Raw genomic sequence first — 229297 nt, 5'->3', positions numbered from 1 at the left:
CGAGTCGAGCGACCCCCTGCCCCCGGCCAGACCCGATGGGCTTCATGAAAAGCGAGCCTTCTCGCCGCAAAACCGTGAGCACCTGCTCTGTTGAAGAGAGAGCGTCGGGCTGCTCATACGAAAAGAGCCGATGCTTGTTCTTCACAAAGAAGGTCTTCGGCACACGAACTCTGTGGTGAATGATCTCTGCCGCAACAAGCTTATTGTTCAGCATCGCGTCGAAGGGTTCATTAATTGAGCGAGAGCGATACCAGTCGAACTCTGAGAGGTACTCACGTTTCTTCGCTCTGTTGAGGCTATAGAGCGCCACTTGGTCGCTCACGAACCCACCAAAGATTGCATACCGAACCTTCTTGACGAAGGGAACGCCAAATCGATTGGGTGCTAGGAGGATTCGTGTGATCCACAGGTAACAGAGCTTGGCACGGCGCAGGTTGCGTTTCAAGAAATCGCGCACAGACCCCCCTCTCGATAAATATGATCAACCAATGCTTTAGTCGAACTCCCCGGATTAGGAAATACAAATTTCTCTTTGTAACGCCGCAAATCGGCCGTGGGATACTCACCAAGCAAACTTGCGGCAAGCTTGTTAGCCTCGCGGAACACAGACCGAGGCATCTCTTTCCCCGGATCGATGTTAGTGCCGCTCTCGTGCATATATTGATCGTAGTCATACATAAAGTAGTACGTAGGCAGATCGAGAAGCGCACCCTCAAGAGCGATTGACGAATAGTCAGTGACAAGCACATCAGCGACAGTTAAAAGTTCTGGGCCGGTGAAGTCAGGGCACGTGAAGAACTCACCCTCTGGGAGCAATAAATGATCATCTTTGTGGCTGCGAATAAGCAGATGAAATTTGTCTCGCTCGATCGCCTCTGCGAGAAGCTGGGCTCCAGGAGAAGGAGTGCTCGATCGTCGAAACGTGGGGGCATACATGATGACGGGTTTGCTCTGCAGTTCAGGGTAGCGAGCAAGCACCCGCTGCGCGATCGATTCCCTACTGTTAATGAGATAATCGGCGCGTGGCAAACCGATGTTCAGGAGCTGTGCTTCTTCAACGCCAAAGGCTTCGCAATAGGCCTCGTTCCAGACAGGCGCGCCAGCCACAACGTAGTCATACCCCTCATGCATTCTCAAACTCGAGGCAAGAGCGCGAGACCGCCCCTGGGTCTTACCGACCGCTTGTAGCCCCGTCTTCTTCATTTTTCCGAGGGAATGCCACATTTGGTACACCACAAGCTCTTCGCGGTGATTGAGTAGCGACACTGCGGGCCAGTACGAATCAAGCATGCATACCTTAGCGGTCGCAAGATGAAACACACTGCGCAAAAGAACAGGGGTGAACCGTAAGGTCGCGCGCCACCCTCCTTCGAATCGCTGAGTAAGCACAACAATCTTCACGTCAGCATGCCGGCTTTCAAGTTCATCCTTGAGCATCGCGAAATCTCTCGGGATGGTGTCTGAATGACGGCCTAAAAAGACGATTTTACAAGGGTCAACACGCGTGCACCGTTTGAGAATCGTGTACTGCAGCGTCATCACAACCCGCAGCAGCATGCTCAGAATGGTTTTCATCGTGCCTCACGCTTGGGTAATGAGATCAGTCTTCGTGCTGGTTTGACGTCGTAGCCAAAGGTGCGCTTTTTCTGCTGCAATCTCGATAGGAGGTACCCAGTGGTTTCTTCAGTTAGACGCTCGATGCGGGGGTAATCAGGAAACCTGTTGATTTCAGGGAGCTTAAACCCAGACTCGGTGATGGCAACATCAAAGCCGAAATATTCAAGTTGAGGAATTGAGCTCGCAATGCGCAAGACCTCGCGCTTTGCGAGTTCCCAGTTGGGAATGGTGCCAGCGATATACACCGCGGTATCTGGATGATTCGGGCAGGGGGTGACTTTACCGTGATCAAGCACCTGTGCATTACCGTATTCACCAGTCTCAGTATCGATCTCGGCTAGCATACCGCCGACAGAGGTGTTGTCGACAAAGCCAGATTTCTTCGACCCAATGCGCAAATAAGAGTTACCGATCGTCGGTGTCACCCCGTCTGCTTTAAACACAATCATTCGAATCGTGTTTACTGAGTCTGGGTAAATACGTGCGAGCTCAGAGTGCATCTCGATGAACTCAGTAATGAGGTACTGATTCTTCGGGTTCATAAGAATATCGAGTACCGCTTGCTCGGTCACCGGTTCATTGTTCAGCGAGTAGCCCCGCGCATCGTAGCTCAGGCGGTAGAAACCCTCTCCGTGAGAGCCCTCGTCTGGCTTAAGCGCAAGAACTCCCTTTTCTCGCGCCAATCGTAAAATACCTTCGAACGAGGGCTCGGCGTTTTCGGGGCAATCCATCATGGGCACCACATGGTTTTTGGCCCCCTGCATGCTCGTATAGAAATAGTAGTCAGGCAAGTACTCGCTGAAGTCTGCAGCAACATATTTGATGCTGATCTTATCTTCGAGCCAGTACCTATATTTCGTGTTGATGTGCCGTAGCCAGCGGTACTCGAGATCTGAGATGAAGCTCGTTCTGTTTTCTGGGGTAATGCCATACTGTGGCACCCGGTACGAGAGAAAACCATGCCTGTAGGCCCATAGTTTCGTTTTCACCGAGATCCCGCTGGTCTGTGTGAAGTCGCGGCGCATATCGCCCAACCACCGCACCGACTGATATGGCACGATACCCTTCGGGTACACAGCCAGAGCAAAGAATTTTCTCGTCGTGAATTTTGCGTTTCTCATCCACTTCATCACACGAGTTTTCAAAGACATCGTTTCTGTCTTTTTCTGCGAGATACGGTCACGAAGAAACGCAACCGTATCGGGCGAATACGGCGTGTGGTGACTGTAAGCGGGGCGGGCTGAGACTCCCGTAATGATCGGCCCGTCGCCAGTCTGAACTATGCGGTACTGCACAAACTCAAGTTGGGGCGCAAATCGGCCCAGTGTTTCAAGCCTGCGAACGATTTCTTCCCAGCACGAAATAGTGCCCGATGTTGGAATCAGATCGACCGAGGGACATTCATTGACAAGGGCTCCTGCATCAAGGCGATGCCAACGTTCGTAGGAGCCTGTTTCATGGTCAATAACGCTGACATATTCGTCTCGGTTCAGCGTCTCGGCTATACCTGCGGTTTCTGCCGTCTTATGAAGCTGATCGCGGCTGTCAAGCTCGTCAAAGATCACCAGGCGGGCTTCAGCAACCCTGGGTCCCGAGCCTGCCGGGTTCATCATGGTGATATGGATCTCTTCGGCGGGCTTCGCCGGCTCAGCATGTTCTGTCAGAACAAAGAAGTTCTTCGATACAAGCCGGGAAATAAGTGTAAAGAACTGGTCATCACTATATCGACGGCCTTGCCACAGGAAGTGCTCATCAACGATGACAAGCTCTCCCTGCTCACCACGACCCCAAGCGACTGAGCAGAGCCTCAAAGAGCCTCGATCGCGCACAAATCCCTTGAGACTCTCAAGAGATGGTCCATACTCTTGCGCTTCGTCGCTCAACGCGATGACGTGCAGTTGGTTGTCTCGTCGCAAAAAATGGTAGTGCACCGGCTCAAACCATTCAGTGAATGGCGCAAAGACTGTGAGGGTTGAAACTCTATCTCTCACCCACTTGGCATATTTCCCGTTGAGAGGTTGCACAAACGCATAATCGCGCTCAGAAATAAAGGCTGAGAGGTTTTCTTTTGAGATGTCAAGATTTCGCACGGTCTCGGGAAGAAAACCCCATCGATGGGCCCGACGACGCACTGGCCTGCTTACATCTCGGTTATATCGACGGTCGAGGTCAGTTCGTTTGATCCAGTATCGGCCCATCTGGGCCGTGAACCCCTGAGCCCTCAACTGGAAGGCGCGTGTTTTGAGCCAAAACCATTCAAAGCCGGATGGCTCGTTCACGTTCGTCTGCCCCTGCTTGTGCGAACTGATCTTGCTGTCGGTCATGCCTTACTGGTTCCCACAATTTCCGCACTCACGACGCACATGATTCCACTCTTCTTCACAGGGCAACGTTTCGTCACCCATCTCCGACAACAGTTATATAGTCTATCTACCTAGAGCAGAGAGAGCGAGTTACTCTGGGCCACGTTCTGAGCCCTGGCTCTGCGAGAAGCCCGCTTGAAGACTCTCGTCCATCACCGCTCTCCCCTGACGCGGCGAGACACGCGCGGCTTTGTCACCCCGAGCCGGTACCATGCCTGTATGACTCGCATCATCTCTGGCAAGGCCGGTTCGCTCAGGCTCGACGTGCCCCAGGCCGGCACACGGCCCACGAGCGACCGCGTGCGCGAGGCAATCTTTTCGGCCCTCGAGGCGTGGAACATGGTTGACGGGGTTCGGGTGCTCGACCTCTTCGCCGGCAGCGGGGCGCTCGGCTGTGAGGCCGCGAGCCGCGGCGCAACGTCGGTCGAGCTCGTCGAGAAGCACCCACCAGCCGCGCAGATCGTACAACGCAACGTCGGCCGGCTCGTGACTGCTTTAGGCGGTGACTCGGCCACGCAGATCAGGGTTCACCGGCAAACCGCACGCGCGTTTCTCGACGGCGCGGCCCCATCGCTTGAGGGCGCTGCTGACGGGGTGTGGGACGTGGTGTTCGTCGATCCGCCATATGATTTTTCTCAGGGCATGCTCGCAGAGCACCTCGCGGCAATCGTGCCCTTCGTGTCTCGCGATGGCCTCGTCATGGTCGAGCGCAGCACCCGTGACGGCGAGCCAGAGTGGCCGCAGGGCCTGACGCTCTTCAAGGAGCGCAAGTACGGCGAGACGACGCTGTGGTGGGCCGAGCGAAGCGACCGCGAGCAAGACGATGCCGAGGACCCTCAGGGCTAAAGCCCCCTGCCCCACAAACAAAACAGCGCGGCGGGCAACTGAGGGTTACTCAGCTGCCCGCCGCGCGGTCAGTCACGCCTTAGAGTGCGCGAATCGAAGCTGCCTGAAGGCCCTTGGGGCCCTGCTCTACCTCGAACTCAACCTTCTGGTTCTCTTCGAGGCTGCGGTAGCCCGAACCCGTGATCGCGCTGAAGTGTGCGAACACGTCGGCTGAACCATCATCGGGTGCAATGAAGCCGAAGCCTTTTTCAGAGTTGAACCATTTGACGGTGCCTGTAGCCATGTCGTCATTCCTTACTTACTATTGTGGATCACAGATGATCCGATAAACCGAGCCGACGGCGTCGCCACGGGGTCTAAAAAACGAGTGTGAGCGACAACCCTCAGCGAGCGTTCGGCGGGAGCGCAGACGATGCGCTCTAACACGGCGGAACGAGAGCCGGTGAAAGGTAAAGCACTAAAGATGGGTGTATCAATTCATTCAGCCGCCTGCACTCTCGCGAGCAAAAGCGGGTTGTAACTATTCAGCGCAAGTCAACAGAATGATACGAATTGCATCCCCCTGCCAATACTTGGCACCGGTTTCATCTTACACGCAGAAGGGCGCCGGTGTGAATCATTTTTTCATGACTCACACCGGCGCCCTGTGCTAAGGAGTGAAAGAACCTAGCGAGGAAGAACGGTGTACTTCTTCGAGAGGAACTCCTGGATTCCTTCAAAGCCGCCCTCGCGGCCAATGCCCGACTGCTTCATGCCGCCGAACGGAGCCGCTGCGTTTGATGCGAGGCCCGTGTTGAGCGCCATCATGCCGCTCTCGAGCTTCTCGATCATGCGGTGGCCGCGGTGAATGTTCTCGGTGAAGACGTAGCTGATGAGACCGTATTCGGTGTTGTTTGCGATCTCAACGGCCTCGTCTTCGGTGCTGAAGCGAATGATGCCCAGCAGAGGCCCGAAGATCTCTTCACGCATGATGGCCGACTGCGGTGACAGGTTGTCGACCACGGTGGGCTGGAAGAAGTTTCCGGGGCCCTCAATGATCTCGCCACCGGTAACGACGGTTGCGCCGGTATCGACCGCATCGGCTACGAGGCGCGCGGTGTTCGCCACGGCCTTGTCGTCGACGAGTGCACCGATGTCGTAGCCCTCTTCAGCGCCACGGCCAACCGAGAGCTGCTTAACGCGGTCAGCGACGCGTGACGCGAACTCATCGGCGAGTGACTCGTGCACGATGAAGCGGTTTGCCGCGGTGCAGGCCTGGCCGATGTTACGGAACTTCGCGACCATCGCACCCTCGACCGCGCGGTCGAGATCGGCATCTTCAAACACGATGAAGGGGGCGTTGCCGCCGAGCTCCATCGAGGTGCGCAGCACGTTCTGAGCGGCTGCTTCGAGCAGCTTCACACCAACGGGCGTTGAACCCGTGAACGAGAGCTTGCGCAGACGGGTGTCTGAGAGCAGCGCGCTCGACTGAGCGCTCGACTTCGAGGTCTGCACGACGTTCACGACGCCGGCGGGAACGCCAGCCTCTTCGAGCAACTGCGCGAAGAAGATCGTCGTGAGCGGGGTGAGCTGAGCCGGCTTGATGACCACGGTGCAGCCGGCAGCGAGTGCCGGAGCGATCTTGCGGGTCGCCATTGCGAGCGGGAAGTTCCACGGCGTGATGAAGTAGCACGGGCCTACAGGCATGTGCGACACGATCATGGTGCCGGTGCCCTCGGGGTTGTTGCGGTAGTCGCCCTGTACGCGCACGGCCTCTTCCGAGAACCAGCGCAGGAACTCGCCACCGTACACGACCTCGCCACGTGCCTCGGCGATGGGCTTGCCCATCTCCATAGACATGAGCAGCGCAAACTCTTCCTTGCGCTCCATGAGCAGGTCAAACGCACGACGCAGAATGTTCGAGCGCTCGCGGGTTGGCGTTGCCGCCCACTCGCCCTGCACCGCTACGGCCGCGTCGAGAGCGCGCACCGCGTCTTCAACGGTCGCGTCAGCGATCTGCTTGATGACCTCGCCCGTTGCCGGGTCGATGACGTCGATGAGCTGACCCGATGCCGAGTCTTGCCATTCACCTGCAATGCTGAGGCCAGATTGTACGCGGCCCAGCAGCTCTTGTTCTTTTGCGGTAAGTGCCATTGGTATCTGCTTTCTTCGAAGCGCGGGTTACGCGCTTACCTTCATTGCTTCTGCGATGACACCGAGGCCCTCGAGCAGAAGCTCGTCTGAGATGGTGAGTGCTGGCAGGAAGCGTACCACGTTGCCGTAGGTGCCACAGGTGAGCGTGAGCACACCGTTGTCGGCGCAGAACTTCGCGATGTGCGAGGTGAGTGCTGCGTTAGGCTTCTTCGAGCCTGACTCGACGAACTCGACGGCCATCATGGCACCGCGGCCGCGAATGTCGCCAACGCGATCGTCGGTCTTCTGCAGCTCGGCGAAGAAGTCGGTGATGATCGTTTCGATCTTCTGTGCACGTTCGAGCAGACCGTCTTCGAAGTAGGTCTCGATCGTTGCGAGTGCTGCCTCGCACGCAATGGGGTTACCGGTGTAGGTACCACCGAGGCCGCCCGCGTGAGCCGAGTCCATGATCTCTGCACGGCCGGTTACTGCCGAGAGTGGCAGGCCGCCAGCGATGCCCTTTGCGGTGGTCACCATGTCGGCTGCGAAGTTTGAGTACTCAGCGGCGAACATCTTGCCCGTGCGAGCAAAACCGGTCTGCACCTCGTCGAGGATGAAGACGACGTTGTTAGCGGTTGCCCACTCCTGGAGTGCCGGCAGGAAGCCTGCGGCAGGCTCAATGAAGCCGCCCTCGCCCTGGATGGGCTCGATGATGATCGCTGCGAGGTTCGCTGCGCCAACCTGCTTCTCGATCTGCGAGATGGCTACCTCTGCCGCGTCTGCGCCTGAGAGCTCGTCGCGGAAGGGGTACGAGGTGGGTACGCGGTATACCTCTGAGCTGAAGGGGCCAAAGCCGTCTTTGTAGGGCATGTTCTTTGCGGTCATGCCCATGGTGAGGTTCGTGCGGCCGTGGTAAGCGTGGTCGAAGACGACGATGCCGTTCTTCTTCGTGTAGTGGCGAGCGATCTTGATCGCGTTCTCCACAGCCTCTGCGCCTGAGTTGAAGAGCGCTGAGCGCTTCTCGAAGTCACCGGGAATGAGCTCGTTGAGCTTCTCAGCTACCTTCACGTAGCTCTCGTAAGGGGTCACGGTGAAGCAGGTGTGGGTGAACTTTGCAACCTGGTCCTGAACCGCCTTAACCACGCGGGGTGCTGAGTTGCCAACGCCGGTCACAGCAATACCCGAGCCGAGGTCGATGAGCGAGTTGCCATCAGCGTCAACCATGACACCGTCGCCAGCGGCAACGGTGAATACCGGGAGGGCAACGCCGACGCCGGCTGCGACTGCGCTGTTCTTGCGTGCGAGCAGTTCTTGCGACTTCGGGCCAGGAATAGCGGTGACGAGCTTACGCTCCTGTGGCAGTGATGGTCCGCCAAGAATTTCAGTCATGATGACCTCCCTAGTGAGTATGAGTTGTTGATCACGACCAGCGTACGACCAGGGCAGCCACACACCAATGCGCCACAGTGTCGAAAACGATAGAATTATTACGACACCCTGTCGATTGCGACGCCGGTGTCGAAATTCAGTCACGAGCGACACGCCGGAGGCCCACCCACATGCTCACGACCACCCCCACAACACACCAGCACACGATCACGCTCGGCGACATCATGTCGAGCTACGAACTCGGTCTCGTCATGATCGCCGGCCAGAGCGAAGAAGCGGCCGAAACCCCGGTGCAGTGGGTGCACTCGAGCGAGCTCACCGATCCCACCCCCTTCCTCACTCCGCGCACCGTGTTGCTCACGACTGGCAGCCAGTTCACAACCGAGCTGAGCGACGAACAGGCCCGTGACTATGTCGAGCGGCTCCAAGAGGCAGGCGTGAGCGCCCTCGGCTTTGCCGTCGAGATCATGCACGACCGCATTCTGCATCCACTCATCGCCGCCTGCGACGAGATGGGCCTCCCCCTCTTCCGCGTGCCCTACGACACCCCCTTCATCGCGATCACGCAGCTCGCGACCCGCCAGATCGCGGCGATCGGCTTCGAGCGCGAACGCTGGAGCCTCGAAACCCAGCGAGCCATCTCGCGCGCCGCGCTGCGCCGGCTCGGGCTCACCGCCGCGATCGACGAGCTGGCAACCCGCCTCGGCCGCTGGGTCACCCTGTCAAATGCGAGGGGGATCCTCATTCATGCCTCTGGTGCGGCCGGTCGCGAGCACACGAGCGCGCCGTGGATCGTCGCCGCCATCAGCGAGATCGGAGAGCGCGGAATACGCGCCAACGTCACTAGGCAGCACGAGGGTGAGCGTGTTCACTTACAGACCGTGGGTGGCATCGCTGGGGTGCAGGGCATCATCGCGGTCGAGAGCACGCAGCCACTCGACCACGCAGAGCACAGCGCGCTCGAGCAGGTGGCAACGCTCGCCGCACTGCACTTCGAACAGCATCGGCAGCTCTCGTCAGGCCGCTCGCAACTGAAGAGCGCGGTGCTGACGCTCCTCCTGAGCGGAGAGACCGAGACTGCCCACGAGGTGAGTAGCGCGTTTCAGCACCACCTTCCCGAGCACGACATGACACTCTTCTTCTTCGGCGACACCTCTTCGCTCTCGAACGAACGGTTCGAGCAGTTACAAACCTTCGCATCGCAACTCACCGAAGTGCTGCTCGGCGCGCACGACGAGGGCCTTATTCTCGTGACCCCGCCGAAGCACCGGGCGCGTCTCAGTAGCTTTTGCCAGTCGCTCGGCATCTCTGCCGGGCTCTCGAAGCGCCATCCGCTCGCCGAAATCGACATTGCCCTTACCGAAGCGAGAAGTGCGTACCGCTACGCCAAAATCGACCGCTCTGAAAAGGTCGTGCACAGTTTCGAGGCGGCAATGAGCGAGGGCGTCACGTCGCTGTTACGCGAGAGCGAAAGCGCCGCCGAGCGCGCCCGAGAGCTACTCTGGCCACTCAGTGAGCACGATGCCAGGCACGGCGAGATGCTGACCGCAACCCTTGAGGTGTGGCTTGAGCATCACGGGCAAAATAGCCCCGCAGCGACCGAGCTCGGAGTGCACCGTCACACCGTAGCGAGCCGCATCAAACTCATCGGCGAACTCCTCGGGCGCGACATGCACGACCCCTACGACCGGGCAGACCTGCTCGTTGCTCTCTCACTCATCGGTTCTGAAACGGATCCCACCCCGCAGGCTTCACTGACTCACCGTTAACGAGCAGCGCCTCACCGCGTTCACGCACCACGCCAATCACGCAGAACCCTGGAGGCAAGGGCTTCCCTTCGGGAAAGGTCGCGAGAAAGCCGTGGTCTTCGCCGCTGTGGAGGAGCGCGCGGAGACTCACCACGACTCCGTCTTGCACACCAAAGTGTCGTGTAAGCGCAGCCCCGTCAAGATCAATCGTGACGTCGCTTGCCCGGCCGAGCCTCGCAGCGTCAAGGCTCAGCCCGTCAGAAACATCCATCATCGCGGTCGCATGAAACTCGCTCGCTTCGAGCCCTGAGGCAATCGGGGTGACCGGGGTAAGCTGCGCTCGCACCTCGCGCGGCGCGAACTCCCTAGCCCTGGGCCCGTGAGCGAACAGAGCGGCCAGCCCGAGAGTCGAGAGGCCGAGCTCACCGGCGTACGCGACCTGATCACCAACCCGTGCACCACTGCGCTTTACCGGGGCTTCGCCTCGAAGATCGCCCAGGGCTGTCACAGCACACACGAGTTCGCTCGCGTGTGCGAGATCACCGCCCGCCACAGCGCACCCTGGGGCTGCGAGATCGAGCGCGTTCTGCACTCCCCGTGCGATGCCTTCAAGCAGCGAGACCTCAGTGTCGTCGGGGCACGCGAACGCAATTGTGAGCGCGACCGGGGAGGCGCCCATCGCGACGACGTCAGAGAGATTCGTCATCGCGAGTTTCCAGCCAAGTTCTTCGGGCTGAGTCCAGTCGAGCCGAAAATCGTGACCCTCGATCATCGTGTCGGTGGTCACAACCGAAGCCCCCGAAAACTCGACCACAGCGCAGTCGTCACCGGGCCCGAGGGTTACCGACGATCCGCCTCGAAAATGGGGCAAAATGCGGGCGAGTACCGCGGCCTCGCCGAGCGCTCCTACCGTGTCTGTCATACCCTCAACGCTAGCTCATGAAACGGTTCAGCTTTATGAATTAAGGTTGAGACGTGCGTCACAGATCATTCACCACCCTCTTGGCCTCTGCGGGTGCAGCAACCCTCTTCGTGGGTTTTCTCACCGGCTGCTCCGTTCGCGAGGTGCCGATGCACCCGGCCGAGAATGCGAATGACCCGGCGTGCGCCGACGTGATCGTGCGACTTCCCGACGAAATTGGCGAACTCAAACGCCGCAACACGAACGCCCAGTCAACCGGAGCGTGGGGCGACCCAGCGGGCGTGCTGCTGTACTGCGGCATCGAGCCCTCTGGCCCTACGACCGACCAGTGCGTCAGCGTGAACGGCATCGACTGGATCATGGACGACTCTGAGGCGCCACTCTTCAGGTTCGAGGCCTATGGCCGCGAGCCCGGCCTCGAAATCATCATCGATTCGAATCTCTCAAGTGGCTCAGTCATTGCTGAGTTTGGCGCCTCTGTATCGCAGCTGCCGCAGGTGCGTCAGTGCACCAACGTGAGCGACAGCCTGGACTTCACCGGTACCTCTGACGAGAGCCCAACAGAGCCAACTGACGACGCTCCCGCCAAGAAGTCTCCTGCCGAAGAGGCTCCCACCGAAGAAGCACCGACCGAAAACGAGTAGCCGCGATGCCTAGCGCTTGGTGTCGAGCGCTAGGTCGATGAGCTCCGTGATGAGGTCAGCATAGGCGAGCCCCGAGTGCTGCCACAGTTGCGGGTACATCGAGATCGGGGTGAAGCCCGGCATCGTATTGATCTCGTTGAGCACGGGGCCGTTTTCGGTCAGGAAGAAATCAACGCGCGCGAGCCCGTTGCACTGCGCGACCGTGAACGCGAGAATCGCTGCTTCGCTGATGCTCGCGAGCTCAGCTTCGGTGACGGGCGCTGGCAACACGAGGCGCACACCATCAGAGCCCAGGTACTTCGCTTCGAAGTCGTAAAAATCTTTGCCCTGAAACACGATCTCGCCGAGGGCGCTTGAAGCGCGGGGCAGCTCGCCCTGCTTGCCTTCGAGCACGGCAATTTCAACCTCGCGGCCCACGACTGCCGATTCGACAAGCACCATGTGGTCTTCTCGAAACGCGATGTCGAGGGCTTCGGGAAGCCCCTCGGGGCTTGTCACGCGGCTCACGCCAACCGACGAGCCAGCGCGAGAAGGCTTGACAAACAGTGGGTAGGTGAGCTCGTCGAAGAGCCCCGTGAGCTCGGGGTTGCGCTCAATGTCCATACGCGTGACGGTGCGCCAGGGTGCGACCTGAATGCCGGCGGCCTGAAACAGCGTTTTCGATACGTGCTTGTCCATGCACACCGACGAGGCGAGCACGCCGTTACCGACGTAAGGAATCGAGGTGAGCTCGAGAAAGCCTTGCACCGTACCGTCTTCGCCCCAGGGGCCGTGCAGCATCGGAAAGACAACGTCGATCTCGCCGAGCGACTGCACTCCCCCGTGCGGCGCGATAACACGCAGTTCACGCGTGTTCGCCGACTCAGGCCAGACGATTCGGGTGCCGTTGTCGTCGAGCGTGCGCAGCGGCTTCTCGTCGAGCGTGAAGGTCATGCTTTCTTCGTCGACGAGCGTAAAACTACCCTGCTCAGTAATACCGACCGGAATAACGTCAAAACGTTCGCGATCAATGGCCCGCAGAATACCCGTCGCGGTGACACAGCTTACGGTGTGCTCGCTTGAACGGCCGCCAAACAGAATGACAACGCGTGTTTTCTTCACCACGATCACTCCCCCTTGAGTTTCTTCGCAATACGCTTCCAAATGGACTCTTTACCCGTTCCAAGCATAAGCTCTGGGGTCGGCACCCCGTCTTCGGTCGCGAGATGCGGCCCGAGATTCTCAGGTTTCATCTGTTGGCGCAACACCATTTGCACCTGCTCAACAATCGGCATCGAGATGCCCCGTTCCTTCGCGATCTCGAGCACGGGCGCAACCGAGGTAATTCCCTCTGCCGTTTGCGACATCTGCTCGCGGGTCTCTTCGAGCGAGTAGCCTTGACCGATGAGACGGCCAGCAGTGTTATTGCGCGAGAGCGGTGATTGGCACGTTGCGATGAGGTCACCAACACCAGCAAGCCCAGACATCGTGGCCGGGTTGCCGCCGAGCCCAACGGCAAACTCGGTCATTTCGGCGAGGCCACGGGTAATAATCGCGGCCTTGGTGTTTTCGCCGTACCCCACACCATCGACGATGCCGATCGCGAGGGCGATGAGGTTTTTCAGTACGCCACCGAGCTCGGTTCCCACCACATCGGTGTTGACGTAACTGCGAAAGTAACTCGTGGTGCAGGCAATGGCGACCTCTTGGGCTACGTTCTCATCGACGCACGATGCCACTGCCCCGGTCGGCTGCTCCTTGGCGATTTCGAGCGCAATGTTCGGGCCCGACACCACCGCGATGCGCTCTGGCTCGAGGTGCAGCGTGTCTTCGATAACCTCCGACATGCGCAGGTTGGTCTCGCGCTCAATGCCCTTGATAAGGCTCACGAGCACTGCGGTGTGGTGCAAGAACGGCTCGATGTCGAGCAGCGTCTGCCGAAACGATGAGCTCGGCACCGCCAAGAAGACAAGCTGCGCCCCGCGCAGCGCCTCCTGCAAATCTTGTGTCGCTTTGAGCGTCTTTGGCAGGTTGATGCCCGGCAGGTACTGGCTGTTGCGTTTACCGACCTGAATTTCTTGCGCCATCTCGTGGCGCCTTGCCCAAACGGTCACGTCGTTGCCCGCATCGGCGAGTACCTTTGAGAAGGTTGTGCCGAAGCTACCCGCGCCGATCACGGCGACCTTGCGACCGGCGTTTCTCTGGGCCGGCTTTTGCGGTTTCTTCTCTGCTTTATTACTCACCGGCGCGCTCCGTTGGGTCAGTGGGCTCGCCGCCGAAGCGGCCCGTCTCACTCTGCCCACGTGCGCTCGGGTTCCACCTGGTCTCGGGCGCCTCTTCATCACGCAGCTCTGCGAGTAGCTTCGCGATCTCGTTCATGAGCTTCTCGGTTGCACGCGTGACCGTTTTCTGGTCGATGTGCTGCCCCTCGAATTCAGAAAGATCGAGCGGATCGCCGATTGCGATCGTGATGCGTTTGCGAGGAAAGGGGCGAATCTTCTTGCCGTAGCGCGGCATGAGTTCTTGGGTTCCCCAGTGGGCAACAGGATAGATCGGAATACCTCCCTCGAGGGCGAGCCTGACCGCTCCTGTCTTGCCACGCATAGGCCACAGGTCTGGGTCTCGGGTGAGACTTCCCTCGGGGTAAATGATCACGCAGGCATCGCGCTGAATGAGCTCGGCCGCAGCACCCATGGGGTTGCCGTCACCGGTGCTGCCGACAATGCCTGAACGGTCGACTGGAATCTGCCCCGAGGCGTTGAGCAACCACTTCACCACGGGAATCTTGAACAGGCTCGCCTTCGCCATAAAGCGCGGCAACCTACCCATATGCCAGGTCATAGCGCCGATGACGATCGGGTCAATCTCGCTGTAGTGGTTCGGCGAGAGAATGAAGGCACCCTTCTGGGGAATCTTCGAGTTCGGCGTAAAACGGTACTGCACCATGAGGCTCCACAGTGGCAGGACGAGTGAGGCCAGGAGCCAAAAGAAACTGGGTTTCTTTTTTTCAGCTGACCATCGGCTCCGTATTTTGACCGTTTCTACCATGACATCCATTATCGCCCGAGGGTACCCCTTGACGGGGTATGACTCCCCTTAGCCCTCGTAAATAAAGTCAGCGCCGAGCAGGCGAAGCTTCTCAATAAAGTTTTCGTAGCCTCGCGAAATGATGCCGAGGTTGGTGACCTTTGTCTGCCCCGTCGCAGTTAACGCGGCGATGAGGTGGCTAAAGCCACCTCGAAGGTCAGGAACCTCGATATCGGCGCCCGTGAGCGGGGTTGGCCCCGTGATCACGGCGGCCTGCTCGAACTCACGACGATTCACGCGACGAGAGGGGTCTCCGAGACCTTCCTTGTACACCGTGATGTCGGCGCCCATCTTGTTGAGCGCATCGGTGAAACCGAAGCGGTTCTCGTACACCGTCTCGTGAATCGTCGAGGTGCCGATCGCCTGGGTCAGGGCGACAACGAGTGGCTGCTGCCAGTCGGTCATGAAGCCAGGGTGCACGTCGGTCTCGATGACGACGGGCTTGAGATCGCCGCCAGGGTGGTAAAAGCGAATGCCGTCGTGCTCGACGTCAAAGTCGCCGCCAACCTTGCGGAAGACGTTGAGGAAGGTCATCATCTCTTCCTGCTTCGCGCCCTCGATGTATACGTCGCCCTTCGTCGCGAGAGCCGCTGCGGCCCAGCTCGCAACCTCGTTTCGGTCGAAGATCGCGTCGTGGCGGTAGCCTCGCAGCTTCTCAACGCCCTCGATGAAGATCACCCGATTTGGCTCGATGCTGATGATCGCGCCCATCTTCTGCAGGATGCAGATGAGGTCGACAATCTCTGGCTCGATGGCCGCGTTGCGAAGCTCGGTTGTGCCTTCAGCGAGCACCGCCGTGAGCAGCACCTGCTCGGTTGCGCCAACCGAGGGGTATGGCAGCTCAATGTTGGCGCCCTTGAGCCCGTTGGGGGCTTCAAGGCTGATGCCCATGGGCTGCTTCTCGATCACTGCGCCAAAGGCACGGAGCGCGTCGAGGTGAAAATCAATGGGTCGGTCGCCGATGCGGCAGCCGCCCAGGTCAGGAATGAAGGCCTCACCCAGGCGGTGCAGCAGCGGGCCGCAGAACAGGATGGGAATGCGTGACGAACCGGCGTGCGCATCAATGTCGGCTTTATGGGCAACCTCAACGTTGGTGGGGTCGAGGCGCCACTCGCCTGACTCGCCGCGGGTCACGAGAACCCCGTGCAGAGCGAGCAGCCCCGCAACGACTCGTACGTCTGAGATGTTCGGAACGTTCGTGAGAACGCTCTCTGAGTTGCCAAGCAGCGATGCGACCATCGCCTTGGTCGCGAGGTTCTTAGCTCCACGAACCTTGATGCGCCCCTTCAAGGGGCTCCCACCATTGATGATGATCTCATCAGAGGTGAGGCCTACGCGTGCAGCCGCCTTTTTTGAGTCGAGCTGCAAGCCAGCCTTGTCTTCGTTGGTCACGCAAACTCCTAGCTTGTATGTGCGGGTAACGTTTTCGGCATCCACGCTGGTCGTGTTGCCTCAAAGTCTGTGATCGCTTGCTCGTTGCGAAGCGTCAAAGAAATGTCGTCGAGCCCTTCAGTGAGACGCCATTGAGTGTAGTCATCGATATCGAACGGAACCACAAGGTTACCTACACGAACCTCACGCTCTTCTAGGCTGACTGTCAGCTTCACTCCGGGCTCAGCCTCAATGACCTGCCAGATCTTCTCAATATCGGCCTCGTTCACCTGGGCCGCGAGCAGCCCCTGCTTGCCTGAGTTGCCTCGAAAGATGTCACCAAAACGTGATGAGAGCACGACCTTGAACCCGTAGTCGCGCAGCGCCCACACGGCGTGTTCACGCGAAGAGCCGGTTCCAAAATCTGGGCCAGCAACGAGAATCTGTGCTCCAGCGTATGCCGGCTGATTGAGCACGAAGGTCTCGTCGTCACGCCAGCGCGAGAAGAGCGCGTCGTCATAGCCTGTTTTCGTGACCCGCTTCAAGAATTCGGCGGGAATGATCTGGTCGGTATCAACGTTCGAGCGGCGCAAAGGTACCGCTACACCGTCAAAGGTCACAAACTTTTCCATGGTTATGCTCCCTGCTTCTCGTGGCGGTTACCCTGTGCGGCATCCTGTTCAAGATCCCACGGGCTCGAAAGCGTGCCGCGAATCGCGGTCGCTGCGGCAACGAGTGGTGAGACAAGGTGTGTGCGACCGCCCTTACCCTGGCGGCCTTCAAAGTTACGGTTCGAGGTCGAGGCGCAGCGCTCGCCCGGCTCAAGCTGGTCGGGGTTCATGCCGAGGCACATCGAGCAGCCAGCGAAGCGCCACTCGGCACCGAACTCTTCGACAATCTTGTCAAGGCCCTCGGCCTCGGCTTCGAGTCGCACGCGGGCTGATCCCGGCACAACCATCACGCGCACTCCCTCGGCCTTCTGCTTGCCCTTAATGATGCTCGTGAATTCACGCAGGTCATCGAGGCGGCTGTTGGTGCACGACCCCATAAACACGACGTCAACCGGAATGTCTTTCATCGGTGTGCCGGGCTCGAGGTCCATGTATTCAAGCGCACGCTCGGCGTTCGACCTTGCGTTCAGATCTTCAATCGATTCGGGATGCGGCACAGTGTCGCTGAGTAGTACGCCCTGCCCCGGGTTCGTGCCCCAGGTCACGAATGGCTCGAGTGCGCTCGCGTCGATGAATACCTCTGCATCGAACTCTGCGCCCTCGTCGGTTTTGAGGGTCTTCCAGTACTCCACCGCCGCGTCCCAATCGGCGCCCTGCGGCGCGTGAGGCTTGCCCTTGACGTACTCAAAGGTCGTCTCGTCAGGAGCGACCATGCCTGCGCGGGCGCCTGCCTCGATCGACATGTTGCACATGGTCATGCGGCCATCCATCGAGAGCGAGCGGATCGCCGAGCCGCGATACTCAAGCACGTAGCCCTGGCCGCCACCGGTTCCGATCTTGGCAATGACAGCGAGAATAATATCCTTGGCCGTAACGCCGGGGCGCAGCTCGCCCTCGACGTTGATGGCCATCGTTTTGAATGGCTTCAGCGGCAGCGTTTGTGTCGCCATAACGTGCTCGACCTCGCTCGTGCCGATGCCGAAGGCGAGCGCGCCGAAAGCGCCGTGGGTCGAGGTGTGGCTATCACCACACACCACCGTGATGCCTGGCATCGAGAGGCCGAGCTGCGGGCCAACGACGTGCACAATGCCCTGCTCGGCGTCACCGAGCGAGTGCAGGCGAACACCGAACTCTTCGCAGTTCTTGCGCAGGGTATCGACCTGCAGGCGGCTCGTAAGATCAGCGATCTGGCGCGTGATGTTCATCGTGGGCGTGTTGTGATCTTCGGTCGCGATCATGTGCTCGACCCGGCGCAGAGGCCTGTCGGCGACCCTCAGCCCATCAAATGCTTGAGCGCTCGTCACCTCGTGAATGAGGTGCAGGTCGATGTAGATGAGATCTGGCTCGCCGTTCTCGCCCTTCACAACAGTGTGATCATTCCAGAGCTTCTCAGCGAGCGTCAACGGCTTCGCAGTTGCAGTCATGCGTTTTTCCTTCATATTCGTAGCGTTCTAGCCAGAACTATGCCCCGCGACAGGGTTGGCCAGTGAGCTAGAACCTGTCGCGGCAATGAAGAAGCCGCTGTACCATACCGAAGATTCTAGCACTCGCTAGGTGCGAGGTGCGCCGCGGCCGCGGCGCGATCCGCTCTCACGGTCTTCGCGACGCACTTTCACGAGGCTCGCAATCGTCGCTACGAGCATCGCGACGACGATGAAACCGAGCGACATGAGCGTCGAGATCTCGGGAACCGCAACGGCCTCGCCACCGTTAATGAACGGGAGCTCGTTCTCATGCAGGGCGTGCAGCACGAGCTTGACGCCAATGAACGCGAGAATCGCGGCGATGCCGTACTTGAGGTACTCGAGCCGCTCGAGCAACCCGCCGAGCAGGAAGTAGAGCTGCCTGAGGCCCATGAGTGCAAAGACGTTTGCGGTGAAGACAATAAAGGGGCTTTGCGTGATGCCGAAGATCGCGGGAATTGAGTCGAGGGCGAAGAGCAGGTCGGTGCTGCCGAGCGCGACGAAGACGAGCAGCATGGGCGTGACGTAACGCTTGCCATCGATGCGGGTGAACATGCGGCCGCCGTCGTACTCGTCGGTGTACGGCAAGACCTTCTTGACGAGGCGCACGAGCAGGCCGTCTTTGACGGGCCCCTCTTGCTCGGGCTTGACCTGCTGCCAAGCCGTCCACACGAGCCACGCACCAAAAATGAAGAAGACCCAGATGTAGCGCTGAATAAGCGCCGCCCCGGCGAGAATGAAGATTCCACGAAAGATGAGGGCGAGCACGATGCCCACCATGAGCGCACGCTGCTGGTACTCGTAGGGCACCTTGAAGCTCGAGAGAATGAGCACGAACACGAAGAGGTTATCGATACTCAGGCTGTACTCGGTGAGCCAACCCGCCAAGAACTCAGTGCCGTGCTGAGCGTCGCCCAACCAAAACATGCAGCCGGCGAACACCAGCGCAAGCAGCACGTAGACGCCTACCCAGAGGCTCGCCTCGCGCATGGTTGGCACGTGGGGGCGTTTGATGATGAGCAGCAAGTCGACGATGAGAATGCCGACGAGCACGACCATCGAGATGATTTCAAAGGGAAGCGGGAGAACAGAGGTCACGGTTGTGAAGCCTTTCGGTTTTGCACCGAAGGTCTCTCCCCGACAGGCCTAGCCTGTCGCACCGCACCGGATCTCCACCAAGGATCACGTACTGACGACGCGGTGTTTCTGGGATACTCCCCTTCACCCTCACGATCATACCCGATGAGGCCGAGAGACTCACCCTGCTCTCTGGCGATCACGCTCGGCCAGCGGTCACGCTGACAGTTCTGCAATGAAAACAGAAAAGGAACCGTGTCGAAACACGATTCCTTTTCTTTGTGGTGACCCCAGCGGGATTCGAACCCGCGTTACCGCCGTGAGAGGGCGGCGTACTAGGCCGCTATACGATGGGGCCTCACCTGCTGTTCTGTTTGGAACAACAGAGATAATCTTTACACAGATTAAAAGGCTGCGCAAATCGAAACCCCGTAGCCGCTCGCGCGGGCGTGTCGCGGCATGCGAGTAGCATGAGAAGTGATGAACGAGATCAGCGTAATGATGCCTGTTGGCGTGCCCTATGGAGCCGTAGCGTTCGACATTGCCGGTCTTGAGTGGTGGGCGCTACTCTTACTGTGCCTCGCCGCTTTTGCCGCGGGGTGGATCGATGCCGTGATCGGCGGCGGCGGCCTCATCCAATTGCCCGCCCTTCTCCTCGTGCCCGGCCTCTCGCCGGTGCAGGCGCTCGCGACGAACAAGCTGGCGTCGGTGTTTGGAACGGCGACGAGCAGCATCACCTACGCGAGAAAGCTCCGCCCGAAACCTCGCGAGGTCGCGCCCATGGCAATCGCCGCTTTCTGCGCAGCGATTGCGGGAGCCTCACTCGCCGCTTCCCTGCCAGCCGAGGTATTTACGCCGATCATCGTCATCGCTTTAATCGTCGTGCTACTCATCACGCTCTTGAAACCTTCGCTCGGTGCGGTCACCCGAATCAAGCACACTGGCAAGCGACGGCTGCTCATCAGCCTCGCCATCGGCATCGTGATTGGTTCATACGATGGCCTGCTGGGCCCCGGCACTGGCACGTTTCTCGTGATTGCACTGGTCGCCTGCATCGGCCTGAATTTTCTTCAGGCGAGCGCGCAAGCAAAGATCGTGAACTTTGCCACGAATCTCGGCGCCCTAGTGTTTTTCATTCCGCTGGGCGCCGTGATGTGGAAGCTCGGCATCAGTCTCGCGATCGCAAACGCAGTTGGTGGCTTTCTCGGTGCTCGCACCGCCATGTCGCGCGGCGCTCGCTACATTCGTATTGTGTTCGTGTGCGTGGTTACGGCCCTCATCATCAAACTCGGGTGGGATGTCTTCTCCGGGTAATTCAGTTTCGAGTGAGCAGGTTCGGCTTGTCCTCTTACTCTTCTGACGACGAGTCTGCTTCGAGCGCGGCCTGCGCCCCCTCGCCTGCTAGGGCTTCGTCGGCCAAATCGTCGACGAGCCCCTCGAAGAGCTCGCTGCTGCTCTCGACCTCGTAGGTCTCGACATCGCGCAGCTTACGCTCAACGGCGCGGGTGCGGCGCCCGGCCATCTCAACTGTGTTTTGAGCGGTCTTGAGCTGCTTGCCGAGCTTGTCCCAGACATCGCCGTACTTCTTGAACTCTGCTTTCGCCTCGCCGAGCACCTGCCATACCTCAGAGCTACGCTTCTCAATCGCGAGTGTGCGAAAGCCCATCTGCAAGCTCGTCAGAATCGAGCCCAGGGTTGTCGGGCCCATGATCATGACGCGCAGCTCTTGCTGCAGCTTGCTCGCGAGCCCTGGCCTGCGCACAGCCTCGGCAAAGAGACCCTCGGTCGGCAGATACATGATGGCAAAGTCGGTGGTGAATGGCGGCTCAATGTACTTCGTTGAAATGAGCTTGGCCTGATCGACCAGCACGCGCTCGAGCACCTTCGTTGCTTTTTCGATGGCTTCGAGATCGCCAGCATCTTGCGCATCGAGCAGCCGCTCATAGTCTTCCTGAGGAAACTTCGAGTCAATCGGCAAGTAGATGGGCTCATCACGGTCGCGGCCTGGCATCTTGATGGCAAACTCAACCCGCTCCTGCGAGCCGGGTTTGACGGCGACGTTCTCTTCATACTGCTCGCGGGTCATGAGGTCTTCAAGCTGCCTCGCGAGCTGCACCTCACCCCAACCACCGCGACTCTTCACGTTCGTGAGCACGCGCTTGAGCCCGCCAACGTCTGAGGCCAGGTTCTGCATCTCACCGAGCCCCTTCTGCACCTGTTCAAGCCGCTCACTCACGAGCGTGAACGACTCACCGAGTCGCTTCTCGAGGGTGCCCTGCAGCTTCTCGTCGACGGTGAGGCGCATCTGTTCAAGCTTCTTCTCGTTGCCGTCACGAAGCTTGTCGAGCTCGGTGCGCAGCGACTGCTTGAGCTCTTCCTGTTTCGCCTCGTTGCTCGCGGTGAGCGCCTGAACCCGCTGCGCGTTCTCGTCGAGCGCCGTTTTGAGGGTCTTCACGAGCCGCTCATTGAGCGACTGGTCAAGGAGCTCCCTCAACTCACGGTTGTTCGCCACGCGTGCTTCACGCTCACGAGCGAGCTCGCGAGATTGAGCCTCACTGCCCTGCTGCACGCGCGCCGTGATTTCCTGCTGCGAAAGCGAGAGCGCCTGCTGCAGCTCGGCTCGCTGCGCGGTCGACTCGGCGCGCAATTCGGCGCTCACTCGCTGAAAGCCTTCGGCGACCTCGCCAGCCGCCGACTCTTCCTTACCACCGCCGGTACGACTCACGACCAGGGCGATCAGGGCACCGAGCATGAGCAGGTTAACAACCGACAACACGATGAGCACCGTTTGCATGTGACCTCATTTCTTTTCGATAGCAACACGGTATCTCACGCCTCTGACATTGTGGTCGCGCCGCTCCTTTGGTGAGCCTCACCGCGACCGAAACAGAACCCCGGCTTTCGCTCGCACACAGCAATCGACCTCGCGTAGGCTTGCAGGGTGACGACGATGAAGAGTTTTGCCTCAGACAATTACGCGGGTGCCCACCCGGCGGTGCTCGAAGCCGTGATCGACGCGAACAGCGGCCACGCCCCCGCATACGGCGATGACCCGTGGAGCGAGCGTTTCACCGAGGTCATGCGTGGTCACTTCGGCGAGCAGGCGATCGCCCTGCCCGTATTCAACGGCACGGGTGCGAACGTCGTAGCGCTCCAGGCTGCACTGCCCCGCTGGGGCGCGGTCATCTGCGCGACGAGCGCCCACATCAACGTCGACGAGGGCGGTGCCCCCGAGCGCGTGGGCAACCTCAAACTTTTGGGCGTCGAAGCCCCCGACGGCAAGCTCACCCCCGAGCTCGTCGAGCGAGAGGCCTGGGGTTGGGGCACGGTGCACCGGGCACAGCCGCTCGTGGTCTCGATCTCGCAAACCACGGAGTTCGGCACCTGCTACTCCCCCGACGAGATTGCCGCGCTCGCAGAGCAGGCCCATGGCCTCGGCATGGCACTGCACGTTGACGGCTCACGCATCAGCAACGCTGCCGCATACCTCGAGGCTTCGCTCAAAACGCTGATCACCGACACCGGGGTCGACCTCCTGAGCCTCGGCGGAACGAAAAACGGGCTCCTTGGCGCCGAGGCCGTCGTGGCCCTCAATGAGCAATTCGTGCCTGGGCTGCCATACGTGCGCAAGCTGAGCATGCAGCTCGGCTCAAAAATGCGGTTCCTCTCGGCTCAGCTCGTGGCGATGTTCGAGGGAGACCTGTGGATCACCTCGGCCGCTCACGCCAACACCATGGCCCAACGCTTGCACGCTGGTCTCGCCTCACTCGCCTCAGAGCAACCCGGGTTCGCGCTGCTGCACCCGGCAGAGTCGAACGCGGTGTTCGCCAGGGTACCGGCCGAGGCTGCCGAGCGAGCAAGAGCCGTTTACCCCTTCTACGACTGGCCTGGAGGCGAATCAGAGGTTCGCCTCATGTGTTCATTCGACACAACCGAGGCCGAGGTCGACCACCTGCTCGAGCTGTTCGCTGGGCACTCATAGGGCTCAGCACACAGCTCAAGCAGGCTGCCTGAGGCGTGATCAGTTGTTCTTCGGCGCCTCCGCGCGGGTGATGATCGCACGCGCGTGCCGTAGCACCGGCTCGTCGATCATCTGCCCCTCAAAGCGAAACACGCCGTGCTCGCTTTCGGCACGCTCAAGCACACGCTCGGCCCAGCCGGTCGCCTCGGCGTTTGGCCGGTACGCCTCGCGTACCACCTGCACCTGGTTTGGGTGAATGCAGGCGGTCGCCCGAAAGCCCGATGCCGCGGCATCTTCGGCCTCGGCGCGAAGCCCATCGAGATCGGGAATGTTCATAAACACCGCGTCGATCGTGGCTTTGCCCTCGGCAGCCGCCGCCACGAGCACCCGAGAACGCGCGTGCCTGGCAACCGCGCGGTATTCGCCGTTCGCGAAGCGACTCGAGGTGCCGCCAATCGATGCCACGAGGTCTTCTGCGCCCCACATGAGTGCCGTCACGTTGTCGAGCGCTGCAATCTCGGGGGCTGCCTGCACACCTCGGGCGGTCTCGAGTAGCGGAATGAGCTCGTAGCTTCGCGGCACCTCGTCGAGGCTCATGGCGCTCTCGGCCTTCGCCACCATGACGGTGCGGTAGGCGGTGCGCGCAATCACGGCGAGGTCGGCACGAAACGCGTCGGTTCCAGCCGGGTTCACCCGCACGATCACGCGAGCAGGGTCGAGATCGCTGTCTCGCAACGCCTGTCTCGCCGCCTCTTTCGCCTCGGGCAGCACCGCGTCTTCGAGGTCGATGATCACGGCATCAGCACGATCGTGGGCCTTGCTGTACCGTTCGGGCCGATCCGCCGGGCAAAAAAGCAGTGCCGGGCCATAGTTAAATTCCATCATCACTGTTCTCCCTCGTATCTGTTGTGTCTCTGAACATCGAAATTACCCGTCTCCTGGCGCCCCGGGCTGAGGCGCGCAGAGCACGAGCACGGTTCGTCGCGCGGTCGCGACAATCACCCCGTCCTGGTTGCGGCCGGTGTGCTCGATCACGCAGATGCCGTTGCCGGGCCTGGAACCCGAAAGACGTTTTTCGCGGATCGTGCTCTCGGTGTAGAGCGTGTCACCGACGAAGAGCGGGTGCACGAATCGAATATCGCCGAGCCCGAGTTGCGCCACGAGCGTTCCCTGCGTGAGTTGCGCGACCGAGCTGCCGACCATGGTCGCGAGGGTCCACATCGAGTTCACGAGCCGCTCGCGAAAGGGCTCCTGCGTCTCGGCGAAAGCCGCGTCGAGGTGCAGCGCCTGCGTGTTCATCGTGAGCGTCGTGAAGAGCACGTTGTCGGCCTCGGTGGCTGTTCGCCCCGGCCGGTGCTGATATTTCGCACCGAGTTCGAACTCTTCAAAGAAGAGGCCTCGCTGAACAATCTCGGTCATGGTCATGCCCTCTCTGAGAGTTGAAGCGACCTCGCGATGAGCATGAGCTGAACCTCGCTCGTGCCCTCGCCGATCTCAAGAATTTTTGAGTCTCGGTAGTGCCTGGCAACGACGAACTCGTTCATAAAGCCGTTGCCGCCAAAAATCTGGGTTGCGTCGCGCGCGTTGTCCATCGCCGCGTCACTCGCCGTCAGCTTCGCCATAGCGGCCTCGGTCGCGAAGGGGCGCCCCGCATCGCGAAGCCTCGCCGCGTGCTGCCAGGCGAGCCTCGCCACGTGCACCCGCTGCTTCATGCGCGCGAGCGTGAACTGCGCGTTCTGCCGCGTCGCGAGCGATGAGCCGAACACCGTGCGCTGCTTCGCGTACTCGGTTGCCGCTTCGAGGCATCCCTCGGCAGCACCCGTCGACAGCGCCGCGATCGCGATGCGTCCCTCGGCGAGCGTGCTCAAGAAGTGGGCGTACCCGCGCCCCTCGGCCCCCAGCAGGTTGTCGTACGGGACTCTCGCCTCGTCGAAGGTGAGCGGGTGCGTGTCTGAGGCGTGCCAGCCAACCTTGTCGTACGGGGGTTCGACCGTGAAGCCAGGGGTGCCGTTCGGAACGATGATCGTCGAGATTTCTCGCTTGCCGTCGCGCTCGCCTGTGACCGCGGTCACCGTCACGAACCTCGTGATCGGGGTGCCCGAGTTCGTAATGAACTGCTTGCTCCCGGTCACCACCCATTCGTCGCCCTCGCGCACCGCCCTCGTGCGCGTTGCACCTGCGTCAGAGCCGGCCTCGGGCTCGGTGAGCCCGAACCCCGCGAGCGCCGTGCCAGACAGGAGGTCAGGCAAGAGCTCCTGCTTCTGTTCCTCTGAACCAAACTGGTACACGGGCATGGCGCCTAAGCCCACAGCTGCTTCGAGCGTGATCGCGATCGACTGGTCGACCCTTCCGAGCGCTTCGATCGCGAGACACAGCGCGAAGTAATCGCCGCCCTGGCCGCCGTAAGCCTCATCAAAGGGCAGCCCGAAGAGGCCGAGCTCGCCCATCTGGGCCACGACGCTCATCGAGAGGGTTTTCGTGCGGTCTGCTTCGTACGATTGCGGCGCGACAACCGTGTCGGCAAAGTCTCGCACCATGGCCGCGAGTTCGCGCTCTTCGGCGCTGAGGTCGTGCATCATGGGGTCTCCTCATCTTCTGCGTACCCGTCAGCTTCGACGAGCGCCACCTGTTGGCCCCGGCTCACCTGGTCGCCGAGTGCGACCAGGAGCCTCACGGTTCCTGCGTGTGGTGCGAGCACGGGGTGTTCCATCTTCATTGCTTCAATTGACACGAGGGGCTGCCCCTGCTCGACCCTGGCGCCCTCGGCCACGTGCTCGTTTGAGACGCGGCCTGGCATGGGAGCCTCGCAGTGGCCCGCAACGGCCCTCACGTTTTCGGTGAGTGCCGCGAGCGTTCGCTCCCTGCGGGTGCGCACCACAAAGCGCCACGAAGCGCCGTCTCGCCCCGCCCAAAACGCGGGTGCTGTCCCGCTCTCGCCCTCAACCACGGGCTCCTGAACGACAACCACGCTCGAATCGCTGCCGAGCGTTGCCTCGTGCTCGCCGCCGGCTTCATCGAGCAGCGTGAAGCATTCGAGCCCCGCGCTCGTTGCCCCGCGAACCTGGAATCGGCCGTGAAGTCTGCCCCACGGCGTAACACTTTCGCCTGGCGGGGTGGCAGCGCGGCTTACCTCGGCGAGCACGCGCTCGTCTGGGGCAAGCGCGGCAAAGGGCAGCATCGTCTCGATGAGCCCGGTGTCGATCTCGCCAGCACGCACGCGCTCGTGTTGCAGCAGCGCGCGCAAAAAGCGAATGTTCGTCTCTAGGCCGAGCACGGTGGTCTCACCGAGAGCCCGGTCGAGCCTCGAGAGAGCCTCACTGCGGGTCTGGGCGAAGGCGACCACCTTCGCGATCATGGGATCGTACGAGGCCGAGACGGCATCGCCCTCGCCCACGGCAGCATCAATGCGCACCCCGCGTGGTTCTTGCCACGCGAGCACACGCCCCACCGAGGGCAGGAAGCCCCGCTCGGGTGACTCGGCATACACTCGCGCTTCGACCGCGTGCCCCACGGGCTCGAGCGAAAAGGCCGCCCTCACGCCGGTTTCTGGGTCGATGACCTCGGTGAGGCGCGCCCCACTCGCCTCGAGGAATTGCAGAATGTCTTCGCCAGCAGCGGTGCGTACCTGGAGCTCGACGAGGTCGATGCCCAGCACCGCCTCGGTCACGGGGTGCTCAACCTGCAAGCGTGTGTTCATCTCGATGAAAAAGAAGTTTTCGGGCTCATCGGCATCGACCAAGAATTCGACGGTGCCTGCCCCCACGTACTCAACGCTCCCAGCGGCCCGAGCTGCGGCGAGCGCCATGCGCTCACTCGTCTCGGTCGAGATGCCTCCCGCGTTCGGAGCCTCCTCGATGACCTTCTGGTGACGCCTTTGCAACGTGCATTCTCTCTCACCGAGCACGAGCATCTCGCCACCCGCCGTACCGAACACCTGCACCTCGATGTGTCGGGGCCGCTCGATGAGCCGCTCAAGCAGCATCGTCTCATCGCCGAACGCCGCGCTCGCGACCCGCCTCGCCGACGCGAGCGCGCCGGGCAAATCGTCCAGCGTTCGAACGATCTCCATGCCTTTGCCGCCACCGCCGGCACTCGGCTTCACGAGCAGCGGTAGGCCAATCTCTTGCGCACGATCGGCAACCTCTGCGTCGCTCAGCCGCTGCCCCTCGGGAGTCGTGTCGGCGAAGCCCGGAACCTCGGGCACGCCGGCCTCGGCAAGGTGCTCACGGGCACGAACCTTGTCGCCCATCATGTCGAGCGCCCTCGTACCTGGCCCGATGAACACCAGACCGGCCTCGGCGCAGGCGGCTGCGAAGGCCGCGTTTTCAGAGAGGAATCCGTAGCCCGGGTGAATCGCCTGGGCCCCGGTCTCCAGAGCGGCCTTGATGACCGCGTCGGCTCGCAAGTACGACGCTGTTGCGGGGTCTGGCCCGATGCACACCGCTCTATCGGCCTCACGCACGTGCGCGGCACCAGCGTCGCCCTCGCTATACACCGCGACGGTGGTCACGTGCAGGGCCGAGAGGGTGCGCATGATGCGCCTCGCGATCTCGCCCCGGTTGGCAATCAATACCGTATGAAACATGGCGGTCACATCCTAAAGAGGCCGAAGCGGGGCTCTGGCAGCGGGGTTCGCGAGACGACGTCGAGCGCCATGCCGAGCACGTCGCGTGTCTCATCGGGGTCGAGTATGCCGTCATCCCACAGCCTCGCCGTGGCATAGTACGGCTCGCCCTGCGTCTCGTACTGCTCGCGCACGGGCCGCTCGAACTCAGCGCGTTCTTCGGGACTCCAACGCTCGCCCCGCGCCTGCAACTGGTCTTCTTTGACGGTCGAGAGCACCTGGGCAGCCTGCGATCCGCCCATCACCGAGATGCGGCTCGCGGGCCATGACCAGAGGAACCTTGGTGAGTAGGCTCGGCCGCACATCGAGTAGTTGCCGGCGCCGAACGATCCGCCAATAATGATCGTGAGCTTCGGCACGCGCGTTGTCGCGACCGCCGTCACCATCTTCGCGCCGTGCTTGGCGATACCACCCGCCTCAGCGTCTTTGCCCACCATGAAGCCCGTGATGTTCTGCAGAAAGAGCAGCGGAATGCCCCGCTGATCGCACAGCTCAATAAAGTGAGCCCCCTTGAGTGCCGACTCGGCGAACAGCACGCCGTTATTGGCCACGATGCCCACCGGATGTCCGTGGATCGCGGCAAACGTCGTCACCAGCGTCTCGCCGTACTCCCGTTTAAACTCGCTCACGCTGCCCGCGTCAACGAGTCGCGAGATCACCTCGCGCACGTCGTACGGTTCGTTCACGTCGACCGGAACAACGCTCGTGAGATTCCCGTCGACCGCCGGGGCTTTCGGCTGCTGCACCGCCCAGGCCGGGCTCGGCGCATCGGGCAGCGTGCGCACCATGTCACGCAGAATCTCGAGCGCATGCTCGTCGTTATCGGCGAGGTGATCGACCACACCAGAGACGCGCGCGTGCAACTCGCCGCCGCCGAGCTCTTCGGCCGAAACCTGCTCGCCAATCGCGGCCTTCACGAGAGGCGGGCCGCCAAGAAAAATGGTGCCCTGCTCCCTCACAATGACCGTCTCGTCACTCATCGCCGGGACATAGGCCCCGCCCGCCGTGCACGAGCCGAGCACGGCCGCAAGCTGCGGAATACCCTCGGCCGACATGCGTGCCTGGTTGAAGAAGATCCGGCCGAAGTGCTCGCGGTCAGGAAACACCTCATCTTGCATGGGCAAAAAAGCGCCGCCCGAATCGACCAGGTAGAGGCACGGCAACCGATTCTCGAGCGCGATCTCCTGCGCCCTGAGGTGTTTCTTGACCGTCATCGGGAAGTAGGTGCCGCCCTTCACCGTGGCGTCGTTACACACGACCATCACCTGGCGGCCGTGCACGAGCCCGATGCCCGTGATCACCCCGGCGGCCGGCGCTTCACCCCCGTATAGCCCCTCGGCGGCAAGCGGAGCAACCTCAAGAAATGGGCTTCCCTCGTCGAGCAGCCTCGCAACCCTGTCCCTCGGCAACAGTTTGCCTCGCCCGAGGTGCCGTTCTCGCGAACGCTCGGGCCCGCCAAGTGCGACCTCATCGAGTCGTTCGCGCAGTGCTTGAGCCAGGGATGCTTGGGTTACAGCTGCCTTCATATGCTTGTCTCCATCGACAGTGCGGGGTGCTTTAGGGGTGGTAAAGCCTCGGTGCCAAGACCCGCAGAACGCGGGCCCTAACGAGTTCAGCCGTGGGTGGTGGCGAACACTCTCACCGTAACAAATGATGCTGTGGAGGCGCTAGGGGTGCTCGTTACCACCTCGCAGAACCGTTTAGGATAGCTAACACCAAGCAACCGACATCTTCACACAGGAGTGATCAATAGTGAGCACCGCACACGTTCAAGACTTCCTCACGCAGCGAGGCTGGTCAGGCACCATTCTCGAGTTCGCCGAGTCGAGCGCGACCGTCGAACTTGCGGCAGAAAAGGTCGGCACCGATCCGCAGCGGATCGCAAAAACGCTCGGGTTCTATGACCCCTCTGAGCCAGAGGCCGCGGTACTCGTGGTCGCAGCTGGCGACGCGAAGGTGAACGGGGGCATGTTTAAGCGAGCCTTCGGGGGCAAGCCCCGCATGCTGAAGGCCGACGACGTGCTGCCCCTAACCGGGCACCCAATCGGCGGGGTGTGCCCCTTCGCGACCGCGTCGGGGGCACGCATCTTTCTCGATGAGTCGCTGCGCCGGTTCAGCTCGGTGTACCCCGCGGCTGGAACGGCGACCTCTGCCGTCGAGATGGGGCTCGACGAGCTCGAGCAGCTCTCGGGGGCCGAGGGCTGGGTCGATGTGGCGAAGGGCTGGCGCGACGAGGCTGAGGAGGCCTAGGGCTTCAAACTTCGGGGCCTCCGGGGCTTTCGTGACATTCGGGGCCTTCGAAGCCTTCGGGCGGTGCCTGCCTGGTTTTCGTGGCTGCGCGGCAAATTGTTTGCAATTTCTACCCGTTTTCGCCTGATTTTGCCGCGAAAGTGCAAACAATTTCGCGGATCAAGGCTGAGTGCGCGCCATTCGCGGATCAAGGCTGGTTGTGAGCAGGACCGGGCGGCAGGGGCAGGCACAGGGACAGGGTGCGAGGGTAAGAGCTGGGGCGAAGCCACACCGGCCCCGCTCCCGCACCCTGCCCTGCCCTGCCCTGCCGGCAGCCTTGCGTGCTAAGCCCTAGAGCGTGCGCTCATTGAGGCGCGCCATGAAGAGCGCCTCGGTGAGGGTCGCGTTGCGCAGCACGCCGAGGTGCTGTGACTCGTTCGGGCTGTGCGCGCGAGTATCGGGATCTTCGACGCCCGTCACGAGAATCTGCGCGCCGGGAAACTCTTCGACGAGCTCGGCGATGAAGGGAATCGATCCGCCAATGCCCGTGTCAACGGGTTCGACGCCCCAGGCGTCGGCCATGGCCTGGCGCATCGTTTCGGCGCCCCAGCCGCTCGTATCGACGAGGAAGGGCTGGCCGTTGTCGGTGTCTTCGAACGAGACGTGCGCACCAAACGGGGCGTTTGCGAGCAGGTGCCGCTGGATCGCCTCAGCAGCCTCGGCCGCGTCTTGCCCCGGAGCAACGCGGCCCGAGAGGCGCACGAGCACGCTCGGCACGAGGGTGTTCGAGGCGTTCGCGATCGAGGGAGCGTCGATGCCTGTGAGCGAGATCGAAGGCTTCGCCCAGATGCGGCTGAGCACTTTGCCGGTGCCGACCGGGGTGACCCCGTCGAGCAGAGCGGCGTCACGGCGTAGCTCATCTTCTGAGAAGTCGGGTACATCAAGGTCGGCCTCGGTGAGACCTTCGACGGCGACCGCGCCCTCGTCGTCCCAGAGCGTAGCAAAGAGCTTCATCGCGGCCATCATCGCGTCGGGAACGGCTCCACCAAACATGCCCGAGTGCGAGGCGTGGGCGAGCGTTTCAACACGAACGTTGAAGGCCGCGGCGCCGCGCAAGGCGACCGTGAGGGCGGGCGTCTCGGTGTCCCAGTTGTCTGAGTCGGCGACGATGATGGCGTCGGCCGTAAGCAGGTCTTTGTTCTCGCGCAAGAAATTGCCGAACGACTTCGAGGCCCACTCTTCTTCGCCCTCGATGAACATGGCGATGCCGAGGTCGAAGTCGTCGCCCGCGGTCTCTGCGAGCGCGCGAATGGCGGCAACGTGCGAGATCACGCCGGCCTTATCGTCTGAGGCGCCGCGCGCGTAGAGGCGATCGCCCTTGCGAGTCGGCTCGAAGGGAGGGGTCTCCCACTTCTCGTCGTCGCCGGGAGGCTGCACGTCATGGTGCGCGTAGAGCAGCACGGTCGGCTTGCCATTCTTTGCGGGACGGTGCGCGACGATTGCGGGCTTGCCCCACACCTCGGTGTCGCCCTCGCGAGCACGGCGCACGTCGACGGTCTCGAATACGCCGGTCTCGCGCAGCATCTCGGCAACCGCCGCAGCGCTCTCGTCAAGGTGCTTGGGGTCGAAGGCCGGCCAAGACACCGAGGGAATGCGAACGAGCGCTTCGAGCTCGCTCACCGTCTGCTCAAAATCGCGGTCGACAATCGCCGAGAGCTTCTTGGTGAGGTCATCGGTCATGGGCAGTCTCTCCTTCGTAAAACCGTGCCGATTGCGGCACCTGAATCGTGGTCTGTGGTTCGCTTGCGCGGCTTATTGGCTGGGCTTCGCAGCACGCTGAGGCGCACTCTCGAGCGCGTTCAGCGCCCGAATGATGCGGTGCAGCTCGCCGATGCGGCGCTGGGCCGGCGTGAACACGAGCCGCGGCGCCTCTGGCACGTCGTTGTCGCGCACCTCTGCGGGCCTCGCGGTCGTCTTCTCGAAGCTGCCATCGGCGATGAGGTGGGCAAACTGCTCGTTGAGCGAGGCAACCTCTTCGTCAGTGGGTTCGGCCCGCAGTCGCAACACGAGTTCTGTGCCGAACCAGCGCAGCGAATCGTAGTTGCGCCAAAAGCCGGTGATCTCGTCGGCAGCGGCATCGGCGTCGCTCGTGATGAGCACCCGGTCAAGGTCATTGGGCGAAATCATGCCGGCCGCGTCAAGCTCTTGTTCGATGTAGGTCTTGAAGCGTGACCAGAACGTACCGTCGGGGTGGTCGACAAGCACGATGGGCACGGGAATCATCTTGCCGGTTTGCTGCAGGGTGAGCAGTTCGAACAGCTCGTCCATGGTGCCGAAGCCGCCGGGCAGACACACGAAGCCCCGTGACTCCTTCACAAGCATGAGTTTGCGGGTAAAGAAGTACTTCATCGAGACCTGACGGTCATCGGCAGCAATGACCATGTTGGGCGATTCCTCGAAGGGCAGCCTGATCGAGACGCCGAGGGCGTGCTGCTCACCAGCACCGTGCGAAGCCGCCTCCATGATGCCGGGACCGGCTCCCGTCACGACAAACCAGTCGTGCTCGGCCATTTTCGTGGCCACCTCTTCAGCGAGCAACCACAGCGGATCTTCACGCTGGGTACGAGCCGACCCAAAAATCGTCACCTTATGCTCGCCACGATGCGGCGCGAAAAGCCTGAAGGCATTTCGCATCTCCTCAACCGCTGCCGAGGTGATCTTGAGGTTCAAGCGATCGGCGCCGTCTTCACCGAGGCCAATGCCCGTGCTCACAATGCTGCGAATGAGCGCCTGGTTTTCGGTGATGCCCGCAACCTCAATGAGCTCGTCAATCTTCTGTTGTACTGCTTCGTTCTCTGGCGTCTGGCTCATGCGCCAAGCCTACCAACTGACGCTTCATTCTCTCCTAGCGTTCGTGTACGTAGCGAGGCACCCAGCGCACAAAGCCCAGCACCCCCGCGAGGGCAATCACACCGATCGCACCGGTCGCCACCGAGATGCTACTTGCCGCGACGAGGGCTGAAAAGAGCACGGGAGTCGCGGCCGATCCGCCATCAGTAATCGTGTGCCACGCACCCAGGAACGGGCCGGGAGACCTCTGAGGCGCGAGGTCGGCGCCGATGGTCATGAGAATGCCACTCGAGAGCCCGTTGCCCACGCCAACGAGCATCGAGCAGGCGGTGAACCAGGTCGCAGCGCCCCCGGCGTCGTGCGTGGCCGAGAGCACCGCGAAACCCACCCCCATGGTGACGAGGGCGGGCACGGCGGCCCAGAGTCTGCCGTACCGGTCCATAACCTGGCCCGAGAGGTAAAAGAGCCCGAAATCGAGCGCGCCTGAGACTCCGACCACGACGAGAATCGTGCTGCCCTGCAGCCCGATTGATTCGCCCCAGAGCGGTAACACGACCTGACGTGCTGCCCGCACCGCGGCCATGCAGGCGGCCGCGCTCCCGAGCCTCGCGAGCACCTCACGGTGATCGGCTATCGTGCGAAAGACGCCGGGACGAGCCGCCTCGAGCCGCTGGGCAGGAGCGGAGGGAACGCCGGGACCGGCCGCAGCGAGGGGCCGCCCCTCGGGGTCGGGACCGAGCGCGACGAGCAGCACCGTTGCGGCGAGCGCCACGAGAAACCACCAGCAGACGGCTCGGTTCGTTCCAAGGAGGGAAATCGCCGCGGCACCAATGAAGGGCCCCACGAACACCCCAAAGCGGTACACCCCGCCAAGCATCGAAAGGGCCCTTGCCCGATGCGTCACGGGAACATTCGTGGTCATGAAAGCATGGCGGGCGATACTGAAGGCGGCTGCGCACACCCCTACCCAGAACACGGCGAGCATGAAGAGGGCGAGCGAGGGCGACAAGGCCATGCCGAGCACGCCAAGGCTCGCGAGTGAGCCAGAAATGACCATCGTCGCCCGTTCGCCGCGCCTCGCCACGAGCCACCCTGCCGGCAAATTGCCAACGAAGTGACCGACAACAAGAGCGGCGGCCGCGAGCGCCGCCGTCGCGAGGCTCGCGCCGAGCTCGATGGCAATGAGCGGGATAACCGGCACCACCGCACCCTCGCCCATCGAGAAGAGGGCTGAGGGGCCGTAAATCATGGGCGCGTACCGACGCAAGAACCCCTTCGAGTCGTCATGCCCCGTCATGAGAATGAGAGTACGCCGTCGCCCCAGCCGTCACGCAGCGAAGCATCGAGATCGTGCTCGACCCGGTCGAGGCGGTCAATGATGAGGCTTGCACGCTCTGCTTCGTCGTACCGAGGCCAGACCGGGCCAGTTTCAGTCTCAGGGTTCGGGTCTTTGCCGTGCGCGAAGGCTGCCCAGCGACCGCTCATGCGCGCAGAGATGCTGCGGGAGGTGCGCTTGCCACCGAGCGCAAGAATGAGTTCGCTCGAGGGTGCGTCGAGGGTGCGCCACACGTAGGCCAGCTCGGTCGCGTGAGCCGCGCCGAGCCCAAGGGCGACGAGCAGCGGCGTCGCGTAGTCAAAGCGGTATAGCCAGCTCGGTGCGATACGGGAGTGCCCCTCGATGATCCACAGGGCAGGCAATCTGAAGCCGATGTCGCGCGCGATGCCAACGCCGAGCGTTTGCAGCCGCATGCCCTCAGTGATCTCTTGCAACTCGTCGATCGAGGGCACGGGGCGGTCTGGGTGCGCCTGCTGCACGCCCTCGAGCATCTGCTCGATACTCTCGCGGGAGATAGGGAGCAACGGGGTGCGCATGAAGCGAAATGGGGCCGCCTCGTCGTGGTTCGTGCCGATAATGAGCGGCACGGGCAGGCCCCGGCCTGCGTGCAGAGCCTCTGCCGGTGACTCGGGAACCAGCTCGCCATCAATGACGGGAACGAAGGCGAGGGTGCCAGGAACCTCGCTCGGAATGCGGTCGTGAATGTCGTTTGCGACGCGCAGCACCTCGTCGACGGGCACGTCGCGCAGCTCGGCCGCGTCTCTCGCTGAGATGCCGAGCGCCGTGAGGAGCCTCCGCGAGATCTGAAAGGCGCGGTCGGGGCCGTACACGCTCGACGCGGGAGCCGACTGAGCAATGGCGCGGTGAAAGAGGCCCTCGGCGCTCGGCACCGCGAGCAGTGTCGTGACAATCGCTCCCCCGGCCGATTCGCCAAAGAGCGTGACCCGGTCTGGGTCACCGCCAAAGGCCGCGATGTTGCGCTTGACCCACTCAAGGGCGAGCATGACATCTCGCAGCGCGAGGTTCGCGTCGAAATCGCCAGGCTCACCGCAGCGGGTGAGGTCGAGAAACCCGAAGGGGCCGAGCCGGTAGTTGAGACTCACAACGATGACGTCGCCCGCTGCCGCGAGGTGCGCACCCTCATACTCCTGCTGGTTCGAGGCGCCAAACATGTAGGCGCCGCCGTGCACCCACACCATGACCGGCAACGCTTCGGCACCGGGTCTCTCACGTGGCGCCCAAACATTGAGGGCGAGACAGTCTGGCCCCATCAGGATGTCATCGGGCAACGTCACCATGATGCTCGGCAGTTGCGGGCACACCGGCGCGTACTCGAAGCACTCGACCTCGCCTGGGTCGTCGGCTTTGGCAACCGGAGCCCGCCAACTCAGCTGGCCCACGGGAGGTTCTGCATATCTGATGCCACGCCACACCGTTGCGTCGCCATCGCGCGTTCCCACGAAGGTTCCTGCCGGGGCCTTCGCCTCGTGCCGCTCAATCATCGAGTCACTCCGTTCCCGCGACCCCTCGGCCACGCGCCGCTTGCGGTTCTATCGTATGCGTGCGGGCGGGCCGAGGGCTAGGGTGCCACGCGCTTATGCAAGACCGCCCCGCACGTGCTCAGCGAGAGCATCTCGCACGAACGCTGCGCCCTCGGCACCACCATAATTTGCTGCGAAACGCTCATCACACACGTACAGTTCACCGAGCCCCTCGATGTATGACTTCGCGGCCCCAGCCGACTGCATCGGGGTGCCCGGCACCGATCGGAGCCAGGCGACGTGACGTTGCGCAAGCGCCTGCCCCACAGTGCCGCTGGGCTTTTCTCCCGCTTCGAAGGCGGCTCGCCAATCGGCATTCAGTGTTTCGACCTGGGCCTGCCACGAGTGTCTGTTGGCATCAGAGAGTCCAGACCACCACGCTTCGCTTGCTGCCGCAGCCTTCGCGCCCCAGCGCTGCTCGACCTCGTCACGATACTCTGCGTGATCAAATCCTTCAAACATGGTCTCTGCCATGAGTTCTTCCTTCCCTTCGAGCGCCTGAAGGGTGTGTTGCACCCCGGCGATCTGCTGCGCGATGCGGTCGTGTTGCTCGGTGAGCAGGGTGAGGTGCATCGCAAGCGCCTCACGTTCTTCGAGGTCACTTGCAATAACGCGCCCGATCGCATCGAGCGCCATGCCAAGATCACGCAGCAGCATGATGCGTTGCAGGGTGCGCAGCTCGACCTCGCCGTAATACCGATAGCCGTTTGGCCCGATGCGCAACGGCTGCAGCAGCCCAATCTCGTCGTAGTGACGCAGGGTGCGGCTCGTTGTGCCGGCAAGCTTCGCGATTTCTTGTATTGACCATTCCATGATGATCACTGTAAAGCTTGACGTTACGTCAAGGTCAAGCAGGGTGTGGATCGCGCCGCGCGAAAGCCCAAGAGGCTACATTTTCAAGCTACTGCCAGACCTCGCGACGCAGCACCTCAAGGTGGTCGCGGCTCACGCGTGCTGCCCCCTCGGGGTCTGATTCGGCGATGCGCTCGGTGACGCGCTGGTGCCGCTCGTGGTCGAGCTCAGTATCAAAGTCAACGGTCATGCGCAGCATCTCGATCATCGAGCCACGCAGGCGCGGCACGAAGGCATCGAACATTTCGAGCAATACCGGGTTGTCGGCCGCGAGCACGACCGCCCGGTGAAATTCCATGTCGGCGTCGACATACGCCTCAAGCTCGTCAATCTCGGGGTGGCGGTGGTTGAGCGCCTGGTGAATGACCGCGAGCGCCTCGGGGCTTCTGCGAGCCGCCGCAAGCGAGGCCGCCTCGCACTCGATCGCGATGCGAGCTTCGATGACCGCGATCACGTCGGCCCTCGCGAGCACCTCGGTGAGTTCGTCTTGCGTTTCGAGCGCGGTCACGTATACGCCAGAGCCCTGCCTGCTTTGCACAAGCCCCTTGCCCGCGAGTTGACGAATCGCCTCGCGAACCGTCGAGCGCCCAACGCCAAGTTCTGGAGCGAGGGTGGTCTCGCCCGGCAGACGCTCACCGACCTGCCACTCGCCGGCCCGAATGCGCTCTTCGAGGAGCGCTGCCGCCCGGTCTGCGAGTGATGCGCGGGGCATCTGTGTCATGGGGCACCACCTTGCTGTCGATGTGTGTCGCGCCAGCTCAGGCGAGCAGCGTCACCATTATTATCGCCCACCGAGCTGCGCGACCACGGGCGACTCTCCCGTGAGCCTCGTGAGCGGGGTGATCCACACGGTGATTCGCGCGCTCCAGCCACACATTTCGCACTTGTCTGAGGAGTTGTTAGGCTTGCTTCATGATTCAAGCCCAGGCCACCCCCACGACCGAAGCGGTGCTCACCCTCACCGATCTTGCCTTCGTACGCAATGCACGCGACATCTTGAGCGACATTAACCTCACGATTCGTGCCGGCGAACACTGGGCACTCATCGGCGCAAATGGTGCCGGCAAAAGCACCATTCTCAGCATGTGCGGGGCGAACGAACACCCGACTCGCGGCACCGTGCACGTGCTCGGCCAGCAGCTCGGCCGAGTCGACATGCGTGAGTTGCGCCGCAGCATCGGCCACGTGAACCCCAGGCACCCGCTCACCTCATCGCTCACGATCGAGCAGGTCGTGCTCACCGGGGCGACCGGCACCATCGAGTGGGTTCCCCGCTGGCATCCCGAAGCCGAGACAGTCGAACGCGCCCGCGAACTCATCGCGCTCCTGGGGCTCGAAGGCAAAGAGCATGCGACCTGGCCCACCATGTCTCAGGGCGAGCGCGGTCGTGCACTCATCGCGAGGTCACTCCTTTCGAACCCCAGCCTGCTGCTACTCGACGAGCCCTCGACGGGCCTCGACGTTGCAGCACGCGAACAGTACCTGACGACGCTTGACGAGTTGCACCGTTCGCGCCCTGAGCTCGCAACCGTACTCGTCACACACCACCTCGAAGAGCTCCCCGAATCGACCACGCACGCGGCGCTGATTACCGACGGCCGCATCAGTGCGCAGGGGCCCGTCACCGAGGTGCTCACAACACAACTCGTGACCGAGTGCTTTGCCTACCCAATCGCCATTTCGTACCACGATGGGCGCTGGCAGGCACGGGCAGCGGCCGGTACCATGAGCAAGTGAACGAAGTAACCAACACCCGCGATGAGTTGCGCTTCAGGCGCATGCGTGACCACGAAATCGAGGCGGTGCGCGAGCTGTGTCTCGACGCCTATCTTGGCGACTATTCGTGGATCGACGAGACCTATGCCGCCGACATCGCCGATGTCGAGTCACGAGCCGAGAATCACCAGGTGTGGGTGTGCGAGGAACGCGAGACCGGACAGTTGCTCGGCACCGTCACGACAGGCAACCCTGGCGAGTCGATCACCGGGCTTGCCGCCGAGGGTGAATTCGACCTACGGCTGCTCGCGGTGCGACAGTCTGCACGAAAACGCGGGATCGGCGAATACCTCATGACCTCGACGGTCGCACTTGCGCGCTCGCGTGGCGCAAACGCAGTTTTGCTGAACACGGGCCCCGAGATGCGCGGCGCGATTGCCCTCTACGAACGGCTTGGGTTCACGAGGCTCAGCGAGCGCGATGAAGAGGTGTTTCGCAGCGATGGCAGCTCGTTCACCCTGCTCACGTACCGGCTCCCGCTCGACTAGCCGCTCGGGCCGCAGACTAGGCCGATCCGCTGCCCACTTTCCAGCGCTCCTTCGCCGGTTCTAGGCCTCCGGGTGGCGGTAGTAGATCGCGACCCGTTTGCCGTGGTGTTCGACGACCTCAACCGGGGTTTCAAACACACGCTCAAGCACCTCGGGGGTGATGATTTCTTCGGGCGTTCCACTCGCAACGACGCGCCCCTCGGCAAGAGCGATAATACGGTCGGCGTAGGCCGCGGCAAAGTTCACGTCGTGAATCACGAGCACGACGGTCTTGCCGAGCGCGTCAGCGGCCGCTCGAACCTGCCCCATCATGCCGACTGCATGCCGCATGTCAAGGCCCGTGAGCGGCTCGTCGAGCAGCACGTAGTCGGTGTCTTGCGCGAGCACCATCGCGACAAACGCTCGCTGGCGCTGGCCGCCCGAGAGCTCGTCGATAAAGCGATCTTCCATGCCCGCGAGGTCAAGAAAGGCGATCGCCGCGTGAATTGCCCGTTGGTCGGTCTCGGTGAGCCGGCCCGCAGAGTGCGGGAAGCGGCCGAAGGTCACGAGCTGCTGCACCGTGAGGCGCGCCATGAAATGGTTCTCCTGCTTCAAGATCGAGACGACCTTCGCGAGCTCTTTCGACTTCGTGTGACGCACGTCAAGGCCACCGACCGTCACCCGCCCACTGTCGGCGTCGAGCAAGCGACCAATGATCGTGAGCATCGTCGACTTGCCGGCGCCGTTCGGGCCGATCAAGGCGGTCACACCGCCATGCTCGATTGTCAGGTCGATGGGCCCGAGAACGTGCCTGCCGTCATAGTTCTTCGAGATTCCACGAAGTTCGATTCCGGTCGCAGTCGCTGCATTCATCAACGCATTCCTTTTCGCAACAAGACGATCAAGAAGAGCAGACCGCCGATAAATTCAATGATGACGGTGACGAGGCCAGCCGCCGAAAAGATGTGACGCAGAACAAAGGTAGCGCCCAGAAGCGTCACGAGTGCGATGCCAATCGCGAGGGGCAAAATATGCCCGTGGGTGTCGCCCTTCGCGAACTGATACGCGAGGGTTGCGACGAGAAACCCGTAGAAGGTCATGGGGCCGACCATCGTGGCCGAGACTGAAACCAGCACCGCGATGAGCACGAGTGTCGTCACGACCTCACGCTGGTATCGCACGCCCAAGCCAACCGATACGTCACGACCGAGCGCAACGACATCGAAGGTGCGGCGTCGTGACCAGAAGTAGGCAAGAATGCCAAAAACAATGACGGCGGCAATGGGAAGGTAATCAGTGTTGCCCTTGCTGATGCTGCCGAACAGCCGTGCGCTCAGCACATCGAACTCGCTCGGCGTGAGCATTCGCTGCATAAAGGTCGAGATCGATCCAAAGCCGATGCCAAGCACAATGCCAACGAGCAGCAGAAGGTGCAGGTTCGCGTTTTTCCCCGAGAAGAGCCAGCCGTAGAGCACGGTCGCAAAGGCGACCATGAGTGCGCTTTGCGCAATGATCTTCGGTATTCCCTCCATGCTCGACGCCGAGGTGCCGAAGAAAAACACGAGGAGCGTCTGGCTGAGCACGTAGAGGGCATCGAAGCCAAGAATTGATGGGGTCAAGATACGGTTCGAGGTGACCGTGTGAAACATGACGGTAGCGACGGCTTGAGCCACCGCGACCAGCGCGATCGTTCCGAGTGACCCGAGGCGGGTTTGCACGATGACCCAGAAACCGGGCTGACCGAAAGGAACGGGGTTGCCGTAGACAACGATGCCAATGGCAAAAAGGGCCGCCGCCAGATAGACGATGGTGAGTGGCAGCGCCCTTCGCCACCACGGTAATGACGCTTCTGCGCTCTCTGGGAGATCACCAGAGCTCGCAAGTCGCACAATACTGGTCATGAGACCCTACGCTTTCCGCTGCCGTAGCAGCAGCGTGATGAACACGAATGCACCGACGACACCAAGCACCATTGAAACCGGCACTTCGAAGGGCATGTTGATCGTTCTGCCGAGCAGATCGCAGGCCGTCACGAGCGAGATACCGCCGAGGCACACCCAGGGCAGGTTACTCCTCACGTTATCGCCACGAATGAGCGACACAACGTTCGGCACAACGAGCCCAAGCAAGGGCAAGAAGCCGACCACGACAACCGTCACACCAGCGGCAATGGCCACGAGCACGGTGCCACCAACGACGATCGCGTCATAGCGAAGCCCCACGCTCGTCGCCACGTCTTTCCCAAGGCCGGCGACGGTGATGCGATCGGCAATCAAAAAGACGCACACGGTTACGGCCGCAACCACCCAGAGCACCTCGTACCGACCGCGAACGATCTCGGTGAAGCTGCCCATAAACCAGGTACCAACCATCTGCAGAAGGTTGAATTGCACCGCAAGAAACGTCGTGAGGGCGCTAATAATCGCGCCAAGCATAATGCCGATGAGGGGAACAACGAGGGTCGTGCGAATGACGATACGGCGCAGAATGAGCATGAAGACCATGGCGCCAACAAATGCGAACACACTCGCGGTGATCATGCGCCCCATGAGCCCCATATTGGGAAAGAAGATGGCGGTCAGCAACAGCCCGAGCGCCGCCCACTCCGTCGTTCCCGACGTGGTTGCGTCAACAAAACGGTTTTGCGTGAGCATCTGCATCACGAGACCGCTCGTCGCGATCGCAGCGCCTGAGAGCACGAGAGCGAGCGTGCGCGGCACCCTCGTGATCCAGAACATCTCTGAACCAAACTCGTCGCCCAAAATGTCAAAGGCCCCCACCGAGAGCGAAGCGACGAGCAGCGCGAGCGTTCCAAGCACCGCGAGAATGAACCACAGCGGTGAACGCCTGCGAGGTTTGAGCTCTGGTGCTACCGGCTTTCCGCCCGTTTGGTGCGTAAACCCCCGACCGGGGCGCCCACCTGTGTTGGTGGACGCCCCGGTCGGTTGTGCTTCACCCGGCTGGGTGGGCTTCATTCGATGACTCATGCGTTAGCGAAGGCATCCTTAATCTCATTGAAGAGGGTGGTGTAGGCCCGAATACCCTCGGTGAGGTAGAAGTTGGGGTCGAGAATAACGACCTTATCTTCCTTCACAGCGGTCACGTTCGCAAGTGCCTCAGACTTCTTGATGAGCTCTTCAGCCGGCGCTGATCCCTCTTCGCGATCTTCAGGTGCAAACGAAGCGTCGCGGTCAAGCGCGAGAATCCAGTCGGGGTTTGACTGCGCGATTGCTTCAACGCCGATGTCGTTACCCTTGTGGTCGTTATCGCCCTCAGCCTCAAGCGCTGCGACGAGGTCAAGTGCCGGGAAGACCGGGCCAAGCGCGCGGCCTACGACCGGAGCGAGGTAGCCAATCTTGCCACCCGAGGTGTTGACGGCCATGACGCTGTCGGTGCCGTTGTAGGCATCCTTTGCGCCAGCAATGGCGTCGTCGAGCTGCTTCGTGAGCTCAGCTGCCTCATCTTCGTGATCGAAGATCTGGCCGAGAATCTCGGTCTGGCGCTTGAGCTCTGAGAACTCTTCTTCGTCATCGCGAGGTGCGATCTCGATGACCACCGCGTCGGGGTTCTGGGCCTTCAGGTCGTCGTAGTACGAGCCAAAGCGGTAGCCACCAATGATGAGGTCGGGCTGAGCAGCAACGACGGCCTCGAGGTTTGGCTCGATGTGGTTGCCCACGTCAGCAACGCTCTCGTCGTCGGTGTACTCGGGCCACGCCGAGCCCATGACGCCCTTGGGCGCAGCGGCAAGCTTGATGTCCCAGTCTGAAAGGGTGTCAAAGACGAGGTTGTCAAGCGCGACAACGGTCTCTGGGTTCACGGGAACTTCAACTTCACCGTGGTTATCGGTGATCGTTACCGTGGCGGGCGCCTTATCTTTGGCGTCATCGGTGTTTGCCGAGTTGTCGGCAGTGTTCGAGCACGCTGAGAGCACAAGCCCAGCGGTCAGTGCAAGGGCGGTAGCCCCCGCAAACTTGTTCATTCGAATCGTCACATCGCTCCTTCGTATTTTCACAAGTAAAACGCCGGTGGGAGGAGCCACCGGCGTTGGTCACTGAGTGAAAGCTGCACCGCAATCACTAACTTAGGTAAGCCTAACCTTGTGATGACGGGTTATGCAACATCAGATGTGAAATACCTGCTTTATGCAGCAATAGGAACGAGTTTTGGTTCTGCTTCAATGAGAATTGGCAGGTGGTCACTGACCCCCTGTGGCAACGTGTTCACGCCGTTGACAGCGAAGCCCGTCGAAGTCGCGAAGTCGTAGTGACCCGTGAACATGCGATACCTGGCGTAGGTTCGAGCATCGCTGAGGCTGAGGTCGTAACCGAGGTCGCTCATCTCGAGCATGAGCCGCTGCTGAAACACCGGGTAGTTATAGTCGCCCACCATGAGCGAGGGCAGGCCGGGCCCCAGGAGATCGAGTCGCTCGAGGGCCGCGTTGATCTGGTGACGACGCAGCGAGTTGAGCGCGGTCAGCGGGGCTGCGTGAAACGAGGCGACAACGAAGTCGTGACCCTTTTCAGTGTCGGTCACCCTCGCGGCAAGCAACCGCTCGTGCGCTGGCTGAAGAATACGGTCGTGCATCGACTTCTTGAGCGAGAACGAACGCGCCTCATGAATCGTGAAGCGCTCGTGCCTGGCATAGAGAGCAAGACCGAGTCGGTTTTGCGTCGTGGCCGAGATGAGCCGCAGCTCACCAATTTCGGGAGCGAGCGACTCGGTGTCTGCCTCTTGCAGGCACAGCACGTCGATGTCGTGCCGTTCTGCTAGGACACTCAACTCTCGCGCGGCTTTGTTCTTGCGCAGGTTGTAGCTAATGAGTTTCAAACGTGCCCTTTCATGAGGTCTTTCATTCGTAATGTACGCGCATCGACTGTGAAAGTCACGCCCCCTCGCAAAATCGACAGAGAGCGTTCAGCACCTGTTCGGAATACTGTCTGCTTTAGACTCGAGCGCATGACCTTTTTCGGCAGCGATAGAGCGCCCAGTGACCGATAAACAGCTCAACCTCACAGAGGCACGCAAAGTTGCGTTTGCTGCCCTCGCGGGCACCGCGATGGAGTGGTACGATTACTACCTTTTTGGCCTTGCTTCGGCACTCGTGTTCAACCGCCTGTTCTTTACCGAGCTCGACCCCTGGGCCGCCTCACTCGCAGCATTCGCCACCTTCGGCATCGGCTTCGTGGCACGCCCCGCAGGAGCCGTACTGTTTGGCATGATCGGCGACCGCATGGGGCGAAGGCCCGCCCTCATCATGAGTGTCACCCTCATCGGCTCAGCGACAGCGCTCATCGGCCTCCTTCCCGACTTCTTTGCCATCGGCGTCGCAGCGCCCCTCTTGCTCGTACTCCTTCGCCTTCTGCAGGGCGTCGCGGTTGGCGGCGAGTGGAGCGGTGCCATGACCGTCGCCATCGAGCATGCCCCGGCAGAGCACCGCAACCGATTTGCCGCGCTCGTTCAGCTCTCGTCACCCATCGCGACGTTTATGTCGAGCGGCGCCTTCGCGCTCGTACTGCTCTTACCCAGTGATTCATTCGATGCGTGGGGTTGGCGACTGCCCTTCCTCGCCGCACTCCCGCTGCTCGCCGTCGTCGTCGTGCTGCGCAGCAAGATCGAAGAATCACCGGCCTTCCTCGAGCTACTGAGCGAGCAGAAGCCCGTGCGCATTCCCGCCCTCGAGGTCTTCCGCCGTGCTCCCGGACGTCTCGCGGTCGCCATTCTCGTCTCGATGCTCGGTGTGGGTGGCTTCTACTTCGTCAACACCTTTATGGTCAACTTTGCTTCTTCAGAGCGAGGCATCGACCGCCAGCTCATGGTCAACGCGACACTCATTGCAGCCGTGTTCCAGGTGTTCGTCACCCTCCTGAGCGGCAGACTTGCTGAACGTTTTGGCCCCGGCCGCATCACCCTCTGGGGCGGTCTTGCAACCGCGCTGTGTGCGCTGCCGGTCTTCTGGCTCCTCGACACCCGCGAACCGGTTGCCGCGGTGATTGCCGTATGCCTCGCCCTCTCGTGCGTGATCCTCGCGTATGGTATCGCCGGCACCACCCTCACCTCACTCTTCCCCACCGAGCTTCGCTACTCGGGCGTGAGCCTCGGCTACAACCTCGCAGCGGTCGTCGGCGGCTTCTTGCCGTTTCTCGCCCAGCTCTCGCTCGCCCGCTCGGGCGGCGCCTCATGGGGCCCTGCCCTCCTCTTCGCACTCTTTGGGCTCATGACGGCGCTGGGCGGCTTTCTCGCCGCGCGACTTGCCCCAGGGGGAGTACACTCTTGCGAGACGCAGCACAGTAAGGAAGCCGCATGACTCACGTACGAGTAACACCGCAAGAAGCCTGGCAAGCACTCGCTGAGGGCAACGAACGATTTATGAGCGGATCGCTGCTGCACCCGCAGCAGAACGCAGCAAGGCGTCACGCGATTACCGACAGCCAAGCCCCGAACGCGGCCTTTCTCGGCTGCTCAGACTCGCGAGTCGCCGCCGAGATTCTTTTCGACTGCGGCCTTGGCGACCTGTTCGTTGTGCGCAACATCGGTCAAATCGCTAACGCGAACACGACCGCGACGATGGAGTACGCCGTCGCCGTGCTCGGTGTCGCGGTGATCGTGGTACTCGCTCACGGCTCATGCGGCGCGGTCGCAGCAGCAATCGACCAAACGAGCGCTTCGCCCACGAAGCTCTCTCCCGCGATCGAGGCCGAGCTCGAACACATTCAGCCTGCCGTGCAGCAGGAGTGGCTCAGCGAGCACAAAGAAACCCCTTACGTTGATGCCTCACTCATCGACGCCGACGCGGTCGGGCGTCGTCACCTTGACGAGACCATTCACGCGCTCATGCGCAGCTCGCGCATTATCAGCGATGCCGTCGCCGACGGCTCACTGAGCATCGTTGGCTGCCAGTACCAACTGGCCGACGGCAAGGTTGCACCAATCACCTCGGTCGGACGCCTCGAAATCTAGACGCTGAGCGATCTTTTTCGTCAGTATTCGAGAAATATACCCCGTTCTAGGCGGGCAAACTGCATCATTTCGATGACATTTTGCGCTACCCCCTACCCATTCGCCCTGAGCTACGAAACACTGAAACCACACGGGGTCCAAGGCGGATTCCGTGTGCGAAAGAGAGGGGTAACATCATGGGCTTTTTCTCATTCATCATTCTGGGGCTCATCGCGGGAGCAATCGCGAAGGCGATTCTTCCTGGCCGTAACGGGGGCGGCTGGTTCGCTACGCTCCTGCTCGGTGTCATCGGAGCGGTCGTTGGCGGCTGGCTCGGCTCGATCATCTTTGATGCATCGCTCGAGAACTTCTGGTCGCTGCAAAGCTGGGCGCTCGCAATCGGCGGATCAATCGTCGTCTTGCTCATCTGGGGCTTGCTCACAGGACGCAAGAAAGACGCATAACGACGTGCATGCTTCACGCATTCACGCGTGAACGCACGAGGGTCCGCACCGGTGATCGGTGCGGACCCTCGCTCTTCGAGCGGTGTCGTTAGACGACCGCCAGACCCTCGACGGGTGAGAGCCGAACCGCGCGCCTCGCCGGCAGCACCGAGGCAGCGAGACCCGCGAGTAGGGCAGCGACCACGATCACGGCGATCGCCACCCACGGCACCACGTACTCGACGTGCCCGAACGGCGAAAGAACGGCCGTTGCCCCGGCAAAGCCGTACCCGACGCCGAGCAGCACCCCGAGCACCGATGCGGCGAATGCGGTGATGAGCGCTTCGATCGCGAGCATGCCTTTGAGCTGCCCCTTCGTAAGCCCGAGGGCCCGCAAAAGGGCGTTCTCTCGGGTTCGCTCGAGCACCGAGAGCGAGAGGGTGTTACCAATGCCAATCACCGCGATGATGACGGCGACGGCGAGCAGCCCGGTGACAATGAGCAGGAGCGTCGTGATGATCGAATCGTACATGAGGCGTTCGAAGACCTCGCCCTCGACGTAGCTCACCCCCACTATGTGCGACAGCTCATCGCGCAACTGCACGAGCTGCTCGTTCGTGAGCCCGTCTTCGATGGTGATGAGGGCAGCGAACCGTTCGGGAAACCCGTCGCCAACGATCTCGGTAAAGAGCTCCGGCGTTACAACCGCGGTCGAGGTTGGCGCTCCCCCGTGTGACGCTGGAACGGTGACCTCGCTCGCGGGCCCCACGAGATCGACCGTTGGCGATTCAACCTCTGACCCGATGAGTGCTTCACCGGCCTTAAGCACTGCTTTCTTGTCTCGCGTCACGAGCGAAAATGATTCGCTGTCGATGCCCCAGAGCTCAAGCAACGGAGGCGTGCTCCCCTCGCCCAAACTCTGGAGCTGAGCCTGGGTAACGCGGGTAACCCCGCTCGACTCAGAGAGGTACTTCACGACCTCGCCGAACGATTCCTCGGCCTTCTGTTTTTCGGCCTCGCTCTGCGCCTCACCGTCTTCTCGCAGTTCAACGCCAGGGAGATCCTGCGGGTATGACACAACGACGAGGTCGACTGGAAATGAGTTTTCAAGCTCGGTAGAGAGCGTGGTGCGCGCAACCTCGGCCCCGGTGTAGACGGTCGCGACGAGAGTAACCCCCACGAGCAGCGCACTCGCGGTCGCGGCCGTGCGCTTCGGGTTGCGCACCGAGTTGGCGGCGGCGAGTTTGCCAGGAACACCCTTCGAAAAGAAGATACGTCCGAGCAGCTGCGCGATGGGAGGCACAATGAACACGATGAGCATCAGGAGCCCCACAGCGCTCACAGCCGATCCGGCAAGCACCGCGCCGAGCGACATCATCGGGTCATCAAAGCGCACACCGACGATCACCACGGCGAGCCCCGCAAGGACAAGCACCAAGCCGAGGCTGAATCGCACCCGGCTACCCCTTCGCGTGCCGGTTTCTGCTTCTCGCGAGCGAAGCGCCTCGAGCGGCGCAACACGGGTGGCCTCGCGGGCCGGGCCTTGGGCGGCGATGAGGGTGACGAGCACGCCAGCGACGATGGGAGCAACGATCGCGATCCACGACCACGCAAAAACCCCGACCCCGCCGGCAATTCCCATAGCACCGGCAGCCCATACAAGCCCCGACATGAGGCCAAAAGCAAGGGCAACTCCAATAACCGAAGCGGTGACCGCCATGACGAGTGCCTCAACGAGTACCGCACCGCGCACCTGCCTCGACGAAGCCCCGACGCAGCGCAAGAGTGCGAGCTCTCGCGAGCGCTGGGCGACGAGCACCGAGAAGGTATTCGAGATCACGAGGCCCGCCACAAAGAGCGAGATGCCCGCGAAGGCGAGCAGCACGGCGGTGAGCATGGCCGTGTCATTCGTCATACTGTTGACGGCTCGATCAACCATCTCGTCTGGTGTCGAGACACGGGGGTATACGAGTTCGGTCTCGGGCTCTTCGCCCTCTTCTTCACTGAAGATCGGCACTTCGAGCTGCCCGAGCGCAGCGGCAAAGTCAGCCTTCGTCGTTGTCTCATCGAGCAGCACGAGCACCCGCTGAGGGTCGGTCACGCCAACCGTCGCTTCGACTCCCTCGACGGTTGCGATCAGGTTCACAAGCCCCGCAGGTGCCGGGTTTTGTGACGGCTTCGTGATGCCTACGATGGTCAGCGGGTAGCGCGAAGTGGTCGCCGCCCCGTCATCGCCATAAGTCTCGACCCTCACCCGCAGTTCATCACCCATGCCCACGCCGAGACGTTTCAGAGAGTCTGCATCGATCGCGACCTCTCCCGCGTGCTCGGGCAGCCTGCCATCAGCGACCTCACCGGGTTCTAACTTGTCTGGTAACCGCTCTCGGAGCATTGCCGTGGGCACTTCGCCCGCGTCGCTCTCGATGGCGACCATCGTCTCGACGTACCCTGCAGCGAGTTCGACGCCGGGCGTTTGCGTCACGGTATCAACGGTGTCTGCAGAGAGCGAAAACCCCGCGCCTTCTTGGGTCGTGTTTTCGACCACGACATCGGCGGCAGCATACGATGCACCGACCGTACTTTTGAGGGTTGCTTTCGACGACGCGTCAAGCAGCAGCGTTGCGGCCATGAAGGCCACGGCGAGAATGACCGCAACACCAACGGCGACGAGCCGCGACCAGTGAGCTTTGAGGCCCGCGAGGGTAACGAGTTTCATCGGTTACGCCCCCAGGCTTCCGAGCGCGGCGAGAATCTCTTCGGGGCTCGCCTCGCGACGCTCCCCAGCGATCGCACCGTCGGCAATGAGAATCACACGGTCGGCATACGATGCGGCGAGCGGATCGTGCGTGACCATGATGATGGTCTGGCCCATCTCACGCGCGCTGCGGCGAAGCAGCGCGAGCACCTCGGCGCCCGAGCGTGAGTCGAGGTTGCCCGTGGGCTCATCGGCGAAAATCACGTCGGGCCTCTGGAGCAGAGCCCGCGCGATGGCTACACGCTGTTGCTGACCGCCCGAGAGCTCTGACGGCTTGTGCGCAAGGCGAGCCTCGAGGCCCAAGACCGAGACGATGTTCGAGAACCATGCCCGGTCCACGCTCGTGCCGGCGAGTTCTGACGGCAGTAGGATGTTCTGCTCGGCGGTAAGGGTGGGCACGAGGTTAAACGACTGAAACACGAAGCCAACGTGCTCGCGACGCAGCGCGGTGAGCTCGGCGTCTTTGAGCCCGGTGATCTCTTTACCGCCGATGAAAACCTTGCCGCCCGACGCGGTGTCGAGGCCGGCGAGCGTGTGCATGAGCGTTGACTTGCCCGAACCCGAGGGCCCCATGATGGCGCTGAATTCGCCCCATGCAAACTCGATGTCGAGGCCGCGAAGCGCCTCAACGGCGGTTTCACCCGCGCCATAGTGCTTCGCGAGGCCCTGCGCTCGCACCGCCGGGTACGGGGCGCTCTCGCGAAGCGTGGTGGGCTGCAACTGTGCCATGGAATCCTCCTGAGTGTGTCAGATTCCAGTTTCGCCGAGTGCGATAGCGGGGTCTCTCGGCCGCAGTGATGAACTTTATGGGGCCGTGTTTCGCAGCATCATCCTCAGGGATGAGTGCCGCGCTCGACCCCGGCACCCTGGTACCACCGGCAACCCCGAGTGGGGTCAGGGAACGACGAGACCCGACTCATAAGCGAAGACGACCGCTTGCACTCGGTCTCGCGAGGCGGTCTTTTGCAAGAGGTGCGCAACGTGCGTTTTCACGGTTGGCTCAGAGATGACGAGCGCCTCGGCGATCTCTTGGTTCGAGAGCCCCTGCGCGATGTGGTTGAGCACCTCGATTTCGCGCTGGGTGAGGCTCGCCAGCTGCTCTTGCAGTGCGGCACGGCCCTCCTTTTCACCTGACACCGGAGCGTCCTGACGCGGCGCTGTCAGCATCGGCTGCACGTGGCGCAAGAGTCGCCTCGTCATGGCCGGCGAAATGACCGCGTCGCCGCGGTGCACCCGCCGAATCGCCGTGAGCAGCTCTTCTGGAGCGGCATCTTTGAGCAAAAACCCGCTTGCCCCGGCGCGGATCGCGTCAAGCACGTACTCATCAAGATCGAAGGTCGTGAGCACGATGATCTTCGGTGCGGCCTCGCCGCGTTCGAGCAGTTGCCATGTCGCTTCAATCCCGTTGACCTCTGGCATGCGAACGTCCATGAGCACGACATCGGCCGTCACGCGAGAGAGTATCTCGAGCGCTTCGCGGCCATCGGCGGCCTCTGCGACAACCTCGAGGTCGGGCTGAGACTGTATGAGCATGCGAAAACCGCCGCGCACGAGCTGCTGGTCGTCGACAAGCGCAACCCGAATGGGGGTGCGCTCTTGCCCGGTGGTGTCGTCGCTCATCTCGGTTTCCTCACTGCTCGTCGCTGCTCGTCGCGGTTCGTCACTGACGGCGGGGTTACCGTTCTTCAAACGGGACCCAGGCGTGCACCGCAAACCCGCCGCCAAGACGCGGCTGCGCGACGACGCTTCCACCATAGAGTGCCACACGCTCCTGCATGCCACGTATTCCGTGGCCTCCGCCCTCGGGCGTCGGGTCTGCGCCAGCGCCACGGCCATCGTCAATGATCGCGATGAGCAGGCCCCTCGGTTCCCAATCGAGGCTTACCGCTACGGTCACCCCTGGCCCGGCATGCTTGAGCACGTTCGTGAGCGCCTCTTGCACCACGCGGTACACCGCAAGCTCGGCGCCCTTTGGCAAGCGGTGCGGAGCGCTACGCGTACTTCCCTTCGCGAGGCTCACGCTGAGGCCAGAGGCTGCAAGCTCGGCGACGAGTGAATCAAGCGTCGCAAGGTCTGGCGCTGGGCCCATCGCCATGACCTCGTCCTGGCGCAGCACTCCAAGCAGCCTCCGCATCTCTTGCAGCGATTCGCGGGCCGTCGCGGCAATGGTTCCAAGCGTTTGCGGGGCGATCTCGGGCTGGTTCACAGCGGCGTACCGCGCACCGTCTGCCTGCGTCACAATAACCGAGAGCGAGTGCGCAACAATGTCGTGCATCTCGCGGGCGATGCGGGCGCGCTCCTCGGCTGCGGCGAGCGCCCGCTCCTGCTGCTGCTCATACTCGAGCCTTCTCGCCCGCTCGGTGAGTTCGCGCACAAGGGCTGCGCGCGACCGTTGCACGTTGCCCAGCAGCCATGCCGCCGAGATGAGCGCTGCCGTGAGCAGCCACACCATGGCACGCATGAGCGTGTTCATCTCGTTGACGAAGAGCAGCGAGTCGTACCGGAAGAAGGCGATGACGACGCCGAGGTATGCAAGCCCGAGGCCGCCGAGGCTCGCCCACCTCGGTGCATAGTACGCGAGGGCGTGCACGACGATGAGCAGCGAGACATTTGCTGGCAGTAGCGGGAAGCCGATAGCCGCCTGCACGAGAAAGAGTGCCGCGACCAAAGCGCTCGATGCAACAGTGTGGCTTCGCCGAAACGCCACGGGAAGAGTGAGTAGCGCCGAGAGCCCTCCAACGATCACGATGGCTCGCAGCGAGAACCCACCATCAGCAAAAACGAGCAGTGAGAGCGTCGAAGCGGCCCAGAGCACCAACGCGATGAGCGCGTCGACGATGCGGGTACGCGGTGCCTTGTGCGCGTTTTCGGCTCGGGTCATACGGGTACGTTACCGTGTTCTGCCGCGAGCAGCCCGCGACCGTCTCAACCTTTTGGCTGAGATGAAAACCCGCCGCACCCCCGATGAGGTATCGCCGCTCAGCTGGTGAGGTGGAAGGTATGAAAAACATTCCCCCTCGCGCCAGACGCGCAGCCTTCATTGCAACCCCGCGGGCATCGTGGCTGTCACTCGCCGTCATGCTCGGCGTGTTCATCGCACTGTTCGGCCTATTCGGCTCGAGCACAGCGCCATCGCTCAATGCCTCGTCGGCTCAAGACTCTGAGTCAGCCAAGGTCGCCGCACTCCTTACCGAGTTTGAGAACGCAGACCGGCAGAGCGTTATGGTCGTCGCTACCGCGAACGGCGCAGGCCCCCTCAGCGAAGAGCAGTTGGAAGGGATCGAACTGCTCTCACCGGTGCTTGAGCCTTACGCAGCCGATGAGATCACCGGGCCCCTTACCAGTGCTGACGGTGAAGCAGCCCTCATGATCGTGCCCATCACGACGGGCGATTCGAACGCTGAGACGGCCGAGACCATCGGCTCGATACGTGAGGCGATCGCTCCCGTTTCCCCAGACGAGGTGACACTGCTCGTGACTGGCGGGCCAGCCTTTGGCGCCGATATTGCCTCGGCCTTTGACGGAGCCGACTTCACACTCCTCCTCGTCACGATCATCATCGTCGCGGTGCTGCTCATCGTGACCTACCGTTCGCCGGTGCTCTGGCTCATTCCGCTGGTCGTTGTCGCCCTTGCCGATGGCTTGGCCGGTCGTGTGACCGCGGCCGCGGGAAGCGCCTGGAATCTGCAGTTTGACGCGGGCATCATTAGCGTGCTCGTGTTTGGCGCGGGCACCAACTACGCGCTCCTGCTCATTTCTCGATACCGCGAAGAACTCACGCGGCACGAGCATCACCGAACCGCGCTGCAGGAAGCCTGGCGGGCAACGCTGCCCGCGATCCTCGCCTCAAATGTCACCGTCGTACTGTCGCTCCTCACGCTCCTGCTCGCGGTTATTCCAGGCACCCAGGGGCTCGGCATCTCGTCGGCGCTCGGTCTCGCGATCGCGCTCGGCGCCGTGCTTTTCCTGTTGCCTCCCATTCTCTCGCTCAGCGGTCGCAAGATCTTCTGGCCATTCGTGCCGCACCCGGCTACTTCCGGCTCGTCTGCGCCTGCAAAACGCAACGCCTGGCGAGTGATCGCTACCACGGTGAGTCGTCGCCCAGTGGTGAGCCTTGTCGCTGGGCTCGGCCTGCTCGGCATCATGACGACGGGGCTTCTTGGAACGAGCGTCGGGCTCAACCAGGTTGAAAAGTTTCGCGTGCAGTCTGAATCGGCCGAGGGGCTTGAAACGCTCAGCGATCACTTTCCCGCTGGCGAAGCGCAGCCCATCTGGGTTGTCGCGAAGACCGATACCACCCCGCAGGTCGTCGAGGCCGCTGCGAATGTTGACGGCATCGTCCGTGCTCACCCGGTGGGAGAGCCGAGCGAGGCCGGCATGGTCAAAGTCATGGTCACGAGCGAGCACGTTCCCGGTACCACCGAGAGCCTCGAACAGATTCGTGAGCTGCGCGAGGCCGTGCACGCGGTGCCTGAGGCAGACGCCCTTGTCGGCGGCGCGGTGGCAACCGACGTCGATGCGCGCGACGGCAACGCACGAGACCTGCTCGTCATTGCACCGCTCATTCTCGCCGTGAGTTTCTTGGTGCTCCTCGTGTTGCTGCGTTCGTTCGTCGCTCCGCTCCTGCTCATCGTCATCAACATCGCGAGCGCGGTCGCGGCGGTGGGAGCGGGAGCCTGGCTCAGTCGCACGCTCTTCGAGCAGCAGGCGCTCGACCTACAGGTGCCGCTGCTCTCCTTCCTCTTTCTCGTGGCGCTCGGTATCGACTACACAATCTTTCTCGTGCACCGTGCCCGTTCTGAGGCCGGGACACTCGGCACGAGAAACGCGATGGTCGAGGCCGTCACCCATACCGGCAGCGTGATCACGAGCGCGGGCATCGTTCTTGCCGCGGTGTTTGCCGCCCTCGGTGTACTCCCACTCGTCACGCTCGGCCAGCTCGGCCTCATCGTGGGCCTCGGCGTCGTAATCGATACCCTCGTCGTGCGCACGGTCATCGTTCCCGCGGTGTTCAGCATCGTGGGTGAGAAGGTGTGGTGGCCTGGTAGCCCCGCGCAGAAGGCGAGAGAATAGGGCTATGGCCCTCGTTCGCACTCCGCTCGCACCGTTTGAACCAGACGACTCATCACCGTCTGCTCGAACGGTGCGAGCCATGGAGCTCGGGCAGCACGGGATGGCCCTGCTGCTCACGACTGTCGGCATCATGAGGGCGGTGCAGACGGGAACACCCATCGGCTGGGCTCTCGCCGCCGGTTTCACGCTCTTGGCATGGCACGCGGCAGGCGGCTTTCTTCCCACTGGCGACACCGGGCGCGCTCCCCTCACCTGGTGGCTCGTGAGCTTCGCCCTCATCTGGGTCGCCACCGTCGCACTCTCGCCCGAGTTCGTCTGGCTCGCTTTCCTTCTTTGGTTGCTCGCCGGCCACCTCTTTTCGCTCGGCGCTGCACTCACCTTTTCGGCGTGCGTTCTCATCGTCACAGTCGGCGCCCCACTCGCCCACCACGGCACCATCTCGCTCGCAAACATCGTTGGCCCCCTCGTCGGCGGCACCTTCGCGCTCGGCATCTCTCGCGGCTACCTCCAGTTGTTGCACGATGCCGAAGAACGAGAACGACTCGTGAGCACGCTCACCGAGGCACAACGAGAAATGGCTTCTCTGCAAGACGAACTCGCCCAGGCTCAGCGCGAGTCAGGCGCAATCGCAGAGCGCACCCGAATCTCACGCGATCTACACGACACCGTTGCGCAGTCGCTCTCATCGGTCAAACTCATCGCGCACGCGGCAGGCGATCCGCTCAATGAAACGAGTGGCACGGCAAAGGCCCTGGGCCAAATCGAAGCCCTCGCGAGCGAAAGCCTCGCCGATGTCAGGCGTATCGTCGCAGCGCTCAGCCCAGTCGAGCTCGAGCAGGGTGCCCTCCCGGGAGCACTTCGTCGCATGCTCGACCGACTCGCCGAAGAAGCCGATCTGGCGACACACCTCACGGTCGATGAGTCCCTCCCCGCGCTGCCGCCCGAGACCGAAATCGCACTGCTGCGCACCGCCCAGTCAGCCCTCGCGAACGTTCGGCAACATGCCCAAGCCTCACGCGTTGTCGTGAGCCTTATCGACGCGAGTGACACCGTTCGCCTCGACATCATCGACGACGGCCGGGGCTTCAATCACGAGCTCTGGGCCGCACGAGACGATGAGCCCCACGGCAGCACCGCGAGCTTCGGTCTGCGGTTCATGCGCACGAGACTGCGCGAACTGGGCGGCGGTCTCGAGATCGAGAGCACGCCGGGCGAAGGCACGGCGCTCTCAGCGTTTCTTCCCATGCACCGCCTCACCTCGAAAGGGTCATTATGAGCATCACCGTTCTTCTCGTCGACGACCACCCCGTCGTACGCAGCGGGCTGAGGGCCGTCCTGAGTGCACACCCCTCACTCACGATCGTCGGCGAGGCGGCAACGGGCGAAGAAGCGCTCAGCCTTGCGCAACACCTCACCCCCGCAGTCGTCCTGTGCGACCTACGGCTCGGTGACGGAATCGACGGCATTGAAACGACGAAACAACTGCGCGCACTCGACGATGCCCCGATTGTGCTCATGCTCACCACGTTCGATCGCGACGCCGAGGTGATCGGCGCCATCGAGGCGGGGGCCGCCGGCTACCTTCTCAAAGATGCCGAGCCAGAAAGCATCGCTGAGGCAATCGAGCGAGCAGCGCGCGGTGAGATCGTGCTCTCACCCGAGCACGCGACGCGGGTGTTGCACGGGGTGCGTAACCCGCCGCCCAAACTCACCGAGCGCGAGATTGATGTGCTCGCACTTCTCGCCACGGGAGCGACCAACCGTGAAATTGCCAAGGCACTCTTTGTGACCGAGGCGACGGTCAAGAGCCATCTCTCGCACCTGTTTACCAAGCTGCAGGTCGACACCCGATCAAAGGCCGTGCATGAGGCACGGGCGCGAGGCTTCATCGACTAATCGCGAGAGACCGGCGGCCCGACATATAGAAGCGCGAAAAAGACCGCGATGACGACCGCGATGAGCACGAGCATCGAGACGAGAGGCCTGCGCAAGACGAGCGCTAGCGCACGTTCAATGAGGCCTCGTGGTTCGTCGCCTCCGGGAGCAAGCCGCCACGGGCCGCTGAGCAGCCCGCGCTTGTTGATCGCTATCTCGAGAGGAACGGTCGCAAAAGGCACCGCCGAGATAACGAGACTCACGATGCCAAGCCTGGCTCGCCAACGCTGGTTCACCCACACGAGCACCGTCGAGACACAATACGCGAGAAACACGAACCCGTGAACGCCTCCCGCGATCGGTACGGCGGCAGCGGTGACACCGGTAGCCCGAAGCACCAGGGCCACGATAAGTCCCGCCCAGGTCACCATCTCGACGTTGGCAAAGATGCGGAAGAGGGTTCTCGGCGACATGTCACTCCTCGGGTGTCTCGATTGTCGTCGTGCTCATCACACGCTAGCCGCACGAATGAAAATGTTCCCGTGCGAACGCTCTGAGGAGGAACTTTCGCACGGGAACGGTCTGTTACTCGGCGAGCTTGCCCTCGGGCGAGTCGTCGATCCACTCATTTGCGAGCTTGTTCAGCCACTCGGGGGCCTCGGCCGCGGGCTCGAAGACCACGCCGGTCGACGGGCTCCAGACCATGTTGCCCTTCAGCGCATCATCTTGCTCAGGGAAGTCTGAGCGGTTGTGGCAGCCGCGCGTCTCTCGTCGCTCGAGCGCTGACTCGAGGGTCGCACGGGCAGCAAGGAGCGAGCCGTAGAGGTCGAAAGCGTGGGCGAGGTCGTCGAAGCCTGCGATGTCGGGGTGAGCCGTCACGTGCCCCGCGCGGGTCTCGAGCTCGGCGAGCTTGCGCAGGCCCTCGAGCAGCCCTTCTTCGCTTCGCACGACGCCAGCGTGCTCGGTCATGAGGTCGCGAAGCTGGCGCTGCAAGAGCCTCGGGCTCTCTTCGCCGCCGCCCGTGAGCAGTGCCTGCATCTCTTCACGCGCCTCGTGCACCATGGCCGGGTCACGCTTCACCTCGGTGAGCCCCTGCACATACTGCGCGGCGTCGCCACCCGTGAGCCTGCCGTAGACGAGCAGTTCGATGAGCGAGTTGCCTCCGAGACGGTTTGCGCCGTGCAGGCCGCTCGCAGCCTCGCCGATCGCCCAGAGACCGTCAACACCGGTGCGGTGCTCGTCGGCACTCACCCAAACGCCACCCATTGAATAGTGAGCGGTCGGTGCGACCTCGATGGGCTCCTTCGTAATGTCGAGCATCTGCATGTCGATGAGGTTGCGGTACACGCGGGGCAGCTTCTCGAGAATCTGCTCGCGCGGCAGGTGCGACACGTCGAGGTACACGCCGCCCTTCTCGGTGCCGCGCCCCTCGGCAATCTCGGTGTAGTTCGCGAGTGCTACGCGGTCGCGGGTCGAGAGCTCCTTGCGAACGGGATCGTAGCGCTCCATGAAGCGCTCACCCTCGCTGTTGCGCAGCACGCCGCCCTCACCGCGGGCCGCCTCTGAGACGAGGGTGCCAGCAGCGTCTGAGGGCTCGAGCAGCCCCGACGGGTGAAACTGTACGAGCTCGGCGTCGCGAATCCTGGCGCCGGCAAGGGCTGCGAGGCGGAACGAATCGCCCGTGTTCTCGTCGCGTCGGCTCGAGGTGTGACGCCAGATGCGGGTGTGGCCACCGGCCGCGAGAATAACAGCGTCAGCGTGAATGACGACGGGGGTTCCGTCAACGATGTCGAAGCCGTAGGCGCCGAAGATTCGCCCGTCGGCTACGAGCAGGCGGGTGATGTACACGCTGTCGATGATGGGAACCTGCAGCTCCTGCGCGCGCCTAAGCAGGGTGCGCTGAATCTCGAGGCCCGTGTAGTCGCCCGAGTAGCAGGTGCGGCGGTAGAGGTGAGCGCCGAAGAAGCGCTGGCTGATGCGCCCGTCTTCCTCTCGTGCGAAGGGCATGCCCCAGCGATCGAGATCGTCGATTCCCTGCGCCGCATTCTTGGCGACGATTTCGACGATGTGCGGATCAGCGAGCATGTACGACTCGCGCAGCGTATCGGCCGCGTGCTGCTGCCAGCTGTCTTCAGGATCCATCGTGCCAAGCGCGGCATTGATGCCGCCGGCCGCGAGGGTGGTGTGCGCATCGTGCTTGCGACGCTTGCCGACCGCGAGTACCTGCACTCCCTGTTCTGAAAGCTCGATGGCCGCGCGAAGCCCCGCGCCGCCGGTGCCAATGACGAGCACCGCGGTGGTCATCATTCTCTCTGGTTGTGGTGTCTCTTTTTCCATGGCCCCCACGCTAGATCTGATCTTTTAATTACTCCAATGCATTGTTTTCATGAGAACAATACGCTTAGGCTATTGATATGAATCTTGAACAGCTGCGTGGTTTCGTGGCGATCACCAAAACCGGCAACTTTACGCGGGCCGCAGACCAACTGCACCTCGCCCAGCCGTCACTCAGCAGGCAGATCGCATCGCTCGAACAGAACCTCGGCATTGAGCTTTTTAACAGGGTGCGCGGCAATGTCACTCTCACTGCTGCCGGCGAACGACTGCTGCCCATCGCACGCCGCATGCTCGCCGATGCCGACACGGCCCACCACGAAATGGCCGAGCTCGCCGGCCTTCGAAGCGGTCGCATTCGCCTCGGGGCAACCCCGACGCTGTGCACGAGCCTCGTGGTCGAAGTGCTCACGGAGTTTCAGGCGAGCCACCCGGGCATCGACCTAGAGATTGTCGAGAGCGGTTCGCGCAGCCTCATCTCGGCGCTCATCGAGGGGTCACTCGATCTCGCACTCATCGTGACAAGTCTTTCTTCTGGAGCTGACCGCGCGGTGCTCGAGCTCGAACCACTCCTGCTCGAGCGTCTCGTCGTTGTCTCAGGTGGCGCACTCCCCACGCCGTTTGAGAGCGAGCAGCGGGTCACCCTTCGAGAGCTCGCAACCGTTCCGCAACTCATGTTTCCCGACAACTACGACCTTCGCGGAGCCATCGACACCGCGATGATGGCAGCCGACCTCACGCCGAGTGTTGCGCTGACGGGCGCTGAGATGGACGCCGCTTTGCGCTTCACCGAACGCGGCCTCGGCGTCGCGGTCGTGCCCGCGATGATCACGGTTGACCGGCCAAGTCTTCGCGTCACCCCACTCGTCGAGCCAGACCTCACTCGCACAGTGAGCCTCGCGAGGCGCACCGACATGGCACCGACCCACGCGGGAGCCGCCCTGCAAGCTCTCATTCACGATGTTGCCGCCCGCTTTACAGCGCCGGGAGCAGCGACCGAGCACCTCGTGCAAACCGCTTAATCGCCCGCCCGCGTCGCCCCGGTTTTGCCGACGCTTGCCTGTGCACGTGCCCAGCAGAACGTTGCTAAGATTTCCTGAACGAACCGCCTCAGCGCTTCGCCCGTGGCTCAGCCACACCATGTTTCATGTGCCATGGACGTGAACCCGCAAGGACTTCCCATGCTCAACACTCGGGAGGAACCATGTCGCCCATCGTGCGTCGAATCGTCTACGTGCTCGTTTTCGAGCTGCTCGCCATCTCACTCGTGGCATTTACCTTTTCAGCCCTCGGCCATAGCGGCTCGAGCGCGATGGCGACGGCCGTGGTGTCGTCGGTCATCGCCATGACCTGGAACTTTATTTGGACGAGCCTCTTTGAGGCGTGGGAGCGGCGCCAGCCATCACAAACGCGAACGGTGCCGCGCCGCATCGCGTACTCGCTCGGCTTCGAGGCCGGCCTCGTCCTGTTCCTGGTGCCGGCCATGGCTTTGCTGCTCGGCGTGGGGCTCGTCGAGGCTTTCTTGCTCGACATCGGCCTCATGGTCTTCTTCTTAGTCTACGCCTTCGTATTCTCGTGGCTCTTTGACTTCATCGTGCCGAAGCGTGACCAGAAAGCGGCAGGCGGCAGCCCAGCAGCTGAGCCAGAGGCGCTCTAAAGCCCGCTCTGCCGCGGTGCCCGGCTGGCATGCCCTTACAGAGACTGCTACGGTTGGGGCTGACTACGGCGGGAAGTATGGGGTGAACCGTTTTCACCCGGTGATTCCTTTCTGTCGTGTTCCGAACCGAGACCCCTCGGGTTATGCCACGGACGTTCATCGCGGCAGGGCCTTCGATCGTGACCAGAGTGCGCTTTGTGCGCTGGTCACGAAAAGCAACCACTGTGAGCGATCCGCATGATCTGGGTGGATCAGAAGCCGCAAGAAAATAAGGGTTGCCCTCAATGACCGCGACGCCGTTCCTGGCAGCAATGTCCGTTTTGACGCGTTCGAACATCGCGCCGATGTTCGACCCCGCAGAGTTCGTCAGGATCGGTCCCGACACGATCACCCCGCTCGCTTGGGCCTCGGTGCTTGTGTTCCTTGTGTATCTCGCGGGCGTCGTTTCGCTCAGGCGCAAACGGAAGAAGTGGAACGCTGCCTCAAGCATCTCGTTCCTGCTCGGCTGCGCCGTGTGGTTCTTCGTGACCGGCACCTCGATGAATGGGTTCGCTGATTCACTCGTTTCGGTGCTCATCTTTCAGCAGCTCACCCTTCTCGTCTTTGTTCCCCCGCTTCTGCTCATGGGTTCACCGGGCAGGCTGTTGCTGAAGGCTATGCCGCACACGGGTCTTGGCGGCTCGATCTTGCGGGCGGCGCTCGGCGCCTACCGCTCGCGCACGGCATACGTGCTGCTGCACCCGATCATGGTCATCGTGGTTCCGCTCATTTTCTTCCCGGCTCTGTACTTTACCGATGCCATCAGCCTCGTGCTCGCGCTGCCTGGCGGCCACGCGATGCTGCTCACCGCAATCTTGGTGTTCGGCACCATCGCGGCGGCGCCACTCTGGGCGCGAGACCCTCTGCCGCGAACGCCCTCGTATGCCGTGCGCCTTGTCGAGGTATTTGTCGAAATTCAGATTCACGCGCTCTTTGGTCTCATTCTCATTCTCGGCGATGGTGACCTCTTCTCTTGGTACTCGGGTGACCCCTCGGGCTGGGATCTCACGCGGGCGGCCGACGAATCAATCGGCGGAACCCTCGCCTGGAGCTACGGCGAGATTCCGCTGCTCATCGTTCTTGCGGTGACCCTCTCGAAGTGGCGCAACCGCGATATGAAGACGGCATCGCGTCGCCAGGAGGCTGAAGACGCCGAGCTCGACGAGTACAACGCATACCTCGCGGCCCAGGCACGTGCTGACGAGCGCCGCCCCTCAACTCGCTAGGGAGTAACGCTCGCAAGACCGCCACCCGTGCCTCACGGAGTGCCCGAACGCATGCTCTGCACGAGCGTCGCTTGACCCTGCTCGCACCAGTAGCCCCTTCCTTCAGTCATCGCGATAGGCGGCGAGCGCGGCAGCCGAACGCCCAGCAGTTCACCGTCGTAATCGGCGTCTGGTTGCAGCAGCAGGCCGCACCGCGAGTCGCGCACCCCGGCACTCCAGTGACCGTAGCGTTGCCTCAGCCTCGAGCTGTGCCCCGCGGCAATGATCGTGAGGCCCACGGGAGTCTGTCGCAAGAGCTGCTCTAATTCGCCGCACTCATCATCGATTTCGTCGGCATCATCGATGAGGAGAAGCGACGGGGTGCTCTGACTTCGAAGAAACCGCACGAGCCCGCTGATCGCTTCGGTCGTGACCGCGACTCGTGCATCGCCCATATCCCTGAGCGGTGATGAATGCGAGCAGACGACAAACACAGCCAGCGCTCTCTCGCACATTTCTCGAAGCGCCCCAAGAAACGTTGTTTTACCCGACCGTGACGGCCCAGCAACGAGTACGTGCTGTCCTGGTTTCAGCCTCGCCACGAAGGCGGCGAGCGTCTCTTCGTCGATGCCTACAGGAAGCTCGATCGATTCCCCACTCAGCCTGAAGATCCTTTCGAGGCTCGCAGCCATCACTTCGCCAGGCATGACGGCCGCCGGGTCTGGGGGCCTCTGGCCTCGCCGCCCCTCATTGAGCGCTCGCACCGTGACCTCAATGTTCTTCGACGGTTTCACGACCTGTAGGTGGTGCCCAGACGCCGTATCGATGCATCGCCCAGGGGTATCAGCGGGCATATCGGCGGGCCGAATACCCAAGGCCGCATAATCGTGAACGTTGGCAAGGCGAAACACCCACCGCTGTTTGGTGAGCGCATCAATCGCCGCAGGAACCGAGGCCGCGCGGTGCGCCGACATCGCCGTGTGCATCGCAACGCTTGGCCCGTCAGCATAAACGCGCATAAACATGTCGAGCAGCATCTGCCCATCATGGTCTTGGTACTCCTCTCTGAGCTCGGTGAAACCGTCGACGTAGATGAGCATCGGTTCGTGCTCCCGGTTGCTCGCTTGCCTAGCCTGCAGCTCGCGATGCAAAAAGCGAATGAGCCGGCTGCGCTGCTCAGCCGCGTCGGGCCCCGACGCCACAAGCGTGCGCGTAGCGTGTGATGCATCAAAAGCATCGAACGTGCCTCTGCCCATCTCAAGAAAGAGCAGCTGACACGGGCTTTGCCGTGAACGATGCAGTGACGCCATCGCCAGCTGCACGAGCGCGTTACTCGTTCCACTCCCTGGCAGCCCAAGTAGCAGAAGGTTTCCTTCGGTCATGTGCCACCCACCCGCATACTGCCTTTGCCGAGGCGGATCATCAGCGAGCGCCACCACAAGCGGTGCCTCAACGCTGTTCTCAGTCGATGCAGCGAGGTCGAGCTGTTCTCGGCAAAGCTGGCCGGGCAGAGGCTCGGGCCATACCCTGCGGGGTCGACCCAACCCAAGGCGCTCGGCGGCGAGGGCGATCACCGAAATCGTGTGTTGCGCGCCATCGGCGCTGCCCGGCTTTTTTGTTCCTTGCTCGACCGCTGAACGCTGCTGTTCCGTTCTGTTCTTTATGGTGGCTCTCTCAGATGACACGGGCCTAAACGGATCTGCTTCGCTCACACTCACGGTTTCACAGACCTCACGGGTCGCTTTGCCGCGCACCATTGCGGTTTGCACCTCGACCACCTCGCCCCTTCCTAAGCGAAGCAGTGCCCTGCCTGTCTGGTGCCGGGAGAGGTTCGCTGCGGCAGAGGATTCAATAACCTGCAGCGAATCTTCGGGGCTTTGCACCCGAAGCGCAACCCGCAAGTTCGTGTTTGCGAGAATATCTTCGGTCACAACTCCAGCGGGTCTCTGGGTCGCAAGCACTAGGTGAATGCCAAGCGTCCTTCCGACCGCGGCAATGCTCACGAACGAGGCCAAAACACTGGGCAGCTGTTGCGCGAGCATCGCACACTCATCGACCACGAGCACGATTCGCGCCATCGGCTCTGCGGGTTTCGTTGCGCGGTATGCGTCGAGCGTGTCGATGGTGTGACCGGCGCTTGCGAAGAGCCGCTGCCGTCGCACGATCTCTGCCTCGAGCGCGGTAATCGCTCTCGCTGCGAGCTGTGCGTCAAGGTTGCTGAGCGTGCCGACCGTGTGCGGTAGCTGCTCGCAGTCAGCAAACGCCGCCCCACCCTTGAAATCAACGAGTATGAAATTCAGCTCTTCGGGGCTGTGGTGCAGTGCGAGACTGATGACGAGCGTTCTCAAGAACTCTGACTTTCCAGACCCAGTGGTTCCGGCCACCAGAGCGTGCGGTCCGTCGCGCACCAGGTCAATGTGCTGTATCGCCCCGGCACGCATACCCACCGGGGCCCCAACACCCTCACTCGTGCTCCAGAGTTCATGCACCCGCTGCACCGTGACCGTTACCTGTTGCACGGCTTGTTTCTGAGCATGGCTTCGCGGTTGCGTACCCTGGAGCACCTCAGCGAGCCTCACTTGGCTTGGAATGGTGTGTGCGGCCTCTTGCTGTTCAGGGTCGCGCAACCTCGCGAGCGAGCGCGCACACTCGAGCGCTTCGTTCCCGCCCATTCCGCTCACGGTAAAAGGCTCAATTTCGCTGTGCGAAGTGCCCTGCCGAAGCCAAGCTTTTCCATCGCGCCCGATGCTCACGGTCGTCTCACACTGCGCTGGCAAGGCGTCGCCACTCTCGGCAAGAACCAGCACGATATTTCGTACTTTCTCACCGGGCTGAAGCGCAACAAGCTGTCGCATGCCAGCCCACCCTGCTTCGCGCAGGGTGTCGGTATCAATGATCGTGATGCTCACGCGCGTCGATTCTGCTTGCTGCTGCGAGCACAGCTGCGCAAATTGCGTTCTCGCCGCCTCGGGCCCCGACACACACCAGAAGGCTTGCCCTGAATGCTTGCCGCGGGAAGCATGGGGCAAAAGGCTCACCCAGCTCCAGTCTCGCTCATGCTGCGGGTCACTCACCACCGCCGTAAGGAGATCTGCCGGCCCGCAGTGCACCGCGAGCTGAGCGAGAATACCGCGCACGAGTGCCACCGAGGTCTCCCTGTCGCCCACGATGCCGAGCATGCCGCTTTGCAGTTCGCCGAGGTCAACGGTGATGGGAAGCGCGTGCTGCCTGTGGCACAGCACCGGGGCTTCCTGCGAGGGCCTGTCGTTCCAGCGCCCTCCCATTTTCCCAAGCGGCGGTCGCCAGACCACATCGCCTACCCCGAGTCTTACCGTGGCGAAGTGAGGCTCTCCGGCACGGCGCTTCCACAGTTCAACGCTCGGCATCATCGCCCGCCGCAATACCACCGAGAGGTCAGGGGCGAGTGACTCGAGACCCCTCCGATGCATCGTGGCGGCCTTATGTACAGCACCGAAAAACTGTGCCACGCGATCAATCTCCTGCTGCTTCACTTCCCCACGGCTGCGACGAGCTTTGAAGGCTTGGCCCAGATATCCGAGCAACGAAGTCACTGGCCCGAATGCGGCGAACAGCATCATACGAGCGTCGCCAAGCATCACCGCGAAGACACCGGCGATGACGATCGGGGCGACGAGCATCAGTACGGCCGGCTTCGCGGTACGCCCCTCACGTTCGACTGGAGGTTCAGGCGGTTCCAGCACTTGCTGCGCAGGCTCCTGCCGGGCCACGGGTGAACGGCTAAACGCCACTGTCACCCCCTCCGCTCCCCTTCTCTCAAGCTCGGGGAGTTGCGCTCGCTGCTCGCGCAGCGAGGGTCGCACCCTCAAGCGAGTCTGCCCCACCGTGATCGTGGCTTCGCTTCGCAGCAACAGTCCCTCGGAGCCAACCAAGGCTTCGTCGACCAGTGTCTCTTTCCCCTCAGCGGTATGACGAATGCGCACCCCATCGGCCTCACGTTCCAGGGTGCAGTGCCGGGCTGCCACGCCCCGGCACTCAAGCACAAGGTCGCAGCCAGGGTCGCTTCCCACGGTCACCACCCGATGTTTGGCGAGACCCACGACAGCGCCGGCCCTGGAGCCCGCAGCGACCGAGAGCACCCAGCCGGCGAAAGGCCGCACCGCGTTCACAGGGTGTTCGGAGAGGCGTGCTCCCTCAACCAGGGCAAGATCAGCGAGCCTCAGCAGCGGCGTCAACGGAACACCGTCGAGTGACACGCTCAGCCAGCCACGTATGCCGTGCGCGCGCAAAGCGTCGAGCAGATCACGCACGGTCGCGCCGGGAGCCCAGCTCTCCAACTCGAAAATGTTCGTCTCACCCCGGGGCGGATCAACGACGATGCGCATCACGCCGCCTCGCGGGTTGCTCTCTGGCACGGTCATGCATCGGGCTTCGTTCCTCTCTTCGCCTGCCCTGGTTCACCAGAGCCAGTAACGCTCGTGAGAGTAACGCTAAGGGGCGCCGAGCCTTCACGGCCCGGCGCCCCCAGCTTTCAAATCAACCGTGCGCGAGTTACCCCTGTGAACGCCGAAAGCGCGTCAGGAACACCCCCTCGCTCACCGGCACAGAGCCACGCATCAGCGAACCCCTGGCGCAAGCGGCCCCACGGCCGCCGCAACGTCGCCGTCGCCCGGCCCCACAAGCCCCTTCGCACCGAGGTCGAAGCCCATTGCTGGCGCAAGCGCCGCGTGACGGGCAGCCATGTGAGTGTCACGCCAGAGCCTGCCCACCGCATCGCCTTCGAGACACGCCCTCGACCCCGCGATGAGGCTCACCTCGTGGGCGGCCTGAGCGATGTCTTCGGTGACGCGGCTCAGCATCATGCGAGCGCCCGTGAGCTGCGTGGCAGACAGCGGCGAGCCGTCACTCACGGTCGCGTCGAGACTGTCGGCGACCGAGCAGAGTACCGCTTTCGCCGCCTCAACCCGAGAGACAGTATCTCCGATCGCGAGTGAGACACCGGGCTTATCGAGACCGCGGCCCGGCATGCCGGCCGCTCGCTGACGCTCAGAGCTCACCCTGATCGAACCAACGAGTTCACGGGTCATCGCCTCTGCAGCGCCAACCATCACGGCAGAGAGCCCGAGTGCGGTGCGCAGGCGGCTTGGCACGCGCAGCCCGAAGGGCGCGTCTGGGGCGTCGGCAAAGAGCACGCTTGCCGGAAGCAGGTGGCTGTCGGGCACCGCGAGTTCACTCGCGGTCAGCGTGTGGCTGCCGGTTGCGCGGAGCCCAAGAGCGTTCCACGAGCCGCCGAGCTGAAGCTCATCACGCCGAACCGCGATGAACGCCGGGCCGAACTCGGGGTGCGCAATGTTCAACAGCGCCCACTCGGCGAGATCGCTGTTTGAGGCGTACCGCCAGGTGCCCGTCACCAGATGGGTATTCGCATCGCTCTCACTGCGCCGCGCGCTCGTTTCACCACTCGAAAACACGCCGCACCACTGCACGTCAGGGTCTTCAGGAAGCGTAAACCCGCTCAGCGCCGCGAAGGTCTGCGCGAGCAGACTGTTGGTCTGCGATACGACCGCGTTCCATGCCGCGGCGGGGTGCAGACTCGCAAGCCCCATTCCAAATCGCACGAGCCCTGAGGCCCCCATCTCGGCTCGTTCCGAGAGCCGATAGCCGCCCGCCGCCCGCACGATGTCGAGCGTTTGCTCGCCAATCGCTCCGGTTACGTCAGATCTCGCCGCGTCTTCCCGCAGCGCTTCCTCGTGCGGGGCGAGCGCGGTAACAACCGCCTCGGCCTTCTCGATGCTCAGCCGCAACGGTTCTTCTCGATGTGTCATGTTCGGTCTTCCTCTCAAGCCCTTATGCCTTCAGTGTGTGATGTTCAGTGACGCCCGCCGCGATGTTCTCGTCGAGTAGTGCCGCGAGCAAACGACTCCGCGGCTCGGCCATCGCTGGGTCTTCGAGCGCTCGCTCCCGACCAAACGGGGTCAGGTCGACTCGCGCGGCCACGCTCGCCACCGGCGATCCGCCGAGAACGATAGCTTGGTCTGCCAAGAGCAGCGCGTCTTCGACGTCGTGCGTGACAAAGATGATGGTTTTTCCGCTCAGCCGTCGCATGCGCTCGATGTCTTCGATGAGGGCGACGCGCCTGCGCACGTCGAGGCCCGCGAAGGGTTCGTCGAGCAGCAGGAGGCTGGCGTCGCGCAGAAAACCGCGGGCGAGCGCTCCGCGACGACGCATTCCGCCAGAGAGTTCGTGGGGCATGCGTGCGCAGGCGTCGCCGAGCCCGAGCTGCGCGAGTTGATCGCATGCCCGCTCGAGCGAAACCCCAGCGCACAGCGCCACGTTTTCTCCGAGGCTGCGCCATGGCAACAGCCGGTCGTCCTGGAACACGTACGAGCAACGCAGCCCCTCGCTCCGCTCGATTGCGCCCTCGAACGGCTCGGCAATACCGCCCAGAACGTGCAAGAGCGACGATTTTCCGATGCCTGAGGGCCCTAAAATCGCGGTGACGCTGCCCGGTGTGGCCGCGAAGCTGATCTCTTGCGCGATTCGTTCGCCGTCATGGCCGAGTGCGATACCTTCGCAGCGGATCGCCCCCGCCCGCTCTCCCCCAGCCGCAGCCGGGCTCTCGCCCCTGCCCACGCCCGCGGCGCTTCGCTTGCTCGGCCGCGGTGCGCACCACCTCGCGATGACGCGCAGCAATGCTTCGACGAGCACCCACACGAGCACGAGCAGTATCGTGATCGCGATCACGCGGCTCGTTTGCATGTGCGCCTTCGCGATCACGAGCTGTTCGCCGAGGCCGCGCGAGGCGGTGAGAAATTCGCCCATGACCGTGAGTTTCCACCCGAGCCCCGCCATCGAGACGAGCGCCGCGTGGGCAGGCCCGACAAGCGGTGGAACCGTCACGTGGCGCAGCCGCTCGCCCCGGCCCAGCTCGTAGGCTTCGGCAAGCTCTTCGTATCGCCGATCGCGCTCGCGAAGCGCGTTGCGGAGCGCCGCCGCGAGAATCGGCGTCGTCGTGACGACGATGAGAAAGGCGGTGGGTCCCGCTCCCAGCCCGAACCAGATCATCGCGAGCCCCATCCACGCGACCGTCGGCACGGCGTTCAACAGGGCAAACAGCGGTGCGAGCGCTGCGTTCGCACTCGCATTGAGTCCAGAAACGAGACCGAGTAGTGCCCCGAGCACGGCAGCGATGGTGAGCCCGATGACGTACGTCGAGAGCGATTCGCCGAGCGCGAGATACGTTGCAGGCTCAGAAACGAGGGCAGCGAAGGCCCGAAGGGTCGTGCCGAGTCCCGGCAGAATGATCTCTGGCAGGCTGCGCGCGGCGAGCGCCCACGCTCCCGCGAGAAGTGCGATACCGCTCAGCGACCACGCGAGCGGCGCGGCAGAGGGCCTGAGCCCGCCCGCCGCGCCGCCGGTTGCACGCTTCATCACTGCAGGTAGAAGCTCGCCTCGGGCATTGCCCCGCCGACGCTCTCTGGCCAGGTCTCGAAGAGCTGGGTGAAGTAGAGCTCAACCGCTGGCTTCGCCTCGGCTGCGCCCTGCGCCTCCCACGAGATCTTCGGAATCGACGCTGCAACGATGGGAGCCGGCATGCCGAGCTTCTCGTTCGCGAGCTGCCCAGCCTCGTCTGGGTGTTCAGCGACCCACTCGGCAGCCTCGGCGTATGCCTCACGGAACGCCTTGGCGGTTTCGGTGTGCTCGCCCGCGAAGGTCCCGTTCACGAACGTTCCCGCTGTCGGCAACGGCAGCGCCGAGTCGGTGAGCTCGCGCCACTCCGCTTCGAAGTCGACGACGCTGCGCGCTCCCTCACTGTTGGCGAGCAGCATCGTCACCTGCGGCTCGACCGTGACGAGCGTCGAAATCTGGCCTGCGAGAAACTGCTCGGGGCCGTTCAGCGGATCAACGTATTCGATCGTCACGTCGTCGGTGAGATCGTGGGCCGCGAGCACGAGTTGCATCGTGTAGTCGACCGCTGAAGCCCGCATTGCGACGTGGATCGTCTGGCCCGCAAGATCGTCGATCGTCTCAATAGCGTCGTCGTTGGTAACGAGCCCCATGACCGCCCAAGCGCTCACGTTCAGCAGTTGCAGGTCTGCCCCGCCCTGCGCGAGGGTTGCACCCGTCGTGAGCGGTGCGGCAACGAACTCGGTGCCTCCGGTGACAGCGGCGGTCAGCTGGTCGGCGCTCTCCCACCGCTCGAACACGATGTCGGTCTCGCCGAGCGCGTCAGTCTCGATCATGCGCAAGATGGGTAGGCTGGGTGGCGAGGCTGGGCCGCTGACGTGCACCTCGGCTGGGGCTTCGACCTCGGCCGCCGGCTCTTTCGGCGTTTTAGGCTCTTCGCTCTGGGTGCTGCACCCGGTGAGCAGGAGTGCGCCAACGATGCCGAGCGCCGAGAGGCTCAACGATATGTTCTTTGTTGCGGGACTCTTCACGAGTTACCTTTCACTGTCACTTTTCATCTGCTGCAACTTAGGCTTGGCTAAGTTTGTACACTTAGTGTGACAGTGAGCAACGGGCAACTTCGTTGCCACGGCAACGGGAAGGAACAATGCGCGCAGCCCCCTTACAGTTCTGGCCCCCAACGGGTGGCCGTCAGGCGCAGGCAGGCAGTGCTGGCGCTAGCCTGCTCTTTGCCGGCCTCAGCGAAGAACAGTTCACCTGCGCGACCTCGTGCCTCGGCATTCAGGCCTTCTCGTTCGAGAAAGATGAGCAGGTGCTGGCCTGCCAGGGGGCACGCCCCCACTACGGAGTGCTCGTGAGCGGAACTGGCTTTGATGTCAGGCAGCATCCCAACGGCGATCAGACCCTGGTCGACGTCATCGAACCGGGCGATCTCTTTGGCGAGGGGTGGCAGCCGAGGGCCTGGGCCGCTCCCGAGGTACCACGAGAGCGCGCCGTGATCGGTGCGACCGCGGGAACCGTGCTGCTACTCGACCCCGCGAGGCTCTCAGACCCGACGGTCGCCTGCCCCGCAAAAGCCATCGTGCACACGAACCTGCTCAACTCGGTGCTGCACAAGCAGGAGCGACTACGCACCAAGCTTGAGATCCTGCGGCACCGTTCGCTGCGAGGGCGCATCGCGAACTACCTACTCGTTGAATCGCAGCGGCGAGGCAAAAGCCAGTTCACGATTCCGCTCTCACGGGGCGAACTCGCCCAGTACCTGCACGCCGACCGAGCCGCCGTGTCACGCGAACTCGCCCGCATGAAACACGACGGCATGATCGACTATCACCGCAACGCCTTCGCCCTGCGCGACGAGCAGGCGGTCGCGACGGCCTCCGAGTAACCCACCTGGCTACTGCACTGGCGCGAAACTCAGCAGCAAAAGACTCTCGGCGTCGGCCTCGACGCTGTGCAACGCGTCGGGCACGACAAAGTAATCACCGGCGGTCAGCACGTGCGTTACCTCGGTTGCGGCCTCGATAAAGCGCACCGATCCGCTCATGACGATCAATCGAGCCTCGCCAGGGTTGCCGTGCTCGGGCAGCTCGCCACCCGGCAAGAGCACGATCGCGACCTGCCGCAAACGGCCGTCTCCTTTGAGTACTCGAGAGGCTCGGAGAGCACCCTCGGCAACGGCCTCGGCTCGAAGTTCGTCGGTGAGCGTGGTGAGTGAAATCTCGGTCATGGCGCCTTTCTGAAGTTCTTCGGGCAATGGCGGCTGCCAGGGCCCAGCTCTTTATTGTCACCCGCAGGGGCAGCGGCCGCCGTTGCCCCGATCACGCGAGAGTTTTTTGTTCGTGTCATCATCGCGGCCCACCGCTACACTCAAAACAGCACCAGAGAAAGGCTCCCATGCAACGCTTCGTGACCGTGGCCGCAGCTCTGCTCTATGCGGCGCTCGTTTTCAGTTGCATCTTTCTCCTGTCAAGCGGCGGCAGCGAAGGTGCACCGGTCATACGAAAGCTCGTGTTGCCACTCTCGATGCTCGTCTTCGCCGCGCTAAACCACGTCGCCATCGCAAAGCGCACCACAAACGGCGCCTGGCTCGTGTCGCGAACCGCAATAACCGTCATCGCGGTGTTGGGGCTCATCACCTGCTTCTTTCTCGGCTCGTGGATCTGGATGATGCTCGGCAGCTTCTTTAACCCGACCTCGCTTGTGGGCACGGTGAAGCTCTGGATGATGCTGTTACTGCCCCTCGTCTACCCCGCCGCTGCCATCTACCGCTCACCGCGACCTGCCCGTGGACTGAAGGTGGCGACCCTGCTCGTTTTGGTCTGGCTTCCCGCGATCGCGATCGCTGGCGTGGTCTCGTGGTACGCGTTTGCGGCCGCCTGAGGCCTCTACCCCGGACGGTCACCGATCGAGTAAAGACCCAAGTGCTGCTAAAAGCAGAGAAAACGCCCCGAAAAGACCAGGGCAACAAGGACGGTACTATGTCATTTGCGAGGCATCGAGCTTCTTCCGACTCCTGTCTCACTGTGGCGGACAGAAAGCAGCATGGATGAGAACGTGGCTACCGCTGCCGAGATCGAGGCTTTAGGAGTGAGCGCCACACGCCCGCATCGGATGTTGACTTGCAATCTCTAATCCACCGGAACTGAATTACAGCGATAGCGGAAACTAGTGAAAACGACTTCCAACAAGAATGCTATTGAGAGCATGCAATTTGAGCAGGGGGCGTAAGTTCCACGTCAACATTGCATATTCCAGCCAAGAAGCCCTCAGCGAAAGCAGCACTTTGCAGAGGGCGACTACTAGCAGCTTTAGAAGACCACAGAATAAGTTCCGATACGGCTCCACCTGCTTCTGCCTGGCTGCAATTCACTCCCATAGATTCGCCAGCATCGCCAAACAGAGTTTCCACCTCTTCTGCAAGTTCTTGCATCTCCGCTTCAGAAGAAGCTCTATCCGTACGGTCAAGGGCTGCGTCGAGAAGATCGATCGATTCCAGCGTTGAAGCCTTGCAGCTTTCAGAGCCTACTTCAACTGATTGCTGTTCGATGGTGTCCGGACGATCTTGGGTTGAATCTGGGTTCATTTGAAGATTCGATTTGCCGCAAGCCGTGCAAAGCAATAACACAACTGCTGCAACACTTACAAAGTACTTCTTCATATCGGGACCTTTCATAGGCGAGCTAAAAACTCGTTATTGTTTCCCAACCCAATGACTAGACTACAGATTTGCGTTCACGCTGGGTTTAAGTCTCAAGTGCCACTACCCGTGACAGCATTTCTCAGATAGTTTTCGTGCTTGCTGGACGCCGCAAATTCCAAGCGGTCGAAAATGCCCCGCCGGGATAAGGCGCGAAGCGCCGCATTTCAAAAGCTATCCACCACCACCGCGCCACTTCCGAGGCGCAAGAATTCCCCTTGCGCTGGGAGAAAGCGCAAAACATTATGCACCGCACCCCAACCTCATGAGAAGAAGCTATAAACTCCACTTACCTCAGACACTATCCCTGCTTTGGAGGCCCTTACTTACACCCTGAAACCAGCAATACTTGCTGTTGTGAATGCGCAGTTATCCCATAGACAACGTCAGTCTTGTGCAAGACGGGATAAGAACGAACCGTAATCGTCAATAACTTCAGGCGCCAGCAGTGCCCGTGGCCAGAAAATACCTGTGACGAGGCCAACAAAACCGTTGTCTTCAACCACGGTTCGGGCCAAGGAATGGGCACCATTTGCGTGGCTCACAGTGAGCTCAGAACCGAATATCGATCGGTAGACCTGTTCTGTTTCTAAGACGTCCACGTTGCGATCTTGCGTGCCGACCATGAGGTGCCACGGTATCGAACAACCAGCAGCGTCAACGAGGTCGCCAGTTGCATCAGATTCGAAGTTTTGAAGCACGAACCCCCAACGGGCTTCTTCCATGAGCTCGGCACTGTCGGCGGCAATGAGGTACTCCTCATATGTAGCTTGTTTCTCAAGGAGATCGAGAGTTTGGTCACTCTCAACGATGGCCCATTCTCGCTCTTCGGCGGTCGCGCCCTCGTGATCCAACTCAGCTAAGAGGTTAAACCGCCCTTGACGAAGCCAGTTAATTGCGGTGCCGACAGCGACCACACCGTCAATATCGTGTCGTCCTGAGACCACTTTGGGCAGCACCCACCCTGCCTGGCTCGCTCCCCAAAGCACAATCATTTCTGACGGCACATCATTGTGCGCCTTGGCCCAGTCGATCACCGCTGAAACTTCCTCCGCTCGATCGCTCATCGATTGAGAAAGCCAGTCACCCGATGAACCGTCGACGCCGGGTTTGCTCCAAGAAAGTGTAGCGAAGCCTGCATCCGATGCCCCCTCAAACCATGGCGAGTAGAGGCCGCCTTGGGTCGCGTCTACTGGCCCGTCGCCATGGACCATAACGACTAATCCCTGGGCTGCCTCGTCACGCGGCAATGTCAGCACCCCGTTGAGCAATCCATCGGGCCCGGGGATCGTCACAGCTCTTTGCGTGAAGCGGAAACTATTGCCAATTAACGCAACAGATATGAGGATCGCCGCAACCACGGCAAAGCTCAACAGAGGAATCACAACACAACTAAGTATCTTTTTCTTCACGGTCGTATTATATTCGATATATTTACTTTTATGGGAAATGTACGCATTAATGAGGGCTTCACTGAGCCAGAGCGAGGCAGCGTCAGTGCACTGTACTGGGAGGCTTTTGGGCGCAAGCTTCAACATGGGTTCATTAACGAAGCAACTGGGCTTGCAACGTTACAAAACGCACTCCGCAAAACTCACATGCTCGTCGCTCGTGAAGAAGGTCACATCTTGGGTATCTGCGGCTTTCATCAAGGCGAAACCGGTGCCGCTAATCTCAGCTGGGCCAACCTCAGACAGTCGCTCTCAATCCCTGCTGCACTTCGTGCAAGCTTCGTACTGTCACTTCTCGAACGCAGAGGGGATCCTGACGCACTCGTGCTCGACGGCATCTGTGTTGGCCAAACGGCTCGCGGACGAGGGATCGGTTCGTCCCTCCTCGAGGCGGCTGCGAACAAGGCTCGACAAGCAGGGGCGAAAACTGTCAAACTTTCCGTCATCGATGAAAACCCTCGAGCTCGCGCCCTGTATGAGCGCCATGGGTTCAGAGCCACAGGCCACGAACGTTTAGGGCCACTCGCAGCCCTATACGGATTCAACGGCTACACCAGAATGGAACTCAACGTTAGATGATGAAACAACAGATCACACCACGCACCATCATTGAGGCATTTCTACCTTTTACAGGCTCAGCCTCATTAGCTGATATCTATGAGGCGGCGAACCTTGTCGGCCTGAGCGATCAGCCGGTACGGTTAGCGATCCGACGCTTAATCGCTAACGGCGATATTGAGCAGGCTGGCCGAGGACGAGCAGGAACCCTCACCCTTACCGACGTCGGCAGGATCAGGCTAGAGCAAGATCGCATGAGCCTCGCTCTAGCCTCCGCCCAAGATAGGGGCGATGCGCCATGGGACAAACAATGGCGACTCATCGCCGTGAGCGTTCCAGAACAGGAACGAACAAACCGCGACATGCTAAGACGCGAACTCCATGGCCTCGGGGCTGTCGCCATTTCAGCGGGCCTCTACATAAGCCCTCACGACCTTGAGAATGAGCTACCTAAGGACATGAGACCTTACCTTTCGACTGCGACAACTCAGGACCTCAACTTCAGAGGAATCAGTGCACCCCTCGAAATTGCCGAAACACTATGGCCAAGCCAGCCGGTTCTCGCAGCCTACTCCACACTCGATACCACCACTCGGCACGCCGGCTTGGAGGCGCACACACCGCCCATTGTTCGCCTACTTCTACTTGCAGACGCTCTTGAAGAGGCCATCAGAGCGGATCCCCTTCTCCCGCTCGAGCTACGCACATCACCGTGGCCACCAAGCCAAACGCGCTCAATGTGGGCTAAACAGTGGCGTTCCTTATCAGCCCAAGTTGAGAACCCCTTATATCGAGATTGGGCTCCCCTCACTGCGCACGGGAGCCCGGCTGCCCATACTTTCCCAGACACATCTGAATAGCTCTAGAGCACCGGTAAACAAGGTGCGACCAACAAACGGCTGCCACACTTTTCACGAATTCCACCACCTCTGCGCCTTCTGACAGAGGGCTTGCAGCAGCGCAACAGAAACACATAGGCTAGACGAGTGTTTAACGCATGGAAACTGGCGCATGAGCAGTCGAAGATGATCGGCTGGGATTTCTCGGCACTCGAAGGGCGCTTGCATGCCGACGAGCCCTGGTGGAACTTCGAAGAAGACTGCCGATCGGCCTTATCGAGTGCCCATGTGGTCGCAGATCTAGGCACGGGCGGAGGAGAGCGCTTACGCGCTCTCCTCAAAGAAGTTGACTGGTCAGGCAAGCAGGTCACCGCCACCGAGGGATGGGACCCGAATATCCCCGTTGCGAGAGAGGCACTCGCCGCCTGGGACGTTGAGGTGCACAGGTACGAATCAGAGCGTGACCAGCGAATGCCCTTCGCTGACAACAGCCTCGATCTCATCATGTCCCGCCACGAATCGATCGATGTGGCGGAGGCCTCACGCACACTCTCTCCAGGAGGACGACTCCTCACGCAGCAGGTCGATGGGCATGACGCTGAAGAAATTCATGAGTGGTTTGGCGAACCGTATGAGTATCCGCACGTAAGCTCACAACAGTACGTTGAGGCTTTCGAAGCAGCCGGACTCCGAGTCGACGTCGTAGACGACTGGCGCGGGACAATGGAGTTCAAAGATGTCACCGCGTTAGTCACCTACCTTGCGCTCGTTCCCTGGGATGCGCCGGGTTTTTCTGTTGACGAGCAGAAAGAAAAGCTCGCTGTACTTGACGCTAACCGCCCAATCCAAGTTACCCAGCGCCGTTTTAGGATTTACGGAACCAAAATCTAACGAGGTTGCATCATGAAGCACTCTGAGCAACCCAAACTACGGTGGAAGCAAGTCTCTCAATACCCATCGGGGTTTTGCCCCGGTTGCTCTGAGTTCTCGGTATCGGCGGCTTAAGTAGCGCATCGTCCGTCTCAAGCCAGGCAAAGCAAGAGCTCACCGAACGTGGTCCAGCGGGCTCGGCAGCTAACGAGTAACGATCGTCGCGTTGTGATCCGGCGGATCGCAGCTGGCTGCCACCCCTGAGCCCCGATCGCGGCGCTTGAGCTGCCCACTACAAGCAAAAATGCCCTTGATTTTCTCAGAAAATCAAGGGCATCAATCGCTGGGATACCAGGACTCGAACCTAGAATGACGGTACCAGAAACCGTTGTGTTGCCAATTACACCATATCCCAATGGCGATCTCGCGAGGCGAAATCTTTACTGCTCCGAGGAGCACCAAGAAATAATATTAGCGCAACGCCCCAGCGAACGCAAAACGCGTTCGGCCATCGGCGATTCGCGGCTTGATCAGGGCTGCATCGAGCTTTGCAGCGGCGGCTCTGCCCCGGTCGAATCGAGCGAGTCGATGTATCGCAGCACGATGCCCTCGCGCAGCGCCCAGGGCGAAATCGTGAGCGTGGGCACCTTGAACACCTTCATGGCCGAGCGCAGCACGACCGCGCCAGCCATGATCTGGTAGGCACGCTCCGGCGTGATGCCGGGCAAAAACTTGCGCACGTCAGAGGGCATGCGAGCCATGACCGGCTCCCACTCCCTGAGACCCGCGTAGTGCAGCGGCGCGAGATCGCCCGTGTCTGGGTCTGGCGGCCCGCCAATGAGCCGGGCAAGCGAGCGGATCGTCTTCGAGGTACCGACAACCCGCTTTGGCTTCGGCCGCTCGGCAAAGGTGGTGTCGCGCACTTCGGTGAACACCTGGGTCGCGTGCTCCCGAAGGTCGAGAATCGCTTCCTGCGGCGGCGGGTCTTCGATGAGGTAATTAATGGTGCTGCGCCCTGCGCCGAGCGGTAGTGAGACCTGCACGTCGGGGTATTCGTCGGCTCCCTGGGCGATTTCGAACGATCCGCCGCCAATGTCAAAGAGCAGAATCTCGCCTGCAGACCAGCCGAGCCAGCGGCGCACCGCGAGCATCGTGATGCGAGCCTCGTCTTCGCCCGAGAGTACCTGGGGCCGAAGTCCCGTCTCGCGTTCGACGCGGGCGAGCACCTCTTCGCCGTTCGCGGCCTCGCGAATGGCGCTCGTAACGGTCACGATGAGATCGTCGACCTGAATCTCTTCGACCTGTGCGACCGCCTCACGCAGTGACGTGAGAATGAGCGCGACGCCCTCTTCGGTGATCGACTCGTCGGGCGCGAGGTAGCGCATGAGCCGCAACACCGAGCGCTGCGAGTGATACGGAACCGGGCTCGAGCCTGGTCTCGCGTCGACGACGAGCAGGTGTACGGTGTTTGATCCGACGTCAATGATGCCGAGGCGCATCAGTAGCTCCCGCCACTCGATTCGGCGGGGCTTTCGCCTCGCAGCTCGGCGATGATCGACGCGGTTCCCGAAACGCCAAAGCGGGTCGCTCCCGCCTGCCACAGCGCCTCGACCTCGCTCGCCGTGCGCACCCCGCCCGAGGCCTTCACCCCGACCGTGTCGCCGACGGCGCCGCTCATGAGGGAAACGGCGTGCACGCTCGCGCCGCCAGCCTTGCTGAAGCCGGTTGAGGTTTTCACGAAGTCTGCCCCACCGCGCGCTGCCGCGAGCGATGCGCCAACGATCTCGTCGTCGGCAAGTTCTGCCGTCTCGAGAATCACCTTGAGCACCTTGCCGCCGCAGGCCTCACGAACCATGCGCACCTCGGCCTCGACGGCGGCGTAGTCGCGCACGTGCACGAGGCCCAGGTTCACGACCATGTCAATCTCGTCGGCGCCGTCACGCACGGCACGCGTCGTCTCGGCAGCCTTGATCTCGGCGTGGTGAGCTCCCGAAGGAAAGCCGATCACCGTCACGATCTCAAGGCCATGCTTGTCGACTGGCAAGAGCGAGGGGCTCACGCAAACGCGCTTCACGCCGAGTTCCCTCGCCTCGGCCAGGAAACGGTCGAGCTCGGGCATCGTGGTCCCGCCTGCGAGCAGCGTATGGTCGGCAATCTCAGCAAAGCGTTCGGCGTCGAGCGGTTGCTTGGGGGTAGCTTCGGCGTTCGTCATGGCTCTAAGGATACTGTCAAATTTCGCCAACACGCTGCACGCGAATCACGGCCTCGCCCTGCTCTTCTGACTCACGCAGATCGACCTCGCCCATGATCGCCCAGTCGTGATTTTGCTCTGGGTCACTGAGCACCTGCCGAAACTGCCAGGTGCCCTCTGCGGCCCGCGAGGTATCGATCACACAGTACTTCGGCGAGCGCGCTTCACCGTCGACCGAAATTGATTCGTAGTCGTTATAGTAACGCTCGAGCGCTTCGTCCCACTGCTGTTCTGAGAATCCGTGCGGGCCGTCGAGCTGACCGAGTTCGCGAACCCGGTCGAAGGCCGAGTGCTGCACCCGCATGAAGAGGGCGTTGCGCACCATCATGGTAAACGCCCTCGTGTTGTGCACGATGCTTCGCACGGGCGGCGCAAGCGATTCGACGTCCCCCACCGAGTCGGCGGCTTCGAGCACGGCCTCGGGGTTTTGCAGCCGCTCCCACTCGTCGATGAGGCTTGAGTCGACCTGCCGCACGAGCTCGCCGAGCCAGTCGATGAGGTCGTCGAGCTCTTCGGTTTTCTTCTCGTCGGGAACGGTCTGGCTGAGCGCGCGAAACGCGTCGCTGAGGTACCGGAGCACCCCTCCCTCGGCCCGCCCGAGCCCGTAGGCCGAGACCATATCGCGAAACCCGAAGGCCCGTTCAATCATGTCGCGCACGACCGATTTCGGCCGAAGCTCATAGTCCCTCGCCCACGGCACCTCGGCGGCATACTCCTCAAACGCCGCGGTCAGCAGCTCTTCGAGTGGCTTCGGGTAGGTAATCTCTTCGAGCTTCTCCATGCGCTCGTCATACTCGATGCCCTCGGCTTTCATCTCGGCGACCGCTTCGCCGCGAGCGCGGTGCTCTTGCTCACGCAAGATTTGCCGCGGATCCTCGAGCGTCGCCTCAATCATCGAGATGACATCGAGCGCATAATCTGGGGCGGCCTCGTCGAGCAGTTCGATGGCGGCGAGCGCGAACGGTGAGAGCGGCTGGTTCAAGGCGAAGCCGTCTTGCAGTTCGACCGTGAGTCTCAGGAGATTCTGCCCACCGGGGCCCTGCTCGAGCGTCACCACACCGCCCTGTCTCAGCGTGCGCAAGATCTGCAGCGCGGTTCTCGCGTGGGCGAACTGCTTAGCCTTCGGCTCGTGGCTGCCAAAAATGAGGGTCTGCATCGTCTCGAGCGCCTCGCCCTCGCGCTGCTCTTCACGCCCGATGATGGCGAGCACCATGGAGTGGCTCACCCGCATGCGGCTCACGAGCGCTTCGGGTTCTTTGGCGACGAGGCGTTCCATACTCGCTTCGTTCCACGTCACGAAGCCCTGCGGTGCCGACTTCTTCGCGGGCTTCTTCGCGGCCTTGCCACCCTTCGCTGCCTTAGCCTCAGCCTTGGCAACGGCCTTCGCGTTTTCGACCTCGTGCTCTGGCGCGAGAATGATCACGTCGCCCTCGGTGTCGAAGCCCGCCCGACCCGCGCGGCCCGCGATCTGATGAAACTCGCGGGCCGAGAGCAGCCGCATCTTCACCCCATCGAACTTCGTAAGCGCGGTAAACATGACCGAGCGAATCGGAACGTTGATGCCAACCCCGAGGGTGTCGGTGCCACAAATAACCCTGAGCAAACCTTTCTGCGCGAGCGTCTCGACGAGCCTTCGGTACTTGGGCAGCATGCCGGCGTGATGCACTCCGATGCCGCCCCTGATGAGTCGCGAGAGGGTTTGGCCGAAGCCCGCTGAAAAACGGAACGCGCCCAGGTGCTCGGCAATCTCGTCGCGTTCTTCTCTCGTGACGAGCTTCATGCTCGCGAGCGCCTGAGCCGTCTCGACGGCTTGAGCCTGCGCGAAGTGCACGATGTACACGGGCGTCTCACGATCGCCAAGCACCTTCTCGACCGACTCGTGAATGCTGCTTGTCTCGTAGCGAAAGCTGAGCGGCACGGGACGCACGGCGCTCGTGACGTGCGCCGTCTCTCGCCCCGTACGCTCACTGAGGTCTTCTTGAAGATCGGTCATGTCGCCGAGCGTCGCCGACATGAGCAAGAATTGCGCGTTCGGCATGATGAGCAGCGGCACCTGCCAGGCCCAGCCACGGTCAGGCTCTGCGTAAAAGTGAAACTCGTCCATCACCACCTGGGTGATGCCCCAGGCATCGGCGTCGCGCAGGGCGATATTCGCAAGAATCTCTGCGGTACAGCAAATGATGGGAGCGTCGGCGTTGATCGCCCCGTCACCGGTGATCATGCCCACCTTTTCGGGGCCGAACGTCGCCACAAGCTCGAAGAACTTTTCACTCACGAGCGCCTTAATGGGAGCCGTGTACACGGTGCGCCTACCCTCGGCGAGGGCGATCACGTGGGCCGCGAGGGCGACGAGCGATTTGCCGGTTCCCGTGGGCGTCGCGAGAATCACGTTGTTGCCCACCGCAAGCTCAAGTGCGGCCTCTTCTTGCGCCGGGTACAGATCAATTCCGCGGGTTTCACGAACCCACTCCGAGAACACTCCAATAACGTCGTCTGCGAGCTGCGGGTCGTCCCAGTTGAAAGGTTTCACCTCTTAACTCTGGCATATTCATCCGGGTACAAGGCGTGGGCGCCCCGTAAACTACGGTCATGGAGATACTGCTCATCGTCGTCGGAGGCCTCGTGCTGCTGACCGCGACCTCAATGCTCGCGAGCCGAATCGGTATCGTAGCCCCGCTTCTGCTACTCCTCATCGGCATTGGCATCGGCTACATTCCCGGCGTACCACCGACGATTCTCAACCCAGAGATCATTCTCATTGGAGTTCTCCCTCCCCTGCTCTACGGCGCCGCGGTCAACCTCCCGGTGATCGACCTGCGCCGCAACCGAAAACCTATTTTCTGGTTGTCGTTCGTGCTCGTCGTGGTGACGGCGCTCATTATTGGCTTCCTCTTGCACTGGATCGTTCCCGCGATTCCGCTGCCCGCCGCTATCGCGCTCGGCGCAGTCGTCGCCCCGCCAGACGCGGTTGCGGCAACCTCGGTTGGTAAGCGCGTCGGCATGCCAGCCCGCCTCGTCACAATTCTCGAGGGCGAGAGTCTCTTGAACGATGCGACGTCGCTCGTGCTCTTGCGCACCGCGATCGCCGCCATGGCCGGCTCATTCTTCTTCTGGGACGCGTTGGGCAGCTTTGTCTACGCGGTTGCCGTCGCGACCGCCGTCGGCTTTGTCGTTGGCGCGGCCACGGTGTGGATCCGCTCGCACCTCTCGAACCCGGTTCACGACACGATGATCTCGTTTATCGTGCCGTTCATCGCTTTTATTCCGGCTGAAGAGCTCGGGGCGTCTGGCGTGCTCGCGGTGGTCATCGCCGGTCTCTACACCGGGCACCACGCACCGCAGCACTTCTCGGCCACCTCGCGCATTAACGAGCGCATGAACTGGCGCACCGTGAAGTTCGTGCTCGAAAACGGCGTGTTTCTCATCATGGGTCTTGAAACCCACGCCCTCATCAACGAGGTGCAAGACGAGAGCTTCCCTATTCATCACGTCGCGTTGCTCGCACTCTTGGTCTTCGTCGTGCTCGTCGCCATTCGCATGATCGCAATGTTTCCCGTCGTGTGGCAGGTGCGCAAAAGCACCGAGCGCTACGAGGCAATGCAAGAGCGCATCATGCGAGCCAAACGCTCGCATAAAGACCGTTACGAGAACGGCGACGATGCCGAGCCCAGCACGAAAGAAATGCAGTATGCCTCCTGGCTCGCCCGCGCGAGCCGCCGCGTCGAAGCCGATATGAACTATGCGCGCGAGGAAGGCCTCGACTGGCGAGGTAGTGTTTTGCTCGGGTGGAGCGGGATGCGTGGCGTAGTGACGCTCGCTGCGGCGCAGACTATTCCAGAAAACGTACCGTTTAGGGCCCACATTATTCTCATCGCCTTCGGTGCTGCGACGCTATCGCTCCTGGTGCACGGTTTCACTCTGCCACCGCTCGTGCGTGCACTGAAGCCGGCTGACCCGGCTTCTGACGGGCACCTCGAAGAGCTGCATACGCTGCACGAAGAGTTGCTCATTGCAGCCGAGCACGCGATCGATCAGGCGGTGACCGAGGCCGATGTCAGTGGCGACGGTAGTGGCGATCTCAGCGAGTCGGTCATCAAGCAGGCGAAGGTTGCCTCGGCAGCGGCAATCGCGCCGCTCCTGCTCGCGACCTCGCTCGACGGCGGATCGCGCGAGCCGGGCGCGTTGACGGGTCAAACCGAGACCGACAAGCTGGTCGAGCTCACCCTGCTCGGCATCGAGGCGAGCCGCGAAGAGTTGCTCGAGCTGCGTACGATCGGCATGTATAGCTCGCCGGCGCTGCAACTCGCCTCTCGGTCGATCGATATCTTCGAGCTGCGGTATGCCCCGCCGAAAAAGGGCTAGCGGGACATACTGCAGAGCTTCAGCTAGGCGGCTTCGATGGTGCAGCCGCGCTCAGCGAGCTCTTTGAGGGCTGCGACCGAGGGTTCTGGGGCGACGCCCGCGATCAGGCCGGTGAGCACGCGCACGTTGAGTGACGCCTCGCGTGCGTGGAGCGCGCTCGCTCGAACGCAGTGATCGGTGGCGATACCGACCACGTCGAGGTCGGTGATACCCGCCTCTTTGAGCACGTCGACCAGGTTCCGGCCGTCGGTGGTCTCGCCCTCAAATGCCGAGTATGCGGGAATGCCCATGCCTTTTCGCACGTGCACATCGATGCGTTCGAGATCGAGCGCCTTATGGTACTCGGCCCCCTCGGTTCCTTGCACGCAGTGGTCGGGCCAGGTGTCAACGAAGTCTGGTGCCTCGCCCGGCGCCGCGAAGTGACCGCCGTTGTCGTCGTTGGCGTGGTGCCAGTCGCGTGAGGCGACGACCAGGTCGTAACGCACGGTTTCATCGGCGAGGTGCTGTGCGATGCCGTGTGCGACCTCGTGGCCGCCCTCTACGCCAAGGGCGCCGCCCTCGGTAAAGTCATTTTGCACATCAACGATGAGCAGTGCCCGCTTCATGGTTCTCCATTCGTCTTGGGTTTCGTGAGGATGATTGGGCTAGCGCGCAACCTTGTCTTGAAAAGCAATGATGCGTGCGAGCGCTTCTTCCACGGCGGGAACTCCCGCTGCGAATGACAGTCGCACCGTGCGGTTGCCAGCCTCGGGGTCAAAGTCAACGCCGGGAACGATCGCGACATCGGCCTCGTCGAGCAATCGTTTGGCGTAGGTGACTGAGTCGCCACACCATTCGAGTTGTGGGCCAAGGTCGGCGTAATAGTAGAAGGCCCCGTCAGCGGGCGACGAGGCTCCCCAGCCGAGGCTCGCTTCGGCCTCGAGAATGAGTTCGCGCGAGCGTGCGAAGCCGGCGACAACCGCTTCACGTTCGGCGTAGGTTTCTTCGCTAAACGCATCGAGCGCAAACTCCTGCGCTGGCGACGGTGCGCTCAGGGCGAAGTTGCTTGCCAGCGCTTCGAAGGGCGCAACGAGGTATTCGGGCAGTATTGCCCAGCCGAGGCGCCAGCCGGTCATGCCCCAGTACTTCGAGAACGAGTTGATAACGAGCGAATCATCGCCGAACTGCATGGCAGAGGTGCCGCGAGGGTCAATCGCTCCCGCTTCTGGGTAGGTGATGCCGTGGTAAATCTCGTCGCTCACGAAGAGTGTCGAGTTTCGCGCACACCAGCTGTGCAGTGCGCGCAGCTCGTCGCGCGTCAGCATGCTACCGGTGGGGTTTGCGGGTGAAGCAACGATGAGCCCGGCAAGCGGGCCACCGTCGCGGGCAGCCGCGTCGAGCATTGCCGGTGTTGGCTGGTACCGGGATTCGAGGGTTGTCGGCAACTCAACGACCTCGATGCCGAGAGCCGTCAGAATGTTTCGGTACGCCGGGTAACCGGGGCTTGCGAGCGCCACCCGGTCTCCCGGATTGAACGCCGCGAGAAACCCGAGCTGAAAGGCCCCTGACGAACCGGTCGTAATGGCGATGCGGGCCGGGTCGACCTTTGCACCGTACCAGCGGTCGTAGTGCCCAGCGATCGCTTCGCGAAGCTCGATCGTGCCGAGCGGGCTCGTGTACCCCGCCGCCGTGATGTTGTTGGGCGCGGGTCTCGCACTGGGCTCGCCGGCACACAATGACACGACGTCTCGGCCAGCGGCGCGCGCTTCGGCGATTTCGCCGGTAATGCGCATCACTTCGAACGCGGGAATGTGCGAGCGTTCAGCAGCTTGCAAACCGTGGCTTTCGAGGCGTTTGAGTCCTGGTGGCGGCGTCTTCATTGGGCCTTGTACATGAACCATGATTCTAGGCTACCTCGTCACGCCTAGTTCGGGGGCGAGGTGCGCTCGTTCGATGAGTGAAAGGTAACCAGACAGCGCTGTCACCTCAGCAACCGAAGCGGGGAGTCCTACCCCGCTAAGACTCGGTGACGAGATCAGGTGTGCCGCCCACTGTGCTCGACTAATCGCCACGTTGAGCCTGTTGCGCATAAGCAAGAAGTCGAGCCCTCGAGGCACGTCATAGGGGCTCGAAGCAGCGAGCGTGACAATCGCGAGGGCCGCTTCCTGCCCCTGAAACTTGTCGACGGTGCCGACACGAATTGCTCCGAGCCCCATTCGCTCAAGCTCCTTCGTGACGCACTCTACCTGAGCGTTATAGGCAGCGACGACAATAATGTCGGCCTGTGTGATGGCGCGAGCCTCTGCGCCGGCATACCGTAGCGTGCCCGTAACCATCGTGGCTGCGAGCGCCGCAACGGCACTGGCCTCTTCTGGCGAGAAGGTCGCGTTGCCCCGATGAGGAACAGGGTGCCAGGTGAGCCCTGCTGGGCCGACCCCGTCAAGTTCACGGTCGAGAGTACTCTCGTGCGCATGGAGCTTGCCCTCGTATGACAGCGCCGAGTCGACGCTAGCGAGTTCCGGCCGCATGCGACGCGTTACCTCAAGAAAGTAGCCGAGTGATTCAGGAAGCGTGTCGTGGTCGCCGATGAGCCACCCGAGCGCCGAGCTATCGACCGGTTCGGGATGATTGCCCTGAGAGACCTGCGGAAGCTGGCTCGGGTCGCCCAGCAACAACAGGTTTGCTGCCGCTTGAGATGCCGCGATCGTTGGGGCAAGGGAGAATTGCCCGGCTTCGTCAATGACGAGCAAGTCGAGGGACCCAGGTTCGATGCGACCCTCATGACTCATGTCCCATGCAGTACCGCCGATAACTGCGCCCCGACCCGCGTCACGCGCCTCGAACAGAAATGCTGCATGGCCGTTGCTTCGCAGCACCCGCCATTCTGGCGCCTCGGCTTCATCGTGAATACGACCGCCCTGGGGAACCTTGGCCACGAGATCGCTGTCAAGGCCAGCCGAGATAATGCCGTCGAGCACATTCTCGACTACCTTGTGCGATTGGGCGACGATGCCAATGTGCCAGCCGTCTTGCTCGACCAGCTGTTTGATGACTCTCGAGGCCAGGTATGTTTTTCCCGTGCCGGGAGGTCCCTGCACCGCAAGATACGAATGGTCGAGCGAGCGAAGCGAGGCCACCACAGCACCAATTGTCGCAGCCTCTGGGTCTCCGCCTCCGGTACGAAGTGCAAGCGGGTCATCGGTCGCAACCGGGCCGGGCCGGTCGAGAAATCTCGGAGGGGCAAGCCGCAGCATGTCAAACACCGGGTCAGAGACGGGTTCTCCCTGCTCTGTTGCCGCAGCGATCGCGCTGCCCCACGTCTCGATCGCTGTTTTCTGCGCCCCCGCATTGGGTGGTGGGCCCGGGGTGAGCGCGATGGGCAGTTCGTGCCACTCGGCAGTCTCATCTGGCAGGGTCTCTTGCACGACCACACGGTCACCGTCACGCTCAAGAACCGTCACCTGGCGAGCCCCTCGCTCGGTGAGCGGTGACCCAGGGCGAGCGAACGGCGCGGGCGCGGCATAGATAGCAAAGACGCTTTGCCCCTCTTTCAAGCTACTGCCGGGCGCAAGCACACCACCCAGCATGATGACGCGCCGCTGCTTTCTCGCTCGTGGTGGAGTGTGCCATGTCTCGAGCACTCGATGCTTCCCAGGCTCGACGACAAACACGTCACGGGTGTCGGCCCAGTCTTCGATGGGGTCGACAAGCCGCGCGAAGTGAGCCCACCAGAATGATTTCTGTTCACGCTGGTGATAGTCAATGGCGCTCGCTGCGAGACGTAAGGCGCGCGCTTCACGGGGTTCCTGTTCTGCTGCGGCGAGTGCGAGGAGTCGCTCGCCGAGCTTACTCACCTCTGACTCAGGTGTGTCACGTTCGACAGAGGGCTCAGTGACAGGCGCTGCCCCGACGCCGTGCTCTGCAGCGATAGCGCGCAGCCACTCGCGAAGCCTGAGGGTCGAGACGCAGTCGTAACGGTTGTAGTCGGCTATGCCATCGAGAATGCGCTGTGCTTCGTCGCGTTCTCTTCTTTCAGGCGACTCGAGCATGCGTCTGGCCTCGGCGTACTCGGTGACCGACTGCGCACCGTCAGTCACCCCTTCAGCGTCTCGCAGTTCGTCACCCATGTAGAGCGGCTCGAGTTTTTTAATCGAGTACGAACGGCTCCCGACCGTAAGCGCCTCACGCACAATCGGATACAGGTCAACGAGCACCCCGTCTCTCAGAAGCACATCGACATCAGCCTCACGAACCCCGTGCCTCGCGGCAATGCTGAGCAAGTGGCTTCGCTCATACGGAGCGTAGTGGTAAACGTGCATATGAGGGTGCGCAGCACGGCGCTCTGCAACCAGATCGAGAAATGCTTCGAGCGCGGCTCGCTCCTCATCATGCGTATGAGCCCAGAGCGCCGTGAAATGCTCATCAGAATCAATCATGCCGAAGAGGTAGTCAAGCCCCCACCGGGGTGTTCCGTCGGCTAGGCGCTCCTGGTACATCGGATCGCCCTCAAAATCAAAAAACAGGTCTCCCTCGCTTGGCTCAGGAATCGCACTGAGTGCGGCAGCCTCACGCACTGTCACCGAAGGCGCCTCGCCGCTTTCGCTTGCCACCTGTGCCGCTGCCTGTACCCGGAGCCGTTCGAGCACTGCGGAACCGACCCCGGGCACCTCGGTATCTGGCCTGAGGCTTGCAAGCTCATCAATGGTCTTAACGCCCCCTTCAATGAGCCTTTGGCGCTGCCCCTGACGCATGCCTGCAACGAGCAGAGGGTCACGGGTGCGCTCGATCTCGGGCTGACACACCTCACATTTTGCACAACAAAACACGTCAGGGTCGCCCCACTCGGTGATGGTTTCGCCACGCCCCCAGGTACGCAGCACGATCTCCATGAGTCTGGCCCGTCTTGACCGGTACACCGGTGCGACCTCGCTCAAACGGTGCTCGCTCTGTGAGCCGTCACCTAACAGCAGAACAGCGTGAGCTGTGGTGTGTGCTCCGACTCGTTCGATTTGCTCACCGTAGGCCGCAATTTGGAGCAGCGCTGGAACTCGCGCCGTTCGCGCCAGCTTGGTGTCTTGCACTTGCCACGCTGGCCGTCCAGCTTCGTCGGCCTCTCGTTTCAAGAAGTCTGCGAAGCCGATAAAACCAATCGTGGGCTCAGCAGCACTCGTGGCAGGCCGAAGCGCCGGGTCAAAGAAAGTCGCTTGGAAGATGATTTCTGCGCCGCTCTGCAAGGCGGCCCTTGTTTCAGCCGCACGTTGCTCGATACCGGCCCTGGTGAACGGTTCGGGACGGGCAATCTCTTGCACCCTCTCGGGACCAAACTCATCTCGATATCGCACGAGCTGCCGCTCTTCATGCTCATCGCCGAGCTTCGATGCACGGTCGAGCATCGGGTCTTCGAGACGCGGCACCGTAACATCACGCCCAAGCATCGCATCGAAACGTCTCAAGAAAGCAAACTCGCAGCTCCCGGCCTGCGTAATATCACTCGCACTGACGATGATGTCGCCTTCTAACAGAAACATACGTCTTCCTCCGTCAGTTCTCGGTGGGTGAGAACACCAGAGTAGCCTGGGCCACCGACACGCCGCTTCTCACGATAGACTGGCCAGGTATTGTCATCAATTCCGTTTGTACCTAAGGAGCATTCGTGAAGATTCGCACTCGCATCGCCGCGGCGATTACCGCCGTCGTTGCAACCCTTTTCGTGGCGACTCCAGCACTCGCAGCAGAGCCACAGACACACGTTGGCACGGCTCAGTACTCGACCGCCGGCACTCCAGTTGACATCGTCGCAATCTCAATCGTGATGCTTGTTCTACTCATCGTCGTTATCGGTGCTTCACAGCTTGTAGGAAACCTCTTCGAGAAAAAGGATTAACCATGTCACTGCCCTCATCGATCGCCTCGTCACTGTCGACTTCTGCGTTCGAGACACTTCGTCTAAACATTGCAGATGAGATTCTCACCATCACCATTGCACGGCCCAAGGCGCTCAACGCGCTCTCGCAGCAAGTGATCAGCGAACTCACGCAGGTCACCGAACACCTCAGCCGACTCGGTGAGGTTAACGATGAGGGCAAGGCCGACTGGTCTATTCGTGGAGTCATTCTCACCGGCGACGGTGAAAAATCGTTTGTCGCTGGTGGCGATATCTCTGAAATGAGCACGATGACCCCCGATGATGTGCGTGCCTACGCGGGCCGTGCGCAAACGTTCACTGCACACCTCGAGGCTCTTCCCGTTCCCGTGGTTGCCGCGGTGAACGGTTTTGCCCTCGGCGGCGGCTGCGAAATTGCACTCGCCTGCGACATGATTTTTGCTTCGGAACGAGCTCTCTTCGGCCAGCCTGAAGTCGCACTCGGCCTCATCCCAGGGTTTGGCGGCACCGTTCGTTTGCAGAAGGCAGTCGGCCCGCAAATCGCTAAAGACCTTATTTTGAGTGCACGCCACATCACGGCGCAGGAAGCACGAGAGTACGGGCTTGCAGCTAGGGTCTACGCCTCACAAGAAGAACTCCTCTCGGGTGCAACCGAGTACCTTGAGCTCGTGAAAAAGCAGTCACCCCTTGCTGTTGCCGAGGCAAAGCGTTCGATCAACGCAACCGCCCACCTCTCAACCCTCGACGGCTTGCAGGTGGAGCTTGAATTCTTTGCCGATTGCTTCAGCACCGACGACATGCGCGAAGGCACCTCAGCATTTGTCGAGAAGCGAAAGCCTTCGTTCAGCGGCCGCTAGGCTGCGAGACGGTTCTGGCCAACACAACACTGTATAAGAATGCCCGCCCCACGCGTTTCGCGGGGCGGGCATTCTTATATGTCGTTCAGCGCTTCAGGCGCTTCTCAGCGCCACCTGAAGCGCGTGAACACCTGCAACTAGCCGTACATGCGGCGTACCCGGAAGCGGGTGACAAAGGGGTCGACAGCACCGCGCACATACCCGGTCGGCGAGGTCGCGACCGCTTGCAAGAACGCGACGGTCTCAGCGGTAATCTCTTCACCCGGAATGAGATTGGGAATGCCAGGAGGGTATGCCGCGAGCGAGTCACACGAGATACGCCCCACTGCTTCATCGGCCGAGACGATCTCTGACTCACCGAAGTAAGCATCACGAGGCAGCGTGCGAAGGTCGCCGGGCTCTGGCAGTGGAGGGAACGAGAGCGTGGCAGGAGGAAGCGTCTGGGCTTCGTCGGCTACTGCCTGCAAAGAAGCCATGATGTCGGCAATAGGATGCAGGTGCCCTGCCCCGAGCACCGCGACGATCGTGGTTGCGGTCGCCATCTCGAAGTAGACGCTGTGGTCTTCGATGAGTCGGTCTCGCACCCAGTGCCCTGACTGGCCCAGCTTCGATACATCGATTGCTACGCGCAGCAGGTCGTTATCGACGATGTCACCAAACTCAGAGAACCCGGTATCGATGAGCGAGAAGCGGCCGTCAGCCTCGACAAGTTCTCGAAACTCCCGCGCGAGTTCGATCGACTGGCCAATGAGCTCGGTCTCAGCGACCATCGATTGGCGGGCGATATCGAGCGACCCCATAAGCAAGGCGCTCGCTGAGGTCGATGCCGTCATATTCACCCCACGCTGAATGAGGGTTTCAAGTTCGTCGGCAAAAGGACCGTACCCGAGGTGAAGCATCGCCGACTGCGTGAACGAGCCCGCAAGCTTATGCGTGCTCGAGATCACGAGGTCTGCGCCAAGGCGCACGGGCGACTCGGGCAGGTCTTCATGAAAACCAAAGTGAGCGCCCCAGGCACCATCGACGATGAGGGCTGCTTCGTACCGGTGGCATACCTCAGCGATACGGTTCACGTCTGAAACAGAGCCAAAGTAGCTCGGGCTCACGATGTACACCGCCGCGATCGGACGGTCTTCTTCGACCGCGCTCTGCAGCGCTGCCGCAATTTCGCTCGGGGTGACGCCGTGCGAAATACCGTGTTCTTCGTCGATACTCGGGGTAATAAACCGAGGAATGAGGCCCGTGAGCAAGATTCCGTCACTAAAGCTCGAGTGCGAATTGCGTTGCACCAGCACGCGCTCGCCAAGCCCACGCGCTGCGACTGCCGCGGTGCGGTTCGCCTGCGAGGCTCCGTTCGTCATGAACCAGGTACGCTTTGCACCCCATGCCTCAGCCGCAAGTTGCTGGGCCTCTTGCATTGGCGAGTCTGGCCCCAGGTCGATGCCGTTCAGCATGAGCGGCAAATCGAGTTCAACGGCCCGCTCTCCGAAGAACGAGGCGAGCCTTGCCCCCATATCGTCACCGCGACCAGAGTGCCCCGGAACCATGATTTGGGTTGGTTTCTTCGCAACGTGCTTTTGCAATGCTTCGGCATAGGGAGCTCTGCTCTGAGCCTCGTTCGCCTTTGCATCTTGAAGGGTTGGAATATGTGGAATTGACGTGGTCATACGCCAATCTTACGGCTTATTCTTCAGCGCATGCCAGCGATTGCCCAGCTTCGATTCCGAGTCCTTGACGCACCTCATTCGTGGCCTCAGTAGACGCCTCGACACCCTGCCATTCGTGCTCTACGATCTTCGCCGCTGGCAGTTCTGACACGTCACGGGCTTGCTCAGCATCATCGCGCAAGGTCTTGATCATTTTCTGGACCGGCTCACGCGCTGCTTCGGGCATCACGTCCCGTTGATCGGCAAGTTTGTCGGCCGCGCGCTTGCTCGTTTTCGCAAGATCTTCAAGCGACGATGAGAGAAGTTCTTCGCGGAGTGCCAGGTCAGCAGGCTGCAAGACGAGCGCACTACGCATATCGTCAACTTGTCCGTCAACCTCGTCCCAGGCCTCGTTCACGGGACAAATCACCCTTGCATACGCTTCACCGGCTTGCGACAGAGTGAGCGGTTCGGGTTCAGGCTCGGGTTCCTGGCTGCAGGCACTCAGGGTCAGAACTATGGCGGTAGCACAGAGCGCCGCGCCAAAGCCCGCCACGTTTCGCTTACGTCTCACCTTTACCATCACAACACGCTCCACTATATCCTGTCGGTATGACGAGGTTTGTGAGCGAAGAAGCAGCACTTGAGGCAGGCTTTCGCATCGTGCACGAGGCAGCAAATGAGCGGTTTGTGCTGCTTGACGAGACCGATACCGTACGCGGCATCGCACACTACCGCCGCTTCGCGCCCGACGGAGTGAACTTTGATCACACGGTGGTCGATGAGTCGTTACGGGGCACGGGACTCTCGGGAGTGCTCGCACGGCATGCGCTCGGCCACGAGCTCGTGAGGGGCCGACCAGTCAAAGCATCATGCTGGTTTATGGCGGGGCTCATTCGGCGCGACCCAGGTGTTCTCGCCGATGGGGCTACCTACCTTGGCTAGTGGTCTTTCGAACTTGCCGACTTGCGTTTGAAGAAGCCGCCAGCCGACCCCTTTTGTGAGCGGATCAATTCGGTCAGGTCTTCGTCGATAAACTCACGAATGCGGTCGTCGCGTGCGCTCTGGTATTCGGGAGATGATCCGCCACTGTAGTACGGGTGCGACGCCCGCTCTTTCAGCGAGTCACCAATCTCGCGCCATGCGGCCTCACGCGCTTGCTCGGCCGACCGGTGCACGAACTCGTCTTGCTCTGCGAGCGAGCGAAGTTCGCGGGCAAGCCCCTCGTACACCTCTTCGCGATGCTTGAGCGTTTTCATGTCGCGTGAGCTGTACTCGGTCTCTTGCCAGGCGCTGCGACCATATTTTTTGATCTCGTCGCGCACACGGGCAATGTGCTTTGCGTCGCGCTCGCGCTCTTCGACAAGGGCGAACGCCTGCTCGCGCACAAGATCATGAATCTCGTCTACCTGGTAGTCAACATTGCGCTTCAACGCGTTCATGATGATGCTGTTCTTAACGCTCATGCGAATCGCAACACCGTCAACAAGCACGCCCTGTTCAACGATTTCTTCAACCGGTGCGAGCACCTTCTCAGGCAGGCGTCTTGGGCGCCGCTTTGCTGAGGAAGACCCTTTTTTCGAAACTCCAAAGATTCGTGAGAACCAGCCCAATGCGACACCTCCTTCTCGACCCATTATTCCCTATTCCCCAGTCTGGGGAGTGGCTATTCACAAAATGATTCTTTGTCGGCGAACAACGGGCTCATCGCTTTGCCCGCAGACAGCGAAACGGCCGAACACGAATGCTCGGCCGTTTCACGGTTTAGTCTTCGCGCGTATACGCGCCAAGCTGTTGTTCGGCCGCGAGCGCGCCCTGCTTTCGGGCCTCGCTCGCTTCTTCAGCCTTCAGCGTGCGATCTGACGCCCTGAAGCGAAGCGCGAGCGTAATCGCCTTCTCGCCCTCAGGAACACCCTGCCCGCGGAAGTCTGCCACGAGACGGGCACTCTCAAGCAACGGCCCTGATCCCTCGGTCACTGCACGAAGCACCTCGCCAGCAGCGACATCGGTCGCTACCAGGAGCGTCAGGTCTTGCGTCGCCGCCGGATAGGTTGAGAGTGGACCGACCTTGGGCTCACGGGGTGCGTGTTCGATCATGAGACCGAGGTTGAGCTCGGCAATCGATACCCTGCCCCAGAAGTGCAGCTCGCTCACGAGTTCTGGCAGCATCTCACCAGCGAAACCAACCGAAACGAGGCCATCGGCCGTGTCGATGAAGAGCTCAGCGGTGCGGCCCGGATGGAAGGCCTGGTGAGCGCCCTGACGCACGATGAGCGTCGTGTGCACCGAAGCGGCGAGGTGCTTCGCCGCGTCGAGCGCGTCGGCCCAGTCAAACGGACGAGCGGCCTCACCGGGCTGCTTCGGCCATGCGTTACCTGCGAGCAACACCGCGGCGTGCAGCGGCTGCTCAGGAATCGATGCGTTGAGCGCTGCGAGCGTCTCTGCCGAGGGGAGCGTGCCAAGCGGTGGCACCTCGTCAGTACCGAGAACCTCCTGTGGCAGGTACACCGCCCCAAACTCAACCAGTGCGAGATCGGTCTCGCCACGCGAGAGATTGCGGTGTGCAGCCTGAGCGAGGCCCGGCAGCAGCGACTTGCGCAGGTATGAGGCTTCGCCATCGAGCGCATTCGCGAGGCGAATCGCGTGAACGGCGTCGGGGGCAGGAGCCACTGGCGAGCCAAACACACGGTTCATCGCATCGCCGACGAACGGGTAGTTCTGTACCTCGTTCAGCCCGGCAGCGGTGATGCCGTTGGCGGCCTGCCTGCGAAGCTGCTGCTCGCGGCTGAGGCCTCGGCCCGAGGGAGCCGTCGGCAGCACCGCGGGAATACGGTCGTAACCCACAATGCGGCCGACCTCTTCGATCAGGTCTTCCTTGCGGGTAATGTCGGTGCGCCACGATGGAGCGGTGACGCTCAGCGTCTCGCCCTCGCGGGTCACCTCACAGCCAATCATTGTGAGGGCGTCGTGCACCTCGTCGTCAGAGTAGTCGGTGCCCATGAGGCCGTTGACCGCGCCGAGTGGCAGGGCGATCGCCTCGTTCGAAGTCTCAGCAACGATCGACGAACCGACCTCGGTCGCGGTTGCGCCGCCCAGTTCGACGAGCAGGTCGACCATGCGCTGTGCGGCAGCGGGAGCAACGAGCGGATCGACTCCGCGCTCAAAGCGCTTCGAAGCCTCGCTCGGCAGCTTATGACGGCGTGAGCTGCGCGCAATCGATACCGGATCGAAGAGCGCCGCCTCGACAAGGATGTCGGTCGTCGTCTCATCGGTCTTTGTTGATTCGCCACCCATCACGCCAGCGAGACCGATGGGCCCCGAGTCGTCGGCGATGAGCAGGTCTTCGGGGTGCAGCGTGCGCTCGGTACCGTCGAGGGTGACGAGCGTCTCACCTTGCGCGGCGCGGCGCACCGTGATGCCGCCGTTCAGCTTCGCGTAGTCGTACGCGTGCAGGGGGTTGCCGATCTCGAGCATGACGTAGTTCGAGATGTCGACCGCGAGGCCGAGCGGGCGAATGCCGGCCAGCTGCAGGCGGGCCACCATCCATGCCGGGGTCACAGCATTGGGGTTCACACCACGCACGAGGCGCGTCACAAACCCGGTCGCCCCCACACGCCCACGAATTGGGGCGTCGTCGGCGATGGTGACCGAGAAGCCAGAAGCGTCGGCAACAGCAGGAGCCGCTGCAGGGTCGCGGAAAGCAGCTCCGGTCGAGTGCGAGAGCTCGCGCGCAACGCCTCGCACCGAGAACGCGTAGCCGCGATCAGGAGTCACGTTGATCTCAACGGCGATGTCGTCGAGGCCGAGCAGGCTTACCGCGTCGGTCCCAACTTCGGGGTCGAGGCCGAGCCGCGAAAGAACGATGATTCCCTCGTGGTCATCACCGAGTCCAAGCTCACGCTGCGAAGCGATCATGCCGTCAGAAACATGCCCGTAGGTCTTTCGGGCGGCGATGACGAAATCACCGGGCAGTACTGCCCCAGGCAACGTCACAACAACCTTGTCGCCAACCTCGAAGTTATGCGCTCCACACACAATGCCGCGCACGTCTTCGCCACCGTCGGCAGCGTTCGTGCCCTCGGGCGCAACGCGCACCTGGCACCAGTTCACGACTTTGCCGTTCGAGTGCTCTTCGGGTTCGCGCGAGAGCACCTCGCCAACCACGACGGGTCCGGTCACGTCGAAGCGACGCACCGATTCCTCTTCAAAGCCCACCTTCACGAGGTCGGCGTGCAGAGTCTCAGGGGTTGCCCCCTCGGCGATGTCTACGTACTCGCCGAGCCAGCTCATTGGAATTCTCATTTACACCAAACCTCCGAACTGCTGGGTGAAGCGAACATCGCCCTCAACCATGTCACGCATGTCACTAATATCGTTGCGAAACTGCAGGGTACGCTCAATGCCCATGCCAAACGCAAAGCCCTGGTATTCGTCGGGGTCGATGCCTGCGGCGCGAAGGACCTGTGGATCGACCATGCCGCAACCACCCCACTCGATCCACTGTGGCCCACCCTTTGCCGCGGGGTGCCAAATGTCGAGTTCGGCCGATGGTTCGGTGAACGGGAAGAAGTTCGGGCGAAGGCGAATCTTCGCCTCTTCGCCGAACATCTGACGCGCAAGGTGTTCGAGCGTGCCGCGCAGGTGAGCCATCGTCAGACCGCGGTCGATCGCGATGCCCTCAACCTGGTGAAAGACCGGGGTGTGCGTCGCGTCGAGCTCATCGGTGCGGTACACCTGGCCCGGAGCAATCACGTACACCGGGAGGTCGCGCTCGAGCAGCGAACGAATCTGCACCGGTGAGGTGTGGGTACGCAGCAAGAGGTGGCGATCGGCCGGCTCAACAAAGAAGGTGTCTTGCATTGCCCTGGCCGGGTGATCTGGGTCAAAGTTCAGTGCGTCAAAGTTAAACCACTCGTGTTCGAGCTCGGGGCCCTCTGCGACCTCCCACCCCATGCCGACGAAGATGTCAGCGATGCGGTCTTGCAGTTGCGCGAGCGGGTGACGACGACCGATGCGGCCGCGCACGGGCGCAGCGGTGACGTCGACAGTCTCGTCGATGAGTCGCTGGCGTGCTTCTTCTTCGCCGATAATCGCTTCGCGGGCTTTGAAAGCGCCCTCGATTTTGCCGCGTGCGATACCGAGAATCTTGCCCGTCTGGGCCTTCTCCTCTTTCGGTACCGAGCGCATTTGCGAGTTCAGCTGCGCGATGGGTGATTGCTCGCCGAGGTGCTGCTGACGTACCTGTTTGAGCTCTGACGTTGACGAGGCCTGAGCCACCGCATCGAGGGCCGCTTGGGTCGCCTCGTCTACGGCCTCAGCCTGAATTGGATTCACTTCTGACACAAGGCTATTCTACAAGGCTCTCACTCAGATCTCGGTGCACGTTGCACGTATACTGGAGAGCGTGAGTGAGGTACGCCAGAACGAACGCAAGGCACGGGTAGCCCGCGCCTTCATTGTGTCGTTCTCTGCCGTTTTTGTTGCGGCGCTCTCGCACGTACTCGCAGGCGGTAATACTCCGGCGGTTATTTCGTTCGCCGGCGCCACCATCTTGGCCCTGCCACTCACTCTATTCCTCACGAATAAGCGCTTTGGCATCGCCGGCACGTTCTCGGCGATCGCTGCCGCTCAAGCGATCTTCCACTGGATTTTCGTCTACCTCGGTGTCTCGAGTGGCGGCCCCAATGAGCCGCTTCCCGCCCACGCCGAGCACTTCGGTATGGTCCAGTCATTCGTGCCGGTTATTCCCGCACAGGCTGGCGCCGACATTGCGATGTGGCTCTCACACGGTGTTGCCGCAGTCATTACCGTCGTTCTCATTCGCCACGGTGACGTTGCCCTCACCAGGCTCGCAAGGGTACTCACCCGCGTGCTCTGGCCCATGGGGCAGCTACAGGCCTCGTTCATTCCGCGTGCCACCGTCGCCAAGACGCAGTCGGTACCAGCCACGCTTCATTCAACCCGTCTCGCTTTTCACATCACACACCGAGGCCCTCCCGAGTTGAACGGTTCTTGCACCCTTCAACTCTCTTAAGGACTCAAGCATGACGATGACTATGAAGCACCCCGCTCTACGACACCCGGGCAACCGGGGCCTCGCAGCTCGGCTGCTCTCAGTGCGCACGATGGTACTCACCGCGCTCACACTCGCACTCATTCCCGCAATGTTCCTGTTCGGCCAGTCACAAGCCAACGCGCACGACGTGCTCGTTGACCAGACACCGCACAACGGCGAGATTCTCGACTCCTTACCCGAAACCATCACGCTCTCGTACAACAACGAGCTGCTTGATGCGGGCACCGGCACGAGCATCATCACCGTCAGCGACGCCGACGGGAACGACCTCGACTTCGGGTTTCCTGAGGTCACTGGCCGCGACGCTGTGCTCACGCTCGGCGACCTCGACGATGGCGCATACCGCGCCGTGTGGACGGTCGTTTCAAGCGATGGACACCGCATTGCCGGAGAGTTTTTCTTCGGTGTGGGCGATGTGACGAGCGATGATCTCACCGCGCTACAAGAGAAAACGGCCTCAGCCGGAGCCGACCAAGAAGAGAGCCAGGCCGACGAGGGTGACGCTGAGAAGAGCGAAGACAATGCGTCACAGCTCTCCCCCGTCGCCATCACCGGAATGGCCGTTGCCGGAGTGGGCATCGTCGTGCTCGCCGGTGTGATGTTTTGGCGCAAGAGCAAACGCTCACTCTAGTTATTATTTTTTTCTTTGCCACCCGCACGCTAACCGTGCGGGCTATAGGCAGCACCATTTTCAAGGATGACACCTCTTATGAATAAGACCTTTACGACCCGTGCCCTCACCTTCGCAGCGCTCCTCGCCCTGCCGCTCTCGCTGACCGCGTGCGCGACAGAGGCCGAAGATACCGAGAAGGCCCCAGCGGCATCGCAGCAAGATGTCGCAAAGACCGAGTCGGGCATTGAGTTCGTCGAGCCCTGGGCGAAGGCCGCCGACGGCATGAGCGGCGTGTTTGGCACACTCAAGAACACCTCCGACGAAGAAGTCACGCTCGTGAGCGCTTCGTCACCTCGCGCTGGCCTTGTCGAACTGCACGAGACCACCATGGTTGACGGCAAGATGATCATGCGTGAGATCGACGGGGGCTTCGTGATTCCCGCGGGAGAAAGCTACGTGCTCGAGCCAGGCGAACACCACATCATGCTCATGGAACTCGACTCAGAGCTGCTCCCAGGCGAGGTTTTGCCACTCACCCTGGAATTCTCGAACGGTGAGACCATGACGCTCGACCTTGACGTGCGCGAGTTCGCGGGCGCCGATGAAGACTACGGTGATCTCGAACACGCTGACCACGATGAGCACGCAGATCATGGCGACCACGGTGACCACAGCGATCACGAGGGCGAAGAGAGCCATTCAGAGGAGAGCCATGACTAGCCTCTCGAGGCGCGCTCTGCTCGGTACGACACTCGCGGGGGTCTCGGCCCCCGCGGTGCTCGCCGCGTCGTCCCGTCCGCTTTTTGCGGGCGGGACGCCTGAAGAACGGTTGTTCGGCGAAGAGCTCGTGAGCGCAACAGGCCCGCACCAGGCAGGCATCACCACTGCTCCCACCGCGCACCTCAGGTACCTCGCGTTCACCCTCAAGAAGAGCACCGACGCTGCGGCACTCGAGCGCATGTTCCGAATTCTCACTGCAGACATCGAGGCGCTCACCGAGGGTCGTTCACCGCTCGCTGACACCGAGCCCGAGCTTGCCGAGCTTCCCGCTTTCTTGACCGTAACGGTTGGCGTTGGTCCCGAGCTCGTGAAACGCGTCTCTAGCGCAACCGTGCCAGAGTGGCTCGGCCCCCTCCCCGCCTTCGAGCATGACGAGCTGAGCCCAGACTACGAGGGTGGCGACCTCGTGCTGCAGCTCGCCTCCGATGACCCGACAACCCTCGCTCACGCGGCCCGCATGCTACTCAAGAGCGTGCGAACCTTCGCCGATCCGCACTGGCGTCAAGACGGCTTTCGCCGTGCCCGCGGAACCGAGCCAGAGCACCGCACCATGCGTAACCTTATGGGGCAAGTCGATGGCACGACGAACCCTTCGCCCGAAGACGACGACTTCGACGAGCTCGTGTGGGTTGCTGATGGTTGGCTCGCCGGCGGGACCGCCATGGTCTTTCGTCGCATTCGCATGGAGCTCGAGACCTGGGATCGCGTCGACCGCCGCGCCCGCGAGGAGGCGATGGGCCGCGACCTCGCGGTCGGCGCCCCGCTCACCGGCGAAGAGGAATTCGACGAGCCCGACTGGGAGGCGAAAGACTCGCTCGGCTTTCACGTTATCCCGAACTACGCGCACATTCGCCGCGCCCGCTCAGAAGATCCGAAGGAGCGCATCTACCGCCGCGCCGTGAACTACGACGACGGCGACGAGCAGGGCCTCCTGTTCGTCTGCTTCCAGGCCGACCCGCTCAAGCAGTTCGTGCCGATCCAAAAGCGCCTCGACGAGCTCGACATCATGAACGAGTGGATCACCCACGTCGGCTCGGCCGTCTTCGCCGTGTTGCCCGGTTGGAAGCCCGGCGGCATGCTCGGCGAGACGCTGCTCAAGGCGTAGGCGCCCGATCGGCCGGCTTCTTGTCTGGTCGATCACTGCCCCGGGCGGGGTTTCCTGCCCGGGGCAGTTTCATGTGCGCGGGCCGGCTGCGAGGCGGTGTTTGCGTTTTTCGCGTCTACTTGACGGAAAGCAGGGTGTTTTTCGCCGCACACCCTGCTTTCCGTCAAGTAGCACCAAAATGAGCGAGCACCGCGGCCGAGACCGCACAAAGCGAGGCCGAACCGCACAAAAAGCGCAGCGACGCACACAAAGCGCAGCGATCCGCCGAAAAACGCAGCTCAACGCAGGGCCGAGCGCCGAAAACGTCGCTCACGCACAGAACAACGCGGCGGATCCGCCAGATTGCGTGCCCGGGCGAGCCCGAGGGGCGACTAGCGAGCCTGCCGCTGCGCGAAAGCCGTCGTGTACAGGCACACCGATGCGGCCGTCGCGAGGTTGAGCGACTCTGCGGCCCCAAAGATCGGCAGGCGCAGCGAGCGCTCGGCGCGAGCACGGTCGGCCTCGCTGAGGCCGTGCGCTTCGTTGCCGAAGACCCAGGCGACCGGGCCTGCGAGCGACTCGTCGCTCGGGCTCAGGTCGTCGCCTCGAACGTCGGCGGCGATCGTCGTGAGCCCCGACGCGGTTGCCGCATCGATGGCTTCTTCGAGCGTGACACCGGTCACGACCGGCAAGTGAAAGAGCGAACCTGTCGTCGAGCGCACGACCTTGGGGTTCCACGGGTCGATGCTCTCGCCAGCAAACACTACGGCGTCGGCGCCAGCAGCATCGGCAGCGCGCAGCACCGTTCCGGCGTTACCGGGATCGCGCACCTCGTGCATGATCGCGACGAGCTTGGCATCCTTGAGCACTGACACGAGATCAGCCTCGGCCATGCGCGCAACCGCCACAACGCCCTGCGGGGTCACGGTGTCGCTCAGCGCGGCAATCACCTGGGGCGTTGCGAGCAAGACCTCGACGCCCTGCTCCTCGGCGAGGCGCTCAATGTTCGGAAACCCCGAACCGTCGTACCGCACGAAGACCGTCTCGGCCTCCGCCGGGCGGTGCGCGAGCAGTTCCTCAACGGCCTGCGGGCCCTCGACGAGAAACGTTCCGGTGATCACCCGCTGCTTCTTCGTCAGCAGCTGAGCGAGGCGTTTGATTCGTGGGGCTTTGGGGTTATCAAGAATGTCGTGGTTCACGCATCTACCCTAGCTGAAAGGGTGCCAGCGGCCGATGTTTCGAAACACAGCGGCCTGCCTTTCAAAACACAGCCACCGGCGCAGGCAAGGGCGCAGACGACGCAAGGGGGCACGGGACGCGATGATCCACCACACAAAGCACTATGCCCCGCACGAAACCGTGCGGGGCATAGTGAGAAACGTAATTCGGCGTGAGTTACGCGGCCTTCGGTGCCGAGGTGTCGGCGGGAAGAGCCTTCTTGGCAACCTCAACGAGGGCGGCGAATGCTGCCTGGTCGTTTACCGCGAGCTCTGCGAGCATGCGGCGGTCAACCTCAACACCCGCGAGGCCGAGGCCCTGGATGAAACGGTTGTAGGTGAGGCCGTTTGCGCGAGCGCCGGCGTTGATGCGCTGAATCCAGAGACGACGGAAGTCGCCCTTCTTCTTGCGGCGGTCGTTGTAGCTGTATACGTGCGAGTGGAGCAGCTGCTCCTTCGCCTTACGGTACAGGCGTGAACGCTGGCCGCGGTATCCCGAGGCGCGTTCAAGGGTAGTGCGACGCTTCTTCTGAGCGTTGACGGCGCGTTTTACTCTTGCCATGGTGTGTTTCCTTTAAGTGTGTGGATGTCTTCGAGTGCTACTTGCGAACGAGAAGGCGCTTAGCCTGGTTCGCATCGCCCGGGGCAAGAACGGTCTCAGCGTTCAGGCGGCGCTTGCGCTTCGAAGCCTTAACCTCGAGGTTGTGGCGCATGCCTGCCTGCTGCTTCATGATCTTCCCAGTTCCGGTGACCTTGAAACGCTTCTTGGCTCCGGAGTGGGTCTTCTGCTTCGGCATCGGTTTCTCCTTGTGTTGTGTGCTCCGCGAAACTCGCGGTCACGGTGTGTGAACGGCAAGGCCGTTCAAGTCTTTACTCGGCTGAGGCCTCTTCTTGCTCGTGAGACTTGGTCTCACGGCGAGCTGCCTTTGCCTCGGCGCGACGAGCGTTCTGCTCTGCTTTTGCTTCAGATTTGTTCTTGAGCGGAGCAACCACCATCACCATGTTGCGCCCGTCAATGCGGGGCGATGACTCGACTACACCGTACTCGGCGATCTCTTCGGCAAATTTGTGAAGCAGGTCGACACCCATCTGGGGGCGCTGCTGCTCGCGGCCTCGAAACTGAATCATGGCTTTCACCTTGTCGCCCTGCGAGAGAAAACCAACGGCACGCTTCAACTTTGTTTCGTAATCATGCGTGTCGATCTTCAGACGAAAGCGAACCTCTTTAAGCACAGTGTTGGCCTGGTTGCGGCGTGATTCTTTCGCCTTCTGGGCCTGTTCGTACTTGTACTTGCCGTAGTCCATGATCTTGGCAACGGGCGGCTTTGAGTTCGGGGCAACCTCGACGAGATCGAGATCGGCTTCCTGCGCAAGGCGCAGGGCAGTACCGATCGGCACCACGCCCACCTGGTCTCCCTTGGGGCCAACCAAGCGGACTTCTGGGACGCGGATACGGTCGTTGATGCGGGTTTCGCTGATCGCGGGCTCCTTAGATCTAGTTCCGGTGGCTCCTGCTAACGCAGGTGGAAAAATTGACCCGGAGCAGCCACGCGCGTACGCCGCCACACCCACACCCTTTATGCTGTCAGAATCTGACGGAGTGCGAACAACCCGGTACCCTATAAGAGGCGCGGGTGGGAGAATCTCCTCTTCCATCTCGGCAGAACGCCGAGAGCCTCCACTACTTTAGCAGAAACCCGCCGAAGAACCAACCAAAGGAAGTTATGAGCGATCAGCAGGTTCCCGATTCCACGACGGTAGATCAGGATTCATACGAAGAGACGGTGGCCGACGCCACCCGCGATATTGCCGACGTTGCCGCCGTCGAGGTCATCACGACCGCCGCGGTTCACCTGCTGAGCGCCGCCGCGGTCAAGTGCGGCCTCGCAGACGACCCGGAGAACCAGACTGACCTTGCCGAAGCACGCAAGCTCATCACCTCGCTCGCCGGGCTCATCACCGCGGCCGCCCCCGAGATCAGCGACTCGCACGCGCGCAGCCTGCGCGATGGCCTGCGCTCGGTTCAGCTGGCCTTCCGCGAGGCCTCACCCATTCCCGACGCCGTTGGCCAGGGCCCCGGCGAGAAGTGGACCGGCCCGGTCTCCTAACCCGTCTTGTCACTCTCCGATGCTCCCGAGACCCGCCCTGAACAGATCAGGGCGGGTCTTCGTGATTCCCTCTCGGTCGGTCTCGGCATCCTCCCGCTCGGCATCGGCCTCGGTTTTCTCGTCATACAGTCGGCGTTGCCCTGGTGGGTCGCCCCCGCACTCTCGATCGGCATCTTTGCCGGTTCGGTCGAGTTTCTCATGGTCGGCCTCCTGGCAGCAGGAGCCTCACTCGCGACGATCGCCGTGACTGTTTTCGCCGTGAACTTTCGGCACGTCTTCTACGCCTTCTCCTTTCCCGTGCATCTCACGAGACCGGGCATCGGCCGCGCCTACTCGGTGTACGCCATGATTGACGAAGCGTACGCGACGGCGGTCATGGTGCCCGCCTCACAGAACTCGGGCCCGCGACTACTCTCGATGCAGATCGCCTGCCATAGCTACTGGGTTGGCGGATCGCTGCTTGGCGTGTGGCTCGCGAGCGCCCTGCCCCAAACGCTCGAAGGCTTCGAATTTGCCCTCGTAGCGCTCTTCACCGTCATGACGCTCGACGCCTTTCGCGGCAAACGCGAGCTCACCTCAACTTTGCTCGCGGGCGTCTCGGTCGCCTTTGCTCTCGTCGCAACACCCGATAGCGCAATGATCGTTGCACTCTCGGTCTTCTTCGTCTTGCTTACCGCGCGCTACCTCTTGTTACGCCGCGGTGGCCTGCCGAGGGTGAGCGACGAAGATGCTCCGAACGATGGGAGCACCCAGTGACGCAAACGGTCTATTTCATCGTGGCGATCGCGATCGCCGGAGGCATCACGGTTCTCTTGAGAGCCCTCCCCTTCGCGATTCTCTCGAAGCTTCGCAAAGCGACCTTCGTGAAAAAGCTTGGGCAGTGGATGCCCGTTGGCATCATGCTCATTCTCGCCGCGGTCACCTTTTTCGGTGAGCTCACGGCCCGCCCGGCAACGTGGTGGATCACGGTCGCGAGTCTCGCGGTCACCATCGCCGTGCACTACCTGACGAAACGTAAGACCATGTGGAGCGTGCTCGTCGGCACCGCGTGCTACGTGACGCTGCTCGCGTTTTTCGGGTAACGGCACAGGACATACCCTCTCGCCACTCGGCACACGATCCTCGTCGCGCAGAGCCCGACGATCTGTGCCAAACGCGGGGACTAAGCGCTGTGCAGTTTCACCCCGAGCGCGTCAACCGAACGAGCGATGCGTTCGTTCGCTGCCCAACGCTGCTGCAGCCTGCCGAGCAACTGCTGTAGTGTCTGCTGATCAAGACCTGGCTCAAGCACGAGCCCGACCGATGTTTCTGGCCCCCGCAAACGGCCAGCTGGGTCACCGGGCGCGAGCACAACGTGGCGAACGTGAGGCTCGTCAGAGACCGACGCAGCAAACGCTTCTTGCACCTCAGGGTCTGCCCACGAGGGCAGCACGGTTGTGCCGAGGGCAAAGGCCTCAAGCAACGGTCGCCTGACGGCGAACTCAGTCGCTTCCTGGCCCGGGTCGATGATGACGAGGTCGGTTTCTTCTTGTGCGGCGGCAAGGGCAACCTGAGCTCCGGGAACGGGAATGGGTCGGCTCTCGGCGTTCCACGCCTGCATCGCGGCAACCGAGGTGAAGACCGGCATAGCCCCGCGGCCGTCAGGGGCTTTCACCGTCACGATGGAAAGTTCCTGCGACTTTTCGACAACCTTGCCCTCGGGCGTCAGGCCGAAATCACCCGCCTCGGTTATGAGCGGGATGAGGAAGCGTTCGCCCGAGCAAACGGCAACAACGTTGGCCTGGGCTTCTGCAAGCTCATTGAGGAGGGCGGCCTGCTTCTCAGCATCGACTTCTTCGGTAAGCTTTGCAACGCAGTCGCGCACCGCGGTAATCGCGTTGCTCACTGCCTCAGGGGTTTCACCAGTGTCATCGGCAAATGCGGTTCCGTGGTGATCGAACGTTCGTCCTTCCCACGTGAACCCCGCCGAGTCGTGAGCACCTCCCGGAACGAGACTCTCGGGAACACCGGTTGACCTCGGCATATCGCCCGTTGAGGGGAGCTTTTTGATCGCCATGCTACTGCTCTCTGTACGCCTTTCTATGCGCCCTAGCGGCCTGCAACGGTGAGCGCTTCTTCAAGCGTGAACTGCCCGTCATAGAGCGCCGTTCCAACGATCGCTCCCTCGAGCCCTGAAGCGACAAGCCCCCGCAGAGCTTCGAGGTCGGCCAGTGTGGCAATGCCGCCTGAGGCAACGACTGGTTTCTCGGTGCGTTTGCAGATCTCAGCCAGCAGTTCGACGTTGGGGCCCTGGAGTGTACCGTCTTGCGTCACATCGGTCACGACGTAGCGCGGGCAGTTCACCGCTTCGAGCCGGTCGAGCACCTGCCAAATATTACCGCCGTCTTTAGTCCAGCCACGGCCCGCGAGCGTTTCGCCTCGCACGTCGAGACTCACGGCGATCTTGTCGCCATACTCGGCAATAATCTCGGCGGTCCACTCGGGGTTTTCAAGAGCCGCGGTGCCAATATTCACGCGCGTTGGGCCGATGTCAAGGATAGCCTCGAGGCTCTTCGTGTCGCGAATGCCGCCCGAGAGTTCAACCTTTACCTCGCCTGTGCGGTCGATGACCTCGCGAATGAGTTCGGTGTTCGACCCGCGCCCGAAGGCACGATCAAGGTCAACAATGTGCACCCATTCTGCCCCGCGCTTCACCCACTCGGTTACCGCGTCGAGCGGGCTCCCGTAGTCGGTCTCGGTTCCTGCAACGCCCTGGTGCAGCATGACGGCTTTGCCGTTCACAATGTCGATGGCCGGAAGAAGTTCGAGCTTTGCCTGTGTCACAGTGTTCCTTCGTGCTGAGGTTATTGGCTTAGAGCTTGCCCTTGGTTGAGGGAATCCCCTCAACGAGCGGGTCGAGTGACTTTGCCACGCGGAACGCGCGTGCGAATGCTTTGAACTCGGCCTCTGCAATGTGGTGCGGATCGCGCCCTGCGACGAGGGTAATGTGCGCTGTGAGGCGCGCGTTCAGCACGAGAGCTTCGAAGAAGTGCCGCACCATTGACCCGGTGTAGTGGCCGCCAATGAGGTGAAACTCGAACCCCTCTGGCTCCCCCGAGTGCACGAGGTATGGCCGGCCAGAGATATCGACAGCAGCCTGCGCGAGTGACTCATCAAGCGGAACGAGCGCATCACCGTAGCGAGAGATTCCTGCCTTGTCGCCGAGCGCTTCGAGAATGGCCTGACCGAGCAGAATGCCCGTGTCTTCGACCGTGTGGTGAATGTCGATGTGCACGTCGCCGTGCGCCTTTACCGTGAGGTCGGTGAGCGAGTGCTTCGCAAATGCGGTGAGCATATGATCAAAGAAAGGAACGGCCGTCTCAATCTCGGAGCGGCCAGTGCCGTCGAGGTTTACGGTGATGGAAATCTGTGATTCGCTCGTTTCGCGCGTGAGCGTTGCGACGCGTGGGGTTGCACTCATAGCTGTCATTCTACAGAGTGCCTGCCTCAGAGTGTTGCTTCGGGGTTTCTGCCCCACATCGCCGTGAGAACAGAGCACGCCTGGAGAGAAGGAGGCCCAGCCTGCCAAGGCCCGCTCGCACTACTCGGTGTAGTTCAGCGGTACCGCAATCTCCTGGCCGACAACAATGTCAGAGCCTTCTAGCTGATTGAGGCGCTTCAGGTCGTAGACAACGTCACGAGTGTCAACCCCCGGGGCGATGCGCTGCGCGAGCGACCAGAGCGAATCGCCAGGTTCAGCAACAATGTACTCAAAAGCAACGGGATCGGTGTTTTCGATCGAGGCCTGTGCACTCGAAGGAAAAAACAGTGCACCAAGGGCGATGCCTGCAACGACAACACTGGCGGCCATCGCTGAGAAGACGAGTCGCCCGCGGCGGGTAAGACGAAGGGTCGTGCGCTGCGCAATAGCCTGCGTCTCGATGTGCGATGCAGTCGCGTACACCGTAGCGTTCATGATTATCTCCTTCCGTTCGAAACCACTGGGGTTCGAACACCTGTTTCGAACATACATTCTATTTTTCACTTTTGCAAGACTTCACTGGAGCTGTATTCGAATATTTTTTGCCAAACACTCGAACACATGTTTGCGGCACTGCGCGAAACCAACTACGGTGAGCTACTAAGAGACACCCAACACCACACCACCGACATTGCTGATCGAGGAGAGGCTCATGGCGACCGATGCACAGCGCGACCCCAAGAAAGTGCTGACAGAAAAACAGCTCGCCATTCTCGAGTTCATCTCACGGGAGGTCGAAACTCAGGGGTATCCGCCAAGCATGCGCGAGATCGGTGATGCGGTTGGGCTTGCCTCGCTCTCGAGCGTCACGCATCAACTCGGCAGGCTCGAACTCGCAGGCTTTATTCGCCGCGATCCAAAGCGACCACGTGCGCTCGAAGTCCTGACCGAACTCGCGAGTGTGCACGATTCGATCCACAACCACGATGAGCAACAGCCAGCAGAAACCGCGTTCGTTCCCCTCGTCGGGCAAATCGCTGCTGGCATTCCCATTACTGCAGAGCAGCACGTCGATGACCTTGTGCCCCTGCCCCGGCATCTCGTCGGTGACGGTAACCTCTTCATGCTCAAGGTTGTCGGCGATTCAATGATCGACGCCGCCATTTGTGACGGCGACCTCGTCGTCGTGCGTGAGCAGAATAACGCACAGAACGGCGACATCGTGGCGGCGATGCTCGACGGTGAGGCTACCGTGAAGGTCTTTCGCCAACGTGACGGGCACACGTGGCTGTTGCCGCGCAACAGTGCGTTTGAACCCATTCTCGGCGACTTTGCTGAGGTGCTCGGCAAAGTCGTGGCAGTCTTCCGCTCCCTCTAGAGCCCTGTACAACAGAAACGCCCCGTGGCACGGAACGTGTGCCACGGGGCGTTTTCTTTGGTGCGGTTTAAGGCCAGCACCGGGATGCGAGGGAGCTACGCGCCCCTACGAAACCGGAAACCGGAATGTCGCGGCAACCGTCGCCCCATCGGGCATCTCGGCAGCACGAACGGCATACACGCGCGCGTTCACCACGAGTGCGCGCCGCAAAATCTCGTCAACCACACCGTAGTTCTGAGCATCGTCGGCTTCTGAATACGTCACCGTACCGTCATCAGCCAGGGTTCCCGCAATGCGCTGGTCAAAGTCGACGAGCAGCGTATCGATCGCGTGCATACTCGCACCGAGAGCAACCGTCTCGAGATCTTTCGACCCCATAAGCTGGCCCTCTCGTGCCTTAAAGTGGTCGACGACCTCTGCAATCTCGGCCGCATAGAGCGCATCGAGCACTGGCCGCGCTTTCTCGGCGAGCGCGTCAGGCGAGACCCCCTCGACATTACCGTGGATCATTTCAGGCGCAAGGTACTCGTAGGCATTTGCGCGCTTATAGGCGTTTGCAAGGGTGTCTGCCGAGGCAAGAATGAGCGGCAGTTTCGTGGCACGCACGACAGGATAGACCGCTTTATTGATCGCTGCGGCAAACTGCTGCACCCGCACCGCGTCGTCGTGCTCGCCACGATCGAACTTCTGACGCTCAGGCACGTCGCGATTCAAGAACGACTCCATGTCGGTCGGCATGTCTGGTACTTCTTGCACCTCGCCGGGCTGATCAGCCGTCACTCGAATGAGACGTACCGAGTTCTGGGCCATCGCGAGTACGAAAGCCGACTGTGGAAAAGTAATCGTGCGCATGAGCGGCTTGATGTAAAACCGATCAGCCACGTCTACGGTCGCGGTGAAGCGGTTCGGTAGACGGTAGCTCTGAACATCGTCTGGTGTGATAAATATTGCGAGTGACTGCGCCTGGTACTTCCAGAACGGTGCGTCGCTCATGAACCCGTCGAGCACGCGCTCGAGGTGTTCGATAGTGCCTGCCGGGGCACCGGCCTCTTTCAGCTGTGTTGCGGCATCTCGAACCTGGTTTTTGAGGGTAATTCGGGCTTTCTCTGCGTCTTCAGGCAGAGGCCCAGATGGCGTGTAAATCGAAACCGAGTGAGGCGTTCGAGCCGAGGCCAGGGCCTCGATATCTTGGCGTCTCGGAATATCCTTGTGCGGCATACAGTCTCCTTCACGCTTACCCGTGCGCCGAAGCAAAGACCCTCCCCGCTTTCGTAGCGCGCCGGGACCTTAAGCCTAGCCGCGACCGCCGCAGTACACTAGAGGTGCATGCTTACAGCGTAACGAGGCCCAGAATCAGGGTTCCCTGCTACGCCCGCATGCACAGCGACCCCATGGAGAAAAGATGTCTGACTCGATGAACCCTCACACGCAACCAAGTCAGGGACCAGAGAGCGAAGGCCCGGCGGCCGGAAACGGCCCGGTATCGCAGGGCGCTCTCCCGACCGCCGCTGAGCAGCCGGTCGCGCCGAAGAAGAGACGGGCCTATGGCCTCACCTTCGCCATCATCGTTTTGGCTCTCCTCGGCCTCATTGCCGCGATTACCAACCTCGGCGCGAAGACGGCCCAGGCGCCAGAGGGCGACGCGCAGGCGCCCACAGAGTCAAGCCAGACCTCGCAGGAAGACGTTTCAAACGTCAACGAAGAGCCAGAAGATACCGCCAAGCGCGATGAAGGCGATGGCGAGCAGAACGGCGAGGGAGCGGACGCCCCGAGTACAGACACCGACGAGGCCGTCGAGGCAACCTTCACCCAGGAAACGGCGAGAAACGCCTGCGTCGCCGAGGGAGACCGGCTCTTCCCGGGGCTCACCCCCGACTGGCAGAGCCATAAGGCCATCGAGAAGCGCGAAGGCAACGCCTGGTTCTTCAAGGCCCCAGCCTCGAGCGATGCCATGGGTAACGGCTGGTTCAAGTGCAAGGTTGGTGGCACGCCGGCAGAGCCAGAGTTCTACCTGACCCGCCTCGACTAGCGAGACGGGTCACCCGTAACCTCTCTGCCAGGCAGCACCAGTTAGCGGTCTGTCTCGCCTGACTCGTCGCGCAGGTACGGCGCAAGCCGCGCGAGCATCTGGTCGCTGACGAGCGCGTGGGTTCTCGTGCCCTCCTGCTCGTACTCGAGCGAGAGCACGCGGTGCTGCTCGTGCAGCTCAGAGACAAGCCCTCCCTGGTCGTAGGGAATGACCGCAACAATGTCGTGCTTGGGCTCGGGAAGCGCGGCAGCAATGCGTACCCGAATGTCGTCGATGCCCTCGCCCGTTTTGGCCGAGGCAAAGACGGCCTTGGGCTCGAGGCCGTGCAGCACAAGACGCGTCGTCTCATCGATCATGTCACTCTTGTTGAACACGACGATCTCGGGAATATCGTTTGCGTCGACCTCTGCAATCACATCGCGCACGGTCTCGAGCTGAGCGGCAGGGTCGGGGTGCGAGGCATCAACCACGTGCAAGATCACGTCGGCATCGCCAACCTCTTCGAAGGTCGAGCGAAAAGCCTCAACGAGTTGGTGCGGCAGGTTGCGCACGAAGCCAACAGTGTCGGCGTAGGTGAAGGTTCGCCCGTCTGGTGTCTCTGAGCTGCGCACCGCCGTGTCAAGCGTCGCAAACAGCTGGTTTTGCACGAGCTCGGTCGCGCCGGTCAGGCGGTTCACGAGCGATGACTTGCCAGCATTCGTGTAGCCAGCGATGGCGACCGAGGGCACCTTGCCGCGCTTACGCTGGGCGCGCTTGGTCTCACGAGCTGGAGCCATGCCCGCGATCTCTCGTTTGAGCTTCGCCATGCGCGTGTGAATCTTGCGTCGGTCGAGCTCCATCTTCGTCTCGCCGGGGCCTCTCGACCCCATGCCCGCGCCTCCTGAGCCAACCTGGCCACCGGCCTGACGCGACATTGATTCGCCCCACCCACGAAGACGTGGAAGCAGGTATTCGAGCTGCGCGAGTTCGACCTGCGCCTTGCCTTCGCGGCTCTGCGCGTGCTGACTGAAGATGTCAAGAATCACGGCGGTTCGGTCAAGCACTTTGACCTTCACCACGTCTTCAAGCGCGCGCCTTTGGCTGGGCGCAAGCTCGCTATCGGCGATAACGGTGTCGGCGTGCAACGAGGCGACGAGGTCGCGAAGCTCTGCGGCCTTGCCCTTACCAAAGTACGTTGCGGGGTCGGGGTTCGGGCGGCGCTGCAGTACACCGTCGAGCACGTTTGCTCCGGCAGTCTCAGCGAGTGCCGCGAGCTCCCTCAACGAGTTCTCGGCGTCGGCCAACGAGCCCTGCGAGTACACCCCGATGAGCACGACGTTTTCGAGCTGCACCTCGCGGTATTCAACCTCTGAAATATCTTCGAGCTGGGTCGAAAGCCCGCCAACACGTTTGAGCGAGGCTCGCTGCTCGCGCTCGAGGCGAATCGCGTGCATGTCATCGTCGAAGGCATCATGCTCTTCGGTGTCGAGCGCCTCTGCCTGGGTGAGGTCGCGAAATACGGTGCTTGATGGCCCGTTTGCTCGGCTCAGCACGCGTGAGAGCACGTCATCGTGTGCCGTTTCACTGGCGGCCTGAGCTGCGGCCTGGTCGAACTCGTCATCGTGCTCTTGAGACTGGTGATCTTGAGAAGTGTTTTTCGTCATCTGAGGCAGAGTCTACGCGAACGAGATGGTGAGATACTGGTTTCATCATGAATCTTTCTTCTGACCACTACTTTTCGGCCAGCCCCGCGAGCCCTGAAAAGTCGCAGCGCATCACGGTCTCACTCGCCGGTCGCGAGGTACAACTCGACACCGCGGGAGGGGTGTTCAGCCCCGATCACCTCGACCGTGGCACCGAAGTGCTTCTCAAGCACACCCCTCCCGCCGAGTCAGGCCCCGTGCTCGACATCGGCTGTGGGTGGGGTCCCATTGCACTCTCTGCCGCGCTCGACCTCGCAGACGAGCCAGTGTGGGCCATCGATGTCAACGAGCGGGCCCGCGATCTCACGCAGCGCAATGCGGCGACGCTCGGTCTCGACAACGTTCACGTGTGTGCGCCTGAAGCGGTTCCCGAGGGACTGCGCTTCGCAGAGATCCGCTCAAACCCGCCCATTCGCGTGGGTAAAGACGCGCTGCACGAGATTCTCGGTGAGTGGCTCCCCCGTCTCGTGACTGGGGGCTTCGCGTATCTCGTCGTGGGCAAGCACCTCGGCGCAGAATCGTTGCAGCGGTGGATCGCCGAGACCTTCCCGTTCCTCTCGGTCGAACGGTATGCGCGCGAGAAGGGCTTTCACGTGATCTGTGCCGAGCGAGTCGACGACTCACTGCGATGAAGGTACCCAGGCCCTAACGACACCACCCCGGTTTAGCGCCCAGCACCGATGCGCGTTGCTGGGCGTCGCGAGCGTCAACGACGACCGTTGTTGCCTGCCCACCCCGAGCAGCACCGAGCTCGATCGCGGCGAGTCGATCGTTCGATGACATGCATATCTCGCCCACGCGCACCTCGGGGTGTTGCGCTTCAAAGCGTTGCCTCAGCTCACGCTCGGGCAAGCTCGCACTCGTCGCTCCCTCGTCGCCGCCGTCAAGCATTGCTTCGAGGTCGATACTCACGGTATGCCCGTCGTGCTCGATCATGAGTTCGGTGCCCCCTGGCGAGACGCCAAGCACCGAGGCGTCACGAGACACCAAGAGTGGCTCGGCTTTCGCCTCAAAGGTGTGTTCAAGCGGCACGACGTATACCGCCCCATCGTCGCGCTCAACCGCGACCGCTGAAAACTTCGGAAGCATCGCCCACCGCGCGATACCTATGGGCTCTCCAGACGCACGCTGACCCGCAGTCACCTGACGCGGCATCGAAGTTCCGGCAGCGAGGTTTTGCAAGAGTAACGCCTTGGGGAGCTCGCGACCGTGCGATTCAGTGTCGGAAACGGCTCCAACGAGGTACCCGATCGTCATGGTTTGCGCGTCAGCCTGAAGCGCCGTGAGCGAGGGCCACGGCTCGCTGCTGAGCGGTTCGCCCGTTCCCGTCGCCGGGTCGATAAGCACCGGCTGTGCCCCGCCACCGTCGACGAGCGTCACCGCGACGATGCGGTCGCCGAGCACCGCGTAGTCGTCGATGTGCGGGTGTTCGAACACCACCTCGCTGTGCTCAGCACCGATGCCCACCGCTCCTTTCAGAGGGTCGAGCGTGTGCCTGAGCAAACGGTCGGGTGACTCTTCAGCGTGAACGAGCGTCACGAGGCTCGCCTTCGGGGTCGTGAATTGCTCGGTGAGTGTTGCTCGAGACCCGTTGTCGAGCCCCGTGACCCCAACCTCGACGGTGTACTCGGTGTGGTAATCGAGCGCCTCAGCAAACTGCACCTCGACACGGTTTGCCTCGCTGCGCGCGGTGAAGGCGACAGCGGGTGTCACGGTGACGTCGGCCTCGGTGAGCGGTTGAGGCACTCGGTTGAGCGTAAGCACGAGCAACTGCCCGGGCCGTTCGGTGGCGCTGCGCGTGTTCACCGAGACGCTCATCACGCCGGGCGCCTGCGTTGCCGTCACGAAGGCGAGAGCACCGGCGAGAAGCGTCAGTACACTGAGGAGTGCAATGGCACGAAGGTTAGTAAACATACGGATCTTTCGGTTCTTCGACCGCGCTGACGCTCTCGGGAATGATGACCTGTTCGAGGCGGTTCGTGGCGCTCGGGTTTGCTCCAAACAAGCCCTGCACCTCGACCCACTGCTCGGCTTCAAACTCCCGCTGCCAGCCCGGAAAATATACGGGGCTGCCCACGGGAGTTGCGTCAACAGCGCAGCACGAAATGCGTAGCCGGGTCACGAAGAAGATGTTCTCGGGGTCGTCAGTGTCGGCGACGACGTAGCCGAGCAGGGTGTCTTGAGAGCCCTCACTCCTGGCGCTTTGCGCACCGGCGTCAAGCGCTACATCGTGGCCCTCGGTCGCAGCACTCGAGAGTGTTGCCGGGGGCACGAGAAAGAGCGCCACGAACACCACGGCAAGGGTAGTGAACGAGATCGCCGCCACAAGGCGCGAGACCGGTGGCTCATGCGTATCGGGAGCAGAAATACCATGGCGTGACCGAGCGGCGCAGATCAGAGCGATGAGCGCGAGAATGAGCACGAGGGCCGACATCGCCATCGTGAAGGCGAAGTACCGCGGGTGAACGTACCAGCCGAGCTTCCCGCTGATGCCCAGCGCAATCGTGGCGATCGAGCCGAGCAGGCAGTGAGCCACCGCGATACCACGCGACACGAGCCACGGCGCTGGCTGATGTGCGTGCGAACTCTCATACGAAGACACTGTTGATTCCCCATCCTAGTGAGAGGCACGCGAGGCCCACCGTGAGCACCATAAAGACCAAGAGCCTTGGCCGAAAGGTCGTGCTGAGTAGCATCAGCATTTTGAGGTCGAGCATCGCCCCAAACACGAGAAAGGCGACAATGCCGCCCGGCAAGAAGGTCGATGAGAACGTGAGAATAAAGAACGCGTCAATGCTCGAACACAGCGAAACGATGAAGGCGAGCAGCATGAGCGCAACGACCGAGAGCACTGGGTGCGAGCCAATGCCGAGCAGCACGGCTCGTGGAACACCGGCTTGAATCGCACCCGCGAGCACCGAGCCGATGACCAGCGCCGGCAGGAGAACCCGCGCCTCGGTCACCGCGATGCCAACCGCGCGGGCAACGCTCGATTGCCGAGCCTCGTGCGGTTGATGCTCACACTGTGATTGAAAGCTCGTGGTGAGCAACTGTCGTTCATCGCGCACGTGTGCAACAACCCAGCCGATGCACTGAGCGATCACGAATGCGCCACCCAGCCGGGCGAGCAGAATACCGTCTTGCCACCCGAAAGCCTGGTAGGTCGTGACGATGGTCACGGGGTTGAGCACCGGCGCCGCGAGCAAAAAGGTGAGCGACTCAGCGGTCGTAAAGCCACGCTGCATGAGCCCTCGTGCAAGGGGAACGTTGCCGCACTCGCACACCGGCATGAGCACCCCGAGCAGCGAGAGCACCGCACGCCTCAGCACCGGCCTGCGAGGCAGTACCCGGTGCCAGAGGCTCATCGGCACCCAGACCTGCACAATGGCCCCGAGCAGAATACCGAGAAACACGAAGGCAAGAGACTCGAGAAAGACGCCGGTCGCGAGGGTCACCGCGTCTTGCAGCCGAGTGGGCAGGCTCAGGGACGGCCTGAGCAGCACCGCGGCACCGAGGGCCGCACCAATCCCGAGCACCGAGATGCCGATCGTACGGCGCGCGCGGGCCGCGGTTACCGTCATGCCCTCGCCTCGCCCGCGCCAAGCCCCTCGGCACCGGGAAGCCCCTCGGCACCGGGAATCGTGGTGACGGCTCGCTGCCCCGTATCGCCGGCCGGCTCACTGCGCGATTCGGCCCGGCGCTGCGCTCTCGACCGGGCTGGCGAAATGATCCACGCTGCCACAAAAAGCGCGGTCGCGGTGAGCACGATCGCGCCTCCCGCCGCGAGATCAAAGCTCCATGAGAGGTACAACCCTACAATGGCCGAGAACGCGCCGATGCAGGGTGCAAGCAGCATCATGACCCCATGCCTCTCGGTGAGCAACCGGGCAGTCGCGGCCGGGGTGATGAGCAGGGCAAGCACGAGCACGTTCCCGATCACCTGCACCGAGATCACCACCGTGATCGCGACCGCGACGTAAAGCATGATGTCGAGCGCCGTTACGGGAAGGCCTGCGGCCCGAGCAGTTTCGCGGTCGAGCGTGACCGTGACGAACTCCTTGTGAAAGGCAACAATGATGAGGAGCAGCAAAGCCCCGCTCACCGCGATAACGAGCACGTCTTCGTCGGGAATGCCCGTGATCGCGCCGAAGAGAAACTGTTGCAGGGAGCCGGCGTAACCGGGAGCTTTACTCATGATCACAATACCGAGCGCGAAGGCGGCGACGAAGAAGACGCCAATGACACTGTCTTCGTGCAACTTCTGGCGCTGGGCGAACACCGCGACGACCACCGCGGTCGTGACCCCCGCGATCGCTCCTCCGAGCACGAGGTTGCCCTGCAAGACAAAAGCGATTGCGAGACCGGGAAAGACGGCGTGGGCGACAGCATCGCCGATGAACGCCATGCCCCGCAGCACGACGAAGGTGCCAACGACTCCCGCGACGATGCTCGACATGAGCGAGACCGCGAGGGCCTTCGGCAAGAACGCGAGGTCGGGGTTGAGTAGGTCGTGAATGAAATCGACGGGGCTCAGCATGCCATGGCCTCCTTTCGGTGGTGAACGGCGCCCACGAGCGCCTGGAGCAGCGGGTTATGATCACCCAGCCCAAAGGCTTGCTGCCACAGCGCAGGGTCTCCGAGCGTTTCTGGAACCCCGTCGGCGAGAACCGTTCCGTCGATGAGGCACAGGCGCGAGCACTCGTGCACCGCCGCGATGAGGTCGTGGGTGGTCATGAGCAGCGCACAGCCCTCGGCGGCGAGCGCCGTAAACACCCCGGTGAGTACCTCCTGGCTCGGCATATCGAGGCCTGTGAACGGTTCGTCGAGCAACAACAGTGCGGGGTCGGTCACGAGCGCTCTCGCAACGAGTACGCGCTGACGCTGACCGCCCGAGAGCTGAGCGATGGGACGGTTTGCGAGGGCTTGCAGCCCGACCCTTGCGAGCGCCTCGCCGGCCAATCGACGGTGACGGGCACCGGGCCTTCGCAGCCAGCCAATGTGCGCCGTGAGCCCCGTGAGCACCACCTGCTCGACGCTCATGGGAAAATCCCACGCGAACTCGTGTCGCTGCGGAACGTAGCCGATCGCCTTTCGTGCGCGTTGCACGGGGCTACCCATAACCTGCACCCGGCCTCTCGTCGCGGGCACCAGGCCCAAGATCGTGCGCATGAGCGTTGTCTTTCCCGCCCCGTTGGCGCCGAGCAAAGCGACGAATTCTCCGGGGTGCAGGCAGAGCGAGACATCTCGCAAGATCGCCCGGCCGCTGAGCGAAACGTTGAGCGCGGTCACCTCAAGCGCCGCCCGAGCCTCCCCCGTCATCGACCGACCCCAGCAGCCTCGTCGCCGTGTCGCCCAGCCCGAATACTCTTCGCCTGACGCCACGTCACCAGAACGATGAGCGCGATAACGACGACGCTGCCGCCGATGAGCGCCCAGGCATACCCGGCTCGCGAGGTGGCTGCGGGCTGAGATTCAGCCGGGTCCGCACCAGGCGTCGCGTCTGCCGTCGCGGCAAAGAGTGCCTCAGAGTCGGCCCCGTCACCCACCGCAAAGCGCAGCACCCCCTCTGCCCTCAGTGCTTCACCGCTCGTTCGCTCTGCCTCTGCTTCGAATCGAACGAGGTACTCACCCGCCTCGCTAAACACCCAGTTTGCGTGCGTGTGAGCACCGAGCTCGAGCCAGGCCTGCTGCGGCGAGGCCTCGCGCGACGTCCAGAGCACCTCGGGGGTGCTGAAGTTACCGCTCACTTGAAAGACGGTCATGTCGCCGGGCCCCGCGACATCGAGGAGTTTCAGATTCACCCCTCGGGCGACTTCTTCGGTGACGCTCGGCTCCTGCGTGTTCCACCCAAGCCACACGACACCCTCGCGCTGGGTTTGCGGAATCACGTATACCTCACTGCCCGCCTTCTCGCCGAGGAATGAGAACGTGGCGTCGTCAGGAATTACCTGCCTCGCTGCCTCGCTCACCTCGATCACCACGTCGCTGAGGTCACGCCACACCGAGACCGGGCCTGAGTCATCATGAATGTTGAGTTGCCACTCGCCAGTTCCAAGCGTCGGCCCGAAATCGAGGTGGCCTTCGTTCACGATGACGCGCTCACTCGCGAACTCCTGCCCTGGCTCGATGCCTGGTTCATCGCTACCATCGGTCGCGAGAGCACCGGCGCTTCCCGCGAACAGCAGCACGACGGCGGTCGTGAGTGCGGTGCCCACGGCCGCGATCCGCCTCAGGGGTTTCATGCCGCCCCTCAATGGTTCGTGGCGTGCGTTATTCATGGAGCTCCTGTCTCGTCGGTTTGGGGTTCACTGCCCGCGCCACCGAGGCAGCGCTTCAGCGAAGCGGCGTTGAACCGCATCATGTCAATGTAGGTGTCGACCCGCTCGTCGAAGGCGTCGCCGTAGATCGGGCACACGCTCACGCCGTGCTCTTTCGCGACCTCGGTGAGTGTCGCCGATCGCGCAGCGAGGTTCGGCTCGAGAAACACGGCTCTGATGTGCATGTCGCGCATGGTTTGGCCGAGGCGTTTTCGATCGCTGAGGCTCGGCTCGGTCGCGGGGTTCGGGGTGACGAAACCTGCGATGCGCACGCCGTAAGCCGCGCCGAGATACCCGAACGCGTCGTGGGTGGTCACGAGCGTTCGCTGGGAGGCGGGAATCGATTCGATCGTCTCACGCACTTCGTCGTCGAGCACCTCAAGCCGTTCACGGTATCGTGCCGCCTGTGCGCGGTAGGTCTCAGCCCCAGCCGGGTCGACGTCGCTGAGCGTGTCTCTGATCACTTCGACGTAGGCAATCGCGTTCTTCACGTTGTGCCAGAGGTGCGGATCAATCTCGCCGTGCACGTGCTTACCGAGCACGGCCTGTGGCAGCTGATAAATGGTCTGCCCTGCTCTGCCGAGAAAGCGGTAGGCCGGGTCGCCCGGAACCTCGTGCAGCGCCGTGGTTGGCACGTCAACGACGACCTCGTCGAGCGAGTACTCGGTCTGGCTGGGCTCTCCCTCGCTTCCCGCGTCGTCGACCGCGAGCCCGAGCTCACCGCGCGCAAGATCAACCGTGATATCGCTGTGTCCACGCGAGATGATCGTTCGCGTGCCGTTGAGGCTGTAGGGGTCAACGCCAACCGCGAAGGTGACCTCGCCCCGGGTGAGTGGTTTGCGCTCGCCGCCATCTTCCCTGGTGAGCGAGGCTTCGAGCTGCAGCCGGTAAATTCCCGGCTCGGTGAAGGCCCAGCTGAGGTGGGTGTGCGCGTCGGGCGGCAGCGTCATGCCCTCGCCGTCACGATTCTTCTCGCAGGGTTTCCCCTCGCCATCGCACGTGAAAAAGCGCGTGGTCTCGCCAAACGTTCCCGTGAGGTACGCGTACATCTGGCCGGGACCGTCAAGCGCGAGAGCACTCAAATGCACCCGCGAGCTGCGGTCGGCGCCGAGTTCGGCCCCTGACCCCACCACCCGCGTGCCCAGCCAGACGGTGTCGAGCGAGATGTCTTCAACGAGCGGAATCACCTCAGCGGCATACCTCACAGCGCTTTCGGCGAGCGAGATATTCGGCACCCCGTCACGCAGGTTCGCATCAACGGTTCGCACCACGCTCTGTTCTTCGAGCATGAGGTAGTTCGTGAAGGCGGCGTCGGCATACACGACATCTCGCACGCTCCCGAGCGTGGGTTCGTAACTGTGCGGATCGGCGCCGTCGGGAACCAGCTGACTCACGTCGACGCGGTCGCCCCCGACGTTGCTCACGAGGTCGGCGAGAATACCGGTCGTCGTAATGACCCGCACGGGCCGTTCATCGGCCTCGGTCCCACTCGGTGGCTCGTTCGCGCAGCCAGTAAATGCAAGCAGCGCGCCGACCACGAGGGTTGCCAGAGCGGCCGCGGGGCGTGTGCGCCCTCCGCGGCCGCTTGCAGAAGTGGGGTTTGCATTTCTCACTTTCATCACTATACAGTAATGATAATCATTCTCAATAAGACATTAGAGAGTCCGAGGTTCTCCCTTCATGAGCACCCCACACCGCCTGGGCACAGCCGCCAAATCACTACTTCTCTCCCTGAGCGCACTCGCGATATCAGCGGCCATGGTGATCGGCCACGCACCATTCGCCGTAGCCGCCGAGGCAGATTCGCCTTCACCCTCACCCGAGGCGTCTCCCACACCAGCACGAGCAGCCGCGAGCATCACCGTGCTTGACCGCCAGCACACCGACGCGGTGAGCGTTCGCTACCAAAACGACACACTTGAGCTCAAAACCAGGGCCGACGTCGAGAGCGGCCCGCACCAGCTCTTTGAGCCGACAAACGTGCGTTTTCACCTCACCGATCGGCAACGGAGCACCGTTCCCGAGGCCCCCGAGTACGAGTTCATAGGCGACGCAGGCTCAGAAATCTGGCTCATCCAAGAGCGCTACCAGCCCGAAACGCTCTGGGCGGGCTGGGAGACCGAGACCGTGCCAACCGGACTGTTCGAGGGCGACACCATCACCCTCGAGCTGAGCGACATCGATGGCCCAGGTGACGTCGAGCTCTTCGCGAGCTCGCCCACCGGAACCGAGCGCTTACTCAGCTCGTCAGAGCCCTCACTTCGCAGCATGACCGAGTTCGCCGGCGCGCACAGTCACGCCAACTGGGCATTCACGGCCCCGGGTGACTATGCGCTTACCTTCACCGCGAGCGCGAAGCTTCCATCGGGCGAGACCGTCGAGAGCGAGGCGAGCACCTACTGCTTCACCGTGAGCGGCAACGCACCCGAAGGCCCCTGCCCCCAGCCAGAGCAACAGGGCAAGCCAAAGCCCACGCCGAAACCCGACCCCGATCCGCTGCCTGAAGCTCCCACGCCAACCGACAACGGGACCACGGCCGAAAAACCGGCCACCGAAGCACCCGCTGCCGAGGCGCCGGCGGCCGAGGAGCGCGCAGAAGCTGGCGCAGGTGCCGCTGCAGCCCGGTCGGGTCAGGCCGAAGAACAGTGCCTCGCGACCGAGGTCACCGAGGCGATCTCGGCAGAATCGGTGAGCGTCGCGACTGATGGCCACTTCGACTTCGGCCCCGTCTACGACGGCGGCACGCTCAAGGCCCGGGTCAAAGACGATCGCTCGGCTTCAGGCGAGTGGATCGACCCCTCCCGTCTCATCTTTCACCTCGGCGATGCAGCGAAGACCCGTTCGCCCGGCGGTACCTTCGACTTTCTCGGCACCGGTGACATCTGGCAGATTCCTTTGACGCAGCAGGCTCAGGTGCCCTGGCTCGGCTGGAACACGCAGCACCCCACGATCGCTGGCAAAACCCAGGGGCCCGTAACCCTCACGCTCGACTCACTCGACGGGCCGGGTGACATGGCCGTCTACTCAATGGATTCATGGGGCGGGCTCGGCGACCGATTCTTTGGCACCGTGAGCGGGTTTCCACGAAGCACGAGCATCGCCGTTGGCGCCTCGGGGGTTCACGTACACGGCGTGTGGGCATTCACCGAGCCTGGCACCTACCGAGCGGCAATGTCGTTCAGCACAACCATCGGCGGCACCGAGCAGAAAGCCAGCACCGTGCTCACCTTCTTCGTTGGCGACGGTGATCCCTCTCAGGCTGCCGGCGAACACGACGTCACAACCGTCGTCGGCCAAACCCCAGACGGTAAACCGTGTGACCTGAGTCTCGCCGAAACGGGCTCGAGGGAACGCTGGGTGATCGAGACGGGAGCAATCGCGGTCGCGCTTTTCGCACTCGGAATCGCCTTTCTCGGCGCCGCCTCACTGCGCCCACGGCACACCGTCAAGAGACGGTAACGAGGCTCGCAACAAACCCCGCCGGGCGGAAGGATCTCCCGGCATCACATAGAAAGGATGTCAGCACATGACATCAGTACTCACCCGCTCTGGGCCACGGCTCAAAGCAGGGCTCAGCCTCGCGCTGCTCGCCGCCCTCGTCGGTGGCACAGCGGCCCATGCGGCAGAACCCACAGAAGACCCAACGATCGTCGCGAGTGGCCACGCAGACCTCATGTGGCTCACCAAAGCTGATTCGGGCGAGCCCACCCTGGCTGTGAACTCAGACGACCTCGGCGTCGTGAAGGCGGGCGACCTCGCTTTTCACGTAAAGCCGAGCGTCGCCGAGCGCACCGCGAACTCCGACGCGATCGCGGCGCTCGGGGTTAGCCAAACCGACACCTTCTACCTCGCGCCAGAGCGCTACTCACCCGGGCAACTCTTCATTGGATTCGGCTTCGACCTCAACAGCTTCGCGGCCGACTCGGTCGAGGTCGAACGCACCATCTCACACTTCGAGGGGCCCGGAGACTTCGCCATGTGGCACAGCGCTGAGGGTGATGCCCCTCTCGTAAGCACCTCGAGCAACATCACCAGCTTCACGAGCATCGGCTACCACGAACACTCGAACTGGGGGTTCACCGCCGAGGGAACCTACTCCTTTGACGTCACCGCAAAGGTCACCGATGTCGCCTCTGGCGAGGTCACGACCACGCCAGCCGAACACTACACCTTCATTGTTCGCGAAGAAGCGCAGGCTACCGAGCCCGTTACTGACGTCGAGCTTAACGTCACCGGGGCTGCCGGCCACTACCACACGGGTGATGTCGCGACACTCACCGCGACGCAGAGCCCGGCCGAGGTCTCTGACCACCTGCACTGGTTCACTCGGGCGAACACCTCGGCTGAGTGGGCAATCGTTCCCGAAGCCCACGGCAGCACCTACGGTTTCGTCGTCACCGCCGAGCAGCAGGTGAAGGCAGTCGTCTACGGTGAGAACCACGCGGTACTCGCCGAGAGCACTCCCGTCGACATCCACGTTGACGATCACGGCAACACCCCGGGTGTTGGCCCCGAGATCACGGTAGCGCACGAAGCAACCGAGGGAGCGCTCACGCTCAGCGTTGACGCGGCGCACCGCCGCGTCACGATGGATCCGCTCGCCCTCACCGAACAGGCCGATCGGCTCGTCTCACACGGCGCCGTCGGCGGCATCACCGTCACCGACACGCGTTCGGGCGACCTCGGCTGGTCGGCAAGCGGCCGACTGCGCAACTTCGTCTCACCCGTGGGTGAAACCCTCGACGGTAAGCACCTCGGCTGGCAACCCACGGTCGTGAGCGCTTCGAACGGGCAGACCGTGAGCGCGGGCGCGAAGGTCGATCCCGGTTTTGAGACAGGCAACGGAGTGAAGGGGTGGAGCGCGCTTGGTAAGGCTGACGCGCAGCACTCACGTGGCACCGCCGTGCTCGGCGCAGATCTCACGATCGAGGCACCCACCACAACCGCGATCGGCGAGTACACCGGCGTGCTACTCATCACCGTGATCTAACCCTGCCTACCGCAACACACGGGTGCCCCGCCCGACCTCACAGGCCGGACGGGGCACCTCCCTTTACAGCTTCACGATACAGAAACCACTCATGCGCCCCAAGCTCTTCACCGCTCTCCTGGCCACGGCCCTCACCATCTGCATTGCTGCGCCAGCAGGCGCCATGCCAATGACCGCCGATGACACGACCGCCCCAGCCGAGACCGCGCCTCACAGCACCTGGTCAGTGGTTCCCGCGACCGAGGAAGGGCCTGACGGAAGAGGCGAGCTCAGCTACATCGTCGAACCGGGCTTCACGTACCACGACCACATCGCGGTACGAAACCACGCCGAGACTCCGCTCACCGTCACGCTCGCGGTGCGAGACGCCGAGCAAACCCCAGAGAACGATTTCACCTTAACCGATGATGAACAGACGCCAGGAACCCCGAGTTCATGGTTCAGCATTGACTCCACTGAGGTCACGGTCGAACCGCGAAGCTCACTCGTGGTGCCCATAGCCCTCACGATTCCTGGCGATGCTGAGCCGGGCGATCACTCAGGCGGTGTCGTGGCCGTGCTCGATGCGCCGTCAAACGATGCCGAGGGCACCGATGCAGGAACTGAGGTTCGATACGCCGTCGGAACCCGCGCGCATGTTCGGGTCGCGGGCCCCGTCGAACCGAAGCTGTCGGTCGATTCGTTCGAGGGCCGTTACCGCTCACCGGTGAGCCCCATTGGGCTCGCTCCGCTTCTCACGACCGCGACCGTCGTCAACACCGGCAACATTCGCGTCTCGGGAACGACCAGGGTTGAAGCCGTGGGCCTCTTCGGGCTGTGGAGCGCGAAAGGCGATGCCGTGCCCACCGCAGAGCTGCTGCGCGGGGGCGCGACAACCCTCTCAAGCGACCTCGCCGAGGTGCCGCAAATCGGCCCCGTTTGGGTCACCTTCACGGTTGATTCGCTCAGGTCAGGAGATCAAAACCTCGGGGCGCTCAACACCGAGGCCGAGAGCATCACGGTCGTGGTTTGGGCTGTTCCCTGGTCACTCATCGTCGTCATCGTACTGTTTGCCATCGCTATCGGCATCGCGGTGCGAAATCTCCGTCTCCGGTTACGCAGCCGTGCTCAGCCAGACGCGCTGCCAGACGGACCACCGGAACAGGCTTCGCGGGCAGCCGATTAGTGTCCCTCAGGCTCGCCAAGCACGTGCACGGGCGCGTTCACCGAGACATGCTCGCCTTCTTCGGTCGCGAACATGCGCACCCCGATCGTTGCCTCGTCGAATTCAACTGCCCAGTGATGGGGCGCTTCTAACCCACCACGATGCCTGAGAGTGAGCGCGGTGGCTGCTGCGACGAGGCAGCTCGAGGGAAGCATCTCGCCTTCTAGCAGGGCGCTGGCGCGAGCCTGCCCTACCCCGTGCACGGTTCTTGGGCTCCCGAGTGCTTCATCTGCCGCAAGCAACGCCGTTCGCAGACCCCGCTCAGGGGTCGCATCACTGAGGTGCGCAACCACTTCGATGCGCTCAGAGCCAATGCGCACAGTATGAGGGCTGCCGGGCTCTGGCTGTCCTGCGAAGCGCCACCTACCGAGGTCGACCGCGTAACCCGAGCGACCCGCCAGGACGTCGCGTATGCCGTCTGGGGTTGCCATCGGAATCGCGTCACGACGGTCCTCGAAACGCAGACTCCCCCACGCATCGAGAGCCGCGACAGCCGCGAGAACGCCGCCGCCACTTGTCGCGAGTGGTGCTCCCGAGGTGCTCACTGTCTCGCACCACCAGGCCGCTGCGGGGTCTTCTGCGAGGGCGCTTCGCCCCTGCTCCAGGTGTTCGCTTCGCACGGCACGAACGATTGCCGCTGGCGCCGTTCCTGATTCGCGTTGTAGCAACGCCGCGCGCTCGCTCGCGGTGATTGGGCAATCGCCCGCTTCGTCTAACACGACGAGATAGTGGGTTCCTGCTACCGTGACGCGCTGAGTCGTGCGCGGTTGCTGCCGGGTTGTCATTCGCGGCCCTCGTTCTCGGCGATGTCGTCGATGAGTCTCAGGTCGGGGGCAGCGATCCACTCGATCTCGCGGTAGCGCTTAAACCAGCTGACCTGCCTTCGCGCGTATCGTCTCGTGAGCACCTGCGTCTGTTCGATGGCCTCGGCCTCGGTCATCGAGCCGCGCATCTGGGCAATGGCTTGGAGGTATCCGATCGCACGCGAGGCCGTTTGCCCGTCTTCGATGCCCTCGCCCATGAGCCCCCGCACCTCGTCGATGAGCCCGTCGCACCACATATTCACGACTCTCGCGTCCAGGCGCGGAACGAGCATTTCGCGGGGCGTGTGCACGCCGATAACGCGGGTTTTCTCATGCCACAGTTCTGGCGCCTTGGGTAGCTGCACCTGGGCGTCTTCGCCAAGCAGGGCAACCTCGAGTGCACGAATGACCCTGCGCGGGTTTCTCGAGTCGACCGTTTCGGCGACCTGCGGAGCGAGGGCTTGCAATCGACGCATGAGCGGATCGACCCCGCTCGCCTCGTACTCCAGCTCGAGTTGTTGCCTCAGGGCCTCGTCTCGTGGCGGAAACTGAAAGTCGTAGAGCACACTTGAGACGTAGAGGCCTGAGCCTCCGACGAGGATGACGTCGTTGCCGCCCGCGAGCGTTGCAGCGATGAGTTCACGGGCCGTTGGCTGGTACCAGGCGACGGTTGCTTCTTCGGTCACGCTGAGCGCATCGAAGAGGTGGTGCGGGATGCCCCGGCGCTCTTCGACGGGAACCTTCGCCGTGCCAATGTTCATGCCCCGGTAAAACTGCATGGCGTCGGCGTTCACAATCTCGGCGGAGCCAAGATGCTCAGCAAGGTCGAGCGAGAGCGCTGATTTACCGGTTCCTGTAGCGCCAACAACGGCCCAGAGCGTGCCCTGAGCCGCCATTTAGCGAACCCTGAGCGTCGGCAAACCGAGGTTCACTGCGCGGCCGGTTCCCGTTGACGGTGTTGGTGCGCCACAGCTGTCTGCCTGGCTGCGATCCCACGCATCGCCTGAGCGGGTGCGGCGAAGCTCGTACGTGTCTGAGGCGTCTGCGATCAAGAAGTACGGTGCCGAGCTCGTCACACGAACGGTCACGATGTCGCCGGGCCTCGGCGCTTCTGAGCCCTCGGGTACTTCGAAGTGCACGAGACGCGAGTCGCGAGCACGGCCGCTCAAGCGTCTGCGTGCGTCGTCTTTACGGCCGTCGTTTTCTGCGACGAGCACCTCAACCACTTCACCGACCTGCTTGGCATTTTCCTCTGCCGAAATGCGGTCTTGAAGGGCCATGAGCCGTTCATACCGCTCTTGCACAACGGCTTTGGGTACCTGGTTCTCCATCTCGGCCGCAGGAGTGCCAGGGCGAATCGAGTACTGGAAGGTGAACGCGGTTGTGAACCGGGCAGCCTCAACGACCCTCATGGTGTCTTCGAAGTCTTCGTCGGTTTCGCCCGGGAAGCCAACAATGATGTCGGTGCTGATCGCTGCGTGCGGCAGCAATTCGCGCACGCGGTCGAGAATGCCGAGAAACTTCTTGCTTCGGTATGAGCGGCGCATCGCCTTGAGGATGCTATCTGAACCCGATTGCAACGGCATGTGAAGCTGGGGCATCACGTTCGGCGTTTCGGCCATGGCCTCGATGACGTCATCGGTGAATGCTGCGGGGTGCGGGCTCGTGAAGCGCACTCTCTCGAGCCCTTCGATGTCGCCCATCGCGCGAAGTAGCTTGCCGAAGGCCTGGCGATCGCCAAACTCGACGCCGTACGTATTGACGTTTTGGCCAAGAAGCGTGACTTCAATGGCACCATCGTCGACGAGCGCCTGCACCTCATTCATAACGTCACCGGGGCGACGATCTTTTTCTTTGCCGCGCAGGCTTGGAACGATGCAGAAGGTACAGGTGTTGTTGCAACCGACCGAAATCGAAACCCAACCGCTTGAGGCCGAATCACGTTTGGTCGGCAGCATCGACGGAAAGACCTCGAGCGCTTCGATAATCTCGACCTGAGCTTCGGCGTTGTGTCTTGCACGCTCAAGCAGCACGGGAAGCGAACCCATATTGTGGGTGCCAAACACCGCGTCGACCCAGGGGGCTTTCTCAACGATCGTGTGCTGGTCTTTCTGCGCGAGACAACCGCCAACGGCAATCTGCATGCCCTCGTGGTGGCGCTTCGTCTCTGCGAGCTGGCCGAGCTGGCCGTAGAGTTTATTGCTCGCGTTCTCACGCACCGCGCAGGTGTTAATGACCACAACGTCGGCCTGCTCAACATCGGTTGCCTTCACGTACCCGGCTGCTTCAAGCGACCCCGAAAGGCGCTCTGAGTCGTGCACGTTCATCTGGCACCCGTGCGTGCGCACGGTATAACTGCGAGGGCTGCCATCGGCGCGCCTGGCAGCTGGAGAAAGAGTGATGTCAACGGGACGCGTGAGGTCGCCGTAGGTATCTGTGCTGACGGTCATAATGGCCTATTCTACTAAGCCTTCGCTGGCATCAAGCGCTTCACGAACCACAGTCATCATTTGAGAGCCGCCCCAACCCCGGCGCTGCATGAAGCCCATGAGCCTGCGTTCGGCAGTCACCCGGTCGAGCGCACTCAGCTTCCTGGCGCGTTCTCGGGCCACTTCTCGCATGGTTTCGAGCTCCTCATCATCGTCGAAGCCGCTCAGCACCTCATCGATGACCGCGCGATCAATCTTGCGCTCTGCAAGCTTGAGAGCGATGTGTCCCTTGCTCGCGTGCTTGGTGCGGCGAAGCTTGTCACACACTGCCACGGCCAGTGCTTCATCGTCGAGAAAGTGTCGTCGTTCGAACGACTCAATGACGTGTTCGATCGACTCTTCGTCGTGCTCCTTATTGCGGAGCGCCGCCCTGAGCTCACCAGAAGACATCGCTTTACGGGCTAACGTTTTTGTCGCATCGACGAGAGCATCGGTGTGAGGAGCGGTCTCCCGCTCCTCAACCTCTGCAATTTTTGCGCGAAGGTCAATGACCTCTGCCAGATTGCTTCGTTCTGGCCGCTTCGGCTCGCTCGGCACAGGTTCTACCGGCACAAACTTCACTACCATTGCTCTTCGCTATCTCGTGGCTAGGCGCCGCGCTTCTCACTCAGGTCGGCAACATTATCGACCTCTGGTTCAGTCGCACCGCCAATACCGAGCTTGCCAAGAATCTTGTCTTCGATCTCCTGAGCAATCTCAGGGTTCTCGATGAGGAAGCGACGCGCGTTTTCTTTACCCTGGCCAAGCTGGTCAGCCTCATAGGTGTACCAGGCGCCGCTCTTCTTAATGATGGCCTGATCAACGCCGAAGTCGATCAGCGAGCCTTCGCGAGAGATGCCGGTGCCGTACAAAATATCGAACTCCGCCTGCTTAAAAGGAGGAGCCATCTTATTCTTCACGACCTTCACGCGAGTACGGTTGCCCACCGCATCGGTGCCTTCTTTCAGCGTTTCAATGCGACGAATATCGAGTCGCACCGAGGCATAAAACTTCAGTGCCTTACCGCCGGCAGTAGTCTCGGGGCTGCCGAAAAAGACGCCGATCTTTTCACGGAGTTGGTTAATAAAGATCGCCGTGGTTTTGGTCTGGTTCAGGCCACCGGTAATCTTTCGCAGCGCCTGCGACATGAGTCGGGCCTGCAAGCCCACGTGGCTGTCGCCCATCTCACCCTCAATTTCGGCCTTGGGCACGAGAGCCGCAACCGAGTCAATCACGACGAGGTCAATAGCGCCCGAGCGAATGAGCATGTCGGCAATCTCAAGGGCCTGCTCACCGGTATCGGGCTGCGAAACGAGCAACGCATCAATATCGACACCGAGCTTCTGTGCATAGTCAGGGTCGAGCGCGTGCTCAGCATCAATAAACGCTGCGATGCCGCCCTGGCGCTGCGCGTTGGCAATTGCATGCAGGGTCAGCGTCGTCTTACCCGAGGCCTCAGGGCCATAAATTTCAACGATTCGGCCTCGTGGCAGCCCGCCAACCCCGAGAGCGACGTCAAGGGCAACCGAACCCGTGGGAATAACCTCAACCGGTGCGCGCTCGTCGCTGCCGAGCCGCATGACCGAGCCTTTGCCGAACTGGCGGTCGATTTGCGCGAGGGCTGACTCGAGTGACTTTGCACGGTCTTTATTTTGTGCCATGTGGTGCTCTCCTAAAACGTCGGGCGGTATGCACCGCCCTGGGGTTGCTGCCTACAGACTGCCGCTTTCACAATTGAAAGCGACAAGGCTTGGGTGATGTACCAATGATGGTAATTTGCACCACCGACATTCACGCGGAATACCGGAAAAAGCTCGCACCATAGTGAATACTCACCCTGTTAACGGAGAGTAACAGGAATCGAACACAGTTTCGAACACCCATCGGCGTGTCGCAGGTGATTAAGGCTTCGGCTCACGCATGCCGCGCCCATGCCGGCGCTCGAGGGGCACCTGCATTTCATCACAAAGTGACTCCCAAACACGTTTTGGCGTTTCGCCACGCTCTAGCGCCTGCTCACCGGTACACCCGAGAGCACCGAGCCAGTGATCACGCATCAAGACGCCACCATAGGCAGCACCGAACTCTTCAGCAAGAGCGAGAGAAAGCTCACTCAACTTCACCCGCGAAGACCTAGGCCTTCGTAGCGAGAAGCTTGGGGGCATAGCCCGAGATCAGGCCGCTTGGCACCGTATCGGGCAGAACCGAGACGTGCAGGTTAATATCTTCGACAACCGCGAGACGCTGGCTCACCTCACCAAGAATCACCGAGAGTGGCGTATCAAGAGCTTCAGCGACCGAGGCAAGAATTTCGCTCGATGCTTCTTTCTGGCCACGCTCAACCTCTGAGAGGTAGCCGAGAGCAACCGACGCTTCACCAGCAACCTGACGCAGTGTGCGCCCTTTTTGCAAGCGAAAGTCCCGAAGTACGTCACCGATTTCTTCACGCATGAGCACCATCTGGAACCTCCTTAGTCGTGTGCGTTAGTTTAGCGCACGATGTTCTTACCGCGAGCAGCTGGCTCGTTTGCCGTTCGCTCCACTCCATTCTGCACGAGTGTCAGTGAGTACAACCCGCGAATCTCCATGATTATTCCCGAGAAAACCCTGAATCTGAGCCACCATCACTCAAGTTTAGCAGGAGTAACCTCAGAGCTGCCTGCACTGTTCCTTCTCGAATCGCGCTCCGAGAGCCCGTGAGCAGAAGTTGCTGCGCTCTTGCGACTCCTTCTGCCGCCCAGGCAATCCACACGGTTCCCGCTCCCTGCCCCGTTTGCGCATCGGGGTCCGGGCCGGCAACCCCGGTCGTCGCGAGCCCGAGGCTCGCTGGCACACCCCGCACTGCGCAGGCATGCCGCACCCCCTCAGCCATGGCAAGAGCCACATCGCGGTGCACAGGCCCGTGTTCTGCAAGGAGTCGCTCATCGACACCCAGCAGCGAGTGTTTCAAGGCCGTGTCATAAGCAACCACCCCGCCAGAAAACACACGTGATGCTCCGGGAACGGCGACGAGCTCGGCGGCAAGCATGCCTCCGGTCAGTGATTCGGCGGTGGCAAGCGTGAGCGATTGCCCGGCGCACACCTCAAGCAGTGTGGCAGCGACCTCATCATCTTGACTCATGGCAAGCGCTTCCGCTTCATGAGCGTGAGTACATAGTCGAGGCCAGACGCGATCGTGAGTACAACGGCAACGGTCATCGTCACGATGTTCACCCAGACGAACCAGTCACCGATGAGTTGAGGTAACGGGAAGAGCGCAAGGGCGATTGCGACCGCCTGTGCCACCGTCTTGAGCTTTCCCATCCAAGCGGCGGCTACGACGACATCGTGCGAGATCAGCAGACGGTGGATCGTGATGCCTACCTCACGAATGAGCACAATGATAGTGACCCACCAGAACAGCTCGCCAAGCATCGAGAGACCGATGAAGGCTGCCCCCGTGAGTACCTTATCTGCGATCGGGTCAAGCAGTTTCCCGAGATCGGTGACGAGACCTCGCGAACGCGCGAGATAGCCGTCAAGCGCATCGCTCGCGATGGCGACGATAAAAAAGACAGCCGCGGCCCAGCGAAGCGCACCCATCTGGCCCGCATCGGCAAGCAACATCCAGAGAAAAAAGGGAGTCGCGATAATGCGAACAATCGTAATGATATTCGCGATATTCCAGTTGCTCACGGGCTGAGAGTTCATGCGCCTAGATTACCTGCTTCATCGTGACCAAACGACCACTTGACCATGATTACCAGCCGCCGTCACGGCCAGTGAGCCCCCAGGCGTCTTCGTCACCATCGTCTTCACCGTCGACTTCTTCGAGCCCCTGCTGGTGTGCAGCGAGCGGATCATCGTAGCGGGGGTCGGGAGCACCGTAGTCGTTCGCAACGGGTTCGTGGGCAACTGACTCCTGCATAGCCTCGGCCTGTGGTTGCGGCGGGAGTTGCTGAGCCGGTGGCTGTTGCGGCTGCTGAGGGGAAGGCTGTTGCGCTGCCGGAGGTTCCTCGCCCGTGAGCATAGCGATCACGTTCGGGAGTTCTTCTTCGCCGACGAGCACTTCTCGAGGCTTCGAACCATCGGCTGGCCCCACGATCCCACGGTCTTCGAGCAGGTCCATCAAGCGACCGGCCTTCTGGTAGCCGACACGAAGCTTGCGCTGCAGCATCGAGGTCGAACCCGACTGCAGGCCGACGACAAGATCGACCGCCTTGAGCAGGTGCTCAAGGTCATCGCCGATATCTGGGTCGATTTCTTTCTTCTCAATCGCTGCGGCAACGTCTTTACGATACTCAGGACGTGCCTGCTGTTTCACGTGCTCGACAACATTTTTGATCTCGTTTTCGTCAACCCAGGCACCCTGAACGCGCACCGGGTTCGAAGCCCCCATGGGCAAGAAGAGACCGTCACCCTGACCGATAAGTTTTTCAGCTCCCACCTGGTCAAGAATCACCTTCGAGTCAACGCCCGACATCACAGCAAACGCGAGCCTACTCGGCACGTTCGCTTTAATGAGGCCGGTCACAACATCAACCGATGGTCGCTGTGTCGCGAGCACCAGGTGAATACCAGAGGCACGGGCTAGCTGGGTAATGCGCACGATTGAGGCTTCGACGTCTCGCGGAGCCTCCATCATCAGGTCGGCGAGCTCGTCGACGACCACGAGCAAATAGGGGTACGGCTTCAATACGCGTTGACTGCCTTCGGGCACCGCGACGGTGCCGTCGAGTACCGCACGGTTGAAGTCGTCTATGTGTTTAAAACCAAAGCTTTCGAGGTCGTCATACCTCATGTCCATCTCTTTCACGACCCACTGCAGCGCTTCGGCGGCCTTCTTCGGGTTCGTGATGATGGGGGTAATGAGGTGTGGCACACCCTGATAGGCGGTGAGCTCAACGCGCTTCGGGTCGACGAGCACCATGCGCACCTCTGCGGGTGTTGCCCTCATGAGCAGACTCGTGATCATCGAGTTCACAAAGCTCGACTTACCTGAGCCGGTTGAACCCGCCACGAGCAAGTGTGGCATCTTCGCAAGGTTCGCAAGTACGAAGTCACCGCGAACATCTTTACCCACGCCAATCGCCATGGGGTGCGCAGTAGACATTGCCTTCTGCGAGCGCAACACATCGCCCAGAGCAACGTTCTCGCGGTCGCGGTTTGGAATCTCGATGCCGATCGCGCTCTTACCTGGAATAGGGGCAAGAATCGTGATCTTGTCTGAGGCAACGGCGTAGGCAAAGTTCTGCGTCAAAGCCGTGATGCGCCCAACCTTCACGCCGGGTGCGAGCTCGATCTCGTACTGTGTCACTGTCGGGCCGCGCGAGTAGCCAACGACCTTGGCGTCAACGTTGAACTGCTTCAGCACCTCATCGATCGCTTCGATGACGGCCTGGTTGGCCTCGGAGTTCATCTTCGGTGGCTCGCCGAGCTTCAGCATGCCCTGGTCAGGCAGGTCGTAGTGCATCTGCGGGCCGGTCTCCTGGGCCGGCTGCGCAAAGGGTTGAAATTCACCGAGCGCGATCGATTCGCCCGCCCCGATGACCACGTTGGTGTCGTCGGTGCCGTCTTCTTCGAGATCTTCAAGAGGAGTCGCAGCCCGCAATCGCTCAACCACGGGCTCTACATCAGAAAGGTCGGTCGAGTTTTGCTGGTTCTCGACCGTCACAGGGTCAGGTGTTGCAACGGGCGACGCGGTGAAACGCTGTGGGGGAAGCGGCGTGGGCGCTTTGGGTTGAGGCGTAGCTTCTTCACTGTCGACGAGGGCAGAATCAAAGGGCACGTCGCCCGGTTCGGCGGTGCCGCGGGGCGAGAGCGGAGGCTTCGCATGAAACTCGGGGTCTTCTTCTCGCCCGGTCGGGTTACGACGCCAAAACGGCAGGCTCTCGGTATTGGCGTTTTCAAACTCTTCGATGTCGAAAAGCACCTCGCCTCGAGCATCTTTCTTCGGTTTCTTGGGCTTCTCGGCGGGCTTCTCGAGCGCTTTCGTTGCTTCAGCAGAAACCTCTGAAACCTCGTCTTCAGAGGGGGTCACGGCCGAGGTCTCGCCCACGAGGTAACGGTACAGGTCTCGAATTCGAGCACCGATTCGTGCCGGAGGGGTCTTCGTGATGATGAGGAGCGAAAGCAGTGCCAAGAGACTCAACACTGGTGTCGCAACCCACACCGTGAGGTACGAGAGTGGCTGACCAATCACCCAGCCGAGCACACCGCCAGCCTCACTGAACGCTGCCGCATCGGCCTGTCCCGGGTGGGGCTTGCCCCCGTAAATGTGTGCGAGCCCCGTCGTTGAGACGAGTGCGAGCATGAGTCCTACCGCAATGCGGCGATTATCGTGTGTGCCCGTCGGGTGGTTAAAGAGCCAGAAGGCAAAGCCCAGGAGCACAATGGGAAAGACGAATGAAACGCGGCCCACGAAGCCGCCCATCGTGTGAATGCGTACCCAGTCGGCAACGGAGTTACCGATGAGGAACCACTCGAACACGAGACCAACAATGGCCGCGAGCACGAGGAAGAATGGTGTACCGTCTTTGCGCAGTTCTGGTTCAAGACGCTCGAGACGGAACATGCGGCAGACAGCACCCGTTCCGTGCGCAAGTGCCATCCATACCCGAACAAGGATATTGGGGCGTTGCACAGGATCACGAATGATCTTAGTGGTGGCGTTCGCCGATGATTTTGCGGCAGGCTTCTTCGCTCGCGACTGCGCAGAAGATTTCGCACGCGAGTTTGTCTGCTTTTTGCGCGCAGAGCCAGATGAAGAGGGAGAAGCCATGATTATAGGGTACGAGATGCCCCTGACAACGCGACTCACTCTGGCGGCGTGCCCCGATTCTTTACATGATTGTGACGGTAGCCTGTTGTGATGATGAGTTACGCAACCGCACACCCCGCGCATCATTCACCGCTGGGGCAAGGAGCATGAGCGACAACCGCACAGGCCGCGCGAGCGTCATCATCGCGGCGGGAACCCTCACCTCGCGGCTCCTCGGTGTGTTTCGCGTCATGCTGCTCGCGCACGCCATAGGTGCGACAGGGCTCGCGAATAACGCGTACTGGACCGCGATGAAGATTCCCAACACAGTGTACATTCTCATCATCACGGGCGCGCTGACCGCGGTGCTCGTACCGCAAATCACGAAGGCCGCACTCAGCGAAGACCGCGGCCAAAAATACATCAACAAGCTCGTGACCCTCTCGATCGTCGCAACGCTGGCGCTCCTACCGGTCGTCGCGATCGTCACTCCGGCCCTCATCTCATTCCTTGGCGCTGGGTGGGATGAAGCGCAGCTTCGCCTTGCGGTACTGTTCGCATGGTGGCTCCTGCCCCAGATCGTCTTCTTCTCGCTCTACACCGTCGTTGGCGAGGTTCTCAACGCCAAGAAACTCTTCGGCCCCTACTCGTGGTCACCCGTGCTCGCTAACGTCATCAACATCGCAGGGCTCGTGGCTTTCCTCATGCTCTACGACGCTGACCCTGCGGGCCGAGCACCGCTTGACCGCTGGGATCCGCTCGCCATCGCGCTTGTCGCGGGATCCGCTACCCTCGGCGTGGCCGTTCAGGGACTCATTCTCTTTGCGTTCTGGAAGAAGATCGGGCTGCGTTTTCGCTTCGACTTTCGCTTTCGCGGCATCGGGCTCGGCACCATGGGCAAGGTCGCGTTCTGGCTCTTCCTCACGGTACTCGTCGCGCAGCTCGTGGGCCTCATTTACACGCTCGCACTCAACCTCGCGAACAGTTCAGATGTCGTGGGCTCTGGTGGCTGGGAGTTCGTGCGAACCATCGCGGTGATGCCCCACTCGGTCATCGTCATGTCTCTCGTGACCGCGAACTTCACCCGCATGAGTGAGAGCGTGCACGCTGGCCGTATCGACCAAATGAAGGGCTACCTCACCCAGGCGACGGGAACCGCAATCTTTGCGATGGTGTTTGTGATCGCGACGATGAGCATTCTCGCAATGCCCATCATGCGCATGCTGCAGCCCAAAGCGCCTCACCATAACCTCGAGATCTTCGCGCCCCTACTCGTCATCACGATGATCGGCATGCTCGCGCAGTCACTCCTGTTCGTATTTAACCGCGGGTTCTATGCCCTCAGCGACACCAAGCGCCCCTTCTACATCGCGGTCGTGAGTTCGGCCGTTGCGCTCCTTGGCGCACTCTTCTGCATGACGCTTCCGCCCTATCTCATTCCCTACGTGCTCGCTTTCTCTGAGGGCGTCGTCACCTTTGGGCAGGTCGCAGCAACGTTCCTCGTGCTACGCGGTCAAATTGGCCGGCTCACAGGCAGAAACCTACTCACGACGCTGATCAAGACGTGCTTCGCAGCGTTCTTCGCAGCGATCGCAGGTTTCATCGTGCTCGTGATGCTCGGAGGGCTGCAGGAGGGCGCCTTCACCGTGCGCTCGTTTGGAACCGCCTTCGCGACGTGCCTCATCATCTCATTCACGATGCTCTTCGTTTACGGCATCGTGCTCAAGATCATCAAGAGCGACGAGCTCGACGAGCTCCTCGGGGTCGGCAAACGCCTTGCAGCGAAGGTAACTGCCCGTCGCTAACGGGAGCCGCTAGGCCCGTTCGAAGCGGATCACTCCCGCCACCCCGTCGCGAGGCTCTGGGTGCCTGCCCCGTGCGAACGCGCCCCAAGCACGTCGCACGATGCGGCCGCTCTGCTCGATCTCGGCACAGCTCGCCCCACGAACGAGCGTGGCGTCACGCCAGGCACGCTCGTCGCCAAACAGCATTGCGAGGTCAACGGTGTGGCAGGCGCCAAAAGGGTTTCCCGGAGCCGACCATGTCACCACGAAGCGACTCACACGCCCTCCAGCGGCTCGCATGGTCGCTGCCAGCTCACGAGCAGGCTTTGCGTACGCCGACTTCGTGAGGGCGCGGGCTGCGAACCCCTGCAAGGCACCGCCAAGGAGCGGAACTCTGCCGAGCTTCGCAAGAACTGGAACGCTCTCTAAGAAAAAGCGGGCCTCTTCTTGCGTGTGGCCAATGAGGAGCTCGATCTCTGGCGCAACGCGCGCGAGTGCCTCGGTCAGCCCTACCCCGGGCTCAAAAGGTGTGGCCCCTGGCTGCGGTCCGTAGGGCATCGCAGAGCTGAGGCCAAAGCCTGCCGCGGCCTTGGCGGCAACCTTCTCAAGCGCAAGCACCTCATCGATTGTCATGTGCTCGTTCACTCCAGCGAGCGTAGGCACCATCTGTTCATGCATCTTGGGCCGGTCTGCCGTGAGCGAGCCGAGCGGAGCGCTCTGCACGATAGCTCGCCTCATGAGTTTCGGGGCCCCAGGGATCGCCATGAGGTGTAGCACCGCATCGGCACCCGCCGATTCGCCGAACGCCGTGACGTTCTCAGGGTCTCCCCCAAACGCTGCAATGTTGCGCTGCACCCACTCGAAAGCGAGCAGTTGGTCAAGAACACCAAGGTTTGCTGGCCGCGAGCCACCGCCCACATAGCCGAGCACCCCGAGCCGATAGGTCACGGTGACAACGATGACCTGTGCGTCAGCAACGAGCGGCGCGGGGTCCATGAAACCGATATCGCCCGCGCCCGAAACATACGAACCTCCGTGAATCCAGACGAGCACGGGAAGCGGTTCGTCACTTTCTTCGCCTGGCATTGTCACTGAGAGGCGCAGGCAATCTTCATCGTATTGAAGCTCATCTGGCCGGTAGCCAAGTCGTTCTTCCAAAAGCGGAGCGGGGTTTTGCGGGCAGGCCGGAGCCCACTCGGTTGCGAACAGGAGCTCTTCACGGTCTTCGACCGCAGTCGGCTCCTCACACCGAAGAGCGGTCGCATACGGGATACCGGTGGCACGTCTTACGGCGCCGTCGATCCACCCCTCGACGGGCCCAGCGGGAGAGTTAAATCGAGGGGTCTGTCGTGACTCTGGTTGCATCGAACGCTCCTGCCCTAGGCGGCGCAGCACCCTAGCTACGCCTCTCAGACCGAGTTTATCGCCTTGTGGCAATGGCGATTGCGAGCCGTGCCTTACGAACGAAATTCTGTACGCCGCTCAACGCCGACATGCGATACAGTGCATGCGCCGAGGCGATGAGTTCGCGCGCCTCAGGCGTGAGGTTGCGCTCATTATCTTGCACCCGCGTTCTCGCGTACACGATACCGAGATCGGTACCCCGTGTGCTGAAGCCCCCGTCAGCGACGGTGTTCAGATAAAACACCTCACCCGGTTGCAGGCTATGCCAGTCACGCGCCTCACGAACGAACTCGAGTCTCGGTGCACCCGAAACCGGTCGGTACACACCGGTCAACGGAGCCTGGAGAATGCGATGCGGCCGAGGGCCGGTCGCACGAATAATCATGTGACTCCACTCCTCGCTCGAAGCGCCGGCCGCAGCCGATGCCTCGCACAGCTCAGCAGCATCAACCCCCACATCGAGGCCCGCATACTCGGCGATGTGGAGCGCGATGAGCGGAAGCGCGGCGAATGCCCCGGTAGGAATATTCGTGATGCTCATCGTTCCCGTCAAGCGAGGGTTGAGCTCGCCGAGGTACACCTCGTCGGTATCAGTGTCGATGAGCAGGTCGATGCCGAAGGTACCCCGGTACCCCTCTTGCGCGAGGCCGTCGCCGAAGCGACGCACCATCTCAACGCCCTTGGCGCGAGCCTCAGCGCTCATCACGTTTGGTGACATCTCGTTACCCGACCAGCCGCCAGCGTGCTGGGTAAGTTCGCGGTGCCCAGTGACCTCGCTCAGGATAGGGCCCACCACGGTTCCGTTGCCGGTAACAATTGCGTCGACGGCGAGCGGCAAGTGGTTGATGCGCTTCATGATTTTGACGTCAACATCACGCAGTTTCGCTGCCACAGCCTCGTAGCGCTCTTGGTCGTCGATGAAGTATGTCGTCTCACCCGAGTTCCCGTAGGCCGTTTGCACGACGAGATCATCGCCGAGGCCGTTCTCGGTAGCGGCCCTCGTAAGCTCTGCCCAGCTCGCAACACGCGTGATAACGTTTGGCACGCTCATAACGCCAACGCTCTCGCCCAGCTGCGTGGTCACCATCTTCGAGTCGAGTCTATGGCGCAAGGCGTTCGAGGGCATGATGAGCTCAAGTCCCATCTCACGGCACAGCGCCTCTGAGGTCTCGTCGAAGAAGGCGAGCAGAACCTGAGGCTTCAAACCCTCTGGTGTTCGAGCACGCATATGCGAGATCACCTCAGGGTTCTTAAGCAGCCAGTTCACGACCGAGATGTTGCCCCGCGGTGCTGGGTTGGGAATGTTGCTGGGAACGAAAACCGCGGGATGCGTTGCGTTCCAACTGTCAACGAGGGTGATGAATGAGAGCCCAGGCACAAAGGCCTCGACACCCACGAGGTGGGTGGCGGTGCGACTCACGTAGAACACTGGTTGCTTGCTCGCCTTGAGGCGTTGCGCAACCTCTTCGAGAGGAGCGACGGGCTTCTTCTCACTCATACCGAGTCTCCTTAGACGAGCACAACCACCGGCACGATCATCGCCTTACGACGAAGCTTCGTACCAACCCAGCGGCCGATGGTGCGACGGGTGATCTGCTCTAGCTGATGCTGATCGGTCGTGCCCTCCTTCATGGCCTGCTCGAGCGCCGCAGCGATCTTGGGCGTGATCGAAGCGAACACTTCTTCTTCTTCGGCAACACCGCGCGTGTGCACGTCGGGGCCTGACACGATCTGCCCGGTCACCGGTTCAACCACGGTCACGACCGAGATGAAGCCTTCTTCGGCGAGCGTGCGGCGGTCACGAAGGTCTTCATCGGTCACGCGGCCAACACTCTTGCCGTCGACGTAGATGAAGTCGATATCGAGCTGTCCCACCTTGCGCGCGACCCCATCGACGAGGTCAACGACGGTGCCGTTGTCGCCAATGATCGTACGGTTCTGAGGCACGCCGGTCTGAATCGCGACCTCGGCGTTGGCAACGAGGTGACGGTACTCGCCGTGAATGGGCATGACGTTCTTTGGCCGCACAATATTGTAGCAGTACATGAGCTCGCCAGCCGAGGCGTGGCCCGAAACGTGCACCTTGGCATTGCCCTTGTGCACGACGTGGGCGCCAAGGCGCATGATGCCGTTGATGACCCGGTACACCGAGTTCTCGTTACCGGGAATGAGGCTCGACGCGAGAATCACGGTGTCGCGCTCGCCTACCTCGATCTGGTGCTCCTGGTTGGCCATGCGACTCAAAACCGCCATGGGTTCGCCCTGCGAGCCGGTCGACATGTAGACGATGCGGTTGTCAGGAATCTCGCCGCTCTTCTTGAGGTCGACGAGAACCCCCTCGGGCACCTCGAGGTAGCCAAGGTCGGCGGCAATTTTCATGTTGCGCACCATTGAACGGCCGAGCAACACGACCCGGCGACCGTTCGCGACAGCTGCGTCGAGCACCTGCTGAACGCGGTGAACGTGGCTCGAGAAGCTCGCGACCACGACCTTGCCCTCGGTACGGGCAATGACCTGTTCGATGACGGGCCCGATGTCTTTTTCAAGCGGCGTGAAGCCGGGAACCTCAGCGTTTGTCGAGTCGGTCATGAAGAGATCGACGCCCTCTTCACCGAGGCGGGCAAAGGCTCGCAGGTCGGTGATGCGACCATCGAGCGGCAGCTGATCCATCTTGAAGTCGCCGGTGCCAATCACGAGGCCGGCGGGGGTGCGAATGGCAACCGCGAGAGCATCGGGAATCGAGTGGTTCACGGCAATGAACTCGAGGTCGAAGGGTGCGAGCTGCATGCGCTCGTCTTCGACGACCTCGTGCAGTACTGGCTTGATGCGGTGCTCTTTGAGCTTCGCCGCAACGAGCGCGAGCGTGAGCTTCGAGCCGATGAGCGGAATGTCGTGGCGCTTCTTGAGCAGGTACGGCACCCCGCCGATGTGATCTTCGTGACCGTGCGTGAGCACGACGCCGACAATGTCGTCGAGACGGTCTTCGATCTTCGTAATGTCGGGAAGAATGAGGTCGACACCGGGCTGGTGCTCTTCTGGAAACAGGACGCCGCAGTCAACGACGAGCAGCTTGCCGTCGAATTCGTAGACGGTCATGTTGCGACCGACCTCTCCGAGCCCCCCTAGGGGGATGACCCGAAGCGTGCCGGGCGTGAGTGCTGGTGGGTCGTACGCGTGACGTAGCAAGTGAGATTCGCTCCTATCGAGTGGTGCCCGCGACCTTTGGAAGTGCACCGCCTGCAGCGGCGTTTCGGTCTGGGCGGAAATTTGAAAGATCAAGCCCTGCGAGCTCGCCAACGAGACCGAGCTCGTCTTCGATGAGAGCGGCTTCCCACTCTTCAGGACCAACGAGAGGCAGGCGCACCCGGGGGCTTGAGATACGGCCAAGGCCGTGCAGAATGTATTTGGCAGCAACGGTGCCGGGCACGTGCGTCATGACGGCACGAACGAGCGGCTCCAACTGCTGATGCGCTGCCTGAGCAGCGTGCAGATCGCCACGGTTCACCGCGTCAATAATGACGCGGTACGGCGATGCTGTGACGTTTGCGGTCACTCCGATGAGGCCGCTGGCTCCGATCGCGAGGTGCGGCAGCACGTTCGCATCATCGCCTGAAAAGTACATGAGATCGGTCTGGTTGAGCACGCGGCTCACTTCGCTGAAGTCGCCCTTCGCGTCTTTGACCGCCAGAATGTTCGGGTGCTTTGCGAGCCGCAGAATCGTTTCGTAGCGGATCGGCACACCCGTTCGACCGGGAATATCGTAGAGAATCACGGGCAGGTCTGTGGCATCGGCAACCATGCGGAAGTGCGTGAGCAACCCAGCCTGCGTCGGCTTGTTGTAATACGGGGTCACGATCATGACGCCGTCAGCGCCCGCCTTCTCGCTGGCCTTGTAGAGCTCAATCGCGTGCGCGGTCTCGTTTGATCCGCCGCCGGTGATGATTTTGGCGCGGCCCGATGAGACCGACTTCGCGACCTCGACCAGCTTCAGTTTCTCGGGGTCGGTGAGCGTCGAGGTCTCACCCGTCGTTCCAGTGACGACGATGCCGTCGGCGCCACGAACGATGCAGTCTTCAATGTGCTGCTCGGTGGCAGCCCAATCAACCTCGCCCTGGGCGTCAAAGGGAGTAATGAGCGCGACCAGTACCTGGCCAAATGGATTCTCTTTCACAGACACCTCTCTAGGGTACCCGACTTTTGGGCTGGGGTTTCGCTTCTCGTGCATTCTTACGGGCCCAGAGCACCCCAAGAAACGAGGCCAGCGGTTCTACGCGACGACTTGAACCCCTTGCGAACGCCTCACGTAGCGTTCGAATACGTAGCCCGTGCCCTTCGCCGAGAGAGCCGGCTCGCTTCGTTCAAGCAGCATCCACTCGGGCCCGATCTCGGGGGCAAAGGTGTCGCCCCCCGTCACCTCAAGGTCGAGCTGGGTCACTGCGAGTTCATCAGCGTGGGGCATCGCCTCGCGGTAGAGGTGCCCACCCCCCATGATCCACACGGTTTCGGTTGTTGCTTCTCTCGCCATCTCAAGCGCACGCTCAAGCGACGACACGACCGTCGCGCCCTCAGCGTGAAAGCCAAGGGTGCGCGAAACGACGTAGTTCTGTCGCCCTGGCAAGGGGCGAAAGCGATCTTGGAGCGACTCCCAGGTGCGCCTTCCCATGATGACTGGGGCACCCAAGGTCGTTTCTTTAAAGTGTGCGAGGTCTTCTGGCACGTGCCACGGCATCGTGCCATTCTTGCCGATGACTCCCCCGGCAGCCTGCGCCCAAATCATTGCGATTCTCATGGTCATACCGCGATCGGAGCCGAGATGGTTGGGTGGTGTTCGTAGCCGATGGCCTCGAAGTCGCCGATCTCGTAATCGAAGATCGAGTCACGCTCGGCCATCGCCATCTGCGGGTACGGGTATGGCTCACGGCTCAGCTGCTCTCGCACCTGCTCGACGTGGTTGTCATAGATGTGGCAGTCTCCGCCCGTCCACACAAACTCGCCCGGTTCGAGTCCCGTCTGCTTCGCAACCATCAGCGTGAGCAGCGCGTACGACGCAATGTTGAAGGGAACGCCTAAGAACATGTCGGCAGAACGCTGATACAGCTGGCACGAGAGCTTGCCGTCGGCGACGTAGAACTGGAAGAACGCGTGGCAAGGAGGCAGGGCCATGTTGTCAAGTTCGGCGACGTTCCACGCCGAGACAATGTGGCGGCGCGAATCAGGATTCTCGCGAATCGCCTCGATGACCTGTGAAATCTGGTCGATATGCTCACCGTTCGGCGTGGGCCACGAGCGCCACTGCACGCCGTAAACCGGGCCGAGCTCGCCGTTTTCATCGGCCCACTCGTTCCAGATGCGAATGCCGTTGTCGGTGAGGTACTGGATATTGCTGTCGCCACGCAAGAACCAGAGCAGCTCGCCGACAACCGACTTCAGGTGCACACGCTTCGTCGTGATGAGCGGAAACGATTCGCTGAGGTCAAAACGCATCTGGCGGCCGAACACGCTGCGCGTTCCGGTACCGGTTCGGTCACCCTTCTGGGCACCGTGCTCAAGCACGTCACGCAGCAGGTCTTCGTAAGGGGTTGGTACGTGTGGCATACCGATCATTCTACCCCGCCAGCGCACCCGTCAGGCTGTGCACTCGAGACTCCTCAGCATACGCAAGGAGCCCCGGCACGACCGTGAAGTCGATACCGGGGCTCCTTGCGCAGAAGGGTTGGCGCTGAAAGCGCCCGCGGGGCAAACCTTCTCAGCTAGCCCTTGATGCCATCGTCAAACGAAACGAACTCCTGGCTGTCGTCACCACGCTTGAGCGTCTCGCCCCTGAAGAAGGCCGGGGCCTTCTTCGAGTAGATGAGCATGAGCACAACACCGAGCAGAATGAGCGTGGTGCCAATAAGTCCGACGAGACCGATACCGCCGATGTTCGAACCCGATCCCGCAGCGGGGTCGAGGTAGTCGATGGTCGTCTGAACGAAGGTGATGATGAGGAAGATGCCGCCGAGGCCGGGAAGAATGACGCGCATCCAGAGCGCACCCTGGCCCTCCTTGTGAGCGGTCTTACGGAAGTACCATGCGCTCGAGAGCGCCGTCACACCGTAGTAGAAGCAGACCATCATGCCGAGCGCCGTAATCGTGTCCCAGAGCACGTCTTCACTGATGAAGCGCATGATCGCGTAGAACACCGAGGCCACGACCGACGAGAGCAGCAGCGCCACGTAGGGTGACTTGTATTTGGGGTGAATCTTCTTGATTGATTTGGGGATCGCGCCGTAGTGCGACATCGCGAGCAGCGTGCGCGCGGGCGAGATCGCGGTGGTATTGATCGATGAGAACGCACTCAGCAAAATGCCGAGCGTCAAGAGGATCGCGAAGGGCCCCATGACGGGGTGCGCGATTGCGGCAAAGACGTTCTCTGCGATCGAGGTGTTTGCGAGGCCGTGCGGCCCATCGCCAACGCCAGCCCAGACGAGGGTCGCAGCCGCGGTGCCAACGTACATCACGAGAATGATGACCACGAGAATCATGGCTGCCTTGCCCTCGGTCGAGAGGCGGCCCTTCGATGGGCGGGTCTCTTCGCCGAGCGTGAGCACGGTATCCCAACCCCAGTACACGAAGATTGAGACGGCGAGGCCTGCCGAGAAGGCCGAGAAAGAGCTGATCTCAAGCGGGTTAAACCACGAGAGTTCCATGGCGTTGCGCACACCGGTGTCGGGGTTTGGCTCTGCGAAGAAGAACATCGCGAGAATGAACCAGATGAGCACGGCGACCTGGAAGAAGACGGTGATGTACTGGAAAATCTTGGTCGAGGTCATGCCGCGGTACGAGATGAACGTCGCGATACTCATGAACACGAGACAGGTGAGAATGTTGATCCAGACGTTGCCCGACAAGGCAGCAATGTCTCCCCCACCACTCAGCGCGATGTCGAGGGTCTCAAAGAGAAAGTCGACGGCGATGCCGGCGAGGTTTGAGAGCACGAGCACGGTTGCCGCGATGAGGCCCCACCCAGCCATCCAGCCAACCCAGGGACCGAAAGCCCTCGTTGCCCAGGTGAATGAGGTGCCCGAATCTGGCATTTTCGCGTTGAGAGCACGGTAGCCGAGAGCCACGAGCAACATTGGGATAAAGCCCGCGAGGAAGATCGCGGGGGTCTGCCAGCCGACTTCTTGAGCCGCTGGCCCAATCGCCGAGGTCAAGGTGTACGCGGGGGCACACACCGAGAGGCCGATGATAACGGCGCCGAAAACACCCACCGTGCCTGATTCAAGGCCCTTACGGCTAATACCGGTCACTGAATCGAGCGCGCGCGTTGGCGGCTGATGTTGTTGCTCGCTTGTGGTCATTTACTCAAGACTTTCTGAATGTGCTTCTGCAATGAAGTTTGCCCATAATGAACCACCCCTTATGAGGGTGGCGTCTGTACCAACCGTTAATCTTATGCGTTCAAACCATATAGTCCTAGTGCAAAAGAAAAAGCAACGAAATCAGTTGAAAATTTGCTCAGATTATGACCGATCCGCACAATTTGATCTCACTTGCGCAACGAAATTGCTCGCCTCAGCGATGCGCGCGCGCTCGTTCGATCGCCGGCGGCGTCCTGCATAATGCCGAGCCTGGCCCAGGCCTCCCACGACTGCTCGTTCGCCGTCACTTCGGCCTCGTATGATTCGAGCAGCCCCTTCGCTTGCTCGCGTACGGGCTGACCCGAGGGCAATGTTTCGACCTCTTCAACGGGAACCCGCCCTGTGCGATCGAGCTCGTCGACGAGCCTTGTTGCCTCGCGACCAAAACGCAGCTCACGCAGCAGCGCCCACGCACCGATGAGCGGCAACACGAGCATCGCGACGCCCATCGTGATGGCGAGCAGGGTGCCCGATTGGAACAGAGCGATCGCCCGCTGCACCGCATAGACGAAGTAGAGCACGAGCAGCACGCTCATGATCCACACCCCAAAGAGGGCACTCTTGCGCTGGTTCATGACACTCCCAGAATCTCGTTGAGGCCAACCGTGAGGCCCTCATGGGTGAGCGATGCCTCGAGCGCGGCGCGAACGCCGGCACGGTACGAATCACTCGAGACGGTGTCGTGCGTAATCGTGAGCGTCTCGCCGACGCCTCCAAAGCGCACCTCTTGCTTCGCGACCACTCCCGCAAGACGGAGGCTGTGGATCGGAACCCCTTGCGTCTGCTGCCCACGCGCGGCTTGGTCGGCAAACGGCGCGTCGACGGGATTACCCTCGCGCTCTCGCATGATCGCCTGCGCCGTGTGCACCGCGGTACCCGAGGGAGAGTCAATCTTCTTGGGGTGGTGAGTCTCGATGATCTCAACGGCGTCGAAGTACCTGGCGGCGATCGTCGAGAGCGCGGTGCCGAGCACCGAGCCGAGCGAGAAGTTCGGAACGACGATGACGCTCGCCCCCGGTGTCTCGGCGATATCGTTTCGCAACTCCGAAAGGCGCTCATCGTCCCACCCGCTCGTCCCGACGATGACTCGCTGCCCCCTGGCAAGAGCTTCCCGCACAATCGTGGGTGACAACTCGGGGGTGGTTGCGTCGATGATCAGGTCGGCGTTGTGCCACGCCTCGGGGGCAGAGGCTCTGCCGAGGCGTTCGGTGAGCGTGAAATCGGGGTGTTCTTCGACCACCTCGCTCATGACGCTTCCGAGTCTCCCGCTGGCTCCGGCAATGGCTACGCGTGTCTGCATACCCCTAAGCGTAGCCGACAAACTGGGGCCGAGTCTGCGGTGATAAGATGACCGAATGCATGAGATTTCGCGCATCGCAGAGCGCCTAGCCGCTAACGAACAGCCCATCTTTTACATCAACCGGCCCGCGAGCCACCTGCTCGGGGTTGAGGAATGGGTCGCGAACTTCTATTCCATTCAGCTCAGAGACCTCTGGCCAGTGCGCAGCGACAGGGTGTTCCTGCCGAGCAAACGCCCACGCACCCCGCTGAGTCACGAAGACTCCGTGCTCTGGCTCCTGCGCAGCCCAGAGGTGCAGCACTTCATTGCCGAAAAGACACCGTCGCACTTGCGCCCCCGCGTCATCGTGTACTTTATGCACGATCAGGAGACCGAAGATCTCTGCGCCGAGCTCGGCTACGACCTCGTCTCGATAACCGTTGCTGAGCGCGTGCGGCTCGACTCCAAACTGCTTACGACACAGTGGAGCGAGGAAGCCGGCCTCGTCAACGTGCCCCACGTCATTACCGAGGTGGCAAGCTACGCCGAACTCATACAGGCTGCAGCCGATGCCGATCTTGGGCGCGAACTCGTCGTACAGACCGACTACGGTGAGGCCGGAGCCGGGACCTACTTCATTCGTAGCGAAGACGACTTCGCCGCGGCGAGCGAACACATTCTTGGCAAGACCCTCAAGGTCATGAAACGCATCGCGCACCGCTCACTCGCGATGGACGCGGTCGTAACACCCCAGGGCGTCATCGCAGGACCACTCCTGCAAGACATCATCGGCCACCCCGAAATCGCCATTCACAAGGGCGCGTCGAGCGGTCTCGAGTTTTACCCCGACGTGTTGCCAGAAGCAGAGCGGCGTCGCGCCACCGAGATGGTCGTACGTTACGGCGAGGTACTCAAGAACGAGGGGTATCTCGGCCTCTTCGAGGTCGATATCTTGCATGACCTCGACAGTGGTGAGCTCTTCTTCGGCGAGGCCAACCCTCGCTTTAGCGGTTGCGCCATGATCTCAAACGCCACGACGGCTGAGTTCTGGAACCTGCCGCTATACGCGCTACACATCTACGCGTTTCTCGGTTTCGACGATGACATCGACGTCGCGGCGATTAACGATACCTGGAACCGCGTACCCAAAGACATGGCATGGTCGAACATTCTGCTGCGCCACGTCTCACACTCCCCCGAAGAGATCGTCGCCGCCCCGAAAACCGGTCGCTACCGTTTAGAAGCCGACGGAACGCTCACCTTCATCGAGGCTGAGCCACACTGGTTCGCACTGCGCGAAAGCGACGAAGTGTTCTTCCTGAGCTACCGCAGCGCTGGCGACACGAAGGTATACGGCTCTGAAATCGGGTCGCTCTACCGCCGAGGCCGCTTTCAGGACTACGAGGGCAAGCTCACCCCCGATACCAAGACACTCATTGAGCACATGCACGGGCTCTTCGTCTCGAAGCCGCTGTCATTCATGACCCGCGCATCGAACTCGGCGAGCCGCAGGGCTCGTCAGGCTTTCTCGCGACTGCGCCGAGGCTAGGGCCAGCCCACGCTGGAGCTGGCCTCGCCGTAGAGCAGCTAGAGCGTCGTACGTGACGTCTCGCCCACGGCGACCGTGAAGCGCGACTGAGCGGCGAGCTGCGCGGCAACGCGCTTGACCTCGTCATGCGTCACCGCGGCAAAGTGCTCGAGCGAGGTGTCGAGATCCCACAGTTCGCCCGTGCCAAGCTCGGCCTTCGCGAGGCGCCCCATGCGTGTATCGCTATCTTCGAGCGCCAGGGCCGATGAGCCTGCGAGCTGACCGAGCGTGCGTTCAAACTCTTCTTCGGTAACGCCCTCTGCTGCGACGCGCTCAAGCTCTTCGTGTGCGACCTGCACTACCTGCGCAGCGTTCTCGGGAGCACAGGCGGCATACATGCCAAAGAGTCCAGCATCACTGTATGAGGCGCCAAAAGCGTACGCCGTGTACGCGAGCCCGCGCTTCTCACGAATCTCCTGGAAGAGTCGGCTCGACATTCCTCCACCGAGTACCGAGTTCATAATGCCGTAGGCAAAGCGCTCGGGGGCGCCCGCCTGGAAACCAGGCCCGCCAATCATGAGGTGCACCTGCTCACCGGGTTTCTCGGTCACAAAGGTCTCGCGTGCTTCAGAGGCCTGGAGCCCCTGCCCCTCTCCGTCTGCGCCGCGCTCACGTGAACGGCGCGGCGCGGGCGCACCGCTCTCACGGGTGTGCCAGCGGGCGTCGCTCGCGGCCTCAAGCGAACGCGCGACGAGCTCGACGAACTCGTCGTGATCCACCGCACCAGCCGCGGTGACAACGAGGGTGCCAGCACGGTAGGCCTCAAGGTAGTGCGCCATGACGTCATCGCGGCGCGCGGCCTTAATCGTCTCGGGGTTACCGCCAATCGGGCGCCCGAGTGGGTGGTCACCCATGACCACCTCAAAGAAGCGTTCGCCCGCGACATCGGCCAGATCGTCTGACGCCATCGCGAGCTCCTCGAGAATGACCCCGCGCTCCGTTTCAAATTCACCCTCTTCAATGAGCGAGTTCGTGACCATATCGGCGAGCATGCGCGTCGCCTCTTCAACGTTCGCGTCGCGCACCTTCGCGTGGTAGCAGGTGTACTCTTTCGCGGTCATCGCGTTATGCTCTGCGCCCATCTTGTCGAAGGCTGTGGCGATGCCGTACGCGTCAAACGAGGGCGTTCCCTTGAAGAGCAGGTGCTCAAGGAAGTGCGTCGAACCAAGGCTCGCAGGCGCATCGCCACGCTCAGCTTGCTCGTCACGCGACCCGACACCGACCCAAAAGCCGATGCTCGCGCTTCGAGCGCCAGGCATGTGCTCCGTGAGCACTCGCAGCCCGCTCGGGTGCACCGTGCGGCGAATGAGACCGCCAGAGAGTTCAACGGTGAGTTCAGGGTGTTCAAGAGGAAGAGCGATAGGTTTTTGCACACTGCAACCCTACCCGCTCACCCTCAAAGGCTTGCCCGCCTCGCGCCCAGGCCGGGCCTTCGCATCGGCGAAGAGCACGCGCTGGGCAGCTGCCTACAAACAGCGAACCCCGCCACGAGCGCATCGTGACGGGGTTCGCAGTGGAAAGTGACGCGAGACTACTCTGCAGCCTCTTCCTTCGCTTCGTCGGCTGCCTCAGCGCCCGCTGCGGTGTCGTCAAGCACTGGAGCGAGCGAGAGCTTGCCACGATCATCGATCTTCGTGATCTCAACGAGAATCTTCTGACCGATCGAGAGCACGTCGTCGACGTTCTCAACGCGCTTGCCACCAACGAGCTTGCGCACCTCTGAGATGTGCAGCAGGCCGTCTTTACCCGGCAGCAGTGAGATGAACGCACCGAAGGTCGCGTTCTTCACGACCGTACCGAGGTACTGCTCGCCGATCTCGGGATTCTGCGGGTTAGCGATCGCGTTGACCTGCGCGCGCGCAGCCTCGGCGGTCGGGCCATCGGTCGCGCCGATGTAGACGGTGCCGTCGTCGTCGATTGAGATGTCGGCGCCGGTCTCGTCCTGAATACCGTTGATCGTCTTGCCCTTGGGGCCGATGAGTTCGCCGATCTTGTCGACGGGAATCTGCACCGTGATGACGCGAGGCGCGGTGGGAGCCATCTCGTCGGGAGCGTCGATCGCCTGGTTCATGACGTCGAGAATCGTCTCGCGCGCCTCTTTCGCCTGTGACAGTGCCGAGATGAGCACGTCTGAGGGAATGCCGTCGAGCTTCGTATCGAGCTGAATCGCGGTCACGAACTCTGAGGTACCAGCGACCTTGAAGTCCATGTCGCCAAGCGCATCTTCAGCACCGAGAATGTCGGTGAGCGCTGCGTAACGGGTCTCGCCATCAACCTCGTCTGAGACGAGGCCCATCGCGATGCCGGCAACTGGCGCACGAAGCGGCACACCAGCGTTGAGCAGCGACAGGGTCGAAGCACAAACCGACCCCATTGAGGTCGAGCCGTTCGAGCTCAGCGCCTCTGATACCTGGCGAATCGCGTACGGGAACTCTTCGCGGGTCGGAAGAACCGGAACGAGCGCGCGCTCTGCGAGGAAGCCGTGGCCGATCTCGCGACGCTTCGGGCTGCCAACGCGGCCGGTCTCACCGGTCGAGTACGGCGGGAAGTTGTAGTGGTGCATGTAACGCTTCGACGTGACCGGCGAGAGCGAGTCGATCTGCTGCTCCATCTTGAGCATGTTGAGCGTGGTGACGCCCATGATCTGGGTCTCGCCGCGCTGGAAGATCGCTGAGCCGTGCACGCGAGGCAGAACCTGCACCTCTGAGTCGAGCGAGCGAAGATCGCGCAGGCCACGGCCGTCGATACGCTGGCCCTCGGTGAGAATGCGACCGCGAACGATCTCCTTCGTTACCGACTTGTACGCCGCTGAGACCTGCTCTTCAGCGCCCTCAGGCAACTCGCCGGCCTCAACCTTGGCCGCGACAGCCTCTTTGACGCTTGCCTTGAGCGCGTCGTCAGCATCCTGACGCTCCTGCTTGTCGGCAATCTGGTAAATCGAGGTGAGCTCGGCGCGTGAGAGCGCGTCAACCGCCGCGAGAACCTCGTCGGTGTAGGGCATGAACACGGGGTATTCCTGCGCCTCGCGTGAAGCCTGGGCAGCCATCTCTGACTGTGCCTTGCAGAGCTGAGCGAGGAAGGGCTTTGCAGCCTCGAGGCCCGAAGCTACAACGGCCTCGTCGGGGCGCGTTGCGCCGCCCTTGATGAGGTTCCAGCTGCCCTCGGTTGCCTCAGCCTCAACCATCATGATGGCGACGTCTTCGACACCGTTCTTGTCGGTGACAATGCGGCCAGCAACCATGAGGTCGAAGACGGCAAGCTCGAGCTGCGCTGCGTTCGGGAACGCAACCCACTGGCCTGCCTCGCCGCCCTGCCCCGGAATGAGCGCGAGGCGAACGCCCGCGATCGGTCCCGAGAAGGGCAGCCCTGAGATCTGAGTTGACGCCGATGCCGCGTTGATCGCGAGTGCGTCGTAGAACTCACCGGGTGCGATCGAGAGCACGGTCACAACGATCTGAACCTCGTTGCGCAGGCCGTCAACGAATGACGGGCGCAGCGGGCGGTCGATGAGGCGGCACACGAGAATCGCCTCGGTCGAGGGGCGACCCTCACGGCGGAAGAATGAGCCGGGAATCTTGCCGGCAGCGTACGAACGCTCTTCAACGTCGACGGTGAGCGGGAAGAAGTCGAAGTGTTCCTTCGGCTGCTTCGATGCGCTCGTTGCCGACAAGAGCATCGTCTCATCGTCGAGGTACGCGGCAACCGCGCCCTGAGCCTGCTGCGCGAGGCGGCCGGTCTCAAAGCGAATCTTGCGTGAACCGTACTTCCCGTTGTCGAGAACGACCTCTGAGAACTTAATTTCTGGACCCTCCACGGGCACTCCTAACTGTTTCAGCACGCTCGCGGCGCACACCAGTGCGTCGCATCAAGCGGGCGCTGATCAACAGTAGAAAACCACTCACGTACTCTGGTGAGGGATTTGCCACCGGTGACCAGCTCGCTACCCGCGTGCTTGCGTCATATGCGAGCGAGCATAACGCTCGCACAGCCAGAATAGCAGTACTCCTGAAAGATGCCCCAGAAGCAGGGTTACCGGGTGAGCCCGCGCGCGTCTCGAATCGTGCGCAGACGACAAAGGGGCGGATCCGCACCCGAACCCGCCCCTTGCAAAACCCCGCGCGCTAGGCCGCGAGGCCACGCGCCTTAGAGGTCTTCAATAATGTCGATCACGTGCACCTGCGGGGTGCCAACAGCGTCGCGCAACGAATCGGCGAGCTCGTCGCTCACGGGTGAGTCGACGGTGAGCACGCTGAGCGCAATGCTCTGCTTGTCGTCGCGAGCGATCTGCAGCGCCGCAATGTTGATGCCGGCCTCGCCGAGCAGCACACCGTAGGCCGCGACGATGCCGGGGCGATCTTCGTAGCTCAGAATAACGAGGTGATCAGCGAGCGGCAGCTCGAGGTCGTAGCCGTTCACTTCAACGATCTTCTGAATCTGCTTCGGCCCCGTGAGCGTACCCGAGATCGAAACCGTCGAGCCGTCTTCGAGAGCACCGCGCAGCGTGATGACGTTGCGGTACTCTTCTGATGCGGTCTCGGTGATGAGTCGGGTCTGAATGCCACGCTGCTCAGCGAGCAAGGGGGCGTTCACGTACGAAACGGGGTCGTTCACGATCTGCGTGAAGAAGCCCTTGAGCGCAGCGAGCTCGAGCACGCTGACGTTGTGGGCAGCGATCTCACCGCGGGCGATGACATCGATCGAGGTGACGCGGCCCGAGGCGAGCTGCGCGAACGCCTGGCCGAGCTTCTCGGTGAGCGGCAGCCCCGGGCGCACATCTTTCGCGATAACGCCACCGGCAACGTTCACGGCGTCGGGCACGAGTTCACCGGCGAGCGCGAGGCGCACCGACTTCGCGACCGAAACGCCGGCCTTTTCCTGAGCCTCGTGCGTCGAGGCACCGAGGTGAGGGGTCACGTTCACGTTCGGGAGGCCCGTCAGGCGCTGATCGGCCGGAGGCTCCTCCATGAACACGTCAAGCGCCGCGCCAGCAATCTCGCCGGCCTCGAGGGCTGCCTGCAGGGCCGCCTCGTCGATGAGACCACCGCGCGCAACGTTGACCACGTACGCGCTCGACTTCATCGCCTTCAGCTGCTCGGCACCGATCATGCCGAGGGTCTCTGGCGTGCGAGGCATGTGGATCGTGAGGAAGTCTGCGCGAGCGACAAGCTCATCAAGCTCGACAAGCTGCACACCAAGCTGGCCTGCGCGGGTCGCGGTAATGTAGGGGTCATACGCAATGAGGTCAACGCCAAAGCCTTTGAGGCGTTCGGCGACGAGAGCACCAATGCGGCCGAGGCCAATAATGCCAACGGTCTTCTCGTAGAGTTCAACGCCGGTGTACGAGCTGCGCTTCCATGCACCGTCAGCGAGCGACTGATGCGCACGCGGCAGGTGGCGCGCGAGCCCAAGAATGTGCGCGACCGTAAGTTCGGCGGCGCTCGTGATGTTCGAGGTCGGCGCGTTCACGACCATAACGCCGGCAGCAGTTGCCGCCTTAATGTCAACATTGTCGAGGCCAACGCCGGCGCGTGCGATCACCTTCAGTTTCTTCGACCATGAGACGGCCTCTTCGTCCATCTGCGTCGCCGAGCGCACGAGAATCGCGTCGGCATCGGCGAGCGCTGCTTTGAGCGCGCCCCGATCGGTGCCGTCAACGTGCACGACGTCGAAGTCAGGGCCGAGGGCCTCGATGGTTGCTGGTGAGAGTTCTTCTGCGATCAACACGACCGGTTTCGCCACGGTATATCCTCATTCAGTTACTTTGAGCCTCCCGCTGAATACGGGCACAAGCTCTATTGTACGTCGCGAACCGAGAAGCCCTAACCCAAATACGTCGTTGTTGGCACGAGGTGCATCATGTCGAGTTGCAACACCGCAACAACCGTGAGCCCAGCGACCATCAGCAGAAGTTTTGTCGAGCGTTTCTTCCCCACTCCGATGAGTAGCGACACGAGCAACGCCAGCGCAGGCACCGCAACGCCAACGACAAGCCATACGCGCCCAATGTCAGAGAGCCCGTCAGCGAGAATCGTGGCCAGCTGATCCATGCCAATCCAGTTACCGATCGCCGCAGAGATCGAGTAGGCATAGAGTCCGATAACCGCGATGAACCCAACCCAAAACCAGATCGTGTGCGAAAGCTTCGAGGCAACAGCACCTTCGCCCTCGACCTCTTGAGCGTTGAGCTCTGAGTCGCCTTCAGAGTCGAGCGCTGAGCCGAGCGCGTTTGCGTCGGCCTCTTGCTCAGTGGACCCGTGTGCCGCAGCACCCTGTGCCTTGGTCATTGCCCGCCACCTCCATAGAGCATTGGGAGTGGAACAAGAATAACCACACCCAGAATGAGCGCTACCGCGAGCGCGAGATGTCCAGCCTTCTTCGTGAGTTTCAGAGAGGTCACGAACCACACAAGTGGGGCAAAGGGAGCAAGCCAGAAAATAAACTGCTGCAAGAAACTCCCGACGATACCGCTTCCGCTCGCAGCAGCTTGGTTGATTGACGAATACGCCTTCGCGATTTCAAGCCATCCCCAGGTATACAGCAAGTAGAGGCCGCCGAACACGCCAAGCAGCATGAGCACAACGTTGCTCACACGCTCGGTCTCGGTACCGGAGTCGACTTCGCTCGCGTCATTCTCGGGAGCGAGGGTTGGGGGCGCTGGCGCAGACTCGGGTTGCACGGTCCACCCAGCCGCCAGACCACTCACGCGTGGTTCTACGGGCTCTGGATTCGTCACGGTGTCGAGTGTACTAGCACCGTCTGGGCACAAGCTTGTGCGTGCAGACCGCGCAGCGGCTAGCAGACAGGTGACCCGTAACGTATGATCAAGCATGAGTACACCGTTCGGGCTGTTATTGCCCACCTTGTCTAGGAGCACCCATGACCGATTCGCCAGGGAAGAAAAAGGTCGTCAGAGCGTCAGAGGCGCAGTCGAAGAATGGCAAAAACATTCCCCGCTCGCCCCGCCAAGCAGACGGGCCGGTGTGGGCCCCCACTGAAGAGGCTGCGCGCAAAGCGAAAACCTCGCGCCTCATCGCGTGGGGTTCGTGGGCCATCGCCATCATCGCCGAGGTTGCAACGATCATCTGGGTGCTCCCCACAGCGAACGAGAAGCTCTGGCTACTGCTCGTCATGCTCGTCCCAATCGCACTCTTCGCGATCGCGGGCAACCTCATGTGGAAGAAGGCAAATCGCCTCTCTCCGGCGTCAAAAGAAAACGCATTTGCCTTCTTCGTGCAAAATCAGCTCGGCGCCATCATGACGGTGATCGCGTTTCTGCCCCTCGTGATCTTTATTCTGCTCGACAAGAACATGAACGGAAAACAAAAGGCTGTCGCAGGCGGGCTCGCGGGGCTCGCGCTGGTTCTCATCGCGACCCTCACTGGCATCGAGTGGGATGGCGGGCCCTCACAAGAGCAATACGCTGAAGAAGAAAACATCATGCTTCAGCTCACCGGAAAAGACGAAGTCTTTTGGGTCAAGAACGGTTCGGTGTTTCACGTTTGCGAAACGGTGCCCGACGTGAACAAGGAGTCAGCAGACGGTCGCATCTTCACCGGCAGCGTTGCTGAGGCCCACGAAGCTGGCAAGGACAGGCTCACCAAACGCTGGCAAAGCGAAGCGGTGAAGCACTGCGGCTACACCCAAGATGAAGTCGATAAGGTCGCTCACGCTGCAACGGCGACCCTAGAAGATCCGCCAGCCCCTGCCCCAGAAGACGAAGACGCCGAGAGCGACGCGCCTGAAGCAGACGATCAGGGCTCAACGAAAACGCAGTAACGCGTTCAGCCCCCGACGAAAGCGTCGGGCGATTCAGCGTCCTTGCCCGAGAACCACACGATACCGGCCCCGGCAAGAATCACGAGCAGCATGCCCACGAGGGCACTCGCCGAGATGACCTGACCCAGCACGAGCAGGCCAAGAATCGTGCCAACGACCGGGTCAAACGCAAAGAGCACACCGACGATGCGCGCAGACGTCAGCTTGCCGGCCAAGGTGTCGACCGAGTACGGGATCGCTGTGCCGAGAATGGCTGAACCGAGCAGCATAAGCCACTGACCTGGTTCTGCCGCGATACCGGCGGGAACCGAAAAAGGAAGCGTGAGAACCGCTGCCGCGAGCACCGCAAGGGCAACATCTGAGACCCCACCGATGCTCTTGCCGACGCGCACGGCGAGCAGGGTGTAGAGCCCGAAGCTCAGCCCAGCCCCACCGGCGAAGAGCAGGCCCAGCGTGTCGAAGGGGCCACCAAAACCAGCGATGAGCACGACGCCCGCAAAAGCGACAAGTGCGAGCACGCCCTCCATCACACTCCGCGAAGCAAAGAGCGCAACGATGCAGGGTCCGAGAAAATCGATCGTCGTTGCGACGCCGAGAGGAATGCGGTCGATCGCAAAGTAGATACAAATATTGCCGGCCGCCATTGAAGCGCCAAAGGCGACAATGGGAAGCCACTCTGCCATCGTACGGCCACGCACCTTGGGTCGAAAAACAAGCAATAAGACAACCGCGGCAAGTGCCATGCGGAGTCCACTCGTTCCAAGCACACCAAGATCGTCAAACAGCTGCATCGCAATAATCGACGAGAACTGCGTTACGGTCGCACCCAAAACCAGCAGTAAAACCGCCCGAATCGTGCTCGCACGATGCACCTGCCCCATGGTTCCTCACTTCGTCGTCAAAGAAGGCGGTTTTGCGACCGCAGAAAAGAAAAACGTGGGGTGCGGATTCCTCCGCACCCCACGAGAAGTGCTCTGTGAGAGCCAACGTTGCTAGCCTACCGTGTCCCGGAGGCGCAGACGACTAGCGCGCAGCGCTACCCTCAACGCGTGCGGATCGCACACGATCCGCACAAAAAGCTGAGCCTTCTGAGATTACGTTGAGGCTAGCGCGCAGCGCTACCCTCAACGTAATCTTCGTCCTGGTCTTGCCATGAGAAGAGCCCGCGCAGCTCGCGACCGGTGGTCTCGATCGTGTGGGCCTCTGCCTTCTTGCGAAGCTCGAGGAACTCGGGAGCACCGTTGTTCTGGTCTTCGATGAAGCGGGTCGCAAATGCGCCGCTCTGGATGTCTGCGAGAACGGCCTTCATGTTCTCCTTGACGCTCGGATCGATGACGCGGGGGCCCGATACGTAGTCGCCGTACTCAGCAGTGTCTGAAACTGACCAGCGCTGCTTGGCGATGCCGCCCTCCCACATGAGGTCAACGATGAGCTTCAGCTCGTGAAGCACCTCGAAGTACGCGATCTCGGGCTGGTAGCCAGCCTCAACGAGGGTCTCAAAGCCGTACTGCACGAGCTGTGAGGTGCCGCCGCACAGTACTGCCTGCTCACCGAAGAGGTCTGACTCGGTCTCTTCGGTGAAGGTGGTCTTGATAACGCCTGCGCGGGTGCCGCCAATGGCCTTTGCGTATGACTTTGCGGTCTCCCAAGCGCTGCCGGTCGCGTCAACCTCAACCGCAATGATGTCGGGAATGCCACGGCCTGCGACGAACTCGCGGCGTACGGTGTGACCCGGTGCCTTCGGAGCCACGAGAATGACGTCAACGCCCTCGGGAGCGTCAATGTAGCCGTAGCGAATGTTGAAACCGTGTGCGAACGCGAGGGTCTTGCCCGGCGTCAGCTGGTCTTTGATCGACTCGGTGTAGATGTGACGCTGGTGCTGATCAGGTGCAAGAATCATGATGAGGTCGGCCCACGCTGCTGCGTCGGCGACGTTCATGACCGTGAAGCCTGCTTCTTCAGCCTTCTGGCGCGACTTTGATCCGTCTTTGAGCGCAATGGTAACTTCAACGCCCGAATCGCGAAGGTTCATCGCGTGAGCGTGGCCCTGCGAACCGTAACCGACGACGGCTACCTTCTTACCCTGAATGATCGACAGATCGGCATCGTTGTCGTAATAAATCTCAGCCACTTGAATGTCTCCTTAGTAGTGGTGGTGTTTTCGCGTCACCGCGAATCAGTTTACTTAAATACTCGTTCGCTAATCGATTTTGCGCCACGCCCGATTGCGATGAGCCCAGACTGTGCGATTTCTTTCACTCCGAATGGTTCAAGCACGTTCAAGAACGCGCCGACCTTGCCAGAGTCACCCGTCACCTCAATGACGAGTGCATCGGGTACGACGTCGACCACCCGAGCACGGAACAGGGTTACTGCTTCGAGTACTTGTGAGCGGCTTTGGTTGTCAACGCGAACCTTAATGAGCATGTGTTCGCGTTGTACCGAGCTTTCGGGATCGAGCTCAACAACCTTGATCACCTCGACGAGCTTGTTCAGCTGTTTCGTGATCTGTTCGAGCAGGACTTCGTCCTGATCGACGACGACGGTAATTCGCGACAGGCCGGGCACCTCGGTGGGGCCTACCGCGAGAGATTCAATGTTAAACGCACGGCGTGCGAACAGGCCTGCTACTCGGGTGAGGAGGCCTGGCTTATCTTCAACAAGAAGACTCAATACGTGTCGAGCCATGGGTTACTCCTCCTCGAACCATTCTGGGCTGTGGTCTTTCGCATACTGCACGGCACTGTTTGAGACGCCCTGCGGCACCATCGGCCATACCATGGCTTCGGCGCTCACGACGAAGTCGATGATGACCGGACGATCATTGGTGTCGAGCGCCGTCTGAATGGCCGCATCAATCTCGTCTTCGTGCTCGACGCGAATGCCGAGGCAACCGTAGGCCTCTGCGAGCTTCACGAAGTCGGGCACGCGAACCGTGCCGTGGCCGGTGTTGAGGTGCGTGTTTGAGTACCGCTCGTTGTAGAAGAGGGTCTGCCACTGGCGCACCATGCCGAGCGACGAGTTGTTGATGACGGCAACCTTAATGGGAATGTTGTTGATGACGCAGGTTGCGAGCTCCTGGTTGGTCATCTGGAAGCAGCCGTCGCCGTCAATCGCCCATACCGTGCGCTCTGGCTCGGCAACCTTCGCGCCCATGGCTGCTGGAACCGAGTAGCCCATAGTGCCTGCGCCACCCGAGTTGAGCCACGAGTTCGGGCGCTCATACTTAATGAACTGAGCAGCCCACATCTGGTGCTGGCCAACGCCCGAGGCATAAATACCCTCCGGGCCCGTCATCTCACCGATGCGCTGAATGACCTGCTGCGGCGACATGAGGCCGTCGGTCGTCTTCTGGAAGCCGAGCGGAAAACGCTTACGGTTCTCGTTCAGCTCGATCCACCACTCGCTCTGGTCTGCGAGGCCATCGTCGCGGCTAATGCGTTCAACGGCGCCGGTGAGGTCAGTGATGACGTCGCGCACGTCGCCCACGATGGGCACATCGGCGATGCGGATCTTTGAGATCTCGGCGGGGTCGATATCGGCGTGGATCACCTTCGCGTTTGGCGCAAACAGGTCGACCTTGCCGGTCACCCGGTCATCAAACCGAGCTCCGAGCGTGATGAGCAGGTCGGCCTCTTGTAAAGCGAGAACCGCCGGCACGGTTCCGTGCATGCCTGGCATGCCAAGGTGCTGCTCGTGCGAGTCGGGAAATGCGCCGCGAGCCATGAGCGTCGTCACGACCGGGGCTCCGACGAGCTCAACGAGCGTGCGAAGTTCTTCAGCGGCGTGCGCTCGAATGACGCCTCCGCCGACATAGAAGACGGGCTTACTCGACTGAGCGATCAGCTCTGCAGCAGCCTGAATCTGCTTCGAGTTAGCCTTCGTGTTGGGGCGGTACCCTGGCAGGTCGAGCACAGGATTCCACTGGAAATCAAACTCGTCCTGTTGGGCATCTTTGGTGATATCGACGAGCACGGGACCCGGGCGACCGGTCGAGGCGATGTGGTACCCCTCGGCGATCGCGTTCGGAATGTCAGCTGCGCTCTTCACGAGAATCGAGTGTTTGGTGATGGGCATCGTGATGCCCACAATGTCGGCCTCTTGGAAGGCATCAGAACCCATGAGGTTTGAAAACACCTGGCCGGTGATCGCGAGCATCGGCACCGAATCCATGTACGCGTCGGCAATCGCGGTCACGAGGTTGGTCGCGCCAGGGCCCGAGGTAGCAATGCATACCCCGACCTTGCCGGTTGCCGCCGCGTAGCCCTCGGCCGCGTGGCCCGCGCCCTGCTCGTGTCGAACGAGAATATGGCGCAGCTTCGTGCTGTCCATGAGGGCGTCATACACGGGAATAATCGCGCCGCCCGGCAACCCAAATACATCGGTGACCCCGAGTGATTCGAGGCTGCGCACCACGGCCTGAGCGCCAGATATGCGTTCGCCCGGTTGTGTGTTTCTCGATTGCAGAGTCATCTCTCTTGCTTTCCTAAACGTTGTTGACGGTAATTTGGGCATGCTCTATCCGGTAATCGCACCTTCTGATGCAGAGCGCACCAGTTTCGAGTACTTCGCAAGCACACCCTTTGTGTAGCGAGGTGGTAGAGGGGCCCAGCCTTGTCGGCGGGCTTCGAGCTCGTCAGGGTCTACCAGAACTTCGAGTGTTTGTGCGGAGATATCGACCCGGATGGGGTCACCGTCCTGCACCAAAGCAATGGGACCACCATCTGATGCTTCGGGTGCAATGTGGCCGATACACAGGCCGGTTGTGCCGCCCGAGAAACGTCCATCAGTCAAAAGTAGCACATCTTTGCCGAGACCCGCGCCTTTAATTGCCGCGGTAATTGCAAGCATCTCGCGCATTCCTGGGCCACCCTTCGGCCCTTCGTAGCGAATGACCACGACATCTCCGGCAGAGATGTGTCCCTCGGTTAGCGCATCCATTGCTTCACGCTCGCGGTTGAACACCCTGGCAGGGCCTTCGAAGAGCTCTGCATCGAAGCCGGCGGTCTTGACCACTGCCCCGTCTGGCGCGAGCGATCCCTTGAGCACCGTGAGCCCGCCATTAGCGTGCAACGGGTTATCGAAGGTGCGAATGACCTTGCCATCAATCGCTGTGTCGATGCCAGCGAGGTTCTCGGCAACCGTTTTACCGGTAACCGTGAGCGCATCACCATGCAGCAGGCCTGCGTCAAGAAGCGCTTTCATGATGACGGGCATCCCGCCAACCCGGTCGAAGTCTTGGGCAACGTACTGCCCGAACGGCTTCATATCAGCGAGGTGAGGCGTCACCGCACCAATGCGGGTGAAGTCGTCAAGCGTCAGGTCGACCTCTGCTTCGCGAGCGATCGCGAGTAAGTGCAGAACGGCGTTCGTCGATCCGCCGAGCACCATCGCGACCGTGATCGCGTTCTCGAATGCCTTCTTCGTGAGAATGTCGCGTGAGGTAATTCCCTGCCTCAGCATCTCGACAACCGCCTCGCCCGAGCGGTGTGCGAAGTAATCGCGGCGGCGGTCTGCACTCGGAGGCGCGGCGCTGCCGGGCAGGCTCATGCCGAGCGCCTCAGCAACGCAGGCCATGGTGTTGGCGGTGTACATGCCACCGCAGGCTCCCTCGCCCGGGGCAATCGCACACTCGACCCGTTTGAGGTCGTCTTCTGACATCGTGCCGGCTTTGCAGGCGCCAACCGCCTCGAAGGCGTCGATGATCGTGACCTGCTTCTCGGTACCGTCTGAGAGCTTGACCCAGCCTGGGGCGATCGAGCCTGCGTACAGGAACACGCTCGCGAGGTCGAGGCGTGCAGCAGCCATAAGCATGCCAGGCAGCGACTTATCGCACCCGGCAAGCAGTACCGAGCCGTCGAGACGTTCTGCCATCATGACCGTCTCGACCGAGTCGGCAATCACCTCGCGTGAGACGAGTGAGAAGTGCATCCCCTCGTGGCCCATCGAGATGCCGTCAGACACCGAGACCGTGCCAAACTGCAGCGGATAACCGCCGCCCGCATGCACGCCTTCTTTTGCGCCCTGCGCGAGGCGATCAAGGCTTAGGTTGCAGGGGGTAATCTCGTTCCATGAACTAGCGATACCGATCTGGGGTTTGTCCCAGTCTTCATCACCCATTCCGACGGCCCGGAGCATGCCGCGTGCCGCGGCCTTCTCGATACCGTCGGTCACGTCACGACTGCGCGGTTTGATATCGATCTCTGACATAGCGACAGTCTATTACGCGCCGCATACCGCTTCGGCGCATCAAGCGGTATCTGACACGTTTTACCGCACCGGTGCATGAGAAGAAGTTCGCCGAGAGTCGCCCTCAGGCGTTACGCTGGCATAACACCACCCTGAAGGTTATAAGGAGAGAGCGGCGACATGAAGATCGGTAAGTACGTCACGAACCTCGGAGTCTTGAGCGCGCTGACGGGTGTGTACGGCGTCTCAAAGCAGACCAAATCGATGCCCGCTGACTGGCGTCGCTACATCGTATGGACCGTGTGGATCCTGGGCGTTGTTCTGGCCATCGGCTCGGTCGCAAAAGATACGCCCGAAACCGATCGCTAGCTGAAGTTGCAGGGATGACGCTGCCCCAACGTCATCAACTTTTTTCGCTCAACGCACCCAAAACCACGCGAACTGTGCGTTAGAGTAGAAACTTAGGTGAGTCGGGAAGTCTGGTCGACATCATTTTGTAAACCCTGATGTATTGACTAAGGAGTCTTCCCTTGCCAACCGAAACAACCAATTCTGGCGAGCACTTTTCACCCGGCTTCATTGCCCGCATGACCGAACGGATGCGCGGTGACGTCACCGCCGGCGTCATGCTCGTGAGCGCAGCCCTGCTCGGTTTCATTCTCGCGAACACCCCACTCTCGGGCTTCTATGAGGGGCTCCGCGACTTCCGCTTCGGCCCAGAATCACTCGGGCTCAACCTCACCGTCGGCCAGTGGGCCTCTGACGGCCTCCTCGCAATCTTCTTCTTCATCGTGGGCCTCGAGCTCAAACGCGAGTTTGTCTCGGGCGACCTACGCAACCCTCGCACAGCGCTCGTGCCCGTCGCCGCAGCGTTCGGAGGTGTAGCCGTTCCCGCGCTCATCTACGTCGCGTTCAACTGGGGCACCCCTACCCTGCACGGTTGGGCCGTTCCCACCGCAACCGACATTGCTTTCGCCGTCGCCGTGCTCGGCTTGATTGCCCCGCGTATCCCGACAACGCTGCGCATCTTCCTGCTGACCCTCGCTGTGGTCGATGACCTCATCGCGATCGGCATCATCGCCGTCGCCTACACCGACGGCCTCAACTGGGGCGCGCTGCTGCTCTCGCTCATTCCCATCGCGCTCTTCGCGATTCTCGTGCAGATGTTCGGTGGCTTCTTTGTGAAGTCCAAAATTTCTCCGTGGATCATCCTCTTGCCCATCGGAATCGTCGTCTGGGCACTGTTCCATGCCTCAGGTATTCACGCAACCGTCGCTGGCGTCGTGCTCGCCTTCACCGTGCCCGTCTCGACCAAGCGAGACATCGAAGTTTCAGAGACGTTCGTGCACCGCTTCACGCCCCTTTCGGTGGGTGTTGCGGTTCCGGTGTTCGCGTTCTTCGCCGCGGGCGTCTCGGTTATGGGCGACCACCACTTTCCAGCGAGCCCCGTTGCCTACGGCATCATCGTGGGCCTCGTGGTCGGTAAGCCGCTCGGCATCGTACTCACAACAGTGCTGCTCACGAAGCTCACCCCGGCGCGCCTCGCGGGAGAGGTGAACATGCGTGATCTCATCGGTATCGGTTGCCTCGCCGGCGTCGGTTTCACGGTCTCACTGCTCATCACCGAGCTCAGCTTCACTGATCCGATCGATACGAATACCGCTCGCCTCTCGGTCATTGTTGCCTCGCTGCTCGCAATCGTCGTCGCGACGATCATGCTCGCTCGAAACAGGCCACGTGGCGCGACCCGTGTACTCGCAACAGTCAAGAGCACCGACTAAGGGGACAAGCGCAACACAAAGAACCGGCGGCGGCCAGTCACCCCCGTGACGAACCGCCGTCGGTTGCCCCGAGCATGCCCGTTGTAGCGCAGAAAGAAAGAAAAGCCGGGTCTTGAGCCGCTTCGCCCCTGAGCTCACGAGTCACAATACGAGCTTCTCGTGCTCTGACGCCACGAGCGGCCATACACATATGCTGAGCCTCGATCGTCACTGAAAGAGCCAAGGGTTCGAGCTGCTGCATGAGGTAATCGGCGACCCGAACCGTCAACGTCTCTTGCAAGCCAAGGTTATGGGCAAAGCTCTCAACCACCTGCGCGAAGGCCGAGAACCCTCCGATGCGTTCGCCCGGTATATAACTGATGTGCACGCTGCCCTGGAACGGAAGCAGATGGTGTTCGCAGAGCGAGACAAAGGCGATATCGCGCACACTCACGGGACCCTGCATGTGGTCATCGTTCACGAACACGCTCATCGGTTCTGGGCGCCCTCCTGTCAGCTCAGCGAGCGACAAAGCTACCCGTCCCGGGGTCGCAGCAAAGGCCTCTGAGCCCGAGTCGTAGCCGAGTGCTTCAAGTAACTCGCTCACGGCATGCTCGGCACGCTGAAGGTCGACCTTTCGCTCGGGCGTCACCGATTCAGGCACTGCTCGCAGGTGCGACGGGGCGGGCCGTGAGTGGGTCACAGGGCATCGTTCCTCTCAGGTGGGTCACACCATGATACAAGCTCAGAGTACGCACGGCTTGCTGGTCTCACCATGCTCCGAGATCGCTTCGACCACTGACTATGGATAAGTAAAGAGTGTTCTTCGGTTCGTTTCGAGGCAACAGGTCATTGTCCCAGCGAGAGCCGACCTCGCCCCGACACGAACGAAACACTAGATTAGTCATATGGACGATGCAACATTGATGCTGATTTTTTCGATCACGATGTGGCTCTTGGGCTTTATCATCAGTGCGATCATTCTGTGGGCCATCGTGCGTGGCGCTGTGCTCTCGGCACTCCGTAAGCACTCAGAAGAAGAACGTCACCGGCTAAAGCGTTAGGAGAGGCGCCTCTGCCCTGTTCTCTCAGTCATCTAATCATTCGAAGCATGCTTCAAGCTAGGAAGAGTACCTTCGCCATCAAACGTGATGTGTGAAGGAGCTCTGAATACCGTGAGAGAAACAAAAAAGCCGCAAGATCGGTGTGATCTTGCGGCTAGTTGGTGCGCCCCCCGGGGCTCGAACCCGGAACCCACAGATTAAGAGTCTGTTGCTCTACCATTGAGCTAGAGGCGCATGTTTTGTTCTCTCTTGAACAAGATGAAACTCTATCACGGTTATTTTTCAGAGTGCAAATTCACCCCTTCGGCGTGTTCTCGATAGGCTTACGGTGTGACCGAAAACCATGCTCAATACGCCGCAGATCTCGAGTTTGCCAAGCAACTCGCCGACCTTGCCGACAGCATTTCGCTGCCTCGGTTCGAAGCAGCCGACTTCACCGTCGCAACAAAAGCAGACCGTTCATTCGTGACCGATGCCGACACCGCCGTTGAGGCCGCACTGCGTGCGCACATCGAGCAGCACCGCCCAGACGACGGCTTTCTCGGCGAGGAGTCCGGCCAGGTCGACCAGGGTTCCCGACAGTGGATCATCGATCCGATCGACGGCACCTCGAACTTCTTGCGCGGCGTACCCAACTGGGCCACGCTGATCGCGCTCGCGGTCGACGGCAAGCCCGTCGTTGGTGTCGTCTCGGCGCCCGCGTTTGGACAGCGCTGGTTTGCAGCCTTAGGCGACGGTGCATGGAAGTCTGTGCGCGGCGCAGCCCCCACACAGCTCGGGGTCTCACAGGTCTCGTCACTCGATGAAGCCTCGCTCAGTTTCCAGAGCATTGAACAGTGGGAGCAGGCGGGCTACCTCAGCCCCCTCCTCGACCTCACACGGGCTGTATGGCGCGATCGAGCGTACGGAGACATGTGGTCATACATGCTGCTCGCAGAGGGCGTTCTCGACATTGTGGGCGAGTTTGATGTGAAGCCGTACGATCTCGCGGCTCTCGTTCCCATCGTGACCGAGGCAGGCGGCACCTTTACTGACATCGAGGGTGCCACCTCAGCGTGGAACCTCAGCTCTCTCGCCACGAACGGCCACCTGCACGACGCAACCGTTTCTTTCATCGCTCACGCCAAGGAGTCGCACCGATGAACGCCCGCTCAGTCATTCCTGCTTTCGTGCTCGACGCCGTGCTCGTATGCATTTTCGCTGCGCTCGGCCGCAACTCCCACACCATGGGCATGAGCATTGGCGGCGTACTCACGACCGCATGGCCGTTTCTCGCCGGCCTCGCAGTGAGCTGGGCCGCGAGTCTCGCGTGGAGGGCTCCACTCGCGCCGATCCGCACCGGGCTGCCGTTGTGGATCGGGACCGTTGGTATCGGCATGCTGTTGCGCAGCCTCACGGGAGCCGGCACGGCGTTCGCTTTCGTGCTCGTCGCAACGGGAACGCTCGGCGTCATGCTCGTCGGTTGGCGTGCGCTCTCGGCCATGATTCGACAGGGCAAGACGAAAACCCCACAGCGCTGATGTATCACCCAGTGGAGCCGCCGGGAATTGAACCCGGGTCCACTTCGGAAATTCCGTGTCTTCTACGAGTGTAGTTCGTTGAAGCGTTCTACTCGGCCCCATCCTTTGTAACGAACACCTAGGATGACAGGCCCAGCCTCAGAAAAAGTCCCCACGTGCCCTGAGACTCAGCACGTGAGCAAGCCCTCTAAATGACGCCAGGATCCGGGGCGAAGGCAAACCCGGCCTGACGGACTTGGGTCTCGCGCTTAGGCAGCGAGAGCGAAGTCGGTGCGCTTAGCGTTTGCACCTAGTGATTGCGAAGAGCGTTTACGAGATAACTTCGCCTCCTCGACCCGCTTCCCACGGTCTCACACGACGTGTCGAAACCGATCGGCCCCTGGCGTAGTGCCATGAAGGCAACCTGCGGGTGATATTCATCAGCGCTATGGAGTTTTCAAGATAACCAAGCATCAGCCTGGGCACATCATGGTAGCAGAGTTTTACTCGCCCATGCGGTTTTTGGTGCGCATTGCACGCTCAGCTTCACGCTTGTCTTGCTGCTCACGCAGCGTTTGCCGCTTGTCGTACTCGCGCTTGCCTTTCGCGAGGGCGATCTCGACCTTCGCGCGGCCGTCAACGAAATACAGTTTTAGCGGCACGATGGTCATGCCGCCCTCTCGGGTTTTGCCCCAGAGCTTATCGATCTCTTGACGGTGCAAGAGCAGCTTACGCTTGCGACGGGGGCGGTGATTGGTCCAGGAGCCGTTCAGGTACTCGGGAATGTACGCCGACTCCATCCAAGCCTCACCGTTTTCGATAAAGATGAAGCCGTCGACGAGCGAGGCCCGCCCCATGCGAAGCGACTTCACCTCGCTGCCGGTGAGCACGAGACCAGCCTCGTAGGTATCGAGAATGTGATAGTCATGCCGAGCCTTCTTGTTTGAAGCAATCAGCTGTGTTCCGCTTTCTTTGGGCATGGTCACCCCTTTCTCTCACCTCACGGTACGGCTCTTGGGTGCCCCTCATTCGCGAGGCACAACACATCAGCATAGCGTGCTGGCGCGCGAAGCGTTAGACCTTCAGGTATCTCGTGATCGCGATCTTCGCCGCGATTGCCGAGAGAATCACGCCGACGCCCACAAGAATGGGTGGCACGATGAGCACATCAGAAACCGTGATGTACGACGTAAACTGCGCGGTCACCGCCAGATAATCTTGCACGAAGAACTTCACGAGCGCGACCGAGGCACCGCCAGCAAGCAACGCGCCAATGAGCGCCGAGATGATGCCCTCGAGCACAAACGGTGTCTCAATGAAACGGTTCGAAGCGCCGACGAGGCGCATGATGCCGATCTCTCGGCGCCTCGAGAAGGCCGAGAGTCGAATCGTGGTCGAGATGAGCAGCATGGCCGCCACGAGCATGAGCCCGGCGATACCGATTGCGGTGTAGCTCGCGATGGCGAGCACCGTGAAGATTTGATCGAGCAAGCTGCGCTGATCAGAGACGCTCTGCACACCTGGAACCCCTGAGAAGGTCTCAATGATCACGTTCGAGTCAGAGTGGTCTTTCAACTTCACCCAGTAGGTCTCGTTGAGCTGCTCTGGCGTCGTGATCTCAGCGATCGGGTTCCCGTCAAATTGCTTCGTGAACTCGTCGTAGGCCTGGTCTTTGTCAACGAAGAAGAACTCCTCGACGTACGGCGCAAGAGCTTCAGAGTCGAGTGCGTCTTCAATCGCCTGCTTCTGCTCATCGTCGGTTGCTGTACCGCCACAGGTTTGGCTCTCATCAAAGTCGGTGCAGAGATACACGGCGACCTGCGCACGGTCGTACCAGAACGACTTCATCTCTTGCACCTGCAACTGCATGATGATCGCCGCGCCCACGAAGGTCAGCGAGACGAAGGTCACAAGAATAACTGAGACCACGACTGAGAAGTTGCGACGGAGGCCCTGAAAGACCTCGCTCATTACGAGTCCAAGTCTCATCGTACGGGCCCCACATTCGTCTCATCGTCGTTCTCGTCTTCAATGCCCAGTTGCTTAGCGAAGCCACCGGCCTCAGCGAGTGCCGCCGGGTCGAAGGCAGGGTCAGAGGGCTGCAAGAAGGCAGGAATCTCGGGCTGCTCCTGTTGCTCCGGCTGCCCCGCTTCCTCGGCGGAGGGTGCGGGGTCGGGAGCCGCAATCTTCGTGGCCTCGTCGGGCAGCTCGTATGGCAACGCTTCGGTCTCCTGGGCGAGTCCTGCTGCTGCGGTCACGTCGGTGAAGCCCGGGTACTCGCGGCCACCCTGCGGCTCTCCATCGACCTCTGGCCACGCCACAGCATCAAGCAGATCGTTCGAGTCGGCGAGCTCAGCGAGGGCATCACCCTCGGGTGCTGCAGCCTCGGCAGGGACCACGGGAGCCTGGGGCGAGAGCGCGGCACGAACCGCTTCTTCACTCGCGCGCAGCACCTGCTGCCTACCGTCAAGAGCATCTTTGAGGGGGATCGCGGCCGTTGTACCGTACCCGCCCGAAATCTCGTCGCGCACGACAACGCCCTGAGAAAGCTCGATCACGCGTTGCTGCATGATGTCAACAAAGACTGCCTCGTGAGTCGCCATCACGACCGTCGTGCCTGCTGCGTTAATCGCACGCAGCAACTGCATGATGCCGAGGCTCGTTGCGGGGTCAAGGTTGCCCGTGGGCTCATCGGCGAGCAGAATTGCGGGCTTATTGACGATTGCACGCGCAATGGCGACGCGCTGCTGCTCGCCGCCCGACAGCTCGTGAGGGAAACTCTTAGCCTTGTGCGAAAGCCCGACCATCTCGAGCACGTCAGGCACGGCTTCCTGAATGAAGCCACGCGACTTGCCGATAACCTGTAGCGAGAAAGCGACGTTGTCGAAAACGTTCTTATTGGTGAGTAGACGAAAATCCTGAAAGACAACGCCGAGGTTGCGCCTAAAGTAGGGAACCTTTCGAGACGAAATCTTATTGAGGTTCTGGCCGAGCACGTGAACCGTGCCGTTCGAGGCTTTCTCTTCACGCAACATCATGCGCAAGCAGCTCGACTTGCCCGAGCCCGAAGCACCCACGATAAACACGAACTCGCCGCGGTTAATATCGAGGTTAATGCCATCGAGCGCAGGTTTTTTCGCACCCTTGTACTTTTTAACGACGTTCTCAAACAGAATCATGACGCTTCGATAGTACGCTCGTGCCCCTTAAAATTTGTGGGCGGCGCGCCACCTCGGGACAACGCTCAGGTTTGTCTCGGGTTAGCCGTGACGTTGCTGCATCGAACGCCACCGAATTCCCGCCGAGATGAAGCCCTCGAGGTCACCGTCGAAGACAGCCTGCGGGTTGTTGACTTCGTGCTCGGTGCGCAGGTCTTTCACCATCTGGTACGGCGCGAGCACGTACGAGCGCATCTGGTCGCCCCAGCTCGCAGTAATGTTTCCCGCGAGCTCTTTCTTCTTCGCTGCTTCTTCTTCACGTTGCACGATGAGCAGCCTCGACTGCAGCACGCGCATCGCAGCAGCGCGGTTCTGAATCTGGCTCTTCTCGTTCTGCATTGAGACGACAATGCCGGTAGGAATGTGGGTGATGCGAACGGCCGAGTCGGTCGTGTTGACCGACTGCCCACCGGGCCCTGAAGAGCGGTAGACGTCGACACGAATGTCAGACTCAGGAATGTCGACCTCTTCTGCCTCGGGCAGGAGCGGAATCACCTCGACGGCCGCAAAACTCGTCTGACGCTTTCCCGCAGAGTTAAAAGGACTCATGCGCACAAGCCGGTGCGTTCCCGCTTCGACCGAAAGGCTCCCGAAGGCAAAGGGAGCGTCGAACTCAATCGTCGTCGACTTAATGCCCGCCTCTTCGGCATAGCTCGTCTCCATGACTGTCGTGCGGTAGTCATTGTGCTCGCCATACCGCAAATACATGCGCTGCAGCATCTCGGCGAAGTCGGCAGCGTCGACGCCACCTGCACCCGCGCGAATCGTCATCACGGCGGCGTACTCGTCGTACTCGCCCGAGAGCATCGTTTGCACCTCAAGTTGCTGCACCGCCTGCTCAATCTGAGCAAGCTCGTCTTTCGCTTCCTGCGCGGTGCCCTCGTCATCGGCTTCTTCTGCGAGCTCGATGAGCACCTCAACGTCATCAATGCGTGCACCAGCGGCACGCACCTTCTTCACCTGTGCCTGCTTGTGGCTCAGCTGGCTCGTGACTGCCTGTGCCGCCTCTGGATCGTCCCAGAGGTTGGGCGCCGCAGCTTTCTGCTCCAGTTCAGCAATCTCGCGGTCGATGGCTTCCAGGTCAAGCACACTTTCGATATCTCGATAGGTGCTGCGCACATCTGCGATGCGGGCCGATAGTTCGTGGTCAATCATGATGTTCTTAGCCTACCCGGTTGCAAAGCTTCACCAGCGAGAGAAACCCGTGCACGGTTTGGGCCCCGAACGACACTCATCGCTACGGGGCCCAAGCGGCTAAGCCGCAAGCGCTCGCAACTTTTTCTGCTTACTGATGTTGATGCTCTGCACAACGATCACAAGCACAAGGGCTCCAAAGAAGACGATCGAGGCGAGTACATTCGCCTGTGCGGGCACCCCCTTGAGCGCCGAAGTATAAATGAACTTCGGAAAGGTGGTTGCCGTTCCTGCGTTGAAGTTCGTGATGATGAAGTCGTCAAACGACAGCGCAAAACTGAGGAGTGCAGCACCGACGATGCCAGGCGTCAGCATGGGCAGCGTGATCTTCCAGAACACCCTTCCGGGTGATGCGTAAAGATCTGCCCCTGCCTCTTCGATTGCGGGGTTGAGGCTTGAAACCCGTGCCTTGACGACAACGACGACATAGGAAATACAAAACATGATGTGCGCGATCACCACGGTCACAAGGCTCTTCTCCACGCCCGCAAGTAAAAACTGCGCCGCGAGGCCAGCGCCGAGCACGACCTCTGGAGTTGCCATCGGCGTGAAAAGCATGAGGCTCAGGGTCGAACGGAATCTGAAACGGTAGCGCACGAGTGCAATCGCGATCATCGTGCCCAGAACCGTTGCGACAATCGTTGCCACGAGCCCGACAACTATCGAGTTTGTGAACGCCTGACACACCTGTGGCGCCCCGCATGGGTTCTGCCAGTTGCTGAGGGTAAAACCGCGCCACGTGATGTTGTTACGGCCCGCATCATTGAAGGAGAACAGAATGACGTGTGCGATTGGTAGGAGTAAATAGATGAGCACGATCGTACCCACCACCGGAATAAACGCTTTTCCAAGATTCAATCGGTTCACAGCAGATCCTCCGCCCCGCTCTTGCGCACGTACGTTGCCACGAGCACCAGAATGATGATCATAAGCAGGATTGATAGTGAGGCTGCCATCGGGTAGTTCTGCGTATTCAAGAAGTTTGACTCGATGACATTACCGATCATCGTCGTACTCGTACTGCCCAAGAATTCCCGCGAAGCATTCACGTAATCACCCGACATGGGGATAAAACTCAGCAGTGTTCCCGACACCACCCCCGGGATCGAGAGGGGAAGCGTCACCTTGCGAAACGTCGTAACAGGGTTCGCGTAGAGGTCAGAAGCCGCTTCGAGGAGCCTCAGGTCAAGCGACTGCAGCGAGGCAAACATCGGCAACACCATAAACGGAATGAAGTTATAGACGAGGCCAAAGATCACCGAGAAGTGCGTGCCAATGAGCTCTCCCGGCAAAATCGATTTCCAGGCGAGCGTGCGCAGCAGAAAGCTAATGAAAAATGGGGCGATCACGAGAATGAGCAGCACACCTTGCAAAAGCGGCCGAGACCGTACGCGAACCCCGATGAGGTAGGCGAGTGGATAGCTAATGACGAGACCGATAACGGTAGCGGTAATTGCGTAAGCGAATGACCGCAGAATTTGCGGCCAGTACTCGCCCATCGCTGCGGCATAGTTCGCGAACTCAAGGCCCGCCTGGTACTGACCGATACCGCCTGCGGGCGTTTGCAAAGAAGTCATAATGAGCTGCACGAACGGCGTGACGAAGAAAAGCAGCATGTAGGCGATCCCTGGAGCGAGCAACGCGAGCGCGATCCACGACCTTTTGCCCGGCCCCTGGTCTACCTGCTTCGTATTTGTTGAAAAAGCAGCGAATGCCATGTCAAGCCCTCCCGCCCTACTTCTGCTTCGCGAGCTGCGAGAGCATCATGGTCGAGGCCCCCTGCTCAACCTGGCCGGTCGATGTTGGGTCATCGAGTAAGCCAAAGGTATGATCGGCGAGCCAGCTCACGTGCACCTCTTGCCCGAGCGACGCCGCGGGCCCGGCCGCGACGTTCTGCGCAAACACTTGCACCTCACCGAATGACTCTGAACTCACGGTGTACTGCGTGCTCACCCCGATGAAAGAGACGTCGGTGATGATGCCGGGGCCAAGCACGTTCACGCCGGCCTGAGGCTCGGGAGCGTTGTCGTGCAGCCTGAGTTTTTCGGGGCGAACGCCAACTGTGATCGATCCGCTGCTACGCTGACTCCGGGATTTCAGAAGCGAGATGCTCGATTGGCCGAGCTTTGCATGCAGAACGTTCTCGTTCTCACCGGTAACCGAGACGGTAAACAGATTCGACTGCCCGAGAAAGTTCGCCACAAACACCGTTTCGGGAAGCTCGTAGAGTTGTTCAGGAGCCCCCATCTGTTCGATGCGCCCCTTGTTCATAACCGCGACCGTGTCGGCCATGGTCATCGCTTCCTCTTGGTCGTGAGTCACGTGTAAGAATGTGAGCCCGACCTCTTGTTGAATCGCTTTGAGTTCGTGTTGCATTTGCCGCCTCAGCTTCAAATCAAGCGCGCCAAGAGGCTCATCGAGCAACAACAGTTCCGGTCTGTTAACCACGGCTCTCGCGAGCGCCACGCGCTGCTGCTGACCACCCGAGAGCTGGGCAGGCTTACGCTCGGCCATGTGCGCCAGCTCAACCAGTTCGAGGCCTGCCTTTGCTTTACCTAGGGAGTCTGAGATGCCACGTTGCTTAAGCCCGAAGGCCACGTTCTCAAGTATCGTCATGTGCGGAAACAAGGCATACGACTGAAAAACCGTATTCACAGGACGCTTGTATGGCTTGAGTGAGGTCACATCTGCCCCACCAATAAGCACTGTGCCTGCTGACGGCTCTTCAAGTCCGGCAACCAGTCGCAGCGTAGTGGTCTTACCGCAGCCTGAAGGGCCAAGCAACGCAAAGAAAGAGCCAGCCGGAATCGTTAGGTCGAGGTGTTCGATCGCGGTGAACCCCGGAAATCGTTTCTCGATACCCACGAGCTGCAAATCGGCACCGGAGGTAGCAAATTCATGTTTGCCCATGGCTAAAGTCCCATCACATTTTGGAAGGCAGTTTCATACTTCTGTTCTTCTTCGGGCGTGAGCGTACGAAAGTTGACGAGCCGCTTCGACATTTCATCATCGGGAAAAATGAGCGGGTTTTCAGCGCTCTCAAGCCCGAGCTCACGCATGGCTTCCTGGGTGCCCTTGACGGGAGGCACAAATGTCACGTAATCGGCTACTTGTGCTTGAACATGCGGATCGTAGTAATAGTCAATCATTTCTTCGACTTTGGCCTTCGCTTCTTGGCTGGTCCCGTTTGGAACGGTCATGGAGTCAGCCGTAATCATTCCGCCAGACTCGGGAACCTCGAGGGTCCAGAGTGGACCGTTGTCGGTGTTCATCATCACGACGTCACCGGTCCATGCCATCGCCGCCAGGGTGTCGCCACGCTCGAGGTCCTGCGTGTACGAGTTGCCCTTTACTTGACCAATCTGTCCGCTCTTCAGGCCGTCATCGAGCCATTCAAGTGCCTTATCGAACTCAGTATCACCCCACTCACCCGTCACGTTCACTCCCTGAGCTTGCATAATCATGCCCATGGTGTCGCGCATCTCGCTGAGCACCCCGACTTTGCCCTTCAGCTCGGGGCGCATAAAATCTTCAAGCTCATAGATTCCCTTCGGCACTTCTTCGGTGTTCCACACAAACCCCGATGCCGGGAGCTGCCACGGGACTGTGTACTTACGGCCTTCGTCGGCGTCAAGCGCATCCCACTGCGAATCAATGAGGTTCGCGGTCACATTCGGCATGTTGTTGTAGTCGTACTCCTGAATTTGTCCTGCTCTAATAAGCCGGGCATTCATCCAGTCAGTGAAAGCGATGACGTCATAACCGGTGTCTTTACCGGTCGCGAGTTGATCTTTAATCGTGCCGTAAAAGGTATTGTTGTCATCGATTTCTTCAAGATATTTCACGGTGAAACCAGCTTGTTCGTTGAAAGCCTCGAGCGTCGGAAACTCTTTACTCTCTTGCAGATAGTCGAGGTAGAAGGTCCAGTTGCCGAACACGATAAAATCTTCGCCGCGTTTTGAGCTTGAGCAACCGGTAAGGCTGAGCGCTCCGATACCGGCCGCGCCAAGGGCGGCCCCACGCATCAGTGTGCGTCGGCTCATACTCTGGCCCCGAATAAGGTTCACGAGGTCACGAATCATCGAATCTTGAGGTTCACGCATTGCCACGAATAACTCCTTTGTCAAGTGGTAGTGCTCTCTCGCACGAACCCGGTAGGCAACATTGCCCAACCGGTTGAGATCAATATAGGCTGAGAACCCTCCATCGCGCGAGAGTAAAGACGTCTTTTCTTCAATTCATGTCGGATTCGTTACAAACGCTGATCAGACGACGAATTTCGTTGAAAAAGCGGGCAAAAGGTCACGGATCCGCACCCTTTCCTACCTCGCCCAAGCCGCACGCGTTCACCAGGGCCAAAAAATGGCAGAACTACTGATTTCGTCACTATCAAACCCACATAACTGCGGAATCCTTTGCATTTTCGGTTTGAAAGTGTCAGAATCAGAACTGTGAGAAACGCAAAACCCATTCCACCCCTCGACGAAAAGTCAAAGGCCATCATCGAGCACCTTCAGGTCGATGGCCGGCGCTCTTACGCCGAGATCGGGAAATCCGTGGGTCTCAGCGAGGCTGCTGTGCGGCAACGCGTGCAGAAGCTCACCGATGCCGGCGTGATGCAGATCGTTGCAGTCACCGACCCTATGCGACTCGGCTTCGGCCGCACCGCAATGATCGGCATGCGTGTGACCGGCGATACCAGGGTGGTCGCCGCCAAGCTCTCAGAACTCCCTGAGGTTGCATACCTGTTTCTGAGCGCCGGATCGTTCGACATCATGGCTGAAATCGTGAGCGAAGACGATGCGGGCCTCATCGAGACCCTGAACGACAAGATCAGGTCAATCGAAGAGGTCGTCTCTACCGAAATGTTCGTATATCTCGAACTGACCAAACAAAAGTACGATTGGGGTACCAGATAACCATGGCATTTGATCCCACGGGGCCGCAGGACGTTCCTGCGCTCCAAGCCAAAGCCAAGCGGCACATGTGGCCGCACTTTACGAGCCAGAAGGTGCTCGATGACGGCATCCCCGTCATCACGCGCGCAGAAGGCCACCACATCTACGACGCTGCAGGCAAGCAGTACATCGACGGCCTCGCTGGCCTGTTCGTTGTCAACGCTGGCCACGGCCGCGATCGCATCGTCGAGGCTGCTGCTAAGCAGATGAAGCAGCTCGACTTCATGCCGATCTGGTCGTACGCTCACCCCGCAGCGGTTGAGCTCTCAGAGCGCCTCTCGAGCTACGCTCCCGGCCAGATGAACAAGGTCTTCTTCACCACCGGTGGTGGCGAAGCAGTCGAGTCGGCGTTCAAGCTTGCGAAGCACTACTGGAAGATCCAGGGCAAGCCCATGAAGCACAAGGTCATCTCGCGTTCGGTTGCCTACCACGGCACCCCGCAGGGCGCCCTTGCCATCACCGGCATTCCCGACATGAAGAAGTTCTACGAGCCCCTTACCCCGGGCGGCCACCGCGTGCCAAACACGAACTTCTACCGTGCCGACGAAATGGGTGCTCCTTCAGAGAACATCGAAGAGTTCGGCCAGTGGGCAGCGAACCGCATTGAAGAGGCCATCCTCTTCGAGGGCGAAGACACCGTCGCCGCCGTCTTCCTCGAGCCAGTACAGAACTCGGGCGGCTGCTTCCCGCCACCTCCCGGGTACTTCAAGCGCGTTCGCGAGATCTGCGACAAGTACGACGTGCTCCTCGTCTCAGATGAGGTCATCTGTGCGTACGGCCGTGTCGGTGACTTCTTCGCTTCGAAGGCACTCGGCTACGAGCCCGACATCATCACCTCGGCTAAGGGCATCACCTCGGGCTACGTTCCCCTCGGTGCCATGATCGTCTCTGACAAGGTTTCAGAGCCGTTCAACTCGGTTGAGAACACCTTCTACCACGGCTTCACCTTCGCGGGTCACCCCGCGGCTGCTGCTGCGGCTCTCGCAAACCTCGACATCTTCGAGGAAGAGGACCTCAACGGCCGCGTGCGCGAAAACAGCCCGCTGTTCCGCGCCGAGCTCGAGAAGCTGCTCGACATCGACATTGTCGGTGACGTGCGCGGTGAGGGCTACTTCTTCGGTATCGAGCTTGTCAAGGACAAGACGACCAAGGAGACCTTCAACGAAGAGGAATCAGATCGCCTCCTGCGCGACTACCTCTCACCCGCTCTCTGGGAGGCAGGCCTTTACTGCCGCGCCGACGACCGTGGAGACCCAGTCATCCAGCTCGCACCTCCGCTGACCATTGGCCCAGCAGAGTTTGCCGAGATCGGTGGCATCCTGCGCAGCGTTCTGAAAGACGCTTCGTCGAAGATCTAATCTGATCACCCAAGGCGCGCACTGCTCGCCTCGAACTGCCCGCCCCGCTTTCTGTGGGGCGGGCAGTTCGCGTTTAAGTCGGTGCCCTTATCGCGTCATGCTGCCGCCCCGCACAGGCCACGCGAAAGCTTGAGGCCCCGATTCAGCAAGGCTCCGGTGCGACGACCTCAAACCGCCCTGTTGCAGAACGGGTGAGCAGCCACACTTCACCGTTCAGAATGCGCGGCATCTCGGTTCCGCACAGGTGCGCGAGCCCCCACCGCAACATCGCACCGTGAGCAACAACAATCGCTCCAGGCGACGTTTCGAGGAGGGCCTGAAATACTTCGGCGGATCGATTCGAGAGCGTGTCAAGCGGCTCTGCATCTGGCACTCGCAGCCCTGGCCAGCGGGCCTCAGCTTCAGCCACACCGAGCCCCTCGGCCGCACCAAAATCGCGCTCTATAAGCCCTCTGTTCACAGACGGGGCTGCTAGAGCAAGTGTCTCTGCAATAATTTCAGCGGTTTCAATGGCACGTCCCAGGGGTGAAGAAACGACCTCCGCCACAACCGAAAGAGCCCTTGCAGTAGCCGCGAGTGCACCGGCAACCTCGGCGCTCGCGAGAGTACGAGCTGCCGCACGCGCCTGAGCGCGGCCGTTGTCATTCAACGGCACCTCGGTACGGCCTTGAATACGTCGGTCAACATTCCAGTTCGTTTGACCATGACGCACCAACGCTATCGTTGAGCAGGTGATCTGGGTCATATGACGACTCCCTGAGGCTCAGGGGTGAGAGCATGTTTCGTCTGAGAGCTGCTCCGTGCTGCTGCAGCACTATCAGCCCCTTCCCCGATGAGCGCCACGAACGCTCTTTCAATGTCGACGCGCACGTGGGTGCCGCGCTCGCAGCGCACCCCATGCGCGCGACTTCGCAACCGCAGGCCTCGCCAGTCAACCACGAGGTCGTCACCATCACGGCCGAAGAGCGATGATACGACGACAGCGTCACCCGCGGGATCAGCCGTGATCCGCACGTGCTCGGGAAGCACGGCTAGCTCAGCCGCAGCGTTCGAAGCAGCAGGTGGAGAGGAAATACCGAGCATTTCGAGGGCAGCAGAGGCAAGCGTCAGCGGGTGATCATCGGCAGTGAAGCCCTTCGGGCTCACCGTACCCTCAATGAGCGTCGCGTCGGCGATGAAGTTCGCGACGAAGGTCGTGGCAGGCGCCCGCAGTACCTCGGCAGGAGTGCCCTGCTGCTGGATACGGCCACCCTCAAGCACAACAAGACGGTCAGCGAGCGCGAGTGCTTCGTTACGGTCGTGAGTTACGTGAATCACCGTGAGACCAAGTTCCCGGGTGAGCTGACGGAGTTCGAGACGCAACCGGTCCCGTAGCGGTTCATCAAGCGCTGAGAGCGCTTCATCAAGAAGCAGCACGCGTGGCCTGGCGACAATCGCCCTGGCTATCGCGACACGTTGCCGCTGGCCGCCAGAGAGCGTTGCCGGGTTGCGTTTTTCGTACCCCGACAGACCAACGAGAGCGAGGGTCTCAGTGACCCGCTGTAACCGTTCGGCGCGAGGCACGCCCGCTCTGCGCAGCGGGTACTCAACGTTACGACCCACGTTCCAGTGCGGCCACACGGCATGCTGCTGAAATACCATACCGAGCCCACGGCGTTCGGGTTCGACGCTGTGTGTTGACGATGCGACGATCGTATCGTCAATGCGCACCTCGCCCAGGGTCGGGGTTGCAAACCCCGCTACGGTGCGCAGCAGAGTGGTTTTACCTGAGCCTGAAGGCCCAACGAGTGCGATGAACTCGCCATCGCCGATGTTGAGATCAATGTCAGCGAGACCGAGAGTGCCTCCCGGATAGGCAAGACTGACCTGGTCGAGTATGACGGTTGACATGACTTCCTTCTACTTGGTGGTTCGCGCCGTGAGGCCTAGGCCTGCGAGCCCGACGAGTGCAACGATGAGCGACAACGCCGACGAGGCATTGTAGGCACCAGCCTGTTGCAGGTTGAAAATAACGACGCCGAGGGTCTGGGCGCCTGGCGATAACAGCAGCACCGAGAGCGTGAGCTCTCGAACCGCGGTAAGCCCAACAAGAATCCCGCCCGATACCGCTGCTGGTACAGCGATGCGGCACGAGATGTCCCATAGCGCGCGGAGTTGCGTTGCCCCTGACACTCGCGCGGCTTCTTCTGCCGATGAAGGGATGGCCGAAAGCGGAGCGCTCACCGATTGCACGACAAGAGCAAGGAAGGAGGTGAGGTAGGCACACAGAATAATCCACGGCGTGTTGTAGAGACCAATTCGCGGCGCAATGACAAGCCATGCAACTGCAATCACAAGACCAGGGATAGCCTGAGGCAACATTGACAAGCCCAGTAATCCCGAGTTGTCGCGTGAGGTTGTACGCGTAACGAGTGTGCCGATGACGAGCCCGAGCACTCCACAAATCACGGCAGCCAGAGACGCGAGCATGAGCGAGTTCGTGGCCCCCGTAAGCGTGCCCGAGGCTGAAAGCGCGCGTTCAAAGCTCGACAGGGTTATCGTTTCACGGGTCAGTGGCACGCCAGGAGCGGGCAGCAACGATTGGATCGTGAGCGTGACAAGCGGCAGCAGTGTGACCCCGAGCACGACCACAGCAGTACCGATCGCCAGCGGCAACCGCGCCTTTCCGAGTGGCAGTTGCGTGGGTGCCGCCGCCTGTGCGTCAAGCTCTACTCGGGTACGCTCTCGCAATGCGGTAACGGCAACCCCGATGAGCGCGACGATGAGCAGAACCACCCCTATTGCTGCAACGACGGCGAGAGGGTCGTCTACGGTGCCCGACTGGAGGTACCGGTACACAAGCGTTGAGAGGGTGGTGTATTTTTCAGGCAAGCCGATGATCGCGGGAATACCGAAATCTGCGAGGTTTGAGACCGCAATCAGCGTGAAAGAAGACAGCATTGCGGGGCGCAAAAGCGGCACAGTAACGTCCCAGAGAGCTCGCGGCGCAGAAGATCCCGCAATTCGTGCTGCCTGTTCGAGGTCGGCCGGAATGCGCCGCAGAGCTTGACCCACAATCATCATGGCGATAGGAAAACTGTGCACGGTGAGCAGGAAGATAACGCCATCGCCACCATAGAGATTCCAGAGCGGATCTCCAAAGCGCCCAGCCCACCACCGGTTCACGAGTGAGCTCGGGCCGAGCAGGCTCAACCACGCAATCGCTCCGACGAATGGTGGCATAAGCATAGGGCTCAAAGCAAAGAGACGAAGGGTACGCCGAAACGGCAAGTCGGTTCGCTCAATGATGAGCGCGAGAGCAGTGCCAATGATGACGGCAAGCACTCCTGAGAGACCAGCCGAGACGAGCGAGTTAAAGGCAGCGGTTGCCACTGCAGGCTCTGCGAGCACCGCCCAACCGCCACCAGTTACTGCGAGCCACACGATGGCGGCGACCGGGAGTACCACCAGGGCAACGATGACTGCACAGAGCGACACACGCAAAACGTCGATGCCGCCAGGACGCAGTGTTGAAACCGCACGACCTCGGGGCAGAGGCGTCGCTGCCTGCCCCGAGGTCACGAGGACATTACTGGAAGAGGTCATTGAAGGTTGCTACTGCGTCTGCTTGTGAGGCCTGAATTTTTTGCAGGTCAGGGTTCAAGAAGGTGATGCTCGAAATCTCGGGGGCACCCTCAGGGCTCGCAACGTCTTCGCGAATCGGCAGGTATGACTGCGTAACCGCCACTTCCTGTCCTTTCTTGCTGATCAGAAAGTCGACAAAGAGCTTGGAAGCTTCGGGTTGGTCGGTGTTTGCGAAGATACCAACCGGCTGCGAAACAAACGGCACTCCCTCTGTTGGGTACACTGCGGTGATCGGTGAGCCAGCCGCGGCAAGGTCGCGCACGAGTGAGTCGACGACGACACCGACAGGGCTACTGCCCTCGGCAACGGCCTGCGAAACGGGGCCGTTACTATCGACGATGAGTGGCTTATTTGCGGCAAGCGCTTCAAGCCAGTCAAGACCGAGTGTTTCTTCATCGAGCCAGATAGCCGCGTTGAACGCTGCCGCACCCGAAACATCAGGGTTCGGCATGGCAATTTTTCCAGAGTATGCACTATCGGTGAGATCTGCCCAGGAAGCAGGTGCGTCGGTGATCTCGTTCGTATTAATCGCAATCACTGTGGGCAGGAGCCGAGTGCCGACATAGAAGTGTTCGGGGTCGATAAGCTCCTGCATGATCGATGCGTTTTCTGTCGATTCGTACTGCATGAGCAAGTCGCGCTCAGCGTATGTTTCGAACGTTGGGGCATCTGCCGCGAGCAGCAGGTCAGCACCGATCTCACCGCTTTTCTCTTCAGCCGCGATGCGTGCTGTGAGGTCTCCCGTTCCTGCGCGAAACACCTCGACAGTGATATCGGGGTGCTCGTCGTTGAAAGCTGCCACAATGCCATCGATCTTTTCCTGTGGCTCAGAGGTATACAGCGTGATGCTCGTTGGCTCAGACCCTGAAGCGTCTGAGGGTACTTCGCTTGGGGCTTCAGAAGAACACGAGGTAAGCGCGAGTACGCCGACCGTGAGTGACGTGACGACGCCAAATGTGCGAGACAAAGACATGATTCTCTTTCTGTGGTTGGGATGAATTTTGGCCTATGCTCCCGTCGCTACCTGCGTGAAGACAGGAGCGCCGGGAGAAAGTTCGATCGGAGTGCTCTGCACTCCATGGGGTGACAACTGTACGAGCGAAAACCATGCGGCATTATGGCCTGAAACATGGGTCGGGCCAGCGTGCATCACCTGGTGATACGAGAGCGCCGGTGCAGTGAACACCGGGATACCGCGTATCACAGCACTTTGCGAATGATGGAAATGGCCCGTAAGCACCGCCCGAACATCAGAACCGTCGATGACCCGCATGAACGCCCGCGCATCACGGAGACCTTGCTTGCGTAACACCGGCATATGCGAAGCGGCAGGCGGGTGGTGTAGTGCAATGACGGTACCGCGCTCACTCGGGGTGGAAAGCAGATTGCTCAGCCAATCAAGCTGCTCTTCGCCAAGCTCTCGAGTCTGCGAGTTAAGCCGCACGATGCGTGTGCCACAGACCTGGGTCACACCCGTGTGGCCGGCCTCGTGACCCCGGAGTTTCGTGGCTGCTTCTGGGTCATCATGATTCCCCAGAACCGTCATCACGGGCACCCCGAGAGTCGCCTCGATATTGCGACAAGCTTCATCGACAAGTGGGTATGCACCCTGGTTGCCCCGCTGAATGAGGTCACCCGTAATGACTACCCCATCTACATTAAGCTCCTGGGCGCGCGCGTACTCGGCCACGTCAGCAAGCCGGCTCAGCGTGTCGATCTCACCGTACAGCGCCCCAGATTCGGTCGCGTGCACGTCGCTCACGTGAAGGAGCCTCAGCTGGGCGCTCGTGACGATCATGATTGCCCTGTCTCTGCTTGCACCGTAGCCCGGGTCTTGTTCTTGAGACCTGCTTTCGCGATGAGCGCTTCAATATGCGCCTCGGTAAGCCCGTGACGAACGAGATAATCGGCTGGCCCACCGTGTTCGTCTACATAATGAATCGCCTGCATGAGCGCCTCAGCGGGACTGTCAAGGTGCAACCGTTCAGCGTGAGCACGTTCGTGGTCAGTCAGCATCAGCTCGGCAAGTTGTCTCTCAGCAATCGTTGCTCGTGCGGGCCGCACCACCCTGCCCGAGAGCGCATAATCGGCTACCACCGCCTCACGGCTTTCGCCCGCCACGAGCCTTGCGAGAGCAACCACCAGCCCGGTGCGATCTTTACCCGCGGTGCAGTGCACGACACCAACCCCAGGGTGGTTTGCGATCAGCGCAACCGCACTCGCAAGTTCATGACCACGGTCACGCAGCAGCCCGAGGTAAATACCCTCAAGCGTTCCCGAAGTCGGTGGCGCCTCCCGGTAGAGGGGCATCTCGATGATTGGGAGACGGTGCGTATGAGGTGTGTGTTCGCTCGTCTCGCGAAGGTCGATGATGAGGTCTACACCGGCCTCGCGCAATGCCTGCTCGCCTTTGGGAGTGAGCCCGTCAAGAGCAGCTGAGCGCACGAGCCACACTCGTTCGTCATCCCGGGTAATAGTTCTAGCGTTATAGCTGCCTTCGATGGGCAGTTCATTCACGGTAATCGGTTTCCTACACACTCAGTATTTCGTTTGTTTCACAGTTCGTGAAACGTATTACATGAGCAGTATTCAGCGGCAACGTGTCTTACGTATGAACACGTCTTGAACCGACCATGAAACCCTTATGGCTGAATAGCTACAGATTTTTCGGAACAACGACCGGTGTTGCTTTTTCGCCTCCCTCTACATCTGGAGCATCGGTGAGAGCCTCGGCCACAACTTCCCGCATGTCGAGCTGCTCCCCCAGCGGCACAGTCAGTAGCGACTCAGTTTCACTGAGTAACGCGTGCATCACTACAGAATGATTTAAGCGCACAAAGAACGGATCAACCGCATGCCGAACCCCCACAGCTCCCGTAGAAATAACGATGTCGGCAAGTTCAGGAATTGGCGCCCGAGTATAACTACAGACGGCGATAACCGTGGCACCGTGAGCTTTTGCTGCTCGGCAGGAGGCAAGGGTATGCGTGTTTGCTCCTGAGTGGGTAAGCGCAAGCACTACATCGCCTCGACCGAGTGTGCGTGCCGTGAACTGTTGCGCCAAAATATCGAGTGGTGCTTCGACGGGGCGTCCGAGCGTGGCAAACCTGAGCGCTGCATCCTGCAGAGGCGGCGCCGAGAAGCCGTTGGCAGCAAACAGCACCCGACGAGCGCCGCTCAGTAAAACCGCCGCCTCTGTAACAGCCTCACGATCTACCGAATCGCCCCCAACCCTGAGTGACTCACGCGCACTATCAAACACGAGACTCACGCGATCATCAGGCAAGGCACCATCGGGAGCCGATTCTCGAGCAAGCTCAAGGCGTAGGTGCTGAAACCCACGAAACCCTAGACTCCTGCAAGCTCTTACCACGGTCGCGGCCGAGGTACCCGCGGCCTGCGCGAGTTCTTGGGTTGACCACTGAGTAATCTCTTGCGGCCGCGACAAAATCACTGCAGCAACCGCGCCCTCACGCGGGCCGAGCGTTCCGGCATAGGCTCTAATCAACGCGATGGCAGAGCCGAACCCCCCTGATATTTCAGGCTTCGACCGATGACTTTCTTCGTCAGCGGTCGTCGATGGGGGCGAGTCAGGCGGGCATAGTTCGCTGTTCATGGTGTCACCTTAACGGCTCGCAACACCGCACAACCCGTGATCAACAGAGCCCTGGCCACTGCTTACCGAACATTCGCCTGATCGCCACCAACCGTTCATCATGTTCGCTTGGGAACAAACGCTATTCGGCGGGAATGGCCAACAGAAATGTAAACGCCCCCACCGCATCAGCGGCAGGGGCGTTTAAAAAACGTGAGGCGAAAGCCTTAGCGGCGCAGGCCGAGGCGCTCGATCAGTGCACGGTAGCGCTCGATGTCGACATCGTGCAGGTACGCGAGCATGCGGCGGCGCTGACCAACGATGAGCAGCAGACCGCGGCGCGAGTGGTGATCGTGCTTGTGGGTCTTGAGGTGCTCGGTGAGATCCTTGATGCGCTGCGACATGATCGCAATCTGCACCTCAGGCGAACCGGTATCACCCGGCTTCGTTGCGTACTCTTCGATGATGGCCTTCTTCACGTCAGGTGCGAGTGACATGCGGGTGATCCTTTCTCTCGTTGCGCGGCGCCGATGCCAGGGTGGCATGAGCTCTCTCGATCCGCGGCCGATTGATACGGCAAACAACCTTGCTATCTTAACACCTGCATTCGAAAAGCCCAACTTGCTTGGCGGCGTAGGCTTAATGGCATGACCCCTGATCTCTCACCCGCCCTCCTCACTTCCCTCACCAACATCGCCGAGGCCGCAGCCCGCGAAGCCGCCGCCGAGATCATGCGACTTAAAGCCGAGGGGGTGGGCGTGGCCGATACGAAGAGCTCTAGCGTCGATATCGTAACCGAGGCCGATCGTCGAGCCGAGCAGATGATCGTCGACGCGATCCGCCGCGAACGGCCAAACGACGGGGTGTTTGCCGAAGAAGGGCACGCGCACGAGTCGACGACCGGCATCACCTGGGTGATCGACCCGATCGACGGCACGGTCAATTATTTGTACGGGATCGGGGCTTTTTGCGTGAGCATCGCGGCAACGGTTGCAGACGAGCACGCCTACGAAGACGGCCGTCGGGCTGTCGCTGCCGTGGTGTTCAACCCGACAACGGGCGAGATGTTTCGTGCGAGCGAGGGCGGTGGGGCAACGCTCAACGGCCAAGCGATCGGCGTTTCGAAGCCCGAGACGCTCGCGGCCTCGCTCATCGCGACCGGCTTTGGCTACACGTCTGAGCGGCGCACGATGCAGGCCGCGGCACTCAGCGCCCTCATCGCCCACGTGCGCGACATTCGCCGCATCGGCAGCGCCGCCTACGACCTGTGCCTCGTCGCAAAGGGCAGCCTCGACGGTTACTACGAGATCGGTATTCAGCCGTGGGACTGGGCCGCGGCAGCCCTCGTCGCAACCGAGGCCGGCGCCCTCACCCGCGGCATCACCCCTGAAGCTCCAGCGGGCACGACGCTCTTCATCGCGGGCGCACCCGAAACCGTCGAGCGCCTGCAGGGCAAGCTCGCGGGCCACGTGCCAACCCAGCTCTAGCGGCGGATCGGGCCAAGCCCTCCCCCCGCTCACGAGCGCCAGGCCCCAGACCCGTACCGCCGAATACAGCAGAGGGGCCGCGATCTTTCGACCGCGGCCCCTCGCCGTATCTCGTTATGCTCTCGTTAGCTGAGCAGCGACTCGATTGGGCCGCGCGCAAAGAAAACGACGAAGCCGAGCGCGACGATCCACAGCAGCCAGTGAACCTTCTTGGCCTTGCCCGCGAGCACCTGCACGAAGACCCACGAGACGAAGCCCGCACCGATGCCGTTGGCAATCGAGTAGGTCATCGGCATGACGGTAATCGTGAGGAAGACCGGCAGGAGCACGGCAAAATCACTGAAGTCAATGTGCTTGATCTGCGCCATCATGAGCGCACCAACGATCACGAGCGCTGCGGCCGCGACCTCGGTGGGAACGATGCCGGTGAGCGGGGTCAGGAACATCGCAGCGATGAACATGAGGCCCGTGATGATGTTCGCGAAGCCGGTGCGCGCACCTTCGCCGATGCCTGCGCCCGATTCAACGAACACGGTGTTCGACGACGATGAGGTGAAACCACCGGCGACGGCGCCAACGCCCTCGACCACGAGGGCCGACTTGAGGCGCGGGAAGTTGCCCTTTTCATCGGCGAGACCTGCCTCGCGCGAGAGGCCAGTGAAGGTGCCCATCGCGTCGAAGAAGTTCGTGAAAAGCAGGGTAAAGACAAGCATGATAACCGTAATCACGCCGACCTTGCCGAAGTCGAAGCTGACGGCGCCGATGAGACTCAGGTCAGGAACACTGAACGGCGAGCCAGAGAGCGACGGAATCGTGAGCCCCCAGCCGCCAGGGTTCTCCTGTGCCGAGCCGAGGTGCCAGACGGCCTCGACGATCACAGCGAGCACGGTTCCGGTGAGCAGGCCGATGAGCAGGCCACCCTTGACCTTACGTGCAACGAGCACGCCAGTGATCAGCAGGGTGATAACGAAGAGCAGTGTCGGAATGGTCGCGACCGAGCCACCAATGCCGAGACCAACGGGAGGCGAGTTCTGGGTCGTTGAGGTCACGAAACCCGAGTTCACGAAACCGATGAAGGCGATAAAGAGGCCGATACCGACCGTAATCGCAAGCTTCAGCTCGACGGGCACCGCGTTGAAGATCATGCGACGAAGGCCAGTGACGGCGAGCAACACAATAAGCGCACCGTTAATCATGACGATGGCCATGGCCTCGGGCCAGGTCACCTGGCCCACGACCGAGAACGCGAGGAAAGCGTTGATGCCGAGGCCCGCGGCGAAACCGAAGGGCAGGCGGCTCACAACGCCGAAGAGAATGGTCATGACACCCGCGGTCAGAGCGGTGACCGCGCCAACCTGATCAAAGGCAAGTTCGTTACCAGCCACGTCAGGCTTGCCCGAGAGAATAATCGGGTTCAGGACAACGATGTAGGCCATGGTCACGAAGGTGACAAGGCCGCCGCGAACCTCAGAGCCGAAGCTTGATCCGCGTGCAGAAATTTCAAAGTACCGGTCGATTCGACCCTTTAGCCCCCCAGGGGTATTACTGTCTGGTGTTGCAACGTTTGGCTGCGTCACGCTCGTCCCTCTCGCATATACTGCCCGGGCGCAAGGTTTTGCGCCACATCACAGGTTACGAGAATAGCACTCACCGGGCCAGATGCTAGACACAGAGCCGCTCAACGACGAGGCCCGGTCGCGCTACAAAGCGAACCGGGCCTCGGTGTGGGGCGCTGCTCCGAAACGGATGGTTGGTTTACGAGACGCCAAGCAGGTCGATCACGAAGATAAGCGTTTTGCCAGCGAGCGGGTGCATGCCGCGTTCGCCGTAGGCCTGCGCCGGGGGAACCACGAGTTTGCGGCGGCCACCGATCTTCATGCCGGGAATGCCAACCTGCCAACCCTGAATGAGGGCGCTCAGAGGAAAGTCGATTGATTCGCCACGGCTCCACGACGAGTCGAACTCTTCGCCCGATTCGTACTCAACGCCGAGGTAGTGCACCTTGACCTTCGATGAGGCCTTGGCTTCTTCGCCCGTGCCAACAACGAGATCTTCAATCACGATTTCGGTGGGAGCGGGGCCCTCAGGAAATTCGATCTCTGGTTTGGTGAGTGCTGATTCTGTCATACCTCTATTGTGACCCGATTGGGTAGACTCGCCCACCCCTGTTCGCTGATAGGAAAAGCCTGAATCGTTGTAAGGAATCACACAAGCCACGAGCTCGCCATTTCGGGTAACCTAGAGGCGATGAAACTTGCACATATTCACACTGGTTCAGACGATTTCTTCGAGCTTGCCGTCGTAGTGGGTGAACGATTCGCCCCGATGTCGGCGTTGGATATGCCTTACAAAAATCTGCAGCAACTCATCGAGGCTGGCCCCGATGCGCGCGCTGAAGTTGAGCGTGCCGCAGCGGCACTGGCCTCTGAGGCCTGGTCGCAGGTCGCCGAGGCCAAGCTTGCCCCCGCAGTAATGCGCCCGCCCATCACGCTTGCGGTAGGTCTTAACTACGACGAGCACGCGAGCGAGCTCAGCCTCGATAACGATGCCGGCCCGGTTCTCTTCACGCTCTTCCCCAACTCGCTCGCCGCACACGATGGCGATGTGGTCATTAACCCCGACATCAGCGTCGAGATTGACTACGAGGCCGAACTCGGTGTGATCATCGGTAAGCCTGCCCGCGACGTGAGCCCCGAAGAGGCCCTCGACTACGTCTTCGGCTACACCGCGATCAACGACATCACGGCCCGCGATATCCAGTTTCGCGAACCTCAGTGGTCGCGCTGTAAGTCGTTTGACGGCTTTACGCCCGTCGGCCCGTTCGTCGTCACGACCGACGAGATTCCCGACCCGCAAACCCTCGCGATTACCTGCGACGTCGACGACCTTCGGGTTCAAGACTCAACCACCGCGTTCATGATTCGCACCGTCGCGCAGCTCATCTCAACCATTTCTGAGGGCGCAACGCTCATGCCCGGAACCCTCATCTCGACCGGTTCGCCCGGTGGCGCAGGCCGTTCGCGCAAACCACCGCTCTATTTAAAGCCGGGCATGGATGTCACGGTCACGATCGAAAAGATCGGCGCGCTCACCTCGCACATCGTCGAGTAGAGCTCTTGGCTTTGCCGGCTTTGCCGCGCTGGGCGAGGTAGGCGGATCGCGGCAGTACCTGCCCGCGACAACCTCCAGCCCCGAGCCCCGTCCCCTCTCCTGAGGGGCGGGGCTTTCGTATTGCTGCGGGTCCACCTTCCGCCCCGCCTCGCGCTGTGATTTGCCCCTGGCTAGCCCCGTGACTTACCCCGGAGGCTTGCCTCGAGGAGCGCGCGAACCTTTGCCTGATATTTCACCATTTTCACCCGGTTTCAGGGCTTTCAAGCCACAAAATCACGCAATAGTTGTTGGGGCGGGCTTCGGCCTCGCCTCGGTTGAACCGCGTACACATACAACTACTCCCCGGCAGCTCATGACGGTGGGAGTCACCAGCTGCCGGGGAGCAGTTCAGCCCTCACGAGGGCCAGCATATTGCGACGTGAGCGAGCGCAGCTTACTTGTCGAAGCCAGCAGCGCCGGTCAGGTGACCAGGCTCAAGCAGGCGATCGAGCTGTGCCTCGTCGAGCAGACCCTTCGCGAGCACGAGGTCACGAATGTTTCCGTTCGTTGCGAGAGCCTCTTTCGCGAGCTTCGCCGACTCGGCGTAGCCGAGCACAGGAGCGAGAGCCGTGATCACGGTGACCGAGCGGGCCATCATGTCGTCGATACGGTCTTCGTTCGCGGTGATGCCATCGACGCAGTTCACGCGGAACGTACGGCAAGCACGCTCAAGCCAGGTGATCGACTGGAAGAGTGAGTGTGCAATGACGGGCTCGAAAGCGTTGAGCTGCAGTTGCCCCGCTTCGACCGCCATCGTGACGGTGACGTCGGCGCCTGCAACCGAGTATGCGACCTGCGTCACTGCCTCGGGAATGACGGGGTTCACCTTGCCTGGCATGATCGATGAGCCCGCCTGACGTGCCGGAAGGTTGATCTCGCCGAAGCCAGCCTGCGGGCCCGATGAGAGCAGTCGCAGGTCGTTTGAAATCTTCGAGAGCTTCATCGCGGTGCGCTTGAGTGCGCCCGAGAAGGTAATGAAGACGCCTGTGTCAGAGGTCGACTCGATGAGGTCGCCATCGTTCGTGAGCTCAACACCCGTGATATCGCGAAGGTGGCGGATCACCGCGTCGCGGTAACCGGGGTCTGCGTTCAGGCCCGTACCGATCGCGGTTGCACCGATGTTCACTTCGTGGAGCAGCTGGACAGCCTCGCTGATGCGCTCGATATCTTCACGTAGCGTAACGGCAAAGGCGTTGAATTCCTGACCAAGGGTCATAGGAATCGCGTCTTGCATCTGCGTACGGCCGACCTTGACGATGTGAGCGAACTCTTTCGACTTCATTTCGAACGACTCTGAGAGCAGTGAGATCTCTTCAAGCAAAGCACGAATTGAGAAGTCGAGGGCAATCTTAATTGCGGTGGGGTACGTGTCGTTGGTCGACTGGCCCTTGTTCGTGTGGTCATTCGGGTGAATCTGCGAGTAGTCGCCCTTTGCCCAGCCGCCGAGCTCGAGCGCACGGTTCGTGACGACCTCGTTCACGTTCATGTTTGACGAGGTGCCAGCGCCGCCCTGAATCACGCCAACGACGAACTCGTCGATGAGTGCACCGTTCTTGATCTCTTCGCAGGCCTGGTCAATGAGGTTCGAACGGTGCGCGTCGAGCACCCCGATCTCGAGGTTGGCGCGAGCCGCTGCCTGCTTCACGCACGCAAAGGCGCGAATGAAGGCTGGGTACACCGAAATCGGGCGAAGCGTGATCGGGAAGTTCTCGTGCGCACGAGCGGTGTGCACGCCCCAATATGCGTCTGCCGGAATTTCCACGCTACCGAGCGAGTCGGTCTCGGTGCGCGTTTGCATTGCAACGTTTTCGGTCACTTTTAACAGCTCTCCATTTACTTTGATGTGTTGTGACAACCTCTGCCACTGAACACATCAACCATACTCCCCGAACGTGAGAAATCCGTTACATTTTGTCGCCCATGTCGAGAAGCCTCATGATGCGCTTTTCGATGGGTGGGTGTGTCTGAAATAGCGATTGCATCGCACTCTGTTTGAGCGGGTTTGCGATCCACAAATGTGCCATGCTCGAACTCTGTTTTTGCAACGGTTGCCCGTAGGTCGAGAGCTTGTGAAGGGCACTCGCGAGTGCCTCTGGGTGCCTCGTCGTGAGCGCGCCGGTCGCATCAGCGAGGTACTCCCGCTGGCGCGAGACGGCGAGCTGCACGAGCCCCGCGATGAGGGGCGCGATGAGCATCGCGATGAGCCCAAACACGAACACGATGGGGTTCTGGTTGTTGTTATTGCGTGAGAAGAACGCCATGCGCATGAACACGTCGGCGAGCATGCCAATCGCGACAACAAGCCCGTACACGATCATCGAGACACGAATGTCGTAGTTGCGCACGTGACCGAGTTCGTGCGCCATGACCCCCTCGAGCTCTGCGTCGTTCATCATCTCGAGCAATCCCGTGGTCGCCGCGACGATCGCGTGCTCGGGGTCGCGCCCGGTCGCGAAAGCGTTGGGAGCGGGGTCGTGAACGATGTACACCTCGGGCATCGGGGTGCCCGTCGCGATCGAAAGGTTTTCAACGATGCGATACAGCCTCGGGTTATCGGCCTCTTCGATCTTCACGGCCCCCGCCATCGAGACGGCCTGCTTGGAAGCGGTGAAGTATTGGATGAGGGCGTAACCGAGCGCAAACACCATGGTGAACACCACGATGGTCATGTCGTTGTAAATCGTTGCCGCAAGCCACCCGAGCCCACCCACGAGCGCGAAAAAGCTCAGAATGATGAGAAAGGAGTTGATCTTGTTGCGACGAATCGCCGAGTACATAAGCGCCTAGAATTCGATGCGCGGTGGCTCCGAAATTGCCGCCACGTTCTCAACTTCAAAGAACTCGCGCTCGGTGAAGCCCATCATGCGAGCGAAGAGGTTGTTCGGGAAGGTCTGAATCTTGATGTTCAGCTCGCGCACACCGCCGTTGTAGAAACGTCGCGCAGCCTGAATCTTGTTTTCAGTGTCAACGAGCTGACTCTGCAGCTCAAGAAAGTTCTGGCTCGCCTGCAGCTGCGGGTAGGCCTCGGCAACCGCAAAGATCGACTTCAGCGCCTGCTGCATGTGATTCTCGGCCGTGGCGGCCTCTACGGGCCCCTGAGCCGAGACGGTTTCTGCCCTGGCTCTCGTGACCTGGTCAAACACCTCTTTCTCATGCGAGGCGTAACCCTTCACCGTCTCAACGAGGCTAGGAATCAGGTCGGCTCGGCGCTTCAGCTGCACCGTAATGTCGCTCCACGCTTCTTCGACACGGTTGCGCAGCTTGACGAGGGAGTTGTAGGTTGCAGCAACGTACAACCCCAGCACGACGACAAGCCCAAGAACAATGAGCAATACCAATGAGGTGTCCATGCGCCCATTCTACGACTTCGGGCCTCATTTTCATTTGGTTCTCGCTGTGAGTTAGACCCCAAGCACCCGATCGAGATAGGGGTTTGCAAAGACTCGATGCGGATCAAGCCGGTCACGCACGGCCGCAAACTCACCAAATCTTGGGTACTGATCAGCGAAGTAAGCCGAGTCAAGCGAGTGCATCTTGCCCCAGTGCGGCCTGCCTCCATACGAACGCATGATCGCCTGCACCTCGGCGAAGTAGAGGCGGTGATCCTCTTTGTAAAAACGGTGAACGGCGATATAACCGCTCTCGCGGCCGCTCGCGGTCGAGAGCATCAGGGAGTCGGAGGCAGCGTTACGCACCTCAATCGGGAACGAGATGTTGAACCGCTTGCGGGAAATCATGTGCTCGATGTCGCGCACCGCGTGCGGCACGGCCTCGAGGGGAACCGCGAACTCCGACTCGCGAAAGCGCACCCGCCGGTTCGTAATGAACACCCGGTACGAGCGGTCGGTGTAGTCACGCACCGACGAAACGCCGTTGATGAGCCTATTGATCGTGGGAATCGACCTTGGCACAACCCGTTCGACGTTGACCACTGCCCCGAGCAACGTGTTATTCACGAATTCCTCATCGAGCCAACGCGCAAAGGCGCTCGGTGCACTGATGCCCGCGCTCTCTGGCAAGCGAGTGTTGAACTTCGTGCGCACCGTGTCGGTGTGCGGAAACCAGAAGAACTCGAAGTGGTCGGTGCTGCGCGCAAGCTCGTCGTAGTTGTCGAGCACTTCTCGCAGCTGGGCCGTTCCCTCCTGCGCGCGAAGCAAAAAACTCGGCACGCACTGCAGCGTGATCGTCACGATCGCTCCGAGAGCGCCGAGGCTCAGCGCCGCTGCGTCGAGCAGGTCACGGTCACTCTCGTCAATCTCGAGCACCTCGCCCTCCCCCGTCACCAGCGTGAGCCCGACGATCGCGGTCGCGAGACCCCCGAGACCGAGGCCCGTGCCGTGGGTTCCGGTCTGCGTGGCGCCACTAATCGTTTGCCGGTCGATGTCACCCATGTTCGCGAGCGCGAGGCCAAGAGGATCGAGGATGCCCGGCAGCTCCCACAGGTGCGTACCCGCCCACAAGGTTACCCTGCCCCGTTTGACATCGGCGCTCACGAGACCGCGCAGGTTGCTCATGTCGATGCGAATCCCGTCGGTCGCACCGATCGCCGTGAACGAGTGTGATGCGCCGATCGGCTTCACCCCGTGCCCCGTCTCGGCGGCTCGCTGCACAGCGAGCTGAACCTGTTCGACCGTGTTCGGTGCGATCGAGAGTGCGGGCGTGCACCGCTCTGTGCGTGCCCAGTTGCGCCACGTTGCGCTCATGAGAAGACCTTTCCCTCGCCTCGATAGGTTGGCACCTCACCAACCTTCTCGTCCTGTGAAACGAGTGCGACCTGAGCGACATGCTCCATCACCTCGCCAGACTTCGCGTGCCGCATCCACACGCGGTCACCGACCCCGAGCGCCGCTGCGTTGGCGCCCAGGAGTGGTGTCTGCACCTCGCCTGCGCCCTCGCGGCCCGCAAAACTGAGCCCGCGTGGCCAGACCGGCTGCGGCAGCCTATCGGGGCCAGCGACCCCCGAAGCGATCCACCCGCCTGCAAAGACCGTCGCGGTCTCTGGAGTCGCCTTGCGCACGACGTCGAGGGCGTAGCCGACGGCCGGCGCCGGGGTGAAATGCTGATAGTGGTCAAAAATGTGCGGCCCGTACAGCCCGCTTCCCGCGGCAACCTCGGTGATCGCGGGCTCAGAAACGGTGCTCTCAACCGACCCGGTGCCGCCACCGTTCACGAACTCAAGCTCGGCGACCTCTCGCACGAGACCGATCGCTCGCGCTCGTCGTTCGCGCAGCTCGTCGGCGCTCTTGGCCTGAATCACGCGCATCGCGGTTCCCATGATGGGATTACCCTTTGGCGCGTTCTGCACGCCGGCGATCTGCGCCTCGTATGACATGACGGCGACAAGCGTGAAGCCCGGCCTCGCGATCACGGTCTCGGCGAGCGAGCGTAGCTCTTCGGGCTCGTGTACCGGCGAGCGAAAGACCCCGACGTTGCCGAGCAGCGGGTGCCGCCATGACGAGTCGAAGTCGAGGCAGACGCCAATCGTTTGACGCCCCGCTGGCGGCACGACCGAGTCGATGAGGTCGAGCTGCTCGACCGAGTCAATCATGACCGTGACTCGACTTGCCGCTTGTTCGTCGGCAGCGAGCGCCGCGATTGCCGCGCGATCGGCCGTCGGATAGGCCACGAGCACGTCGTCGATGGTCGCTGAGAGCCACACCGCCTCTGCGAGCGAGTACGCGAGCACTCCGCGGTAGCCGGGCAGCCGCAGGACGGTCTCAAGCACCTCGCGAACGCGGATCGACTTCGATGCCACCCGAATCGGCAACCCACCGGCCCGCCGCAAGAGGTCATGCGCATTGTGTGTGAGCGCGTCGAGCTGAATCGCGACGAGCGGGGCCGAGAACTCCTGCGTGGCATCATTCATGCCGCCCCAGTAACCGTCAGGGTTCAGCCGCCAGGGCTCTGCGTACGCCCGGTCACGCAGCTTCGCGTCGTCGAGAGAGAAGACCATGGCCTGATTCTAGGCGACAACCTCCCATGCGAGCACAAAGCGCACCCCTTTTGGCGTTTCTCACGAAAACCGGCAGCAAGAAGTGGTTGAAGAGCCCTTCGGCTCACAACGACTCAAACGCCGCCGAATACACGTTTACTGATCGAGTCGTAGAGAGACGACATCGCCCGTCTGATCATCGACCGTCACGTGTACGACCGTTCCCGGCTCAGACAACGCCCCTTCGAGCCATACCGTCTTCGGTGTGGTCGGCTCGGGCTCGGCAGCGTTGAATACCGATGACGTTCCAAATGCCCAGCCCGCAACAAAAGTAACCGCTGCCACGGCGACCGCCACGACCAACGCTCTCGGCTTGATCTGCTGTGTTTCTTGCATCAGCTTCCTCACTTTTAAAGCAAGCCGTCTTCACCATCTGGTGAATATTCGCACGTCTTGCCCTCACGTTTGAGTGTAGCGACGACCTGCGACACCGACAAGGGTCGGTTATGATGCGGCGAGAGTGGTCACGATATCGCCACTTCTTTCGTACTGTTTTCGGTACCCCCAGTCGGACTCGAACCGACACTGAAAAGATTTTAAGTCTTCCGCCTCTGCCAATTGGGCTATGGGGGCGCATGCGCTCACTCAATTCTAGAGTGTTCCCGGCCCATGCTGCTGAACGGCGTGCCGATGGGTACAGCAAAGGCCCCGGGTAGGGCAGTACCCGGGGCCTTACGCTCCGACGAGTGTGTCGGAAGTTGCTGGCGGCGCTCTCGCCTACCCCACCAAGCTTGCTGAGGTTCTCGTGAGCGTCAGGCGGTTACGCCGAGAGGCGGTCGCGCAGTGAGTCGAGCTGGCCCTGCAGCGCGGCTGGCAGGCGATCACCGAACTGAGCAAAGTACTCGTCGGTGAGGCCGCACTCTTCGAGCCACGAGGCGGGGTCAACGGCAAAGAGCTTCTCCAGCTGCTCGCCGGTCACGTCAGTGCCCTCAAGCTTCAGTTCACCGTCGGCTGGAACGCGGCCGATTGCGACCTCGCGGCCTTCGACCTCGCCCTCGACGCGACGCATAGCCCAGTCGAGCACACGCGAGTTGTCGCCGAAGCCTGGCCACAGGAAGCTGCCGTCTTCGTCACGACGGAACCAGTTGACCTGGAAAATCTTGGGCGCCTTGTCTCCAAGCTTCTCGCCCATCTCGAGCCAGTGGCCCCAGTAATCGGCCATGTTGTAGCCGCAGAAGGGCAGCATCGCGAAGGGATCGCGGCGAAGCTCGCCCACGTTGCCTTCCTGAGCGGCAGTCTTCTCTGAAGAGATGGTCGCGCCCATAAAAACACCGTGTTCCCACGAGAGCGACTGAGCGACGAGCGGCACGTTGGTTGCGCGACGACCACCGAAGAGGATCGCGTCGATGGGAACGCCATCCTGTTCGAACCAGTCATCTGCGAGGGTCGGGGTCTGCTGAATCGGCACCGTGAAGCGCGAGTTCGGGTGAGCCGCGGGGCTCTCTGAGTCTGGGGTCCAGTCGTTGCCGAGCCAGTCGATGAGGTGATCGGGAACCTCGTCGGTCTTACCTTCCCACCACACGTCACCCTCATCAGTCAGTGCGACGTTCGTGAAGATCGTGTGACCCCAGAGGGTTTCCATTGCCACGGGGTTCGTCGACTCACCGGTGCCAGGAGCAACACCAAAGAAGCCCGCCTCTGGGTTAATCGCGTAGAGGCGACCGTCTTTACCGGGGCGAAGCCACGAGATATCGTCGCCGATCGTCTCAACCTTCCAGCCGGGAATCGTGGGCTGGAGCATCGCAAGGTTCGTCTTGCCGCAGGCCGAGGGGAACGCAGCGGTGAGGTGGTAGGCCTTACCCGAAGCCTCGTTCGTGAGCTTCAGCAGCAGCATGTGCTCTGCCATCCAACCCTCGCTGCGACCCATGACGCTCGCGATGCGAAGCGCGAAGCACTTCTTCGAAAGCAGCGCGTTGCCGCCGTAGCCCGAACCGTATGACCAAACCTCAAGCGTTTCTGGGAAGTGCGTAATGTACTTCGTGTCATTGCACGGCCACATGACGTCTTCTTCACCCTCTTCAAGGGGTGCGCCGACCGAGTGCACGGTGCGCACCCACTCGCTACCCTGGGTGATGCCGTCGAGAGCGTCCTGACCCATGCGGGTCATGATGCGCATGTTCAGCACAGCGTATGGCGAGTCGGTGAGCTGAATACCAAGCTGTGAGATCGCGCCGCCAATGGGGCCCATTGAGAAGGGCACGACGTACATCGTGCGGCCGCGCATTGAACCATCAAAGAAAGGCTTCAGCTCTGCCTTCATCTCAGCGGGAGCGCGCCAGTTGTTCGTGGGACCTGCATCGGCCTCGTTCTCTGAGCAGATGAAGGTGCGGTCTTCAACACGCGCCACGTCTGCCGGATGTGAACGCGCGAGGAAGCTCCCCGGGCGCAGGTCTTTGTTAAGGGGAATCAGCGTTCCCGCATCGACCATCTCTTGCGCGATGCGATCCCACTCTGCCTGCGAACCGTCGCACCATTCGATGCGAGCGGGCTCAGTCTGCTCAGCGACCTCAGTCACCCACTTGAGAATTTCAGGATTGGTCGTGGTCGCGTGCTCTGCAACAAGCTCAGCAATGCTCATATAGATACTGGTTCCTCTGCCCATGAACTGTATTCGTGATTAGTTCCGGATCAAACGTCATGTGAAATCCGGGTGAACATTTCAATATTCTCAGACCGATACTGGCAAACCCTGCAAAATCGGTTGTCAATTTTTGCAAAAATTGCTTTATAGTAAAAATATGACTCCTACGAGCGCACTCCAAGACGCTTTTGGCGACTCGAACCACCTCATCAGAGGAAAACGCATTCGCTTTTACCGCACCCAAGCAGGTCTCACCCTCGAGCAGCTCGGCGCCAAAGTGGGTGTCGGCCCCAGCCAACTCTCGCTCATCGAAAACGGCCGACGTGAGCCAAAACTCTCACTCCTCGAGGCCATCGCACGCGAACTCGACACCACGCTCTCTGTCTTGCTCAGCGACGAAGCGCCAGATCGCCGCAGTGCTTTCGAGATCGAGCTGGAACGTTCTCAGCAGGGTGTGCACTACACCGCCCTTGGCCTCCCCGAGATCAGAAACGTGCGTGGCCTCACCGACGAAACCCTCGAATCACTCGTCGGGTTGCATCGCGAACTGCTCAGACGCGCGCGGGCTGCCAGCGCAACGCCAGAGGAAGCTCGTCGAGCGAACACCTCGATCCGCCATTTCATGCGTGAAAAAAACAATTATTTGCCAGAGATCGAAACACTCGCGACCGATCTTATGGCCTCGGTCGGTCACGTGAGCGGTGCCGTCACTCACCGCACCGTCGCCGTGCTTGCCGAGTCCCTCGGGTTTACGCTCATCTTCGTCGATGATCTGCCCTCGAACACGCGCAGCATCACCGATCTTGAAAACGGGCGCATCTATCTTCCGCCGGCCTCGATTCCCGGAGGGCACGGCCTGCGTGCCCTCGCGTTTCAGGCCATGGCGCACCGCGTGCTCGGGCACAACCCTCCCGCGAGCTACGCCGAGTTTCTCGAGCAACGGCTGCAAATCAACTACTTCGCGTCAGCCTGTCTCATGCCGGAGGCCGCGACCGCAGCATTTTTGCAAAACGCGAAGGCCGAGCGCAACCTCGCGATCGAAGACCTGCGTGACGCTTTCGGAGTCACGCACGAGGCCGCGGCACACCGCTTCACGAACCTCGCCACGAAGCACCTCGACCTGCAAGTGCACTTTTACCGCGCCGACGCGCACGGGGCGCTGCTGCGCGGCTACGAAAACAACGATCTTCCCTACCCCGTCGACGCAAGCGGATCGCTCGAAGGTCAAGTCGTGTGCCGCTACTGGGCCGGGCGAACGGGCTTCAAGCGCCGCAACCGCACGAGCGAGTTCTACCAGTACACCGACACCCCCGAGGGCACCTACTGGGAGACGAGCCAGATTGGCGACCTCGGCAACTCGGGCGCTTTCTCGATCACCTGTGGCGTGAAGTTTGACGACGCAAAGTGGTTCCGTGGGCGCGACACTCACGTTCGCACTGCCTCGACCTGCCCCGACGAGAACTGCTGCCGCAAACCGAGCGACGCCCTTGCCGAACGCTGGGAGGGGTCGGCTTGGCCGAGCGCGCGCATGCACGCACACATTCTCTCGCCGCTGCCCACCGGCTCGTTTCCGGGCGTTGACGACACCGAAATGTACGAGTTCCTCTCGGCGCACGCGCCTGAACTGTAGCGGGGCCACCGCCGCGACGTTAGGTTAGTGCGGGCTGGCCGGTCTCGGGTGCTGGCCTGGCCGTTTCTGGTACTGAGCTTGAGTTCCGGCCTCGGGTTCCGGGCTGGCCAGCCTCGGGTGCCGGCCTGATCCGCCGAAAATTTCGTTTACTTGACGAAAAGCAGGGTGTAATCGCCAAAACACCCTACTTTTCGTCAAGTAGACCGCGAAAGGCCGCGCAAAGCCCGCAAGACCGCGAAAAGTCGCGGGAGGCCACGCAAGGCCGCGCAAAAGAAGACCGCGCAAACGCACGAACGCCCCCGGAGCCAAAGCTCGAGGGGCGTTCGTTAAGCTTTCGAGGCGCTAGTCAGCCTTGGGGCGTGACGCGAACTCTTCGAAGATCGCGCGCGGCTCAAGCGACGCCTCGATATTCACGATGTCGCGGCCCAGGAAGAAGTGGCCAACCCAGCCACCAAACACACGCCACTTGCGCTCCCACGCGGGAATGGCAAGGCCGTGGTAGAAGCGGTGTGCGAGCCAGGCGATGTAGCCGCGAAGCGCGATCTTGCCCGACTGGAACACGCCGGTGTTCATGCCGAGGCCTGCGACGGCGCCCTGGTTCTTGTGGTTGTACTCTGCGGGAGCCTCGCCGCGCAGCACGGCGACGATGTTCTTCGCGAGCAACTTGCCCTGGCGCACAGCGTGCTGAGCGTTCGGCACGCAGAAGCCGCCGGGGCCAGGGGTCGACGAGATGTCGGGGGTCTGCGAAGTGTCGCCAGCGGTCCAAGCGCCCTCAAGCACCTTGCCGTCTTCGGTCGTGATCTGCAGCGTGGGGCTGCCGACGACGTGCCCGCGAGGGCCGATGGGAAGGTCGGTGCCGCGCAGGAAGGGGCGAGGCATAACGCCAGCGGTCCAGACGATGAGGTCTGACTCGTACTTCTCGCCCGTCGAGAGCTCGATGTTGCCGTCGACTGCCGACGAGAGCTGAGTGTCGAGGTGAATGGTCACGCCACGACGGGTCTGGTCTTTCACAACCCAGTCGGCGGTCTTCTGCGAGACCTCGGGCATGATGCGGCCCATAGCCTCAACGAGGTGGAACGCCGTCTCGTCGAAGGTGATCTCGGGGTAACGTCGCAGGAGGTTCGTGGCGAACGAGCGCAGTTCGGCAACAGACTCGATGCCGGCGAAACCGCCGCCAACGACCGTCACGGTGAGTAGGCGTGCGCGCTCTGGCGAGCCCTTCGGCAGCAGTGCGGCGCGCTCAAAGTTGCCAACCATGCGATCGCGAATGGCGATGGCCTCTTCGATCGTCTTCATACCGATTGCGTTGTCGGCAATACCGGGAATCGGGAAGGTGCGCGAAACCGAACCGGTCGAGATGACGATCTGGTCATACTCGAACTCGTAGGGCTCGCCAACGTTCGGGGTGATCGTCGCGGTCTTGGTCGCGTGCGAGATGCCGGTGACCTTGCCTGCAATGTTTGCGGTGTGCTTGAGGTGACGACGACGGGCTACGACGGCGTGACGGGGCTCAATCGAGCCTGCTGCAACCTCGGGAAGGAAGGGAAGGTAGGCCATGTACGGCAGCGGGTCAACAATCGTGACCTCAGCTTCGCCCGATCGGAGCCACTTCTCGAGCTTCCACGCAGTGTAGAAACCTGCGTAACCACCACCGACGATCAGAATCTTTTTAGCCACGAGGCTATTCTCCTTGCGTGTGATATTCAGAGGGGCGCCCTTCGAAACATTCGTTGAGCGCTGCAGACGTTTGGTATACGCCTAACCCCACTATCCTAAGGCATACCGAGCTCAGATCACGATTTCCTGAGAACGAAACAGCGGCGGATCATGAGCTGGTTACGCCCAGATCACAGGCGCCCGTTGTCTTCGCCACAGGAACGTTGTGACGAAACTCGCAGGAATCACCGCGTATCGGTATGACCGACTGCGCAAAGTTGGTTAGAGCACAAGGCCAGAATCACGAATGGCGAGATCGCCAATTGGGTTCACTCCGGGGCCGGCAGCGAGGGCGTGGCCGATGAGTGCGTGCAGGCACTTAACGCGCGTCGGCATGCCGCCAGCGCTCACGCCCTGCACTTCAGGAACCTCGGCGACCTGGTCGCGATCGGCGACGTACGACGCGTGCGCAGCACGGTAGGCCTCGGCGACCGACTCATCGCTCGCGAGCAGTTCGTTGTACTCAACCATTTTGCCCTCGGCTTCAAGCCGTGAGGCCGCTTTCACGGCCTCGGGGTGGGTGAGGTAATAGAACGTCGGAAACGGGGTACCGTCTTCGAGCCTCGGAGCGGTCGCGACGACCGCGGGAATGCCAGCTGAGTCACGCGCGGCAATGCCGACCACTCCCCTGGCCTGGCGGCCGAGCTGTTCGCTCACGGTATCAATGTCTACCTGCGTTGCATCGTCAAGCTGCACGATCGTTCCTTTCGCGCGGTGGCGTTAGCGGGTGGTAAGGAGCTCTTCGGGCTCAGCGGTCGTTGTTCCAGCGCCGAGAACCGAGGCTGCGAACTCCGCGGTCCAGCGGCGCTCGGTCGGGGTGAGCTCCGTACTCACCGAGAGTTTTTCGTCTTCGGGAATGATCACACCGTCTTCGATCACGGTGAGTTGCACTTCTCCGGGCATCACGTAGAAAAGGCGTTCCCTGGCCTGTGCCCGAATGTACACGGGATCTTGCCATTTGTGTTGTTCTTGCTCGATCTCATCGAGCGATGCGCGGCGCTGCTCGACACTCTCTTGCAATTGAGCGATTTCACGCTGCTGCTGCAGGTAGGTCGAAAAGCTGGGCGCGAGTACCACCGCAGCGATCAGCACGAGGCTCAAGATGGTGGCGGTGAGGCCACTCATCTTGAGGCTCTGAAACCACAGGCGCATGTCGCCGCGTGAACGAGGCTCACGGGCGACACGCTCCTCGCGCCGACGCTTCACGGTCTATTAGCCCTGAAAGCGCGGGAACGCTGCGCGGCCTGCGTAGCGTGCTGCATCGCCGAGGTCTTCTTCGATGCGCAGCAGCTGGTTGTACTTCGCAACACGCTCTGAACGCGCAGGGGCGCCCGTCTTGATCTGGCCGCAGTCGGTCGCAACCGCAAGGTCAGCAATCGTGACGTCTTCGGTCTCACCCGAGCGGTGCGAGAGAATCGCGGTGTAGCCTGAGCGCTGCGCGAGCTGCACGGCGTCGAGGGTCTCGGTGAGGGTACCAATCTGGTTCACCTTCACGAGCAACGAGTTGGCAGCGCCCTTTGCAATGCCGTCTGCGAGGCGTGCGGGGTTCGTGACGAAGAGGTCGTCACCAACGAGCTGCACCTTGTCGCCGAGCGCCTCGGTGAGCTTGACCCAGCCCTCCCAGTCGTTCTCATCGAGAGGGTCCTCAATTGACACGAGGGGGTACTTCGCACAGAGATCGGTGTAGTAGGCGATCATGTCGTCTGACGAACGTGACTCACCTTCGAACTGGTAGGCACCCTCTGAGAAGAACTCGGTCGATGCAACGTCGAGCGCGAGAGCGACGTCGGTGCCGGGCTTGTAACCGGCACGCTCGATTGCCTGCACAATGAGGTCGAGTGCCGCAGCGTTGTTGGGCAGGTCTGGGGCGAAGCCGCCCTCGTCACCGAGCGCGGTCGCGAGGCCGTTCTCTTGCATGAGCGACTTGAGCGAGTGGTACACCTCAACACCCATGCGAAGACCCTCTGAGAAGGTCTCGGCGCCAATCGGCACAGCCATGAACTCCTGAATATCAACACCCGTGTCTGCGTGAGCACCGCCATTGATGATGTTCATGAGCGGCACGGGAAGCGTACACGCGGTGGGGCCACCAATGTATCGGTAGAGAGGCAGACCAGCTGAGTCAGCTGCGGCTTGTGCGACCGCGAGACTCACGCCAAGAATCGCGTTTGCACCGGTCTCGCTCTTGTTCTCAGTTCCATCGGCGGCGATGAGTGCCGCGTCAACGAGACGCTGGTCATCAGCAGCAATATCGTCTACCGCGGGGCCGAGCACGGTGTGAACCGCATCGACAGCCTTTTGCACGCCCTTGCCGAGGTAGCGGCCCTTGTCGCCATCCCTCAGCTCGTATGCTTCGAAGGCGCCGGTGGAGGCGCCTGAGGGAACCGCTGCGCGGCTCACTGCTCCATCGCTGAGCGCGACCTCAACCTCAACGGTCGGGTTGCCTCGCGAGTCAAGAATTTCTCGTGCAATGACTGCATCGATATATGCCACCATGAACTCCTCGTAAATTACATCGGGGTTGAACGCCCTGGGCGCCAATAATTACTCTACCGTGACGGCGTTAGCGATCACCCTGTGAACGAACATCGAGATCGCTCGCACTCAGGGTGTCGGGGCGCACGTTTGCGAACTCGGAAAAGCCCTCACCCGCGATGCGGTCAAGCATGGCCTTCATGTTCTTCACGCGCTTTTCAAGGCGCACACGGTGCCCCGCAGCGACGAGCTCTCGTTTGATACTCATGAGCTGTGCCTTCGGCACATCGGTGTCGTAGACGAGTGCGATCGAGGCTGGACCATCATTTTCAGGAAGCTCGATGAGATCGACGACGCGTTCGAAGCCGATCGAGAAGCCGACCGCGGGCACGTCTTGACCGAGGAACCGGCCGACCATGCCGTCATAGCGACCGCCGCCGCCAACCGAGCTGCCTGAAGCCGGGTGGGCGACCTCAAAAATCGTGCCCGTGTAGTACCCCATGCCGCGCACGAGCGTGGGGTCGAAGCGCAGGGTCACGTTGCTCGGAATCGCGTGTTCCAGAGCCTCGCCCAGATCAACAAGGTTTGTGACGCCCTCGCCACCGAGGCCCTCGGGAAGCGCGGCAACAATTTCTTCACGGGTAAGCGCGATGCCCTCGCCGGCGATTTTCGGGGCAACAGCCTCGAGCACCTCGCCCATGCGGGCGGCGGCGGTTGCGTCAAGCTCTTCAAGCTCTTCGACAACGCCTGAGGCGCCAATCTTGTCGAGCTTATCGATCGTGATCAGCGCACGGTCATGCACCTCGGCTTCAAAGCCGCAGTGCGCGAGCAGACCGAAGAGCACCCGACGGTCGTTCACTCGAATCGTCACGTCGGTGAGGCCAAGCTCAGCGAATGCCTGCGATGAGGCCGTCAACAGCTCGATCTCGGCCATGAGCCCGGGCTCGCCAATGATGTCAATGTCGGCTTGCACAAATTGACGGTATCGCCCCTTCTGTGGGCGCTCAGCGCGCCACACTGGCGCGATCTGGATCGAGCGAAACACCGGCGGCAGCTGCGCACGGTTCGTCGCATAGAACCGCGTGAGCGGCACCGTGAGGTCAAAGCGTAGCCCCAGGTCGGCAATTCGTTCGACGCCCTCATCGGCAGCCGCATGAAAGTCGTCGGCAGTGAGACCGCGCTTCAGCACCGAGAACGAGAGCTTCTCATTGTCGCCGCCGAGGCCTGCGTGCAGCCGCGAGTAGTCCTCGAGCATCGGGGCCTCGATCTCGTCGAAGCCGTGAGCGCGGTAGACCCCGCGAATAACGCTGAGCGCATGCTCGCGACGCGCCTTGTCTTGAGGAAGGAAATCGCGCATGCCACGTGGGGCGTTTACCGTCTTTGCCATGCTCACTATTCTTTCACGAGCGAGCGGGCCGAACAAACCATACGAGGGTGCCCCGGGACAAACCTGCTCGGGGCACCCTCGTACTCACTTTCCTAGTGCTTGACGGGCGGCTCAGCACCAAAGCCCGTGAGTGAACGCACCTCCATCTCGGCTGCGAGCGCCTTCGATTCGCGCGTTGGGTCGGTTACGGAGCCGATCCACGCCAGCAAGAAGCCAACGGGAATCGAAATGATTCCCGGGTTCTTGAGCGGGAAGATCGCGAAGTCGACCCCGGCACCCAGCATCGCGGTTTCGTTGCCTGAAACCACCGGCGAGAGGGCGATGAGCCCGACCGCGGTGACGAGGCCGCCGACCATCGACCAAACAGCCCCGCGGGTCGTGAACTTTGACCAGAAGAGCGAGAACAGAATCGTTGGCAGGTTCGCCGAGGCCGCGACAGCAAAGGCGAGCGCGACAAGAAAGGCGATGTTTTGCCCCTGCACGCCGATCCCACCGACGATCGCGAGTGCGCCAATGACCACCGTGGTGATGCGTGCAACCTTGACCTCCTGCTGCGGTGATGCCTGCCCCTTGCGCATGACACTGTTATAGATGTCGTGCGCGAACGAGGCCGAGGCGGTGATCGTCAGCCCCGCGACAACCGCGAGAATGGTCGCGAATGCCACGGCAGAAATGAACCCGAGCAGGAGCGGCCCGCCAAGGAACTGCGCGAGCAGCGGTGCGGCAGAGTTCTGCCCACCAGGCGCTTGAGCGATCGTTTCTGGCCCGACGAAGGCACCGGCCGCAAAGCCGAGCACGAGGGTGAAGAGGTAGAAGATACCGATGAGCCAGATGGCCCACACCACCGAGCGTCTCGCCTCTTTTGCCGTGGGTACCGTGTAGAACCGCATGAGCACGTGAGGAAGCCCCGCCGTGCCTAAGACCAGCGCGAGCGCGAGCGAAACGAAATCGATCGGGTGCGCACCGTATTGCAGCCCGGGCGCGAGAATCGCATCGCCGTGCTGATTCTCGGGGTTTACGACCGCGGCTTCAAGCACCGCCGCGAAGTTAAACCCTTTGAGCGCGAGCACCCAAACCGTCATCGCGCCTGCACCGGCAATGAGCAACACCGCCTTAATGATCTGTACCCAGGTGGTTCCCTTCATGCCACCGATGAGCACGTAGAGAATCATGACAACGCCTACGACCGCGATAACGAGCGACTGGCCTATCTTGTCGTTAATACCGAGCAGCAACGAGACGAGCCCACCAGCGCCAGCCATCTGGGCGAGCAGGTAGAAGAACGAGACCGCGAGGGTGGTGAGTGCTGCCGCCATGCGCACAGGGCGCTGCCTGAGGCGGAACGAGAGCACGTCGGCCATCGTAAACTTCGCGGTGTTGCGCATGAGCTCGGCGACGAGCAGCAGGGCAACAAGCCAGGCGACAAGAAATCCGATCGAGTACATGAAGCCGTCGAAGCCGTTGATCGCGATAGCACCGCAGATACCGAGGAACGATGCGGCCGAGAGGTAGTCGCCCGCGATCGCGAGGCCGTTTTGGCGCCCGGAGAATGAGCGGCCTCCCGCGTAGAAGTCGGCAGCGCTCTTGTTCGTACGCCCGGCCCGCACCACGATCACCATGGTGACCGCGACGAAGGCGAGAAAAATGGTGATGTTGAGCACGGGGCTCTGCTCGGCATTTGCGCCATTCACGAGGTGCATCATGAGGTGACCTCCCGCTGTACCTGTTGACCCGACTCGATGCTCTCAAGCTGCGCGCGAAGCGCTTCAGAGCGGGGGTCAAGCTGCGTGTTCGCGAAACGAACGTAGCCCATGGTGATACCGAAGGTTGTCACGAACTGCCCGAGTCCGAGCCAGATGCCGACGTTCAGCCCCCAAAAGGGCTTCGCCATGAAGTCGTGAGCGTACGCGCCCAAGATCACGAATCCGATAAACCACACCATGAAGGCGAGGGTTAAGGGAAACACGAATCGGCGCAACCGATGTTTGAGCTCTTGAAACTCCGGTGTGTGTTGGAACTGTTCGTAGTCGATCGGGTGAGCACCTTTGCTCTCCTGATCAGACGGGTGATATGACATCGAGGCCTCCTTGCCTGTCAGTACTTTTTTTGGGGGGGGTGGATCGGAACTCCCCGACCGCGCACGCGCTACGGGAGCGTCACGACGCGCGTTGGTGGGGCCGAAACGGTGTGCTTGAGCGAGGTAATGAGCTCATCGATAACCGTTGGGTCTTCGATTGTCGCGGGAACCGTGTAGGGCTCACCGTCGACAATCTGGCGAATGGTCTTGCGCAGAATCTTGCCCGAGCGGGTTTTCGGCAGTCGTTCAACGACCGTAACGTCTCGAAATGATGCGACGGGGCCAATGTGCTCGCGAACGAGCGCGATGAGTTCGGTCGCGAGCTGCTGATCATCGATGCTGACGCCGTGCTTGACGGTAACGAAGCCCGCTGCGCGCTGGCCCTTGAGCTCATCACTCACACCGATAACGGCGCACTCGGCCACGGCGCTGTGCTGCGTGAGCACCTCTTCGAGCGAGCCGGTCGAGAGGCGGTGGCCAGCAACATTGATGACGTCGTCGGTGCGGCCCATGACAAACAGGTAGCCGTCTTCGTCGTAGTATCCGGCGTCACCGGTCGAGTAGTAGCCCTTGAACGCCGAGAGATACGAGTCGATGAAGCGCTGGCGACTGCCCCAGATCTCAAGGAGTGCCCCCGGAGCGAGCGGCAACCGAATGCCGATGTTGCCCTCAACGTTGGGCTCGGTGATGCGTTTACCGTTCGAGTCGAGAATATGCACGTCGAAGCCGGGCATGGGTACCGTCGTTGAGCCGGCCTTTGCCGGCAACTCTTCAATACCGAGTGGGTTGGCGCAAATCATCCAACCCGTTTCGGTCTGCCACCAGTGATCGACAACCGGCACGCGCAGTCCATCGTTGACCCAGTGCCAGGTCTCAGGATCCATGCGCTCGCCAGCGAGGTAGATCGCCTCGAGCTTCGACATGTCATAACGCTTCAGGTACTCAAGCTCTGGGTCTTCGCGGCGAATCGCGCGCAGTGCGGTCGGCGCGGTTGAGAGCAGCTTCGCCCCGTGCTCTGAGAGCACTCTCCAGAAAGCACCGGGGTCGGGGGTTCCGACGGGCTTGCCCTCGTACAGAATCGTCGTGCCACCCGCGATGAGTGGCCCGTACACGATAAACGAGTGGCCTACGACCCAGCCCACGTCAGAGGCGGTGAACATCGTGTCGCCAGGACCAAAGTTGTAAATGTTCTGCATGGCCCACTGCAGCCCCACCGTGTAGCCACCGCTGTCGCGCACAACGCCCTTCGGGCTCCCGGTCGTGCCCGAGGTGTAGAGAATGTAGAGCGGATCTTCTGCGCGCATGCTCACCGGAGCAGCCGGGCTACTCTTTGCTTCAAGCTCTTCCCAGTCGTGCCACGACGCGCTACTACCCTCGTTGTACTCGGCAGCCGTGCCAGGCACAGCATCTCGCTGACGCACGATGACCGACTCGACCGAGCAGTCGTCGCCAACAAGTTCGATCGCCCGCGATACGAGTGGCAAGTACTCGACGACGCGGCCCGGCTCGAGCCCGCCGGCTGTCGTCACGATGACCTTCGGCTTTGCATCAGCAATGCGCACGGCAAGTTCGTTCGCGGCAAACCCGCCAAAAACCACCGAGTGGATCGCTCCGATGCGCGCACAGGCCAGCATCGCGATGACCGCCTGCGGCACCATCGGCAGGTAGATGAGCACGCGATCACCCTTCGAAACGCCCTGGTCGCGAAGCACTCCCGCAAAGAGCGCAACGGCATCGCGAAGTTCGCGGTACGTGAAGGTGAGTTTCGTTCCCGTCATCGCTGAGTCGTAAATGAGGGCCGCGTTATCGCCCCGCCCCGCATCAACGTGGCGATCGAGCGCGTTCTCTGAGACGTTCAGCTCGCCGCCGGGAAACCAACGCCACTCGTACTCGCCGCGCTCATCGAGGGCACGCGTCGGTTCAGTTTTCCACTGGACCTGAGTGGCAACGTCAAGCCAGAAACCCTCGGGGTCCTCCTGGCTACGCTGCCACACGGGCCGGTAGGCAGCGCCGGGGGTTGCTGTGGCGGTGTGCGAGGGTGCTGATGCGATTGACACTGGTTTCTCCTTTGAAATGAGTGAATTCAAGCCTGCCCAAAGAGCATTTGTCTGATAGTAATGACGCGGGTAAGTTGGGAGTACCCTCGAAAGTAGGTAGTCCAATGAAGAACAACCTCGACGCCAAGGCGCTCGAAACGTTGCTGGTGCAGGCGGTGAAAGATTTTGCAGCGGCAACGCAGTTTCCCATCGTGTTTGGTGGGTACCAGATCGGCGGTATCGCAACGGTTTCAGCGGTTGAGGGCAACCGCACCTCAAACCTCGATGGCCTTCGTGTCGCTGCAGAGCGCGGGCTCGGGGGTCGCGCTCTCGTCGAAGCGAGACCTCGTTTCACCACGAATTACGAGCAGTCGATGCACATCACACACGACTATGACGTGCCCATTCTTTCTGAGGGCATCAGAGCCCTCATTGCGGTTCCCGTCGTCGTTGATGGCGAGGTTAGAGCAGTGTTGTATGGCGGCGCGCGCCAGAGCAACAGCCCGGGAGCGTCGCAGCCCGGCACCTCGTTTCTGCAGACCACGAGTACCATCGCCCAGCGTTTTTCGCGTGAGCTCAGCATTCACGACGAGGTTCAGCGCAGGCTGAAAGCACAGCTGCTCGATCAACCAACCGTTCCCGGCCCGCTGCTCGAAGGGCTCAGGCAGCATCACGCCGAGCTACGACGCCTCGCGACCGATGTGCGCGACCGCGCCCTGCGCCAGCGCCTCCACGATCTCGAGCAATCATTGACGAACCTCGGGGTCACCGCGGCGCCTGACTCGATGCCGGCTCCTGCGGGACTCACGGTTCAGCTTTCACCGCGCGAGATCGATGTGCTCACGCAGGTCGCACTCGGTTACTCGAACCTCACGGTCGGCAATGTGCTCGGCCTCACCGAGAGCACGATCAAGAGCTATTTGAAGAGTGCAATGGCAAAGCTCGACGCTTCGAGCCGGCACGAGGCAGTGGCCCAGGCGAGGCAACTCGGCGTCATCGTGTGACGCACAGGCGATTCACGCAACACTCACGCGGCCGCGTCGGGCAGCCGCTCATCGGCAAAACGTTTCGTCGCGGCGCGCATCGCCCGGTCTACGTCGATTCCTTGTTCGTTCGCTTCGTGCACGAGCCGCATCATCGCATCACCGATCGCCCGCTCGTCGCGCACGGGCTCGGCTACGGCTTCGAGCAACTCAGCGCGACGTAGTCTCTCGACGACCTTCGCCGCGCGAGCGAGGCTCGCCATGCCTGCCGGAACCCCCTCGAGCGGGTGGCGGGAGCCGCGCTCCGCCCCCTGAGCAGCCTCCTTCAGGTGCTCCCACTCAGCATTGAGCTCGGCTTCGGTCATGTAACCGGCATCGCCAAACACGTGCGGGTGCCGCGCAATGAGCTTGTCGGCGAGCGCCCCAGCAATCTCGTCAAACGAGTACCCTTCGCCATCGCGTTCAGCGAGAGAAGCGTGAAAAAGAACCTGGTACAGCACATCTCCAAGCTCTTCAGCGACGTGCTGCGCGCTTCCCCGTTCGATGGCGTCTACGGTTTCGTAGGCCTCTTCGACGAGGTACTTGGTGAGGCTCTCGTGGGTCTGAACCTGATGCCAGGCGCAGCCTTCAGCAGAGAGCATCGTTTGCACGACGGCTTTGGCCCGTTCGACCCCGCCAAGCCGCGATTCGGGAGCGGTGTTGTCGTTCACACTCGAATCGTACCGCGTGAAGCACGAAGTGCACTGAAGGCTTCAATATTCGAAAGTCTATACTTTTGTGGGGGAAGTTCCTGTAGCGTTGTCACGGTGCTCGACCGATGTCGGGCGCACACCATGTACGCGTACGCAAGGAATATCGACACCCATGAAAAGGATGCCACGCTTCGCTGCCGTTACCGCGGCAGCAGCCATGATGCTCACCCTCTCGGCCTGCGCAGGCGGCCAGAGCACAGCACAGGCGTGCACCATTCTTGAGAAGTCTCCCATCACCACCGGTGACGGCTTCGACAAGAGCCTCGAAGATGCTGTGCAGAACGGAGGCACCATCAATGAAGCCTTCGCACCGATCAGCGATGAGCTCAAGCAGCTCACGAAAGACATCACCAACGACGAACTCGCGCCGACCGTGAAAGAAGCGAACGACGCGCTTACCTCACTGCTCAAGACCGCTGGCGACATGAACTTCCCAGCAATGGCCGACATGGACATGACCGACCCCGAGGCAATGGCTGAGCTCGAAGAGATTCAGGCAAACTTCGAGAAGCTCGAGGCCGAGGTTACCCCCGCGAGCGAGAAGCTCAACACTGCTTTCACCAAGATCAACGAGGTTTGCTCGAAGTAGTGTGAACACGAGACTGGCTCACCAGTCACCGTGTCAGGCCCTCGGTGTGGCCGTCGCAAGACGGCTCATCACCGGGGGCTTTCCTTATGCCGCCTGCGGGTCACGCCACATTGTCGCGAGCGTAAGACCAGAGGGCAACGCGATGGTTCCGTGTGGCTCAAAGCCCAGGGCGAGATACCGAGCATCATTCGCGGGGTTTGACGACTCGAGATACGTCGGCTCGCCGAGCGCATCAAAGTGCGCGAGATTCTCGGCGAGTAAGCGCATACCGATGCCTTCGCCCCTTCGCGAGGGGTGAACCCCGAGCAAGCTCAAGTAGTTGTGTGGTTCAGTGGGGTGCGCCGCTTCGAAGCGCTCACCGATCTCAAGCAAGGTTTCGTATCCGGTCTCGCCGAGGAGCGAAGTAGCGAAGTGTTCGAACCCGGCCGATTCGTCGGCAGAGAGTTCATCGCCTCCCTGCGGCAGCCAGACACTCACCGCCGCCGAACCATCGATCGCGTAGGTCATCTCGTAGCGCTCTGCCGCTGAGCGCACGAACAGCCCCCAGTAGGTCGTCGAAAGAGCGAGGTCGTCTGGGTCTGGCACGAGCAGCGGAGCCCAGGTCGGATCACCCGAGAACGCGAGCGCGATCGTTTCGACCGCGGCATCCAATGCGTCCCGCTCTCGCCCAACACGCTGAGCAATGCTCTGAGAAACCATGAGTTCCCTTCCCTCTTGTTGACCACGCTAGCCTGGCCAGGCTCTCTCGGCTAGGCTTCGGCGGGATCCGCCTCGAAAAGATGACGAATCACGTCGCTCGCCCACGTGAGAATATCGTCACCCTCGGTGCTGCCTCGCTTCGCCACGGGGCTCGACGAGGGGCGCGGCAACGGAACCTGCAGCACCCCGGTCTCCTTCGAGTACTGCGCCCCGGGATACATGCGGGCCATGCGCATGCGGCGCGAGTCGAGCATGTCAACGCGTTCGATGCGCAGCTGCCCAGCGGCGGCGATAACCTTCGTCATGCCGAGCAACTGGGCGCGGCGACGCAGCGCTGATACCTGTGCAAGTTTCTCGACGGGCTCGGGTGGGGTGCCGTAGCGGTCGGTGAGCTCTTCGAGCACGAGTCCCATGTGTTCCTCTGGCGCCTGTGGGTGCGCCGCGGCTGCGAACTTCTGGTACGCCTCGAGGCGCAGCCGGTCGCTCTCGACGTAACTCTCGGGAATGCGCGCGTCAACCGGTAGCTCAAGAATGAGCTCGCGGTCTTGCTGCACCTCTTCGCCCTTGAACGTGTTCACGGCCTCGCCGATCATACGCAGGTAGAGGTCGAACCCGACGCCCGCGATGTGGCCCGACTGCTCGCCGCCGAGCAGGTTGCCGGCACCGCGTAACTCGAGATCTTTGAGCGCAACCTGCATGCCGGAGCCCAGTTCGTTGTTCTTGGCGATCGTCTCGAGACGCTCGTACGCGGTCTCGGTGAGCGGTTTTTCGGGGTCGTACAAGAAATATGCGTAGGCACGTTCACGGCTTCGTCCCACGCGCCCGCGCAACTGGTGCAACTGGCTAAGCCCGTATTTGTCGGCCTGGTCAATGATGATCGTGTTGGCGTTAGCGATATCGAGTCCCGTCTCGATGATCGTCGTCGAGACAAGCACGTCGTACTTGCGCTCCCAAAAGTCGATAACGACCTGCTCAAGCTGTGACTCAGAGAGCTTGCCGTGCGCGACCGCGATGCGCGCATCGGGCACGAGTTCCTGCAGGCGCGCTGCGACGCGGCCAATCGATGAGACACGGTTGTGCACGAAGAAAATCTGGCCCTCGCGCAGCATTTCGCGGCGGATCGCGGCAGCAATCTGCTGGTCACTTCTCGGCCCGACGAACGTCAAAATTGGGTGCCGTTCTTCGGGCGCGGTCGCGAGCGTCGACATCTCACGAATACCCGTCACCGCCATCTCGAGGGTTCGTGGAATCGGGGTCGCGCTCATCGCGAGAATATCGACGCCGTGTTTGAGCTTCTTGAGGGTGTCTTTGTGCTCGACACCGAAGCGCTGCTCCTCATCGATAATGAGAAGCCCAAGATCGTGGTACTTAACCTTCTCAGAGAGCAAGCGGTGAGTGCCCACGACGACGTCAATGGTGCCCGCAGCAAGGCCCTCAAGGGTTTCTCTGGCCTCTTTGTCGGTCTGGAACCGAGAGAGGGCGCGCAGCTGAATCGGGAACCCCGCGAAACGGTCCTGGAACGTCTCGAAATGCTGCTTGACGAGCAGTGTTGTGGGCACGAGCACCGCAACCTGCTTGTTGTCTTGCACGGCTTTGAATGCCGCGCGCACCGCGATCTCGGTCTTGCCGAAGCCCACGTCGCCAGAGATGAGGCGATCCATGGGAATCGGCTTCTCCATGTCGCGCTTGACGTCATCGATAGCGGTGAGCTGGTCGACGGTTTCGACAAACGGGAAGGCCTCTTCGAGTTCGAGTTGCCAGGGGGTGTCGTTTTGGAAGGGGTGCCCCTTCGCCTGCATGCGCGCCGAGTAGAGCTTCACGAGCTCAACGGCGATGTCGCGCACCGCCTTGCGAGCCTTCGTCTTGGCGGTTGACCAGTCGCTGCCGCCCATCTTCGAGAGCGTCGGCTCTTCGCCACCGACGTAGCGCGAGAGCTGGTCGAGCTGATCGGTTGGCACGAAGAGCTTGTCTTTGGGCATGCCGCGCTTCGTTGACGCGTACTCAATCACGAGGTACTCGCGCTGGGCCTTGCCCGCGCCCTTGCCGACACCGGTGGGCACCATACGCTGGGTGAGCTCGACGAAACGGCCGATGCCGTGAGTCTCGTGCACCACGTAGTCGCCCTTGACGAGTTTGAGCGGATCAACGACGTTCTTGCTCCGGCGGCCCGCAAGCTTCGCGGGCGCCCCCGCGCGGTCAGCGAGCGAGCGCCCGAAGAGCTCACCCTCGTTGAGCACGACAAGCTTTGCCTCTGCCGACTCGAAACCGCTCCAGTTCACGCCAGTCACGACGTACACGAGCGCCTCGCTAGGCCTCGCGGGAACCTCGGCGAGGCTCTCGCGCTGCTCGACAGCGAGTCCCTGCTCGAGCAGCAACTCGGCCGCGCGTTGTTGGAGCCCCGGCCCCTGCACCGTGATGACGGCACGCCAGCCAGAGGCTAAGCGCGTGCGCAGATGCCCAGCAAAGAACTCGGTCGCGAGTTCGCCCGGCGCTGGTTCTGGAAGCACCTGGGCCGCGACAACGATGTCTTCGCCAAAGTCGTCTTCTTCGGTCGCAAACGACGAGATGGTCCACCACGGTCGCCCAGCAGAGGCCTTGCGCACCTCTGGCAGCGAGATAAGCCCGCTCTCAGCGAGCTGAATGGGCGCTTCTCCCCCGGCAGCCGTGACGCTCCACGAAGCCTCGAGAAACTCTCGGTTCGTCTCGGCGAGACTAATCGCGCGCGAGGTAACTTTCTCGGGAGCGATGACCGTGACCGATCCGCCCTCTGGCAGCAACGCCGTGAGCGGCTGCATCCCGGGCGCGAGCTGCGGCATGAGACTCTCCATGCCCTCGACCGGAATACCCTGGCTAATCTTCTCGAGCATTGCCGAGTATTCGGGCAGTTCGGTGAGCAGCTCAGCGGCACGCGACCGAACCTCGTCGGTGAGCAACAACTCACGCGCAGCGGTGATCTCGATCTCTTGCACCGGCTCGCCGACCGAGCGCTGATCAGAGATCGCGAAGTGACGCATGTCGTCAACCTCATCACCGAAAAAGTCAATGCGCACGGCGTGGTCGAGCGAGGGCACGAAGATATCGACGATGCCGCCCCTCACGGCGAACTCACCGCGCCTCGTCACCATGTCGACGCGCGTGTAGGCCATCTGCACGAGCCGCTCGAGGATCTCGTCGAGCGTGTGATCTTCGCGCCCGAGTGTGAGCTTCAGCACGTCTGCCATGGCAGCGTGTGGCGAAACCGGCTGCAGCACGGCCCGCGCCGACGCCACAACGATGAGGGGCGAGCCCGAACCGTCGTGCTCGCGAATGCGGCGTAGCGCGCGCGAGCGTTTACCGACCGTCTCGGTTGAGGGGCTCAGCCGCTCGTGCGGAAGAGTCTCCCACGCGCTGAACTCGGTCGTGAGAGCCTCAGGCATGAGGCTTGCGAGCTCAGCACGCACGCGGTCGGCCTCGCGACTCGTCGCGGTAATGACGAGGTGTGCGCCGTGATCGTTCTCGCCACGAAGCCTGCGCACGAGTCCAGCGATGAGCGGGGCGCGAACACCCTCACGGCACGAGAAGTCAACGTCTTCGCGCCCATACTCGAGCGCCCTCGCAAACGACGAAGATTCGGCGAGTAAAAGATCGAGACCGTTCAGGCTCACGCTTTGCCCTTTCCATGAATTTCTTGTTGGGCCTGTAAGAGGCCGGCATCGACAATGCGCTCAACGGCATCGGCCGCGAGTTCGAGCGTCACGCCAAGATCGTCACGCTCACCAGCAGCAAAGGGCGAGAGCACGAAATCAGCAGGGTCTTGCCTGCCGGGTGGGCGACCCACACCGATGCGAACACGAATAAAGTCCGGGGTGCCGAGCGCCTTGGCAATGTCGCGCAGGCCATTGTGGCCACCGTGACCGCCGCCGCTCTTGAGCTTCAGCGTGTGGGCCTCGATATCGAGCTCGTCGTGCAAGACGATGATGCGCTCAGGCGCGATGCCATAGAACTTCGCGAGCGACGAGACCGGGCCGCCCGAGAGGTTCATGAAGCTGTTGGGCTTGGCAAGAATGTATTTCGGGCCCCCGGGCATAACCCTGCCCTCGAGCACCCGCGCTCCCGCCTTGTGAGCCGAGTACGATCCGCCAATTCTGCCGGCGAGCACGTCAAGCGCCATCTGGCCCACGTTATGCCTGGTTGACTCGTACTTTGCCCCGGGGTTACCGAGCCCTACAACCAGCCACGCGTCGACCGCCACAGTTCCTCTTCTCTTTCGCCAAAACACTCCCTAACGATACCGTGTCTCGCTCAGAGTCACGGGCAACGAAAAAGCTCCCGGGCTTACACCCGGGAGCTTTTCGGAAAGGCTTGCGTTACTCTGCTGCCTCAGCAGGTGCCTCTTCGGCAGCAGCCTCAGGCTCTTCGCTCACGCGTGCCTCAACGATGTTGACCACGAGGGCCTCAGCATCGTCAACAGCGCTTGCGCCAGCGGGAAGCTTGATGTCCTGTACGAGGAAGCGGGTGCCTGCCTCGAGGCCCTCAACGTCAATCTCAATAACCTCAGGAATCGAGGTTGCAGGAACGTTGAGTGCGAGGGTGTTGAGCTCGAGCAGCATGGTCGCGCCATTGAAGGGCTCGCCAACAACCGTCACAGGAACCTCAACCTCAACGGTCTCGCCCTTCTTAATGATGAGCAGGTCGACGTGCTCGACGTAATGGCGCACTGCCTCTTTCTGAACGTCCTTCACGAGAACGAGCTGCTTCTTGCCGTCGATGTCGAGCTCGATCACCGAGTTTGCGTAGCGCACGATGAGCGAAAGCGCGTGAGCGTCGACCGAGATGTGCAGGGGCTCTGCACCGTGGCCGTAGACAACCGCTGGGGTCTGGCCGAGTGCGCGGAGCTTACGAGCCGCGCCCTTACCGAAGTTCTCGCGGGGAGTTGCAACAAGCTTGAAAACGTCTGCTGACATGAGTTTCTCTCTTTCCGGGGTGTGACCCCTTGATGTAACGGCTCACACGAATTTGCCCAGAAGAGCGATCCCGCGTCGATAACGGATGCTGGTGCATCCCTCGCCGAAGTACATGAGCATCTTACATGATTTCGGGCATGGCATGCTGAAAACCTAGTTGCGATGCAACGCCTTCGAGAGTTCGGTCATGACGCCCGTCACCTGCGCAACCTCGGCACTCGTGAGCCCCTCGAGTGAGCTCTTCACCATGTCTACCCCGGCCTGCACGAGAAGCCCAAACGAGTGCTGCCCCTGCTCGGTGAGCCCCACCGCGAGCGCCCGACGATCGGCTTCGACGCGGTGCCGCTCAATGAGACCCGCCGCGTGCAGCCGCGTGAGCACCTTGCTCATGGTCGGCCTCGTCATTTGCAGCATGTCGGCGAGAGCACTCGGCTGCAGATACTCGTCAGACATCCCGATCATGTACAGCGCCCGAACGTCTCCCTCGGGAATCTCGACCCCCACAGCACGGGCAATGCGCCCCTGCACCGGAACCGAGTTCCAACTCGCCACCAGCTCGATCGTTGCTTGCAGAACCGACTGGGCCTCGCGGGTTGCCTTACGCGTGATCATGCCACCACCATTGCAGATACCGTTTCTCTCAGCAACCACCATCTGGGCTGAGCATACAAAATGGCGCCCACTCTCGAGCGGGCGCCATCTCATGGGAAGTCAAGGCTGGCTAGGCAGCACCCTCGAACATGCTCGTCACCGAACCGTCTTCGAAGACCTCATTGATCGCACGTGCGAGCAGCGGGGCAATCGAGAGCACCGTCAGCTTCTCGAACTGCTTCTCTGGCGGCACCGGCAACGTGTCAGTCACCACGACCTCGTCGATAAAGTCGGCGTTCAAGATCTCGGTCGCCTTACCTGAGAAGATCGCGTGCGTTGCCGCGATCGTTACGCCGAGCGCACCATTGTTCTTGAGCGCCTCGGCAGCCTTCGCGATTGTGCCACCCGTATCGATCATGTCATCAACCATGACGCACCAGCGGCCCTCAACGTTGCCAACGATGTCGTGAACCGACACCTTGTGGGCCACGTTCGGGTCGCGACGCTTGTGAATGATCGCGAGCGGCGCGCCGAGCTTGTCGCTCCACACGTCAGCCACACGGGCACGCCCGGTGTCGGGCGAGACCACCGTGATGTTTTCACGACTGAGCTTCTTCTGGAAGTAGTCGAGCAGCACGGGCATCGCAAAGAGGTGATCGACGGGGCCATCAAAGAAGCCCTGAATCTGCGAGGCGTGAAGGTCAACCGACATGATGCGGTCAGCGCCGGCCGTTTTGAAGAGATCGGCGATGAGACGGGCCGAGATCGGCTCGCGACCGCGGCCCTTCTTGTCCTGGCGTGAGTACGGGTAGAAGGGCGCAACAACGGTAATGCGCTTCGCAGAGGCCCGCTTGAGCGCATCGACCATGATGAGCTGCTCCATGAGCCACTCGTTAATGGGGTGGGTGTGTGACTGCATTACAAACGCATCAGCTCCACGCACGCTCTCACCGAAGCGCGCATAGATTTCACCGTTTGCAAAGGTGCGCGCATCGGTTTCAACGAGCTCTGCACCGAGTTCTGCCGCAACATTTTGCGCAAGCTCCGGGTACGCACGACCCGAAATGAGTACCAGTTTCTTTTCACCGGCGAGCTTGATGGCGGTCATGATTCCTGTGTTTCTCCTGCCCTTTCAGCCGCTTTGGCTGAACTCGACCCTGGGCGCTTGTCGGCGACCCAGCCCTCAATGTGTCGCTGCGGCAGAACTCCCATAGAGAGAGACCCGGCCGGAACGTCTTTGCGCACCACGGTACCAGCCGCAGTGTAAGACCCGTCGTGCACCGTCACGGGAGCGACGAGCACGTTCTTCGAACCAATGCGCACGCCGTCGCCCACGACGGTTTCGTGCTTCTTCACGCCGTCGTAGTTCGCGACGATCGTGCCTGCCCCGATGTTCGAGTCGGTACCGACCGTGACATCGCCCACGTAGCTCAGGTGGGGCACCTTCGAGGCGTCGCCAATCTTGGCGTTCTTCGCCTCGACAAACGCGCCGATCTTCGACGACTCGCCAAGCTCGGTGCCCGGACGAATGTACGAGAAAGGCCCCACGCTCGCCCCCTCACCGATCACGGCGAGGTGAACCTCTGAACGGCGAACGTGCGCACCCTCGCGCACCTCCGTGTCAACAAGAGTCGTGTCTGGCCCAACGATCGCGTTCGAAGCGATCGAGGTGGCGCCGTGCAGATACGTGCCTGGAAGAATAAGCGTGTCGGCTCCGATGGAGACCCCGGCTTCGATCCACGTCGTTGATGGGTCTTGAATCGTGACCCCAGCCTGCTGATGCTTGCGCACGATACGGCGGTTGAGCTCACGGCCCACGTCGGCGAGCTGCGCCCGATCATTGACGCCAGCGATGAGCCAGGTATCGGTCGTCGCAACCGCATCAACGGCTCCGCCCGACGCAAGAATGCGAGCCGCGGCATCGGTGAGGTACTTCTCGCCCTGCGCGTTATTCGTATCGATCGTCGCGAGCGTGTCTTGCAACGTGCGACGGTGGAAAACGTAGATGCCACCGTTAACCTCGGTGATGCGACGCTCTTCATCGGTCGCGTCTTTCTCTTCGACAATGCCGAGCATGCGCTGGTCGTCGCTGCGAAGAATGCGGCCAAGACCCGTCGGGTCGTCGAACAGCGCCGAGAGCAGCGTCATCTTGCGACCCTCAGCCAGGTGGCCGTCGATGAGCATTTGCAACGTATCGTGGTCGATAAGTGGAGCGTCACCAGAGAGCACAACCACTGAACCGTCAAAATCGTCGGGCAATGCCTGCAGGGCCTGCTCAACCGCACGCCCGGTGCCGGGCACCTCATCCTGGTCGACGATGATCGTGTCGGGAGCGTGCTCGGCGATCGCCTGGGCAACTCGCTCGCGCTCATGCCGCACTACCGCGAGCACGTGCTCGGCGCCAAGGCTGCCGGCAACATCAAGAACATGCTGAATAAGCGAGCGGCCAGCGATGGGGTGCAAGACTTTGGGCAGTGACGACTTCATGCGGGTTCCCTGACCCGCAGCCAGGATAACAACGGCAAGACCGTCTGAAGGCCGCTGTGACATGCGTTCCCTTTCAGGTGACTTCACACCAAGAGCTCCCGGTGCCGCTCCGCCCCTAGGATTCGAACCTAGACCTAACAGCTCCAAAGGCTGTCGTGCTGCCATTACACCAAGGCGGATCATGCCAAAATTCGGCACCACACTATTCTGCCAGATTTCAGCCCGCACGACGAACTGAGAGGAAAACTTGCGATAATAGGTTCATGAAGAGAGAAGATATCGTCGACCAGATCGTGGCCGAGTGGAGCAGCGAGCGCCCAGATCTCGACCTCGACCCCCTCGGCGTCTTCTCGCGCATCACGCGAATTTCGAAGCGTTTGGCAAAGGCACGCTCGAACGCGTTTGAGCGCTCAGAGCTGAACGCCTGGGAGTTCGATGTGCTCTCGGTGCTGCGCCGCTCGGGTGAGCCCTACCGCAAAAGCCCCAAGGTGCTCGTGCGCGAAACGATGGTTTCGAGCGGCACCATGACGAACCGCATCGACGGTATGGTCAAGCGTGGCCTCGTGAACCGCCTTCCCGACCCCGGTGACGGGCGCGGCGTGCTCGTCGAGATCACCGCGCACGGCCTCACGCTCGTCGACGCGGCCATCACGCGCCTCACCGACGCCGAGGAGCAGTTGCTCGCGGGGCTCTCGCGGGCAGAGCGCGACCGACTGACCCAGTTACTGCGCAAACTCTCGCTCGACCTCGAAGCGACCGAGTAGCGCACCGCTTTTCCCAGCGGGCCGCCCACCAAGCGGCTACGATTGTGAGCGATATGGCACACCTACTCGGCGGCGAACGCCTACACCTACGCTACCCAACCCGCACCGTCTTCGAGGGCATCACCGTCGGGGTACACGAGGGCGACCGCATCGGCATCGTCGGCCGTAACGGCGACGGCAAGTCGAGCCTGCTCGGCATGCTCGCGGGGCTCGTCGAGCCGAACGAGGGCAAGGTCACCATGCGAGGCGGCGTCACGATCGGGGTGCTCAGCCAGCAAGACACGCTCGACCCCGGCGCAACGGTCGCAGAGTCAGTTGTGGGCGATCGACCCGAGTACGAGTGGGCTGGCGAGACCCGCACCCGCGAAATCATCGCGGGCTTGCTCGGCGATCTCGACTGGAGCGCGAACGTCGAGTCGTTGTCTGGCGGCCAGCGCCGCCGTGTTTCACTCGCAAAACTCCTCACGGGCGACTGGGACATTCTCATGCTCGACGAGCCCACGAACCACCTCGATGTCGAGGCCATCGCTTGGCTTGCCGAGCACCTGAAACGCCGCTGGCCCGCAGGCCAGGGTGCGCTACTCACCGTCACGCACGACCGCTGGTTTCTCGACGAGGTATGCACCGCCACGTGGGAGGTGCACGATGGCATCGTCGAGCCCTTCGAGGGTGGCTACGCGGCCTACATTCTGCAGCGCGTCGAGCGCGACCGCCAGGCGGCCACGATCGAGCAGAAACGCCAAAACCTCGCACGCAAAGAGCTCGCCTGGCTGCGCCGCGGAGCCCCGGCCCGCACCGCAAAGCCGAAGTTTCGCATCGAGGCCGCAAACGAACTCATCGCCGATGTTCCCGAGGTGCGCGACGCCACGGCCCTCAAGTCGCTCGCGGTCGCGAGGCTCGGCAAAGACGTCGTCGACCTCGTCGACGTCGGTGTTTCGTTCGACGATCGCGAGGTCTTGCGCGACGTCGAGTGGCGCCTCGCTCCGGGCGAGCGCACGGGCATTCTGGGCGTCAACGGCTCGGGCAAGTCAACCCTGCTGAGTCTCATCACGGGCACCCTCGAGCCCACGAGCGGCACCGTCAAACGCGGCAAGACCGTCGAGGTACGTACCCTCACGCAGCGCATCGATGAACTCGAAGAGCACCTCGATGAGCCCGTGCGCACCGTCGTCGGGCGCCTGCGCCAGAGCTACACGGTTGGCAGCGGATCGAAGGCCCAAGACCTCTCGCCCAGCCAACTGCTTGAGCAACTCGGCTTCCGTTCAGAGCAGCTCTCGACTCGCGTCAAGGATCTCTCGGGCGGCCAACAGCGCCGCCTGCAGCTCCTGCTCGTCTTGCTTGACCAGCCGAACGTGCTCATTCTCGATGAGCCCACAAACGACATGGATACCGACATGCTCTCGGCCATGGAAGACCTGCTCGACACCTGGCCCGGCACGCTCATCGTCGTCTCTCACGACCGCTATTTCTTGGAGCGCGTCACCGACCAGCAGTACGCCCTCATCGGCCAGCGCCTGCGCCACCTGCCGGGCGGCGTCGACGAGTACCTCTCGCTGCGCGCGGCCGAGGCAAAAGGCCAGGCAACGGCCCCCGCCTCCGCTGGTGCTGCGGCGAGCGCTGGCGGCACGGGTTCGGCACGCGGCTCCGGGGCTGCCGGCGGTTCAGGCTCGGCTGGCGCTTCGGCCTCGTCTAGCGGCCCTGGCTCTGCTGGCGGATCGGGCTCAGGGACCGGGTCACCTTTACTGTCAGGAGCCGAGCGCCGAACGCTCGAAAAAGAGCTCCAGTCGATCGAGCGCAAGATGCAGCGGCTCTCGGCAGATGCCGACGCGAAGCGCACCGCCCTCGCCGAGCTCGACCAGTCAGACTTTGAGCGCCTCGGTGCCGAGATGGCCACCATCACCGACATTGAGACCGAGGCCGCAACGCTCGAGGAGCGCTGGCTCGAGCTTTCGGAGCAACTCGAGGCGTAGCACCGCTGCGGGCGCTGCGCTGGCGGCTCTAGCCTCTGGATTATGCGCCATACGCGTCTGGCCACTGCGCTCAGCGGGTCAGGTGGCTGCGCCGACGCGTTTACTTGACGAAAAGCAGGGTGTTTTGCGCTCAACACCCTAACTTTGCGTCAAGTAGACGCAAAAAACACGAACATCCGGCAGGAAACTCCGCAGGCAACCGCGGAGACAGACAGGCAGGGCCAGACCGGCAGGGCCGCAACCCCGCAGAACCGCGGGGCCGCAGGCAGGCACGCGGTTAGTCGGCCGGTTGCGGCTGGCCGCCCTCGCCCTCCCAGGTGTTGAGGCGCTTGAGCGTCGTGCGCGTGAACTTGCGGCGCACACCGTAGCCGGCTTCTTCGTCTTCGGGAATGAAGAGCGCGCCGTACTTCTCGAGCGACTCGACGAGACGCGCTTTCTGGGCTTCTTCGAGGTCGGCCTTGCCGCGCTCGAAGTTGCGAACTTCGTCTCTGGTCAGGCCCGCGCCCTCGGCGATGGTCTTCGGTGACACCTTCGTGAACGCGCGGGCAGCGCGGGCAAGATCTGGGGTGAGAATAACTGCATCGTCCATACCCCCATTCTTACGCCAGAGCACCCCGAAGTCAAAGAACTTCGGGGTGCTCTGGGGCGCGGTTAGATTACCGGCTCAGCGGGATCGGGGCGACCACGCTGCTAAGCCCGGCGATCCGCTATACGGCCAGCGAAGCCTGCTCTGGTGACAGGTCGTCGTTGTCGATGTCGGTCGCGAGGTAGCGTTCGAGGCTGTCGTCGAGTTCCTTCATCCACGGGGTGTGGTGGTTCGCTGCGACGGTTCCGGTCATGACCGAGCGGTAGCAGCGGTCGCGGTAGCCCATGATGTCTTCGCGCTTGTCGTTCATCCAGCTCACGAAGATCTTGTTGACCTCGTCGAGATCGAACATCGGGTAGTCGGTCTGTTCGTTGAGGTCGCGCACGTAGTCGCTCTGGAAGTAGACCTCGTCTTCTGCGGTCTCGAGCGCGTCGAAGCGTTCAGCCCACTCGGCGATCGATGCGGCGCGTTCGTCGGCCGAGGGCATCGGGGCGTCGCCGAGAATGAGGTCGCGCACGTACCAGGCCTGCGCGTCGAACATGTTGAACGTGAACCACTGGTCCTGCGCGCCAACATAGAAGAGACCGGGGTTATCCTGCCACACGACGCCACGGTACAGCCCCTCGGGGTACACGGTGTTCGGGCCTGAGAGCGCGAGCTCCTTCGGCAGGAACGGGTACTTGTGCACGTAGCCGGTGCAGAAGATGACGGCGTCGAACTCACGCGAGGTGCCGTCGATGAAGTGCACGGTCTTGCCCTCGAAGCGCTCGATGCCGGGGCGCTCCTCGAAGCCCTCCGGCCAGTCGTAGCCCATGGGCGCGGTGCGGTAGCTCGCGGTTACCGAGCGTGCACCCATCTTGTAGGCCTGGCTGCCGATGTCTTCGGCCGAGTAGCTCGACCCCACGACAAGCACGTCGCGACCGACGAGCGACTCTGCCCCGCGAAAATCGTGGGCGTGCGTGATGCTGCCGGGAAAGGTGTCGATCCCCTCGAAATCTGGGGTGTTCGGGAACGAGAAGTGCCCGCTCGCTACGATCACGTGGTCGAAGACCTCGCGCGTCGTCGCTCCGGTAGGCAGGTGCTCGCTCGCAACCGTGAAGGTGTTGTCGGCCTCGTTGAAGTCGACCCAGCGCACGACGGTCTCGAAACGCACGAGCTTGCGCACCTTCGACTGCTCCATGCGACCAGCGATGTAGTCCCAGAGCACCGGGCGGGGTGGGTACGACGAGATCGCGCGACCGAAGTGCTCGTCAAAGGTGTAGTCGGCGAACTCGAGGGCCTCCTTGGGGCCGTTCGACCAGAGGTTGCGGTACATACTTGAGTGCACGGGCTCGCCGTGCTCGTCGAGGCCGGTGCGCCACGTGTAGTTCCACTGTCCGCCCCAGTCAGCCTGCTTTTCGAAACATACAATATCAACCGCACCCTTGCCGTTACGCGCTGCAGATTCGAATGCCCGCATCTGGGCCATGCCGCTCGGGCCGGCTCCGATAATTGCTACCTTCTTCTTGTTAGATTCCACGTATCATCCTTAGTCATTCGTATCACTCGGTATCGGTTGCCCGCGATCGTGCCTCGCCCAAATATGGTGGATCAACCACGCACAGGGCGTGAGCAACATCTGTGTCTACCAGGAGACCAAAAGCCTCAACCAGTTTTCACAGGCAACTTCTTTAGCATAGCACTTCGGCAGAAAATAGGCTTTTTTGGGGTTCTCAGGTGCGATTTTTCGAGCGTTCGCAAGCCCAAAAACATTCCCTGGTAACCCCCTGCTAAACACCGTAGACTCGCCTCAACCAAACCGAAGGAGTCGTTGGTGTTCACTGAGTGGCGTGCCCTGCGTCAGGGCGAGTCGACGTCTCAGCGCCGTCGCGAGATTGAGCACGCCTACGAGCGCTTTCTCAGTGGCGACGCCTGGGTCGAACGCACCCCCGCCAGGCCCCGCCGAGGGGTGCTCACTCCGATGCGAGAAATCATTCTTCACTCGTGGCAGCGCTCACTCGATCACCTCGTCGATCCCGAGGCGCAACCGAGCAGCCCAGACCTCACGGCAGACGAGCTCGCGGCGTTGCGCGAGGTGCATCCGCTCGCAACGGCTTTGCCGATGCTTGAGCGAATTCTCTTTCGCGAGGCCGAAGATTCGGGATTTATTGTCGCGGTCGGCGATGCCCAGGGCAGATTGCTGTGGATCGACGGCGATCGACGCCTCCGCGCTCTCGCCGAAGACATGGGTTTTGCCGAGGGAACCGACTGGTCTGAACGGGCCGTTGGCACGAGCGCCCCAGGTAGCGCACTCGCCCTCGACCACCCGCTACAGCTCTTCGGCGCCGAGCACTTCAGCCGTGCGGTGCACCAGTGGAGCTGCGCGGCGACACCGGTGCACGATCCCGAGACCGGCGCGATTCTTGGCGTGATCGATATTACGGGCCGTGAGACGGTTGCCGAGCCGCACGTACTGCCGTTCGTCGAGGCGACGAGGGCTGCCGTCGAGGCCGAGCTGAGTCTCGAGGCGATGCGTCGCAGGGTCGAGGCAGAGAGCCTGAAGACCGCGCGCAGGCGCAAGCCCGAGCGCGCGGCCAGGCGTTCACCGCAGCTCATGGTGCTCGGCAGAGAGCCAGCGCTGCTCACCGTCGGGGCAGAAACCCTTGAGCTCGGCCGTCGTCACGCTGAAATCCTGGTGGCGCTCGCCGGTGCGCCGCAGGGGCTCACCTCGGGCGCCCTCACCGATGCGGTGTATGGCGAGACGGGTAGCGCCGAGACGCTCCGGGCAGAGCTCGCGAGACTACGCAAACTCCTCTCAGCACACCGCGTACCCATCGAGGTGCGCGCGAAACCGTACCGGCTCTCGCAGACCATCTCGGTCGATGCGCATGACACCCTGGCGGCGTTGGGCCGGGGCGCGCACCGACTCGCACTCTCGGGCTACGGCGGCGAGGCGCTGCCCGGTTCTGAGGCGCCGTGTGTCGAGGCGCTTCGTCACGACCTCGAGATGACGCTCAGGCAGTCCATGCTGCAGTCAGCTTCACCCGAGCTGCTCTTCGAGTATGCCCAGCAGTGGGCCGAAGACGATGCTGAGGTGTGGCAAACACTGCTGCAAATTCTGCCTCCGCTCAGCCCAAAACGGGCCCGGGTCGTGGCAAAGCTCGACGCTCTCTAGGCGGCTCCTGGCGCCCGTGCTACGAAGATGCAACGGTGCCGGTCGTAGTCTCTCGATACCGCAGCCCCACCTCGCTGCGGGGCACGAAATGACAACGTCGTCAAAGGAGAGCATCATGACCCTGTACGCTTCACCAGGCCAGCCCGGCTCGCTCGTCACCTTCAAGAGCCGCTACGAACACTACATCGGTGGTGAGTGGATCGCACCCGTCAAGGGCAACTATTTCGAGAACGTGACCCCCGTCACCGGCCAGGCATTTTGCGAGATCGCCCGTGGCACGGCCGAAGATATTGAGGCTGCGCTCGACGCGGCCCACGCGGCGGCTCCTGCCTGGGGCAAAACGAGCCCAGCCGAGCGCGCGGTGATCCTCAACAAGATCGCCGATCGCATGGAAGAGAACCTCGAGATGCTCGCCGTGGCCGAGACGTGGGACAACGGCAAGGCTGTGCGCGAGACGCTCAATGCCGACCTGCCGCTCGCGATCGACCATTTTCGCTACTTCGCTGGCGCTATTCGCGCGCAGGAGGGCGGCAACTCGCAGATCGACGACAACACCGTCGCTTACCACTTTCACGAGCCGCTGGGCGTCGTGGGCCAGATTATTCCGTGGAACTTCCCGATTCTCATGGCCGTGTGGAAGCTCGCTCCGGCCCTCGCGGCCGGCAACGCCATCGTGCTGAAACCCGCAGAGCAGACCCCCGCTTCGATCCTCGTCCTGTTCGAGCTCATCGGTGACCTGCTGCCGGCAGGCGTCGTGAACATCGTGAACGGTTTCGGCGCCGAGGCGGGCAAGCCACTCGCGTCGAACCCGCGCATCCGCAAGATCGCCTTCACCGGCGAGACCACGACGGGCCGCCTCATCATGCAGTACGCGTCAGAGAACATCATTCCCGTGACCCTCGAGCTCGGTGGCAAGAGCCCAAACATCTTCTTCGAAGACGTCATGGCGAACGACGACGCCTACTGGGACAAGGCCCAAGAGGGGTTCACGATGTTCGCCCTCAACCAGGGCGAGGTGTGCACCTGCCCGTCACGCGCGCTCGTGCAGGCGTCGATTGCCGACGACTTCTGGGGCGCGGCGGTAGCCCGAACCGAGCTCATCAAACGCGGTCACCCCCTCGATACCGACACGATGGTCGGCGCCCAGGCGTCAAACGACCAGTTCGAGAAGATCAAGTCGTACCTCGACATCGGCCGGCAAGAGGGCGCCGACGTACTCACGGGCGGCGGCGTTGAAGATCTCGGGGGCGAGCTCGCGGGCGGCTTCTACATTCAGCCGACCATCTTCAGGGGCGACAACTCGATGCGCATCTTCCAGGAAGAGATCTTCGGGCCCGTCGTCTCGACCACCTCGTTCACCGACTACGACGACGCCATTCGCATCGCCAACGACACCCTCTACGGCCTTGGGGCCGGCGTATGGAGCCGCAACGGCAACACCGCCTACCGTGCTGGGCGCGACATTCAGGCCGGCCGCGTCTGGGTCAACAACTACCACGCCTACCCCGCCCACGCAGCGTTCGGTGGCTACAAGTCGAGCGGCATCGGGCGCGAGAATCACCTCATGATGCTCGATCACTACCAGCAGACGAAGAACCTGCTCGTGAGCTACACCGAAAACGCGCAGGGCTTCTTCTAGACCCCAGGCCACACAAAACGCAACACCACAACACCCAGCAACCGGGCCGCAACGCAGCGGCCCTAGAAAGGATCACCCATCATGACCACCAACACCATGCGCGCGGCCCAGGTGCCCGCGTTCGGCAAACCACTCGACGTTGGCGAACAGAACGTCCCCACACCAGGCCCCGGCCAAGCGCTCGTGCGCGTGCTCACAACGGGCGTGTGCCACACCGACCTGCACGCGGTCGAGGGTGACTGGCCGGTGAAGCCGAGCCCACCCTTCATTCCCGGCCACGAGGGCGTCGGCCTTGTCGAGGCCATTGGCGAGGGTGTCACGAACATCGCGGTCGGCGACCTCGTCGGCAACGCCTGGCTCTGGTCGGCCTGCGGCCACTGCGATTTCTGTCGCACGGGCTGGGAGACACTCTGCGAGCAGCAACAAAACGGCGGCTACTCGGTCGACGGTTCGTTCGCCGAGTACATGCTCGTCGACGCAACCTATGCCGCGGTCGTGCCCGCTGGCTCTGACCCCGTCGAGGTCGCCCCGGTGCTCTGCGCCGGCGTTACCGTGTACAAGGGACTCAAGATGACCGGCGTGCTGCCGGGCCAGTGGGTCGTTATTTCAGGCATCGGTGGCCTCGGTCACATCGCCGTGCAGTACGCGGTCGCGATGGGCATGCGCGTTGCCGCGGTCGATATTGCCGACGACAAGCTCGCGCTCGCGAAGAAGCACGGCGCCGAGGTGACCGTGAACGCGCTCTCAGAAGACCCCGTCGAGGCGATTCAACGCGAGACGGGCGGAACCCACGGCGTGCTCGTGACCGCCGTGCACCCGTCGGCGTTTGGGCAGGCGATCGGTATGACCCGCCGCGGCGGAACGATCGTGTTCAACGGTCTGCCACCCGGCGACTTCCCCGCCCCGATCTTCGACATCGTGCTCAAGGGCCTCACGATTCGAGGCTCGATCGTCGGCACCCGTCAAGACATGATTGAGGCGCTCGACTTCTACGCGCGCGGCCTCATTCACCCGACCGTCTCAGAGCGACCGCTCGACGACGTGAACGACGTGTTCGACGAGATGCGCGCCGGCAAGATCGACGGCCGCGTCGTGCTGCGGCTCGCGCAGTCCTAACAGCTGAAGGGGTGCGGATCAGCGCACGCAGCGTCGATCCGCACCCCTCTTCCGCGGCGAAGGAGAAGACATCATGACGAACGAAGGCCAGGCCGGGCTCGTCGAAGCGCGGCCTGAGGTCGAGGGCGAGACCGAGAGCCGGCTCTCGTTTACCGAAGGCGCGATCGAACTCATCGAGCAGCTCTGGTCACTACATGGGCCGCTCATGTTTCACCAGTCAGGCGGTTGCTGCGATGGCAGCGCGCCGATGTGTTACCAGGAGGGCGAGTTCAAGGTCGGCGGCCAAGACATTCTGCTTGGCACGCTCGTGCTTAGTCCCGACCCATCAGGCAAAGCCCGCGAGATCGGGTTTTGGATGTCACGGGAACAGTTTCAGCTCTGGGCCCACACCCATCTCACGATCGACGCGGTCGTGGGTCGTGGCAGCGGTTTCTCGCTTGAGGCACCAGAGGGCAAGCGTTTTCTTATCAGGTCTCGGCTGCTCTAGTTGAGACTTCGGCCGGCGCGTGGGTGCTACTGGCAGCAGGAGCCGCCGCAGCATCCGCCCGCCGCGCTCTCGGAGGCATCGCTTCCCTGGCCCAACAGGTTCTCGGCCCCCTCGGGTACGACCTCCTGCGGCTCTTGCTGCTGCCCGAAGACCGGTTCGCCCGTCACCGGGTCAACAAGGATGGTCTCAACGAGGTATCCAGAAAGGTTCATGGCGGGCTCCTTCAGGGTCAGTGACTCTAGCGTATCGCCTGAGGCACACGTAGCGCACGCTCAACCACTCGAGCTCCCCCGACAGGGCCCTGAGCCATGATCGACTCGATGTCCTGCGAGCTGTAGAG

General features: G+C 61.5%; 207 protein-coding genes, 5 tRNA genes and 1 other RNA gene (2 of these 213 only partly in view). 60 read left to right on the top strand and 153 right to left on the bottom strand.

The features are described 5' to 3' along the window. The 3 genes in view from KTJ78_RS08775 to KTJ78_RS08765 are tightly spaced (each overlapping or abutting the next) and all read right to left on the bottom strand, a layout consistent with a single transcriptional unit that may run on beyond the window. Nucleotides 1-457, bottom strand: the beginning of a protein-coding gene (locus tag KTJ78_RS08775; RefSeq protein ID WP_217134664.1) for a sugar-transfer associated ATP-grasp domain-containing protein. Its footprint begins 596 nt before the window's first position; the window shows 457 of its 1053 coding nt (coding positions 1-457); it begins with the start codon at nt 455-457; its stop codon lies beyond the left edge, outside the window. Continuing rightward, nucleotides 442-1575, bottom strand: coding sequence for a CDP-glycerol glycerophosphotransferase family protein (locus KTJ78_RS08770; protein WP_217134662.1), 1134 nt, complete (start codon nt 1573-1575; stop codon nt 442-444). Before KTJ78_RS08770 ends, KTJ78_RS08775 begins: the two co-directional genes overlap by 16 nt. After that, on the bottom strand, nt 1572-3941 hold the full coding sequence (locus KTJ78_RS08765) for a sugar-transfer associated ATP-grasp domain-containing protein (RefSeq protein ID WP_217134660.1): 2370 nt from the start codon (nt 3939-3941) through the stop codon (nt 1572-1574). Before KTJ78_RS08765 ends, KTJ78_RS08770 begins: the two co-directional genes overlap by 4 nt. 258 nt (nt 3942-4199) lie before the next feature. Here KTJ78_RS08765 and rsmD point away from each other — a divergent pair, with 258 nt between their 5' ends. After that, nucleotides 4200-4826 (top strand): 16S rRNA (guanine(966)-N(2))-methyltransferase RsmD, encoded by a 627-nt coding sequence (gene rsmD / locus KTJ78_RS08760; protein WP_217134658.1) that lies wholly within the window; start codon nt 4200-4202, stop codon nt 4824-4826. A 79-nt stretch (nt 4827-4905) separates the two neighbouring features. On the opposite strand, the gene KTJ78_RS08755 is transcribed toward rsmD, so the two are convergent. The 3 genes from KTJ78_RS08755 to gabT form a co-directional block, all read right to left on the bottom strand. Continuing rightward, nucleotides 4906-5109 (bottom strand): cold-shock protein, encoded by a 204-nt coding sequence (locus tag KTJ78_RS08755; protein WP_217134656.1) that lies wholly within the window; start codon nt 5107-5109, stop codon nt 4906-4908. A gap of 383 nt (nt 5110-5492) precedes the next feature. Continuing rightward, complete coding sequence (locus KTJ78_RS08750; protein ID WP_217134654.1) at nt 5493-6959, bottom strand: NAD-dependent succinate-semialdehyde dehydrogenase; 1467 nt, start codon at nt 6957-6959, stop codon at nt 5493-5495. A 27-nt stretch (nt 6960-6986) separates the two neighbouring features. Further along, nucleotides 6987-8327, bottom strand: coding sequence for a 4-aminobutyrate--2-oxoglutarate transaminase (gene gabT / locus KTJ78_RS08745; protein WP_217134653.1), 1341 nt, complete (start codon nt 8325-8327; stop codon nt 6987-6989). 170 nt (nt 8328-8497) lie between these two features. Here gabT and KTJ78_RS08740 point away from each other — a divergent pair, with 170 nt between their 5' ends. Continuing rightward, nucleotides 8498-10096: a PucR family transcriptional regulator gene (locus KTJ78_RS08740; RefSeq protein ID WP_217134651.1), complete on the top strand. Its 1599-nt coding sequence runs from the start codon at nt 8498-8500 to the stop codon at nt 10094-10096. Here KTJ78_RS08740 and thiL read toward each other — a convergent pair. After that, nucleotides 10044-10997: a thiamine-phosphate kinase gene (gene thiL / locus KTJ78_RS08735; protein ID WP_217134649.1), complete on the bottom strand. Its 954-nt coding sequence runs from the start codon at nt 10995-10997 to the stop codon at nt 10044-10046. The two genes, KTJ78_RS08740 and thiL, sit on opposite strands and share 53 nt — an antisense overlap. A 53-nt stretch (nt 10998-11050) precedes the next feature. On the opposite strand from thiL, the gene KTJ78_RS08730 reads away from it, so the two are divergent. After that, nucleotides 11051-11641 carry a DUF3515 family protein gene (locus KTJ78_RS08730; RefSeq protein ID WP_369808045.1) on the top strand — a complete coding sequence of 197 codons (591 nt, stop codon included), beginning with the start codon at nt 11051-11053 and terminating at the stop codon, nt 11639-11641. A gap of 9 nt (nt 11642-11650) precedes the next feature. On the opposite strand, the gene KTJ78_RS08725 is transcribed toward KTJ78_RS08730, so the two are convergent. The 8 genes from KTJ78_RS08725 to KTJ78_RS08690 all read right to left on the bottom strand — a co-directional run bounded on the left by KTJ78_RS08725 (nt 11651) and on the right by KTJ78_RS08690 (nt 19647). Then, on the bottom strand, nt 11651-12745 hold the full coding sequence (locus KTJ78_RS08725; protein WP_369808044.1) for a D-alanine--D-alanine ligase family protein: 1095 nt from the start codon (nt 12743-12745) through the stop codon (nt 11651-11653). A 2-nt stretch (nt 12746-12747) separates the two neighbouring features. Continuing rightward, a complete protein-coding gene (locus KTJ78_RS08720) occupies nt 12748-13863 on the bottom strand; it encodes an NAD(P)H-dependent glycerol-3-phosphate dehydrogenase (RefSeq protein ID WP_369808043.1) in 1116 nt (371 codons plus the stop codon). After that, nucleotides 13856-14668, bottom strand: a complete 813-nt coding sequence (locus tag KTJ78_RS08715; protein WP_217134647.1) for a lysophospholipid acyltransferase family protein — start codon at nt 14666-14668, stop codon at nt 13856-13858. Before KTJ78_RS08715 ends, KTJ78_RS08720 begins: the two co-directional genes overlap by 8 nt. 48 nt (nt 14669-14716) lie before the next feature. Then, the gene (gene murA, locus KTJ78_RS08710; RefSeq protein ID WP_217134645.1) at nt 14717-16099 is read right to left on the bottom strand and encodes a UDP-N-acetylglucosamine 1-carboxyvinyltransferase; all 1383 of its coding nucleotides are present in this window, start codon (nt 16097-16099) and stop codon (nt 14717-14719) included. 8 nt (nt 16100-16107) lie between these two features. After that, complete coding sequence (leuD, locus tag KTJ78_RS08705) at nt 16108-16710, bottom strand: 3-isopropylmalate dehydratase small subunit (RefSeq protein ID WP_217134639.1); 603 nt, start codon at nt 16708-16710, stop codon at nt 16108-16110. A gap of 2 nt (nt 16711-16712) precedes the next feature. Further along, entirely contained in the window at nt 16713-18173 is a 1461-nt protein-coding gene (gene leuC / locus KTJ78_RS08700) for a 3-isopropylmalate dehydratase large subunit (protein WP_217134636.1), read from the bottom strand. 126 nt (nt 18174-18299) lie between these two features. Further along, complete coding sequence (locus tag KTJ78_RS08695) at nt 18300-19310, bottom strand: TerC family protein (protein ID WP_217134634.1); 1011 nt, start codon at nt 19308-19310, stop codon at nt 18300-18302. A gap of 261 nt (nt 19311-19571) precedes the next feature. Beyond that, a tRNA-Glu gene (locus KTJ78_RS08690) sits at nt 19572-19647 on the bottom strand. Nucleotides 19648-19769: 122 nt separating this feature from the next. Between KTJ78_RS08690 and KTJ78_RS08685 the strand changes: the two genes are divergently transcribed. After that, the gene (locus KTJ78_RS08685; RefSeq protein ID WP_254259501.1) at nt 19770-20603 is read left to right on the top strand and encodes a TSUP family transporter; all 834 of its coding nucleotides are present in this window, start codon (nt 19770-19772) and stop codon (nt 20601-20603) included. Nucleotides 20604-20637: 34 nt separating this feature from the next. Here KTJ78_RS08685 and KTJ78_RS08680 read toward each other — a convergent pair whose 3' ends face one another. Then, complete coding sequence (locus KTJ78_RS08680) at nt 20638-22083, bottom strand: DNA recombination protein RmuC (RefSeq protein ID WP_217134632.1); 1446 nt, start codon at nt 22081-22083, stop codon at nt 20638-20640. Between the two features lie 156 nt (nt 22084-22239). On the opposite strand from KTJ78_RS08680, the gene KTJ78_RS08675 reads away from it, so the two are divergent. Then, entirely contained in the window at nt 22240-23271 is a 1032-nt protein-coding gene (locus tag KTJ78_RS08675; RefSeq protein ID WP_217134875.1) for a threonine aldolase family protein, read from the top strand. 39 nt (nt 23272-23310) lie between these two features. On the opposite strand, the gene KTJ78_RS08670 is transcribed toward KTJ78_RS08675, so the two are convergent. The 5 genes from KTJ78_RS08670 to KTJ78_RS08650 are packed head-to-tail and all read right to left on the bottom strand — an operon-like array spanning nt 23311 to nt 29400. Continuing rightward, on the bottom strand, nt 23311-24132 hold the full coding sequence (locus tag KTJ78_RS08670) for an HpcH/HpaI aldolase/citrate lyase family protein (protein ID WP_217134873.1): 822 nt from the start codon (nt 24130-24132) through the stop codon (nt 23311-23313). A 45-nt stretch (nt 24133-24177) separates the two neighbouring features. Next, nucleotides 24178-24675: a MaoC family dehydratase gene (locus KTJ78_RS08665; RefSeq protein WP_217134630.1), complete on the bottom strand. Its 498-nt coding sequence runs from the start codon at nt 24673-24675 to the stop codon at nt 24178-24180. Then, a complete protein-coding gene (locus KTJ78_RS08660; RefSeq protein ID WP_217134871.1) occupies nt 24672-25826 on the bottom strand; it encodes an acyl-CoA dehydrogenase family protein in 1155 nt (384 codons plus the stop codon). The genes KTJ78_RS08665 and KTJ78_RS08660 overlap by 4 nt, the downstream gene beginning before the upstream one ends. Further along, on the bottom strand, nt 25826-27835 hold the full coding sequence (locus KTJ78_RS08655) for an acetyl/propionyl/methylcrotonyl-CoA carboxylase subunit alpha (protein ID WP_217134627.1): 2010 nt from the start codon (nt 27833-27835) through the stop codon (nt 25826-25828). Before KTJ78_RS08655 ends, KTJ78_RS08660 begins: the two co-directional genes overlap by 1 nt. Nucleotides 27836-27840: 5 nt before the next feature. After that, nucleotides 27841-29400, bottom strand: coding sequence for a carboxyl transferase domain-containing protein (locus KTJ78_RS08650; RefSeq protein WP_217134624.1), 1560 nt, complete (start codon nt 29398-29400; stop codon nt 27841-27843). Between the two features lie 226 nt (nt 29401-29626). Between KTJ78_RS08650 and KTJ78_RS08645 the strand changes: the two genes are divergently transcribed. Next, nucleotides 29627-30124 carry a YbaK/EbsC family protein gene (locus tag KTJ78_RS08645; RefSeq protein ID WP_217134622.1) on the top strand — a complete coding sequence of 166 codons (498 nt, stop codon included), beginning with the start codon at nt 29627-29629 and terminating at the stop codon, nt 30122-30124. 330 nt (nt 30125-30454) lie between these two features. Here KTJ78_RS08645 and KTJ78_RS08640 read toward each other — a convergent pair whose 3' ends face one another. The 6 genes from KTJ78_RS08640 to KTJ78_RS08615 form a co-directional block, all read right to left on the bottom strand. Then, entirely contained in the window at nt 30455-31843 is a 1389-nt protein-coding gene (locus tag KTJ78_RS08640) for a dipeptidase (protein ID WP_217134620.1), read from the bottom strand. A gap of 72 nt (nt 31844-31915) precedes the next feature. Further along, complete coding sequence (locus tag KTJ78_RS08635; RefSeq protein WP_217134618.1) at nt 31916-32974, bottom strand: LOG family protein; 1059 nt, start codon at nt 32972-32974, stop codon at nt 31916-31918. 34 nt (nt 32975-33008) lie between these two features. Beyond that, entirely contained in the window at nt 33009-34250 is a 1242-nt protein-coding gene (locus KTJ78_RS08630) for an MFS transporter (RefSeq protein ID WP_254259500.1), read from the bottom strand. Then, on the bottom strand, nt 34247-35791 hold the full coding sequence (locus KTJ78_RS08625) for a carboxylesterase/lipase family protein (protein WP_217134617.1): 1545 nt from the start codon (nt 35789-35791) through the stop codon (nt 34247-34249). Before KTJ78_RS08625 ends, KTJ78_RS08630 begins: the two co-directional genes overlap by 4 nt. A gap of 93 nt (nt 35792-35884) precedes the next feature. After that, on the bottom strand, nt 35885-36643 hold the full coding sequence (locus KTJ78_RS08620; RefSeq protein ID WP_217134615.1) for a MerR family transcriptional regulator: 759 nt from the start codon (nt 36641-36643) through the stop codon (nt 35885-35887). An 88-nt stretch (nt 36644-36731) separates the two neighbouring features. Continuing rightward, nucleotides 36732-37403 (bottom strand): FadR/GntR family transcriptional regulator, encoded by a 672-nt coding sequence (locus tag KTJ78_RS08615; protein ID WP_217134613.1) that lies wholly within the window; start codon nt 37401-37403, stop codon nt 36732-36734. Between the two features lie 191 nt (nt 37404-37594). On the opposite strand from KTJ78_RS08615, the gene KTJ78_RS08610 reads away from it, so the two are divergent. Both KTJ78_RS08610 and KTJ78_RS08605 read left to right on the top strand, forming a co-directional pair. Next, complete coding sequence (locus KTJ78_RS08610) at nt 37595-38419, top strand: ABC transporter ATP-binding protein (protein ID WP_217134611.1); 825 nt, start codon at nt 37595-37597, stop codon at nt 38417-38419. Continuing rightward, entirely contained in the window at nt 38416-38946 is a 531-nt protein-coding gene (locus tag KTJ78_RS08605) for a GNAT family N-acetyltransferase (RefSeq protein WP_217134609.1), read from the top strand. Before KTJ78_RS08610 ends, KTJ78_RS08605 begins: the two co-directional genes overlap by 4 nt. Nucleotides 38947-39006: 60 nt before the next feature. On the opposite strand, the gene KTJ78_RS08600 is transcribed toward KTJ78_RS08605, so the two are convergent. The 5 genes from KTJ78_RS08600 to KTJ78_RS08580 form a co-directional block, all read right to left on the bottom strand. Continuing rightward, a complete protein-coding gene (locus KTJ78_RS08600) occupies nt 39007-39798 on the bottom strand; it encodes an iron ABC transporter ATP-binding protein (protein WP_217134607.1) in 792 nt (263 codons plus the stop codon). Beyond that, nucleotides 39798-40826: an iron chelate uptake ABC transporter family permease subunit gene (locus tag KTJ78_RS08595; RefSeq protein WP_217134605.1), complete on the bottom strand. Its 1029-nt coding sequence runs from the start codon at nt 40824-40826 to the stop codon at nt 39798-39800. The genes KTJ78_RS08600 and KTJ78_RS08595 overlap by 1 nt, the downstream gene beginning before the upstream one ends. Before the next feature lie 6 nt (nt 40827-40832). Further along, the gene (locus KTJ78_RS08590; protein WP_217134602.1) at nt 40833-41900 is read right to left on the bottom strand and encodes an ABC transporter permease; all 1068 of its coding nucleotides are present in this window, start codon (nt 41898-41900) and stop codon (nt 40833-40835) included. A gap of 8 nt (nt 41901-41908) precedes the next feature. Beyond that, nucleotides 41909-42916: a siderophore ABC transporter substrate-binding protein gene (locus KTJ78_RS08585; RefSeq protein ID WP_369808041.1), complete on the bottom strand. Its 1008-nt coding sequence runs from the start codon at nt 42914-42916 to the stop codon at nt 41909-41911. Nucleotides 42917-43065: 149 nt separating this feature from the next. Next, complete coding sequence (locus KTJ78_RS08580) at nt 43066-43752, bottom strand: endonuclease/exonuclease/phosphatase family protein (protein WP_217134600.1); 687 nt, start codon at nt 43750-43752, stop codon at nt 43066-43068. Between the two features lie 160 nt (nt 43753-43912). On the opposite strand from KTJ78_RS08580, the gene KTJ78_RS08575 reads away from it, so the two are divergent. From KTJ78_RS08575 to KTJ78_RS08565, 3 genes are all read left to right on the top strand, one after another. Beyond that, nucleotides 43913-45229 carry an MFS transporter gene (locus KTJ78_RS08575; protein WP_369808040.1) on the top strand — a complete coding sequence of 439 codons (1317 nt, stop codon included), beginning with the start codon at nt 43913-43915 and terminating at the stop codon, nt 45227-45229. Next, nucleotides 45226-45882 (top strand): carbonic anhydrase, encoded by a 657-nt coding sequence (locus KTJ78_RS08570; RefSeq protein WP_217134598.1) that lies wholly within the window; start codon nt 45226-45228, stop codon nt 45880-45882. Before KTJ78_RS08575 ends, KTJ78_RS08570 begins: the two co-directional genes overlap by 4 nt. A gap of 176 nt (nt 45883-46058) precedes the next feature. Further along, nucleotides 46059-46325, top strand: coding sequence for a GlsB/YeaQ/YmgE family stress response membrane protein (locus KTJ78_RS08565; protein ID WP_217134597.1), 267 nt, complete (start codon nt 46059-46061; stop codon nt 46323-46325). A gap of 88 nt (nt 46326-46413) precedes the next feature. Here the strand turns inward: KTJ78_RS08565 and KTJ78_RS08560 are convergent, their stop codons facing one another. The 4 genes from KTJ78_RS08560 to KTJ78_RS08545 all read right to left on the bottom strand — a co-directional run bounded on the left by KTJ78_RS08560 (nt 46414) and on the right by KTJ78_RS08545 (nt 51940). Then, nucleotides 46414-49020 carry an ABC transporter permease gene (locus tag KTJ78_RS08560; protein ID WP_217134593.1) on the bottom strand — a complete coding sequence of 869 codons (2607 nt, stop codon included), beginning with the start codon at nt 49018-49020 and terminating at the stop codon, nt 46414-46416. Between the two features lie 3 nt (nt 49021-49023). Next, on the bottom strand, nt 49024-49788 hold the full coding sequence (locus tag KTJ78_RS08555; RefSeq protein ID WP_217134592.1) for an ABC transporter ATP-binding protein: 765 nt from the start codon (nt 49786-49788) through the stop codon (nt 49024-49026). A gap of 165 nt (nt 49789-49953) precedes the next feature. Then, nucleotides 49954-50679, bottom strand: coding sequence for a response regulator (locus KTJ78_RS08550; protein ID WP_217134590.1), 726 nt, complete (start codon nt 50677-50679; stop codon nt 49954-49956). A gap of 55 nt (nt 50680-50734) precedes the next feature. Beyond that, nucleotides 50735-51940, bottom strand: a complete 1206-nt coding sequence (locus KTJ78_RS08545; RefSeq protein ID WP_217134589.1) for a sensor histidine kinase — start codon at nt 51938-51940, stop codon at nt 50735-50737. Between the two features lie 119 nt (nt 51941-52059). Here KTJ78_RS08545 and KTJ78_RS08540 point away from each other — a divergent pair, with 119 nt between their 5' ends. From KTJ78_RS08540 to KTJ78_RS08530, 3 genes are read left to right on the top strand one after another with little or no spacing between them, the layout of a single operon-like run. After that, complete coding sequence (locus KTJ78_RS08540; RefSeq protein WP_217134585.1) at nt 52060-54132, top strand: MMPL family transporter; 2073 nt, start codon at nt 52060-52062, stop codon at nt 54130-54132. A gap of 4 nt (nt 54133-54136) precedes the next feature. Continuing rightward, the gene (locus KTJ78_RS08535) at nt 54137-55408 is read left to right on the top strand and encodes a sensor histidine kinase (protein WP_217134582.1); all 1272 of its coding nucleotides are present in this window, start codon (nt 54137-54139) and stop codon (nt 55406-55408) included. Then, nucleotides 55405-56028: a response regulator gene (locus KTJ78_RS08530; protein WP_217134577.1), complete on the top strand. Its 624-nt coding sequence runs from the start codon at nt 55405-55407 to the stop codon at nt 56026-56028. The genes KTJ78_RS08535 and KTJ78_RS08530 overlap by 4 nt, the downstream gene beginning before the upstream one ends. Here the strand turns inward: KTJ78_RS08530 and KTJ78_RS08525 are convergent. Both KTJ78_RS08525 and KTJ78_RS08520 read right to left on the bottom strand, forming a co-directional pair. Continuing rightward, nucleotides 56025-56480 carry a DUF3817 domain-containing protein gene (locus KTJ78_RS08525; protein ID WP_217134576.1) on the bottom strand — a complete coding sequence of 152 codons (456 nt, stop codon included), beginning with the start codon at nt 56478-56480 and terminating at the stop codon, nt 56025-56027. The two genes, KTJ78_RS08530 and KTJ78_RS08525, sit on opposite strands and share 4 nt — an antisense overlap. 112 nt (nt 56481-56592) lie before the next feature. Further along, nucleotides 56593-58344: an L-aspartate oxidase gene (locus tag KTJ78_RS08520; protein WP_254259499.1), complete on the bottom strand. Its 1752-nt coding sequence runs from the start codon at nt 58342-58344 to the stop codon at nt 56593-56595. Nucleotides 58345-58421: 77 nt separating this feature from the next. On the opposite strand from KTJ78_RS08520, the gene KTJ78_RS08515 reads away from it, so the two are divergent. From KTJ78_RS08515 to KTJ78_RS08505, 3 genes are all read left to right on the top strand, one after another. Next, nucleotides 58422-59363, top strand: a complete 942-nt coding sequence (locus tag KTJ78_RS08515; RefSeq protein WP_217134573.1) for a LysR family transcriptional regulator — start codon at nt 58422-58424, stop codon at nt 59361-59363. A 182-nt stretch (nt 59364-59545) separates the two neighbouring features. Continuing rightward, complete coding sequence (locus tag KTJ78_RS08510; RefSeq protein ID WP_217134571.1) at nt 59546-59998, top strand: PACE efflux transporter; 453 nt, start codon at nt 59546-59548, stop codon at nt 59996-59998. A 284-nt stretch (nt 59999-60282) separates the two neighbouring features. Then, entirely contained in the window at nt 60283-61263 is a 981-nt protein-coding gene (locus tag KTJ78_RS08505; RefSeq protein WP_254259498.1) for a cytochrome c oxidase assembly protein, read from the top strand. Between the two features lie 32 nt (nt 61264-61295). On the opposite strand, the gene KTJ78_RS08500 is transcribed toward KTJ78_RS08505, so the two are convergent. The 4 genes from KTJ78_RS08500 to KTJ78_RS08485 form a co-directional block, all read right to left on the bottom strand. Next, the gene (locus KTJ78_RS08500) at nt 61296-65642 is read right to left on the bottom strand and encodes an FtsK/SpoIIIE domain-containing protein (RefSeq protein ID WP_217134570.1); all 4347 of its coding nucleotides are present in this window, start codon (nt 65640-65642) and stop codon (nt 61296-61298) included. A 195-nt stretch (nt 65643-65837) separates the two neighbouring features. Continuing rightward, nucleotides 65838-67046, bottom strand: coding sequence for an acyl-CoA dehydrogenase family protein (locus KTJ78_RS08495; protein ID WP_217134568.1), 1209 nt, complete (start codon nt 67044-67046; stop codon nt 65838-65840). Nucleotides 67047-67068: 22 nt separating this feature from the next. Continuing rightward, on the bottom strand, nt 67069-68652 hold the full coding sequence (locus KTJ78_RS08490) for an ATP-binding cassette domain-containing protein (RefSeq protein ID WP_254259531.1): 1584 nt from the start codon (nt 68650-68652) through the stop codon (nt 67069-67071). Beyond that, entirely contained in the window at nt 68652-69659 is a 1008-nt protein-coding gene (locus KTJ78_RS08485) for an ABC transporter substrate-binding protein (protein ID WP_217134564.1), read from the bottom strand. Before KTJ78_RS08485 ends, KTJ78_RS08490 begins: the two co-directional genes overlap by 1 nt. Before the next feature lie 116 nt (nt 69660-69775). Between KTJ78_RS08485 and KTJ78_RS08480 the strand changes: the two genes are divergently transcribed. Beyond that, nucleotides 69776-70516, top strand: a complete 741-nt coding sequence (locus tag KTJ78_RS08480; protein ID WP_217134562.1) for a Crp/Fnr family transcriptional regulator — start codon at nt 69776-69778, stop codon at nt 70514-70516. 9 nt (nt 70517-70525) lie between these two features. On the opposite strand, the gene KTJ78_RS08475 is transcribed toward KTJ78_RS08480, so the two are convergent. Beyond that, nucleotides 70526-70858, bottom strand: a complete 333-nt coding sequence (locus KTJ78_RS08475; protein ID WP_217134560.1) for a cupin domain-containing protein — start codon at nt 70856-70858, stop codon at nt 70526-70528. 167 nt (nt 70859-71025) lie between these two features. On the opposite strand from KTJ78_RS08475, the gene KTJ78_RS08470 reads away from it, so the two are divergent. Then, a complete protein-coding gene (locus tag KTJ78_RS08470) occupies nt 71026-71511 on the top strand; it encodes a hypothetical protein (RefSeq protein WP_217134558.1) in 486 nt (161 codons plus the stop codon). A 313-nt stretch (nt 71512-71824) separates the two neighbouring features. Here the strand turns inward: KTJ78_RS08470 and KTJ78_RS08465 are convergent, their stop codons facing one another. Both KTJ78_RS08465 and KTJ78_RS08460 read right to left on the bottom strand, forming a co-directional pair. Further along, on the bottom strand, nt 71825-72289 hold the full coding sequence (locus tag KTJ78_RS08465; RefSeq protein WP_217134556.1) for a hypothetical protein: 465 nt from the start codon (nt 72287-72289) through the stop codon (nt 71825-71827). Nucleotides 72290-72714: 425 nt separating this feature from the next. Beyond that, nucleotides 72715-73866 carry an alpha/beta hydrolase family protein gene (locus tag KTJ78_RS08460; protein WP_254259497.1) on the bottom strand — a complete coding sequence of 384 codons (1152 nt, stop codon included), beginning with the start codon at nt 73864-73866 and terminating at the stop codon, nt 72715-72717. Between KTJ78_RS08460 and KTJ78_RS13935 the strand changes: the two genes are divergently transcribed. The 3 genes from KTJ78_RS13935 to KTJ78_RS08450 all read left to right on the top strand — a co-directional run bounded on the left by KTJ78_RS13935 (nt 73771) and on the right by KTJ78_RS08450 (nt 76067). Continuing rightward, complete coding sequence (locus KTJ78_RS13935; protein ID WP_369808039.1) at nt 73771-74358, top strand: GNAT family N-acetyltransferase; 588 nt, start codon at nt 73771-73773, stop codon at nt 74356-74358. The two genes, KTJ78_RS08460 and KTJ78_RS13935, sit on opposite strands and share 96 nt — an antisense overlap. Further along, nucleotides 74355-75197, top strand: coding sequence for a PaaX family transcriptional regulator (locus KTJ78_RS13930; protein WP_369808038.1), 843 nt, complete (start codon nt 74355-74357; stop codon nt 75195-75197). The genes KTJ78_RS13935 and KTJ78_RS13930 overlap by 4 nt, the downstream gene beginning before the upstream one ends. Before the next feature lie 126 nt (nt 75198-75323). Next, nucleotides 75324-76067, top strand: a complete 744-nt coding sequence (locus KTJ78_RS08450) for a class I SAM-dependent methyltransferase (RefSeq protein WP_217134552.1) — start codon at nt 75324-75326, stop codon at nt 76065-76067. A gap of 322 nt (nt 76068-76389) precedes the next feature. Here the strand turns inward: KTJ78_RS08450 and KTJ78_RS08445 are convergent. The 4 genes from KTJ78_RS08445 to KTJ78_RS08430 all read right to left on the bottom strand — a co-directional run bounded on the left by KTJ78_RS08445 (nt 76390) and on the right by KTJ78_RS08430 (nt 80827). Next, nucleotides 76390-76461, bottom strand: a tRNA-Gln gene (locus KTJ78_RS08445). A 115-nt stretch (nt 76462-76576) separates the two neighbouring features. Then, nucleotides 76577-77545 (bottom strand): Ppx/GppA phosphatase family protein, encoded by a 969-nt coding sequence (locus tag KTJ78_RS08440; protein WP_217134549.1) that lies wholly within the window; start codon nt 77543-77545, stop codon nt 76577-76579. Then, nucleotides 77545-78258 carry a deoxyribose-phosphate aldolase gene (gene deoC / locus KTJ78_RS08435; RefSeq protein WP_217134548.1) on the bottom strand — a complete coding sequence of 238 codons (714 nt, stop codon included), beginning with the start codon at nt 78256-78258 and terminating at the stop codon, nt 77545-77547. Before deoC ends, KTJ78_RS08440 begins: the two co-directional genes overlap by 1 nt. A gap of 16 nt (nt 78259-78274) precedes the next feature. Continuing rightward, nucleotides 78275-80827 carry a DEAD/DEAH box helicase gene (locus KTJ78_RS08430; protein WP_217134546.1) on the bottom strand — a complete coding sequence of 851 codons (2553 nt, stop codon included), beginning with the start codon at nt 80825-80827 and terminating at the stop codon, nt 78275-78277. A 59-nt stretch (nt 80828-80886) separates the two neighbouring features. On the opposite strand from KTJ78_RS08430, the gene KTJ78_RS08425 reads away from it, so the two are divergent. Beyond that, entirely contained in the window at nt 80887-82659 is a 1773-nt protein-coding gene (locus KTJ78_RS08425) for a cation:proton antiporter (RefSeq protein WP_217134543.1), read from the top strand. A gap of 23 nt (nt 82660-82682) precedes the next feature. Here the strand turns inward: KTJ78_RS08425 and KTJ78_RS08420 are convergent, their stop codons facing one another. The 3 genes from KTJ78_RS08420 to KTJ78_RS08410 are packed head-to-tail and all read right to left on the bottom strand — an operon-like array spanning nt 82683 to nt 88166. Continuing rightward, nucleotides 82683-83264 (bottom strand): isochorismatase family protein, encoded by a 582-nt coding sequence (locus KTJ78_RS08420; RefSeq protein WP_217134541.1) that lies wholly within the window; start codon nt 83262-83264, stop codon nt 82683-82685. A 39-nt stretch (nt 83265-83303) separates the two neighbouring features. After that, entirely contained in the window at nt 83304-84539 is a 1236-nt protein-coding gene (locus KTJ78_RS08415) for a pyridoxal phosphate-dependent aminotransferase (RefSeq protein ID WP_217134539.1), read from the bottom strand. Between the two features lie 9 nt (nt 84540-84548). Further along, entirely contained in the window at nt 84549-88166 is a 3618-nt protein-coding gene (locus tag KTJ78_RS08410) for a TM0106 family RecB-like putative nuclease (RefSeq protein ID WP_217134536.1), read from the bottom strand. A gap of 125 nt (nt 88167-88291) precedes the next feature. Between KTJ78_RS08410 and KTJ78_RS08405 the strand changes: the two genes are divergently transcribed. Both KTJ78_RS08405 and KTJ78_RS08400 read left to right on the top strand, forming a co-directional pair. After that, a complete protein-coding gene (locus KTJ78_RS08405; protein WP_217134534.1) occupies nt 88292-88522 on the top strand; it encodes a hypothetical protein in 231 nt (76 codons plus the stop codon). Between the two features lie 2 nt (nt 88523-88524). Further along, on the top strand, nt 88525-89379 hold the full coding sequence (locus tag KTJ78_RS08400) for an enoyl-CoA hydratase/isomerase family protein (protein WP_217134532.1): 855 nt from the start codon (nt 88525-88527) through the stop codon (nt 89377-89379). A 137-nt stretch (nt 89380-89516) separates the two neighbouring features. Here KTJ78_RS08400 and KTJ78_RS08395 read toward each other — a convergent pair whose 3' ends face one another. Then, entirely contained in the window at nt 89517-91046 is a 1530-nt protein-coding gene (locus KTJ78_RS08395) for an aminotransferase class I/II-fold pyridoxal phosphate-dependent enzyme (RefSeq protein ID WP_217134530.1), read from the bottom strand. Between the two features lie 16 nt (nt 91047-91062). Continuing rightward, nucleotides 91063-91443 (bottom strand): hypothetical protein, encoded by a 381-nt coding sequence (locus KTJ78_RS08390; protein WP_217134528.1) that lies wholly within the window; start codon nt 91441-91443, stop codon nt 91063-91065. Between the two features lie 194 nt (nt 91444-91637). On the opposite strand from KTJ78_RS08390, the gene KTJ78_RS08385 reads away from it, so the two are divergent. Continuing rightward, nucleotides 91638-91970, top strand: coding sequence for a GNAT family N-acetyltransferase (locus tag KTJ78_RS08385; protein ID WP_217134524.1), 333 nt, complete (start codon nt 91638-91640; stop codon nt 91968-91970). On the opposite strand, the gene KTJ78_RS08380 is transcribed toward KTJ78_RS08385, so the two are convergent. From KTJ78_RS08380 to pheS, 3 genes are all read right to left on the bottom strand, one after another. Beyond that, nucleotides 91967-92554: an asparagine synthase gene (locus KTJ78_RS08380; protein ID WP_369808037.1), complete on the bottom strand. Its 588-nt coding sequence runs from the start codon at nt 92552-92554 to the stop codon at nt 91967-91969. The genes KTJ78_RS08385 and KTJ78_RS08380 overlap by 4 nt on opposite strands. A gap of 235 nt (nt 92555-92789) precedes the next feature. After that, nucleotides 92790-95327, bottom strand: coding sequence for a phenylalanine--tRNA ligase subunit beta (pheT, locus tag KTJ78_RS08375; protein ID WP_217134522.1), 2538 nt, complete (start codon nt 95325-95327; stop codon nt 92790-92792). Beyond that, nucleotides 95328-96368 carry a phenylalanine--tRNA ligase subunit alpha gene (pheS, locus tag KTJ78_RS08370; protein ID WP_217134520.1) on the bottom strand — a complete coding sequence of 347 codons (1041 nt, stop codon included), beginning with the start codon at nt 96366-96368 and terminating at the stop codon, nt 95328-95330. A gap of 61 nt (nt 96369-96429) precedes the next feature. Between pheS and KTJ78_RS08365 the strand changes: the two genes are divergently transcribed. The 4 genes from KTJ78_RS08365 (at nt 96430) to KTJ78_RS08350 (ending at nt 99599) form a co-directional block, all read left to right on the top strand. Continuing rightward, nucleotides 96430-97059 (top strand): hypothetical protein, encoded by a 630-nt coding sequence (locus KTJ78_RS08365; protein WP_217134519.1) that lies wholly within the window; start codon nt 96430-96432, stop codon nt 97057-97059. Between the two features lie 10 nt (nt 97060-97069). Then, nucleotides 97070-97732 carry a copper resistance CopC family protein gene (locus KTJ78_RS08360; RefSeq protein ID WP_217134518.1) on the top strand — a complete coding sequence of 221 codons (663 nt, stop codon included), beginning with the start codon at nt 97070-97072 and terminating at the stop codon, nt 97730-97732. Nucleotides 97733-97810: 78 nt separating this feature from the next. Continuing rightward, nucleotides 97811-98434, top strand: a complete 624-nt coding sequence (locus KTJ78_RS08355) for a copper chaperone PCu(A)C (RefSeq protein WP_217134516.1) — start codon at nt 97811-97813, stop codon at nt 98432-98434. After that, nucleotides 98427-99599, top strand: coding sequence for a Dyp-type peroxidase (locus KTJ78_RS08350; protein WP_217134514.1), 1173 nt, complete (start codon nt 98427-98429; stop codon nt 99597-99599). Before KTJ78_RS08355 ends, KTJ78_RS08350 begins: the two co-directional genes overlap by 8 nt. A 371-nt stretch (nt 99600-99970) precedes the next feature. Here the strand turns inward: KTJ78_RS08350 and KTJ78_RS08345 are convergent, their stop codons facing one another. From KTJ78_RS08345 to infC, 4 genes are all read right to left on the bottom strand, one after another. Next, on the bottom strand, nt 99971-100777 hold the full coding sequence (locus KTJ78_RS08345; RefSeq protein ID WP_369808036.1) for a TrmH family RNA methyltransferase: 807 nt from the start codon (nt 100775-100777) through the stop codon (nt 99971-99973). Between the two features lie 196 nt (nt 100778-100973). Beyond that, nucleotides 100974-101357 carry a 50S ribosomal protein L20 gene (gene rplT / locus KTJ78_RS08340; RefSeq protein WP_217134512.1) on the bottom strand — a complete coding sequence of 128 codons (384 nt, stop codon included), beginning with the start codon at nt 101355-101357 and terminating at the stop codon, nt 100974-100976. 37 nt (nt 101358-101394) lie between these two features. Then, nucleotides 101395-101592, bottom strand: a complete 198-nt coding sequence (gene rpmI / locus KTJ78_RS08335; RefSeq protein ID WP_217134510.1) for a 50S ribosomal protein L35 — start codon at nt 101590-101592, stop codon at nt 101395-101397. A 73-nt stretch (nt 101593-101665) separates the two neighbouring features. Continuing rightward, a complete protein-coding gene (gene infC / locus KTJ78_RS08330) occupies nt 101666-102274 on the bottom strand; it encodes a translation initiation factor IF-3 (RefSeq protein ID WP_270912139.1) in 609 nt (202 codons plus the stop codon). 245 nt (nt 102275-102519) lie between these two features. Between infC and KTJ78_RS08325 the strand changes: the two genes are divergently transcribed. From KTJ78_RS08325 to KTJ78_RS08315, 3 genes are read left to right on the top strand one after another with little or no spacing between them, the layout of a single operon-like run. Next, nucleotides 102520-102903: a DUF1844 domain-containing protein gene (locus tag KTJ78_RS08325; protein ID WP_217134506.1), complete on the top strand. Its 384-nt coding sequence runs from the start codon at nt 102520-102522 to the stop codon at nt 102901-102903. A 6-nt stretch (nt 102904-102909) separates the two neighbouring features. Then, nucleotides 102910-103659 carry an AzlC family ABC transporter permease gene (locus KTJ78_RS08320; RefSeq protein ID WP_217134504.1) on the top strand — a complete coding sequence of 250 codons (750 nt, stop codon included), beginning with the start codon at nt 102910-102912 and terminating at the stop codon, nt 103657-103659. Beyond that, nucleotides 103656-103985 (top strand): branched-chain amino acid transporter permease, encoded by a 330-nt coding sequence (locus tag KTJ78_RS08315; protein WP_217134502.1) that lies wholly within the window; start codon nt 103656-103658, stop codon nt 103983-103985. The genes KTJ78_RS08320 and KTJ78_RS08315 overlap by 4 nt, the downstream gene beginning before the upstream one ends. 80 nt (nt 103986-104065) lie before the next feature. Here the strand turns inward: KTJ78_RS08315 and KTJ78_RS08310 are convergent, their stop codons facing one another. The 4 genes from KTJ78_RS08310 to KTJ78_RS08295 form a co-directional block, all read right to left on the bottom strand. Continuing rightward, nucleotides 104066-104959: an SseB family protein gene (locus tag KTJ78_RS08310; RefSeq protein ID WP_217134500.1), complete on the bottom strand. Its 894-nt coding sequence runs from the start codon at nt 104957-104959 to the stop codon at nt 104066-104068. Between the two features lie 32 nt (nt 104960-104991). After that, nucleotides 104992-105726: a bifunctional 1-(5-phosphoribosyl)-5-((5-phosphoribosylamino)methylideneamino)imidazole-4-carboxamide isomerase/phosphoribosylanthranilate isomerase PriA gene (gene priA, locus KTJ78_RS08305; RefSeq protein WP_369808035.1), complete on the bottom strand. Its 735-nt coding sequence runs from the start codon at nt 105724-105726 to the stop codon at nt 104992-104994. 28 nt (nt 105727-105754) lie between these two features. Then, nucleotides 105755-106363, bottom strand: a complete 609-nt coding sequence (hisB, locus tag KTJ78_RS08300) for an imidazoleglycerol-phosphate dehydratase HisB (RefSeq protein ID WP_217134499.1) — start codon at nt 106361-106363, stop codon at nt 105755-105757. Nucleotides 106364-106483: 120 nt separating this feature from the next. Beyond that, nucleotides 106484-106858 carry a LysM peptidoglycan-binding domain-containing protein gene (locus KTJ78_RS08295; RefSeq protein WP_217134498.1) on the bottom strand — a complete coding sequence of 125 codons (375 nt, stop codon included), beginning with the start codon at nt 106856-106858 and terminating at the stop codon, nt 106484-106486. Nucleotides 106859-107057: 199 nt separating this feature from the next. Here KTJ78_RS08295 and lexA point away from each other — a divergent pair, with 199 nt between their 5' ends. Beyond that, on the top strand, nt 107058-107741 hold the full coding sequence (gene lexA, locus KTJ78_RS08290; protein ID WP_369808051.1) for a transcriptional repressor LexA: 684 nt from the start codon (nt 107058-107060) through the stop codon (nt 107739-107741). Nucleotides 107742-107846: 105 nt separating this feature from the next. On the opposite strand, the gene KTJ78_RS08285 is transcribed toward lexA, so the two are convergent. Then, nucleotides 107847-108959, bottom strand: a complete 1113-nt coding sequence (locus KTJ78_RS08285; protein ID WP_217134494.1) for a baeRF11 domain-containing protein — start codon at nt 108957-108959, stop codon at nt 107847-107849. 184 nt (nt 108960-109143) lie between these two features. On the opposite strand from KTJ78_RS08285, the gene KTJ78_RS08280 reads away from it, so the two are divergent. After that, nucleotides 109144-109770, top strand: a complete 627-nt coding sequence (locus KTJ78_RS08280) for a hypothetical protein (RefSeq protein WP_217134492.1) — start codon at nt 109144-109146, stop codon at nt 109768-109770. Nucleotides 109771-109811: 41 nt separating this feature from the next. Here KTJ78_RS08280 and hflX read toward each other — a convergent pair whose 3' ends face one another. Then, nucleotides 109812-111413, bottom strand: a complete 1602-nt coding sequence (hflX, locus tag KTJ78_RS08275) for a GTPase HflX (RefSeq protein WP_217134490.1) — start codon at nt 111411-111413, stop codon at nt 109812-109814. Nucleotides 111414-111460: 47 nt separating this feature from the next. Here hflX and KTJ78_RS08270 point away from each other — a divergent pair, with 47 nt between their 5' ends. Continuing rightward, nucleotides 111461-112084 (top strand): class I SAM-dependent methyltransferase, encoded by a 624-nt coding sequence (locus KTJ78_RS08270; RefSeq protein WP_217134489.1) that lies wholly within the window; start codon nt 111461-111463, stop codon nt 112082-112084. A gap of 13 nt (nt 112085-112097) precedes the next feature. On the opposite strand, the gene KTJ78_RS08265 is transcribed toward KTJ78_RS08270, so the two are convergent. The 7 genes from KTJ78_RS08265 to KTJ78_RS08235 are packed head-to-tail and all read right to left on the bottom strand — an operon-like array spanning nt 112098 to nt 119388. After that, the gene (locus tag KTJ78_RS08265) at nt 112098-113366 is read right to left on the bottom strand and encodes an Ig-like domain-containing domain (RefSeq protein ID WP_217134487.1); all 1269 of its coding nucleotides are present in this window, start codon (nt 113364-113366) and stop codon (nt 112098-112100) included. Next, entirely contained in the window at nt 113356-114054 is a 699-nt protein-coding gene (locus KTJ78_RS08260; RefSeq protein ID WP_217134486.1) for a TIGR03943 family putative permease subunit, read from the bottom strand. The genes KTJ78_RS08265 and KTJ78_RS08260 overlap by 11 nt, the downstream gene beginning before the upstream one ends. Continuing rightward, nucleotides 114041-115033, bottom strand: coding sequence for a permease (locus tag KTJ78_RS08255; protein WP_217134484.1), 993 nt, complete (start codon nt 115031-115033; stop codon nt 114041-114043). The genes KTJ78_RS08260 and KTJ78_RS08255 overlap by 14 nt, the downstream gene beginning before the upstream one ends. Then, nucleotides 115030-115989, bottom strand: a complete 960-nt coding sequence (locus KTJ78_RS08250) for an anchored repeat-type ABC transporter permease subunit (RefSeq protein WP_217134482.1) — start codon at nt 115987-115989, stop codon at nt 115030-115032. Before KTJ78_RS08250 ends, KTJ78_RS08255 begins: the two co-directional genes overlap by 4 nt. Beyond that, on the bottom strand, nt 115983-116771 hold the full coding sequence (locus tag KTJ78_RS08245; RefSeq protein WP_217134480.1) for an anchored repeat-type ABC transporter ATP-binding subunit: 789 nt from the start codon (nt 116769-116771) through the stop codon (nt 115983-115985). Before KTJ78_RS08245 ends, KTJ78_RS08250 begins: the two co-directional genes overlap by 7 nt. Next, entirely contained in the window at nt 116768-117730 is a 963-nt protein-coding gene (locus tag KTJ78_RS08240) for a choice-of-anchor M domain-containing protein (protein ID WP_217134478.1), read from the bottom strand. Before KTJ78_RS08240 ends, KTJ78_RS08245 begins: the two co-directional genes overlap by 4 nt. Then, a complete protein-coding gene (locus KTJ78_RS08235; protein WP_217134476.1) occupies nt 117727-119388 on the bottom strand; it encodes an anchored repeat ABC transporter, substrate-binding protein in 1662 nt (553 codons plus the stop codon). Before KTJ78_RS08235 ends, KTJ78_RS08240 begins: the two co-directional genes overlap by 4 nt. A gap of 61 nt (nt 119389-119449) precedes the next feature. On the opposite strand from KTJ78_RS08235, the gene KTJ78_RS08230 reads away from it, so the two are divergent. From KTJ78_RS08230 to KTJ78_RS08220, 3 genes are all read left to right on the top strand, one after another. Next, nucleotides 119450-121228, top strand: coding sequence for a TIGR03773 family transporter-associated surface protein (locus KTJ78_RS08230; RefSeq protein WP_217134474.1), 1779 nt, complete (start codon nt 119450-119452; stop codon nt 121226-121228). A 67-nt stretch (nt 121229-121295) separates the two neighbouring features. After that, nucleotides 121296-122759, top strand: a complete 1464-nt coding sequence (locus tag KTJ78_RS08225; protein WP_217134472.1) for a choice-of-anchor M domain-containing protein — start codon at nt 121296-121298, stop codon at nt 122757-122759. A 91-nt stretch (nt 122760-122850) separates the two neighbouring features. Continuing rightward, nucleotides 122851-123924, top strand: a complete 1074-nt coding sequence (locus tag KTJ78_RS08220; protein ID WP_217134470.1) for a DUF916 domain-containing protein — start codon at nt 122851-122853, stop codon at nt 123922-123924. On the opposite strand, the gene KTJ78_RS08215 is transcribed toward KTJ78_RS08220, so the two are convergent. From KTJ78_RS08215 to KTJ78_RS08170, 10 genes are all read right to left on the bottom strand, one after another. Then, nucleotides 123921-124748, bottom strand: a complete 828-nt coding sequence (locus KTJ78_RS08215; protein WP_217134468.1) for a hypothetical protein — start codon at nt 124746-124748, stop codon at nt 123921-123923. The genes KTJ78_RS08220 and KTJ78_RS08215 overlap by 4 nt on opposite strands. Next, on the bottom strand, nt 124745-125662 hold the full coding sequence (miaA, locus tag KTJ78_RS08210) for a tRNA (adenosine(37)-N6)-dimethylallyltransferase MiaA (protein ID WP_217134466.1): 918 nt from the start codon (nt 125660-125662) through the stop codon (nt 124745-124747). The genes KTJ78_RS08215 and miaA overlap by 4 nt, the downstream gene beginning before the upstream one ends. Further along, nucleotides 125663-127216 (bottom strand): tRNA (N6-isopentenyl adenosine(37)-C2)-methylthiotransferase MiaB, encoded by a 1554-nt coding sequence (gene miaB / locus KTJ78_RS08205; RefSeq protein ID WP_217134464.1) that lies wholly within the window; start codon nt 127214-127216, stop codon nt 125663-125665. It lies immediately after the preceding gene. Between the two features lie 6 nt (nt 127217-127222). After that, nucleotides 127223-127822 carry a regulatory protein RecX gene (locus KTJ78_RS08200; protein ID WP_217134462.1) on the bottom strand — a complete coding sequence of 200 codons (600 nt, stop codon included), beginning with the start codon at nt 127820-127822 and terminating at the stop codon, nt 127223-127225. 20 nt (nt 127823-127842) lie between these two features. Beyond that, nucleotides 127843-128895 carry a recombinase RecA gene (recA, locus tag KTJ78_RS08195; RefSeq protein WP_217134460.1) on the bottom strand — a complete coding sequence of 351 codons (1053 nt, stop codon included), beginning with the start codon at nt 128893-128895 and terminating at the stop codon, nt 127843-127845. 240 nt (nt 128896-129135) lie between these two features. Beyond that, a complete protein-coding gene (locus KTJ78_RS08190; protein ID WP_254259494.1) occupies nt 129136-129399 on the bottom strand; it encodes a DUF3046 domain-containing protein in 264 nt (87 codons plus the stop codon). After that, on the bottom strand, nt 129368-129694 hold the full coding sequence (locus KTJ78_RS08185) for a helix-turn-helix domain-containing protein (protein ID WP_217134456.1): 327 nt from the start codon (nt 129692-129694) through the stop codon (nt 129368-129370). Before KTJ78_RS08185 ends, KTJ78_RS08190 begins: the two co-directional genes overlap by 32 nt. A gap of 130 nt (nt 129695-129824) precedes the next feature. Next, the gene (locus KTJ78_RS08180; RefSeq protein WP_217134454.1) at nt 129825-130355 is read right to left on the bottom strand and encodes a CinA family protein; all 531 of its coding nucleotides are present in this window, start codon (nt 130353-130355) and stop codon (nt 129825-129827) included. After that, nucleotides 130352-130924, bottom strand: a complete 573-nt coding sequence (pgsA, locus tag KTJ78_RS08175) for a CDP-diacylglycerol--glycerol-3-phosphate 3-phosphatidyltransferase (protein WP_217134441.1) — start codon at nt 130922-130924, stop codon at nt 130352-130354. The genes KTJ78_RS08180 and pgsA overlap by 4 nt, the downstream gene beginning before the upstream one ends. Before the next feature lie 49 nt (nt 130925-130973). Next, nucleotides 130974-133994: a DNA translocase FtsK gene (locus tag KTJ78_RS08170; RefSeq protein ID WP_217134439.1), complete on the bottom strand. Its 3021-nt coding sequence runs from the start codon at nt 133992-133994 to the stop codon at nt 130974-130976. 146 nt (nt 133995-134140) lie between these two features. On the opposite strand from KTJ78_RS08170, the gene murJ reads away from it, so the two are divergent. Next, nucleotides 134141-135778 (top strand): murein biosynthesis integral membrane protein MurJ, encoded by a 1638-nt coding sequence (gene murJ, locus KTJ78_RS08165; RefSeq protein WP_217134437.1) that lies wholly within the window; start codon nt 134141-134143, stop codon nt 135776-135778. A gap of 9 nt (nt 135779-135787) precedes the next feature. Here the strand turns inward: murJ and KTJ78_RS08160 are convergent, their stop codons facing one another. The 9 genes from KTJ78_RS08160 to dapB form a co-directional block, all read right to left on the bottom strand. Beyond that, entirely contained in the window at nt 135788-137122 is a 1335-nt protein-coding gene (locus KTJ78_RS08160) for a carboxylesterase family protein (protein ID WP_217134435.1), read from the bottom strand. A gap of 55 nt (nt 137123-137177) precedes the next feature. Then, nucleotides 137178-138659: an ATP-grasp domain-containing protein gene (locus tag KTJ78_RS08155; protein WP_217134433.1), complete on the bottom strand. Its 1482-nt coding sequence runs from the start codon at nt 138657-138659 to the stop codon at nt 137178-137180. A gap of 11 nt (nt 138660-138670) precedes the next feature. After that, the gene (locus tag KTJ78_RS08150; protein ID WP_217134431.1) at nt 138671-140347 is read right to left on the bottom strand and encodes a ribonuclease J; all 1677 of its coding nucleotides are present in this window, start codon (nt 140345-140347) and stop codon (nt 138671-138673) included. A gap of 13 nt (nt 140348-140360) precedes the next feature. Further along, a complete protein-coding gene (gene dapA, locus KTJ78_RS08145) occupies nt 140361-141338 on the bottom strand; it encodes a 4-hydroxy-tetrahydrodipicolinate synthase (protein ID WP_217134429.1) in 978 nt (325 codons plus the stop codon). Nucleotides 141339-141428: 90 nt separating this feature from the next. Next, on the bottom strand, nt 141429-141956 hold the full coding sequence (locus KTJ78_RS08140) for a dihydrofolate reductase (RefSeq protein ID WP_217134427.1): 528 nt from the start codon (nt 141954-141956) through the stop codon (nt 141429-141431). Continuing rightward, nucleotides 141953-142756 (bottom strand): thymidylate synthase, encoded by an 804-nt coding sequence (locus KTJ78_RS08135; protein ID WP_217134424.1) that lies wholly within the window; start codon nt 142754-142756, stop codon nt 141953-141955. Before KTJ78_RS08135 ends, KTJ78_RS08140 begins: the two co-directional genes overlap by 4 nt. A 155-nt stretch (nt 142757-142911) precedes the next feature. Then, nucleotides 142912-144504: an APC family permease gene (locus KTJ78_RS08130; RefSeq protein ID WP_217134422.1), complete on the bottom strand. Its 1593-nt coding sequence runs from the start codon at nt 144502-144504 to the stop codon at nt 142912-142914. A gap of 188 nt (nt 144505-144692) precedes the next feature. Next, entirely contained in the window at nt 144693-145139 is a 447-nt protein-coding gene (locus KTJ78_RS08125) for a hypothetical protein (RefSeq protein ID WP_217134420.1), read from the bottom strand. Next, entirely contained in the window at nt 145136-145864 is a 729-nt protein-coding gene (gene dapB / locus KTJ78_RS08120; RefSeq protein ID WP_217134412.1) for a 4-hydroxy-tetrahydrodipicolinate reductase, read from the bottom strand. Before dapB ends, KTJ78_RS08125 begins: the two co-directional genes overlap by 4 nt. Nucleotides 145865-145919: 55 nt before the next feature. On the opposite strand from dapB, the gene KTJ78_RS08115 reads away from it, so the two are divergent. Further along, entirely contained in the window at nt 145920-147392 is a 1473-nt protein-coding gene (locus tag KTJ78_RS08115) for a hypothetical protein (RefSeq protein WP_217134411.1), read from the top strand. Nucleotides 147393-147430: 38 nt separating this feature from the next. Here KTJ78_RS08115 and KTJ78_RS08110 read toward each other — a convergent pair whose 3' ends face one another. From KTJ78_RS08110 to KTJ78_RS08090, 5 genes are all read right to left on the bottom strand, one after another. Beyond that, the gene (locus KTJ78_RS08110; protein ID WP_217134408.1) at nt 147431-148804 is read right to left on the bottom strand and encodes a M16 family metallopeptidase; all 1374 of its coding nucleotides are present in this window, start codon (nt 148802-148804) and stop codon (nt 147431-147433) included. A 158-nt stretch (nt 148805-148962) separates the two neighbouring features. Beyond that, nucleotides 148963-151245, bottom strand: a complete 2283-nt coding sequence (locus tag KTJ78_RS08105) for a polyribonucleotide nucleotidyltransferase (RefSeq protein WP_217134406.1) — start codon at nt 151243-151245, stop codon at nt 148963-148965. A gap of 329 nt (nt 151246-151574) precedes the next feature. Then, nucleotides 151575-153170, bottom strand: a complete 1596-nt coding sequence (gene serA, locus KTJ78_RS08100) for a phosphoglycerate dehydrogenase (RefSeq protein ID WP_217134405.1) — start codon at nt 153168-153170, stop codon at nt 151575-151577. Nucleotides 153171-153250: 80 nt separating this feature from the next. After that, nucleotides 153251-153715 carry a hypothetical protein gene (locus KTJ78_RS08095; RefSeq protein ID WP_217134403.1) on the bottom strand — a complete coding sequence of 155 codons (465 nt, stop codon included), beginning with the start codon at nt 153713-153715 and terminating at the stop codon, nt 153251-153253. Further along, a complete protein-coding gene (locus tag KTJ78_RS08090) occupies nt 153712-154164 on the bottom strand; it encodes a hypothetical protein (protein WP_217134401.1) in 453 nt (150 codons plus the stop codon). The genes KTJ78_RS08095 and KTJ78_RS08090 overlap by 4 nt, the downstream gene beginning before the upstream one ends. Nucleotides 154165-154307: 143 nt before the next feature. Here KTJ78_RS08090 and KTJ78_RS08085 point away from each other — a divergent pair, with 143 nt between their 5' ends. Next, nucleotides 154308-155207 carry a hypothetical protein gene (locus KTJ78_RS08085; protein ID WP_217134399.1) on the top strand — a complete coding sequence of 300 codons (900 nt, stop codon included), beginning with the start codon at nt 154308-154310 and terminating at the stop codon, nt 155205-155207. 5 nt (nt 155208-155212) lie between these two features. Here the strand turns inward: KTJ78_RS08085 and KTJ78_RS08080 are convergent, their stop codons facing one another. From KTJ78_RS08080 to ilvD, 5 genes are all read right to left on the bottom strand, one after another. Beyond that, nucleotides 155213-156088: an EamA family transporter gene (locus KTJ78_RS08080; protein ID WP_217134397.1), complete on the bottom strand. Its 876-nt coding sequence runs from the start codon at nt 156086-156088 to the stop codon at nt 155213-155215. Between the two features lie 224 nt (nt 156089-156312). Then, nucleotides 156313-157338, bottom strand: coding sequence for a ketol-acid reductoisomerase (gene ilvC / locus KTJ78_RS08075; RefSeq protein ID WP_217134395.1), 1026 nt, complete (start codon nt 157336-157338; stop codon nt 156313-156315). Nucleotides 157339-157388: 50 nt separating this feature from the next. Then, nucleotides 157389-157895, bottom strand: coding sequence for an acetolactate synthase small subunit (gene ilvN / locus KTJ78_RS08070; RefSeq protein WP_217134393.1), 507 nt, complete (start codon nt 157893-157895; stop codon nt 157389-157391). 3 nt (nt 157896-157898) lie between these two features. Further along, complete coding sequence (locus tag KTJ78_RS08065; RefSeq protein ID WP_217134380.1) at nt 157899-159680, bottom strand: acetolactate synthase large subunit; 1782 nt, start codon at nt 159678-159680, stop codon at nt 157899-157901. A 45-nt stretch (nt 159681-159725) separates the two neighbouring features. Further along, on the bottom strand, nt 159726-161417 hold the full coding sequence (gene ilvD, locus KTJ78_RS08060) for a dihydroxy-acid dehydratase (RefSeq protein ID WP_217134378.1): 1692 nt from the start codon (nt 161415-161417) through the stop codon (nt 159726-159728). A gap of 159 nt (nt 161418-161576) precedes the next feature. Between ilvD and KTJ78_RS08055 the strand changes: the two genes are divergently transcribed. Next, nucleotides 161577-161765 (top strand): hypothetical protein, encoded by a 189-nt coding sequence (locus KTJ78_RS08055; RefSeq protein ID WP_217134376.1) that lies wholly within the window; start codon nt 161577-161579, stop codon nt 161763-161765. A gap of 161 nt (nt 161766-161926) precedes the next feature. After that, a complete protein-coding gene (gene nhaA, locus KTJ78_RS08050) occupies nt 161927-163177 on the top strand; it encodes a Na+/H+ antiporter NhaA (RefSeq protein ID WP_254259492.1) in 1251 nt (416 codons plus the stop codon). A gap of 37 nt (nt 163178-163214) precedes the next feature. Here the strand turns inward: nhaA and folE are convergent, their stop codons facing one another. Continuing rightward, entirely contained in the window at nt 163215-163859 is a 645-nt protein-coding gene (gene folE / locus KTJ78_RS08045; protein WP_217134374.1) for a GTP cyclohydrolase I, read from the bottom strand. A gap of 205 nt (nt 163860-164064) precedes the next feature. On the opposite strand from folE, the gene KTJ78_RS08040 reads away from it, so the two are divergent. Continuing rightward, on the top strand, nt 164065-164220 hold the full coding sequence (locus KTJ78_RS08040) for a hypothetical protein (protein WP_217134372.1): 156 nt from the start codon (nt 164065-164067) through the stop codon (nt 164218-164220). 159 nt (nt 164221-164379) lie between these two features. Here KTJ78_RS08040 and KTJ78_RS08035 read toward each other — a convergent pair. Next, nucleotides 164380-164454: transfer RNA gene (locus KTJ78_RS08035), tRNA-Lys, on the bottom strand. A 96-nt stretch (nt 164455-164550) separates the two neighbouring features. Here KTJ78_RS08035 and KTJ78_RS08030 point away from each other — a divergent pair. Together KTJ78_RS08030 and KTJ78_RS08025 are read left to right on the top strand one after the other, a co-directional pair. After that, complete coding sequence (locus tag KTJ78_RS08030; protein WP_217134370.1) at nt 164551-165363, top strand: inositol monophosphatase family protein; 813 nt, start codon at nt 164551-164553, stop codon at nt 165361-165363. Further along, entirely contained in the window at nt 165360-165740 is a 381-nt protein-coding gene (locus KTJ78_RS08025; protein WP_217134368.1) for a DUF3054 domain-containing protein, read from the top strand. The genes KTJ78_RS08030 and KTJ78_RS08025 overlap by 4 nt, the downstream gene beginning before the upstream one ends. Nucleotides 165741-165749: 9 nt before the next feature. Here KTJ78_RS08025 and ssrA read toward each other — a convergent pair. The 9 genes from ssrA to KTJ78_RS07980 form a co-directional block, all read right to left on the bottom strand. Then, nucleotides 165750-166120: a transfer-messenger RNA gene (gene ssrA, locus KTJ78_RS08020) on the bottom strand. Nucleotides 166121-166222: 102 nt separating this feature from the next. Further along, nucleotides 166223-166699: an SsrA-binding protein SmpB gene (gene smpB / locus KTJ78_RS08015; protein WP_217134366.1), complete on the bottom strand. Its 477-nt coding sequence runs from the start codon at nt 166697-166699 to the stop codon at nt 166223-166225. A 94-nt stretch (nt 166700-166793) separates the two neighbouring features. Further along, complete coding sequence (gene ftsX, locus KTJ78_RS08010; protein ID WP_217134364.1) at nt 166794-167708, bottom strand: permease-like cell division protein FtsX; 915 nt, start codon at nt 167706-167708, stop codon at nt 166794-166796. Further along, on the bottom strand, nt 167705-168898 hold the full coding sequence (gene ftsE / locus KTJ78_RS08005) for a cell division ATP-binding protein FtsE (protein ID WP_217134362.1): 1194 nt from the start codon (nt 168896-168898) through the stop codon (nt 167705-167707). Before ftsE ends, ftsX begins: the two co-directional genes overlap by 4 nt. A gap of 81 nt (nt 168899-168979) precedes the next feature. Then, the gene (gene prfB, locus KTJ78_RS08000; protein WP_217134361.1) at nt 168980-170092 is read right to left on the bottom strand and encodes a peptide chain release factor 2; all 1113 of its coding nucleotides are present in this window, start codon (nt 170090-170092) and stop codon (nt 168980-168982) included. Between the two features lie 99 nt (nt 170093-170191). Then, nucleotides 170192-170998, bottom strand: a complete 807-nt coding sequence (locus tag KTJ78_RS07995) for an ABC transporter permease (protein WP_217134359.1) — start codon at nt 170996-170998, stop codon at nt 170192-170194. Next, the gene (locus tag KTJ78_RS07990) at nt 170995-171849 is read right to left on the bottom strand and encodes an ABC transporter permease (protein WP_217134357.1); all 855 of its coding nucleotides are present in this window, start codon (nt 171847-171849) and stop codon (nt 170995-170997) included. The genes KTJ78_RS07995 and KTJ78_RS07990 overlap by 4 nt, the downstream gene beginning before the upstream one ends. 16 nt (nt 171850-171865) lie before the next feature. Further along, nucleotides 171866-173041, bottom strand: a complete 1176-nt coding sequence (locus KTJ78_RS07985) for an ABC transporter ATP-binding protein (protein WP_217134354.1) — start codon at nt 173039-173041, stop codon at nt 171866-171868. A gap of 2 nt (nt 173042-173043) precedes the next feature. Then, nucleotides 173044-174234, bottom strand: coding sequence for an ABC transporter substrate-binding protein (locus tag KTJ78_RS07980; RefSeq protein ID WP_217134849.1), 1191 nt, complete (start codon nt 174232-174234; stop codon nt 173044-173046). Between the two features lie 348 nt (nt 174235-174582). Between KTJ78_RS07980 and KTJ78_RS07975 the strand changes: the two genes are divergently transcribed. Both KTJ78_RS07975 and KTJ78_RS07970 read left to right on the top strand, forming a co-directional pair. Then, the gene (locus KTJ78_RS07975) at nt 174583-175050 is read left to right on the top strand and encodes an Lrp/AsnC family transcriptional regulator (protein WP_217134352.1); all 468 of its coding nucleotides are present in this window, start codon (nt 174583-174585) and stop codon (nt 175048-175050) included. Nucleotides 175051-175052: 2 nt separating this feature from the next. Beyond that, nucleotides 175053-176447: an aspartate aminotransferase family protein gene (locus KTJ78_RS07970; RefSeq protein ID WP_217134350.1), complete on the top strand. Its 1395-nt coding sequence runs from the start codon at nt 175053-175055 to the stop codon at nt 176445-176447. A 142-nt stretch (nt 176448-176589) separates the two neighbouring features. On the opposite strand, the gene KTJ78_RS07965 is transcribed toward KTJ78_RS07970, so the two are convergent. From KTJ78_RS07965 to rpsO, 8 genes are all read right to left on the bottom strand, one after another. After that, the gene (locus KTJ78_RS07965) at nt 176590-177192 is read right to left on the bottom strand and encodes a histidine phosphatase family protein (RefSeq protein WP_217134348.1); all 603 of its coding nucleotides are present in this window, start codon (nt 177190-177192) and stop codon (nt 176590-176592) included. Then, the gene (locus KTJ78_RS07960) at nt 177189-178337 is read right to left on the bottom strand and encodes an ABC transporter ATP-binding protein (RefSeq protein WP_217134346.1); all 1149 of its coding nucleotides are present in this window, start codon (nt 178335-178337) and stop codon (nt 177189-177191) included. The genes KTJ78_RS07965 and KTJ78_RS07960 overlap by 4 nt, the downstream gene beginning before the upstream one ends. 9 nt (nt 178338-178346) lie before the next feature. Then, nucleotides 178347-180032: an ABC transporter permease gene (locus KTJ78_RS07955; RefSeq protein WP_217134344.1), complete on the bottom strand. Its 1686-nt coding sequence runs from the start codon at nt 180030-180032 to the stop codon at nt 178347-178349. Beyond that, the gene (locus tag KTJ78_RS07950) at nt 180016-181044 is read right to left on the bottom strand and encodes an ABC transporter substrate-binding protein (RefSeq protein ID WP_217134342.1); all 1029 of its coding nucleotides are present in this window, start codon (nt 181042-181044) and stop codon (nt 180016-180018) included. The genes KTJ78_RS07955 and KTJ78_RS07950 overlap by 17 nt, the downstream gene beginning before the upstream one ends. A gap of 33 nt (nt 181045-181077) precedes the next feature. Next, complete coding sequence (locus KTJ78_RS07945; protein WP_217134340.1) at nt 181078-181869, bottom strand: metallophosphoesterase family protein; 792 nt, start codon at nt 181867-181869, stop codon at nt 181078-181080. Further along, the gene (locus tag KTJ78_RS07940) at nt 181866-182588 is read right to left on the bottom strand and encodes a tyrosine-protein phosphatase (RefSeq protein ID WP_217134338.1); all 723 of its coding nucleotides are present in this window, start codon (nt 182586-182588) and stop codon (nt 181866-181868) included. The genes KTJ78_RS07945 and KTJ78_RS07940 overlap by 4 nt, the downstream gene beginning before the upstream one ends. Before the next feature lie 139 nt (nt 182589-182727). Next, complete coding sequence (locus tag KTJ78_RS07935; RefSeq protein WP_217134336.1) at nt 182728-183687, bottom strand: MurR/RpiR family transcriptional regulator; 960 nt, start codon at nt 183685-183687, stop codon at nt 182728-182730. A 206-nt stretch (nt 183688-183893) separates the two neighbouring features. After that, a complete protein-coding gene (rpsO, locus tag KTJ78_RS07930) occupies nt 183894-184163 on the bottom strand; it encodes a 30S ribosomal protein S15 (RefSeq protein ID WP_217134334.1) in 270 nt (89 codons plus the stop codon). Between the two features lie 150 nt (nt 184164-184313). Here rpsO and KTJ78_RS07925 point away from each other — a divergent pair, with 150 nt between their 5' ends. After that, nucleotides 184314-185153 carry an inositol monophosphatase family protein gene (locus KTJ78_RS07925; protein WP_217134332.1) on the top strand — a complete coding sequence of 280 codons (840 nt, stop codon included), beginning with the start codon at nt 184314-184316 and terminating at the stop codon, nt 185151-185153. 125 nt (nt 185154-185278) lie between these two features. Here the strand turns inward: KTJ78_RS07925 and KTJ78_RS07920 are convergent, their stop codons facing one another. Continuing rightward, nucleotides 185279-186730 carry an NCS2 family permease gene (locus KTJ78_RS07920; protein ID WP_217134330.1) on the bottom strand — a complete coding sequence of 484 codons (1452 nt, stop codon included), beginning with the start codon at nt 186728-186730 and terminating at the stop codon, nt 185279-185281. Nucleotides 186731-186908: 178 nt separating this feature from the next. Then, nucleotides 186909-187280 (bottom strand): FKBP-type peptidyl-prolyl cis-trans isomerase, encoded by a 372-nt coding sequence (locus KTJ78_RS07915; RefSeq protein WP_217134328.1) that lies wholly within the window; start codon nt 187278-187280, stop codon nt 186909-186911. Nucleotides 187281-187400: 120 nt separating this feature from the next. Here KTJ78_RS07915 and KTJ78_RS07910 point away from each other — a divergent pair, with 120 nt between their 5' ends. After that, a complete protein-coding gene (locus tag KTJ78_RS07910) occupies nt 187401-188264 on the top strand; it encodes a fumarylacetoacetate hydrolase family protein (protein ID WP_217134326.1) in 864 nt (287 codons plus the stop codon). A gap of 433 nt (nt 188265-188697) precedes the next feature. Here the strand turns inward: KTJ78_RS07910 and KTJ78_RS07905 are convergent, their stop codons facing one another. The 8 genes from KTJ78_RS07905 to KTJ78_RS07870 form a co-directional block, all read right to left on the bottom strand. Beyond that, nucleotides 188698-190101: an aspartate ammonia-lyase gene (locus tag KTJ78_RS07905; protein WP_217134847.1), complete on the bottom strand. Its 1404-nt coding sequence runs from the start codon at nt 190099-190101 to the stop codon at nt 188698-188700. A gap of 106 nt (nt 190102-190207) precedes the next feature. Beyond that, nucleotides 190208-191080, bottom strand: a complete 873-nt coding sequence (locus KTJ78_RS07900) for a M48 family metalloprotease (RefSeq protein WP_217134325.1) — start codon at nt 191078-191080, stop codon at nt 190208-190210. A gap of 6 nt (nt 191081-191086) precedes the next feature. Beyond that, nucleotides 191087-191653, bottom strand: coding sequence for a LemA family protein (locus KTJ78_RS07895; RefSeq protein ID WP_217134323.1), 567 nt, complete (start codon nt 191651-191653; stop codon nt 191087-191089). Nucleotides 191654-191704: 51 nt separating this feature from the next. Next, nucleotides 191705-193006: a D-arabinono-1,4-lactone oxidase gene (locus KTJ78_RS07890; protein WP_217134321.1), complete on the bottom strand. Its 1302-nt coding sequence runs from the start codon at nt 193004-193006 to the stop codon at nt 191705-191707. Continuing rightward, nucleotides 193003-194256: an alanine racemase gene (locus tag KTJ78_RS07885; protein ID WP_217134319.1), complete on the bottom strand. Its 1254-nt coding sequence runs from the start codon at nt 194254-194256 to the stop codon at nt 193003-193005. The genes KTJ78_RS07890 and KTJ78_RS07885 overlap by 4 nt, the downstream gene beginning before the upstream one ends. Before the next feature lie 135 nt (nt 194257-194391). Beyond that, nucleotides 194392-194631: a hypothetical protein gene (locus KTJ78_RS07880; protein WP_217134311.1), complete on the bottom strand. Its 240-nt coding sequence runs from the start codon at nt 194629-194631 to the stop codon at nt 194392-194394. Nucleotides 194632-194794: 163 nt separating this feature from the next. Continuing rightward, nucleotides 194795-194868, bottom strand: a tRNA-Leu gene (locus tag KTJ78_RS07875). A gap of 187 nt (nt 194869-195055) precedes the next feature. Next, the gene (locus KTJ78_RS07870; protein WP_217134309.1) at nt 195056-196873 is read right to left on the bottom strand and encodes a phosphoenolpyruvate carboxykinase (GTP); all 1818 of its coding nucleotides are present in this window, start codon (nt 196871-196873) and stop codon (nt 195056-195058) included. Nucleotides 196874-197033: 160 nt separating this feature from the next. Between KTJ78_RS07870 and KTJ78_RS07865 the strand changes: the two genes are divergently transcribed. Beyond that, nucleotides 197034-198506: a helix-turn-helix transcriptional regulator gene (locus tag KTJ78_RS07865; RefSeq protein ID WP_217134307.1), complete on the top strand. Its 1473-nt coding sequence runs from the start codon at nt 197034-197036 to the stop codon at nt 198504-198506. A gap of 342 nt (nt 198507-198848) precedes the next feature. On the opposite strand, the gene KTJ78_RS07860 is transcribed toward KTJ78_RS07865, so the two are convergent. The 8 genes from KTJ78_RS07860 to KTJ78_RS07825 all read right to left on the bottom strand — a co-directional run bounded on the left by KTJ78_RS07860 (nt 198849) and on the right by KTJ78_RS07825 (nt 208218). Next, nucleotides 198849-200183 carry an NAD(P)/FAD-dependent oxidoreductase gene (locus KTJ78_RS07860; protein ID WP_217134304.1) on the bottom strand — a complete coding sequence of 445 codons (1335 nt, stop codon included), beginning with the start codon at nt 200181-200183 and terminating at the stop codon, nt 198849-198851. Between the two features lie 261 nt (nt 200184-200444). Then, on the bottom strand, nt 200445-200918 hold the full coding sequence (locus KTJ78_RS07855; RefSeq protein WP_369808034.1) for a DUF501 domain-containing protein: 474 nt from the start codon (nt 200916-200918) through the stop codon (nt 200445-200447). Nucleotides 200919-200942: 24 nt separating this feature from the next. Continuing rightward, complete coding sequence (locus KTJ78_RS07850) at nt 200943-201428, bottom strand: FtsB family cell division protein (RefSeq protein WP_217134302.1); 486 nt, start codon at nt 201426-201428, stop codon at nt 200943-200945. 6 nt (nt 201429-201434) lie between these two features. Further along, nucleotides 201435-202715: a phosphopyruvate hydratase gene (gene eno / locus KTJ78_RS07845; RefSeq protein WP_217134843.1), complete on the bottom strand. Its 1281-nt coding sequence runs from the start codon at nt 202713-202715 to the stop codon at nt 201435-201437. A gap of 70 nt (nt 202716-202785) precedes the next feature. Then, nucleotides 202786-204084 carry a histidine--tRNA ligase gene (hisS, locus tag KTJ78_RS07840; RefSeq protein WP_217134300.1) on the bottom strand — a complete coding sequence of 433 codons (1299 nt, stop codon included), beginning with the start codon at nt 204082-204084 and terminating at the stop codon, nt 202786-202788. A gap of 92 nt (nt 204085-204176) precedes the next feature. Further along, nucleotides 204177-205787 carry a monocarboxylic acid transporter gene (locus KTJ78_RS07835; RefSeq protein WP_217134297.1) on the bottom strand — a complete coding sequence of 537 codons (1611 nt, stop codon included), beginning with the start codon at nt 205785-205787 and terminating at the stop codon, nt 204177-204179. After that, a complete protein-coding gene (locus KTJ78_RS07830) occupies nt 205784-206161 on the bottom strand; it encodes a DUF485 domain-containing protein (RefSeq protein WP_217134295.1) in 378 nt (125 codons plus the stop codon). The genes KTJ78_RS07835 and KTJ78_RS07830 overlap by 4 nt, the downstream gene beginning before the upstream one ends. A 68-nt stretch (nt 206162-206229) precedes the next feature. Beyond that, entirely contained in the window at nt 206230-208218 is a 1989-nt protein-coding gene (locus KTJ78_RS07825; RefSeq protein ID WP_369808033.1) for an AMP-binding protein, read from the bottom strand. 104 nt (nt 208219-208322) lie between these two features. Between KTJ78_RS07825 and KTJ78_RS07820 the strand changes: the two genes are divergently transcribed. Further along, a complete protein-coding gene (locus KTJ78_RS07820; protein WP_217134293.1) occupies nt 208323-209201 on the top strand; it encodes a LuxR C-terminal-related transcriptional regulator in 879 nt (292 codons plus the stop codon). Nucleotides 209202-209224: 23 nt separating this feature from the next. On the opposite strand, the gene KTJ78_RS07815 is transcribed toward KTJ78_RS07820, so the two are convergent. Beyond that, a complete protein-coding gene (locus KTJ78_RS07815; protein WP_369808032.1) occupies nt 209225-209890 on the bottom strand; it encodes a MazG nucleotide pyrophosphohydrolase domain-containing protein in 666 nt (221 codons plus the stop codon). Between the two features lie 154 nt (nt 209891-210044). On the opposite strand from KTJ78_RS07815, the gene KTJ78_RS07810 reads away from it, so the two are divergent. Next, the gene (locus KTJ78_RS07810; protein ID WP_217134291.1) at nt 210045-210521 is read left to right on the top strand and encodes a hypothetical protein; all 477 of its coding nucleotides are present in this window, start codon (nt 210045-210047) and stop codon (nt 210519-210521) included. 84 nt (nt 210522-210605) lie between these two features. Here the strand turns inward: KTJ78_RS07810 and KTJ78_RS07805 are convergent, their stop codons facing one another. The 8 genes from KTJ78_RS07805 to KTJ78_RS07770 all read right to left on the bottom strand — a co-directional run bounded on the left by KTJ78_RS07805 (nt 210606) and on the right by KTJ78_RS07770 (nt 219420). Then, complete coding sequence (locus tag KTJ78_RS07805) at nt 210606-211220, bottom strand: GNAT family N-acetyltransferase (RefSeq protein WP_217134289.1); 615 nt, start codon at nt 211218-211220, stop codon at nt 210606-210608. Nucleotides 211221-211270: 50 nt separating this feature from the next. Continuing rightward, nucleotides 211271-214864: a transcription-repair coupling factor gene (gene mfd / locus KTJ78_RS07800; protein WP_217134287.1), complete on the bottom strand. Its 3594-nt coding sequence runs from the start codon at nt 214862-214864 to the stop codon at nt 211271-211273. Then, nucleotides 214861-215451: an aminoacyl-tRNA hydrolase gene (gene pth, locus KTJ78_RS07795; protein WP_217134285.1), complete on the bottom strand. Its 591-nt coding sequence runs from the start codon at nt 215449-215451 to the stop codon at nt 214861-214863. The genes mfd and pth overlap by 4 nt, the downstream gene beginning before the upstream one ends. 115 nt (nt 215452-215566) lie before the next feature. Continuing rightward, nucleotides 215567-216163, bottom strand: a complete 597-nt coding sequence (locus KTJ78_RS07790; RefSeq protein ID WP_217134282.1) for a 50S ribosomal protein L25/general stress protein Ctc — start codon at nt 216161-216163, stop codon at nt 215567-215569. A gap of 153 nt (nt 216164-216316) precedes the next feature. Then, nucleotides 216317-216775, bottom strand: a complete 459-nt coding sequence (locus KTJ78_RS07785; RefSeq protein WP_217134280.1) for a MarR family winged helix-turn-helix transcriptional regulator — start codon at nt 216773-216775, stop codon at nt 216317-216319. Between the two features lie 109 nt (nt 216776-216884). After that, nucleotides 216885-217862 carry a ribose-phosphate diphosphokinase gene (locus KTJ78_RS07780; RefSeq protein WP_217134266.1) on the bottom strand — a complete coding sequence of 326 codons (978 nt, stop codon included), beginning with the start codon at nt 217860-217862 and terminating at the stop codon, nt 216885-216887. Further along, nucleotides 217859-219304: a bifunctional UDP-N-acetylglucosamine diphosphorylase/glucosamine-1-phosphate N-acetyltransferase GlmU gene (gene glmU / locus KTJ78_RS07775; protein WP_217134258.1), complete on the bottom strand. Its 1446-nt coding sequence runs from the start codon at nt 219302-219304 to the stop codon at nt 217859-217861. The genes KTJ78_RS07780 and glmU overlap by 4 nt, the downstream gene beginning before the upstream one ends. 44 nt (nt 219305-219348) lie before the next feature. Then, nucleotides 219349-219420: transfer RNA gene (locus tag KTJ78_RS07770), tRNA-Gln, on the bottom strand. A gap of 84 nt (nt 219421-219504) precedes the next feature. On the opposite strand from KTJ78_RS07770, the gene KTJ78_RS07765 reads away from it, so the two are divergent. Together KTJ78_RS07765 and KTJ78_RS07760 are read left to right on the top strand one after the other, a co-directional pair. Then, a complete protein-coding gene (locus tag KTJ78_RS07765; protein WP_217134256.1) occupies nt 219505-220005 on the top strand; it encodes a MarR family winged helix-turn-helix transcriptional regulator in 501 nt (166 codons plus the stop codon). A gap of 53 nt (nt 220006-220058) precedes the next feature. After that, nucleotides 220059-221975, top strand: coding sequence for an ABC-F family ATP-binding cassette domain-containing protein (locus KTJ78_RS07760; protein WP_217134254.1), 1917 nt, complete (start codon nt 220059-220061; stop codon nt 221973-221975). Nucleotides 221976-222252: 277 nt separating this feature from the next. Here KTJ78_RS07760 and KTJ78_RS07755 read toward each other — a convergent pair whose 3' ends face one another. Together KTJ78_RS07755 and KTJ78_RS07750 are read right to left on the bottom strand one after the other, a co-directional pair. After that, on the bottom strand, nt 222253-222564 hold the full coding sequence (locus KTJ78_RS07755) for an XRE family transcriptional regulator (RefSeq protein ID WP_217134253.1): 312 nt from the start codon (nt 222562-222564) through the stop codon (nt 222253-222255). A 118-nt stretch (nt 222565-222682) separates the two neighbouring features. Next, nucleotides 222683-224080: a trimethylamine monooxygenase gene (locus KTJ78_RS07750; RefSeq protein ID WP_369808031.1), complete on the bottom strand. Its 1398-nt coding sequence runs from the start codon at nt 224078-224080 to the stop codon at nt 222683-222685. Nucleotides 224081-224374: 294 nt separating this feature from the next. Here KTJ78_RS07750 and KTJ78_RS07745 point away from each other — a divergent pair, with 294 nt between their 5' ends. The 4 genes from KTJ78_RS07745 (at nt 224375) to KTJ78_RS07730 (ending at nt 228957) form a co-directional block, all read left to right on the top strand. After that, on the top strand, nt 224375-225715 hold the full coding sequence (locus KTJ78_RS07745) for a sigma-54-dependent transcriptional regulator family protein (protein WP_217134250.1): 1341 nt from the start codon (nt 224375-224377) through the stop codon (nt 225713-225715). A gap of 115 nt (nt 225716-225830) precedes the next feature. Next, nucleotides 225831-227354 (top strand): aldehyde dehydrogenase, encoded by a 1524-nt coding sequence (gene adh / locus KTJ78_RS07740; RefSeq protein WP_217134248.1) that lies wholly within the window; start codon nt 225831-225833, stop codon nt 227352-227354. Between the two features lie 96 nt (nt 227355-227450). Then, nucleotides 227451-228470, top strand: a complete 1020-nt coding sequence (adhP, locus tag KTJ78_RS07735) for an alcohol dehydrogenase AdhP (protein WP_217134835.1) — start codon at nt 227451-227453, stop codon at nt 228468-228470. A gap of 73 nt (nt 228471-228543) precedes the next feature. After that, entirely contained in the window at nt 228544-228957 is a 414-nt protein-coding gene (locus tag KTJ78_RS07730; RefSeq protein ID WP_217134246.1) for a DUF779 domain-containing protein, read from the top strand. Nucleotides 228958-228983: 26 nt separating this feature from the next. Here KTJ78_RS07730 and KTJ78_RS07725 read toward each other — a convergent pair whose 3' ends face one another. Next, nucleotides 228984-229169, bottom strand: coding sequence for a hypothetical protein (locus KTJ78_RS07725; RefSeq protein ID WP_217134243.1), 186 nt, complete (start codon nt 229167-229169; stop codon nt 228984-228986). A 26-nt stretch (nt 229170-229195) separates the two neighbouring features. Continuing rightward, nucleotides 229196-229297 carry the final stretch of a GHMP family kinase ATP-binding protein gene (locus KTJ78_RS07720; RefSeq protein WP_217134241.1) on the bottom strand. 855 nt of this gene lie beyond the right edge of the window, so 102 of the gene's 957 nt are visible here — the last part of the coding sequence; its start codon lies beyond the right edge, outside the window; the stop codon is at nt 229196-229198.

Origin of the sequence: Leucobacter chinensis, assembly GCF_019049105.1 — a bacterium.
GTDB classification, from domain to species: Bacteria; Actinomycetota; Actinomycetes; order Actinomycetales; family Microbacteriaceae; genus Leucobacter_A; species Leucobacter_A chinensis.
Note: the sequence above shows the minus strand (reverse complement) of the source record. Positions and strands in the feature narration are given on the sequence as shown.

What these genes read in the sequence shown, in the direction of transcription:
- KTJ78_RS08640 (WP_217134620.1), bottom strand. Translation starts at nt 31,843, where the DNA reads ATGACCGATGACCTCACCAAGAAGCTCTCGGCGATTGTCGACCGCGAT.
- hflX (WP_217134490.1), bottom strand. Translation starts at nt 111,413, where the DNA reads ATGACGAAAAACACTTCTCAAGATCACCAGTCTCAAGAGCACGATGAC.
- KTJ78_RS08420 (WP_217134541.1), bottom strand. Translation starts at nt 83,264, where the DNA reads ATGAAGCGGGCACTGCTCATCGTTGATGTGCAAAATGACTTTACCGAG.
- KTJ78_RS08570 (WP_217134598.1), top strand. Translation starts at nt 45,226, where the DNA reads ATGACTCACGTACGAGTAACACCGCAAGAAGCCTGGCAAGCACTCGCT.
- KTJ78_RS08625 (WP_217134617.1), bottom strand. Translation starts at nt 35,791, where the DNA reads ATGATTGAGCGGCACGAGGCGAAGGCCCCGGCAGGAACCTTCGTGGGA.
- KTJ78_RS08600 (WP_217134607.1), bottom strand. Translation starts at nt 39,798, where the DNA reads ATGAATGCAGCGACTGCGACCGGAATCGAACTTCGTGGAATCTCGAAG.
- KTJ78_RS08465 (WP_217134556.1), bottom strand. Translation starts at nt 72,289, where the DNA reads ATGAAGAAGTACTTTGTAAGTGTTGCAGCAGTTGTGTTATTGCTTTGC.
- KTJ78_RS08310 (WP_217134500.1), bottom strand. Translation starts at nt 104,959, where the DNA reads ATGGCGATCAAAAAGCTCCCCTCAACGGGCGATATGCCGAGGTCAACC.
- KTJ78_RS08740 (WP_217134651.1), top strand. Translation starts at nt 8,498, where the DNA reads ATGCTCACGACCACCCCCACAACACACCAGCACACGATCACGCTCGGC.
- ftsX (WP_217134364.1), bottom strand. Translation starts at nt 167,708, where the DNA reads ATGAGACTTGGACTCGTAATGAGCGAGGTCTTTCAGGGCCTCCGTCGC.
- KTJ78_RS08085 (WP_217134399.1), top strand. Translation starts at nt 154,308, where the DNA reads ATGACCGATTCGCCAGGGAAGAAAAAGGTCGTCAGAGCGTCAGAGGCG.
- KTJ78_RS08255 (WP_217134484.1), bottom strand. Translation starts at nt 115,033, where the DNA reads ATGACGGTAACCGCGGCCCGCGCGCGCCGTACGATCGGCATCTCGGTG.
- KTJ78_RS08235 (WP_217134476.1), bottom strand. Translation starts at nt 119,388, where the DNA reads ATGAAAGTGAGAAATGCAAACCCCACTTCTGCAAGCGGCCGCGGAGGG.
- KTJ78_RS07820 (WP_217134293.1), top strand. Translation starts at nt 208,323, where the DNA reads ATGAAGAACAACCTCGACGCCAAGGCGCTCGAAACGTTGCTGGTGCAG.
- ftsE (WP_217134362.1), bottom strand. Translation starts at nt 168,898, where the DNA reads ATGATTCTGTTTGAGAACGTCGTTAAAAAGTACAAGGGTGCGAAAAAA.
- KTJ78_RS08185 (WP_217134456.1), bottom strand. Translation starts at nt 129,694, where the DNA reads ATGGTGCTCATGCGTGAAGAAATCGGTGACGTACTTCGGGACTTTCGC.
- murJ (WP_217134437.1), top strand. Translation starts at nt 134,141, where the DNA reads ATGAGCGACAACCGCACAGGCCGCGCGAGCGTCATCATCGCGGCGGGA.
- rpmI (WP_217134510.1), bottom strand. Translation starts at nt 101,592, where the DNA reads ATGCCGAAGCAGAAGACCCACTCCGGAGCCAAGAAGCGTTTCAAGGTC.
- KTJ78_RS13935 (WP_369808039.1), top strand. Translation starts at nt 73,771, where the DNA reads ATGGGAAATGTACGCATTAATGAGGGCTTCACTGAGCCAGAGCGAGGC.
- rplT (WP_217134512.1), bottom strand. Translation starts at nt 101,357, where the DNA reads ATGGCAAGAGTAAAACGCGCCGTCAACGCTCAGAAGAAGCGTCGCACT.
- KTJ78_RS07760 (WP_217134254.1), top strand. Translation starts at nt 220,059, where the DNA reads ATGGCACACCTACTCGGCGGCGAACGCCTACACCTACGCTACCCAACC.
- KTJ78_RS08685 (WP_254259501.1), top strand. Translation starts at nt 19,770, where the DNA reads ATGAACGAGATCAGCGTAATGATGCCTGTTGGCGTGCCCTATGGAGCC.
- KTJ78_RS08230 (WP_217134474.1), top strand. Translation starts at nt 119,450, where the DNA reads ATGAGCACCCCACACCGCCTGGGCACAGCCGCCAAATCACTACTTCTC.
- dapB (WP_217134412.1), bottom strand. Translation starts at nt 145,864, where the DNA reads ATGCAGACACGCGTAGCCATTGCCGGAGCCAGCGGGAGACTCGGAAGC.
- KTJ78_RS08520 (WP_254259499.1), bottom strand. Translation starts at nt 58,344, where the DNA reads ATGGAAAAAGAGACACCACAACCAGAGAGAATGATGACCACCGCGGTG.
- KTJ78_RS08135 (WP_217134424.1), bottom strand. Translation starts at nt 142,756, where the DNA reads ATGCCACACGTACCAACCCCTTACGAAGACCTGCTGCGTGACGTGCTT.
- KTJ78_RS08245 (WP_217134480.1), bottom strand. Translation starts at nt 116,771, where the DNA reads ATGACGGGGGAGGCTCGGGCGGCGCTTGAGGTGACCGCGCTCAACGTT.
- KTJ78_RS08510 (WP_217134571.1), top strand. Translation starts at nt 59,546, where the DNA reads ATGTCGCCCATCGTGCGTCGAATCGTCTACGTGCTCGTTTTCGAGCTG.
- KTJ78_RS07980 (WP_217134849.1), bottom strand. Translation starts at nt 174,234, where the DNA reads ATGCGTGAACCTCAAGATTCGATGATTCGTGACCTCGTGAACCTTATT.
- KTJ78_RS08385 (WP_217134524.1), top strand. Translation starts at nt 91,638, where the DNA reads ATGACGAGGTTTGTGAGCGAAGAAGCAGCACTTGAGGCAGGCTTTCGC.
- rpsO (WP_217134334.1), bottom strand. Translation starts at nt 184,163, where the DNA reads ATGTCACTCGCACCTGACGTGAAGAAGGCCATCATCGAAGAGTACGCA.
- KTJ78_RS08140 (WP_217134427.1), bottom strand. Translation starts at nt 141,956, where the DNA reads ATGACCATGAGAATCGCAATGATTTGGGCGCAGGCTGCCGGGGGAGTC.
- KTJ78_RS08280 (WP_217134492.1), top strand. Translation starts at nt 109,144, where the DNA reads ATGTCTGACTCGATGAACCCTCACACGCAACCAAGTCAGGGACCAGAG.
- KTJ78_RS08265 (WP_217134487.1), bottom strand. Translation starts at nt 113,366, where the DNA reads ATGTTTACTAACCTTCGTGCCATTGCACTCCTCAGTGTACTGACGCTT.
- hisS (WP_217134300.1), bottom strand. Translation starts at nt 204,084, where the DNA reads ATGGCAAAGACGGTAAACGCCCCACGTGGCATGCGCGATTTCCTTCCT.
- KTJ78_RS08765 (WP_217134660.1), bottom strand. Translation starts at nt 3,941, where the DNA reads ATGACCGACAGCAAGATCAGTTCGCACAAGCAGGGGCAGACGAACGTG.
- KTJ78_RS08650 (WP_217134624.1), bottom strand. Translation starts at nt 29,400, where the DNA reads ATGAAGGCAGCTGTAACCCAAGCATCCCTGGCTCAAGCACTGCGCGAA.
- KTJ78_RS07790 (WP_217134282.1), bottom strand. Translation starts at nt 216,163, where the DNA reads ATGTCAGCAGACGTTTTCAAGCTTGTTGCAACTCCCCGCGAGAACTTC.
- KTJ78_RS07960 (WP_217134346.1), bottom strand. Translation starts at nt 178,337, where the DNA reads ATGTCAACCGTCATACTCGACCAGGTCAGTCTTGCCTATCCGGGAGGC.
- KTJ78_RS07985 (WP_217134354.1), bottom strand. Translation starts at nt 173,041, where the DNA reads ATGGGCAAACATGAATTTGCTACCTCCGGTGCCGATTTGCAGCTCGTG.
- leuD (WP_217134639.1), bottom strand. Translation starts at nt 16,710, where the DNA reads ATGGAAAAGTTTGTGACCTTTGACGGTGTAGCGGTACCTTTGCGCCGC.
- KTJ78_RS08350 (WP_217134514.1), top strand. Translation starts at nt 98,427, where the DNA reads ATGACTAGCCTCTCGAGGCGCGCTCTGCTCGGTACGACACTCGCGGGG.
- KTJ78_RS07935 (WP_217134336.1), bottom strand. Translation starts at nt 183,687, where the DNA reads ATGAACAGCGAACTATGCCCGCCTGACTCGCCCCCATCGACGACCGCT.
- KTJ78_RS08400 (WP_217134532.1), top strand. Translation starts at nt 88,525, where the DNA reads ATGTCACTGCCCTCATCGATCGCCTCGTCACTGTCGACTTCTGCGTTC.
- pheT (WP_217134522.1), bottom strand. Translation starts at nt 95,327, where the DNA reads ATGAGAATTCCAATGAGCTGGCTCGGCGAGTACGTAGACATCGCCGAG.
- KTJ78_RS08180 (WP_217134454.1), bottom strand. Translation starts at nt 130,355, where the DNA reads ATGAGTCAAGATGATGAGGTCGCTGCCACACTGCTTGAGGTGTGCGCC.
- KTJ78_RS08635 (WP_217134618.1), bottom strand. Translation starts at nt 32,974, where the DNA reads ATGAGCCAGACGCCAGAGAACGAAGCAGTACAACAGAAGATTGACGAG.
- KTJ78_RS08610 (WP_217134611.1), top strand. Translation starts at nt 37,595, where the DNA reads ATGATTCAAGCCCAGGCCACCCCCACGACCGAAGCGGTGCTCACCCTC.
- KTJ78_RS08225 (WP_217134472.1), top strand. Translation starts at nt 121,296, where the DNA reads ATGACATCAGTACTCACCCGCTCTGGGCCACGGCTCAAAGCAGGGCTC.
- KTJ78_RS08620 (WP_217134615.1), bottom strand. Translation starts at nt 36,643, where the DNA reads ATGGAATGGTCAATACAAGAAATCGCGAAGCTTGCCGGCACAACGAGC.
- KTJ78_RS08500 (WP_217134570.1), bottom strand. Translation starts at nt 65,642, where the DNA reads ATGACCGTGCCAGAGAGCAACCCGCGAGGCGGCGTGATGCGCATCGTC.
- adhP (WP_217134835.1), top strand. Translation starts at nt 227,451, where the DNA reads ATGCGCGCGGCCCAGGTGCCCGCGTTCGGCAAACCACTCGACGTTGGC.
- rsmD (WP_217134658.1), top strand. Translation starts at nt 4,200, where the DNA reads ATGACTCGCATCATCTCTGGCAAGGCCGGTTCGCTCAGGCTCGACGTG.
- KTJ78_RS08550 (WP_217134590.1), bottom strand. Translation starts at nt 50,679, where the DNA reads ATGAGCGACGACACCACCGGGCAAGAGCGCACCCCCATTCGGGTTGCG.
- KTJ78_RS07885 (WP_217134319.1), bottom strand. Translation starts at nt 194,256, where the DNA reads ATGGTCTTCTCTCTCGACGACGCGAAGCTGCGTGACCGGGCGTACGCA.
- KTJ78_RS08540 (WP_217134585.1), top strand. Translation starts at nt 52,060, where the DNA reads ATGAAAAACATTCCCCCTCGCGCCAGACGCGCAGCCTTCATTGCAACC.
- KTJ78_RS08025 (WP_217134368.1), top strand. Translation starts at nt 165,360, where the DNA reads ATGAACGCCCGCTCAGTCATTCCTGCTTTCGTGCTCGACGCCGTGCTC.
- KTJ78_RS08410 (WP_217134536.1), bottom strand. Translation starts at nt 88,166, where the DNA reads ATGTTTCTGTTAGAAGGCGACATCATCGTCAGTGCGAGTGATATTACG.
- KTJ78_RS07895 (WP_217134323.1), bottom strand. Translation starts at nt 191,653, where the DNA reads ATGGACACCTCATTGGTATTGCTCATTGTTCTTGGGCTTGTCGTCGTG.
- KTJ78_RS08425 (WP_217134543.1), top strand. Translation starts at nt 80,887, where the DNA reads ATGGAGATACTGCTCATCGTCGTCGGAGGCCTCGTGCTGCTGACCGCG.
- KTJ78_RS08595 (WP_217134605.1), bottom strand. Translation starts at nt 40,826, where the DNA reads ATGACCAGTATTGTGCGACTTGCGAGCTCTGGTGATCTCCCAGAGAGC.
- miaB (WP_217134464.1), bottom strand. Translation starts at nt 127,216, where the DNA reads ATGACCGTCAGCACAGATACCTACGGCGACCTCACGCGTCCCGTTGAC.
- KTJ78_RS07755 (WP_217134253.1), bottom strand. Translation starts at nt 222,564, where the DNA reads ATGGACGATGCAGTTATTCTCACCCCAGATCTTGCCCGCGCTGCCCGC.
- KTJ78_RS08155 (WP_217134433.1), bottom strand. Translation starts at nt 138,659, where the DNA reads ATGAGTGAGAAGAAGCCCGTCGCTCCTCTCGAAGAGGTTGCGCAACGC.
- KTJ78_RS08250 (WP_217134482.1), bottom strand. Translation starts at nt 115,989, where the DNA reads ATGCTGAGCCCCGTCGATTTCATTCACGACCTACTCAACCCCGACCTC.
- KTJ78_RS07870 (WP_217134309.1), bottom strand. Translation starts at nt 196,873, where the DNA reads ATGAGCATTGCTGAGCTTGTTGCAGAGCACGCGACCACGACCAATCCT.
- KTJ78_RS07810 (WP_217134291.1), top strand. Translation starts at nt 210,045, where the DNA reads ATGAAAAGGATGCCACGCTTCGCTGCCGTTACCGCGGCAGCAGCCATG.
- KTJ78_RS07730 (WP_217134246.1), top strand. Translation starts at nt 228,544, where the DNA reads ATGACGAACGAAGGCCAGGCCGGGCTCGTCGAAGCGCGGCCTGAGGTC.
- KTJ78_RS07880 (WP_217134311.1), bottom strand. Translation starts at nt 194,631, where the DNA reads ATGCAAGAAACACAGCAGATCAAGCCGAGAGCGTTGGTCGTGGCGGTC.
- KTJ78_RS08475 (WP_217134560.1), bottom strand. Translation starts at nt 70,858, where the DNA reads ATGACCGAGATTTCACTCACCACGCTCACCGACGAACTTCGAGCCGAG.
- KTJ78_RS08495 (WP_217134568.1), bottom strand. Translation starts at nt 67,046, where the DNA reads ATGACACATCGAGAAGAACCGTTGCGGCTGAGCATCGAGAAGGCCGAG.
- KTJ78_RS08160 (WP_217134435.1), bottom strand. Translation starts at nt 137,122, where the DNA reads ATGCAACCAGAGTCACGACAGACCCCTCGATTTAACTCTCCCGCTGGG.
- KTJ78_RS08240 (WP_217134478.1), bottom strand. Translation starts at nt 117,730, where the DNA reads ATGAATAACGCACGCCACGAACCATTGAGGGGCGGCATGAAACCCCTG.
- KTJ78_RS08480 (WP_217134562.1), top strand. Translation starts at nt 69,776, where the DNA reads ATGCGCGCAGCCCCCTTACAGTTCTGGCCCCCAACGGGTGGCCGTCAG.
- KTJ78_RS08755 (WP_217134656.1), bottom strand. Translation starts at nt 5,109, where the DNA reads ATGGCTACAGGCACCGTCAAATGGTTCAACTCTGAAAAAGGCTTCGGC.
- leuC (WP_217134636.1), bottom strand. Translation starts at nt 18,173, where the DNA reads ATGACTGCAACTGCGAAGCCGTTGACGCTCGCTGAGAAGCTCTGGAAT.
- KTJ78_RS07765 (WP_217134256.1), top strand. Translation starts at nt 219,505, where the DNA reads ATGAAGAGAGAAGATATCGTCGACCAGATCGTGGCCGAGTGGAGCAGC.
- KTJ78_RS08615 (WP_217134613.1), bottom strand. Translation starts at nt 37,403, where the DNA reads ATGACACAGATGCCCCGCGCATCACTCGCAGACCGGGCGGCAGCGCTC.
- KTJ78_RS08440 (WP_217134549.1), bottom strand. Translation starts at nt 77,545, where the DNA reads ATGCGCCTCGGCATCATTGACGTCGGATCAAACACCGTACACCTGCTC.
- KTJ78_RS07925 (WP_217134332.1), top strand. Translation starts at nt 184,314, where the DNA reads ATGACCCCTGATCTCTCACCCGCCCTCCTCACTTCCCTCACCAACATC.
- KTJ78_RS07785 (WP_217134280.1), bottom strand. Translation starts at nt 216,775, where the DNA reads ATGATCACGCGTAAGGCAACCCGCGAGGCCCAGTCGGTTCTGCAAGCA.
- KTJ78_RS07830 (WP_217134295.1), bottom strand. Translation starts at nt 206,161, where the DNA reads ATGTCATATCACCCGTCTGATCAGGAGAGCAAAGGTGCTCACCCGATC.
- gabT (WP_217134653.1), bottom strand. Translation starts at nt 8,327, where the DNA reads ATGACTGAAATTCTTGGCGGACCATCACTGCCACAGGAGCGTAAGCTC.
- KTJ78_RS07955 (WP_217134344.1), bottom strand. Translation starts at nt 180,032, where the DNA reads ATGACCTCTTCCAGTAATGTCCTCGTGACCTCGGGGCAGGCAGCGACG.
- smpB (WP_217134366.1), bottom strand. Translation starts at nt 166,699, where the DNA reads ATGCCCAAAGAAAGCGGAACACAGCTGATTGCTTCAAACAAGAAGGCT.
- KTJ78_RS08360 (WP_217134518.1), top strand. Translation starts at nt 97,070, where the DNA reads ATGACGATGACTATGAAGCACCCCGCTCTACGACACCCGGGCAACCGG.
- KTJ78_RS07915 (WP_217134328.1), bottom strand. Translation starts at nt 187,280, where the DNA reads ATGACAGAATCAGCACTCACCAAACCAGAGATCGAATTTCCTGAGGGC.
- KTJ78_RS08115 (WP_217134411.1), top strand. Translation starts at nt 145,920, where the DNA reads ATGCATGAGATTTCGCGCATCGCAGAGCGCCTAGCCGCTAACGAACAG.
- KTJ78_RS08355 (WP_217134516.1), top strand. Translation starts at nt 97,811, where the DNA reads ATGAATAAGACCTTTACGACCCGTGCCCTCACCTTCGCAGCGCTCCTC.
- KTJ78_RS08490 (WP_254259531.1), bottom strand. Translation starts at nt 68,652, where the DNA reads ATGAAGCGTGCAACCGGCGGCGCGGCGGGCGGGCTCAGGCCCTCTGCC.
- adh (WP_217134248.1), top strand. Translation starts at nt 225,831, where the DNA reads ATGACCCTGTACGCTTCACCAGGCCAGCCCGGCTCGCTCGTCACCTTC.
- KTJ78_RS08535 (WP_217134582.1), top strand. Translation starts at nt 54,137, where the DNA reads ATGGCCCTCGTTCGCACTCCGCTCGCACCGTTTGAACCAGACGACTCA.
- KTJ78_RS08670 (WP_217134873.1), bottom strand. Translation starts at nt 24,132, where the DNA reads ATGGAATTTAACTATGGCCCGGCACTGCTTTTTTGCCCGGCGGATCGG.
- KTJ78_RS07945 (WP_217134340.1), bottom strand. Translation starts at nt 181,869, where the DNA reads ATGATCGTCACGAGCGCCCAGCTGAGGCTCCTTCACGTGAGCGACGTG.
- KTJ78_RS08190 (WP_254259494.1), bottom strand. Translation starts at nt 129,399, where the DNA reads ATGCCCCCAAGCTTCTCGCTACGAAGGCCTAGGTCTTCGCGGGTGAAG.
- KTJ78_RS08770 (WP_217134662.1), bottom strand. Translation starts at nt 1,575, where the DNA reads ATGAAAACCATTCTGAGCATGCTGCTGCGGGTTGTGATGACGCTGCAG.
- KTJ78_RS08065 (WP_217134380.1), bottom strand. Translation starts at nt 159,680, where the DNA reads ATGACTCTGCAATCGAGAAACACACAACCGGGCGAACGCATATCTGGC.
- miaA (WP_217134466.1), bottom strand. Translation starts at nt 125,662, where the DNA reads ATGGCGGCTCAGGGCACGCTCTGGGCCGTTGTTGGCGCTACAGGAACC.
- KTJ78_RS08505 (WP_254259498.1), top strand. Translation starts at nt 60,283, where the DNA reads ATGACCGCGACGCCGTTCCTGGCAGCAATGTCCGTTTTGACGCGTTCG.
- glmU (WP_217134258.1), bottom strand. Translation starts at nt 219,304, where the DNA reads ATGTCACAGCGGCCTTCAGACGGTCTTGCCGTTGTTATCCTGGCTGCG.
- KTJ78_RS08630 (WP_254259500.1), bottom strand. Translation starts at nt 34,250, where the DNA reads ATGACGGGGCATGACGACTCGAAGGGGTTCTTGCGTCGGTACGCGCCC.
- KTJ78_RS08270 (WP_217134489.1), top strand. Translation starts at nt 111,461, where the DNA reads ATGAATCTTTCTTCTGACCACTACTTTTCGGCCAGCCCCGCGAGCCCT.
- deoC (WP_217134548.1), bottom strand. Translation starts at nt 78,258, where the DNA reads ATGACGAACGCCGAAGCTACCCCCAAGCAACCGCTCGACGCCGAACGC.
- KTJ78_RS07805 (WP_217134289.1), bottom strand. Translation starts at nt 211,220, where the DNA reads ATGGTTTCTCAGAGCATTGCTCAGCGTGTTGGGCGAGAGCGGGACGCA.
- KTJ78_RS08325 (WP_217134506.1), top strand. Translation starts at nt 102,520, where the DNA reads ATGAGCGATCAGCAGGTTCCCGATTCCACGACGGTAGATCAGGATTCA.
- KTJ78_RS08415 (WP_217134539.1), bottom strand. Translation starts at nt 84,539, where the DNA reads ATGGTTCATGTACAAGGCCCAATGAAGACGCCGCCACCAGGACTCAAA.
- KTJ78_RS08130 (WP_217134422.1), bottom strand. Translation starts at nt 144,504, where the DNA reads ATGACCACAAGCGAGCAACAACATCAGCCGCCAACGCGCGCGCTCGAT.
- hisB (WP_217134499.1), bottom strand. Translation starts at nt 106,363, where the DNA reads ATGAGTGCAACCCCACGCGTCGCAACGCTCACGCGCGAAACGAGCGAA.
- KTJ78_RS07910 (WP_217134326.1), top strand. Translation starts at nt 187,401, where the DNA reads ATGAAACTTGCACATATTCACACTGGTTCAGACGATTTCTTCGAGCTT.
- KTJ78_RS08715 (WP_217134647.1), bottom strand. Translation starts at nt 14,668, where the DNA reads ATGGTAGAAACGGTCAAAATACGGAGCCGATGGTCAGCTGAAAAAAAG.
- KTJ78_RS07905 (WP_217134847.1), bottom strand. Translation starts at nt 190,101, where the DNA reads ATGCAAACGCGCACCGAGACCGACTCGCTCGGTAGCGTGGAAATTCCG.
- KTJ78_RS07965 (WP_217134348.1), bottom strand. Translation starts at nt 177,192, where the DNA reads ATGACCCAGATCACCTGCTCAACGATAGCGTTGGTGCGTCATGGTCAA.
- KTJ78_RS07725 (WP_217134243.1), bottom strand. Translation starts at nt 229,169, where the DNA reads ATGAACCTTTCTGGATACCTCGTTGAGACCATCCTTGTTGACCCGGTG.
- KTJ78_RS08055 (WP_217134376.1), top strand. Translation starts at nt 161,577, where the DNA reads ATGAAGATCGGTAAGTACGTCACGAACCTCGGAGTCTTGAGCGCGCTG.
- KTJ78_RS08530 (WP_217134577.1), top strand. Translation starts at nt 55,405, where the DNA reads ATGAGCATCACCGTTCTTCTCGTCGACGACCACCCCGTCGTACGCAGC.
- ilvN (WP_217134393.1), bottom strand. Translation starts at nt 157,895, where the DNA reads ATGGCTCGACACGTATTGAGTCTTCTTGTTGAAGATAAGCCAGGCCTC.
- KTJ78_RS08460 (WP_254259497.1), bottom strand. Translation starts at nt 73,866, where the DNA reads ATGTTGAAGCTTGCGCCCAAAAGCCTCCCAGTACAGTGCACTGACGCT.
- KTJ78_RS08545 (WP_217134589.1), bottom strand. Translation starts at nt 51,940, where the DNA reads ATGACCCGAGCCGAAAACGCGCACAAGGCACCGCGTACCCGCATCGTC.
- KTJ78_RS07900 (WP_217134325.1), bottom strand. Translation starts at nt 191,080, where the DNA reads ATGTACTCGGCGATTCGTCGCAACAAGATCAACTCCTTTCTCATCATT.
- KTJ78_RS08080 (WP_217134397.1), bottom strand. Translation starts at nt 156,088, where the DNA reads ATGGGGCAGGTGCATCGTGCGAGCACGATTCGGGCGGTTTTACTGCTG.
- KTJ78_RS07970 (WP_217134350.1), top strand. Translation starts at nt 175,053, where the DNA reads ATGGCATTTGATCCCACGGGGCCGCAGGACGTTCCTGCGCTCCAAGCC.
- KTJ78_RS08565 (WP_217134597.1), top strand. Translation starts at nt 46,059, where the DNA reads ATGGGCTTTTTCTCATTCATCATTCTGGGGCTCATCGCGGGAGCAATC.
- KTJ78_RS08515 (WP_217134573.1), top strand. Translation starts at nt 58,422, where the DNA reads ATGAATCTTGAACAGCTGCGTGGTTTCGTGGCGATCACCAAAACCGGC.
- thiL (WP_217134649.1), bottom strand. Translation starts at nt 10,997, where the DNA reads ATGACAGACACGGTAGGAGCGCTCGGCGAGGCCGCGGTACTCGCCCGC.
- pgsA (WP_217134441.1), bottom strand. Translation starts at nt 130,924, where the DNA reads ATGAACTCTCAGCCCGTGAGCAACTGGAATATCGCGAATATCATTACG.
- recA (WP_217134460.1), bottom strand. Translation starts at nt 128,895, where the DNA reads ATGGCACAAAATAAAGACCGTGCAAAGTCACTCGAGTCAGCCCTCGCG.
- KTJ78_RS07990 (WP_217134357.1), bottom strand. Translation starts at nt 171,849, where the DNA reads ATGGCATTCGCTGCTTTTTCAACAAATACGAAGCAGGTAGACCAGGGG.
- KTJ78_RS07780 (WP_217134266.1), bottom strand. Translation starts at nt 217,862, where the DNA reads ATGACCGCCATCAAGCTCGCCGGTGAAAAGAAACTGGTACTCATTTCG.
- KTJ78_RS08525 (WP_217134576.1), bottom strand. Translation starts at nt 56,480, where the DNA reads ATGTCGCCGAGAACCCTCTTCCGCATCTTTGCCAACGTCGAGATGGTG.
- KTJ78_RS08590 (WP_217134602.1), bottom strand. Translation starts at nt 41,900, where the DNA reads ATGAAGCCCACCCAGCCGGGTGAAGCACAACCGACCGGGGCGTCCACC.
- KTJ78_RS08555 (WP_217134592.1), bottom strand. Translation starts at nt 49,788, where the DNA reads ATGGCACAGTTGCAGCCCACCACGCTTCGCGAGAGCGCCCCGTACCCG.
- KTJ78_RS08660 (WP_217134871.1), bottom strand. Translation starts at nt 25,826, where the DNA reads ATGCACGACCTCAGCGCCGAAGAGCGCGAACTCGCGGCCATGGTGCGA.
- KTJ78_RS07835 (WP_217134297.1), bottom strand. Translation starts at nt 205,787, where the DNA reads ATGATGCACCTCGTGAATGGCGCAAATGCCGAGCAGAGCCCCGTGCTC.
- KTJ78_RS08125 (WP_217134420.1), bottom strand. Translation starts at nt 145,139, where the DNA reads ATGAACCAGCGCAAGAGTGCCCTCTTTGGGGTGTGGATCATGAGCGTG.
- KTJ78_RS08040 (WP_217134372.1), top strand. Translation starts at nt 164,065, where the DNA reads ATGGACGATGCAACATTGATGCTGATTTTTTCGATCACGATGTGGCTC.
- KTJ78_RS07890 (WP_217134321.1), bottom strand. Translation starts at nt 193,006, where the DNA reads ATGAGCGCAACGTGGCGCAACTGGGCACGCACAGAGCGGTGCACGCCC.
- KTJ78_RS08395 (WP_217134530.1), bottom strand. Translation starts at nt 91,046, where the DNA reads ATGACCACGTCAATTCCACATATTCCAACCCTTCAAGATGCAAAGGCG.
- KTJ78_RS08675 (WP_217134875.1), top strand. Translation starts at nt 22,240, where the DNA reads ATGAAGAGTTTTGCCTCAGACAATTACGCGGGTGCCCACCCGGCGGTG.
- KTJ78_RS08285 (WP_217134494.1), bottom strand. Translation starts at nt 108,959, where the DNA reads ATGCCGCACAAGGATATTCCGAGACGCCAAGATATCGAGGCCCTGGCC.
- KTJ78_RS08470 (WP_217134558.1), top strand. Translation starts at nt 71,026, where the DNA reads ATGCAACGCTTCGTGACCGTGGCCGCAGCTCTGCTCTATGCGGCGCTC.
- prfB (WP_217134361.1), bottom strand. Translation starts at nt 170,092, where the DNA reads ATGATTGACCACGAACTATCGGCCCGCATCGCAGATGTGCGCAGCACC.
- KTJ78_RS07950 (WP_217134342.1), bottom strand. Translation starts at nt 181,044, where the DNA reads ATGTCTTTGTCTCGCACATTTGGCGTCGTCACGTCACTCACGGTCGGC.
- KTJ78_RS08665 (WP_217134630.1), bottom strand. Translation starts at nt 24,675, where the DNA reads ATGACCATGACCGAGATTGTTCAGCGAGGCCTCTTCTTTGAAGAGTTC.
- KTJ78_RS08220 (WP_217134470.1), top strand. Translation starts at nt 122,851, where the DNA reads ATGCGCCCCAAGCTCTTCACCGCTCTCCTGGCCACGGCCCTCACCATC.
- KTJ78_RS08560 (WP_217134593.1), bottom strand. Translation starts at nt 49,020, where the DNA reads ATGAAACTCGTTACCCTCGCGGGCCTCAAAGCTCACTGGTCGCGGCTC.
- KTJ78_RS08295 (WP_217134498.1), bottom strand. Translation starts at nt 106,858, where the DNA reads ATGAACGCTACGGTGTACGCGACTGCATCGCACATCGAGACGCAGGCT.
- KTJ78_RS08655 (WP_217134627.1), bottom strand. Translation starts at nt 27,835, where the DNA reads ATGTTTCATACGGTATTGATTGCCAACCGGGGCGAGATCGCGAGGCGC.
- KTJ78_RS08215 (WP_217134468.1), bottom strand. Translation starts at nt 124,748, where the DNA reads ATGACAACCCGGCAGCAACCGCGCACGACTCAGCGCGTCACGGTAGCA.
- KTJ78_RS13930 (WP_369808038.1), top strand. Translation starts at nt 74,355, where the DNA reads ATGATGAAACAACAGATCACACCACGCACCATCATTGAGGCATTTCTA.
- KTJ78_RS07865 (WP_217134307.1), top strand. Translation starts at nt 197,034, where the DNA reads ATGACTCCTACGAGCGCACTCCAAGACGCTTTTGGCGACTCGAACCAC.
- KTJ78_RS08170 (WP_217134439.1), bottom strand. Translation starts at nt 133,994, where the DNA reads ATGGCTTCTCCCTCTTCATCTGGCTCTGCGCGCAAAAAGCAGACAAAC.
- KTJ78_RS08095 (WP_217134403.1), bottom strand. Translation starts at nt 153,715, where the DNA reads ATGACCAAGGCACAGGGTGCTGCGGCACACGGGTCCACTGAGCAAGAG.
- ilvD (WP_217134378.1), bottom strand. Translation starts at nt 161,417, where the DNA reads ATGTCAGAGATCGATATCAAACCGCGCAGTCGTGACGTGACCGACGGT.
- KTJ78_RS08750 (WP_217134654.1), bottom strand. Translation starts at nt 6,959, where the DNA reads ATGGCACTTACCGCAAAAGAACAAGAGCTGCTGGGCCGCGTACAATCT.
- KTJ78_RS08200 (WP_217134462.1), bottom strand. Translation starts at nt 127,822, where the DNA reads ATGGTAGTGAAGTTTGTGCCGGTAGAACCTGTGCCGAGCGAGCCGAAG.
- KTJ78_RS08680 (WP_217134632.1), bottom strand. Translation starts at nt 22,083, where the DNA reads ATGCAAACGGTGCTCATCGTGTTGTCGGTTGTTAACCTGCTCATGCTC.